Annotated in this window: 209 protein-coding genes, 1 tRNA gene and 4 pseudogenes (2 of these 214 cut by a window edge); 99 read left to right on the forward strand and 115 right to left on the reverse strand. The window is 42.8% G+C overall.

All coding sequences use genetic code 11. From position 1 onward, the window contains the following. The 6 genes from FFF34_015255 to FFF34_015280 all read right to left on the reverse strand — a co-directional run. Positions 1-244, reverse strand: the 5' end (the start) of a protein-coding gene (locus tag FFF34_015255; GenBank protein ID TSD63922.1) for a beta-carotene 15,15'-monooxygenase. The gene continues 743 nt to the left of window position 1, outside the view; only the first 244 of its 987 coding nucleotides appear in the window; the start codon lies at positions 242-244; its stop codon lies off the left edge, out of view. A 53-nt stretch (positions 245-297) separates the two neighbouring features. Then, positions 298-1,284: a glycosyl transferase gene (locus tag FFF34_015260; GenBank protein TSD63923.1), complete on the reverse strand. Its 987-nt coding sequence runs from the start codon at positions 1,282-1,284 to the stop codon at positions 298-300. Positions 1,285-1,326: 42 nt separating this feature from the next. Then, a complete protein-coding gene (locus tag FFF34_015265; GenBank protein ID TSD63924.1) occupies positions 1,327-2,181 on the reverse strand; it encodes a UDP-2,3-diacylglucosamine diphosphatase in 855 nt (284 codons plus the stop codon). A gap of 258 nt (positions 2,182-2,439) precedes the next feature. Then, a complete protein-coding gene (locus tag FFF34_015270) occupies positions 2,440-2,967 on the reverse strand; it encodes a DinB family protein (GenBank protein ID TSD63925.1) in 528 nt (175 codons plus the stop codon). Between the two features lie 122 nt (positions 2,968-3,089). After that, entirely contained in the window at positions 3,090-3,551 is a 462-nt protein-coding gene (gene tnpA / locus FFF34_015275; protein TSD63926.1) for an IS200/IS605 family transposase, read from the reverse strand. Positions 3,552-3,757: 206 nt separating this feature from the next. Beyond that, the gene (locus FFF34_015280) at positions 3,758-4,483 is read right to left on the reverse strand and encodes a noncanonical pyrimidine nucleotidase, YjjG family (protein TSD63927.1); all 726 of its coding nucleotides are present in this window, start codon (positions 4,481-4,483) and stop codon (positions 3,758-3,760) included. Between the two features lie 201 nt (positions 4,484-4,684). Between FFF34_015280 and uvrB the strand changes: the two genes are divergently transcribed. Continuing rightward, on the forward strand, positions 4,685-6,709 hold the full coding sequence (uvrB, locus tag FFF34_015285; protein ID TSD63928.1) for an excinuclease ABC subunit UvrB: 2,025 nt from the start codon (positions 4,685-4,687) through the stop codon (positions 6,707-6,709). 131 nt (positions 6,710-6,840) lie between these two features. Here the strand turns inward: uvrB and FFF34_015290 are convergent, their stop codons facing one another. Beyond that, the gene (locus FFF34_015290) at positions 6,841-7,587 is read right to left on the reverse strand and encodes a class I SAM-dependent methyltransferase (protein TSD63929.1); all 747 of its coding nucleotides are present in this window, start codon (positions 7,585-7,587) and stop codon (positions 6,841-6,843) included. Beyond that, a complete protein-coding gene (locus FFF34_015295; GenBank protein ID TSD63930.1) occupies positions 7,577-8,119 on the reverse strand; it encodes a serine acetyltransferase in 543 nt (180 codons plus the stop codon). The genes FFF34_015290 and FFF34_015295 overlap by 11 nt, the downstream gene beginning before the upstream one ends. A 110-nt stretch (positions 8,120-8,229) precedes the next feature. Between FFF34_015295 and FFF34_015300 the strand changes: the two genes are divergently transcribed. Then, positions 8,230-9,504, forward strand: coding sequence for a glycosyltransferase (locus FFF34_015300; protein ID TSD63931.1), 1,275 nt, complete (start codon positions 8,230-8,232; stop codon positions 9,502-9,504). Beyond that, on the forward strand, positions 9,501-10,250 hold the full coding sequence (locus tag FFF34_015305; GenBank protein ID TSD63932.1) for a glycosyltransferase: 750 nt from the start codon (positions 9,501-9,503) through the stop codon (positions 10,248-10,250). The genes FFF34_015300 and FFF34_015305 overlap by 4 nt, the downstream gene beginning before the upstream one ends. A gap of 93 nt (positions 10,251-10,343) precedes the next feature. Here FFF34_015305 and FFF34_015310 read toward each other — a convergent pair whose 3' ends face one another. The 4 genes from FFF34_015310 to FFF34_015325 form a co-directional block, all read right to left on the reverse strand. Further along, positions 10,344-12,845, reverse strand: coding sequence for a hypothetical protein (locus FFF34_015310; protein ID TSD63933.1), 2,502 nt, complete (start codon positions 12,843-12,845; stop codon positions 10,344-10,346). Positions 12,846-12,923: 78 nt separating this feature from the next. Continuing rightward, positions 12,924-13,220, reverse strand: a complete 297-nt coding sequence (locus FFF34_015315) for a hypothetical protein (protein TSD63934.1) — start codon at positions 13,218-13,220, stop codon at positions 12,924-12,926. A gap of 3 nt (positions 13,221-13,223) precedes the next feature. Beyond that, the gene (locus FFF34_015320) at positions 13,224-13,475 is read right to left on the reverse strand and encodes a DUF4834 family protein (protein TSD63935.1); all 252 of its coding nucleotides are present in this window, start codon (positions 13,473-13,475) and stop codon (positions 13,224-13,226) included. A gap of 186 nt (positions 13,476-13,661) precedes the next feature. Then, positions 13,662-14,726, reverse strand: coding sequence for a branched-chain amino acid aminotransferase (locus FFF34_015325; protein ID TSD63936.1), 1,065 nt, complete (start codon positions 14,724-14,726; stop codon positions 13,662-13,664). 105 nt (positions 14,727-14,831) lie between these two features. Here FFF34_015325 and FFF34_015330 point away from each other — a divergent pair, with 105 nt between their 5' ends. Beyond that, complete coding sequence (locus FFF34_015330) at positions 14,832-15,284, forward strand: hypothetical protein (GenBank protein ID TSD63937.1); 453 nt, start codon at positions 14,832-14,834, stop codon at positions 15,282-15,284. Between the two features lie 10 nt (positions 15,285-15,294). Here the strand turns inward: FFF34_015330 and FFF34_015335 are convergent, their stop codons facing one another. Further along, complete coding sequence (locus tag FFF34_015335) at positions 15,295-16,248, reverse strand: tryptophan 2,3-dioxygenase (GenBank protein TSD63938.1); 954 nt, start codon at positions 16,246-16,248, stop codon at positions 15,295-15,297. Positions 16,249-16,460: 212 nt separating this feature from the next. On the opposite strand from FFF34_015335, the gene FFF34_015340 reads away from it, so the two are divergent. Both FFF34_015340 and FFF34_015345 read left to right on the forward strand, forming a co-directional pair. After that, a complete protein-coding gene (locus FFF34_015340) occupies positions 16,461-17,786 on the forward strand; it encodes a voltage-gated chloride channel protein (GenBank protein TSD63939.1) in 1,326 nt (441 codons plus the stop codon). 57 nt (positions 17,787-17,843) lie between these two features. Then, a complete protein-coding gene (locus FFF34_015345) occupies positions 17,844-18,317 on the forward strand; it encodes a universal stress protein (protein ID TSD63940.1) in 474 nt (157 codons plus the stop codon). Here the strand turns inward: FFF34_015345 and FFF34_015350 are convergent. The 3 genes from FFF34_015350 to FFF34_015360 all read right to left on the reverse strand — a co-directional run bounded on the left by FFF34_015350 (position 18,314) and on the right by FFF34_015360 (position 23,130). Continuing rightward, positions 18,314-19,606, reverse strand: coding sequence for an HAD-IB family phosphatase (locus FFF34_015350; GenBank protein TSD63941.1), 1,293 nt, complete (start codon positions 19,604-19,606; stop codon positions 18,314-18,316). The genes FFF34_015345 and FFF34_015350 overlap by 4 nt on opposite strands. 124 nt (positions 19,607-19,730) lie before the next feature. After that, the gene (locus FFF34_015355; GenBank protein TSD63942.1) at positions 19,731-21,263 is read right to left on the reverse strand and encodes an OmpA family protein; all 1,533 of its coding nucleotides are present in this window, start codon (positions 21,261-21,263) and stop codon (positions 19,731-19,733) included. 58 nt (positions 21,264-21,321) lie between these two features. Continuing rightward, entirely contained in the window at positions 21,322-23,130 is a 1,809-nt protein-coding gene (locus FFF34_015360; protein ID TSD63943.1) for a hypothetical protein, read from the reverse strand. A gap of 196 nt (positions 23,131-23,326) precedes the next feature. Here FFF34_015360 and FFF34_015365 point away from each other — a divergent pair, with 196 nt between their 5' ends. From FFF34_015365 to FFF34_015400, 8 genes are all read left to right on the forward strand, one after another. Further along, positions 23,327-24,652 carry an APC family permease gene (locus FFF34_015365; protein ID TSD63944.1) on the forward strand — a complete coding sequence of 442 codons (1,326 nt, stop codon included), beginning with the start codon at positions 23,327-23,329 and terminating at the stop codon, positions 24,650-24,652. Positions 24,653-24,716: 64 nt separating this feature from the next. Beyond that, positions 24,717-25,487 carry a Ku protein gene (locus tag FFF34_015370; protein ID TSD63945.1) on the forward strand — a complete coding sequence of 257 codons (771 nt, stop codon included), beginning with the start codon at positions 24,717-24,719 and terminating at the stop codon, positions 25,485-25,487. A 91-nt stretch (positions 25,488-25,578) separates the two neighbouring features. Beyond that, a complete protein-coding gene (locus FFF34_015375; GenBank protein ID TSD63946.1) occupies positions 25,579-26,127 on the forward strand; it encodes a ferritin-like domain-containing protein in 549 nt (182 codons plus the stop codon). A gap of 203 nt (positions 26,128-26,330) precedes the next feature. After that, complete coding sequence (locus FFF34_015380; protein ID TSD63947.1) at positions 26,331-26,993, forward strand: hypothetical protein; 663 nt, start codon at positions 26,331-26,333, stop codon at positions 26,991-26,993. 101 nt (positions 26,994-27,094) lie between these two features. Further along, entirely contained in the window at positions 27,095-28,102 is a 1,008-nt protein-coding gene (locus FFF34_015385; GenBank protein TSD64176.1) for an LLM class flavin-dependent oxidoreductase, read from the forward strand. Between the two features lie 63 nt (positions 28,103-28,165). After that, the gene (locus FFF34_015390; protein ID TSD63948.1) at positions 28,166-28,624 is read left to right on the forward strand and encodes a PA2169 family four-helix-bundle protein; all 459 of its coding nucleotides are present in this window, start codon (positions 28,166-28,168) and stop codon (positions 28,622-28,624) included. A gap of 150 nt (positions 28,625-28,774) precedes the next feature. Next, positions 28,775-29,509, forward strand: coding sequence for an acyl-CoA desaturase (locus FFF34_015395; GenBank protein TSD63949.1), 735 nt, complete (start codon positions 28,775-28,777; stop codon positions 29,507-29,509). Positions 29,510-29,637: 128 nt separating this feature from the next. Next, positions 29,638-30,894: an aminotransferase class I/II-fold pyridoxal phosphate-dependent enzyme gene (locus FFF34_015400; GenBank protein ID TSD63950.1), complete on the forward strand. Its 1,257-nt coding sequence runs from the start codon at positions 29,638-29,640 to the stop codon at positions 30,892-30,894. On the opposite strand, the gene FFF34_015405 is transcribed toward FFF34_015400, so the two are convergent. Then, positions 30,895-31,611: a hypothetical protein gene (locus FFF34_015405; GenBank protein TSD63951.1), complete on the reverse strand. Its 717-nt coding sequence runs from the start codon at positions 31,609-31,611 to the stop codon at positions 30,895-30,897. A 55-nt stretch (positions 31,612-31,666) separates the two neighbouring features. Here FFF34_015405 and FFF34_015410 point away from each other — a divergent pair, with 55 nt between their 5' ends. Both FFF34_015410 and FFF34_015415 read left to right on the forward strand, forming a co-directional pair. Beyond that, on the forward strand, positions 31,667-32,377 hold the full coding sequence (locus tag FFF34_015410) for an SAM-dependent methyltransferase (GenBank protein ID TSD63952.1): 711 nt from the start codon (positions 31,667-31,669) through the stop codon (positions 32,375-32,377). Between the two features lie 4 nt (positions 32,378-32,381). Continuing rightward, on the forward strand, positions 32,382-33,986 hold the full coding sequence (locus FFF34_015415; protein ID TSD63953.1) for a hypothetical protein: 1,605 nt from the start codon (positions 32,382-32,384) through the stop codon (positions 33,984-33,986). Positions 33,987-33,990: 4 nt separating this feature from the next. Here FFF34_015415 and FFF34_015420 read toward each other — a convergent pair whose 3' ends face one another. From FFF34_015420 to FFF34_015450, 7 genes are all read right to left on the reverse strand, one after another. Further along, complete coding sequence (locus tag FFF34_015420) at positions 33,991-34,368, reverse strand: response regulator (GenBank protein ID TSD63954.1); 378 nt, start codon at positions 34,366-34,368, stop codon at positions 33,991-33,993. 188 nt (positions 34,369-34,556) lie between these two features. Next, complete coding sequence (locus FFF34_015425; GenBank protein ID TSD63955.1) at positions 34,557-35,156, reverse strand: tRNA-(ms[2]io[6]A)-hydroxylase; 600 nt, start codon at positions 35,154-35,156, stop codon at positions 34,557-34,559. Between the two features lie 33 nt (positions 35,157-35,189). After that, a complete protein-coding gene (locus FFF34_015430) occupies positions 35,190-35,501 on the reverse strand; it encodes a type II toxin-antitoxin system RelE/ParE family toxin (protein TSD63956.1) in 312 nt (103 codons plus the stop codon). Then, positions 35,492-35,683, reverse strand: coding sequence for a hypothetical protein (locus tag FFF34_015435; protein ID TSD63957.1), 192 nt, complete (start codon positions 35,681-35,683; stop codon positions 35,492-35,494). Before FFF34_015435 ends, FFF34_015430 begins: the two co-directional genes overlap by 10 nt. A gap of 34 nt (positions 35,684-35,717) precedes the next feature. After that, positions 35,718-36,290 (reverse strand): nicotinate-nucleotide adenylyltransferase, encoded by a 573-nt coding sequence (locus tag FFF34_015440; protein TSD63958.1) that lies wholly within the window; start codon positions 36,288-36,290, stop codon positions 35,718-35,720. Positions 36,291-36,388: 98 nt separating this feature from the next. Beyond that, the gene (locus tag FFF34_015445) at positions 36,389-36,955 is read right to left on the reverse strand and encodes a guanylate kinase (GenBank protein ID TSD63959.1); all 567 of its coding nucleotides are present in this window, start codon (positions 36,953-36,955) and stop codon (positions 36,389-36,391) included. Between the two features lie 78 nt (positions 36,956-37,033). Next, positions 37,034-37,897: a YicC family protein gene (locus FFF34_015450; protein ID TSD64177.1), complete on the reverse strand. Its 864-nt coding sequence runs from the start codon at positions 37,895-37,897 to the stop codon at positions 37,034-37,036. Between the two features lie 192 nt (positions 37,898-38,089). On the opposite strand from FFF34_015450, the gene FFF34_015455 reads away from it, so the two are divergent. Continuing rightward, the gene (locus FFF34_015455; GenBank protein TSD63960.1) at positions 38,090-38,809 is read left to right on the forward strand and encodes a hypothetical protein; all 720 of its coding nucleotides are present in this window, start codon (positions 38,090-38,092) and stop codon (positions 38,807-38,809) included. Between the two features lie 11 nt (positions 38,810-38,820). Here the strand turns inward: FFF34_015455 and rnc are convergent, their stop codons facing one another. Genes rnc through FFF34_015470 form a run of 3 tightly spaced genes read right to left on the reverse strand, consistent with a single transcriptional unit; the run spans position 38,821 to position 41,065 of the window. Continuing rightward, positions 38,821-39,546 carry a ribonuclease III gene (gene rnc / locus FFF34_015460; protein ID TSD63961.1) on the reverse strand — a complete coding sequence of 242 codons (726 nt, stop codon included), beginning with the start codon at positions 39,544-39,546 and terminating at the stop codon, positions 38,821-38,823. 9 nt (positions 39,547-39,555) lie between these two features. Continuing rightward, positions 39,556-40,809, reverse strand: coding sequence for a beta-ketoacyl-ACP synthase II (fabF, locus tag FFF34_015465; protein TSD63962.1), 1,254 nt, complete (start codon positions 40,807-40,809; stop codon positions 39,556-39,558). A gap of 19 nt (positions 40,810-40,828) precedes the next feature. Then, the gene (locus FFF34_015470) at positions 40,829-41,065 is read right to left on the reverse strand and encodes an acyl carrier protein (protein ID TSD63963.1); all 237 of its coding nucleotides are present in this window, start codon (positions 41,063-41,065) and stop codon (positions 40,829-40,831) included. Between the two features lie 152 nt (positions 41,066-41,217). On the opposite strand from FFF34_015470, the gene FFF34_015475 reads away from it, so the two are divergent. Beyond that, positions 41,218-41,637, forward strand: coding sequence for an IPExxxVDY family protein (locus FFF34_015475; GenBank protein TSD63964.1), 420 nt, complete (start codon positions 41,218-41,220; stop codon positions 41,635-41,637). Between the two features lie 66 nt (positions 41,638-41,703). Further along, entirely contained in the window at positions 41,704-43,140 is a 1,437-nt protein-coding gene (gene pyk / locus FFF34_015480; GenBank protein ID TSD63965.1) for a pyruvate kinase, read from the forward strand. Positions 43,141-43,397: 257 nt separating this feature from the next. On the opposite strand, the gene FFF34_015485 is transcribed toward pyk, so the two are convergent. Continuing rightward, on the reverse strand, positions 43,398-43,910 hold the full coding sequence (locus tag FFF34_015485) for a thioredoxin family protein (protein TSD63966.1): 513 nt from the start codon (positions 43,908-43,910) through the stop codon (positions 43,398-43,400). A gap of 75 nt (positions 43,911-43,985) precedes the next feature. Here FFF34_015485 and FFF34_015490 point away from each other — a divergent pair, with 75 nt between their 5' ends. Then, the gene (locus FFF34_015490; protein ID TSD63967.1) at positions 43,986-44,573 is read left to right on the forward strand and encodes a hypothetical protein; all 588 of its coding nucleotides are present in this window, start codon (positions 43,986-43,988) and stop codon (positions 44,571-44,573) included. Positions 44,574-44,577: 4 nt separating this feature from the next. Here FFF34_015490 and FFF34_015495 read toward each other — a convergent pair whose 3' ends face one another. From FFF34_015495 to FFF34_015545, 11 genes and pseudogenes are all read right to left on the reverse strand, one after another. Beyond that, positions 44,578-45,150, reverse strand: coding sequence for a pentapeptide repeat-containing protein (locus FFF34_015495; protein TSD63968.1), 573 nt, complete (start codon positions 45,148-45,150; stop codon positions 44,578-44,580). Between the two features lie 158 nt (positions 45,151-45,308). Continuing rightward, positions 45,309-46,520, reverse strand: a pseudogene (locus FFF34_015500) (methylmalonyl-CoA mutase). A 111-nt stretch (positions 46,521-46,631) separates the two neighbouring features. Beyond that, positions 46,632-46,985: pseudogene (locus tag FFF34_015505) on the reverse strand (endonuclease domain-containing protein). A 99-nt stretch (positions 46,986-47,084) separates the two neighbouring features. After that, positions 47,085-49,268 (reverse strand): annotated as a pseudogene (locus FFF34_015510) (methylmalonyl-CoA mutase family protein). Between the two features lie 475 nt (positions 49,269-49,743). Then, positions 49,744-49,953 (reverse strand): hypothetical protein, encoded by a 210-nt coding sequence (locus FFF34_015515; GenBank protein ID TSD63969.1) that lies wholly within the window; start codon positions 49,951-49,953, stop codon positions 49,744-49,746. 108 nt (positions 49,954-50,061) lie between these two features. Beyond that, positions 50,062-50,295, reverse strand: coding sequence for a hypothetical protein (locus FFF34_015520; GenBank protein ID TSD63970.1), 234 nt, complete (start codon positions 50,293-50,295; stop codon positions 50,062-50,064). A 140-nt stretch (positions 50,296-50,435) separates the two neighbouring features. After that, positions 50,436-51,476, reverse strand: a complete 1,041-nt coding sequence (locus FFF34_015525) for a hypothetical protein (GenBank protein ID TSD63971.1) — start codon at positions 51,474-51,476, stop codon at positions 50,436-50,438. A gap of 1,363 nt (positions 51,477-52,839) precedes the next feature. Then, entirely contained in the window at positions 52,840-53,655 is an 816-nt protein-coding gene (locus tag FFF34_015530) for a hypothetical protein (protein TSD63972.1), read from the reverse strand. Next, on the reverse strand, positions 53,652-53,972 hold the full coding sequence (locus FFF34_015535; protein TSD63973.1) for a hypothetical protein: 321 nt from the start codon (positions 53,970-53,972) through the stop codon (positions 53,652-53,654). The genes FFF34_015530 and FFF34_015535 overlap by 4 nt, the downstream gene beginning before the upstream one ends. Positions 53,973-54,031: 59 nt before the next feature. Then, positions 54,032-54,526: a hypothetical protein gene (locus tag FFF34_015540; GenBank protein TSD63974.1), complete on the reverse strand. Its 495-nt coding sequence runs from the start codon at positions 54,524-54,526 to the stop codon at positions 54,032-54,034. Beyond that, positions 54,523-55,509, reverse strand: coding sequence for a hypothetical protein (locus FFF34_015545; GenBank protein ID TSD63975.1), 987 nt, complete (start codon positions 55,507-55,509; stop codon positions 54,523-54,525). The genes FFF34_015540 and FFF34_015545 overlap by 4 nt, the downstream gene beginning before the upstream one ends. A gap of 851 nt (positions 55,510-56,360) precedes the next feature. Between FFF34_015545 and FFF34_015550 the strand changes: the two genes are divergently transcribed. The 5 genes from FFF34_015550 to FFF34_015570 all read left to right on the forward strand — a co-directional run bounded on the left by FFF34_015550 (position 56,361) and on the right by FFF34_015570 (position 63,007). Further along, positions 56,361-57,317, forward strand: coding sequence for a TIGR01212 family radical SAM protein (locus FFF34_015550; protein ID TSD63976.1), 957 nt, complete (start codon positions 56,361-56,363; stop codon positions 57,315-57,317). 115 nt (positions 57,318-57,432) lie between these two features. Next, positions 57,433-58,677, forward strand: a complete 1,245-nt coding sequence (locus FFF34_015555; protein ID TSD63977.1) for an acyltransferase — start codon at positions 57,433-57,435, stop codon at positions 58,675-58,677. 8 nt (positions 58,678-58,685) lie between these two features. Further along, positions 58,686-59,999 carry an acetylxylan esterase gene (locus FFF34_015560; protein TSD63978.1) on the forward strand — a complete coding sequence of 438 codons (1,314 nt, stop codon included), beginning with the start codon at positions 58,686-58,688 and terminating at the stop codon, positions 59,997-59,999. 9 nt (positions 60,000-60,008) lie between these two features. Further along, positions 60,009-60,851, forward strand: a complete 843-nt coding sequence (locus FFF34_015565; protein TSD63979.1) for a hypothetical protein — start codon at positions 60,009-60,011, stop codon at positions 60,849-60,851. After that, positions 60,845-63,007 (forward strand): tetratricopeptide repeat protein, encoded by a 2,163-nt coding sequence (locus FFF34_015570; protein TSD63980.1) that lies wholly within the window; start codon positions 60,845-60,847, stop codon positions 63,005-63,007. The genes FFF34_015565 and FFF34_015570 overlap by 7 nt, the downstream gene beginning before the upstream one ends. Positions 63,008-63,010: 3 nt before the next feature. Here the strand turns inward: FFF34_015570 and FFF34_015575 are convergent, their stop codons facing one another. The 4 genes from FFF34_015575 to FFF34_015590 form a co-directional block, all read right to left on the reverse strand. Continuing rightward, positions 63,011-63,484 (reverse strand): SRPBCC family protein, encoded by a 474-nt coding sequence (locus tag FFF34_015575; protein TSD63981.1) that lies wholly within the window; start codon positions 63,482-63,484, stop codon positions 63,011-63,013. A gap of 60 nt (positions 63,485-63,544) precedes the next feature. Further along, complete coding sequence (locus FFF34_015580) at positions 63,545-64,378, reverse strand: sulfurtransferase (GenBank protein ID TSD63982.1); 834 nt, start codon at positions 64,376-64,378, stop codon at positions 63,545-63,547. A 238-nt stretch (positions 64,379-64,616) separates the two neighbouring features. Continuing rightward, positions 64,617-65,090 carry a hypothetical protein gene (locus tag FFF34_015585; GenBank protein TSD63983.1) on the reverse strand — a complete coding sequence of 158 codons (474 nt, stop codon included), beginning with the start codon at positions 65,088-65,090 and terminating at the stop codon, positions 64,617-64,619. A gap of 196 nt (positions 65,091-65,286) precedes the next feature. Further along, positions 65,287-66,900, reverse strand: coding sequence for an SUMF1/EgtB/PvdOfamily nonheme iron enzyme (locus tag FFF34_015590; GenBank protein ID TSD63984.1), 1,614 nt, complete (start codon positions 66,898-66,900; stop codon positions 65,287-65,289). Between the two features lie 216 nt (positions 66,901-67,116). Here FFF34_015590 and porV point away from each other — a divergent pair, with 216 nt between their 5' ends. Beyond that, entirely contained in the window at positions 67,117-68,292 is a 1,176-nt protein-coding gene (gene porV / locus FFF34_015595; GenBank protein ID TSD63985.1) for a type IX secretion system outer membrane channel protein PorV, read from the forward strand. Then, positions 68,292-68,774, forward strand: coding sequence for a 2-C-methyl-D-erythritol 2,4-cyclodiphosphate synthase (locus tag FFF34_015600; protein TSD63986.1), 483 nt, complete (start codon positions 68,292-68,294; stop codon positions 68,772-68,774). Before porV ends, FFF34_015600 begins: the two co-directional genes overlap by 1 nt. Before the next feature lie 40 nt (positions 68,775-68,814). On the opposite strand, the gene FFF34_015605 is transcribed toward FFF34_015600, so the two are convergent. The 8 genes from FFF34_015605 to FFF34_015640 all read right to left on the reverse strand — a co-directional run bounded on the left by FFF34_015605 (position 68,815) and on the right by FFF34_015640 (position 77,956). Beyond that, entirely contained in the window at positions 68,815-72,189 is a 3,375-nt protein-coding gene (locus FFF34_015605) for a glycosyltransferase (protein ID TSD63987.1), read from the reverse strand. A gap of 46 nt (positions 72,190-72,235) precedes the next feature. Next, entirely contained in the window at positions 72,236-72,397 is a 162-nt protein-coding gene (locus tag FFF34_015610; protein ID TSD63988.1) for a FeoB-associated Cys-rich membrane protein, read from the reverse strand. A 53-nt stretch (positions 72,398-72,450) separates the two neighbouring features. Continuing rightward, on the reverse strand, positions 72,451-73,647 hold the full coding sequence (locus tag FFF34_015615) for a hypothetical protein (GenBank protein TSD63989.1): 1,197 nt from the start codon (positions 73,645-73,647) through the stop codon (positions 72,451-72,453). A gap of 87 nt (positions 73,648-73,734) precedes the next feature. Further along, positions 73,735-74,058: a GIY-YIG nuclease family protein gene (locus FFF34_015620; protein ID TSD63990.1), complete on the reverse strand. Its 324-nt coding sequence runs from the start codon at positions 74,056-74,058 to the stop codon at positions 73,735-73,737. 38 nt (positions 74,059-74,096) lie between these two features. Next, complete coding sequence (locus FFF34_015625) at positions 74,097-74,936, reverse strand: GMP synthase (GenBank protein ID TSD63991.1); 840 nt, start codon at positions 74,934-74,936, stop codon at positions 74,097-74,099. Positions 74,937-74,941: 5 nt separating this feature from the next. Further along, positions 74,942-76,039, reverse strand: coding sequence for a carboxylate-amine ligase (locus FFF34_015630; GenBank protein ID TSD63992.1), 1,098 nt, complete (start codon positions 76,037-76,039; stop codon positions 74,942-74,944). A gap of 61 nt (positions 76,040-76,100) precedes the next feature. Then, positions 76,101-77,159, reverse strand: coding sequence for a hypothetical protein (locus FFF34_015635; GenBank protein TSD63993.1), 1,059 nt, complete (start codon positions 77,157-77,159; stop codon positions 76,101-76,103). A gap of 89 nt (positions 77,160-77,248) precedes the next feature. Then, positions 77,249-77,956 carry an abhydrolase domain-containing 18 gene (locus FFF34_015640; protein TSD63994.1) on the reverse strand — a complete coding sequence of 236 codons (708 nt, stop codon included), beginning with the start codon at positions 77,954-77,956 and terminating at the stop codon, positions 77,249-77,251. 129 nt (positions 77,957-78,085) lie between these two features. On the opposite strand from FFF34_015640, the gene FFF34_015645 reads away from it, so the two are divergent. Continuing rightward, complete coding sequence (locus tag FFF34_015645; protein TSD63995.1) at positions 78,086-78,901, forward strand: esterase family protein; 816 nt, start codon at positions 78,086-78,088, stop codon at positions 78,899-78,901. A gap of 78 nt (positions 78,902-78,979) precedes the next feature. On the opposite strand, the gene FFF34_015650 is transcribed toward FFF34_015645, so the two are convergent. Next, positions 78,980-79,954, reverse strand: coding sequence for a transposase family protein (locus tag FFF34_015650; GenBank protein TSD63996.1), 975 nt, complete (start codon positions 79,952-79,954; stop codon positions 78,980-78,982). Between the two features lie 676 nt (positions 79,955-80,630). On the opposite strand from FFF34_015650, the gene FFF34_015655 reads away from it, so the two are divergent. From FFF34_015655 to FFF34_015700, 10 genes are all read left to right on the forward strand, one after another. After that, a complete protein-coding gene (locus FFF34_015655) occupies positions 80,631-80,978 on the forward strand; it encodes a nuclear transport factor 2 family protein (protein ID TSD64178.1) in 348 nt (115 codons plus the stop codon). A gap of 164 nt (positions 80,979-81,142) precedes the next feature. After that, positions 81,143-82,954 carry a translational GTPase TypA gene (gene typA / locus FFF34_015660; GenBank protein TSD63997.1) on the forward strand — a complete coding sequence of 604 codons (1,812 nt, stop codon included), beginning with the start codon at positions 81,143-81,145 and terminating at the stop codon, positions 82,952-82,954. 424 nt (positions 82,955-83,378) lie between these two features. After that, positions 83,379-84,698 (forward strand): flippase, encoded by a 1,320-nt coding sequence (locus FFF34_015665; GenBank protein TSD63998.1) that lies wholly within the window; start codon positions 83,379-83,381, stop codon positions 84,696-84,698. Beyond that, positions 84,695-85,348: an FkbM family methyltransferase gene (locus tag FFF34_015670; protein TSD63999.1), complete on the forward strand. Its 654-nt coding sequence runs from the start codon at positions 84,695-84,697 to the stop codon at positions 85,346-85,348. Before FFF34_015665 ends, FFF34_015670 begins: the two co-directional genes overlap by 4 nt. Positions 85,349-85,350: 2 nt before the next feature. After that, positions 85,351-86,124 carry a class I SAM-dependent methyltransferase gene (locus FFF34_015675; protein TSD64000.1) on the forward strand — a complete coding sequence of 258 codons (774 nt, stop codon included), beginning with the start codon at positions 85,351-85,353 and terminating at the stop codon, positions 86,122-86,124. A 9-nt stretch (positions 86,125-86,133) separates the two neighbouring features. Next, positions 86,134-87,048 carry a glycosyltransferase gene (locus FFF34_015680; GenBank protein TSD64001.1) on the forward strand — a complete coding sequence of 305 codons (915 nt, stop codon included), beginning with the start codon at positions 86,134-86,136 and terminating at the stop codon, positions 87,046-87,048. Positions 87,049-87,293: 245 nt separating this feature from the next. Then, positions 87,294-87,536 carry a hypothetical protein gene (locus FFF34_015685; GenBank protein ID TSD64002.1) on the forward strand — a complete coding sequence of 81 codons (243 nt, stop codon included), beginning with the start codon at positions 87,294-87,296 and terminating at the stop codon, positions 87,534-87,536. A 13-nt stretch (positions 87,537-87,549) separates the two neighbouring features. Further along, a complete protein-coding gene (locus tag FFF34_015690) occupies positions 87,550-88,638 on the forward strand; it encodes an AI-2E family transporter (GenBank protein TSD64179.1) in 1,089 nt (362 codons plus the stop codon). 146 nt (positions 88,639-88,784) lie between these two features. Further along, the gene (locus FFF34_015695; GenBank protein TSD64003.1) at positions 88,785-91,511 is read left to right on the forward strand and encodes a T9SS type A sorting domain-containing protein; all 2,727 of its coding nucleotides are present in this window, start codon (positions 88,785-88,787) and stop codon (positions 91,509-91,511) included. After that, positions 91,511-92,197 (forward strand): hypothetical protein, encoded by a 687-nt coding sequence (locus tag FFF34_015700; GenBank protein ID TSD64004.1) that lies wholly within the window; start codon positions 91,511-91,513, stop codon positions 92,195-92,197. Before FFF34_015695 ends, FFF34_015700 begins: the two co-directional genes overlap by 1 nt. A 3-nt stretch (positions 92,198-92,200) precedes the next feature. Here the strand turns inward: FFF34_015700 and FFF34_015705 are convergent, their stop codons facing one another. The 4 genes from FFF34_015705 to FFF34_015720 all read right to left on the reverse strand — a co-directional run bounded on the left by FFF34_015705 (position 92,201) and on the right by FFF34_015720 (position 94,472). Then, positions 92,201-93,106, reverse strand: a complete 906-nt coding sequence (locus FFF34_015705; GenBank protein ID TSD64005.1) for a hypothetical protein — start codon at positions 93,104-93,106, stop codon at positions 92,201-92,203. Positions 93,107-93,191: 85 nt separating this feature from the next. Beyond that, positions 93,192-93,917, reverse strand: a complete 726-nt coding sequence (gene recO / locus FFF34_015710; GenBank protein TSD64006.1) for a DNA repair protein RecO — start codon at positions 93,915-93,917, stop codon at positions 93,192-93,194. After that, complete coding sequence (locus FFF34_015715) at positions 93,907-94,275, reverse strand: diacylglycerol kinase family protein (GenBank protein TSD64007.1); 369 nt, start codon at positions 94,273-94,275, stop codon at positions 93,907-93,909. Before FFF34_015715 ends, recO begins: the two co-directional genes overlap by 11 nt. Before the next feature lie 5 nt (positions 94,276-94,280). Further along, positions 94,281-94,472: a hypothetical protein gene (locus FFF34_015720; protein ID TSD64008.1), complete on the reverse strand. Its 192-nt coding sequence runs from the start codon at positions 94,470-94,472 to the stop codon at positions 94,281-94,283. A 120-nt stretch (positions 94,473-94,592) separates the two neighbouring features. On the opposite strand from FFF34_015720, the gene FFF34_015725 reads away from it, so the two are divergent. Beyond that, positions 94,593-95,369, forward strand: coding sequence for an SDR family oxidoreductase (locus FFF34_015725; GenBank protein TSD64009.1), 777 nt, complete (start codon positions 94,593-94,595; stop codon positions 95,367-95,369). 89 nt (positions 95,370-95,458) lie between these two features. Here FFF34_015725 and FFF34_015730 read toward each other — a convergent pair whose 3' ends face one another. Continuing rightward, on the reverse strand, positions 95,459-95,650 hold the full coding sequence (locus FFF34_015730) for a hypothetical protein (protein ID TSD64010.1): 192 nt from the start codon (positions 95,648-95,650) through the stop codon (positions 95,459-95,461). A 9-nt stretch (positions 95,651-95,659) separates the two neighbouring features. Continuing rightward, the gene (locus tag FFF34_015735; GenBank protein TSD64011.1) at positions 95,660-97,186 is read right to left on the reverse strand and encodes a hypothetical protein; all 1,527 of its coding nucleotides are present in this window, start codon (positions 97,184-97,186) and stop codon (positions 95,660-95,662) included. A 108-nt stretch (positions 97,187-97,294) separates the two neighbouring features. Here FFF34_015735 and FFF34_015740 point away from each other — a divergent pair, with 108 nt between their 5' ends. Further along, a complete protein-coding gene (locus FFF34_015740; protein ID TSD64012.1) occupies positions 97,295-97,912 on the forward strand; it encodes an HAD-IA family hydrolase in 618 nt (205 codons plus the stop codon). Positions 97,913-97,968: 56 nt separating this feature from the next. Here the strand turns inward: FFF34_015740 and FFF34_015745 are convergent, their stop codons facing one another. Together FFF34_015745 and FFF34_015750 are read right to left on the reverse strand one after the other, a co-directional pair. Next, the gene (locus FFF34_015745; protein ID TSD64013.1) at positions 97,969-98,754 is read right to left on the reverse strand and encodes a DUF3667 domain-containing protein; all 786 of its coding nucleotides are present in this window, start codon (positions 98,752-98,754) and stop codon (positions 97,969-97,971) included. Positions 98,755-99,226: 472 nt separating this feature from the next. After that, positions 99,227-100,846, reverse strand: a complete 1,620-nt coding sequence (locus FFF34_015750; protein ID TSD64180.1) for a M20/M25/M40 family metallo-hydrolase — start codon at positions 100,844-100,846, stop codon at positions 99,227-99,229. Positions 100,847-101,016: 170 nt separating this feature from the next. On the opposite strand from FFF34_015750, the gene FFF34_015755 reads away from it, so the two are divergent. The 8 genes from FFF34_015755 to FFF34_015790 all read left to right on the forward strand — a co-directional run bounded on the left by FFF34_015755 (position 101,017) and on the right by FFF34_015790 (position 108,910). Then, positions 101,017-104,400: an isoleucine--tRNA ligase gene (locus tag FFF34_015755; GenBank protein ID TSD64181.1), complete on the forward strand. Its 3,384-nt coding sequence runs from the start codon at positions 101,017-101,019 to the stop codon at positions 104,398-104,400. After that, positions 104,401-104,778: a TraR/DksA family transcriptional regulator gene (locus tag FFF34_015760; GenBank protein ID TSD64014.1), complete on the forward strand. Its 378-nt coding sequence runs from the start codon at positions 104,401-104,403 to the stop codon at positions 104,776-104,778. Further along, entirely contained in the window at positions 104,779-105,384 is a 606-nt protein-coding gene (locus FFF34_015765; protein ID TSD64015.1) for a lipoprotein signal peptidase, read from the forward strand. A gap of 166 nt (positions 105,385-105,550) precedes the next feature. Then, positions 105,551-106,237, forward strand: a complete 687-nt coding sequence (locus tag FFF34_015770) for a DUF541 domain-containing protein (GenBank protein TSD64016.1) — start codon at positions 105,551-105,553, stop codon at positions 106,235-106,237. A gap of 109 nt (positions 106,238-106,346) precedes the next feature. Next, a complete protein-coding gene (locus tag FFF34_015775; protein ID TSD64017.1) occupies positions 106,347-106,580 on the forward strand; it encodes a hypothetical protein in 234 nt (77 codons plus the stop codon). 86 nt (positions 106,581-106,666) lie between these two features. Next, a complete protein-coding gene (locus tag FFF34_015780; GenBank protein TSD64018.1) occupies positions 106,667-107,080 on the forward strand; it encodes a hypothetical protein in 414 nt (137 codons plus the stop codon). 124 nt (positions 107,081-107,204) lie between these two features. Then, positions 107,205-108,347, forward strand: a complete 1,143-nt coding sequence (bshA, locus tag FFF34_015785; GenBank protein TSD64019.1) for an N-acetyl-alpha-D-glucosaminyl L-malate synthase BshA — start codon at positions 107,205-107,207, stop codon at positions 108,345-108,347. Between the two features lie 116 nt (positions 108,348-108,463). After that, positions 108,464-108,910 (forward strand): hypothetical protein, encoded by a 447-nt coding sequence (locus tag FFF34_015790; protein ID TSD64182.1) that lies wholly within the window; start codon positions 108,464-108,466, stop codon positions 108,908-108,910. 95 nt (positions 108,911-109,005) lie between these two features. Here FFF34_015790 and FFF34_015795 read toward each other — a convergent pair whose 3' ends face one another. Both FFF34_015795 and FFF34_015800 read right to left on the reverse strand, forming a co-directional pair. Continuing rightward, positions 109,006-110,139 carry a lactonase family protein gene (locus FFF34_015795; GenBank protein TSD64020.1) on the reverse strand — a complete coding sequence of 378 codons (1,134 nt, stop codon included), beginning with the start codon at positions 110,137-110,139 and terminating at the stop codon, positions 109,006-109,008. A 141-nt stretch (positions 110,140-110,280) separates the two neighbouring features. Beyond that, positions 110,281-111,696, reverse strand: coding sequence for an rRNA pseudouridine synthase (locus FFF34_015800; protein ID TSD64021.1), 1,416 nt, complete (start codon positions 111,694-111,696; stop codon positions 110,281-110,283). Positions 111,697-111,931: 235 nt separating this feature from the next. Here FFF34_015800 and FFF34_015805 point away from each other — a divergent pair, with 235 nt between their 5' ends. From FFF34_015805 to FFF34_015820, 4 genes are all read left to right on the forward strand, one after another. Then, a complete protein-coding gene (locus FFF34_015805; GenBank protein ID TSD64183.1) occupies positions 111,932-112,705 on the forward strand; it encodes a lytic transglycosylase domain-containing protein in 774 nt (257 codons plus the stop codon). A gap of 144 nt (positions 112,706-112,849) precedes the next feature. Beyond that, the gene (locus tag FFF34_015810) at positions 112,850-113,152 is read left to right on the forward strand and encodes a DUF1330 domain-containing protein (GenBank protein TSD64022.1); all 303 of its coding nucleotides are present in this window, start codon (positions 112,850-112,852) and stop codon (positions 113,150-113,152) included. Between the two features lie 317 nt (positions 113,153-113,469). Next, the gene (gene uvrA / locus FFF34_015815; protein ID TSD64184.1) at positions 113,470-116,316 is read left to right on the forward strand and encodes an excinuclease ABC subunit UvrA; all 2,847 of its coding nucleotides are present in this window, start codon (positions 113,470-113,472) and stop codon (positions 116,314-116,316) included. 41 nt (positions 116,317-116,357) lie between these two features. Continuing rightward, positions 116,358-117,857 (forward strand): NAD(P)H-hydrate dehydratase, encoded by a 1,500-nt coding sequence (locus tag FFF34_015820; GenBank protein TSD64023.1) that lies wholly within the window; start codon positions 116,358-116,360, stop codon positions 117,855-117,857. A 229-nt stretch (positions 117,858-118,086) separates the two neighbouring features. On the opposite strand, the gene FFF34_015825 is transcribed toward FFF34_015820, so the two are convergent. From FFF34_015825 to FFF34_015850, 6 genes are all read right to left on the reverse strand, one after another. Beyond that, the gene (locus FFF34_015825; protein ID TSD64024.1) at positions 118,087-118,917 is read right to left on the reverse strand and encodes an anti-sigma factor; all 831 of its coding nucleotides are present in this window, start codon (positions 118,915-118,917) and stop codon (positions 118,087-118,089) included. Between the two features lie 2 nt (positions 118,918-118,919). Further along, positions 118,920-119,471 carry a sigma-70 family RNA polymerase sigma factor gene (locus FFF34_015830; protein ID TSD64025.1) on the reverse strand — a complete coding sequence of 184 codons (552 nt, stop codon included), beginning with the start codon at positions 119,469-119,471 and terminating at the stop codon, positions 118,920-118,922. A 24-nt stretch (positions 119,472-119,495) separates the two neighbouring features. Then, positions 119,496-120,374 carry a lipoyl synthase gene (gene lipA, locus FFF34_015835; GenBank protein TSD64026.1) on the reverse strand — a complete coding sequence of 293 codons (879 nt, stop codon included), beginning with the start codon at positions 120,372-120,374 and terminating at the stop codon, positions 119,496-119,498. A 155-nt stretch (positions 120,375-120,529) separates the two neighbouring features. Further along, positions 120,530-120,859 carry a bacillithiol system redox-active protein YtxJ gene (ytxJ, locus tag FFF34_015840; GenBank protein ID TSD64027.1) on the reverse strand — a complete coding sequence of 110 codons (330 nt, stop codon included), beginning with the start codon at positions 120,857-120,859 and terminating at the stop codon, positions 120,530-120,532. Between the two features lie 233 nt (positions 120,860-121,092). Continuing rightward, the gene (locus FFF34_015845) at positions 121,093-121,587 is read right to left on the reverse strand and encodes a 6,7-dimethyl-8-ribityllumazine synthase (GenBank protein TSD64028.1); all 495 of its coding nucleotides are present in this window, start codon (positions 121,585-121,587) and stop codon (positions 121,093-121,095) included. Between the two features lie 124 nt (positions 121,588-121,711). Beyond that, positions 121,712-122,389, reverse strand: a complete 678-nt coding sequence (locus FFF34_015850; GenBank protein TSD64029.1) for a tetratricopeptide repeat protein — start codon at positions 122,387-122,389, stop codon at positions 121,712-121,714. A gap of 219 nt (positions 122,390-122,608) precedes the next feature. Between FFF34_015850 and FFF34_015855 the strand changes: the two genes are divergently transcribed. Next, positions 122,609-123,709 carry a DNA replication/repair protein RecF gene (locus FFF34_015855; GenBank protein TSD64030.1) on the forward strand — a complete coding sequence of 367 codons (1,101 nt, stop codon included), beginning with the start codon at positions 122,609-122,611 and terminating at the stop codon, positions 123,707-123,709. Then, entirely contained in the window at positions 123,702-123,992 is a 291-nt protein-coding gene (locus FFF34_015860; protein TSD64185.1) for a DUF721 domain-containing protein, read from the forward strand. Before FFF34_015855 ends, FFF34_015860 begins: the two co-directional genes overlap by 8 nt. Positions 123,993-123,996: 4 nt before the next feature. Here the strand turns inward: FFF34_015860 and FFF34_015865 are convergent, their stop codons facing one another. Further along, complete coding sequence (locus tag FFF34_015865; protein TSD64031.1) at positions 123,997-124,218, reverse strand: hypothetical protein; 222 nt, start codon at positions 124,216-124,218, stop codon at positions 123,997-123,999. A gap of 134 nt (positions 124,219-124,352) precedes the next feature. Then, positions 124,353-124,772 (reverse strand): nucleoside-diphosphate kinase, encoded by a 420-nt coding sequence (locus FFF34_015870; protein ID TSD64032.1) that lies wholly within the window; start codon positions 124,770-124,772, stop codon positions 124,353-124,355. A 158-nt stretch (positions 124,773-124,930) separates the two neighbouring features. Between FFF34_015870 and FFF34_015875 the strand changes: the two genes are divergently transcribed. The 5 genes from FFF34_015875 (at position 124,931) to FFF34_015895 (ending at position 129,823) form a co-directional block, all read left to right on the forward strand. Further along, positions 124,931-125,941 (forward strand): bifunctional oligoribonuclease/PAP phosphatase NrnA, encoded by a 1,011-nt coding sequence (locus FFF34_015875; protein TSD64033.1) that lies wholly within the window; start codon positions 124,931-124,933, stop codon positions 125,939-125,941. Between the two features lie 19 nt (positions 125,942-125,960). Continuing rightward, complete coding sequence (locus FFF34_015880; GenBank protein TSD64034.1) at positions 125,961-126,920, forward strand: FKBP-type peptidylprolyl isomerase; 960 nt, start codon at positions 125,961-125,963, stop codon at positions 126,918-126,920. 328 nt (positions 126,921-127,248) lie between these two features. After that, positions 127,249-127,953: a peptidylprolyl isomerase gene (locus FFF34_015885; GenBank protein ID TSD64186.1), complete on the forward strand. Its 705-nt coding sequence runs from the start codon at positions 127,249-127,251 to the stop codon at positions 127,951-127,953. Positions 127,954-128,000: 47 nt separating this feature from the next. Further along, positions 128,001-128,768, forward strand: a complete 768-nt coding sequence (locus FFF34_015890) for a TatD family deoxyribonuclease (protein ID TSD64035.1) — start codon at positions 128,001-128,003, stop codon at positions 128,766-128,768. Between the two features lie 35 nt (positions 128,769-128,803). Beyond that, positions 128,804-129,823, forward strand: coding sequence for a type I asparaginase (locus FFF34_015895; protein ID TSD64036.1), 1,020 nt, complete (start codon positions 128,804-128,806; stop codon positions 129,821-129,823). A 1-nt stretch (position 129,824) separates the two neighbouring features. Here the strand turns inward: FFF34_015895 and FFF34_015900 are convergent, their stop codons facing one another. After that, positions 129,825-130,535 carry a response regulator transcription factor gene (locus tag FFF34_015900; GenBank protein TSD64037.1) on the reverse strand — a complete coding sequence of 237 codons (711 nt, stop codon included), beginning with the start codon at positions 130,533-130,535 and terminating at the stop codon, positions 129,825-129,827. Further along, positions 130,532-131,548 carry a hypothetical protein gene (locus FFF34_015905; GenBank protein ID TSD64038.1) on the reverse strand — a complete coding sequence of 339 codons (1,017 nt, stop codon included), beginning with the start codon at positions 131,546-131,548 and terminating at the stop codon, positions 130,532-130,534. Before FFF34_015905 ends, FFF34_015900 begins: the two co-directional genes overlap by 4 nt. A 224-nt stretch (positions 131,549-131,772) precedes the next feature. Between FFF34_015905 and FFF34_015910 the strand changes: the two genes are divergently transcribed. From FFF34_015910 to FFF34_015930, 5 genes are all read left to right on the forward strand, one after another. Next, complete coding sequence (locus FFF34_015910; GenBank protein TSD64039.1) at positions 131,773-132,585, forward strand: hypothetical protein; 813 nt, start codon at positions 131,773-131,775, stop codon at positions 132,583-132,585. 96 nt (positions 132,586-132,681) lie between these two features. Next, positions 132,682-133,347 (forward strand): hypothetical protein, encoded by a 666-nt coding sequence (locus tag FFF34_015915; GenBank protein ID TSD64040.1) that lies wholly within the window; start codon positions 132,682-132,684, stop codon positions 133,345-133,347. A 14-nt stretch (positions 133,348-133,361) separates the two neighbouring features. Further along, positions 133,362-133,988, forward strand: coding sequence for an RNA polymerase sigma-70 factor (locus tag FFF34_015920; protein TSD64041.1), 627 nt, complete (start codon positions 133,362-133,364; stop codon positions 133,986-133,988). Beyond that, positions 133,985-134,959, forward strand: a complete 975-nt coding sequence (locus tag FFF34_015925; protein ID TSD64042.1) for a DUF4974 domain-containing protein — start codon at positions 133,985-133,987, stop codon at positions 134,957-134,959. The genes FFF34_015920 and FFF34_015925 overlap by 4 nt, the downstream gene beginning before the upstream one ends. Further along, the gene (locus tag FFF34_015930) at positions 134,937-136,706 is read left to right on the forward strand and encodes a hypothetical protein (GenBank protein ID TSD64043.1); all 1,770 of its coding nucleotides are present in this window, start codon (positions 134,937-134,939) and stop codon (positions 136,704-136,706) included. Before FFF34_015925 ends, FFF34_015930 begins: the two co-directional genes overlap by 23 nt. Before the next feature lies 1 nt (position 136,707). Here FFF34_015930 and FFF34_015935 read toward each other — a convergent pair whose 3' ends face one another. The 5 genes from FFF34_015935 to FFF34_015955 all read right to left on the reverse strand — a co-directional run bounded on the left by FFF34_015935 (position 136,708) and on the right by FFF34_015955 (position 142,064). Next, the gene (locus FFF34_015935; protein ID TSD64044.1) at positions 136,708-136,989 is read right to left on the reverse strand and encodes a hypothetical protein; all 282 of its coding nucleotides are present in this window, start codon (positions 136,987-136,989) and stop codon (positions 136,708-136,710) included. Then, a complete protein-coding gene (locus FFF34_015940; protein TSD64045.1) occupies positions 136,989-137,780 on the reverse strand; it encodes an SDR family NAD(P)-dependent oxidoreductase in 792 nt (263 codons plus the stop codon). The genes FFF34_015935 and FFF34_015940 overlap by 1 nt, the downstream gene beginning before the upstream one ends. A 1-nt stretch (position 137,781) precedes the next feature. Further along, a complete protein-coding gene (locus FFF34_015945; GenBank protein TSD64046.1) occupies positions 137,782-138,762 on the reverse strand; it encodes an NAD-dependent epimerase/dehydratase family protein in 981 nt (326 codons plus the stop codon). Between the two features lie 81 nt (positions 138,763-138,843). Further along, positions 138,844-141,258 (reverse strand): TonB-dependent receptor, encoded by a 2,415-nt coding sequence (locus FFF34_015950; GenBank protein ID TSD64187.1) that lies wholly within the window; start codon positions 141,256-141,258, stop codon positions 138,844-138,846. 464 nt (positions 141,259-141,722) lie between these two features. After that, positions 141,723-142,064, reverse strand: coding sequence for a LysR family transcriptional regulator (locus tag FFF34_015955; protein TSD64047.1), 342 nt, complete (start codon positions 142,062-142,064; stop codon positions 141,723-141,725). Positions 142,065-142,163: 99 nt separating this feature from the next. On the opposite strand from FFF34_015955, the gene FFF34_015960 reads away from it, so the two are divergent. From FFF34_015960 to FFF34_015995, 8 genes are all read left to right on the forward strand, one after another. Next, positions 142,164-143,669, forward strand: coding sequence for a cryptochrome/photolyase family protein (locus tag FFF34_015960; protein TSD64188.1), 1,506 nt, complete (start codon positions 142,164-142,166; stop codon positions 143,667-143,669). Positions 143,670-143,741: 72 nt separating this feature from the next. Then, on the forward strand, positions 143,742-144,077 hold the full coding sequence (locus tag FFF34_015965) for a hypothetical protein (GenBank protein TSD64048.1): 336 nt from the start codon (positions 143,742-143,744) through the stop codon (positions 144,075-144,077). A 70-nt stretch (positions 144,078-144,147) separates the two neighbouring features. Beyond that, on the forward strand, positions 144,148-144,654 hold the full coding sequence (locus tag FFF34_015970; GenBank protein ID TSD64049.1) for a transcriptional regulator: 507 nt from the start codon (positions 144,148-144,150) through the stop codon (positions 144,652-144,654). Between the two features lie 55 nt (positions 144,655-144,709). Next, positions 144,710-145,525: a DUF393 domain-containing protein gene (locus FFF34_015975; protein TSD64050.1), complete on the forward strand. Its 816-nt coding sequence runs from the start codon at positions 144,710-144,712 to the stop codon at positions 145,523-145,525. A gap of 1 nt (position 145,526) precedes the next feature. Beyond that, a complete protein-coding gene (locus tag FFF34_015980) occupies positions 145,527-146,456 on the forward strand; it encodes a TIGR01777 family protein (GenBank protein TSD64051.1) in 930 nt (309 codons plus the stop codon). A 9-nt stretch (positions 146,457-146,465) separates the two neighbouring features. After that, positions 146,466-146,963, forward strand: a complete 498-nt coding sequence (locus FFF34_015985) for a hypothetical protein (GenBank protein TSD64052.1) — start codon at positions 146,466-146,468, stop codon at positions 146,961-146,963. A 7-nt stretch (positions 146,964-146,970) separates the two neighbouring features. Next, entirely contained in the window at positions 146,971-147,897 is a 927-nt protein-coding gene (locus FFF34_015990) for a hypothetical protein (protein ID TSD64053.1), read from the forward strand. After that, complete coding sequence (locus FFF34_015995) at positions 147,898-148,323, forward strand: hypothetical protein (protein TSD64054.1); 426 nt, start codon at positions 147,898-147,900, stop codon at positions 148,321-148,323. It begins immediately after the preceding gene. Positions 148,324-148,376: 53 nt separating this feature from the next. On the opposite strand, the gene FFF34_016000 is transcribed toward FFF34_015995, so the two are convergent. The 3 genes from FFF34_016000 to FFF34_016010 form a co-directional block, all read right to left on the reverse strand. After that, on the reverse strand, positions 148,377-150,701 hold the full coding sequence (locus FFF34_016000; GenBank protein TSD64055.1) for a prolyl oligopeptidase family serine peptidase: 2,325 nt from the start codon (positions 150,699-150,701) through the stop codon (positions 148,377-148,379). A 125-nt stretch (positions 150,702-150,826) separates the two neighbouring features. After that, positions 150,827-151,393: a Crp/Fnr family transcriptional regulator gene (locus FFF34_016005; protein ID TSD64056.1), complete on the reverse strand. Its 567-nt coding sequence runs from the start codon at positions 151,391-151,393 to the stop codon at positions 150,827-150,829. A gap of 64 nt (positions 151,394-151,457) precedes the next feature. Continuing rightward, positions 151,458-152,876, reverse strand: a complete 1,419-nt coding sequence (locus tag FFF34_016010) for a PAS domain S-box protein (GenBank protein TSD64057.1) — start codon at positions 152,874-152,876, stop codon at positions 151,458-151,460. Between the two features lie 253 nt (positions 152,877-153,129). Here FFF34_016010 and FFF34_016015 point away from each other — a divergent pair, with 253 nt between their 5' ends. Then, entirely contained in the window at positions 153,130-153,447 is a 318-nt protein-coding gene (locus FFF34_016015) for a hypothetical protein (protein ID TSD64058.1), read from the forward strand. A gap of 68 nt (positions 153,448-153,515) precedes the next feature. Here FFF34_016015 and FFF34_016020 read toward each other — a convergent pair whose 3' ends face one another. Together FFF34_016020 and FFF34_016025 are read right to left on the reverse strand one after the other, a co-directional pair. Next, positions 153,516-153,731 carry a hypothetical protein gene (locus FFF34_016020; GenBank protein TSD64059.1) on the reverse strand — a complete coding sequence of 72 codons (216 nt, stop codon included), beginning with the start codon at positions 153,729-153,731 and terminating at the stop codon, positions 153,516-153,518. A gap of 5 nt (positions 153,732-153,736) precedes the next feature. Then, positions 153,737-159,775 carry a T9SS type A sorting domain-containing protein gene (locus FFF34_016025; protein TSD64060.1) on the reverse strand — a complete coding sequence of 2,013 codons (6,039 nt, stop codon included), beginning with the start codon at positions 159,773-159,775 and terminating at the stop codon, positions 153,737-153,739. Positions 159,776-160,020: 245 nt separating this feature from the next. Here FFF34_016025 and FFF34_016030 point away from each other — a divergent pair, with 245 nt between their 5' ends. The 6 genes from FFF34_016030 to FFF34_016055 all read left to right on the forward strand — a co-directional run bounded on the left by FFF34_016030 (position 160,021) and on the right by FFF34_016055 (position 171,629). Next, on the forward strand, positions 160,021-161,220 hold the full coding sequence (locus FFF34_016030) for an efflux RND transporter periplasmic adaptor subunit (protein ID TSD64189.1): 1,200 nt from the start codon (positions 160,021-160,023) through the stop codon (positions 161,218-161,220). A gap of 36 nt (positions 161,221-161,256) precedes the next feature. Next, on the forward strand, positions 161,257-164,418 hold the full coding sequence (locus FFF34_016035; protein TSD64061.1) for an efflux RND transporter permease subunit: 3,162 nt from the start codon (positions 161,257-161,259) through the stop codon (positions 164,416-164,418). A 27-nt stretch (positions 164,419-164,445) separates the two neighbouring features. Continuing rightward, entirely contained in the window at positions 164,446-165,849 is a 1,404-nt protein-coding gene (locus FFF34_016040; GenBank protein ID TSD64062.1) for a TolC family protein, read from the forward strand. 562 nt (positions 165,850-166,411) lie between these two features. Further along, on the forward strand, positions 166,412-169,597 hold the full coding sequence (locus tag FFF34_016045; protein ID TSD64063.1) for a SusC/RagA family TonB-linked outer membrane protein: 3,186 nt from the start codon (positions 166,412-166,414) through the stop codon (positions 169,595-169,597). A 12-nt stretch (positions 169,598-169,609) separates the two neighbouring features. Beyond that, on the forward strand, positions 169,610-171,100 hold the full coding sequence (locus FFF34_016050) for a SusD/RagB family nutrient-binding outer membrane lipoprotein (GenBank protein TSD64064.1): 1,491 nt from the start codon (positions 169,610-169,612) through the stop codon (positions 171,098-171,100). A gap of 136 nt (positions 171,101-171,236) precedes the next feature. Beyond that, positions 171,237-171,629 carry a hypothetical protein gene (locus tag FFF34_016055; protein ID TSD64065.1) on the forward strand — a complete coding sequence of 131 codons (393 nt, stop codon included), beginning with the start codon at positions 171,237-171,239 and terminating at the stop codon, positions 171,627-171,629. A 51-nt stretch (positions 171,630-171,680) separates the two neighbouring features. On the opposite strand, the gene FFF34_016060 is transcribed toward FFF34_016055, so the two are convergent. From FFF34_016060 to FFF34_016155, 20 genes are all read right to left on the reverse strand, one after another. After that, positions 171,681-172,511: a DUF2807 domain-containing protein gene (locus FFF34_016060; GenBank protein TSD64066.1), complete on the reverse strand. Its 831-nt coding sequence runs from the start codon at positions 172,509-172,511 to the stop codon at positions 171,681-171,683. Positions 172,512-172,620: 109 nt separating this feature from the next. Beyond that, complete coding sequence (locus tag FFF34_016065; GenBank protein ID TSD64067.1) at positions 172,621-173,868, reverse strand: hypothetical protein; 1,248 nt, start codon at positions 173,866-173,868, stop codon at positions 172,621-172,623. A gap of 484 nt (positions 173,869-174,352) precedes the next feature. Continuing rightward, positions 174,353-175,459: a hypothetical protein gene (locus FFF34_016070; GenBank protein TSD64068.1), complete on the reverse strand. Its 1,107-nt coding sequence runs from the start codon at positions 175,457-175,459 to the stop codon at positions 174,353-174,355. 516 nt (positions 175,460-175,975) lie between these two features. Next, positions 175,976-176,956: a putative sulfate exporter family transporter gene (locus FFF34_016075; protein TSD64069.1), complete on the reverse strand. Its 981-nt coding sequence runs from the start codon at positions 176,954-176,956 to the stop codon at positions 175,976-175,978. Positions 176,957-177,037: 81 nt separating this feature from the next. Next, positions 177,038-177,652 carry a class I SAM-dependent methyltransferase gene (locus FFF34_016080; protein TSD64070.1) on the reverse strand — a complete coding sequence of 205 codons (615 nt, stop codon included), beginning with the start codon at positions 177,650-177,652 and terminating at the stop codon, positions 177,038-177,040. Between the two features lie 2 nt (positions 177,653-177,654). Then, complete coding sequence (locus FFF34_016085) at positions 177,655-178,989, reverse strand: MBL fold metallo-hydrolase (protein TSD64071.1); 1,335 nt, start codon at positions 178,987-178,989, stop codon at positions 177,655-177,657. Positions 178,990-179,003: 14 nt separating this feature from the next. Continuing rightward, on the reverse strand, positions 179,004-179,414 hold the full coding sequence (locus FFF34_016090) for a transporter (GenBank protein ID TSD64072.1): 411 nt from the start codon (positions 179,412-179,414) through the stop codon (positions 179,004-179,006). Further along, positions 179,411-179,971 carry a YeeE/YedE family protein gene (locus FFF34_016095; GenBank protein ID TSD64073.1) on the reverse strand — a complete coding sequence of 187 codons (561 nt, stop codon included), beginning with the start codon at positions 179,969-179,971 and terminating at the stop codon, positions 179,411-179,413. The genes FFF34_016090 and FFF34_016095 overlap by 4 nt, the downstream gene beginning before the upstream one ends. 1 nt (position 179,972) lies before the next feature. Next, positions 179,973-180,761: a sulfite exporter TauE/SafE family protein gene (locus FFF34_016100; protein ID TSD64074.1), complete on the reverse strand. Its 789-nt coding sequence runs from the start codon at positions 180,759-180,761 to the stop codon at positions 179,973-179,975. Positions 180,762-180,820: 59 nt separating this feature from the next. Next, positions 180,821-181,429: a Crp/Fnr family transcriptional regulator gene (locus FFF34_016105; protein ID TSD64075.1), complete on the reverse strand. Its 609-nt coding sequence runs from the start codon at positions 181,427-181,429 to the stop codon at positions 180,821-180,823. A 36-nt stretch (positions 181,430-181,465) separates the two neighbouring features. Then, positions 181,466-181,738, reverse strand: coding sequence for a hypothetical protein (locus FFF34_016110; GenBank protein ID TSD64076.1), 273 nt, complete (start codon positions 181,736-181,738; stop codon positions 181,466-181,468). 190 nt (positions 181,739-181,928) lie between these two features. Continuing rightward, positions 181,929-182,825 carry a LysR family transcriptional regulator gene (locus tag FFF34_016115; protein ID TSD64077.1) on the reverse strand — a complete coding sequence of 299 codons (897 nt, stop codon included), beginning with the start codon at positions 182,823-182,825 and terminating at the stop codon, positions 181,929-181,931. A 56-nt stretch (positions 182,826-182,881) separates the two neighbouring features. After that, positions 182,882-183,622, reverse strand: coding sequence for a hypothetical protein (locus FFF34_016120; protein TSD64078.1), 741 nt, complete (start codon positions 183,620-183,622; stop codon positions 182,882-182,884). Position 183,623: 1 nt separating this feature from the next. Further along, on the reverse strand, positions 183,624-184,544 hold the full coding sequence (locus tag FFF34_016125) for an ABC transporter substrate-binding protein (GenBank protein TSD64079.1): 921 nt from the start codon (positions 184,542-184,544) through the stop codon (positions 183,624-183,626). Between the two features lie 35 nt (positions 184,545-184,579). Beyond that, entirely contained in the window at positions 184,580-185,038 is a 459-nt protein-coding gene (locus FFF34_016130; protein TSD64080.1) for a hypothetical protein, read from the reverse strand. Between the two features lie 13 nt (positions 185,039-185,051). Then, a complete protein-coding gene (locus tag FFF34_016135; protein TSD64081.1) occupies positions 185,052-186,143 on the reverse strand; it encodes a c-type cytochrome in 1,092 nt (363 codons plus the stop codon). 403 nt (positions 186,144-186,546) lie between these two features. Next, the gene (locus tag FFF34_016140) at positions 186,547-187,470 is read right to left on the reverse strand and encodes a molybdopterin-guanine dinucleotide biosynthesis protein MobB (GenBank protein ID TSD64082.1); all 924 of its coding nucleotides are present in this window, start codon (positions 187,468-187,470) and stop codon (positions 186,547-186,549) included. Between the two features lie 17 nt (positions 187,471-187,487). Further along, positions 187,488-188,039: a hypothetical protein gene (locus FFF34_016145; protein TSD64083.1), complete on the reverse strand. Its 552-nt coding sequence runs from the start codon at positions 188,037-188,039 to the stop codon at positions 187,488-187,490. A 427-nt stretch (positions 188,040-188,466) separates the two neighbouring features. Next, positions 188,467-188,772: a hypothetical protein gene (locus tag FFF34_016150; protein ID TSD64084.1), complete on the reverse strand. Its 306-nt coding sequence runs from the start codon at positions 188,770-188,772 to the stop codon at positions 188,467-188,469. After that, the gene (locus FFF34_016155) at positions 188,772-189,035 is read right to left on the reverse strand and encodes a helix-turn-helix domain-containing protein (protein TSD64085.1); all 264 of its coding nucleotides are present in this window, start codon (positions 189,033-189,035) and stop codon (positions 188,772-188,774) included. Before FFF34_016155 ends, FFF34_016150 begins: the two co-directional genes overlap by 1 nt. 306 nt (positions 189,036-189,341) lie before the next feature. Between FFF34_016155 and FFF34_016160 the strand changes: the two genes are divergently transcribed. Then, entirely contained in the window at positions 189,342-190,043 is a 702-nt protein-coding gene (locus tag FFF34_016160; GenBank protein ID TSD64086.1) for a hypothetical protein, read from the forward strand. On the opposite strand, the gene FFF34_016165 is transcribed toward FFF34_016160, so the two are convergent. From FFF34_016165 to FFF34_016185, 5 genes are all read right to left on the reverse strand, one after another. After that, complete coding sequence (locus tag FFF34_016165) at positions 190,029-190,349, reverse strand: hypothetical protein (GenBank protein ID TSD64087.1); 321 nt, start codon at positions 190,347-190,349, stop codon at positions 190,029-190,031. The two genes, FFF34_016160 and FFF34_016165, sit on opposite strands and share 15 nt — an antisense overlap. Continuing rightward, a complete protein-coding gene (locus tag FFF34_016170; GenBank protein TSD64088.1) occupies positions 190,349-191,014 on the reverse strand; it encodes an AAA family ATPase in 666 nt (221 codons plus the stop codon). The genes FFF34_016165 and FFF34_016170 overlap by 1 nt, the downstream gene beginning before the upstream one ends. Positions 191,015-191,016: 2 nt before the next feature. Continuing rightward, a complete protein-coding gene (locus FFF34_016175; GenBank protein ID TSD64089.1) occupies positions 191,017-191,289 on the reverse strand; it encodes a hypothetical protein in 273 nt (90 codons plus the stop codon). Between the two features lie 58 nt (positions 191,290-191,347). Continuing rightward, positions 191,348-192,571: a site-specific integrase gene (locus tag FFF34_016180; protein TSD64090.1), complete on the reverse strand. Its 1,224-nt coding sequence runs from the start codon at positions 192,569-192,571 to the stop codon at positions 191,348-191,350. A gap of 249 nt (positions 192,572-192,820) precedes the next feature. Beyond that, a tRNA-Ser gene (locus FFF34_016185) sits at positions 192,821-192,911 on the reverse strand. 270 nt (positions 192,912-193,181) lie between these two features. Here FFF34_016185 and FFF34_016190 point away from each other — a divergent pair. After that, the gene (locus FFF34_016190) at positions 193,182-194,153 is read left to right on the forward strand and encodes a polyprenyl synthetase family protein (GenBank protein ID TSD64091.1); all 972 of its coding nucleotides are present in this window, start codon (positions 193,182-193,184) and stop codon (positions 194,151-194,153) included. 189 nt (positions 194,154-194,342) lie between these two features. Here FFF34_016190 and FFF34_016195 read toward each other — a convergent pair whose 3' ends face one another. Then, the gene (locus tag FFF34_016195; GenBank protein TSD64092.1) at positions 194,343-195,473 is read right to left on the reverse strand and encodes a hypothetical protein; all 1,131 of its coding nucleotides are present in this window, start codon (positions 195,471-195,473) and stop codon (positions 194,343-194,345) included. 153 nt (positions 195,474-195,626) lie between these two features. On the opposite strand from FFF34_016195, the gene FFF34_016200 reads away from it, so the two are divergent. After that, the gene (locus tag FFF34_016200; GenBank protein TSD64093.1) at positions 195,627-196,895 is read left to right on the forward strand and encodes a hypothetical protein; all 1,269 of its coding nucleotides are present in this window, start codon (positions 195,627-195,629) and stop codon (positions 196,893-196,895) included. A gap of 134 nt (positions 196,896-197,029) precedes the next feature. Beyond that, positions 197,030-197,821, forward strand: coding sequence for a TIGR00159 family protein (locus FFF34_016205; GenBank protein TSD64094.1), 792 nt, complete (start codon positions 197,030-197,032; stop codon positions 197,819-197,821). A 100-nt stretch (positions 197,822-197,921) separates the two neighbouring features. On the opposite strand, the gene FFF34_016210 is transcribed toward FFF34_016205, so the two are convergent. After that, the gene (locus tag FFF34_016210) at positions 197,922-198,290 is read right to left on the reverse strand and encodes a hypothetical protein (protein ID TSD64095.1); all 369 of its coding nucleotides are present in this window, start codon (positions 198,288-198,290) and stop codon (positions 197,922-197,924) included. Positions 198,291-198,566: 276 nt separating this feature from the next. Next, positions 198,567-201,062, reverse strand: a complete 2,496-nt coding sequence (locus tag FFF34_016215) for a M1 family peptidase (GenBank protein ID TSD64096.1) — start codon at positions 201,060-201,062, stop codon at positions 198,567-198,569. Between the two features lie 289 nt (positions 201,063-201,351). On the opposite strand from FFF34_016215, the gene FFF34_016220 reads away from it, so the two are divergent. The 5 genes from FFF34_016220 (at position 201,352) to FFF34_016240 (ending at position 210,714) form a co-directional block, all read left to right on the forward strand. Beyond that, positions 201,352-202,680, forward strand: coding sequence for a Gfo/Idh/MocA family oxidoreductase (locus tag FFF34_016220; protein ID TSD64097.1), 1,329 nt, complete (start codon positions 201,352-201,354; stop codon positions 202,678-202,680). A gap of 14 nt (positions 202,681-202,694) precedes the next feature. Beyond that, positions 202,695-204,068 carry a DUF1080 domain-containing protein gene (locus tag FFF34_016225; GenBank protein ID TSD64098.1) on the forward strand — a complete coding sequence of 458 codons (1,374 nt, stop codon included), beginning with the start codon at positions 202,695-202,697 and terminating at the stop codon, positions 204,066-204,068. 220 nt (positions 204,069-204,288) lie between these two features. Next, on the forward strand, positions 204,289-206,685 hold the full coding sequence (locus tag FFF34_016230; GenBank protein TSD64099.1) for an FtsX-like permease family protein: 2,397 nt from the start codon (positions 204,289-204,291) through the stop codon (positions 206,683-206,685). Between the two features lie 27 nt (positions 206,686-206,712). After that, positions 206,713-209,181: an FtsX-like permease family protein gene (locus tag FFF34_016235; protein ID TSD64100.1), complete on the forward strand. Its 2,469-nt coding sequence runs from the start codon at positions 206,713-206,715 to the stop codon at positions 209,179-209,181. Further along, positions 209,182-210,714: a hypothetical protein gene (locus FFF34_016240; GenBank protein TSD64101.1), complete on the forward strand. Its 1,533-nt coding sequence runs from the start codon at positions 209,182-209,184 to the stop codon at positions 210,712-210,714. Positions 210,715-210,790: 76 nt separating this feature from the next. On the opposite strand, the gene FFF34_016245 is transcribed toward FFF34_016240, so the two are convergent. Next, positions 210,791-211,201, reverse strand: a complete 411-nt coding sequence (locus tag FFF34_016245) for a BrxA/BrxB family bacilliredoxin (protein ID TSD64102.1) — start codon at positions 211,199-211,201, stop codon at positions 210,791-210,793. Positions 211,202-211,407: 206 nt separating this feature from the next. Between FFF34_016245 and FFF34_016250 the strand changes: the two genes are divergently transcribed. Next, a complete protein-coding gene (locus tag FFF34_016250; protein TSD64103.1) occupies positions 211,408-212,262 on the forward strand; it encodes a M23 family metallopeptidase in 855 nt (284 codons plus the stop codon). Positions 212,263-212,430: 168 nt separating this feature from the next. Beyond that, complete coding sequence (locus FFF34_016255; GenBank protein ID TSD64104.1) at positions 212,431-213,747, forward strand: adenosylhomocysteinase; 1,317 nt, start codon at positions 212,431-212,433, stop codon at positions 213,745-213,747. A gap of 264 nt (positions 213,748-214,011) precedes the next feature. On the opposite strand, the gene FFF34_016260 is transcribed toward FFF34_016255, so the two are convergent. Further along, the gene (locus tag FFF34_016260) at positions 214,012-214,413 is read right to left on the reverse strand and encodes a hypothetical protein (GenBank protein ID TSD64105.1); all 402 of its coding nucleotides are present in this window, start codon (positions 214,411-214,413) and stop codon (positions 214,012-214,014) included. Continuing rightward, positions 214,413-217,142 (reverse strand): PAS domain S-box protein, encoded by a 2,730-nt coding sequence (locus tag FFF34_016265; protein ID TSD64106.1) that lies wholly within the window; start codon positions 217,140-217,142, stop codon positions 214,413-214,415. Before FFF34_016265 ends, FFF34_016260 begins: the two co-directional genes overlap by 1 nt. A 162-nt stretch (positions 217,143-217,304) precedes the next feature. On the opposite strand from FFF34_016265, the pseudogene FFF34_016270 reads away from it, so the two are divergent. From FFF34_016270 to FFF34_016280, 3 genes and pseudogenes are all read left to right on the forward strand, one after another. Beyond that, a pseudogene (locus FFF34_016270) lies at positions 217,305-217,868 on the forward strand (aminopeptidase P family protein). Positions 217,869-218,099: 231 nt separating this feature from the next. Beyond that, positions 218,100-218,924, forward strand: a complete 825-nt coding sequence (locus FFF34_016275) for a Xaa-Pro dipeptidase (protein ID TSD64190.1) — start codon at positions 218,100-218,102, stop codon at positions 218,922-218,924. Between the two features lie 183 nt (positions 218,925-219,107). Beyond that, positions 219,108-219,824: a pyridoxine 5'-phosphate synthase gene (locus FFF34_016280; GenBank protein ID TSD64107.1), complete on the forward strand. Its 717-nt coding sequence runs from the start codon at positions 219,108-219,110 to the stop codon at positions 219,822-219,824. On the opposite strand, the gene FFF34_016285 is transcribed toward FFF34_016280, so the two are convergent. Beyond that, positions 219,821-222,556, reverse strand: a complete 2,736-nt coding sequence (locus FFF34_016285; protein TSD64108.1) for a gliding motility-associated C-terminal domain-containing protein — start codon at positions 222,554-222,556, stop codon at positions 219,821-219,823. The genes FFF34_016280 and FFF34_016285 overlap by 4 nt on opposite strands. 96 nt (positions 222,557-222,652) lie before the next feature. Between FFF34_016285 and gcvP the strand changes: the two genes are divergently transcribed. The 3 genes from gcvP to FFF34_016300 all read left to right on the forward strand — a co-directional run bounded on the left by gcvP (position 222,653) and on the right by FFF34_016300 (position 226,564). After that, positions 222,653-225,562 (forward strand): aminomethyl-transferring glycine dehydrogenase, encoded by a 2,910-nt coding sequence (gene gcvP, locus FFF34_016290; GenBank protein ID TSD64109.1) that lies wholly within the window; start codon positions 222,653-222,655, stop codon positions 225,560-225,562. 186 nt (positions 225,563-225,748) lie between these two features. After that, complete coding sequence (locus tag FFF34_016295; GenBank protein ID TSD64110.1) at positions 225,749-226,060, forward strand: antibiotic biosynthesis monooxygenase; 312 nt, start codon at positions 225,749-225,751, stop codon at positions 226,058-226,060. A gap of 87 nt (positions 226,061-226,147) precedes the next feature. Further along, positions 226,148-226,564: a response regulator gene (locus tag FFF34_016300; protein ID TSD64111.1), complete on the forward strand. Its 417-nt coding sequence runs from the start codon at positions 226,148-226,150 to the stop codon at positions 226,562-226,564. Here the strand turns inward: FFF34_016300 and FFF34_016305 are convergent. Continuing rightward, complete coding sequence (locus tag FFF34_016305) at positions 226,561-227,331, reverse strand: MBL fold metallo-hydrolase (GenBank protein ID TSD64191.1); 771 nt, start codon at positions 227,329-227,331, stop codon at positions 226,561-226,563. The two genes, FFF34_016300 and FFF34_016305, sit on opposite strands and share 4 nt — an antisense overlap. Positions 227,332-227,588: 257 nt before the next feature. Between FFF34_016305 and FFF34_016310 the strand changes: the two genes are divergently transcribed. The 3 genes from FFF34_016310 to recN all read left to right on the forward strand — a co-directional run. Further along, the gene (locus FFF34_016310) at positions 227,589-227,957 is read left to right on the forward strand and encodes a BlaI/MecI/CopY family transcriptional regulator (GenBank protein ID TSD64112.1); all 369 of its coding nucleotides are present in this window, start codon (positions 227,589-227,591) and stop codon (positions 227,955-227,957) included. 8 nt (positions 227,958-227,965) lie between these two features. After that, positions 227,966-230,011, forward strand: a complete 2,046-nt coding sequence (locus FFF34_016315) for a M48 family metalloprotease (GenBank protein ID TSD64113.1) — start codon at positions 227,966-227,968, stop codon at positions 230,009-230,011. Between the two features lie 136 nt (positions 230,012-230,147). Continuing rightward, positions 230,148-230,686, forward strand: the beginning of a protein-coding gene (recN, locus tag FFF34_016320) for a DNA repair protein RecN (GenBank protein ID TSD64114.1). The gene runs 1,120 nt beyond the window's last position; 539 of the gene's 1,659 nt are visible here — the first part of the coding sequence; the start codon lies at positions 230,148-230,150; its stop codon lies beyond the right edge, outside the window.

Here is a 230,686-nt window from a genome sequence, read left to right on the forward strand (position 1 = left end):
GGTTTACCAAAGTGTTTAATAGCAGCGCCTGTACAATAACCAACGCGCCAGCTATTAACACATTAAGTATGGGCGAAAAGGCATACTCGTATGATACAGGTACCAATAACCGCGCAAAAGGCTCAACAAAAATAAACTCAAGTTTATCTGGCACCTGCACAATATAACCCACACGCGTAACTATCATTAAAATGACCAGCCATAAAACGTTAAGCGGATTGTAAACCTTAAAAATATTGATCATGCGCGATGGCTTGTGCGGCAAAATTAAAAGAAAAAGCGTTTACCGCGTAATTGTTATTTGCGGGCGTATTGCTTTACCATATTATCCACTATCTGCGCGGTTTCGTCGGGGAAATTTACGTTAATGCGGGTATCGTCGGCCAGCCATTTGTTTATACGGCTTACAAAATCGTGGTTAATGGTTTCAATAACCGTTACGCCCAGCTTGGATGCCGATAGGGCATTGCATTGCTGTTCGTACTGGCCGCGCATGGGTATCATCACCAGTTTTTTGCCTAAAAATAAAGCCTCGGCAGGGCCCTCAAAGCCGCCGCCGGTAAGCATGCCTTCGCAACTGGCCAGGCTATTGTTAAAGCCATCGTTATTAATGGGGAACACATGCACATTGCCTTCGGTGTAGGCGGTTTTCGTGCGTTTAGAGAAGATGTGCCATTCGGCATCGGTTTTACTTAGGTTTTTTACCAGTGTTTTATCGTTATAAGCAGGCAGGTAAACCGTGTAATGCCCTTTATTGGATGTTTCCATCTTGCGGATATCGCTGCGGATAACCGGGGTATGTATAAAATCGTCGTATCGCTCAAAGTGGAAACCTATACGGTGCGTAGTGGGCGAATAGTATTTAAAGAGCCACTCGGCGTAGTTCCATTTATTTGGGCGCGGGGTATTAGGCGATGCAAAAGAGCATTGGTGACTCAGCGATACCGACTCGGCCTTTTGCAGGCGGCAGGCCCAGGCGCTTACCGGCTCAAAATCGTTAATAATGAGGTCGTATTGGTTTAGGGGGATGCTGTGCATATCCTTCCACAGCTGGCGCAGGTTCATTATTTTAAAGGTGGCCCAATTGTCAACCCCGCCGTTTTTACCAAACACAAAGCTAAACCCATGGAATTTATACTTAAGCGGCTGCGACAGGCTTACCTCGGCTTCCGTGCCACTTACCAGCAGGTCAACCTCGCCATATTGTTGTAACAGGGGCACAATTTCGCGGGCACGACTGATGTGGCCGTTCCCTGTACCCTGTATACCAAACAATATTTTCATAGATGCGATGTGACAGGCAAATATAATGGGATAGTGTAAAGATTAATGCGCTTCCTGTTTAAATCTTTCTAACAGGTTTTTTACGTCCAGTTTGGCGTCAAGGTCCTCGGCATCGGTAATGTCGTCCTCATTGTCGTCCTGTTTAAAGTCGTCAGGTTGGTAGGTAAAAATAGTCCACTGCTTGTTGTTGTATTCTAACGCGGTAAGGCTTTCTACCCAATCGCCCGAGTTAAGGTACAATACCGACCCACTATTGTCTGTAGCCTGCACTTCGCGTATTTCGGCGTGGTGTATATGCCCGCATATTACATAGCTGTATTGCTTTTCTACCGCCAAATCGGCAGCGGTTTGCTCAAACTGATTGATGAATTTTACCGCATCCTTAAACTTAGCCTTCACCTTTTGGGAAAAACTCATTTTTGGCCTGCCCATTTTGGTAAGCATCCAGTTGGTTAAGCTATTTATCAATATTAAGGTATCGTACCCAACGGCACCTAATTTGGCCAGCCATTTGGAGTGCTGCATGGTAACGTCAAAAACATCACCATGAAATATCCAGGCCTTTTTGCCATCAATATTTAAAACTATTTTATTAAGGAGTTGAAACGTACCCAAGTCAAAATCGGTAAACTTGCGCAGCATCTCGTCGTGGTTACCGGTAAGGTAATAAACGGGTACACCCTCGGTAACAAATTTTAGTATGCGGCGCACTACCTTCATGTGCGATTCGGGCCAGTACGATTTGCTGAACTGCCATATATCAATGATATCCCCGTTAAGGATAAGCATTTTTGGCTTAATGGATTTTAAGTATTTTAAAAGCTCTTTAGCGTGGCAGCCGTATGTGCCTAAGTGCACATCTGATATAATTACGATATCTACTTCGCGCTTTGCCATTAAAGTTTGGGGGTTAGTAGGTAAGCCGGTAAGTTGTACCGGTAAATAAAAGCGGCGGGGCTTTGCAATCTGTTATTCGTCGTCCTCGTCTTCATTAACTTTTAGTTCGTAGGGGCTCAGATAGAAGGCACCCAAAAGTGCCAGCAGGCCAACTACAAACAAGTAAGTAAATTCAAAATTCATATCGTCTCTCGTTTTACAAATATCAGATAATTAAATTATTATACTGTTAAGACTGTGTTAAATATAAAAGGTTACTTAACCTACGAAATTATTTTTAATACGGTTTAGTTGGTTTAAATGATGCTGCAAATGCACGCGTATAAATTTAAACCATTGTTGGGCGTTTAGCATACCAAGGCGCGGGTGCTGCCAACGCGCGTTTGACTTGGCATCGGGTATCAGTGCGGCGGTATCATCAACCCGTTTGCGCAGTTTTATGATCAGGTTTTTAGCTTCTTCCTTGTCAATTTTTTTGGGTGCCAGCTTAGCGGCTATTGCCTCGGGCACTCTTGTCTTAAACTGTGGGAACAGGCCGGTTAGTATTACATAGTGGCCCCAAAATGTCATTCCTTTTTTGGTTGGTGGGCAATTGTTATGGGTGCAGCGCTCTAAAGCAATGCTGGCCCCCAGGCTGGCCTTCATAATATGGTCATATACCTCGGCATAGCTCCAGCCGCCCATAGGCGGGGTAGCGGCAAATTCATCGTCGGTAACAGTATCAAGCCAGTTACGATAGCTGTCTATTGCTGCATCAATGTCCCGGCGCTCTTTGGCAATATTCATAATATTAAAGTTACAAAATAAACCGCTTGTTATTATTAATGAGGTATGCTCCGTAGGAGCAAAAGGTTGGTAGAAGTATTACAAACAAAAATGATTGCTCCGTAGGTGCAATACTTCGACAGCTACAGCAATGCACTAAAGATGTATTTATCATTATATTCAATGCCGAATTTTTCAAGGAGGGTTTTATATTCCTCAGTAAAAGTCATTTTCTTGTGGTGCTCGTCCTGATTAGCGATATATTTAACCACAATATCAATGTGAGACCGCGAATATGAAAAGGCACCATACCCTTCTTGCCACCTGAATTTAACTGGCGTATAATTCTCTTTATTTATCCATTCAGATGATTCGCTTTTCACTATTCTCATTAAGTCTGATAAGGATTGGTCTGGCCGAAATCCAAAGAATAAGTGTAAATGATCGGGCATGCTGTTAATGGCGATCATCCTATGTCCGTTGTTTCTAATAATGCCCGTAATGTATTGGTGTAGGCGCTCTTTAAAATCAGGAAGTATAGAAGCCTGCCGAAATTTTACGGCTATCACACATTGGATATGAATTTGGGTATAAGTATTTGCCATGCTTAAAGTGTGCCGTACCTACGGCACGGAAATTTAAATATCTGTTTTTTCACCAACCTTTAACCCCTACGGGGTCGCTTTTAACATTTTATAATCCGGTAGATTACCGATGAAGTGCTCTGAAGGAGTGTTAAGCTGGTGGAAAATGAATAAAAAACAAATGCTTCGTAGGTGCAATACTCAACCAACGTCATTCACAACTACACTTATAATAATGTCATTAACTCTTTTAAATGAGTTATCTGCACCGGCACATCGGCGGGTTTCTCCAAACCAAACGGATTAAAATAAATGGCATCCATGCTTACGCCCATAGCGCCACGTATATCGGCCTCAATGCTGTCCCCTATCATCACGCTTTCGGCAATGGTGGTGCCGGCCAGCTCAACAGCATGGTTAAATATTGCTGGGTCGGGTTTGTTGGCACCCACCACTTCGGATATAATAACGTTTTGGAAATAGCCACCCAGATTACAGCCATCTATTTTAAGCTGCGACGAATCTTTAAACCCGTTTGATATTAAATGCATGGTATACTTGCTTTGCAGGTAGGTCAGCGTTTCGTGCGCATGGGGGAATAGGTTAGTTTTAGTTGGGCAAAGATTTACGTAAGCGTCCTCAAAGTCGGCAGGGATAGCATCGGGATGCAGGCCCAGCTCTGTAAAGGTTTTTTTAAAGCGGGCATCGCGTAGCTCGTCTTTGGTGATTTGCCCGGTATGGTATTGTGCCCATAAGCTGTGGTTATTGCGCGTATACGTTTCAATAAACAAGTCGGCAGAGTGCAGGCCTACCTCCTTTAATTTGTAAACACCATAAAGCTCGTGCAGGGTTTCCTCGGCGTTTTTATCAAAATCCCAAATGGTGTGGTCAAGGTCGAAGAAAATATGTTTATAGATTTTAGATGTAGGATTTACAATTGTAGATTGAGCCATAAAGCAAATTTATCATATTAAAAATTAAAGTCCATCTCCCTGCTGACATAGGGCTGTCATTTACCTGCGCTAAATTGCAATAAACATTACATCAGCTATGAGGTTATCAGTTTAGTGCCGCGGATTATACGACTAATATCCTTAGCAAATACTGACAGCCTAATCACAAATCTCTGCCCGCTAATCACTATTTTTGTAACAATGGATTTTAAAATAACTTCTCAATACGTACCCACCGGCGACCAGCCCGAGGCCATTCGCCAACTGGTTGAGGGGGTGAACAACGGCGACCCATTCCAAACCCTGTTGGGGGTTACCGGGTCGGGCAAAACTTTTACCATTGCCAACGTTATTGAGCAAACACAAAAGCCTACACTGATATTGAGCCACAATAAAACACTGGCCGCACAGCTATACGGCGAGTTTAAGCAATTCTTCCCCGAGAATGCGGTAAACTACTTTGTATCTTATTACGATTATTACCAGCCCGAGGCATTTATCCCCTCGTCAAATACTTATATCGAAAAAGACCTGCAGATAAACGAAGAGATAGAAAAACTGCGTTTGCGTACCACATCGGCACTGATGAGCGGCCGCAGGGATGTGATAGTAGTGTCGTCTATATCCTGTATTTATGGTATGGGTAACCCCGAGGATTTTGCCAATTCGGTATTCAAATTCGCGGTGGGTACACGCATCAGCCGGAATGCTTTTTTACATCGTTTGGTGGAGATACTATACGCCCGCACTACCGCCGATTTTAAACGCGGAACGTTTAGGGTAAAGGGCGATACGGTAGATATCTTCCCTGCCTATATGGATCATGCCTACCGTATATCGTTTTTTGGTGATGATATTGAAGAACTAAGCACATTTGATATCACCACGGGGAAAACTTTAGAGAAAATGACCCACATGGTGGTTTATCCGGCCAACCTTTACGTAGCCCCCCGCGAACGCTTTCAGCAATCTATATGGGCCATACAGGAAGAGTTAGAAACCCGCAAAAAACAATTTATAGACGACCAGCGCTTTTTAGAAGCCAAACGACTGGAAGAAAGGGTTAACTACGACCTGGAGATGATACGCGAACTGGGCTACTGCTCGGGTATCGAAAATTACTCGCGCTTTTTTGACGGCCGTGCGCCGGGTGCAAGGCCATTCTGTTTGCTTGATTATTTCCCGGATGATTACCTGATGGTGATTGACGAGAGCCATGTTACCGTACCGCAAATAAGGGCTATGTATGGAGGCGACAGATCGCGGAAGATATCATTGGTCGATTATGGCTTCCGTTTGCCTGCCGCGATGGATAACCGCCCGCTAAACTTCCAGGAGTTTGAACGGCTGGCCCCGCAAACCATTTATGTAAGCGCAACCCCAGCCGATTTTGAATTAGAAAAATCGGGCGGTGTAGTGGTTGAGCAGGTGATACGCCCTACCGGATTGCTTGACCCGGTAATTGATGTTCGCCCGGTGATAAACCAGGTGGATGACCTGCTGGACGAGGTGGATAAAACCATCAAAATGGGCGACCGCGTACTGGTAACCACCCTAACCAAACGCATGGCCGAAGAGCTGGCTAAATATATGGACCGCCTCGGCATTAAGTGCCGCTACATCCACTCGGAAGTAAAGACGCTGCAACGGGTGGAGATATTACGTGGCTTGCGCCTGGGCGAATTCGATGTGTTAATAGGTATTAACTTACTGCGCGAAGGACTTGATTTGCCCGAGGTATCATTAGTAGCCATATTAGATGCGGATAAAGAAGGTTTTTTACGTTCGGAACGTTCGTTGATACAAACCATTGGTCGTGCCGCACGTAACGACAGAGGCAGGGTAATTATGTATGCAGATAAGATAACCGACTCGATGCAGATAACGATGGACGAAACTAACCGCCGTCGCGAATTGCAAATAAGATATAATACCGAGCATGGCATAGTGCCGCGCACCGTGGGCAAAACCAAAGAGGAAATTATGGAGCAAACATCTGTGGTCGACTTTAAAGGTGGCGTGCAGCAGGCTTACGTAGAAACCGATACCATGACCCTGGCTGCCGACCCAATTGTGCAGTACATGACCAAGGCCGACCTGAAAAAATCTATAGATAATACCAAAAAGGACATGATGGCCGCTGCCAAAAATATGGACTTCCTGCTGGCTGCCAAACTGCGCGATGAAATGTTTGCGCTTGAAAAAATGATGGAAGAAAAGTTTTAGATGTGCGGATGTATATCTCTCCATCATGTCATTTCGAACGACGAAGGAGGAGAAATCCTGTTCATTATGCAAAGTAGCCAACCTGTAATTTGAACAAGATTTATCTCTATCGTTCGAAATGACAGGGGTAATTACATCGTCGCCTTTACTACAATATAGGGCGATAACGCCTTGCTTTCAACAGGTACTATGCGGGTGAATGCCTTTCCGGCTACCCAAATGGCTTTTACAATGCCTTTGGCCCAGCCGGTTTGTTCAGATTTGTTTTCGAGCCATACGGTAAAGCGGCCATGATAGTAAGCCTCAATATCTTTTAAGCCTAATGCCTTGCAACTATCTTTAAGCAGGGCAAGATCCATACTGTTGATGTTGTGCTTGTCGTAATTCTCCTTATCAAAATTGCGCTGCACCCAGCCGTTAACACTTTTAAAGTTGGGCAGGGTAATAAATAGGGTACCACCCGGCTTCAAAAACTTCAAGTGTTCGTTAATAATAAACTTAGTATCGTTAAAATGCTCTATCAACCCAAAAGAAAGCACCAGGTCAAACTTTTCGGCGGGTTGATAGGTAAACAGGTCGGCTTCAATAATGTCAATATCGCCCGGTTTCAGGTCGTTTACCTCCAGTAGCTGGTTTACCAGGCCAGGGTGTATAAAATAATCAAGCAGCGATGTTTTTAAATGCTGGTACTTTTTTAAGTAAATAGCATAATAGCCCGGAAAGCCGCCTAACTCAACGGCGTTTTTAATGCCTTTTTCGGCGATCAGTTTGCCCAGTATATCGCCAAAAACATAGTTAGGCTTTATTTTAAATATCAGCCCCTTGCGCGATTCCCAAAACGCCTGCCAAAACGAACGGTCGGTTAAATTATTCTCCATTAATATCTTCGATACGGCTTGCCGTTGTTACTTTATTCTCTAATATCCTTGCAGGGTTGCCTACTACTGTGCAGTTGTTGGGTATGTTTTTCACCACGACGGCGCCTGCGCCAATTATTACATTATTGCCTACGGTAATGTCGCCTATGATGCAAACATTTGGGCCAATATCTACATTGTTGCCTATGCGCGGGCATTTGCTAAGGCTGCCATCGGCCAGTTTTTTATGGCCTATGGTTACACCGTTACGCAATATACAATTATCACCAATTACGGTGCTTTTATTCACTACCAAACCTTGTCCGTGATAAAACATAAAGTTTTTGCCAAGCGTTAGTTTACGCGGCAGCTCAACACCTAATATCCATTCTACATTAACACGGTAAAACATCAGGTAAGGGAAAAAGATGATCTTAGTGAGTGTGTACTTGTTTATCAGCATCACCAGGCGGAACATAGTTAACACTATCCGCGCCTTTACGTTGCCCCGGTTTGCTTTCCAATCCTGGAATAAATAAGCAAAAAAATTCATCTTAATATGCGCGGCTTAGCTGTTAAACTTCATTTATATGGATGAAGCGTTTCAAAAGTAAAATTTTTAATTTTAGTATCATTATACTTGCCACTATAAATGATAGCTGAATGAAGGTTGCCTTAATAAATACATCTGACTCGGGCGGTGGTGCCGCCGAAGCCTGCATGCGCTTATTAAAGGCGCTGCAAGCCAGTAATGTAGATGTAACTATGTTGGTGCAGCACAAAAAACGGGATGAAGCCAGCGTGTATACCGTAGAGCGTTCATTTTTTGGCAGGTTAAGGTCGAGGTTTAATTTTTTGTACGAAAGACTGCCCTTTATTGCATTTCATGAGAGGGATAAGTCGGTACGTTTTGCCTTTTCGACTGCCAATATAGGCCGCGACATCAGCAAAGAAAAGGTGATAAAAGAGGCCGACATTATTCACCTGCATTGGACAAATTCCGCCTTCCTTTCTATCAGCGATCTTAAAAAACTGGTAGCACTTAACAAACCCATTGTTTGGACCCTGCACGATATGTGGGTTTTCACAGGCGGATGCCATTATTCGGGCGCGTGCAATCATTTTATAAACCAGTGCGGTAATTGTTATTACCTGCGCGATGACGGTAACGACGATATTTCGCACATGGGTTGGCTGCGTAAAAATGATATGTTGGCTAAGGCCCGGAACATCAGCTTTGTAACCTGTAGTAACTGGCTTGCTGGGGTTGCCTTAAAAAGTTCGTTATTAGATGTAGAGCGTATACAGGCTATTCCAAACCCTATAGATACCGATATTTTTTCGCCGCAGGATAAGCATACCGCCAGGAGTAAATGGGGGATAAGCCCTGCCGCCAAAGTAATACTATTTGGCGCTGCCAATATCAATGATAAACGTAAAGGCATCGTTTACTTGGTAAAAGCTTTAGCACATTTAAAAGAGAATTATCCAACCGAAGGAGTAGAGATAGTATTGTTTGGAAAGAATAAGCACTTTGATGTAAGCACACTGCCCTTTCCGGTACACCAGTTAAATACCATTTCCAACACTGCCGACCTGGTGACGCTTTACAGCCTTGCTGATGTGTTTGTGTCGCCATCGATACAAGATAACCTGCCCAATATGATAATGGAAGCTATGGCCTGCGGAACGCCTGTAGCGGCCTTTAATACCGGCGGCATACCCGACCTGATAGATCATCAGCAAAACGGTTACCTGGCCGAGTTTGAATCATTCACCGATTTGGCGGCGGGTATTAATCAACTATTGAGTGCTGCAAACCCTGATGAGTGGGCCGCTGCCGCGCGGAGTAAAGTGCTGCGCGATTTTAATAATCAAAAAGTAGCCGGCCAATATATTCGTTTATATCAGTCTATTTTAAAACCGGCAAGCATATGAAACCTGTCCTGTCGGTTATCACTGTAGTTTATAACAATGCGCGCGATATTGAGCGCACCATGTTATCGGTTTTAAACCAAACCTATGCAGGTATTGAGTATATTGTCATCGACGGCGCATCTACAGACGGTACGTTGGAGATCATCAAAAAGCACGAAGATAAAATTGCCACCCTCATTAGTGAGCCTGATAAGGGTATATACGATGCCATGAACAAAGGCCTTGCTCGTGCAACAGGCGATTACGTAATATTTATGAACTCGGGCGACGAATTTTATGCTAACGATACCGTTGTCAAAGTTTTTGCAAGTGCCCCAGATGCGGACATTTATTATGGCGAAACCGAGATGGTGAACGATGGGCGCGAAAGCCTTGGGCAGCGCCGCCATAAGGCGCCCGGTAGGTTTACCTGGCGCAGTTTTAAATATGGTATGAGTGTAAGCCACCAGGCTATTTACATCAAACGATCGCTGGTTGAAGCTTACGACCCCAAATACCAGCTTAGTGCCGATATAGACTGGATAATACGGGCTGCCAAAAAAGCTAAAAAGATTGTTAAGGTAGATGGTTATGTAGCCAAGTATCTGGTAGGGGGCATGTCAAAAGCTAAACATCGCCAAAGCCTGCTGGAGCGTTTTGATATTATGAAAAGGCACTATGGCTTAATGCCAACATTATTTAACCATGCTATTATCACCTTTAACCTGGGCTGGTATTGGATTTTGAACAGAAGGACGAACGATTAGTTGCGAGGAACGAAGTAAACTCCCTCATTATTATTCATAAAAAAGGGCGACGAGTTTAACTCATCGCCCTTTTTACCATTTAAAATATCAGCCTTAAGCTTTTTTAAGCTCAGGTTTTTTTCTTTTCAATTCTGAGTACACTGCGCCGCCTAAAGCAAGCACCAGTAATATTGAACCGGCAAGTGATATATTTTCACCGGCGTAGTATGATGTTGGGTGGAATATAAATTCAACCTTGTGGTTACCTACCGGGATGGTTGCTGCACGCAGCAAATAATCGGCGCGATAATAAGGTTGTTCAACGCCATCAATCAGCATTTTCCAGCCTTTGTTGTAATAAATTTCAGAGAACACAGCAACTTGGTTAGCTTTCGAACCTGTTTGATACACCATATGGTCGGGGTTATAACTTGTTAAGGTTATAGTTGCATTAGGGTCGTAGCTAATGGGTTTGGCCTCCACAATGCTTTTGTACGAACCATCTATCATGGCTTCGTCTTTTGGTGAAAAGCTGCTGATGGCCAGCATTTCTTCGTCGGCATCTTTTACATATTTAACGCTTTTTACAAACCAGGCATGGCCGCAAGCGGTTGAATTGGCCCGCATGCTTACATTGCCCGATTTTGGATCGGCGGTAATGATGTATTTAGTATTCAGCATATCCAGTACATCCTGGTTAATGCTTTTGCTAAACTGGTTATCTAAAAGTTCTTCGTAGCGTTTTAAACGTGCGGCAGAATACCCGCTGATAGATTTATGGAAGAAAGGATTGTAAGTGTCCTGTTTAATGTAGCTTACACCATTGCTCATATCAAATACCCTAAAATCAGGGTCGGTATCTTTTTGAATAAACAGATCAACCTCGCGCGGCTGCGGTGTGGTTGTTTCCTGTTTTTCCTGGAAACTGGTTTCTTTAAGGTAGCGTTTATCAAATTGCCACATATCTACCAATATCACCGCTAAAAACGCGACAGATAAAACGGTAGCGTTTATTTTTTGCTTAACAAATGCCCATAGCAAACCAAATGCAACAACAATAAAAATAAACGAGCGTATAGCATCGGCACGCTCAAGCGCCATGCGGTCTTTAACCAGTGCGTTGGCTACGGCGTTGGCCATGCCGGTATCGCCTTTCATGGCCTGGCTTAAAAAGTTGATACCATCGGCGTGGTCAAATCCTTTAAAGCTTAATAGGGCCTGCGGTACCACAATTAATAGTAGCGTTAAGCCACCAATAATGTAGAAAGCTAACTTCAGTTTCTTAAACAGGTAGGTTTTATCAGGGTTGTCAATAAACTCCTTTACCGCAAGAAAGCCCAATACAGGGAAACACAATGCGGTTACGTTAAGTATAGACTCGGTAGCGCGAAACTTATTATACAGCGGGAAGTAGTTGAAGAACAGATCTGACACGTAAGGCCAGTTGCCACCAAAGGATAATGCCATAGTTAACAGCACTGTGCCCAATAACCACCATTTTAACCGGCTGCGTACCACTATTAAACCCAGCACAAACAAAAAGCAAGTTGCAGCACCAAAGTACCATGGGCCAAATGTAAACGGGCGCTTTGGCCCCCAATACATGCTTAAGCCCGGTATTTGAGTAGTAATTTGGCCTGCTGCGTTAACCGCCTGCTCGTCTGTAGCGCCTTTGGCTGTAAATACTTTTGCCACTTCCGAATCCTGGCTTAAATTATCGGCACCCGAGCCGCCACCGGCAGCATTAGGCACTAAAAATGTTAACGACTCGGCTACACCCTGGCTGTATTGGTAGGCGTATTCTTTGTCTAAACCATTGCTTGGTTCGGTAGTGTTTTTAGTCAGGTTTGATTTTCCGCGGATGGTTTCTTTACCATAATCATAAGTGCTCCATAGCATAGATGCGTTAACCGCTAAAGCCAGCAAGGTAGCAACCGCTAAAAAACCTATTGATTTAAGGAAAGCCGCTGTGCCTTTTGATTTAATGGCATGATATAACTCAATACCTATCAAAATAAATATGGCAAACATTAGGTAATAGGTCATCTGCACGTGGTTGGCCCTTATCTCTATAGCCAGGAATAATGCCGTTAAAGCCCCGCCTGTTATATAGTTACCCCTTAAGGTTAAAATAATGCTGGCCAGCACCGGCGCAAAAAATGCTATGGCAAAGGCCTGGTTGGAGTGCCCTGCGACCAGCAGGATGATGTTATATGACGAAAATGTAAACGCCACAGCGCCGGCAGCTGCCAGCCATGGGTTTAGCTTTAATACAATGAATAAAAAGTAGGTGCCTACTAAAAGTATCAGCATGGTATCAACCGGGTTAGGGAAGGTTGCCTTTACTGCCGATATAATGTGGCTGGTTATATTAGCCGAGTACGGTGCCCATATCTGGAAAGCGGGCATACCGCCGAATATCTGGTTGGTCCAAAGAATGGTGGTGTCTTTGGCCCGGTAATCCATAATTTCTTTTTGGGTTGATTGCGCGCCCACAACATCAGTTTGGCCCAATGTTTTACCCTGAAAAGCCGGGGTAAGAAAGAAAAAGCATAGTGCTAAGAAAATTCCGATAATGGCAAGATGTGTACCATTACGTTTGATCCAGTTATTCATTTAAATTTTTTAAGGGATAATTATTATTCAAAAATAGAAATTTGAATGAGAATAGAAACGATAAGTTTTTTATAAGTATTAGCTGCAGTTACCTGAGTGGGTACTAAAGTAATAAAAAAGGAATGCCATTAACACAATGCTGGCTATATATATTATAATGTTAAGGCGGTTATATTCTTCGCGGTTGCGGCGTATGGTGTAGGCATTATACAGGGCAAGCACCCCAAGTGCTATCCAAAAAAAGTTATTTATACTGCAGCCTGTAAACATTTGTATAAGCACAGCCAGTACAATACAATTTGTCAGTATCAATAATACCGACTGTGGCGTATTGTTGTGGGCGCGCCTGCGTTTATACAAGTTTTCGGGCAGCATAAATTATTTTATCTCTTCGTAATCAACAAATTCACCTTCAGAGTCGGGCACCTGGCTTTTTTTACCCTCGGGCATATGATCTATACGTACACGGCCATCAGGTTTTGGCTGGCTGTAGTTTTGCTGGTTGCGTTGCTGCTGTTGCTGCGCGTTGTTAATTACGCTGTTAAACAGCATAGGCAAAAGCAAACGCACCAAGCTGCGTATAATATATAACGAACAAATTGATATGATCAGAAAACGTATTAAACCCATGTGGTTAAATATTTAGCTTACAAATATAAGCATATAACGTAAAAAAAGTTTGGTTAGTTTGTTTTGTGGCAAACCATTACCTAACCATATTGCCACTTTATAACAGCGATAAATTAAAACACCGTTGGACAAAAAAGCCCTGCACCAATTAAGATGCAGGGACTTATGCAATAGTTACAATATTATTTAAACTATATAGTTCCAGCCGTGCGTATCAGCAATTCGGCCATATTTAATATCATCTAAAGTTGAAAGCACTTTCTTAGAGAATTCGCGGGTTTGCGGGTCGCTTAAAAAGTACTCTTCGCCGTTGTAGCTAAAAGATGCTACAGAGGCAATGGTTGCTGCAGTACCTGCACCAAAGGCATCAGTTAGTTTGCCGTTTTTGGCGCCTTCTATTAACTCCGCAACCGATACCTTGCGTTCTTCGACAGGTATGCCCCAGCTTTTTGCCAGCGCAATTACGGTATCGCGGGTTACGCCATCCAGTATAGTATCTTTAGCTTCGGCGGTTATTAGGGTGCCGTCCAGCAAAAACATTGCGTTAGCAGCGCCCATTTCTTCAATGTATTTATGCTCTTTGGCATCGGTCCATATCAGTTGGTCAAAACCTTCCTCGGCGGCCTTGCGGCCCGGTAGCATTGCTGAGCCGTAGTTACCGGCAGCTTTGGCATAGCCCATACCACCTTCGGCAGCGCGGGTGTAATTCGTTTCTATTTTAACCCTAAGCGGTTTTGAAAAGTACGGGCCAACAGGGCCAACAAGTACCATATATTTATAGGTAGCCGATGGTGTTACGCCCAAATAAGGGTCGGTAGCAAACATAAACGGCCTTATGTAAAGGGCATGGTTAGCTTTGCCAGGTATCCAGTCGCGGTCAAGGTCAACCAAAGCGGCTATGCTCTGTACAAACACTTCTTCGGGCAGGGTAGGCATGCACAGGCGCTCGGCCGATTTGTTAAAACGGATAGCATTTTTATCAGGACGGAAAATAGAGACCGTTCCATCAGCATGTTTATAAGCCTTTATACCCTCAAAAAACGACTGGCCATAGTGCAGCGCCGAAATTGCCGGACTAAGATCAATTGGGCCGTAAGGTAAAATTTCAAAATTCTTCCATTCGCCATCGGCATAATCAGCCATTAGCATGTGGTCTGTAAAGGTTTTGCCAAAAGGCAAATTGTCAAAATCCGTTTCGGCTAAGCGCGAATGCGGGTTTTTAGTTAATTTTATGTCCAGTGTTTCGGTCATGGCAACAAGTATTTATCTCAAAAAGGCAATGTAGGGATTTTTGTTTTATAATTGAATTTTTTAGCTGTAGAAAGGTATATTACACCACATTATTGCGGTTTTACTATGGAAATATATAAGCTAAGCCCCGAAGGTAATGCCCAACTAAAAAAGGTATGGCTGATAACCGTATTGGGTGCAATGGTGGCTATCACCGCTGTTTTTGCCTTTAACCTGCTTTATCGTGGCGGAACTGACAGAGACATGGCTTATTTTGCCATTATTGTATCGGCCGAGATGATCGCTTTTTACTTTGGCAGAAAAAAATATTTTTTGGTAACGGATAGCACCCGGCTAATGGTTTACGATGATAAGGTAACGCTGCATACCTCAAACCAGCCAGATGTAACCATCGAACTTGCCAATATTAAGAAAATAACACGCCGTAAAAAGGGTGTGTTTTTGGTAAACAGAATAACCTCCAAACCATCCTTGTTCATTATGGATAAGTTTGAAAACTTTGAAGAGATAGAAGGAATAATTGAAGCCAAGACAGGATTAGTGCCTACTGCAAACTAAAAACTGCCAACTACAATTCACCAATAACCTTATCTACCCAGGCCTTACCCCAGTTCTCTAATTCTTCGGTACTCCATAAAGATGGATAGAATATACGGCGTTGAAAACGCGGGGGCAGGTACTTTTGCCAGTTAGTGCCACCGGTAGCTTTAATCTCTTCGGGCTCGCGGTGCAGGTAGCGCACGGCCGATTTATAGTGCGATAGCGGCCAGTTTACATTTACGTTAATATCCAGCTGGCGTAATTGTTCTTCCAGTGCTTTGGTGCTTTCGCCTTTATATTTAAACTGCTGCAGTAGGCTGTTAAAATTGGTATTGGCCACGCTTTTACCCAGCTCGACAAAGGTTTTGGCATATTTTTTTTCGAACTGTTTTAAGGTAAGCGTTTGCTTTCCGGTAGATAGCTCGGTAGCGCCAAATTTCCAGTACAGCTGCTCAAACTGCTCTTCAACCGTTGCGCTGGCTAAGGTTACACGTTGGTCGGCGGCTACCAGGTTAATAAAGTCGGTAGCGTATATCTCTATCATACGGTACTGCCCGCTTTGAAAACCACTCGCAGGTAGTAAGGACATCCTGAACTGTAAAAATTGTTCTTTCTCCATCCCATCCACCATTATCTCGAAAGATTGTGTAAGCGCCTCAAAATAACGGTTAATGCGTTTGATGCGGGTGGCGAAAAAGTCGGCAGTTAGGTTTTGATGCCCGGCTATCTGCTTGCATTCGTGCAGACTTAGCTTAAAGTATAGCTCGGTTATCTGGTGATACATGATGAATATCTCTTCATCCGGAAAGGGTGTTTTGGGGCTTTGCAGGCTCAATAAAGTATCCAGGTGAATGTAATCCCAGTAGGTTAAAAAATCGGCATGCAGCAAGCCATCCAGGTACGATGTCATATCCTGCCCCATGGCATTGTATTTTTCCTGTAGCAGCGTTAACCTCTTTTCTATTTCGGGAGAGATGCTCATAAAGGCAAAAGTAGTTAATTTCGAATATCTAATTTTCAATTTCGAATGTAGAACTGGCAGGTGATTAAAATAAATTCGAAATCAACATCCGGCGGCCGAAATAAAAATTATATTTGCTTATACAAAAAGGCAATGGTGTTCTGCCTACTTGAACCGCTGAAAAGCTGATGACGCCTACCCAAATAAGTTGTTTATTTATTTGCATGTAGGTTATGTTTAAAAATATCTTTCCAAAACAATTCGCGCTTCTTAATTACCTTATCCGCTGGACGATCATTACTATCCCTGTAGCTGTGGCTATTGGCAGTATGGTAGCCTTATTTTTGTGGCTGCTTAGCTGGGCCATCCATTTCAGGTTTGCACATACCTGGCTGTTGTACTTACTGCCTTTGGCGGGTATAATTATCCATTTACTATATAAATCTTACGGCCAATCGTCCGAGCGTGGTAATAACCTGATCATTGACGAGATACACCAGCCCGGCGCGGGTGTGCCAAAACGTATGGCCCCGCTTATTTTAATTACTACTGTTATTACGCACTTATTCGGTGGCTCCGCGGGGCGCGAGGGCACTGCTGTGCAAATTGGTGGTAGCCTGGCCAATATGTTTGCAGGCTGGTTTAAACTTGACGAGGCCGATAAAAAAATGATACTTACAGCCGGCATAGCTGCAGGTTTTGGCGCAGTGTTTGGTACGCCCTTAACCGGTGCCATCTTCGCGCTTGAGGTAATAGCAATTGGTAAAATACCTTACAAGGCCTTGTTGCCTTGCTTAATAGCGGGGGGGATTGGCCACCTTACCGTAATAGCATGGGGGGTACACCATACCCTTTATCATGTTGATGTAGTTGATACAGGGCAAAACTTTTACGGGCATCATTTATCGCTAAGTATGTTGCTGCTGGCAAAAATAGTAATGGCATCTGCCGTGTTTGGATTGGTAAGTTTTGTATTTGCCAAAGCGGTACACCTCATCAAAAACTTTTTTTTAAGGTGGATAAAAATAACCTGGCTGATACCTATTTGCGGCGGACTTATCATTATCATCATTACACAAGTATTGGCTAAACCCGATTACTTAAGTTTGGGCGTAGATGCCGAATACCCCGGCGCGGTAACCATTGTATCGGCCTTTCAGCATGGCGGCGCAGATCCCTTAAGCTGGTTATGGAAGTTAATATACACTGCTATTACTTTAGGTACCGGCTTTAAAGGGGGCGAGGTAACGCCCTTGTTTTATATAGGCGCTACATTGGGTAACACCCTTGCCGATTTGATGAACGCGCCTACAGGCTTATTTGCCGCACTGGGGTTTATAGCCGTTTTTGCCGGAGCTACCAACACACCGCTGGCCTGTACATTAATGGGTGTTGAGTTGTTTGGTGGCCATTACGCCATACTTTTTGCTATTGCCTGTTTTACGGCTTACATTTTTAGCGGAGATGGCGGCATATATCCGGCGCAAAAAACAACGGCTTTAAAATTAACCGGTAATAGTAAATACCTGCAACGTATGTTTTCAAAGTATAAACTTTAGTGTATGTTCAAAACATATTAATAACCAGTTGTTATAATTAAACTAACCATTACAATCATGAAGATCAGCAAAATACTAATAGGCATAGACGAAAGCAAAAACGCCGAATATGCAGCGGCATACGGTTTTGAACTGGCCCGTACTTTTAACGCGCATGTGGGGCTGGTGCATATTGTCGAACCATCTGTAACACCCGAAAGTACTGTAGACTCGGTAACCGGTATGCCCATGATGAACACCGGTATGGTTGATGCTGAGGTAATGGATATATTAAGCTATAACTCGGATAATATTATTACCCGAACCATAAAAAAGTATGGCGATGGTTTAAAGGTTACCCATTTTAATGAGTTTGGATCTACAGCCGATGCTATTGTAGATTGCGGCAAAGAATTTAACGCCGACCTTATTGTTTTAGGTACGCATAGCCGCACCGGTTTAGACAGACTGTTTATGGGCAGCGTTGCCGAAAATGTGGTGCGCCATAGCCAGGTACCTGTGTTAGTAGTGCCTCTGCCGGCGGGTGCTTAATACAACAACCTGAATTTTATTGTTTGCTCGATAGCCTTTAGCTCGTTGAGTACCTGGGTATCGTAACCGGTGTTTACATCGGTAATTACGTAACCTATCTGTGGGTTGGTCACCAAAAATTCGCCAACTATGTTAATGTTGTGGCGGGCAAATACTTCGTTTATTTTGGCCAGTATACCGGGTACATTTTTGTGGATGTGTATAAGGCGGTGGGCATTATTGTTGCGCGGCGGCTGCAAATCGGGGAAGTTGCAACTCATGTGAGTGCGGCCTTCGTTCATAAAGGCTATTACCCGGCGCGGTATAAAATCGGCGTTACGGGGGTTTTGCTTAGGGTCGTCAAATATGATGATCCCCTTGTCGCAGGCAGCCTCGGCCAGTTTGCGGCTGTTTACCTTTCCAAAAAAGCCTATCACCTTTAAACGACCGGCATTTTGCAATTGCTCGGATGTAGGTTGGTTAGCTTCATCACAAAATAATACGCCGGCTTCTTGCAGGTATTCTTCCTCAATGGTATCGCGGTGGCGCAGGTTGTAACCTTCTTTACGCATTTGGATAAGTGCCTCATCGTCAATAGTACCTACTACCAAACACTTGATGCGATTTTTAGGGTACGATATAGCCCTGGGCAATTTATTAATGTACAGAAACTCGTCGAAGCTTGGGGTAATATGATCGGCCTTTTCAGTAACTGATTTACGTTCGATGTTTTCTGTAAAGGCAAAAAACCTTTTGATCATACCCGATTCTTTCAATTGAAAATCGGAATAGCCATCGCCAATTCCAAATATCTCGCCGGGTAGGTTTAACTCTTTTAACAGTTTTACCTTGCCGCCTTCCTGCGATAGCGGGTTGGTTTTGTCGTAACCGACTATATTACCTTCTTCATCAAATACAAAGGTGTTAGCGTAAATGTTCTCTTTTTTAATATGATACTCGGTAACTACCGGAGTAATAAACTCCTTAAAACCGCCCGACACGATAAGCACTTCATCCTGATGGTTTTTAAAAAATATGGTATTACGCGAAAAGGAGGTAGATACCTTCTTTTTCAGATGCGAAATAAGCTGTTTTAAATGATCGCGGTTGGCGCAAAGCAGTTTCACACGGGCTTCAAGGCTTTCGGTAAAACTAAGGCGGCCCTCCATTGATGCGTTGGTAAGGTCCTCTATCTTTTTATAGATAGCTTCCCTATCGGGATGATTTTTTAATGATATGCGTGCTAACTCGTCTAAAGCTTCTACTTGTGTAAAGGTGCTATCGAAATCTATTATAAAAAACTGGTCCATTTTGGGGGTATGCAAATACTAATTGCAAATGTGCAAAAATTTTGCGGATGTGGCGATGGTAAACAAGTAAAGCCGTTACACTTGCTGTAACGGCTTTAGCCTAACTGTATTTTAACAATTATCTCTAATAGTTCAGTATCGTAAACTCAACACGCCTGTTTTGTGCGCGGCCTTCTTCGGTATCGTTAGTAGTAACAGGCCTGCTTTTGCCATAGCCGCTAGCTTTTAATCTGCCCTGTATAATGCCTTTAGTTGTCAGATATTTTACTACGGCCATAGCTCGCGCAGCTGATAGCTTGTTGTTGGCATCGTCTGATCCAACATTATCAGTGTGGCCTCCAAGTTCAATTTCCAGTTTAGGCTTGGCTTGCAGCAGGGCAACTAAACGGTTAAGATCAGGGAACGACTCGGGTTTAAGGTCAGCTTTGCCAAACTCAAAAAATATGTTGTTGATGCGCACTACCTGGCCTTTTTCTATTGGTACCATATAAAGATCGCGGGTTATCTCTTTATACTCCCCTGCTTTTAAAAGGTCTAGGTTGTCGGCTATCGGTATAAAGTTTTCCTGGCTCGAGTTAAAGCCATAGTTTTTACCATAAGGTAAAACTATTTGGTATGCACCGGTGGCGGGGTCGCTAATAGCTATACCTTCGTTATTACCGTTTGCCAGGTCCTCATAAATAATGGCCGCTTCAATTGGCTCCAGTGTTTTTTTGTTTAGTACACGGCCCTTAACAAACACTACCGGCAGGGGTTTAATATTGTCGTTTAGTTTAATACGCACAATATCGCCTAATCCCTGGCCGCCAGCTTTAGCACTTATCATGTAAGCGTAATCGCCCCGTGCATCTAAAGAGAAATACGATTCAAAGCTTTCAGAGTTTACACTTGGGCCAAGGTTTACAGGCTCCGTCCATTTTTGCCAGGTATCATCTAAGCGGGTAGTTTTGTAAATATCGTTGCTGCCCAAGCCGCCCGGCCTGCTGCTGCTAAAATAAAGGGTTTTATTATCTGATGCCACAAAAGGCGAAATCTCATCATCGGCTGTGTTTAGCGCTTTAATAGGCACCGGCCTGGAGAAGCTACCATCTACCTTTTTAAAAGAGATGTACAGGTCATTGTCTGCTGCATCTTTCACTTCGCTAAAATAAAAAAGCAGCGCCTTGCCGTCGGGTGTTAAAAAGCTGCCTATGTATTTGCCTTTTACCATATCTGTAAAGCCATCTATATCTATACCAACGGGTGTTTTCCAGCCGGTAAGGCTACGGCTTACAAACGAGTAACCGGTACCGGTTATGCGCTGGCCATTTTTAAAATAGCCTTTTATCATAATGGTGTTATTATCAGGCGATATATTAGTAACGGCAGAGTGTGTTAAGCCGTTATTGAACGGCGCAGCCATGTAACGGGCAAGCGTCCATTCGCCTTTGTCATCCTGTTTGGCATACCATAGGCTTTGTACCTCGTCATTAGCCTGCTTGCGAAACATCTCGCGCAAAAAATATATCTCGCGGCCATCTGCCGATATAACCGGTGCTAATTCGGCATAGCGGGTATTTATTTTAGGCCCCAAATTTACAGGCAGGTAAGCATCCTGCGCATAAACGCTAAGCATAGCAATTGTTAATAAAAAAAGGCCGGTTAATTTTTTGATCATGGTTGTTTAAATAAAAAGCAGAGGGCGATAACCCTCTGCTTAATAATATATGGTTGATTTATTTGATAAGGTCGACCCTTGATATCAGGATCTTGTCGCCCTTTTCGGTCTCGCTAAAAAACAGGCTGTAATTGCCCAGGCGAGTATCGCTTACGTTAGGGAACAGGTAAAACTTTTTCTTTTCGTCCTCGCCCAAAAATTTAAAGTCAGACAGTTGCCCGTCGCTGATATTGATACTGCCATATTCCATATTATATAATGGCGACCAAGTAGTAGTAGTAGAGTTTGAGCTAAAACCAAAGGTGGTATTGCTTTCTTTATGTATAGATTTTGCCATACGCATCATCCAATAAAGGCTTTTACCATCGCCCGACTCCTGTATAAAACTGCGGGAAGGGATCATGTCTGATGTAAGCGGAGATGAGTTAAAAAAGCCACTGGTTTTGCTTTGATCTAAAAACACCCCATAATTACGTTTTAACTGCCCGCCCTGGTCAAACTGGAACATATATACGCCTTTGTAGCTGCGGCCTTTTTTTATCTTTTTAAAGTCCTGCCCGTTTACAAATACATCGCCCGATTTTGAGAAGGATATGCCATTGATAACAAAGCTTTTTCCGTCAAATTCTGCAAACTTCTTTTGCCCCTCGGGCTTAGCTTGTTTCTTTTCAAACTCGTCGATAGAAGGGTTGCTCAGAAAATCGAATTTTCCGTTGCTTATTTTACCTATCTGGAAGTTGGTATATTTAAGCTCATCCAATATGCCGTCTATTTTAGATTGGGTTATACCAAAATCCGCACTGCCCGATAGCATGGCAAAACCTGCCTTTAGCCCCCCTGCATTTGATTCGTCCTTCTCATCATCGTCTGCCGATGTGGTTGGCACCATAACGGTTTTATAAATTTGATTAATGTATTTATCCTCGTTTTTATTATTTGCCGAACCATAAAGGAATACCGAGCCATCGTGGTCATAAGCGCCTAAAACCCTCCAGCCGTTTGATGGTGATGCAAAACTAAATTTTTCTACTACCTCGCCCTGCGTGTTCAGGCGTATGTAGGTAAAGTTGTTTTGTTTCGGGTCAGCAATATCTTTACTGATGCCCGAGCCTTGCTGCGGGGCAAAAACCATTATCCAATCGCGTGGGTAATCATCATTGTCAAGTTCAGAATTATCGTCTTCCAGGGCCGCCGAAAAAACCGGGATGTTGGGGTATTGAAACTCGAGCTTACCAACAGTTTTAATGTTAACCTCATTGTCGCAGCTTAAAATGTCATAGTGCATCATAGAGCCTGCCAGGTCATTCTTTTTATCCTGGCGGCCTGCAATAACCAACACGGTACTATCCGGCTTCACCTCGTAGGCGCCACCTCTAAAAATATATTGCTCGCCACTGGCTTCATTTTTTGGTTTAACTTTCTCCAGCTGTTTTATTGATTTATTGTAGCTGCCGGTTAACCATAAGTATTTCCAGGTGATCTCTTTTTTGCGAAACACCAGTTTGCCCGATAAATTGGCTGATGCGCTTAAGCTGTGCGATATGTAACTATCACCTTTAAAGTTGAACCATTTGTATTTCTTTTTCATTTCTTCCTGCGGTTGCTCATCCTTTACGGTGTTTAGCAGGTTTAATTCTTTATCGTAAGTATACACCTCGCGCCTAACCATCTTTTTTGTGGTCGATCGTAAAACAAACACCATATCAAAGGTTTCCTTAACCGGGTCAACCACCACACCACCCAGGTAGCCGTTTTTTGCTTTGCGTGATATGTCGTAGCTTTTTTCAAGTATGGGTAATTGTGCATGTGCAAATGTTGAGACAAGCATCATAAAGCAGATGCTTGGGAGTAATAGTTTAATTTTCATGATCAGGGATTATTGTTTTTCTCAAATTTACCCCTGGCGCCAAAGGCAGGCAATACCGTGGAAAGGGTATATTACACTGCGGTTTTTCGCAGCAGTATGTTCATTATCAAAACTTTCATCAGCTTTTACCCCGCATCAACATTTCAAAAGCAATAAGCATACAGTAAAATTGAAATAGAAACAATATTTTTATGGCATGCCACAACCAGCTATCACCCGAAAGATAAAACCCTTTCAGCTTGTAGCGCTTATTTTCTTCACGGTGTCCGGTGGCCCATACGGTCTCGAGCCGCTTTTAACCTATGCCGGCGAGCATGCTGCTTATTTAATATTGCTTGTAGTGCCATTTTTGTGGGATGTGCCTGCCATTTTTGTGGTAATAGAATTAAACAGCATGATGCCCATTACCGGCGGCTATTACAAATGGGTGAAGCATGCATTGGGTACACGCTGGGGCTTTTACGAAGGCTGGTGGACCTGGATATACACCTTTGTAGACCTGGCCATTTATCCTGTGCTATTTGTAACCTACGCCTCTTTCTTCTTCCCGGGGATAGAGGAATACCGAATAGCGGTTTGTATTATAATTGTATGGCTATCTGCCGGGTTAAATATATTGGGCATTGTACCGGTGGGTAAGGTATCGTTGTTTTTAGGCGCAGCGGTTTTATCGCCCTTAATTATATTATTTGTATTGGCTATTTACAAACATGCCGGGCATATGGCCATACCTGCACAAACATTGCGTGGGGTATCGTTCCCTTCGTTAGGCATGGCTTTATACACTATTATGTGGAACTGCCTGGGTTGGGATAATATAACTACTTATGCCGAGGAGGTAGAGAAACCAATTAAATCGTACCTGCGGTCAACCTTTATTGCTTTTGCATTGGTGATGGTGGTTTATTTCCTGGCAATTTTTGTTGCTCAACAATCGGGTATATCACACCAACTGTTTAATGAGGGGGGCTTTCCGGCGCTGGGCGAACTGGTAAGCGGGCGTTGGTTAGGGGCCATATTGGCAGCAGGCGGAATGGCCAGCTCGTTGGGTATATACGCAGCGGTATTGCTTTCGGTATCGCGGGTACCAAAGGCCATGGCCGATGATGGCTTATTACCCAAGCGTATCAATATGCTGCACTCAAGGTATCAAACACCTTATATATCTATTATTTTATGCTCAGCGGTAGTAAGTTTTATGATATTATGGCCCTTTGCCGAACTGCTGATCATTGATGTGACGGTTTATGGTGCGGGTTTATCCTTAGAGTATATATCGCTTATTGTTTTGCGCATAAAACAACCTCATGCTATAAGGCCATTTAAAATTCCCCTCAATGTATTTGGCTTGTGTATGCTGATATTGTTACCTTATAGCATGTATTTTATAGCCCTGGCCGGTGCTTTCTCAGCCGAAACAAGATCAATACAAGCCGCCCTGTTTGCCATTGGCACATTGTTAACTGCCGAGCTAATGTGGCGGATGATCATTTGGCGTAAGCCGCATTTTAAAGAAAGTTAATCCTCTCATTTTAAAACCGTTCGTTATATAAATAGTTATAACAGGTATAAAAATCTGTTATATTATGAGATCTATTTGGAAGGGGTCGCTTGGCTTTGGGTTAGTAAGCATACCTGTTAAACTATATTCTGCGGTGCAAACTACCTCGCTTGATTTTGACATGCTGGATAGCCGCGACCACCAGCGTATACGCTACCAGCGCGTTAACGAAAACACACATAAAGAGGTGCCTTATGATAAAATTGTAAAGGGGTATAAGCTAAACGACGATTATGTAATAATGGACGACCATGACTTTGAAGATGCCGCACCCGAGAAAAGCAAGGTGATAGAAATAGAAAGCTTTGTAGATATAGCCGATGTAAACCCCATGTTTTATGAAACATCATACTATACCGAGCCCGATACCAAAAACAATAAAGCTTATGCCTTATTACTACAGGCATTAAAAAAATCAAATAAAGCAGGCCTGGCCCGTTTTGTACTGCGCAGTACCGAAAGTCTGTGTATAGTACACCCGGTTGATAATGTATTGGTAATAACGCGCATACGCTTTGGACAGGAGATACGCAGTGCAGAAGAGTTAAATATTGCCGAAGATGTTAATATCAGCAAAAAAGAATTAGATGTGGGGCTTGCCCTTATCAACCAATATGCCGAAGATTTTGATGTATCTAAATTTAAGGACGAATACAACGAGGAGCTGCTAAAGATCATCAAGGCTAAAGCAAAAGGTAAACGGGCAACTGTTAAAAAGTTGAAGCCGCATAAAGCCACAGGTACCGATCTGTACGATCAGTTGATGAAGAGCCTGAGTGCTAAAAAAGGGGCTTAATGTAAATTGTAATTAAATAATTATCATATAAATAAAACTTATGTAAATAAGCTGTGTTGTCATGGTATACAAAAAACTAATATCTACCATTATGGCAACTACAAAAACAAAAAGTAAACCCGAGACAACCGAAGTTGTGCAAGAATCGGCGTTGAACGAATTATTTATTGATGAATTAAAAGATATTTATTGGGCCGAGAAGCACCTTGCTAAAGCCCTGCCAAAAATGGCTAAAGCTGCAACGTCTGACGAATTGCGCACAGCGATAGAAAACCACCAGGCCGAAACAGAAAACCATGTAACTCGCTTAGAAAGTGCTTTTGCATCTATCGACGAAAAAGCAGTTGCGGTAAAATGCGAAGCTATGGCCGGATTGATCAAAGAAGGCGAGGAAATAATATCTGAAACAGAAAAAGGTACGCTAACCCGCGATGCCGGTATTATATCGGCGGCTCAAAAAATAGAGCATTACGAAATCGCTTCTTATGGTACCTTAAGGGTGTTAGCCCTTACTTTGGGTTACACCGAAGCTGCGGATTTGTTGGAGGCAACTTTAAATGAAGAGAAAACTACCGATGGACTGCTTACCCAAATAGCAGAGGGTGGCATAAACGAAGGTGGTAAGAGCGAAAAGGAATAATAATCCGCTCATCTTTAGTACACAAGCTTATTAGATAGGAATAATAATATTGATATTAAATAATAGATAATATTATTATCCGGGGTATCGCACTACGTAACTTATAATAAAAAGTTACAAAAAGTTTTCCACATAAAGGCTCCTTTTTAATAAAAGGGGCCTTTATAACATTATCTTTATCAACCTTTTAATAATTTAAAACGTTGAGAAGATTTTTACCCCTTGTAGTTGTATTGCTTGTGTTTATAAACGGCTGCAAAAAAGATACGCCTGATCTTAACGGATATAAGCCTGCCGATCATACATATGATAATAGTTACATGCCGCTTTCTAAGGGTTCAACATGGAATTACACATCGGGCAGTGGCGAGCAAATGGTTAAAACCTCTCTTACGTTAACAGGCGACTCTACAACTATTAATAACCGCACTTATAAGCTAATGCTTAACAAAACTACCGGTGCACCTGATAAAACCCAATATTATTATAATGCACAGCACCTTTACTCAGTATCAGAAAATGCAGGCGGCGTTAGTTTAGAATATTTTTGTTTAAACGACCAACTATTTACAGGAAATACCTGGAACGCTAAATTAACCCCAACCGGCTTGGTGAATGGTGTGCCCGGGCGCATTAGTGGCCAGGTAGTTGAAAGGAATGTTACCAAAATAGTTTTGGGCAAAACCTATATTTATGTAATACATACCAGGCTTTCGGTACAATACGATTATTCGCATACGGGTGAGTACAAAGAGTATGGCAGCTATGATTATTACTTTGCCAAAGGCGTAGGCATTATACAAAGCAACGTTACTTTAGGTGGCATTACAAAAACGTCAATGCTTACCGACTATACAATCCAATAATTTTTTATTTGCCTGCTGGCTATGGTAATCCTTATGCCATAAAACAGCATGCCTGCGCATCTGCGCCAACCTGCTATGTATTTTTGTGTTCATAAAATATGATGGACACTAAAAATATCCGCCTAAGCGTGTTGGATCAATCGCCGATACGCAAAGGTAATACTGCCGAGCAGGCCGTATACGAAACCATAGAACTTGCAAAATATACCGATACCTTGGGTTACACACGCTTTTGGGTATCGGAGCACCACAATACCGGCAGCCTTGCAGGCTCCACGCCCGAAGTACTGATAGCCCATTTAGCCGGGCAAACCAAAAATATGCGCATAGGCAGCGGCGGGGTAATGATGCCCAACCACAGTACACTTAAAGTGGCGGAGAACTTTAGGATGCTGGAGGCTTTGTTCCCAGGGCGTATAGATTTGGGGATGGGTCGCGCGCCAGGTACCGACAGGCTGACGGCATCAATATTGAACCCCTCTAATGGGTTTAAGGAACAGGATTTTATTGAGCAGCTGGTAGAACTGCAACATTACTTTCGTGATACAGCCGAACCGGGCACCATTATGGAAAAGATACGCGCTATACCTCAGGTGCAAACCGTACCCGCCATGTGGCTGCTTAGTAGCAGCGGCCAAAGCGGCTTGTTTGCCGCGCATTTTGGTATGGGCTTTTCATACGCGCATTTTATAAACCCGATAGGCGGGCCGCAAAATGTAAAAATGTACCGCGAACGCTTTCAACCCTCGTTAGATCTGCCACAGCCGCAGGTTAACGTTGCCCTGTTTGTTTTTTGCAGCGAGGATGAAGAGAAGATAGCACACCACCAGGCTGTAATGGATCATCGCTTTATTCAATTTGAAAAAGGCGGAGGGCTATCTCCTTTGGCTTATGATGATGTAAAAGGCGCTACATATACATTAGCCGAGCAGGAGCGTATACGCTACAACCGCCAGCGTGTGGTAACAGGTACACCCGATAAAATAAAGGACACCCTTACCCAATTGGCCCATGATTATGATACCGACGAAATTGTTGCCGTTATCATAAGCGAAGACTTTGATGATCGTTTAACTTCCTATAAATTGCTGGCAGAAAAATTTATTTAATTAAAAATTAAATTTATGGCATGGTGGTTGCACTGTTGTTACCAAACAATATAAAAAACTACCATGGAAACTACAGAAAAATCAGTTGAAGTTTTAAACGATCTAATAGAAATTAATAACGACCGAATTGACGGATTTGAGAGAGCTGCTAAAGAACTCGGCGATGCTGATGCTGATCTGAAAGCGATATTTTCAAAGTTTGCTAACGATAGCCGTAACAATGTGCAGGAGCTTAGTGCATGTGTAGGCGCTGTAGGCGGCGAACTGGAAACAGGTAATTCGGTAAGCGGTACGTTACACCGTACCTGGCTTGATGTAAGAGCTACTTTCTCGGGCCACGATCGTAAAAGTATATTAGACGAATGCGAGCGCGGCGAGGATGCTATTAAAAAAGCATACCGCGACGCTTTATCAGAAGAAAATGGCCTTACTTTAGATCACATACAGGTGCTGCAACGCCAGCAACAAGTTATCAACGAGGGGCACGATAGTATAAAAGCGCTAAGAGATAGCCAACTATAAAAAATAGTTTAACTTTAAAAGCCGTCCGCTAACCAGCGGGCGGCTTTTTTGCGCCTACAACAATTACGGGTACTTTATTTTAATCGATGCTGGTTTTATTTGTATATTTGTAATCATTATAAATAACATTACCGAATAAATCTATTTTTTGTGATTATATTAATTTTCTTTCTGACGCACTGGTTTTGCTCTTTGTTTTTTCAAACGTTTTTCCTGCACAGATACGCTTCTCATAAAATGTTTACCACCAATAAATTTTTTGAGCGTACCTTTTATGTAATGACCTATATTTTTCAGGGATCATCGTTTTTAAACCCGCGTGCTTATGCAATTATGCACCGCGAGCACCATGCTTACAGCGATACGGAGAAAGATCCGCATTCGCCGCATTTTTTCAAGGATGTTTTCCAGATGATGTATTACACGGCTATCAGCTATCGTAAACACGAGAAACGCCTAAAAGAGCCCGAAGAGCAATTTAAAGGGAATTACCCTGAGTGGAAATTTTTAGATTACGTTGGTTCGTCTATTGTGTCGCGTATCATCTTCGGTTTGTTATATGTGGCCTTTTACCTGGTATTTGCAACGCAATGGTGGATGTACCTGTTAATCCCTATCCATTTTGTAATGGGGCCATTACACGGCGCTATTGTAAACTGGTGCGGCCACAAATACGGCTACTCAAACTTTGATAATAACGATAAATCAAAAAATACAACGCCTTTTGATTTTTTAATGCTTGGCGAGTTGTTTCAGAACAATCACCACAAACGCCCCAACAGCGCCAATTTTGGTGCTAAATGGTTCGAGATCGATCCGGTTTACCCGATCATGAAAGTGATGCACTGGGCCCGTATCATCAGGCTGCGGAAAGCATACCTATAAAGCAAAAAGCTTTGAAGCAGAAAGCGAAAAGATTTATTCTTTTCGCTTTTTTGTTTTCATAGCTTTTAGCTTTAGTCTTTTTGCTCTCCGCTTAATCCCTATATTTGCCCTCAGTAAATAATCTACAAATGAAAGTATCGGTATTAGCAGAAAATTTGCACGGGTCTGAGATCATAAAAATCGCTGGCGAGATAAATGAATTAAAAAAACAGGGTCAAAATATTGCCAACCTAACCATAGGCGATTTTGACGCCGATATATATCCTATCCCTGCGGAACTGCGCGATGGCATAATTGATGCTTACAATAAAAACCAAACCAATTACCCACCGGCTGATGGTATGCTTAGCCTGCGCGAAAGTGTATCGGCTTTTTTAAGTAGCACATTGGGCTTAAATTATGCGCCTAATCAAATATTAATATCGGGCGGTTCAAGGCCTTTAATATATTCTACCTATTTAGCCCTGGTTGACCCGGGCGATAAAGTGGTTTTCCCGACACCATCATGGAATAACAACCATTATTGCGACCTTACAGGGGCCGAAGCTATTTTAGTAGAGACCCGTGCCGAAAACAACTTTATGCCTACGGCTGATGAGATACGCCCGCACCTAAAAGGCGCTACCTTGCTGGCTTTATGCTCGCCGCTTAACCCGACAGGTACCATGTTTGAGAAAAAGGACCTGGAAGAAATTTGCGACCTGGTTATTGCCGAAAACAAAACCCGCGGCCCCGGCGAAAAACCACTATACTTACTATACGACCAAATATACTCGCAACTAACCTTTGGCGAGTACAAACATTACGACCCGGTAACCCTGCGCCCTGAGCTGAAGGATCACACTATTTTTATAGATGGCGGATCGAAATGTTTTGCGGCAACAGGTGTGCGTGTAGGTTGGGGCTTTGGCCCGGCCTTTATCATTAATAACATGAAAGCCATAGTTGGCCACATGGGGGCATGGTCGCCAAAAGCTGAGCAGGTGGCAATGGCCGAATATTTAAAAAATGACGGGTATGTTAGCGCCTTTTTAGCCAAGCTTAAACAGGATATACAAGCCAGTTTGTCTACACTGCACGAAGGCTTCCAATCATTAAAGACTGAAGGCTTTAGTGTGGATTCTATTGAGCCAATGGGTGCTATTTATTTAACCGTTAAGGTTGATTATGCCGGTAAAACCACACCCGATGGCCAGGTGCTGAACAGTGCTACCGATATTAATTTTTACCTGATAAAAGCGGCAGGGGTGGCATTTGTACCATTCTCGGCCTTTGGTACAGGCGAAGATGTAAACTGGTTCCGTGCATCGGTAGGTGCAAGCACATTGGCAGATATCCAGCAAATGATACCGCGGATCCGCGAGGCATTAGCTAAGCTAAAATAATTAAGCCGCAGTCGATAAATACTTCACCAGGCTCCTTTTAGCGACAGGTAAAAGCGTTTGCTCCAGCGGGAAACTAATGTCGCTTTGTACATAGTACAGGGCTGGGTTAGGCAAGTGCTTGTGGCGGCGTATCAGGTCAAGCTTAATGTATTCGGGTGTAGTGGTGATGCTTTGCTCGTACGTATCAACAAACTGCACGTTAATACCCCTGAATTTGTCGTCTCTGCTCTCAAAAATAGTCACCTGGTATTCGTATACCCAATTGGTGCGATGATGCCCGTTACGCAGCGAAAAGTAGCCGTGGTAGGGCATTAGCGGTACTACGCCTATAGGGTCAATGTTTAGGCGGCTTTCTACAAAATCGTATATCTCTTTTCCGGTTTGTATGGCAGGGTCCATCTTGCTGATGGCGTACGATATAATGCCCTCAATCTCTTTCATTGAAAAATCGTCCTGAACAATTTTTTCATAAGTAAGCTTTACAGCCTCAATATCGGCTTTGGTTAATCGCTGCGGAAAAGCCTGCTGCAACGCCGATTTGTTGGTTTTAAAATTAAGCAGGTTGTTGTAGTGAAAAATAAGGTCGGTAAGGTTGGGGTATAACCGGCTTTTATCAAAGTGGCGGTTAATCTCCTGCAAATAATCAAGCAGGATGTACTTTTTATGCTCAAAATCTATCGAGCCTTCAATAAACCAATTGATGCCTAACGATCTCATATAAAAAACCTTTTTTTGAATAGCTTAAGTTAAATAAAAATAGTCAATTTGCAATATGGCTTCAGGAACACTTTTTTTAATACCCGTACCACTTGCCGATGAGGCAGCGGCAAAATCATTTACTCCTTACCTAGTAAATACCATAAATAGTATTAAAGAGTACATAGTAGAAAACGAAAAAACGGCACGGCGGTTTTTAAAGTTGGCAGGGCTTAAAACCCCGCAAAGCGAATTGCTTATACACGATTATGGTAAGCATAACCGCGACGCCGGCCTAAAGGAATTTTTTAAAGGTTTAACCGCTGGCAACGATGTTGGCCTGATGAGCGAAGCCGGTTGCCCCGGCATTGCCGACCCCGGCGCCGATATAGTTGCCGAAGCGCACCGCAGGGGCATAAAGGTGGTACCCTTAGTAGGCCCCAGCTCTATATTGCTGGCGCTGATGGCTTCGGGTTTTAACGGGCAAAGCTTTACGTTTCATGGTTATTTGCCTATCGACAAAATAGAACGCGCCAAACGCATTAAAGAACTGGAGGGCCTTGCCGAAAAAAACAAACAAACCCAGTTGTTTATAGAAACCCCCTTTAGAAACGACAGTATGCTACAGGATATTTTAAAAACATGCAAACCACAAACCCGCCTATGCATTGCCTGCGATATTACCGATACCACCGAGTTTATTAAAACCATGCCCATTGCCGAATGGCAAAAGCAAGTGCCCGATCTGCGTAAGCGGCCCGCTATTTTCTTACTTTTTCATGCCTGATTAGATGATAGCACTGCCTAAACATACCAGTGTTTTAATAGTAGGCGCAGGTCCATCGGGTTTAATGATGGCCGCCCAGTTGCTGCGTTATGGCATACAACCTGTTATTATTGATAGCAAGGCCGGCCCCACCAATCAATCAAAGGCATTGGCAGTGCAGGCGCGCTCTTTAGAGATATACCGGCAAATGGGCGTTATAGACCAGGTATTGGCCGAGGGCAAACCAGCGGAAGGTGCTGCCATTAACCGGCCGGGTAAGCAAATAGCCGCCATACCCTTAAACATTGCCGGAGAAGGCCAAACGCATTTCCCATATGTGCTCATGTTTCCACAGAGTAAGAACGAGCGCCTCTTGCTTGATTATTTAACGGTTAACTGCTGCCCCGTTTACTGGAACACTTCTTTAGAAAGTTTTAAGGATGTAGAAGGTGGTATGCAGGTACAATTAGGTAACGATTCCGAGCATTTTACCATTGATTGTAACTGGATAGTGGGAGCCGATGGTGCCCATAGCGTTGTGCGTAAACAATTGGGCATAGCCTTTAACGGCGATACTTATCAGCATAAATTTTACCTGGCCGATATTACCATAGGTAACAGTTTTAAAGATGATTTTGTGCACCTGTTTTTATCTGATAATGGTTTTGCCGGATTTTTTTTAATGCCGCAAAAAAACACCTTCAGGATAGTAGGTAACCTGCCCGCCCAACTGAATGATAAGGCTAAACCGGAATTGGGTGATGTGTTACCTTGCCTTAACAAAATAACGGGTACCGATATAGAAGTGCTGCAGGTTAACTGGTTTACCACCTACAAACTACACCATCGCATGGCCGAAAAATTTAGCCTGCACCGCTGCTTTTTAATTGGTGATGCCGCGCACATACATTCGCCGGTTGGAGGGCAGGGTATGAACACCGGCCTTCAAGACGCTTACAACCTGGCCTGGAAACTTGCCGGGGTAATAAACGGGCAGTTAAAAGAAAGCATTTTAACCAGCTATGCCAACGAGCGTATGCCGGTAGCCAAAGCGTTGTTAAGCAGTACCGACCGCGTGTTTAACATAGTAACATCGCAAAGCTGGGCCAGTAATTTTTTAAAGAAGTTTGTGCTGCCGCCTGCAATTAACTTTTTATGGAAGGGTAAAGCGTTCAGGTCAAAAATGTTCAGGCAAATATCGCAGATAGGTATCAGCTACCGCGATAGCAAGATCAATTTGCATTTAAGCCAGGCCAACCTTGTTAAAGCTGGCGACCGCCTGCCTTACCTGGAAATATTTGACGAGAAAAAGCAGCAGAAGACCGATATACATGCCTGGTGCGCTAAACCGGGCTTTACCCTTATTACCCTTGGCGAAATTAAAGAAGCTTACCTGTTTACCATCGCTAAATGGATCACACAGAACTACCCGGCAAACCTTAACTTTTTTCATTTACCACCATCGGCTAACAACCAAAACGTTTTTGACGCGTTTGAGGTAAAACCCGGCATGCGCAAAGCGCTCATCGTTCGCCCCGATATGCACATAGGCTATATAAACGACATTGTAGATATTGCCTTATTAGATAACTACATGCAAAATGTAGCAGGCATTATAAAGCAGGGCTAATGTTTTAAGATGCTGTAAGGTAATCTACCCGCGATGCAAAAAGGCTAACATCTAAAGGCTTTACAAAAAGCGCGTCGCACTTATAAGCTTCCTCGCGTGTTTTTTTAGAGCGGTAGGCGGTTACTACTATCAGGGGTGTAGAGTTAAGTTCGGTATCTTGTTTAAAGTCCCTGCAAATTTCGGCACATTCGTTATTTAGTAAAAGGTAATCCAGTATAACCAGGTCGGGTTTAAGTGATTTTGCTTTATCGTAAACGGCATGCGGGTCAAACGTAATATGTACATCAAAGTTACCCAGGTAGCTCATATCGTCTACGGCAGGCAGTATGCGGTTGTCTTTGTCTAATATTAGTATTGTCTTTTTAGGCTTTAAAAAATCCATTGTTAGTTTAATTATAGGGGTTAACAAATTGGTGCAGAAACCCTTTGCATCAGGTTTCAAAACTATCAACGGAAATAATTATCAAATAATATCACATAGTATAGGGCAGTAGCGTAATGCCGCTGTGTCAACGTTTTATTTAACTAAATTTAACTAAAATAGAATGGTAGCAGCAGCAAATTGGGGAACTATCCGTGTATAGTTTCGGCTTTGCCGTAGTTTTGTATCACTTGTGCTTCGTATGCTAAAAAGGCTGCCCAGCGTTTATCTACATCAATTTCTACAGCGTATTTCTTGGCCAGCCTAATAAACATAGCATAATGGGTAGCCTCGCTTATCATCAATTCATGGTAAAACGCCGACAGGGCGGCATCCCCAATATTTTCTGACAGTACTTTAAAGCGTTCGCAGCTGCGGGCCTCTATCATAGCCGAAAAAAGCAGGCGGTCAATTAATTGTGCCTCGCGGCCGCCGCCAATTATGATAAACTTGCGCAATTCATTCACGTAATTGTCTTTACGTTCTTTACCCAGGGTGTAGCCGCGTTGTATAATAATTTCGTGTACCCGTTTAAAGTGGTCCATCTCTTCTTGTACAAGTGCGATCATCTCCTGCACCAGATCGCTCAGGTTTGGGTTTTGTATAATAAGTGTGATGCCGTTGGTAGCCGCTTTTTGTTCGCAGTAGGCATGGTCGGTAAGTAGTTCTTCAATATTGCTTTCTACCACGTTTTTAACCCAAAGCGGGTCGGTAGGTAGTTGTAATTTTAAAATGGTTTTATCGCTCACGATGGCAAAGATAGTGAAGATATTTGATGGGCCTTAATCTTCCGGATTGATGCCGGGGTTATTACTTAAGCTACGGGAATGGTGGTGGATGGTAAGAATATTTACTTGAGCTTCGTTTTCAAAATAAAATATTACATAGTTTCTAAATACAGTTCTTCTGATAAGTTTCTCGTTAACATATTTAAACTCCTGCCCTTTTAAAGGTTGAAATTTTATTGTTTCGCAGTAAGCTTTGATCTTTTGAACTTCGAGACGTGCATACTTAACAGAATCGTAGCTAATGTATTTGAATATAGAAGCTAAATCCTCAATGGCTGTTTTTAAGTAGATTACTTTTATTGCCATTTATTAATTTCTTCATCCAACTGGTCTGAAGTAAGGAATTCGCCGTTAGCTAACTCCTCAAGTGCTTTTTCTACTTTTGCGGTTATAATTATCTGATCGATAAAATCCTCTATAACTATATTCTCAGGAGACTTATTTAGCATTTCCTGGATTCGTTCTTTTCCTATACTTAATGTTCCCATGTTTAAATTTATGAAGAAAATAAACTAAAACCTATTACCTATACAAACTTTTACTCTCAATAAACTTTAAAACAGCATCGGGTACAAAATATTGCACGTTCTTTTTTTCGGAGATGGACTTGCGTATAAAAGTAGCGGATAGCTCCATCTGCGGGGTCATGGTAATGGTAACGGATGGGTGCGATGCCAGTTCGGCATTTTCATAGCCGGGGCGTGGGTAAACGTATATTTGGTGGTCGCGTAGTATCAGCCGGTAATTTTTCCACTTATGCAAGGTTACCAGGTTGTCAGACCCCATTATCAAGGCAAATTCGTGCTGCGGGTATTTTTCCTTTAAAAAGGCGAGGGTATCAATGGTATACGAGGGCTGGGGTAATTTTAGCTCAACATCGCTTACTTCAATATGAGTTGAGTTATCAGTAGCCAGTTTGGCCATTTCCAGGCGGTCGTAAGTGTTTATCAGGTCGCCATACTTTTTTAATGGATTTTGCGGCGATACCACCAGCCAAACTTTATCAAGCGCGGTGTAATTAGCCATGTAGTTGGCAATAATTAAATGCCCTATATGTATGGGATTAAATGAACCGAATAGTAAACCTATTTTCATCAGTTGGTGCCCCTTACTCCCCTAAAGGGAAATTGTTAATGTGGTGAAACCCCTGTTTCAATTGAGTATGTTGAAACACCCCCTTCAGGGGCGGGGGGCTAACTAATAAATCCCCTCACTAAATCTTCCGCCTCTTTGCAAGCCGTTTCAAGATCGTAATTTTTAAGGATAATATCAAATTGCGGCGCGTAATTCAGTTCTTTTTCGGCTTTTGCAAAGCGTTCCTGTAATTTTTCGGCACTATCGGTGCCGCGACCGCTTAAACGCTGCTTTAAAACCTTAAGTGATGGTGGCTGTACAAATATAGCCAGTGCCTGCCCGTCGTACTTGCGTTTAAGGTGAAGGCCGCCCTCTACATCAATATCAAAAATTACGGTTTTGCCTTTTGCCCAAATGCGTTCAATTTCGGTACGCAGGGTGCCGTAAAAGGTGCCTGTATAAACTTCTTCAAACTCAACAAACTGCTTTTTGGCTATGCGGTGGGTAAACTCGGGCAGGCTGATAAAATAATAATCTACACCGTCCTTTTCTTCGCCGCGGGCCGGCCTTGTGGTAGCCGATATAGAAAACTCCAGCTGGGGTATTTTACCAAGCAAGTGATGCACTATAGTAGTTTTGCCTGCGCCGGACGGGGCCGAAAATATGATGAGTTTACCTTCTTTCATTATTGTTGTAAAGTTATAAAGTTGCAATGTTGTAAGGTTGAAGCGCGATTAACATTTCAACTTTACAACATTTCAACCTTACAACACATTAAGTAACTGTTCTTTAATTTTTTCAAGCTCTTCTTTCATGCCTACTACCAGCTTTTGCATAGCGGCATCGTTGGCTTTTGATCCCAGGGTATTTATCTCGCGGCCTATCTCCTGCGATATAAAGCCCAGCTTTTTGCCATTGGCATCGGCATTTTTAAGTGTTTCAATAAAGTAATCGCAATGGCTTTTCAACCTTATCTTTTCTTCGGTGATGTCCAGTTTATCAATGTAATAGATCAGTTCCTGCTCAAAGCGGTTCTTGTCAATACTTTCGGCGCCTACGGCTTCGCTTAAAAACTGGTTAAGGCGTTCGCGTATAACCGGTACACGTTTTGGCTCTTCCACTTCAACCAACTCAAGGTTTTTCAGAATGATGCCTATGCGCATTTTAATATCCTGCTCCAGCACGTTACCCTCGTCGCTGCGAAACTGCTGAAAAGCGGCCATAGCCTGCTGAAAAGTTTTTTCAACCAGTTTCCACTCATCGTCAGATACGGTGTCTTCTTCGTATTTAACCACCTCGGGCAGGCCCAAAGCCAGTTGCAGCAGGTTACCGCCCGGCTCGTTAAGTTCTTCGCTTACGGCTTTAAGCTGATTGTAGTAATGTTTAAGCAATTCACGGTCGATACCGGCGGCTTTTACATTTGAGTTCGCCTGTTCAACGTTTATAGATAGGTTTACCTTTCCGCGGTCTATTAGCTTGCTGCAATCGTTGCGCAGCTGAAACTCTTTTTCCGAAAATATTTTTGGTAAACGCAGCGATAACTCAAGAAACTTACTGTTCAGGGATTTTATCTCAACGGTGTATTTAATGCGCCCCGAGTCGAAGCTTGCAATTCCATACCCTGTCATGGATTTTATCATGCTGCAAAGATAATTATTTTTAACTATTGAGCGTTTAATGGTACGAGATTAGGAACAGCTAAGGCCATAGGCGGTATAATTTAACTGATCTCAACGGCGCATCCTACCGTTAACCACACAACTTTAACATTTTTTCACAATTTTAACCAGATACATTTTTTATGTTTACTGCTTAATATTATGTACTTAAAGCGCACTATTTCTGGCCTGCTTACCTTGCTTTGTTTAATATCTGTTGTTTATGCACAGCAAACTATAAAGGGCACGGTATACCGTAAAATATCCTCAGAGCGGTTATCGCAGGTGTTGGTTACCAACTTACACACTAAAGCCATTATGATGAGTGATGAGTTAGGCGGCTTTACCATAAAGGCTACCATTGGCGATACGCTTGTGTTTGATAAAAATGAATATACACCGCAAAGGCAAATAGTTACCGGTTACGATATGGTGGTGTATATGCAGCCCGAAATTCAGTTGGGTGGTGTAACCATAAAGGGCCAAACCAAAAAGCAGGAACTTAACGAGATAATGAGCGATTACCGCAAGCAGGGCACATTTTACAATGGCAAACCACCAGCGTTATCGTTTTTAACATCGCCTTTAACGGGTATTTACGAGTTATTTGGCAAAACGCCGGGCCGCGCCAAAAAATTTGCGCAATACACTAAAATGGAACTGGAAGCAACTGAGGTTGACCGCCGCTACAATAAATCGTTTGTAAAGCGGGTTACCGGTTTAAACGATAGCACTGTGGTAAAGTTTATGCAATACTACCGCCCCACCTACGACGACCTTAAACTGTGGAACGATTACGACCTAATTAACCACATAAAAAGTCAGTTGGAATATTACCGCAAAAATGGCGAGCAGGCAGATAAGTTAGAGAAATTGTATTAGCAGACAGGTGCTTAAATACCCAATGCCGCGCAGGCTTTTTCGGCAGCCAGTTTTTCGGCGTTCTTCTTGCTGAATTCTTTACCAAGCCCCATTATTTCGCCATCTACGCTGGCTTGTATGCTAAACAGCTTGGCGCTTTCGCCTTCCTGGTTGGTAATCACATCAAAGCTAATGTCTTTACCGTGGCGTTGGCACCATTCTATCAACTTGCTTTTAAAGTTGGTTTCGGTTTGCTCAAGCGTATGGATATCGATGTGCGATTTGATGATATGGTTTACCAAAAAATTGCGGGTAAAATCGTAGCCCTTATCAAGGTAAACAGCGCCTATAAGGGCCTCAAAGGCATCTCCAAGCAACGATCCCTGCCTGCTGGAGTTCATTATCTTGCTGTCAAATTCTATAAGCTTATCAAAGCCCAGCTTGCGGCCAAGCTGGTTTAAATTAACGCGGCTTACAATTTTTGAGCGCAGCTCGGTTAAAAAGCCCTCGTCTTCATAAGGGTATAGTTTAAACAACACTTCGGCCACTACGCTGCCCAGTACAGCATCGCCTAAAAATTCGAGGCGCTCGTTGCTGTTCTTAACGCCTTTTTTTATGTTTTGGGCAACCGATTTATGGCGAAATGCCAACCGGTATAACGACAAATTGCCCGGTACAAAACCGAGCAAATTTTTTAAAACCTTAACATATTTTCTATTAGGCGACAGGTAAAGCTTGTAAAAGCGGCTAATTGGCATCCAATAAAATTAATCCTGGTATTTTTTGAATATAACCGAAGCGTTATGCCCACCAAAACCAAAACCATTGCTTTGCGCTATGTTAACCACACGTTTTTGCGCGGTATTAAACGTAAAGTTGATCTTTGGATCAAAAGTAGGGTCATCAGTAAAGTGGTTGATGGTTGGCGGTATAATATCGTTTTTAAGCGCCAGTATAGACGCGATAGCCTCAACCGCGCCGGCAGCACCAAGTAAATGGCCTGTCATTGATTTGGTTGAGCTAATGTTGATACGATAAGCATGCTCACCAAAGGCATCCTGTATGGCTTTCACTTCCTGCGGGTCACCAATAGGGGTTGATGTACCGTGTACGTTCACATAATCAATATCGGCAGGGGTAAGGCCTGCATCTTCTAAAGCGGCTTTCATTACCAACGATGCACCTAATCCCTCAGGATGCGGGGCCGTCATGTGGTAAGCATCGGCACTCATGCCGCCACCAACCATTTCAGCATAAATTTTAGCACCGCGTTTAAGGGCGTGCTCCAATTCTTCTAAAATAATGGTACCCGCACCTTCGCCGGCCACAAAGCCATCGCGGTCCAAATCAAACGGACGGGATGCAGTAGCAGGGTCATCGTTACGGGTTGACAAGGCGTGCATGGCATTAAAACCACCAATACCTGCTTCGTTTATGATCGCTTCAGACCCACCTGTAATAAACATGTTGGCTTTACCCAGGCGTAAATAGTTAAAAGCATCAATAAGCGAATTGTTTGATGATGCACATGCGGAAACTGTGGTAAAGTTTGGCCCGCGTAAGCCATATTTAATAGATATATGGCCCGGTGCAATGTCGGCTATCATTTTGGGGATAAAAAACGGGTTAAAGCGCGGTACGCCATCGCCTTTGGCAAAGTTTACAACCTCGTCTAAAAACGTTTTTAAACCACCAATACCCGACCCCCAGATAACGCCTATACGGTTAGTATCAAGCTTCTCAAAGTCTAATCCGGCATCTTTAACGGCCTCTTCTGTCGAATATAAAGCATATTGCACAAACGGGTCAAGCTTCCTGGCTTCCTTACGGCCCAAAAAACCTTCCGCGTCAAAATTCTTCACTTCGCAAGCAAACTTGGTTTTGAAGTGGGTTACGTCAAAACTCTTAATTAAGGCAGCGCCGCTTACCCCATTGATCAACGAATCCCAATATTCAGGAACGGTGTTACCAATTGGAGTAAGCGCTCCAAGCCCGGTTACTACAACTCTTTTAAACTCCATTGAACAGTTTTAAAGGAGCTTATTTAACGTTTTTCTCAAGGTAAGCAACAGCTTGACCTACAGTGCCAATGGTTTCTGCCTGATCATCAGGAATAGCAACGTTAAATTCTTTTTCAAACTCCATGATTAATTCCACGGTGTCTAACGAGTCAGCACCAAGATCGTTGGTGAAGCTAGCTTCTGGTGTAACTTCACTTTCGTCAACACCCAGTTTTTCCACGATAATAGCTTTTACTCTTGAAGCGATATCAGACATAGTCTTTATAGTTTAATGATTAATAAAATTTCAGTGCAAAGAAAAATAAATTATGTTAAATATCAAATGTAAACTTTTGCATAATAACTCTGAACAAAATTTTATTGCAAAGGTTTGGATTTGTAAATTTACACGCCGTAAAAGTAATGATTTTGAACAGGAAAATTTTAAAGTTTGAGATCGATTTTGATTTTGTACTTATTGCACTTACTACATCCCTTAAAGATTACCGTATTTGCTACCTTATTAACAAGTATTTAAATTTTAATTTCGTACGCCAGGACGACCTTAAACTGGATATTGGCCTGATGGGTGGCCCGGCACTTTTCTCGTTATATAAACATAGTTGGGAAGCTACCGAAACCGACTTCTATTTCATTGGTAATAAGGGATCTGACGGTTATTTGATACCCGAAATGCGCGAGGTTGATTACTTTATTTTGATAAGAAATTATATAGATGAAGACGACCTGGAACAGCTAATTTCGGCACTAAATAAGATACCCGAAATTGTTGCCGCCGTAAAGATTGAACCGAAAAAAATAAAATCACGCGAAAATCTATTATTTTAGCGGAAATTTAGATGTGTAATTAATACACATTATATATTAGAATACAGCCAGATTTAACCTGAGAATATGAAATTTTATTATAATCGTACTAAGATTGTTGCCACAATGGGTCCGGCATCAGCCAAAAAAGAAGTTTTATTAGCCATGATAAGGGCCGGATTAAACGTTTGCAGGCTTAACTTTTCGCACGGAAAACCCGAAGACCACAAGAAATTTATTGACCTTATACGCGAAATAAACACTGAATATAAAACCAATGTTGGCATTTTAGCCGATTTGCAGGGCCCTAAAATTCGTATTGGCCTGGTAAAAGATGGCGGTATACACCTTATAAATGGTACCCGTATTAACATTACTACCCACGAGTGTATTGGTGACGACAACCAAATATATATTACCTACGAAACCTTCCCGCAGGATGTGCAGGCAAACGAAGTTATTTTGCTTGACGATGGTAAGCTACAGTTAAAGGTTATTGAAACAAACCGCAAAGATACCGTGGTTTGCGAAGTTGTACACGGCGGTATATTAACATCGCGCAAGGGTGTTAATCTGCCAAACACTAAAGTATCTATCCCAAGCTTAACGCCCGAAGACTTAGAAAACCTGCAATATGCCTTAGAATGGGATGTTGATTGGGTGGGCCTTTCGTTTGTGCGTACCGGGCAGGATATCATCGACCTTAAACGCATCATCCGCGAAAGTGGTAAAAGCGCCCGCGTAATTGCCAAGGTTGAAAAACCGGAGGCAATTGACAATATAGACGAAATTATTGCTGCTACTGACGGTGTGATGATAGCCCGTGGCGATTTGGGTGTTGAGTGCCCGCTTGAAGAGGTGCCATTATTACAAAAAATGATTGCCCGCAAATGTCGCGACGCATCAAAACCGGTAATTGTAGCTACACAGATGCTGGAATCGATGATCACTACGCCGCGCCCAACACGCGCCGAGGTGAATGACGTGGCCAACTCGGTGTTAGATGGCGCCGACGCGGTAATGCTAAGCGGCGAAACGTCTGTAGGCGAGTTCCCGGTTATAGTTATAGAGACAATGGCGAAGATTGTGCGTAACGTAGAGGACCTTGGTTATCCGTTTAACGCCAGCAAAGCCGAAAACAAAGATGTAACATCGGCAAGTTATTTAAGCGACGCGCTATGCGGATCGGCAGTGTACCTGGCCGAGCATACCAATGCTACAGGTATAGTATCAATGACTACATCGGGTTACACCGCTTTTGAGATATCAAGCTACAGGCCTAAGGCGGGTACTTATATATTTACATCAAACAAGCAACTGTTAAACGCGCTTAGTTTGGTATGGGGTGTAAGGGCTTTTTATTATGATAAATTAGAAAGTACCGACCAAACCATTACCGATGTAAATACTATCCTGAAAACAGAAGGTTTGATACACGAGGGCGAAGTAATTATAAATACTGCTGCTGTGCCTATTGTAAAACAAGGCAAAACCAACATGATAAAGGTTAGCGTGGTTGAGTAGTGGAGAATAAAGATTAGTGATTGGAGATTAGTTCCCGGTCGTTTCAAAATAAAAAGAGAGGGTTAGGCGATGAGCTTAACCCTCTCTTTTTGTTAAATATGTCATGCTGAGCCTGTCGAAGCATTAATGAATAGGCCTTTAAGCGCGCCCTTCGACAAGCACAGGATGGCCGCCTATTTCTTAATGTTACGATTTGCGGACAAGTCTCGTGTTCGCGCCTAAACACAAACTGACTTCAATTCTCTAATCTCTATCCACTACTTGGCCTTCTCTACATAGCTCTTAGGATCGAGCGCGGTTGGCGACCAGCCTTGAAAAAAATCCATCACCTTTTCTTTACTGTGGCCCTTACCTTCTTCCAGATACGACGAGTTTTGGGTATGCAGGCGGTTGCCTTTACTATCCAACACCACAAACACCGGGAAACCAAAACGCTGTGGGTAACCTAAGTCGGCCAGCAGGGCCTCGTTTTTATTTTCGGGGCTCCAGTTAATATGCAGTACTACGTAATTATCATTCAGGTATTTATTCAGGTCGGCATCTTTGGTTACCAAATCGTTAAAACGCAGGCACCATATGCACCAGTTACCGCCTATTTGCAGCAATATATTTTTATGCTGCGCCTGTGCGGTTTTTACGGCTGCGGCAATATCGGCCTTAGCATCGGCAGCAGGGTTGTACAATTTTGGCCCATCGGTTTTCGGGGCCTCCTGCGCTTTCGCGCTAAATGATAGGGCAACTACAGCAGCAACAAATAATAATTTTTTCATTAGCAATAATATTAATAAGCTAAATATAGGGGTTATTATGTTATGCTAACAAACTGCATTGTGTATATTTAATGCATGAAAAAGTGGTTTATTGTATCTTTATTGGCACTGGTTGTATGTAATGTAAAAGCGCAATCTGTTATAGCAGAAAAAGATTGGACTGAATTGATAGGCAATCTTACCAAAGAACAATGGCAACAAGCCAACAAGCTATCAGAGGCTTATTTAAAGAAAATTCCCGTTGAAGCAATTGAAGATACCGAGGCAAGTGTATTAAGATATATGTATATATTATCTACATCTGGGTTAATGAATACACGAAAATTTTCTAAAGAAGAGGGTTTAAAAAAGGTGGCAATGTTTAAAGGCCATAAAATCGTTCTCCCTTCGCATCCAATCACATTAAAAACAGGGTTTAATAGTGTTCAGTTAGTTGATAGTAAACCAGACAGCTTAATGATTACTGCTACTAATTTAAAAGCAACTGAAATATATAGTTTTGAATACATTATCCCTAAAAAGCCTATGACTTTAGAAGAGTTTAAAAATGCAGAAGGCAAAATGTGCAGAGTAGAAGGGCTACTTCAATCAATAAAAGTAGAAGGGAGTATCTTCCCCAGATTTAAAATATTTATTGACGATGCATACTTAATTATAGAGTAACCGCCTATTCAGATATTTTTATATCGTACTTACCCAGCAAACCCGGCAAGCCGTGCAGCGAGAAGTGGGCCTTTTTTATTACGTTATCGTCCGGGTCTATATTAAAGTTGTAGGAGCTGCGCAGGTCGGCACCTTTTAAAATGGTGCGGTTAAAAAACGCGCGGTTTAAATTGCAGCTGACGAATTTGGCTTCTGTAAGGTCGGCCTCGGTCAAATCCGTTTCTATCATCGAGCAATCTGTAAATACGCCCTTTTTGTTCTTTTTTTTATAAAAGATGGCATTATCTAAAATGCAGCCCTCAAAATGCACCTCGAACAAAAAATCGTGGCTTTTGCTAAAATTTACACCGCTTAACTTGCACTGCTTAAAGTTAACGTTTTGCCAGCCGGTATTACTTACCTGGGCCAGGTGCAGGTTACAATCTTTAAAAACACAATCAATAAAAACGATACCATCCAAATAAGCATTGCTTAAATCGCAGCCAATAAACCGGCAATGGTCATAAGTAAGGTTAGCACACTTAATTTGATCGGCGGTAACCTTAGTAAAGGTTTGGTCTTCGATATGGGATTGCATGGCGGCAAAGATAAAAAATTAAATATATCACCATGCCTCACCGCGCGTCATTGCGAAGAATGAAGCAATCTCCCTGATAGAGATATCTGGTAGGCATAGTTCTGAGATTGCTTCTCTGTTAGCCAACAGATCGCAATGACGGATAGAAAAAAGTTTCACTACATATTCCTCCTGTACTGCCCGCCAACCTCGTATAGTGCATGGCTTATTTGCCCCAGCGAGCAATATTTACAGGCCTCCATCAGACTGTCGAAAATGTTATCGCCGGCTATGGCTTTTTGCTGTAGTTGCTTTAATAGTTCAGGTGTGTGTCGCTGATTCCGTTGCTGAAACAGGTGTAGGGCCGCTATCTGGAATTGCTTTTCTTCTTCGGTAGCGCGTATCACTTCGGATGGGGTAATCGTAGGCGATCCTTTTTTGTTAAGGAAGGTATTTACCCCAATAATAGGATATTCGCCGGTATGTTTCAGCGTTTCGTAATACAACGATTCCTCCTGTATCTTGCTGCGCTGATACATCGTTTCCATGGCACCTAAAACGCCGCCGCGGTCGTTAATGGCCTTAAACTCGGTGAGTACGGCTTGCTCTACCAGGTCGGTGAGTTCTTCTATAATAAAAGCACCCTGTATGGGGTTTTCGTTTTTGGCAAGGCCCAGTTCGCGGTTAATGATGAGCTGTATGGCCATGGCCCTGCGTACCGACTCCTCGGTAGGGGTGGTGATAGCTTCGTCGTATGCGTTGGTGTGCAACGAATTGCAGTTATCGTAAATGGCATATAAAGCCTGCAATGTGGTACGGATATCGTTAAAGTCGATCTCCTGCGCGTGCAACGAGCGCCCGCTGGTTTGTATATGGTATTTAAGCTTCTGTGAGCGATCGTTTCCCTTGTACTTATTCTTGATAGCCTTGGCCCATATGCGTCGTGCTACGCGGCCTATAACGCTATATTCAGGGTCGATGCCGTTGCTGAAGAAGAAGGAAAGGTTTGGTGCAAAGTCATCAATGTGCATACCCCGACTTAGATAATATTCCACGTAAGTAAAACCATTGCTTAACGTAAAGGCCAACTGCGTAATGGGGTTGGCACCGGCCTCGGCGATATGGTAGCCGGAGATAGACACCGAATAAAAATTACGCACCTTTTTATCGATAAAATACTGCTGAATATCGCCCATCATGCGCAGGGCAAACTCGGTGCTGAAAATGCAGGTGTTTTGCGCCTGGTCCTCTTTTAAAATATCGGCCTGTACCGTACCGCGAACGGTGGCTATTGCGTAGGCTTTTATCTTTTCGTAAACATCCGCAGGTAAAACCTGATCGCCGGTTAGGCCAAGGAGCATAAGACCGAGGCCATTGTTACCGGGGGGGAGAGCAGCCTCACCTAAATCCTCTCCAAAGGAGAGGATTTTCCTGTTATCTGTTTTTTCACCTCCCTCTCCTTTGGAGAGGGCCGGGGTGAGGCTCCTGTCAGGTTGGTTAAATAACCGATGTTTTATAGCCTTAACTACTTGTTGTGGATTTCTTAATACTTCGTCGTTTGTAAAACGGATAACGTCAAAGCCTTCCCGGTTTAAAACATTGGTTCTTGTTTCATCTTCCTCAGTTGTGAGCATATGGTAACCGCCGTCTACCTCAATAACCAGGCCTTTTAGCAAACAAACAAAATCGGCTATATAGCCATCTATGGCATGTTGCCTTCTTATTTTATAGCCCGTTTGGCTGTTTCTTAAAAGTTGCCACAATACATTTTCCGCTTCAGTTTGATTTTTTCTGTTATCTCTTGAATTGGCTTTTAGTACTTCCCATATTTTAGTGTCAGCAGTGTAATAGCCTATTTTTTTGGCCTCACCTAAATCCTCTCCAAAGGAGAGGACTTTCCTGTCAGAGAGGTTTTCACCCCCCTCTCCTTTGGAGAGGGCCGGGGTGAGGCTTTGATACCGCGGCCGCTTTAGCCCTTTCTCATCATAAACCCTTCTATAAGCAGCCTCTACCAAATGTTGCAGCTTATTTTCGGTGATGTGTTTTTCGCATTGCTGGTCTATGGCGGCATTCATAAAAAAGCCCAACAGCATTGGTGCAGGGCCGTTAATGGTCATGCTGACAGAGGTGCTGGCGTGACAAAGATCAAAACCGGAATACAACTTTTTGGCATCATCCAGTGTGGCGATGCTAACGCCCGAGTTGCCTATTTTGCCGTAGATGTCGGGCCGTGTGTTCGGGTCCTCGCCATACAGGGTAACCGAATCAAACGCGGTAGACAACCTGTGCGCCGGCTGGCCGAGCGATACATAATGGAAACGCTTATTGGTGCGTTCGGGGCCGCCCTCGCCGGCAAACATACGGGTAGGGTCCTCACCCTCGCGCTTTAGCGGGAATACCCCCGCAGCGTAAGGGAACTCGCCCGGTACATTCTCTGTAAGCAGCCATCTTAATACATCGCCCCAGGCCTCGTATTTGGGCAGGGATATTTTAGGCACCTTTAATTGCGATAACGAGGTATAATACAAAGGTTGTTTTATCTCTTTATCCCTCACCTTGTATATAAAATCATCGGCCTTGTATCTGGCAACCGTTTCGGGCCACTCTTTTAACAAACGTTTGCAATCGGGGTGCAGGTGGTTCTCTAAATGGTTATAAATATCCTGTAGAGACGCGATACTTCGCGTCTTTTCCTTTGCATCGGTTGCCTGCAAGTTGGGAGACGCAATGTATTGCGTCTCTACGGTCAGGAGGTCCATCGTCCCCCTCACATTAAACATTTGCTGGGCGATTTTACACTGCTCATCTACCCAGGTGGTGTAGGCCTGGCTGCTTTCGGCAATTTCGGCCAGGTAGCGTATCCTGTCAGGCGGGATGATGTATATCTTCTCCGATTCTCCTTCTTGTTTATTGATTCTTGCCTCTTGATTCTTTAAAAGATCTACCCCCGTCTTCTCCTTCACGGTTTTCATAATGGCAGCGAAAAGCGTATTCATACCCGGGTCGTTAAATTGCGAGGCCATGGTACCGTAAACGGGCAGATCATCATCGGCGGCGTTAAACAGCATATGGTTGCGCTTATATTGCTTGCGCACATCGCGGATGGCATCAAGCGCGCCGCGTTTATCAAACTTATTAAGGGCCACCAGGTCGGCAAAGTCAAGCATGTCTATCTTTTCCAACTGGGTGGCGGCACCGAACTCGGGGGTCATTACGTAAAGCGATACATCGCAGTAATCTGTTATCATCGTGTCCGACTGCCCTATGCCGCTGGTTTCTACTATCACCATATCGTACCCGGCGGCTTTGCAAATATCAATGGCTTCCTGCACGTGCTTGCTCAAAGCCAAATTGGCCTGCCGCGTAGCCAGCGAACGCATATACACCCGCGGACTATTTATGGCATTCATGCGGATACGGTCGCCTAATAAGGCGCCACCTGTTTTGCGCTTGCTGGGGTCGACAGAGATTATGGCCAGCGTTTTATCCGTCTCCATCAAAAACCGGCGCACAAACTCATCTACCAAGCTCGATTTACCCGAACCGCCCGTGCCGGTTATACCTAATGTTGGGGTGGTAATAGTAGCAGTGGCGGTTGCAGTAGTAGCTGGCAGTTTAGCGGGGTTGCCCAGTTCGGCAGCGGTTATTAGCCTGGCTATCGATTTGGCGTCTGCCACTGCTCCTGCCACTGCCACCGGGGTGAGGTTATCACAAGCCTGCATCATATCGTTTATCATCCCTTGCAGGCCCATGGTGCGGCCATCATCGGGCGAGTAAATACGGCTGATGCCATAGGCGTGCAGCTCGGCAATTTCGTGCGGCAGAAACACCCCGCCGCCGCCGCCGAATATTTTGATATGCCCCGCGCCGCGTTCGGCAAGCAGGTCGTGCATGTATTTAAAGTACTCTACGTGGCCGCCCTGGTAACTGGTAAGGGCAATGCCCTGCACATCCTCTTGTATGGCACAGTTTACCACCTCGTCAACACTACGGTTATGGCCCAGGTGTATCACCTCGGCACCGGTGCTTTGCAGTATGCGGCGCATAATGTTGATGGTAGCGTCGTGCCCGTCGAACAGACTGGCGGCGGTTACAAAGCGTATTTTATGAGTGCTTTTATACGGGGCGATGCTTTCCATGCAGGTAGTGTAATTGGTTGCATGGCAAATATAGTTAACAAAACTATGCTTGCATAGTTTAAGGTTAAAGGAAAAAGGCGAAAGGTAAAAGGTAGCTGCCTTGCATCAAATTCCCTCCCTGGGGAGGGTAGGGAGGGGTTATTCGCCATGTAATAACAACGCTGCAATAATAAAGCCGTCATTGCGAGGTACGAAGCAATCTCCAAATTGGACAGGGAACAAATTATATATTCAAACGAGTTTTCGCCCGCTCATTGCCGCGGGAGGGCTACTTCTTTTGTCTTGAAACAAAAGAAGCAAAAATTCAAGTCAGCGCGATGCTTCCTGCGCTCCCTGCCGGTTCTTCACGCTTTTTTGTCGATTGTTCGCTTTGCTCCAATCCATCCAAAAAAGCTAAACCGACATTCCCGCCATACACCCGGCCCGCGCGCGCTGACAGTAAGGCCCGCGCTCTTTTTGATTTCGCAACTCCCCGTCAGCAAAGCAGCTTCGGGCGAAAGCGGGTAAAACAATGATGGCCTTGTGCGGAGGCAAGGGCATAGGAAATTTTGCTGAAGCCATAGGAATGCGCGAGCGAAGCAGGGCAAAAGATTCCAGCCCGTGGTTTTGCCCGTTTGGCAGGGCAAAGGCCCAGTGCGGCAAAGAAGCCTTTTTGCTGATTGATTTTTTGGTTCTTTTTGATCAAGCAAAAAGTAATGGGCCTCCGCGGCCAAGAGCGGGCCTATCTCATCATCACGCCCTAATATTTTCGAATCCCTCTATCATGCCAAGCCCCCGTCGAAGCACAATGATACTATTGCTTCGCTATATCTGCCAATTCGCTAACATCGGTTTTTAGCTTTTTGGCTTTCTTTTCTTTCTTTTTAAGATAATCCTGCGCGTGTTCCTTTAGTTCGGCGGCGGCGGCTTCAATATCGTTTTTGCGTTTAATATACAGGTAGGTTATCGCCCCGGCAAATATGGCACCAAGGGCCAAACCCGCTACTAACTTATTGCTGCTATGTTGTTTTTTAAATATGTTTTTCATGGTTGTAGTTGTTTTATAGGGTAACACGCCGTTTGCCGTTTGGTTTTTTGCCTTGTTTAAAAGGGGCAAAAGCAAAGGGGGCAGCCCACAATGCTTTCGCATTGCCGCTACCCCCTAAAACTAATCTTACTAACTATTAACTATTTTAACACCACCTTGCGCAGTGCATTGGCATAAGCGTCGGTAAAGTACAGCACGTTTTCGCCGGGGCCCAGTAAAAGGTATTCGGCATGCGCATCTGCCTTGGCACCCACACCATCGCGGCTATCGTTGTAGCCGGCATTAGGGCCAATTATTTTGGTAGCCTTGCCGTTCTCTATCTTACGTATCACCCCGTCATCGGCAATATATATGGTACGGCTATCCTTATTGACTACTATACTGGTTATATCGGTAAACTTAATATCGGTATATAGCTCCTGGAAAGTGCCATTTGGCGTTAACTTATACAGGTGGTTAGGAAGTGCAACATATTTTACCTTATTGTAACCTACAAACATGGCGCTGTAGGTGCGGTCTAATTCGGTGGCCGGGGGTAGTATACTGTGGTCGTAATTAATAAAGTCGCTGCCTATTTTTTCGTCGTTTATTACTTTATGCTTGCCAATATTGTCGCCGTCGGCGTACCAAAGCACATCTTCGTAAGGGTCGTTGGCCAGGCACCTAAAATAACCATAATAATACCAGTACGAGCTTATAGCCGCACCTGTGGGGCTATACACCCACGACTTGCTGTACCCGTTTGCGTCGTCAACATTTTCGCAAATAAGATGCATGTTGCCATTGGCGGTAAAGCCTATATATTGCGGGCCCAGTAAGCGATTGCCGTTTTTGTCGGGCTGCAGTACCACGGTTGATACCACCCCCTGTGGGGTAACCCTGCGTACAGCGTTGTTATTTATATCGGCAACGTAAAAGTTACCATCTTTACCTATGGCAAAGCCAAATGGGGTAGAAAAGCGTGCAGCCGAACCCGTTCCGTCCACCAGTTGCGAGCCCGAGTAGCGCTTGCCGGCAATAGTAGTAACCGTGTTTGGCGCCACGCCCGACGATGGCACCGATAGCGACGAAAGGTTGTTTTGGTCAAAGTCGGCCTTGTTGCTTAGGTCGTCGCCTTTTTTACAATTGCTAAACAGGGTAGCTGCCAGCAATAGCGCCGTGTAGGTAAATTTGTTTTTCACAATTGGTTTATTGATAATGAAATATAAATTTACCCAATGCCCCTGTTTATAAATGCAGGCCATATTACTTGTATACCATTGTGTGAAAAGTGTGCAATTTTTGTGTAGTTGCAGAAAACCAAATTCCCTCCCACGGGGAGGGTTAGGGAGGGGTTTAGCCACCATGCCTAACCACCATGTCATTGCGAGGAGCGACAGCGACGTGGCAACCTCATCGCGTTTTCTCCATTGCGATCCGTTGGCTAACGGACTGGCAATTACCTAACCGTCATTGCGAGGAACGAAGCAATCTCCTGACAGGACTGCTAACGAAATTTGTACTTTAAACAGGTATCGCCCGCTCATTGCCGCGGGAGGGCTAGTTACTTTTCTCTTGATAGAAAAGTAACCAAAAGATCAAGTCAGCGCGATGCTTCCAGCGCTCCCTGCCGGTTCTTCACGCTTTTTTGTCGATTGTTCGCTGCGCTCCAATCCATCCAAAAAAAGCTAAACCGACATTCCCGCCATACGCCCGGCCCGCTCACGCTGACAGTAAGGCCCCGCGCTTCTTTTTCTTTCTTAGTTCCCCTCTCGAGAGGGGTTAGGGGTGTGTTAGTCGCCATGCATAATAAACCGCGCTCCCTGCCGGTTCTTCACGCTTTTTTGTCGATTGTTCGCTTTGCTTCAAACCATCCAAAAAGCTAAACCGTCATTCCCGCCATACGCCCGGCCCGCACACGCTGACAGTAGGCCCCACGCTTCTTTTTTTGATTTGGTTTAAACTCGTTCTTCCGCAGCTACGTCAGCAAAGCGGCTTCGGGCGAAAGCGGGTAAAACAATGGTGACCTGTGCGGGGAAGGATTTTTTGTCTTGATTTATTCACCTATTGTTTGTTTTTTTATAGGTGTTCATGAGCTCCCTACGGTCGGTTTTTGGTTCTTTTTCATCAAGGAAAAAGAACTGGGCCCTCCCGCGGCCAAGAGCGGGCCTATCTCATTATTAAACCATAATATTTAGCTAAGCCCCCTGCCATGCCCAACCCTGCCCAAGCACCCTGCCAATCGTTCCCCTCCCAGAGAGGGCTTAGGGGTGTGTTAACCACCATACCCTAACAAACCCTGCCATACCGAACCCGCCCGTGCACCCAACCTGCAAAATGACCCAATGACGCCCTGCAAAATGGCCCAATGCCGCGCAGCAAATGAAACCGTAAATTTTTGTAAAGGTGCTGTTGTGCCGATAGCTTGCGATAGCCCCGCTATCCGCTTATACTGCACAAGGCCTTAATCGGCGGGCCGGTATACGCTGCTATCGGGTTTAGGGGGGATGAGTTGTTAACACACACAATACGCGTGTGCCAGCGAAGAATCCTTTTTTATTAGATTTAGGATGTGGAACCTTCATTTTTGGCCTGTTCCCAGGCTTTTTTCAAAATTGCTCGTGAGAGATTCAAAATTTCATCACTAAGAGAGTTTAGTAGTTCGGGTTTATCTTTAGGATTTGAAACTGAATGTCTGAAATATTTGTCAAGGGCATTTTCTAGGTTCATATGATCTTCCTCCTGTTTATTTAGAAATAGCTTGATTTGAAATGAAAATATTCTTGCAGTTTTTAATCGTTCAAGAACATCTTTGTATATTATATCAACCTTTTCGTCGTTGCCTTTTTCAATAAGCGATATCAATTCTTCTACATAAGTATTAACTAGTGCTACTTCACCATTGAATTTACTTAAAAGCTCCCGCAAATCTTGAATCCATGCAATTCTAGCTTGAGAAACGTTATTTGCCCTAACTTGTGTAAGCGTCATTTTAGAGGTTTCTCTAATTTGTTCTCTAGAGAGTTTCAATAACTCCTGTGCTTGTGCTTCCTGACTTTTTAATTGTTGGGCCGCGTTTGAGGTTTGAACCTTAATCTGTTTTTTTCCTATATAGATTGCACCTAATGTGGATATAACTACGACAATTAGTGCTACTAAAGAGGGGGTAATATCTCTGAAGGTATTTGTGTCTTTTTTTAACACTTTGCTTAACTCATCTAATTGAACAATCGACACTTTTAAAGAATCATTGCCGCTTTTTTTATAAAAAAAGAGTTTGTTTATTGTCGTATCAGATTTTGGATTTTTAATAGATCTGTTTTTTGCGATGTTAAAAGATACAGCAAATACAAATAAAATAATTAATGATATTTTTTTCATCGTAGAGAGTCAATTAATAATTGAATGGAATTTAATTTCATTCCATAGTCTATCAACATTTTATCTGTGAATTTCTCAGGATCTACCCAATATTTGCTTTTTTCTTTCAGTATATCTGTTAACTCCTTTACTTCCTGATTATTAATTTTTTCCAAATTTTCAGCCGTTCTCAACCATATATTTGACAAAATAGATGAACGTTGGTCTTTATTTAAATTTCGAGTTTCGTTGATATGGAACTTGGTTTGATTAATTGCGTATGTGACTTCTTGTATAATATAATTTAATTCGGACTTCCTAAGTCCTGATATATTCAAAATGTTTTTTGTTTGGTAGATAATAAAGTTAATCATATTAAGATATAGTGTAATTGGAGTTATTCTGTTTTTTGTAAGTTTATTATTTTGGTTAATATTAATAGACTCCTCCAAAGAGTTAGCGCGATTATTATTAATCCTAAAACATTGAAGAAATAAATATATTTATGGTTGTCCTCATTTAAAAACAACTTTAATGAATATCCAATCACAGATATAATTGTTAGAGATTTTACACAGTTTTTAAGGTGTTTTACTGTTTCGAAATACAGGTTAGTAGCAAAAAATATCTCAAAAACAGTATGATCGTCCATTTTCGATCTATTATCAATGCTAGAACCACTTTTAAAAGTGATTAGAACTGTAAGTAAGGTTAAAATAAATCCAGCCAATGTCAAGGCAATTGTAGATAAGTCTGAAGCAGTAGTGATAGTATACTGTGGTTTAGGTAAAATCAGAATATTTTTGTGGCATAAATAATAAGTTGTTCCACATACTGCTAAAGCCAATGTATAATCCCAAACTAATGGTCGACGAAAGTATGAATTTATCATTCCGCTAGCTTTTCAATAAATTCATCAAATTCAGGCTTTATCAATTCATACCAATCTTTTAGTTTTGTGATTTTAGTCAAATCAAATTCTTTAACTATTTCTTTTTTCCCTTTTAATAAATTAAAAACTTCTTCATTTCCTTCTTTATCTTCATACTTAACCACAAAATTTTCGAATGCATCTATGTTAAATGGCCTCCCTTTAAATTTTTGCAATAAATTTATTACCATACTATTTGCCTCCTTGTTAAGCTCAGTGCTTCTAACTGTGTTGCCTGGCGTTTGATACATAGCTTCAAGTTTTATAAATTTTGGCTTAATTCTTTGACCAATTGTATTAATACCGAGAAAATATTGGCCAACTAATTCAGTGTCAAGAATCGCAAGCTTTTGTGGTTGTACTTTAATGTCAATATTTAAAACATTTTTTAATTCCGACAAAGTTTTATCAATGGATGTATTCATGTGCATAGTTACCTCAGTCGCTTTAGCTAACCTTAAAGTGTCTCGCGCAACATTTCTTAAATAATATTCTATATCTGATAGCCTTGGGCCATTACTGTTAAATTCTAAACATATTATTGCCGGACTTTTACTGTAGTCAATAAAAAAATGGGTTTGTTCAGCTATTGAACCCTGAGCAGCATCTAAAGGAATCAATTTAAATTTGTCAGCGGGTTTAAGCATTGGAACTCTACCAGACCTAAGTAATGCTATCGTACATCGTATTCTTTTATCTTTAAGTATAAAAACCGATTGTGCCATAAACAACTCTCTACTTCCTTCGTCAGGTCGGTTATGGTTTCTATCAATTAGATGTCCCTTCCCTTTGTGCAACTCGTTAGTTACATAAGTTATTATCTTAAATAGAATTTCGTCAGCTGATTGGGCTACGTCATTATAAGGCGTGAATTTTAATGAATAAAAGTGAAATCGTATAGTTGATAAATTTTCTTTTGATTTTCGATTTTCTTCTTTACTCATTTCATATAAAAATTAAGTCAATAGTAATGGGTCTGATAAAGATGGAGATAAAATGTCAACTTAAAAATAGAAAACCACCTGATTTACAAATAATTATAAATTAAATACTGTGCTTATGGGTTAAGGTATTTAATGATGGTAATAATTAATTTCAAAGAACAATTCCTACCCGGTAACCACACGGTAAATGCCGCCGCTGCTTAAACCGCCTCAGCAGGGCAGGGGTTTTAAAGGTCCATCGGTTAAATCCGCAGGTGTCATTTCGACCGTAGGGAGAAATCTTGTTGGAATGGCAGTTGGGCTAATTGCACATCGAACAAGATCCCTCGTCGCTGCGCTCGCCGTGCTTCGACGGGCTCAGCATGACAGGGTGGTGAGGGCGGTTGAAGAAGTCCATAGTCCATAGTCCATGGTCGATAGTCAATAGTAGCTGCGATGGCATGGTCGGCAAGAAGTCCATAGTCCATGGTCGATAGTCCATAGTAGCTGCCATCGACTGCCTACTGCCAACTATCGACTATGGACTATCGACTATGGACTATCGACCACATACAAATATCGGTACCCGGGTTTAAAGTTTTCGTGACAGTGTTTTGTCACACGGTTTTTTTGGCGGGTGGCATCCCCCAAAAGTCCAAAAACCAAAACAGGTGTTTGGAATACTGCTTTTTATTTCGTAAATTGGTTACCCTGCCCCCAACAAAAAAAACGAAAACGCCACAGCGCGGCCAACAAAAAAAACCAAAAATTGCAAAAATTTATAGCGGCACTGTAATGGCGGCTAAAATGCCATTGGCATGGCAGTAGTCGGGTATCGCCCTCCCCAAAAAATCATTATCTTTGCCCCTCAAATGCAAGCTGAAGACACCACCACCATACCATCCACCTGGGAAAAAGGGTACAACAACTATGGCCCCTGGCTAAAGCAAAAGTACCCCGGTCACCGTGTGTTTAAGGTGATTGTAGATGGTGGCTTTACCTGCCCCAACCGCGATGGCAGCAAGGGTTACGGCGGCTGCACCTACTGCAATGTAGACTCGTTTACGCCCAGCGTAAGCCGCAATGCGCCCACCCTTAGGCAACAGGTAGAAGAGGGCATGGAAAGGGCCATAAAGGGCAATAAGGCTGATAAGTTCATTATCTACTTTCAGCCCAATACCAACACCTATGCCCCGGCGCACTACCTTAAAATGCTGTACGACGAAGCCCTGAGCATCAACACCGAAAACATTGTGGGCCTGAGCGTTGGCACCCGCCCCGACTGTATAGACGCTGAGAAAATAGCCCTGCTTGAAAGCTACACCAACCGCTTTGATGTTGACCTGGAGATGGGTATGGAGAGCATTTACAACGATACCCTAAACCAGATAAACCGCGGCTGCAGCCACGAGGAGCTGGAAAAGGCTCTGGCCCTAACGGTAAACACCAGGCTGGATGTTTGCGTACACACCATCTTCGGCTTCCCCTGGGAAACCCACCAGATGATGCTTAAATACGCCGACGAGATAAACCGCCACGCGCAGATCAAGTTTGTCAAATTCCACCACCTGCACATCGTAGAGGGTAGCGTAATGGGCGTTAAGTACAAGCGCGAGCCCTTTAAGCTGTTCAGCCTGGAAGAGTACGCCGACTTCCTGTGCGAACTGCTGCCATTGGTACGCCCCGATATTGTTATACAGCGCCTGTTCGGCCTAAGCGACCGCGAACTGCTGATAGCCCCCAACTGGGGACTGAAGAAAAGCGAGATACAGTACTTTATAGATCAGCGCATACTAAGCCGCGGCGTAGTGCAGGGCAGCGCCTTGTAGCTATGCCATTACCCCTTTTGGCTATAAACTGATGCCAGGCAAAAATAGCCCGCCGTTAATTGGTATCTTGTTTGCAACAACCATCACCAAGTAACATTCGTAAAACGTAAATTAAATAGCTGTTTTGGCGCAAAAACCTTTACAAAACTACATTCCGGCGTTAACGGGGGTGCGGGCACTGGCGGCCTACCTGGTGTTTATATCGCATTACGCGTATGTGTTTGATGAAAATTTTCCCCGTGCTGTGCAACGTTTTCTTAACGAGTTCCATATTGGGGTAACCATCTTCTTTGTGCTGTCGGGTTTTTTAATTGCTTTTAGGTATTTTGATAGCTTTAAGCTAACGGGCCCCTGGTTTAGGCAGTACCTTAAAAACCGGGTGGCGCGTATATACCCCATGTACTTCCTGCTCACGCTTGGGGCTTTCGTATCGTACCACTACACTCACGACCCTAAGATAACCGGCGGCTACAGCAACGCAACGGGCTTGTTTTTTATGCATATTACCTTTGTAAGGGGCTTTTTTGATCAGCTTAAGTTTACCGGCATAGCCCAGGGCTGGAGCCTTACGGTTGAGGAGTGCTTTTACTTTTCGGCACCGTTTATATTTTACTTTGCCCAGCGCTACCGCAAGTTTTATATACAGCCCATTGTTATAACCTGCTTCGGCGTTTTGCTGGTGCTGATGTTCAGGAATGTAGACTGGCACGGCTTCTTCGGCAACTTTACCTTTATGATGCTGTACACCTTTTTGGGCCGGTGTTTCGAGTTTTTCGCGGGGATACAACTGGCGCTTATCGTTCGTAAAAAACAGCTGACGGGTACGGCCAAAAGCAAATACACCTACCTGGGTTTTGTGCTGATATTTGTATGCGTTGGCATCATGTCGGTATTGCCTATACCCAAAAACGAGGTGGCCGGCTTGCACAACCCGCTGGGGATTATTACCAATAACTACCTGCTGGCGGCATCAATAGCCTTGTTTTTTTATGGCTTACTAACCGAGGCCACCACCATTAAAAAGATACTATCAAACAAGTTTGTTGAGCTGCTTGGCAAAAGCTCGTATATATTTTACCTGATACACCTAGGCTACATGTACGACTTTTTACACAACTACTTTAACAAATGGAACGACCAGGTATTTGACCTTTACGACAAGTGGGGGGTAGACTGGGTATCGCCCTTCCAATACGATAGTTTGAACGTGTTATACGGTTTTATCATCCTGAATGGTGTTTCTATAGCGTTATTCAAGCTAATTGAAGAACCTTTAAATCATTATATTCGTAAATCAAATTTTCTGATCAAGAATGCACCCCGTAATCCTGATAATGATTCGGGTGCAATAAAAGCTTAACTGTAACGATGAATACGCCTAAAAGATGGAGTAAGTTTTTGAAGATAATTGCCAGTGTTGTTTTAATAGCAGGTGCCCATCAGGCCATTGCGCAAGACGACGCTAAAAATGAAGGGGAGGTATCAACCACCCTTACACCCGCAACCAAAAATGCCATTTTTGATAATAACGCCAAATATACCTTCGAGGTAAAAAACACCACCGCTATAGACCAGTCGGGCAAGGTATCGTACGTGGTTACCCGCTATGGCAAAACGTTGCATAAAGATTCGGTTAAAGTAACCATCAAAAAGAATAGTTCGGGTAAGTATACCTTTGACTTGCCTGCCATGAAAACCGGGTTTTACAAGATCAATTTTATGGTAAACGTTACCGAATATGACGACACCACCCGCCGTGTATTTGGCATAAGGCCCGAAGAGATTGTATCGCAGTATAAAAAACCTGCCGATTTTGATAAGTTTTGGGCCGATACCAAAGCTGACCTGGCAAAGGTAAAGCCCAATTTTAAGGTAACGCTAATGCCCAAACTTAAAACGGCAAACCGTAACGTGTACCTTATAGAAATGCAATCGTACGAAAACATGACCATAAGGGGATGGATGACCGTGCCGATATCAAAAACCAAAAGGAAGTTTTCGGTACTGCTGGGTTTGCCAGGCTACCAGGTTAACCTAAAGCCTATTACCGGTATGGACGAAGACCTGGCTATTATTACCCTTAACGTTAGGGGGCAGGGCAATAGTCGCGGCCCTATAAACACCCGCCGCGACGAATTCATTTTTTACCATATTGATAACCGCGACCGCTACGTAATGCGCGGTGTTATTATGGATTGCCTGCGTGCCGTCGATTTTATATTTACCCAGCCAAATTTGCGGCACGACAATATTATGCTTACCGGCGGCAGCCTTGGCGGGTACCTTGTTTTGGCAACTGCAGCGCTTGATAACAGGGTTAACCTGGCATCGGTGCAAAACCCTATATTATGCGATGTGGGCAACCTTGATGGCGAGGTTACCTGGCCAATTAACGATATTAAGCGGTACATTAAAACACAACCCGGCCTTACCTACGAGCAGGTGCTGGAGAATATGAGATATTACGACGGGAAAAACTTTGCATCAGAAATTAAATGCTCAACATTAATGGGTATTGGTTTATTAGACCAGTATGCCCCGCCGGCTAATGAGTATGCAACTTACAATGGTATAACGGCTAAAAAAAGGCTCGAGGTTTTCAAGGATCTGGGCCATGAAGTAAGCCAGGCGTATAAGGACCTTGAGGGCAGGTGGATGCGTGATGCATTTGCGTTATTTTAATATGTATATATGAAAGCAACCCAAACCTATTTTAAATATTTAATGGTAGTGGCGCTATTTGGGCTAATACTACAGCAAAAAAGTTATGCCGGCGGTTTCCCTATTAGGCCTAAAAAGTTGCTGCTGTCGCCATCTATCAGTCATTTTACTGCCAAAAGTGGATGGGACTCGTTGGGCCGCAACATACCATTTGCAAACAACGGCAGGTTTACATCGGTTAGTTATTCGTTGTACGCCGAGTATGGTTTAACCAAGCGCTTTACCTTAGTGGCTTTGCTGCCATACGTTATAAATAATTACGACGATGATAAAAACAAAACACTTTACAGCGGGCCTACAGATCTGGAAGTTGGTGTAAGGTATTATTTGGCCAACATCAACTACATTTATTATTTTACAATACAAGGCACCTATATAAAACCCCTTTACACCGAGCCCAACCTTGGCTATGGGCAGCAAGGGTCCGAATTAAAGCTATCGTTTGCCGGTAGCGGTAAGCTATGGGGCAAAAACTACTATTTTACGGTAGAGAATGGTATAAGGCAATATTTTGGCCCGCAAGGCCCAACGCAGGATAGGTACAACGGTAGCTTTGGGATGACGCTGGACAGGAAGTTTAAACACCAGCTGTCTATATCGGCAGGCGGCTCTTATTCAACCAGTAGTTTTACAGCATTTTCGCCCATACAGGCTACCAATAAAAACTTTGCCTTTACCCAGGCTTCTATAAGCTATGGTTACACTTTCGGCAAAAGATTCTCGATGTTTTTAACCGCGGGCAAGTTTTTAATAGGCCGCAATACAGGCGATGGAAAAAGCGCCTCGGTTGCATTTATAGTTAAACCATGGTAATGCCTGGTATATCCAATTTACAGATAGCACATATGATAAGAGTATTCGTTATAGTTTTTTTGTTGCCCTTTTATTGCGCCGCACAAACGGCAGAAACCTATATACAAACAGGCACAACCAAATCGGGTGCTAAAAATTATGCCGGTGCCATAGCCGATTTTACCAAAGCTATACAGCTTGACGGTAAAAACGCGAAGGCCTATTTTATGCGCGCCAATGCCTATAACGACCAAAAAAACTATGCCGAAGCTATAAAGGATTATACACGGTCTATAGAAATTAATCCTAATGATGCCTATGAGTTTTTTTACCGGGGTAACGCCTATAGCTCAAATAAAGATTATACCAACGCCATAGCCGATTTTACAAGGGCCATAGCCATAAACCCTATTGCCGATATGTACCATTACCGGGCAAATGCAAAAGCTAACCTGGGCGATAATAATGCGGCTATTGAGGATTTTAACAAGGCAATTGCCATAGTCCCCAATGATGCCTCGCTTTACGAGTACAGGGGTGTGGCCAAAGCAAACTTAAAGGACAATGCCGGTGCCATAGCCGATTTTGACACTGCAGCAAAGCTTGACCCCAAAAATGCCGACCTGATCTTTTACAGGGCCAACTCAAAGGGAAATATGCTGGATTATAAGGGCGCTATTGCCGACTATACTTTAACCCTTAGCCTAAACCCTAAAAACGCGGAAGCTTTTTTTTACCGCGCTAATGCTTACGGCAATTTAAAGAACTATCCGGCTGCAATAGCCGATTATAATAAAGCTATAGCGCTTGATCCAAAACTGCCCAATTTGTTTAAATACCTGGCTAACGCGTTAAGCAACAATTCCGACAAAAAGGCTGCATTGGAATATTTTGCCAAAGCCATCGCCTTAGAACCCAACAACGCCGAACTGTATTATTACGATAGTCGCGTAAAATATAACCTTGATGATAAAGAAGGCGCCCTTGCTGATCTGGATAAAGCCATTGAGCTAAACGGAACTTCGGAAGCGTACCAAAACAGGGCGGATATGAAGCTGGATGAAAAGAAGTACAGCGAAGCCAGGGACGATGCAGATGAAGCGATTGATAAGGACGAAAAAAACAGCTATGCCTACATTACCCGCGCAAGGGCTTTAATAGAGTTAAAAGACACCACAGCTGCCCTGGTTGATTTAAACGAGGCCCTAAAATTAAATCCTAATAGCGATTATGCCTATGTGGTGAGAGGAGAGATAGCACAGGACCGTAAGAACTATAGCAACGCGTTGCAAGACTATAACAAGTCTATCGATATGAATTCGGGCAATATTGAAACTTACTATAAAAGAGGAAATGTAAAGTTAAAAATTGGCGACAGGGCCGGCGCTTTGCAGGATTTTAAAAAGATAGCAGATGTGGGCACCGCCGATGATAACCTTAGCGCAAGGTTGGTAAGGGCGATGATGAATGCTAAGTTTTATATTGAGGGCTTGCCTATACTGAACGACCTGGTTGCCAAACACCCTAAAAACGCGAACTATTTTGTTGGCAGGGGCGTAGCTAAACAACATACCGGCGATGTGCAGGGTGCTTTATTAGATTATAGTACCGCTTTAAAACTTGATACAGGCTCATACGCGGCTTACCATAACCGCGGGAGCGCTATGTTTGATATGGGCGACAACGCGGCTGCCTTAAAAGACCTGGCTAAAGCTATTGCCTTAAAAGACAATGACGAGGATGCTTATTACATTAGAGCAACGGTAAAAATGGCGATGAAGAATTATGACAGCGCTATTGATGATTTTAACAGCGTAACATTTATTGACCTTGACGATGCAAAATCATATGCACACAGGGCCCTTGCACAGGCATATTTGGGTAATACTGCCCGGATGAATGCCGATTTTACCTATGCGTTTAAGCTGGAACCTAAAAACCCAGATCTGTACAATTTTAGAGGCCAGGCCAAGCTGTTGAACAAAGATGTGAACGGAGCAATGGCCGATTTTGACCAGTCTATTTTGCTAAATGCGCAAAGCCCCGATGGCTATTATAGCCGTGGAATGTTAAAACTTGCTAAGCAAGACAAAGCAGGCGCCTGTACCGATCTTAACAAAGCTGCCGCTTTAGGCCTGAAGGTGGCTGCTGATGAGGTTAAGAAAAGTTGTAAGTAGTAATTACCCTTGGTATTTACCAAACAGCTCTTCTACTGCCTTTACGCGGTATTCAAATATTTTTTTTACCTGTTTGCCTACCAGCAGTGTATTGCTAAGCCTGCCTATAATGCCGTAAGGTATAGCATAATTTAGGATGTCCGTCATCTCAACACCGCCCGGTATCTCTTTAAAATGGTGCTGGTGGTGCCACAACGCATAAGGGCCAAAACGCTGCTCATCTACAAAGTACTGGTGGTCCTGTACATGGGTTATCTCGGTCATCCAGTTTAGTTTGATGCCAAACAAGGGCGATACCTTATAGGTGATGATCATGCCGGGATACATCTTAGTATCGCCATTGTAATCTGATGTCACCACAAACTTCATTTCTTTAGGGGTGATCTTTGCCAGGTTCAACGGCGACGAAAAGAAATCCCAGGCTTCATCTAAGCTTATTGGGATGTTCTGCTTTAGCTTTAATGCGTATGTTTTCACACACTAATTAACGGATTATTACAATAAGTGGTTTTATTACTTGTGGTAGTAACCTCTATATTACTTTTCGGTGGCAATTGGCAAATCCCGCCTCGACCATTCGCTCCACGACCCTACGTATAGTTTTGGGCCTGTAATACCTGCATATTCCATCCCCAGCAAAGTATGGCATGCCGTAACACCCGATCCGCAATGAACAATAACATCGCCGGGTTTTACATCACCTATGGTATCTTTATACATGCTTGCCAATGCTTGTTGTGTAAGGTACTTGCCCTCGGGCGATAGGCTGTTGCTGTAGAACAAATTTACCGCGCCGGGTATGTGGCCTGCAACAAGGTCTAAAGGTTCGGTATAGCCCAAATAACGCTGCCCCTCGCGCACGTCAATTACTACACGGTCTTCGGCTTTAGCAGCCTCTTTCACTTCTTCTATATCGGCGGTGTTTGCGTATTGGGGGGCAATAGGGTAAAGGCTGGTTGCACTGGGGGTATACTCGTCTGTACTCAATTCAATACCTGCATCTGTAGCGGCTTTAAGCCCCCCATTCAATACCTGTACATTGGTATGGCCAATTGACCGCAACATCCACCAAAGGCGTGCACCGCCCATGGCTGCGGCTTTATCATCGTATACTACAATGTGGCTATCGGGCTTAACACCCCAGCGGGCCAGCGTTGCAGCAAAATCAGCTAACGATGGTAATGGATGGCGGCCACCGAAAGCCGCATCGGCAGGGTGGGCTGCAAGGTCATCATCCAGGGTGGCAAAAATGGCATTGGGTAAATGCCCGGCCAGGTAATTAGTGCGGGCATTAGCGCCGGCACGCACATCAATCAATATGGTTGCAGGGTCAAATACCCTTGGGTCGGTAATTTCAATAAGCGGAGACATGGGCTACAATGTTTAAGCCCAAATATAGTAAATAGCCGTTGCAGATTTGAAAAGGTTAATTAGCGTTTAAGGGAAATTTGTTGCTTTTCACTTTTTTTTATTGAAATATAATTTTATATTAGTGAGTAAGGGATAACAAAAAAAATGAAAAGACTCCCGCTATAACCAACAAAAAAGTGGAATAATTTATAGCTGAAGCTGCAAAGCTAAATAACCAGTTTAGTTTAACCGCTAAAACCTACTGCACCATCTTATTCGCGCAGCACGAACTGGCAAAAGCTTCGGGTTTGGCTTTAAATACAAAGCCCATGCTTAGTATATAACCCATTGCCTCGTGTAGGGCCTGGTTGCTTTTAAACATGGGGTTGGTGTTAATATCGGCGTGTACTTCCAGGCCTACGTCGTAAAGGTCGAGCAGGTCGCAAAGCTTGTAGGCAATATCAATTGACTTTTGCACCTCGTACAACATGCGCTCTTTGATGCTCATTTTCTGCGATGTACGCTCCTGGTGAATAAACATAAAGGCGCCACGCTGTTCGCGAATGAAAACAATAACCGTGGCAAAATCGGTTACCGAACCCTTCACCTGCGAATCTGTACCGATACAAACCTTTAATTTATTACCCAGGTTGGTTTCCCGTTCTATGGCTGCTTCAACTTCTTCCAGTATAGGTGTTTGGATCACCTCTCCGCTAAATTTTCTCCAGGTCATAAAAATTGTTTTAGTGTTAATTTTATCTGACCTTTTATAGGTCTATAAAAATAAGCGATAAACTATTTTATAAACGTTAATTAGGGATAATTTATTTGTTAACATTTTACTGAATATTAACAGGTTACATTAATATAAGATACAAAAAAAGCTGCTTCCGGTTTGGAGCAGCTTTTCATATCAGGTTTGTAATGGGTTATCGTGCTTTGTAAGCCTTGGCTTTTTTAACAGGTAAGTGAGGCTTGCCTTCCGGATGAATCTCAGGTGCGCCTACCATGGTCATGGCGCAACGGAAACCAACTTCGGCGCTTGCGTCGTCCTGGTTCATAAAGCGGCGGGTAGCGGGATTTAGCCAGTAGGCCATATCATTCCACGAGCCACCTTTATACACCTTTGAATGGTCGTTCACTAAAGTTGTGGTGCCATACAATGCGGTGTTTACAGTATCGCCAAAACCCCTGTTATCGGCAGTGTAGGCTTTACCAGCAAGTGGATTAACAGCACCCGGTTGTGCAGGGGTAGCGGCTGCCTGCCCTTGTTGCTGGGCTATCATTTCACTGTATTTTAACTTTTTGTTTGACTTGGCAGGGTCTTTAATAGGGCGGCCGTATTTATCTTTAGCATATAAACCTTTAGCAGGGTCTGCCAGGCGTTTGTTAGAGAATTCGTTACCACGGAACGGGTTAAGATCATCCACTTCTTCAAACGAAGTCTGGCGGTAAGTATCGGCTACCCACTCGTTAACGTTACCCGCCATGTTATACAAACCAAAATCGTTAGGCTCGTATGAACGTACAGGGGCTGTAATAATGGCTTTATCGTTCAGTCCGCCGCCAACACCGGCGTTATCACCTGCACCACGTTTAAAGTTTGCAAGTATTAAACCACGTGTTTTTTTATTGGGCGAACGCACACCTAAGCCATTCCATGGATATACGCGGCCATCGTTAATGTTTTCAAACTGGGTATTACCGGCAAGGGCTAAAGCGGCGTATTCCCACTCTGCTTCTGATGGCAAGCGGTAACCTTGTTTAAGTATACCATCTTCCATACGTACCGGCCTTACCGATTTACCGTTTTTGCCTGTACCGGCTGCGCCTGGTGCACCAGGGCTTAGGTTTGGTAACATTTTTTTACCGTCAATCCCTGCACCGCGAATTTGTCCGTTAAGATAAATGTCTGTATTGAATGGCACTTTTGCGGCATTAGCTGCAGCGCCATTTTTACCGCTCGATGCATCTTTCCAGGTGGTAAGGCGGCCGGTTTCACGTAAAATATTTTCGTTTGTACGGTCTGTACGCCATGAGCAATACTCCTGTGCCTGTTCCCAGGTAACGCCTACAACAGGGTAATCCTGAAAGGCGGGGTGGCGCAGGTAGTTTTCTACATAGGGTTCGTTATATGATAAAGGGCTGCGCCATACCAGTGTATCCGGCAGGGCGTTGTAGTAAAGTTCTCCATCAGTAGGGAAAGTAATATTTATCCAGTGCAGGTAATCCAGCCAATCCTGGTTAGAAACTTCGGTTTCATCCATATAAAACGACGGCACGGTAACTCTGCGGCGCACGTTGTTATACTCGTATGTCACGTCCTGATCCGCACTCCCGCCTAAAACAAAGGTACCGCCCTCTATAGGCACTAAACCCGGCCCGGGCGAAGGATGATTTTGCTTAAAGCGCAGATAACCACCGTTGGTTTTATCGTTATAAGTAATACCAGTTTTTTGTGATTGCTGACGTTTACTGCAGCTGCTTAGCAAGGCGCCAAAGCCCAACAACACCAAAGCAGTATTAGTAAAAAGTACTTTCATATTTTAAACAATATATATTAGGAGGTAAATTTAATAAAAAACAGTTATAGTAGTACTAATTTAAAGATACATATCTCACCGTATAATTTAAACGGATAATTTATGTATTGGTTACAATATTTTGCAAGCTTAACAGTTAATTTTGAAGATGTAGGTACATCAATTAACGTTAGCATAATTTTATTATTTTGAAATAATAAGACTAAATTGCACCCAATGAAGTTTTTTACGGTTAAGAATGTTTCTGCTTATTTACTATTGTGTTTGCCGGTAATTGCTGCTGCGCAAACTAACCCCAGCACCGATGGCAGCTCATATAACACCATCTCAACTGCAGTTCCGTTTTTAAATATTACGCCCGATTCGCGTTCGGGGGCAATGGGCGAAGCCGGTGTTGCCATATCGCCGGATGTTAATGCTAACTATTGGAACCCTGCAAAACTGGCTTTTTTAGAAAACAATAATGATGTTTCTTTATCATATAGCCCATGGTTAAGGCAATTGGTACCCGATGTTAGTTTGGCTTATTTAAGTTATGCGCATAAAATAGACAACAGGAATACATTTGGTGCATCGTTGCGGTATTTTAACCTTGGCTCGATACAATTGGTAGATGGTAATCAGGTAGACCAGGGTACTTATAAACCAAGCGAGTTTTCGTTAGATGCTTCTTTTGCGCGTAAGTTTGGTGAGAATCTTTCGTTGGGTTTAACAGGACGGTATATTTATTCGAATTTTTCTAACGGCGCTTTTGTATCAGGCTCGAGCCAGCAAAATAAAGCCGGTAGCTCAATAGCTGCGGGCGTATCATTATTTTACACCAAAATGTATGGTGATAGCTCGGTTTTTTCCTTTGGTACAAACATCTCCAATATTGGGTCTAAGATATCCTATAGTGATACCGGGCCGAGTTACTTTTTGCCTACCAACCTAAAAATTGGTATAGCCAATACCTGGCATTTAGATGATTACAGCCGGTTTACAATAGCTTTTGATATTAATAAGTTATTAGTACCCACACCGCCAATCAGGGATAACGACGGCAATATCATCAAAGGAAAGGACGATAATGTATCGGTACCTGCCGGTATATTTCAATCCTTTGGCGATGCACCAGGAGGCTTTAGCGAGGAAATGAAAGAGCTTACCTTTTCGCCGGGTGTAGAGTACTGGTACAGGGACATGTTTGCCTTAAGGGCGGGCTATTTTTACGAAAACCCCAATAAAGGCGATAGGCATTATGCTACCTTAGGCCTTGGTTTTAAATACAGTTCCTATAGTTTCGATTTCTCATACCTGGCCGGCAGCCAGCAAAACAGCCCACTGGCAAATACATTGCGTTTTACGTTATCGGCAAGCTTTGGCGGTACAACCAATGCTACTATCAAATAATGGCTAAAATTAAAGTTGGTTTCGGGTTTGATGTTCACCAGTTAAAGGAGCAACATCCATTTGTATTAGGCGGCGTTAACCTCGAACATACTTCCGGGGCATTCGGTCACTCGGATGCGGATGTACTATTACATGCTATTTGCGATGCGCTATTAGGCGCTGCTAATTTGCGAGATATTGGTTTCCATTTTTCAAATACCGACGACAGGTGGAAAGGTATCAGCAGCCTGGTTTTATTACAACATGTGGTAGCCTTGCTTGCAGAAAAAAACTGGGAAATTGGCAATATTGATGCTATGGTTTGCCTGGAAGCGCCAAAGATAAACCCGCACATACCTGCGATGAAAATTAACATAGCCAAAGCCGCGGGCATAAGCGAGGACGATATATCTATTAAAGCTACAACAAACGAGCAATTAGGCTTTATTGGCCGGCAGGAAGGCGTAGTTGCCTACGCCGTTTGTTTAATAGAAAAGATTTAAGAATAAACTACAACCTTGTTAATGCATTTAAATCTTCTCTTTATTTCTCGTGCTCTTCACCTACTAACTCGCCCTTTTTAAGGCTTACATTACCTGTACGTTTTAATACACCCCAACTACTTAATTCGCCTTTAAGCGCTTTACGAATTGATTTGAACAGGATATAATACATTAGCTGGCGCCAAATAAAACGCTGAGGGATAATGTATACAAGCTTTTTGTAATCTTCCTTCTCCATCCTGAATGCGATTATAGCAACCAGGAAATCGATCAATACAAATGCAACGTAATAAGTAAGCATTTTTTCGGGCTTGTCGCCAAAAAGGCCCAATAGCATGATCAGATCGGCAAGGGGCGAAAATAACGGCAAAATTATCTGGAAAATAAGGATATTAGGCATGCCCACCATCCCGAAGAATTTGTACTTTTTGTTAAATAACGCGTCGCGGTTTTTCCAAAAGCTTTGTATTACGCCAAAACTCCAGCGGAAACGTTGTTTTAATAACATGTTTATAGTTTCCGGCGCTTCGGTGTAAGCAACAGCCTCGGCACAGTTCTTTATCACATACCCCAACTTTAATATGCGCATAGTTAAATCGCAATCTTCAGCCAGTGTATCATAGGTAAAACCACCTGCCTGGAATATAGCCGACTTACGGAATGCACCAATAGCACCGGGTACAACGGTAATACTATTGATAATATCAAACGCCCGGCGGTCCATATTTTGAGCGGTGATGTACTCAATTGATTGCCATTTGGTAATAATGTTGTTTTCGTTACCCACTTTAACCGTTCCGGCAACTGCACCAATTTCAGCATCGGTAAAGTAGGTCATCATGTGGTATATGGCATCGGTACGCAGTTGCGTATCGGCGTCAATACAAACCACAAATTCGTTTTTAGCGTGCGATATCCCAAAGTTTAACGCTGATGCCTTGCCACCGTTTGGTTTGGTTAAAACAGTAACCAACGGGTGCTTGCCATAGGCTTCGGCCACAACCTGGTAGGTCCTGTCTTTACTTCCATCATCTACAAATATGATCTCGAATACACCATATTCGGTCTTTAACAGGCTTTGTATGGTTTTTATGGCGGTAACTTCCTCGTTATAGGCAGGTACAATTATACTTATGGCAGGTAAATCACTATCTGCAGCTTGGCGCTCTATTTTTTTGTTGACACTAAACTGCCTTGATGCCAGAATGCCTATTAAAATTATACGCCCTATGGCTAAAAATATGGCTGTTAAAAACAGGTAGAACAGGAAACGGTTACCTACAAAAAAACCAACAACTACAACATCATAAAACTTACCCCAAAAACTGCTGTTTTCTTCTTTAGCTTCGGGCATCAGGTCGTCTTTCGTTTTGCCTAAAACATCGGCGATGGTGGTAAATTGGTAACCGTGGCTTTTAAAATAATGAATAATGGCAGGCAACGCTTTAACCGTTTCTTCGCGCGTATCGCCACCGGCATCGTGCAGCAATATCATCGATCCGTTGTCTTTTTGCCTGATGGTGCGGGCTACAATACTATCGGCCGTTACACCGGGTTGCCAGTCCCATGGGTCTATAGATTCGCCTATAGTGATATAGCTTTGCCTGCGGCTTTCAGCAACCGGTATAACCTCTGCTAAGGTTTGTGGCTCGGCATCCGCGTTAAATGGCGGGCGGAAAAGTATGGTGCTTCGCCCGGTGATAGATTCTATCAGTTTACGGGTCGAATTTAGCTCAAGGTTTACACGCTCCAAGCCAATGGTCGAAATGTCGGGGTGGAAAAACGTGTGGTTACCTATTTCGTAACCCTCGTCATATATCCTTCTTAAAATAGGGATGTTTTTTTCAACCATCGATCCTACCACAAAGAAAGAAGCCGGAACTTTCTCCTTTTTTAAAATATCAAGTATACGTGGGGTAAAGTCGGGGTCGGGGCCATCATCAAATGTTAAAACAACCTTACCAGGTTTAAGGCCATAGCGGCGTATAACATATTTAGTAGGCAGCTTTATATATTTTTGATTGGTAATGGTATAGCTCGCGGTATCAAGCGATACATCAATTTTGCCGGTTGTAGGGGTAGTTATCAGGTCTAAGACCTCACCGCCTTCACCTGCATAATCAATCTTATTATTTAAACCAACGGTGGTTAGTTTTTTAATATCGACGCCCGTCTTTTTTAAAGAATCAATAGAAAGGTTTTCCTGGAAGAAGGTCCAAAGGCGTGGGTCTTCTGTACCCAGTCGCCACAGTGCCACACCACCCGTTGCCCAATCATCAGCCATGCGTATGATGTTAAAATTGGTTGCCGCATCGGTGAAGTAAACAACATGGTTTAAGCCATCGGTACCCAAATAGTTGTAATGCAGGTTGGCTGATAAAGGGTCGTAAATGATTTTAGAATTTTTCTGTTGGGCAGTACTAATAGCTTGCTGATAACCTGCGATAGACCCAACACTGTTTTCGGGCCAGTCGTACCCTCCACCTGCAAAGGTTAGTATGATCTTCTCGCTTGGCACTTTTGAGCAAACTTCATCCAATATCTCTTCTACCCAATGTTGGTGCGAAATGTCGCCTGCGTTGCTGCCGTCGGAGTGTTGGTCAATAGCCATAATGAACAAGAAGTCATTAACATGCTGCAGGCGTTCAATGTTATATTGCTCATCTTCGGGTACCACATTTTGCGTAACCAATAGGCCATTGGCGTGCATGGTGGCGTATAATTCTTTTTGAAAAGCGATGTAGTTTTTGCTGTTACGGTCTTTTACGTCATCAAGGTCTACATTAATACCCTGAAAATTGTAATGCTTCAATCTTTCTACCATGCTGCCAATAAAGGCGGTGCGTAGCTTTTTATTGCCAAAAATATGTTCAACCTCTTCAACATCATAACCACCTTTAAGGTTGTCGTAGTTAGATAGCGTAACCAGTATTTGTTTTTTGTATTTTTTGTTGAGGTTGATAAGGCCTGTATCTAATACCGTTTTTAATGTGTCGGAATGTTGGGTAAACGAAAACCCTTCGGTAACCACCATATCCAGGTGTTGCATGTATTGCAGCAACGAGTTATAGGCCTGCGGCTCCCATGCACGATAAAAGCCCGCATTAATACGGTTGGCGTTATTTGGGTGTTTTAATTGATGCTGGCGGCGTGCCCTTGCCAATTGTTCTATCACCGATTTTTCGATCTTAAAATCCTGGTAACGTTTGGATTTTTTCATCTGATCCATCTCTTCCCTGGTTATCTTTTTTGGCGCGGGGTCAAGGTTGGGAAGTAGAGGATATTCGGTAGAGGTAACTGTAATTACTGCAGCAACTACCCCACCAATAAGTATAATTAAAAGTATGCGGCTAAGCCATTTAAAACGGTTCCACCTGCCGGGGTTGTCAGCCTGAAAGACCTGTTTATGGGACATGAAAGGATATTAAATTTAGATTGAAAGTACAATAATAATAACAGTATTAACGCACCGGTTTATTTGTATCGATATTTGAAAAATCGACCCCGCATTTACAGTTACTACCGCAACCCTTTTTTGCGAAGATGCTTTTATATAACAAGCACCCTACGTAAAAAACAGCTGCTGCAAATAATATAACTATAATAATTGCCTGTATATTCATGATGCAAAATTAATCAATTATATATACGTACATACACAAAAAAAAGTATAATGTTATTTGTGCATAAAGGCAACAGTGCCGCCAACCCAGTCAAAATCTTTATTGTACCTAACGCCTATCATTTTGCCCCTGCTAAGTCTGGCAAGGTTTATAGCCAGCGTAGGTTTGGTGTCGCCATCAGGCCATAAATAAAGCAATCGTATTTCTATCTTCACTCCGCCATCCGGCGATTCAAGTACCGGTTCATAAGTTACCTTTTCCTGCAATATCCAATTTTCGGGATCTTTAATTTTTTCGATATCCCCATCCATAATATCAATAATAACACCCTGCCCTGCAAAAGAGAATAGCGGCTTTAGCACGTAGTTTTGCAGGTCCTCAGGTATTTCCTTTAACTTATGCAAAAACTGCGTTTTGGGGATGTAATTGCCGCTTAAAAAAGGCATGGTGAACTTGCTTATGCGGTAAAACCAATTTGGGTGAGTTATCCACTCTACATCCAGCGGTTTTCTTATATCTTCCACATTATTAAATATATCCGGGTCGCTATCTATCTCGTCAAATATAAGGCGGTTATATATCCTGCGGATTCGCTTTTTTTCGCCGGAGGCCTTTTTATAAAATAACTGATTATCCTCTTGAATCAAGTCGGCAAGCGAGACTATTGGGGTGCCTATGTATCCTTCGGTGATGTAAAAATCTACCGCGGTTTTTTGGTTAGGGGCATCTACATCCATTAATACCACCTCATCCGGCTGGTATGGGCCTATAATGGTCTTTTTAAGCAGATCGAGATAGCCGCTTTTGCTTAAACCATTAAAAAAGATGGTTTGATTGCCATGTATATTAAAAGTATGCCTGTAATTTTCACCTAAATGCACCTGGAAACCATATAACGATGGAAAGCCTTGCATCTCTATCAGTTTAGGCACAATGTTACCGGCATCGTCCTTACAAACCCCAAAATCAAGTGCTATAAAATGGGGGTGATCATTCTCGTTTGCTACCCGCCATTTTTCGGGGATGGCACGTTCGGATAGTTCCTTAAAATTTGGCTTTAGTATAGTTGCTATGATATCGTCGCCGGCCTGTATCAGTTTATCTCTGAAATCGTCTGTTAAAAAAACGGGTGTTTCTGCTATACGAAACTCAATTGGTTTTTTAAGGCCGTCGTTAAGATCCACCAAAAAATCAGCATATTTTTCTTCGGTGAAGTTATCGTTGAATGTTTTTCTGATTGATGTGTTCATAGTGATTCTTATTACATTATACCCCCTTTGTCATCCTGAGCGATAGCGAAGGATCCATTAGCCAGGTATTTTTTACAGCAAAATAAATTAGTTTGTATTAACTGGCGGCCATTCCATTATATCACTGTTTAAGAAAGTCCAATTTGGGTTTTCTTGCTCTATTAAATTTACTTTTTTTATTCTTGTCCAGCCCTTAATTTCTTTTTCTCTTTCAATTGCATTGTTAATATAATGATGCCTTTCATACCATATTAAATAAAAACATTTGTATTTAGATGTAAAGCCGCTTTGCCCGTTTTTACCAAAATAGTGTTCATATAAACGCCGGCTCAAATCATTTGTAACGCCTGTATAAAGCACCTTTTTGTTGTAATTTGTTAGTATATAAGTGAAAAAGTTATAGTTCGTCATAGACAAAGTTCATTACAAAGCGGCGAATAGATGCTTCGCTATCGCTCAGCATGACAAAAGGCTATCGCCTCATCCAAAAAATTAGGGATAATGGTTTTTTGCGTATGCACAATTTTATCAGGGTCCTCTAAGCGTTCGAGCATTTCTTTGTATTTCTGTTCGCCATGCTCGCTTATTACCTCATCTTTCTTGTCCTCGCGCAAAAGCATCGCTTTTATACCCATAGCGTCAGCCTCCGGGTGAAACTGGGTGGCAAAGAAGTATTCGTTAAAACGGATAGCCATCATGGCACGCGGCAAGTCAACATAGGGGCGTTCTTTTTCAAGCGCCAGTAGCTGCATGCCCAGTTTTTCCAATTTCTTTTCATTAGGATTGGTCACTTGCCATCTGCGCGAGTCGACTGTATAAAACGGATTGGCCAGGCCTTCAAAAATAGCATCATTTTTACCGGCTTCTGTTAAATGTACCGGCAAAATACCGAACGACGGTGAGCGGCGTGTATTAATATCGCCCAAGCCATACTTTCGGCACATCAGCTGAAACGAGTGACATACAAAAAATACATGCTTTTTTTGGCCGCTATTGCCCAGGTTATGGTCTTCTAACTTATCTATCAGCCTAAAATATTTCTTTTCCCACTCGGTACCCTCACTGTCCAGCGGACTACCCGGCCCGCCGCTTGATATGTATACATCGAAGTTTGTACTGGGTACCTGCCCTTTAAGGCGAACGTCGAAAACCTCGTAAGTTAGATCAAGCCCGTGCTGTACCTTATAGCGCTCCAGAATATCCCGGAAACCCCGCATCCCCTCATTTGCTATGCCATCATATAGGTCTAAAATAGCAACTTTCACTCCCGGCTTATCTGTCTGTATCATTAAATTTATATCCCTTTTAAAGTTTGCGATGTAATGTAATCCACCACATCTGCAAAGTTATTATTTTGGTTGTAAATAGCCAGTTGCCTGTCGGCACCTGTGCCGTTTTCCAGTATTTTGTGCACATATTGCAGGTCGTCGCGGCAACCCAGGTCGTCCACTACATCGTCAACAAAATCCAACAGTTCCAGTATAAGGGCGCGTGTATTAACCTCCAGCTCTTTACCAAAATCTATCATTTTACCATCAATACCATATCGGGCTGCACGCCATTTGTTTTCGTTTATTAAGGCCCGGTTATAGGTAATAAACTTCATGTTTTGCTGCCTAAGCTTGTATAGTTTGGCGCAAATACACTGAAACAAGGCCACCATGGTCATGGTTTCGTCTATCAACATGGGGCAATCGCATACCCTGAATTCGATGGTTTGGAAGAAGGGGTGCACCCTCAGATCCCACCATATTTTTTTGGCGTTATCTATACAGTTGGTTTTTACCAGCAGCTTTACATAATTGTCATAATCTTCAATACTGGCAAAATAATCGGGTATGCCCGTGCGCGGGAATTTATCAAATACCTTGGTGCGGAACGATTTATAACCTGTATTACGCCCCTCCCAAAACGGAGAATTGGTTGATAGCGCGTACACATGCGGCAAAAAATACCGGGCTTGGTTGGCAATATGTATGGCCATATCACGCGATTGTATGCCCACATGCACATGCAAACCAAAAATAAGGTTCGACCGCGCTGCTTCCTGCAATTCATCTACTATCTCAAAATACCTTGGATGATCTGTTATAAGCTGGTGCTGCCAATGCGAGAAGGGGTGGGTGCCGGCCGCGCCAATACGTAGGCCAATATCACCGGCTAACTGCGCTACTGTGCCCCGTAGTTTACCCACTTCTTTGCGGGCTTCCTCGGTATTGCGGCAAATGTGGGTGCCCACCTCTACAACTGCCTGGTGCATTTCGGCTTTTACCTGGTCTTCGTGTATTTTTTGCGCACTATCTACAATTTTTTGATCATGCGATTGCAGTTCCCTTGTTACCGGGTCAATCACCATAAATTCTTCTTCAACACCTAAGGTAAACTCGTTCATAATTGGTTAGGGCTATATATAGCGATGGCTTTTGAGGCCATCGCTGTTAACATAAAAGGCTTTATTTTTTTGCAGACTTTTTAGTCGGCTCTTTGGCTTTTTCAGCTGATATAGGATGGTCAAAAACACCAACCGATACATCTTTTGGAGCCTTTGCTTTCTGCGCTATAAGCGGCAATTTATTAGCTCCTGTTTTTACAAATTCGCCCCAGGTAAGGTTGTCCAGGCCATCTTTTTGCTTTTTAGCGCGCTCTATAGCGTAGCTGGCGGCCGTTTCTACCACCCACTCAAAGTTGTCCTGGCCTACGCTGGTAACTTCGGCATCAGGGGCAGGGTTGCAAAAGTCGATGGCATACGGTATACCATCGCGTACCGCAAATTCAACGGTGTTAAAATCGTAGCCCAGGTACTGGTTTAGCTGTAAAACGTACTTTGTAATGGTATCCAGCATCTTTTTAGATGCGGGCGCTTTACCATGTTCGTAGCGTAAATGGTGTGGGTTGCGGGGTTCGTATTGCATAATGCGCACATGCTTGCCGCCTATGCAATAGCAGCGAAAATAGTCATCAAAAATGATCTCTTCCTGCAGCAGCATTACCAACTGATGCGTTTGGGCAAACTTGTCCCAAAGGTCTTCCTTATCGCTTATTTTGTATACATCGCGCCAGCCGCCGCCGTCAAAAGGCTTCATATAGGCCGGGAAACCCACATAATCAAATATGGCATCCCAATCTAAGGGGAAGGCAAGGTTACGGAATGATCGATCATTAGTACTGGCGGGGTGATCTTTTGAAGGTAAAAGCACTGTTTTTGGTACCGGTACGCCCAATTTTACAGCTAAAGCGTTGTTGAAGAACTTCTCATCAGCGCTCCACCAAAAGGGGTTATTGATAACCGCTGTGCCTGTTATAGCAGCGTTTTTAAGTGATGCACGGTAAAAGGGCACATCCTGCGATATACGGTCTATTATTACCGAATAACCAAGCGGTTCGCCTTGCATCATCTTATCTATACGTACAAATTCGGCACTTATGTTCTTTTCTGCCTTTTCGTTTACACGATCTACAAATGCCTGCGGGAATGAATTCTCCTGCCCAAATAATATGCCTATTTTTTTCATGGTTGATACTTATTTCTTTTTAATTTTTTGACTTGCTATAGCTAAGGTTCTTCAGTTTTTTACAGGTGCCGGGCTTACTAATATAAAATTTATTTTATGGTAGACAAGTAATGTGGAAACATCTCTTTCCAGATGGGCCAATCGTGGTTGGCAAATGGCCGTATATCCAGCCAATGATTAATATGCTTTTCGTTTAAAATGTTTGACATCCTGATGTTATAATCCTTACACATGTCGTGTTCTGATGTACCCAGTATAATGTTCATCTGCCAAAGTTCGGGCTGGTTGCTGGCGGGCAAAAAATCTACCGGGTTATTATAAAAAATGTCGTCGTTATAAAAGCCATCAGTAAACATTTTTATATCAAATGCGCCGCCCATGGTAAACAGGTGGGCCACTTTTTCGGGGTGCTTAAAGGCAAAGTTGGCCGCATGGTAGCCGCCAAAGCTGCAACCTGCCATAGCCACCCTGCCCACGCCGGTTTCGTGTTGCGCCCAGGGTATCAGTTCGTCGGTAAGCATTTTGTCGTACCAGGCATAGTTGCGGGCACGGTCGGCGGGGTGTATACCTTTATCGTACCAGCTGCGGTCGTCAATAGTATCGGGGCAGTATATTTTTACCAAACCTTCGTCAATAAACCAGCGCACGCTATCTATCAGCCCAAAATCTTTATTTTGATGGTAACGGCCCTTTGTGGTGGGGAACAGGATAACCGGGTACCCCCTGTCGCCAAAAACCAGCATCTCCAGGTCCAGGTTTAAGTTGGGCGAATGCCAGCGGTGATATTGTTCAGTCAAGTTGTTGTGTTTAAGAATGTAAGTTACAGCTTTAGCTGTAAATGTCAACATGGTGCTAAATAATTATGTTTTGTTATATAAGTAAAACTATAACCCTACTTTTGTAGCCTTAATTATTTTTATACTAATATGTACACCTATAGTACAGCTACTGACATGACGATTGCCAAACAGCAACTTACCATAAAATCGACCCTGCTTGAACGCGATGTTACCTGCACTTTACTGATGCCCGAAGAAGGCAGCGTGGCCGAACCACTAAACTTATTGCTGCTGAACGATGGCCAGGAACTGGATAACCTGAAACTGGAAGATACCCTGCAAAACCTATACGAGCGCAATTGCTTAAAGCCTATACTGGTGGTTGCCATACATGCCGGCGAAGAGCGCTTACAGGAATACGGCGTGGCCGGCAAGCCCGATTTTAAAAAACGTGGTGCCAAAGCAGGCCTTTATACCCAATTCATTAAAACCGAACTGCTGCCCTTTATTACCGAAAATACAGGCATCGAGCATTTTGAAAGTACCGCCTTCGCGGGATTTTCGCTTGGGGGATTAACCGCTATGGATATTGCCTGGAATAACCCCGAACTTTTTGATAAAGTGGGTGCCTTCTCGGCCTCGTTTTGGTGGCGTAGCAAGGACCTGACCAAAGGCTATACAGCCGATGACCGTATAATGCACAGCGTTATAAAAGCTACCGAAGGCAAGCCGGAACTAAAATTTTGGCTGCAAACCGGCACTAAGGACGAAACCGCCGACCGTAACAAGAACGGTATTATAGATTCTATTGACGATACCATTGATATTATAAAAGAACTGCTGGCAAAAGGTTACCAGCGCCCTGCTGATATACAATACCTTGAAATTTTGGGCGGCACCCACGATACCGAAACCTGGGGCAAGGCCATGCCTAAGTTTTTGAGCTGGGCATTTGGGAAGTAAGGGATTTGTACGAGATTCCCTTCCACCACGTCATTGCTGTAAGGGTTACGTAATTCGCCCACAGAATTAGGTATTTTTTTATTTGTTGTTTAGGGTGGCCATTTCGATAGGTTTTTTGCCATTAATACCTTGATGTGGCCGTTCCCAATTGTAGTAAACAAGATACTTGAGCAACTCGTCTTCTAACTCTTCCAGGGTGTCGAAGTCTGTATCTTCGATGAGGTCTTCCTTCAGCGTTCGCCAAAAGCGTTCGACCTTGCCGTTGGTTTGCGGGCGGTAAGGCTTCATGTAGCGGCGCTTAATGCCTGTTTCCATCAGCATACGTTCAAATGGATGGTTCTTTTTGTTCAGACTGGCAGAGGTACCGAATTCCGGCCCGTTATCTGCAATGACCTCTTCAAACTGGATGCCGAACTCGCGCTTTAGAGCCTGCATGCAGTGCATCGCAGTGAACATCGTACTTAAGGCGGTAATGTCTTCCATCACCTGAGCCCAGGCCAGGCGTGAATAATCATCCAGTACACAAAGCAAGTAAAGCCTCCTGTTTTGCCCTCTTATCACACTTTTACTTAAATGATGACAGTCGATATGCCCTAATTGGCCCATACGTTCTTTAATGATTTTAACCTTTACTTCCCGGTCTGCCGGCTTTAAGCGGTTCCGGTTATGCCGCTTCAGAATATTATATATCCTTGAAGGGGATGGTATAAAGTTATTGGATTTTTGTTTAAGCTGACTGTTGATCTCAAACTTATTGCAGCCCCGGTCCCGAAGTTCCAGTACCTGCTGTTCATCCGCCAGTGATGGCCTGCGGCTGCCATATTTAGGCCCGCGCTTACCCGGCAGCAGGTCAAGCTCGTTACCAGACTGTTTAAAAAGGTTATAATATTTCAGGAAAGCTCTTGCATCAGTATCATGGGCAGAATAGAAATCCTTAGCGAACCTAAAAGTGGGATGTTCGCCACGTTTTACTTGCTCATATTCACCAATCAGGAAACGGTATTTGCTCAGATAATTCCGTTTTAAGGTAAGGTCATTGTTAATGTTACGCATAACGTTTAGCTTTAATGTATAAAGCTAATTCTGTTACCGAATTAGTTGACCTTTACAATTGCGAGGCACGAAGCAATCTCCAAACTATGCCTTAATAAACTATACCCTAATAAACTGTGTCGTTGCGCGGAGCGATAGCGTCAAAGCAAACTCAGTTGGGTAGGTAATGAATTTGTGTTTCAAACGAATGTGGCCCGCTCATTGCCGCGGGAGGGCTACTTCTTTTCCCTTGATGGAAAAGAAGCAAAAGATCAAGACAAAAAAATCCTTCCACCCACGGGCCTTTACCTTTTGGCCCGGTTTTTTGTCGGGCCTTTGCGCACGTTCGATATTGTCCTAAACCCAAGTGTGCCACACTTTCAGATGCATGCCTCAATCCTTCAATCAGGTAAATCAAGGTTCAGATATTCAACAATATAGTATCAGGCGTACCGCAGCGGGTTAAGTAACCGATCTCATAGGTATGTTAAAAGCCCTACTTCAACACATTTGTAACACAACCACAATCCCCAGCGTCTTACACGTGCAATTAACACCAACCATGAAAAAACTTAAATTATCAGCACTCTTGGTATTAGCTACCAGCATATTCTTTTCGGCCAGGGTTTCGGCCCAAAGCCAGGATGCGTATAACTATAAAATACCCGACCAAAAGCTATATAACACCATTATGCATATGGATAGCGTGTATTTTAACGCCTACAACACTTGCGATATGGCTACCCAGGCGGCTATTTATGCGGATAGCCTGGAGTTTTACCATGACAGAGGTGGTTTAAGCACATCAAAAAAAGACCTGCTGGAAGCACTTAAGAAAAACATTTGCGGCAAGGTAACCCGCTTGCTGGTAAAGGGGAGTGTTGAGGTTTATCCTATACCGGGCTACGGGGCGGTACAGATAGGGCTTCACCAGTTTATAAACCATGTTGAAAGCGAAACGCCATCTAAACCCGATAAGTTTATAGTGATATGGCGATTGCGGGATACCAAATGGCAAATAACACGGGTAGTAAGTTTGCACTAATGGTGCTCAAAACATCTGCACATCTGCATATCCCCGCATCTGCACATCCGTTTCTCACGTTACCTTACAATTAAGTAATAATCAAACAATTGTAAAAAGGGCGCTTGGCTTTTAAATCCCAGTTATAAAGCGTACCTTTGCGGAAAATTCAGAGGCCGCATTTTATGCAAAAAATAAGAAATATAGCGATCATCGCACACGTTGACCACGGTAAAACTACCCTGGTAGATAAAATTTTACACAGTTGCGCCATCTTCCGCGAAGGACAAGAGACCGGCGAATTGATATTGGACAACAATGACCTGGAACGCGAACGTGGTATTACCATCGTATCAAAAAACGTTTCGGTAATGTATAAAGATGTTAAGATCAACATTATTGATACCCCTGGTCACGCCGATTTTGGTGGCGAGGTTGAGCGTGTATTAAAAATGGCTGATGGTGTTTTACTGCTTTGCGATGCATTTGAAGGCGCCATGCCTCAAACCCGCTTTGTAACCCAAAAGGCTTTGGCTTTAGGCTTAAAACCTATTGTGGTTGTAAACAAAGTAGATAAAGAGAACTGCCGCCCTGAGGAAGTTTACGAACAGATATTTGAATTGTTCTTTAACCTTGAAGCTACCGAAGAGCAACTGGATTTCCCGGTTATCTACGGATCGAGCAAACAAGGCTGGATGAGCACCGACTATAAAAAACCAACAGAAGATATTTTCCCGTTGATGGATGCTATATTGGAGAACATCCCGCCTGCACCTATCAACGAGGGTACTTTGCAAATGCAGATCACATCGCTTGATTATTCATCATTCGTAGGTCGTATTGCTATTGGCCGTGTGGCACGTGGTACCATCAAAGAAAACCAGCCCGTATCGTTAGTAAAACGCGACGGTACTATCCAAAAATCGCGTATAAAAGAGCTTTACACTTTTGAAGGCTTAGGTAAGGTTAAAGCTACCGAAGTTAGCGCCGGCGATATTTGTGCTGTTGTAGGTATAGAAGGTTTTGATATTGGCGATACCATTGCCGATTTTGAAAAACCGGAGCAATTGGAGGTTATCCATATTGACGAGCCTACCATGAACATGCTGTTCACCATTAACACTTCACCGTTTTTTGGTAAAGAGGGCAAGTTTGTAACATCGCGCCACCTGCGCGACCGTTTGTACAAAGAGATGGAGAAAAACCTGGCATTAAAGGTTGTTGAAACCGAATCGCCTGATTCATACTTAGTGTATGGCCGTGGTATCCTCCATTTATCAGTACTGATAGAAACCATGCGCCGCGAGGGTTACGAATTACAGGTAGGCCAGCCGCAGGTTATTGTTAAAGAAATTGATGGTGTTAAATGCGAGCCGGTTGAAACTTTAATAGTTGATGTACCGGGCGAGGTTGCAGGTAAAGTTATTGAACTTGTTACACAGCGCAAAGGCGACCTGTTGGTAATGGAGCCTAAAGGCGATTTACAACACCTGGAGTTTGATATACCTGCACGTGGTATCATAGGTTTACGTAACAACGTATTAACCGCTACCGGTGGCGAGGCTATTATGGCCCACCGCTTTAAAGCATACGAGCCGTGGAAAGGTGTTATACCGGGCCGTTTAAATGGTGTATTGGTATCTATGGATACCGGTAAAACCACTGCCTTTGCAATTGACAAACTACAGGATCGTGGCAGGTTCCACATCGATCCGGGAGTTGATGTTTACGAAGGACAAGTATTAGGCGAGCACATACGGGATAACGATTTGGTTATTAACTTAACAAAAGGCAAGCAGTTAACCAACATGCGTGCATCAGGTAGCGATACCAACGTGCGTATTGCACCTGCTATCAAATTCTCGTTAGAAGAATCGATGGAGTATATACAAGCCGACGAATACATTGAGGTAACCCCGCAAAGCATCCGTTTACGTAAAATATACCTTAACGAGAACGAACGCCGTATTAACGCTAAAAAATTCCAGAGCCAGTAATTGGTGAATGGTTGATAGATACGAAGGGCTGTGGGTAACCACGGCCCTTTTTTGTTTAATGGCGTAAAGCGATTAAGAAAATTTGAATTATGTTCCCCCTCTTTGCGCAGCAGAGAGGGGGCAGGGGGTGAGTAAACTCGTGAATTATGCAAACCGCCATGCAAGCATTTTGACTCACCCCGACATCGCTTCGCTCGTCGACCCTCTCTACGCTTGCGTAAAGAGGGTAAGGGAAGAGGAAAAAACGTCAATTGCCGGTTCAAGCGTCCACGCTTATCTATATAGCCATACATCGTGAGCATAGACGCTTACCACACTATTTCGGCAAGCGATGACGCATGCCGAGGCGTTTATGCAACCACTCACCTAATCAACCCAATCAACCACTCACCAATCCAAACAAAACAATATCTTTGCTGCAATAATGCGTATACCCGCCATACCCGGATTTGACCAGCAAGCCTTAGAAAAGTATTTTAAAAATACCGGGATGGCCTTTGTGGGCAAAGTAGGCAGCCTGCTTATTAAAATGCTGGTGAGCATTGCCGTTGCCAACTATTTAAGCAGGGACAAGCTGGGTATTATCACCGGTGGTATCACCTACATTTACCTCTTTTCGGCCATCGCTACGCTCGGGCTCGATCAGTTTATTGTAAAGGAGTTGCACCAGTTCCCTAAAAACCGCGACCGCATTTTAGGCACTTCCTTTTGGATGAAGGTGGCAGGTGGGGTACTTTGCATCCCTTTAGTTTGGTTTGCCTACCAGTTTTACCCTGCTAAGGGCACGCCGTATACCTATATATTGATATTCTCGGTAATTGGCATTGTACAGGCCTTTAACGTTATCGACTCCTATTTCCAGTCGGAGGTGCAGTCCAAATACATTATGCAGGTGCAGGTAATTGGCAACTTGCTCTCGGCGGCAATTAAGTTGGTACTTATTTACCTAAAAATGCCGCTTATTGCCTTTGTATATGCCTACGCTATCGATTTTATATTATTGGCGCTGGGTTATTACCTAACCTATCAACGTAAAGGGCGCAACATATTCAATTGGGCATATAACGGGCAGCTGGCAAAAAAGCTGCTTAACTATTCGTGGCCGCTTATTATTTCGGGCATTATGGTGTCGTTGTATATGAAGATAGATCAGCTGATGATACAGAACATATCGGGCACAAAAGAAGCGGGTGCATACGCCACTGTAGCCATGCTAAGCGAGGCATGGAACTTTATCCCGACGGTTATCGTCACCACGCTATTCCCCGCTATACTCAACGCCCGCCGCGACGATCCTGAACGCTACAAAAAACGCATTCAGAATTTATACGACCTGATGGTATACCTGAGCTTGCCGGCGGCCATAGTTGTTTCTTTTGCTGCGCCGCTTATTTATCACATATTAACCAAGCCCGAGTTTTATTACGCCGCGCCAACGTTATCGGTACATATATGGTCGGGGGTGTTTGTATTTCTAGGGGCGGCCAACAGCCAGTATCTTATAGCCGAGGGCTATACCAAACTTACTTTTTTACGCACCGGCTTTGGTGCAATAGTAAATATTGTGCTTAACCTTATCCTTATCCCCAAAATGGGTATGATGGGCGCGGCAATTGCAACGCTGGTGGCCTATGCCAGTTCGGCATTTTTTGTTTTATTTATCCCTAAAGTTAGCCGGCAGGGATTGATGATGTTAAAATCATTATTCTTAATTTCACTTTTTCAAAAAATTATAAAGCGTTGAGCACATTTTCATCTTTTCTGCAAGTAATTACTAACCCATCGCATCTGCGTGCGTTGTTGTCTTTCGAGAAAAAAGGCTATCTGGCCGATGTTGGTTGGTTTAAGGCATTTGATACCAGGTCGCCGGTTGACCAGGATGGTAACCCCATACCATGGGTAACCTATTCCTTTATCGATTTTATAAAGGACCGCCTAAACAAGCAGCACTCGGTGTTTGAATTTGGGTCCGGTAATTCTACCTACTTCTATGCCAAATATGCGGGCGAAGTGGTGTCGGTAGAGCATGATAAAGAATGGTTTGATAAGATAGAAAAATCGGGCGTAAAGCCGGCCAACTCCGAGTTAATATATTGCGAGTTGGAGTACGACGGCGAATACTGCCGCAAACCGTTGAAACTGGTAAAGAAATTTGATATAGTGATTGTAGATGGCCGCGACCGTGTAAACTGCTGCAAGCAATCTGTAGATGCGATAAAGGCCAATGGAGTTGTGGTGCTTGATGATAGTGAACGCGATGTTTATAAAGAAGGTGTTGATTTTTTGCTGAGCAAAGGGTTTAAGCATTTATTATTTAGCGGTGTATCGCCGGGTTTATTTTACCGCAAATCAACCTCGGTGTTTTACAAGGCCGATAATTGCCTGGGGATATAATTATGGCTGAAGAGATATTAAGCGGCAACGTAAAAACCGCCTACGACGAATTTTACAAAAAGCACGATGAGGACTGGCGCATGCTGGGCGCTAAATATAAGGCACAGCATATTGTTGATGTTTGCAAGTGCTGGTGCTTTGATAAAGTATTGGAAGTAGGCGCCGGCGACGGGAGTATCTTAAAATACTTATCGGATGCTAATTTTTCGCCGGAGTACCATGCTGTGGAGATATCTGATAGCGGTGTTGAGCACATAAAAGCGCGTAATATAAAAAACCTAACCTCGGTACAATTGTTTGATGGTTACGAGCTGCCATACGAGGATGATAGTTTTGATTTGGTGATACTGTCGCATGTATTAGAGCATGTTGAGCACGAGCGATTGCTGCTGCGCGAGATAAAGCGTGTAACCCGCAATATGGTTATTGAGGTTCCGATAGATTATAAACCGGGCGTAGATAAGCGTATTAAGCATTTTTTGGCTTATGGGCACATTAATGTATATACGCCAACATCGTTAAGGTACTTACTGCAAACAGAGGGTTTTGATATAAAGGCCGACCTGGTATCGATGATAGAGCCGGAGGTTACCAGGTTTAATACCTATGTTAACCAAAAAAAGGCTAAAGGGCTGGTAACAGAGTTAAAGATCACAGCAGAGTATGCGGTTAAGCGCTTGGTAGCGAGTCTGGGCGGTGCTAAGCGTAAAGAATCACTGGCGAATGCTTACACGGTGTTATGTAAAAAAACAGATAAACAAGCGGATATTTTTTAAAGCATACCCATGCAAAACCCTGCACCAATAGCCCTGTTTGTTTACAACCGGCCCGAGCATACCCGCCGTACTATAAGCTATTTAAAAAAGAATTTACTGGCAGACGAATCGCGTTTATACATTTTTGCCGACGGACCCAAAACCGACGCTGATAAAAGTGCAGTGGAGCAGGTGAGGCAAATAGCTTTAGAAACAACCGGTTTTAAATCGGTAAAGATTGTAACCAGCCAGCAAAATATGGGCCTGGCTAACTCCATAATTGCCGGTGTTACGCGCTTGGTGAACGAGTATGGTAAGGTTATAGTTTTTGAAGACGACCTGTTATCATCGCCATATACCCTGCGCTATTTTAATGATGCCCTGCAACGTTATGCTGATAATGATGAGGTAATGCACATTAGTGCCTATATGTTTGATTTGGAGGAGAAGGACCTGCCCGAAACCTTCTTTTTTCGCGCGGCATTTAGCTGGGGCTGGGCCACATGGGCCGGTGCCTGGAAAAATTTTGAGCCGGATATAGATAAGCTGATAGCCCAATTTGATAAGCAAAAGATACATCGCTTTTCTATAGAAGGCACCATGAATTTTTGGAAACAAATGCTCGATTTTAAAGCCGGCCGTAATAACTCATGGGCCATTAGGTGGTATGCTTCCATCTTTTTAAAAAACGGCCTAACCCTAAACCCAAGCCATTCGCTTATACACAATATAGGGCACGATGGCAGCGGGGTGCATTCAAATATCGAAAATACTTACCAGGTGCAAATAGCGCAGAAACCGGTAAAGCAATTCCCCAATTTGCTTCAGGAAAACCTAAAAGCATACCATGCTATAAAACATTTTCTAAAAAACCGTAAGGGTAGTTTAATACAGCGCGGCATGCGTTTAATAAAACAAATACGTATTAAATACTTTCGCAAATAGCGGGGTTATTAACATTTAGCTAATTATTGTTGTAATTGTTAATAAAAATTTGGCGTTTAATATTAGTCTGCTAAATCTATAGATATTATATTTGTATTAATTATTATATATCCTACCCACCCAATTGTTCTTTATGATAGATAATGAGGTCAGTAAAAACACAGAAAGAGAGAACCGGTGGTTTTCTCTTTTTTGTTTATAAAACATGATGTAAATTTTGGTGTTATACTAAAAAAAACTACATCATGATAGAAGAGAAAGATACCTCGCCTGCGCATAAAGACGGCAAATACGAATTTCAAATGCACCACTCGGGCCGCGAAATATCCTGTCGTGTCGAGAAGGAACAAAATATACTTAAAGTACATATTGATGATAATATTGAAGCTGAATTGGAAATACAGCCCGATGGCAGTGTAACCCAAACCGGCGGTAATGATCTGGCCGACTCGGCAATTGAATACATCAAAAAACGTGTATTAGGTTAGCAGGTAAATGAACATTACCTACCTTAACCAAACCCTACGTATACTATTGCTTTTCGTATTGGTATTTGGTGTGCTGTATTTTGCGGCCGTTGTACTAATTCCGTTAACGTTTGGCGCGGTGCTGGCCATGTTGCTTTTACCTTTATGCCATTGGCTGCAAAGTAAGGGCATGGCTAACGGCCCGGCTTCCATACTAAGCCTGGTGGCTTTGTTGCTGGTAGTAACAGGGGTTATAGCCCTACTGCAATATCAAATAAGCGATCTGGCAAATGATCTGACTAAAATAGAGCAAAGGGTAGATAGTATTGTTGCCACGCTTAAAACCTATGTAAAACAGCATTTTGGGATATCATACGGGCAGCAGCAAAAAATTATCAAACAGCAGCAAGACGGCGGTATGGAAAAGGTAACCGGCATAATTACCATAATAATAGGCAAACTGGCCGGAATTATTGTTGATACTATACTGGTATTGGTTTATACCTTCCTGTTTATATATTACCGGTCGCACTTTAAAAAATTCATTTTACGATTATTTAAACCCGATAACCGCCCCGAAACCGAAAAGGTGTTGGACGATGCCAGCAGCGTAACGCAGCATTACTTAGGTGGCTTGGGTATGATGATAGTTTTGCTGTGGGTTATGTATGGCATTGGCTTTACCATAGCGGGCGTAAACAACGCCATATTTTTTGCCATACTATGCGGTATACTGGAACTGGTGCCTTTTGCGGGCAACATTACCGGTACATCTATAACTGTATTATATGCGCTGGCGCAAAGCGGCGATAGCCGTATAGTAATAGGTGTTATTATTACTTATGCTTTTGTACAACTGATACAAACCTATATACTGGAGCCCCTGGTGGTGGGCGACAGGCTAAATATAAATCCCTTATTTACCATATTGATAATTGTAGTAGGCGAAGCCGTTTGGGGCATCCCGGGTATGATATTGGCCGTGCCCATCTTAGGCATATTTAAAATAGTTTGCGACCACGTGGAACCACTAAAAGATTATGGGTTTTTAATAGGGCCGCCAAAAGAGAAAAAAGGTGGGCAGGGTAATTTTATTACCCGCATGTTAAAAAAAAGCAAGTAACTATCAGGTTAAAAAGCTTCTGAGCGCTGCTATGGCCTAATTAACATTAATTTTATAACTATACGTTGTAAAAATAATACGCTGCTATAACAAAATTATAGTATTTTCATCCTTGTTGTGTTTACTGGTTTATTTTAACAAACTATATGGGGAAACTTTACTTCGCGTATTTTTTTATACTATCCTTTTTATTTGCGCAGCAGGTTTTTGCCCAGGCACCTGTTATTAAATACCCATCCCCAAAAAGCTTTACAGTAGGCGTTAAAATAAGCACTGTAGCACCCGCGAGTACAGGCGGTACTGTACCAAACGAGGTATACTCGAAAGTAGTTACTATAGCAGGTAATGGCTTTTATGGTTATAAAGACACCACTGCCCTGCAAGCTATGTTTGCCAGCCCGCAAAACACAGCTATCGACAAAAATGGCAACATCTACATAGCCGAATCAAACTTTAATACTATCCGTAAAATAACTGCCGCAGGCGTGGTAAGCACGTTTGCCGGTAACAGCAAGGCAAAAGCCGGGGCAAAAAACGGCCGCGATACAGCCGCACGCTTTAACTATCCGACCGGTGTTGCTGTTGATAAGGCAGGCAATGTATATGTAGCCGACAGGGGTAATAACATGATCAGGAAAATAACGCCTGACGGTGTGGTGACTACATTGGCGGGTTTTATAAATGGCGGATCTGATGACGGGCAAGGAACCGCAGCAAGATTTAATCTGCCCTTTGGTATAGCCGTAGATAAGAATGATAATATTTTTGTGGCTGATACTTACAATCAAAAGATAAGGAAGATAACACCAGGTGGATTAGTAAGTACTGTAGCCGGTTCGGGGCAAACAGGCAAAGACAATGGCTCACGCTTTGCTGCATCATTTAATGTACCGGCTAACCTGGCTGTTGATGATGATGGAAACATTTTTGTGGCTGATCAGAATAACAAGTGTATTCGCAAAATTGCAACTAATGGTACGGTAAGCTTTTTTACAGATACCATTTACACCGAACCCGTAGGTGTAGCGGTAGATAAACTGAAACGGGTATACCTCACAACTGCTAAAACCTATACTATACTACAGTTTAATGCTAACGGGCAGCAGATAGGTAACACGCCATTTTCGGGAAACATATATAAAAACAACGTTGATGGTATAGACACCCTGTCAAGCTACAAAGGAAGCATGGGATTGACATTTGATGGGAAGGATAATCTATTAGTGGCTGACCTGCTCAATGGAACTATACGTAAACTTGCGGTTTCCGGCTACCAAGCAAAACCCCTGTTACCCGATGGCTTAGCTATTAACGGCAAAGGCGAAATTATAGGTACTCCGCTAAAAACAACGCCTTCTGCCACTTATACCATCACAGCATACAATAATTCCGGATCGGGTAGTGCAAAAATAACCTTGGGCGTAGTTAAAGGCACTCAAGCCATTACATTTAATACACCACCTGCGCTAACCTACGGCGATAAGGATTCGACGCTTTTGGCAACAAGTACAGATACGCTTATCAAAATTAATTTTGCCAGCAGTAACCCTTCGGTGGCTACCATTGTAAACGGTAAGGTTCATATTGTTAGCGCGGGTACAACCATAATTACGGCAACCCAGGATGGTAACGTTAATTATGCGCCGGCAACACCCGTTAAACGTACGCTGGTTATAAACAAAGCTACCTTAACTGTTACCGCGGGCGACATTACCCGTACTTATAAAGACAATAACCCCACGCTTTGGATAAGCTATAAGGGCTATGTAAAAAACCAGGACAGCACCATACTTATTACAAAGGCGGTAGCCACAACTACGGCTACCAAAGCGTCGGCAGTAGGGGTGTACCCTATAACTGTAAGCGGTGCATCAGCCAAAAACTATCAGTTTAAATATGTAGCCGGTAAACTAACCGTTTTCCCGGTGCCGGTAATTACGGCAGTTGGTTCAACATCCATAATAAAAGGCGATTCGGTAATATTAAAGGCAAGCCCGGCAAGCGGTTATGCCTTCCAATGGACGTTTAACGGCGACCCCATATGCGGCGCGACAAAAGCTACCTATGCAGCTAAGCAAACCGGGGGGTATAATGTAAATATTACGGCTAATGGATACACTACCTATTCGTTATATACCAGTGTATTGGCGCAGCTTTACCTGCCTGCGGACAACTTTAAATTAAAGCTAACCAGCGTGAGCTGTAAAGGCAGCAACAACGGGTCGATACTGATATCGGCTAATAAAAAGCTTAAATACATTGCAACGGTTACAGGCAACAGCTTAAATAAGCCGTTCAACTTTACCAGTAGCTTAACTATCCCTAACCTTTCGCCGGGCAATTACTCTATTTGTATAGGGGTTGATGGCGAAATATTTTCGCAATGCTTTAAGGTTATCGTAACCGAGCCTAAAGACCTGTCGGTTTACTCTACCGTTAACAAAACCCTTAACAATATTAATTTACAGTTGGATGGCGGCAGCACATTTAACATTACATTAAACGATGTAAATTATACCACCACCCAAAAAGAGATCACCCTGCCTTTATTGGTCGGTACAAACAAAATAAGGATAACAACAGATAACCTGTGCCAGGGTGTAGTTGAAAAAACCATTACGCTAAACGATAAGGTTAAGCCTTTCCCTAACCCGTTCACCAATATTTTATATGTAAACATTGGTAACGCTAAAACCAATAAGGTACAGGTTAAAATAGTAAGCGTTTTAGATGGTAAACAAACTTACAGTAACTCATATACCAACAAGTCGGGCATATTAGAGCTTGACCTGTCTGCATTGGCAAATGGGGTGTATTACCTTAGCTTAAACCTTGACGACAAGCAAAGCGGCTATAAAATAATCAAGAAATAATGAAGCGTATATTAACCATAGCGGTTGTATTATTAATTGCAGCATGTGCTAAAAAAGTGGAGGTAAAGCAACAAATAGCGCCCGATAAAACCGACCTGGTGAAGCCGCTTAAAGACCTTACCTGTAACAACGGCACGGTAATATCGGCTACCGAAAGTTCGGTTGTATTTGAGTGGAACAGGGCCGCGAATAACGATAGTTACGAGTTAACGGTAACCAACCTGCTTACCCAAAAAATAATTAAACAACAAGCCACTACAACCACAGCTACGCTTACTTTACAGCGCAATACACCATACTCGTGGTATGTAACCGGTAAGTACAATAAAACCCTGGCCCTAACCCAAAGCGATACCTGGAAGTTTTATAATGCAGGTGCTGGCACTGTAAGCTATGCACCGTTCCCGGCCGAGATAATTGCACCAACCTTTGGGCAGATATTAAGCCCGGCAAGCGGCAAAATAAACCTTAAATGGAAAGGCAGCGCTGTTGATAATAATATTGTAAGCTATACGGTATACTTTGGCCCTAAAAGCAGCCCGGATGTGTTTAGAGACCAGCTTACCGACCAGTTTATTAATGATGTAGTGGTAAGTAAAGGTACTACCTACTATTGGCGTATAGTTACCGTTGATACCAATGGAAACACCTCCGACTCGGGTATAAAAAACTTTTTTATTAAGTAATAGCTATTTCTTGGCTATACCTTCTACGTGTAAAGATATGGTACTGGCATGCGGTATGCCCAGTGTTGAACCCGGTATAACCTTTAAGTACAGTTTTAAATAACTATTCATAATACCGGTTGACATGCGGATGTAGGTAGCAAGAAAATCGGTATCCAGGCCTACCAACGGTATACGGTAATACATTTTACCTTTATCATCTACATAAACCGAAAAGGAATAGTAAAAATCTTTATAAGCATTTTTTATAGTAATGTTAAAAGTAGGATCAAGGTAATCATCGGCTGTGCTGTAGTTATTATCCAGGTAGTTGGGTTTGGTTACACGCTTTGTTATGGTAATATCCGGGCTTTTGCTGATGAGCTGAACCACTTGTTGTGCTGCAAAGGCTTTTTTATAATCTGCATGTGCTTTTGCAGCCAGGGCCTTAATAAACAGGCTATCTTTATGTGTTACCCGTTTTAGCAACGAGGTGTCTTCCTTTAACTTATTTTTGATAAACCCTTCCGAGTAAAATAACATGGTCACCCTCGATCCGTTAATATTCATCGAATCGTTTTTGGCTTCAAGCAATTCAAGCACCAGGCTATCCTTACTCATTTTCTTCATCCGCAAAAACGAGCGCGCCGTGTTAAATACCGAATCGGTACCCAGCGATAGGGGGAAGTTAAGGAACTGTTTTTTTACCGGGCTATACAATGCTGCCGAATCTTCAGATACAAAACGCAGTTTCCACTCGGGTTGCAGGTGGTAGCCATACTCGTTAAACGACAGGCCGTTCTTTTGCCGCCTCGCCACCTCAATAAACGTAATTCCCTGTATGCTTTTAAACGATATAATGGGTTTTTCGCCATGCCCCGGCCCGGGTGGGCGGCTGCAATTTGTTAACAAAACAATAGCAAAAGCCAAAAGGATAAATAGTAACGGTCGTTGATAATTTAACGGCATGCAGCTAAAATATATATTATTTATAAGTGTGTTTAATTTATTTACGCTATCCCAGCACCTCCTCTAAAACCTCGTGCGATTTAATGTTGCCAAAGCCCTCAATATGCATGGCATAGTACTCCAGCAATTTATTTATCAGGTAACGGCGTTCGTCGTTATTTAGTTTTACTTCATCAATAGTGCCAAAATTACTTTGCAAAAGGGTGTAAAAGTTTTTAGTATGCGGCGGCGACAGGTATTGTACGCTATCGGGTTTGTAATTAGTAAACACGCCATCCTTCATGTCAAAATAATTGGCATTTGCGGCTTGCAGTCCATGTGGGTAAAACCCCATATATCGCGTTAGCTGAATTAAAAACAGCAGGTGAAAGTTAGCCAGCCCGGTGGTTTTATTATCCAGCAATTCAATGGCGTTAAATATAAAATCAAATATATTCTCGTCGGGTGTTTGCTGTTTAACCGCCTTGTACAGCACTTCATTTAAAAACATGGCAATACAGCTTTTTACAATATCATAAGGGATGCTTTGCAGGGTGGGCGAGTTCTTAAGTTCGGATATACGCTGAATATTCCCCGCGGCTTTATGGTATACTACCATATCTACCAAATGCAGCGGTTGCAGCATATTGCGGCTTATTTTTGCCTTTGGTTTTTTTGCCCCGTTTATGATGTATGATTGCAGCCCAAACTTTTCGGTAAATATTTGCACTACAATGCTGCTTTCGCTGTAGTCGGTGGTTTTAAATACAATGCCCCTTGTTTTATGCAGCATGCTTTAACAACAATAATAGCTTGGGTACAAAAATAATAAGGCCTGTTACCAGCGCAAAAAAGGCGGTAATTAATACAGCGGCCGCGCTGATATCTTTTACATGCCCGGCCAGTTTATTATATCCCGGCGATACAAGGTCGGTTAAGGTTTCAATGGCGGTATTTAATAACTCGGCCACTAATACCAGCATAATGCATAAGGCCACCCACTGCCATTCGTCAACATTTAGTTTTAAAAACCAACCCAAAGCAATGGCCAAAATAGCGGCTACGGTATGTATCCTAAAGTTTTGTTGAGTATTAAAAGCGTAAGCTATACCCTTAAAGGCAAAGCCAAAACTGCGAATGAGTTTTTTCATTGAGGTTACTTTTTAGCAAACTGTTTGGCCAATAAAATTAAAAAGCTGATGCAGCCTGCCAGGCCAAAGCCGGCCGCAGCGCCGCGCATAAAATCCATCCATTTGGCATTGGCCGGTGTGGCATAAAGCTGCCCTATGGTAAACAATATACCTGCTATCACTAATAATAATATAGTGCGGGTAACCTGGTTCTTCATGTTATCTTATTGCTTTTTTTATGGGTTTAAAGCCAGCCTTAACGGTATACAAATATATTTTATTTATGTTAGCAATGGTTAAAACGCGCAACCATAACAGCATTTTACCGTTATACAAAAATGGATCTGAAACTAAACGACAAAGTAGCCATTGTATTGGCGGCAAGCAAGGGGCTGGGCAAGGCCATAGCGTTGGCTTTATCTGCCGAGGGCGCTAAGGTGATCATTGGATCGAGAGATGAAACTGAACTTAATACAACTGCCGACGAGATACGACAACAAACCGGCGGCGAAGTTGTAGCTATACCTGTTGATGTAGCCGATGCTAAGCAGGTAAACAACTTTATAAAAAAGGCCGGTGAAGCTTTTGGCCATATAGATATTTTATTGAACAATGCAGGAGGCCCTCCTTTTGATAAATTCGAAAACTTTGATGAAGATGCCTGGCAAAAAGCGTTCGACCTGAATTTGCTGAGCATGGCACGTACCAGCAAATTGGTATTACCTTATATGAAACAGGCAGGCAGCGGGCGAATTATTAATATCATCAGTGGTTCGGTTAAATCGGTATTGGCTAATTCGGTATTGTCTACCGCTATGCGGATGGGTGTGGTAGGTATGGCTAAGCTAATGGCCGATGAACTGGGGCCTTACAATATCACCGTAAATAATGTTGCGCCGGGGTTGATACTTACCGATCGTATAAAGCACACCATGCCTAAAGATGTTGACCCTGAACAGGCTATAAAAGATAAGGCTAAAACCATACCCCTGGGCCGCATTGGCAAACCCGAAGAATTGGCCGCCCTTGTAGCATTTTTAGCATCAGAGCAGGCAGCCTATATAAGCGGGCAAACCATACAGGTTGATGGCGGCGACGGAAGAAATATTTATTAGGGCGATTAATTAATAATGTAAATAATTATGCGATTATTAAAAAACTTGTCGGCGACCCCTCCCTGCCCTCCCCAGGGAGGGAATAGTAACTATCCCACCTGTTTTTTGCCTCTTATAGCATTATATAATTTAGGGCCGCGCACTATCAAAAATCCAACAACCATTCCTAAAGCAACGCTGCTCCAGGTTTCTTTAGCCGGGTCAACAGTTAATATGCTAAATACCGCAAGCGATATGGCAACAATGCCGGCAAATACCAGCAGGTAAATTTTAGCTTTCATATATCAAAGTTACAAGTTTGCATCTATCCATGCTTCTCTTTGTTTAAACCAGTTATCCATGTAGTCAACTTCTTTAGGGTATGTGCCTAAAACTACCGGGTTTGGCCAAACATAAACACCCAGTATATCCCATGCCCTAAAGTTTTCATTTGCCGATTCAGTTAAATAAGCTTTTGTATCGGTGATGCTTTTATGCATGGCCGGTAATTCATTAGCTTTCATGTGGTCCCAGCGGGCACGTACTTTTGCTTTAAAAGCGGGGTCTTCAAATAAATGGCTAAACCATAGGCCGTCCCTTACCCACCATCCCTCAGGTTTGGTAGCGTCGCTGTAATCAACATTCCCTGCACCCAGGTCAAAATCCCAGGCAGGGCCCATGCCAAGTTTACCGCCACGGTCTTTATAATAATACATGCTGCTAAAGTTTGCTGCATCCTGGTTTTTAAATAATTCATTCACCAAAAACCAGTTAATGAACGAGTCGGTGTTAATGTATTTGGCGTAGCCGGTAGTAGGGTTAGCAAAATCGGCAGCAAGTATGGCGTTTTCGGTTTGCTGCATATAATTATGGATGTAATCTAACTGCACGGGTACAATATCCTCAGGTTCTTTGATACTGAAGGGCAGGTTGCCGGCTGTGCTAAACATAAATTCGGCGTCCTTTCGTTGGTCAAGTTCAACTAAGTAGCCGCCTGTAATGGCATCGCCGCTTACATCGCTTGCTTTTAATTCGGTAATATCTACCCTGCCCGGTTTAATTTCTACCTGCTCACACAGTAAATAATTACCTGCATATTGGCCGTTCATTATAACTTCTACAAAAATACCGTGAGGTGTAAAATCGCCTTTTAACTGTTGCGATAAGTTATAAGCCAGGTAATTACGCATTAGGGTTTTATCAGAATAATTGGCCAGCAAAACCCAGCTTTTTGCAGCAGTTAAACCAAAAATAGAGGCCTTTTTGTCCAGTTTAATCTTATAGGGCTTTTTAGGCATTCCCCAGGTAGAGTTACCACGGCCCTTTATCTGCATTACCATTGCCGAGCTATCCTGATCAAGATCGACATTTGGGTTGATGCTAAGGCTGCCGTCTACATAATCATCTTTTGATACCACAGGGCTGGCAGTATTTATGTAAAATATAGGCAGGCCGGTAAAATTATATATGCTAACGGTAAACGTTTTAACCGCGCCTTTCGAGTCGGTTACGGTGTATTTAACCGGCTTGGTAAAGTCATTTTGGGTTACGCCGCTTTGTTGTACTGCATCGCCAACTTTTACAACCGATGCTGCATCTTTAAAAGAAAAACTCAATACAAAGCTATGGTTGTTTTGGAACGAGGGCACATCGCCTTTAACAGCGCTGCCATCAATATTTAAAACTACATCTGATGGTACCTTGCCGGGGTTTTTGGCCGCTTCCAGCTTAAATTCCAGGTCGGCTTTAACGACTGGGTCCGGAGGTACAATAACCGGGTCTTTTTTACAGCCCCATAGCAGTAGCAATATGCATATGCCGCCTAAATATTTTCTCATAAATAATAATTGGTAGTGCAAGTTAAAAAAAAGCGGCAATAAGCTTAACACATAAGTGACAATTAGATATGCAGGGAATTATTAAGTTTGCCGGAATAATTAATAATAATGGACAGCAAATTATCCGCAGAAAAATACCGCGCCTTAACCAAACTTACCGAAGGTGACTTTAAAGCATTTTTATATGATTGCGACGGCACACTTGCCGACAATATGGGGGCACATAAGGAAAGCTACATACGTGTAGCTGCCGATGAAGGCGTGGTAATTGAGGGTGATATTATTGATGAATTTGCAGGCCTGCCCACTATAAATGTTATTGGCGAAATAAACAAACGCTATAACACCAACTTTGACCCCGCCGGCTTTGCGCAACGCAAGCATGATGTATTTGTGAGCGAGTATATCGAAAAAACACAGCCTATAGATTATGTGGTTAACCACCTTAAAAACCACGCCGGTAAAGTTAAAATCGGTGTAGTATCGGGTGGGGGGCGCACCTCTGTTGAAAAAACGCTGCGCGTTTTAGGGATAGACCACCTGGTGGAGGTATTGGTTTGCGCAGGCGAGACCCCGCATGGCAAACCCTACGCCGATCCGTTTTTGGCTGCTGCCAAACAGTTGGGCGTAGAACCAAACAAATGCCTTGTTTTTGAAGACGGCGAACCCGGTGTACAAGCCGCGGAGGCCGCCGGTATGCAATGGATAAGGATTGATAAAGTGTAAGGAGAGGCTGCCGAAATTATAAGTTCCTAAAAGCTTATACAGCAAACGCGTTTACACTACCAACTATAAATAGACTTCAGCAGATCGGTAAAGCTGTGTATGTTGTAAACATAATTGTTAAACATATCGGTGCCAAAAACAAGATACTGCTCCAGCATGCCATCTAACACAAAAAATATATTTACCAATATAAACATGGCTAAAATATAGCCTGCCTGTTTGCGGGCCAACACCAGGCTGCCATGCAGCCATATAATAAGGTAGCTGCCATATAACAGTGTATTATCTATGTCGCTTTTATGCCTTATCAGTGGGAAATATAGCGGCATTAAAATAATGCGGATGGTATAGGTAAAACCCAGGCAAAAAAGCAGGAACACCGTAACCTCGGCTAAATTGTAGCGGGTACGAAAAACCAGCCAAAGTAATATAGCCTCAACGGGCAATAAAACCAGCGCCCGGTATTTACTTAAATGGTAAAGCTCGCGGCCAAACTCGTTATGTAAATTGGTTATTTTGTCTTCGTAATCAAACACATAGGGGTATAAAAAAGTAAGTATACCGGCAGTAACCAAAAAGAAGAGTACCGGGCTAAAATACTTTTTACGTTGCCCGCCAAAGTACCCATCGTACACGCTAACCGGGTGTATAAACAGATCTTTAATTAGCTTTAATATGCCTTTATCGGTATGTGTAAAAACATGCCATACTTCATGGAAAAGCTCGTGAAGGGTTAGGCGGTGTACCCCGGCTTTTTGCCCGCATTCGTGGCAGTGCTTACCCGCAAGCAAAGTTCCGCAATTGCTGCAATTAAGGTGTATCTCGTGCTTTTTTGAGTTCATCTATCGGAGGGGGCAGAAAGTATGCGAAAGGTTTGTTTTTTATACCGCAAATTAATAGAAATAGTGGAAATTCGAGCGTGCAATATGATGTTTTTCTTGCTTAACCTATCTGCATTACTATTTGCTCAAAGTTTTTTCCTGATGGCCTTAAACTCGCTACCCGGTTCTTTTAAGTCCCCACCTGTCCGTGTGGACAACAGCGGACTTTAAATAAATTTTTTTATATGGAATTAAATTTTATATTAGTGAGTAAGAGGTAGCGAAAAAAAACGAAAAATTCCGCTGTGACCAACAAAAAAAGACAATAATTTATAGCAAAAACTGCAAAGGAAATGGCCTATACGTGCCGGAAAGCCACTTTTTTTCATTTAAACCATATTTAACAAACATAGCCCGCCACCGTAAAATAATTTCAATGCGTTTGCTCAAAAAAATTGAGCATTAATTGGGATTTCAACAAGTCAAAATACCCCTATTTAGCCATTGCTTTTTCTCTGATTGCCTTAAACTCGCTACCCGGTTTCCATCCCGGGAAAGTGCTCTCGTTGCTTAGTTTATAACCTATCCTGAACATCAAAGCAGCCGTTTGGGCCATGCCCTTGGTATCCATGGCATCGGTATACTCGTCTGATGGTTGGTGGTAGTGCTTGTCGTTATACTCCTTAAATTGCTCTTTGCCAAACGCTTCGCCCTTAGTTACCGAATTGGCACCGTTGTGCAGGTCTAAAGCAGGAACGCCCAGTTTGGCAAAGTTAAAGTGGTCGCTGCGGAAGTAGCCACCTGCGCCGGGGTTATCATCGCCTACCACATCCCAGCCGTGCTGTTTGGCTTCGGCAGCAACATAGTCGTCTAAATCGTTTTGGCCTTTGCCCGTAATGCCAAAGTCCTTGGTTTCGCCAAAGGCAGATAAAGCATCAATGTTAAGATTAGCCACTGTTTTGTTTAAAGGATAAATAGGATGGGTAGCATAATACTCAGACCCCAACAAGCCCTGTTCCTCGGCTGTAACCGCCAGGAATACCACCGAACGTTTAGGTTTGCCAGCCTGCTGACTGAACTTTTTAGCGATCGCCATTATTGCAGCAACACCACTGGCGTTATCAACCGCGCCATTGTAAATGCTGTCGCCTTTGGCATCGGGTGTGCCTACGCCTAAATGGTCCCAATGGGCGGTATATAAAATGGCTTCATCAGGTTTTGCAGTGCCTTTAATAGTGGCAATTACATTATGCGATTTAGAATAGTTAAGCTTATTATGTAAAGTAAGCGATGCAAAGCTGTTTAATGCCACGGCTTTAAAAGCCTTATTGCGTGCATAGGCACGTATATCGCCGGTAATACCAGCGGTTGCCAAAAGCTTTTTGGCCGCATCCTCGCTTATCCATCCTTCGGCTATGCAGCGATTCATGTGCTTGTCTGTTTGCTGCAGGTATAGTTTAGATTCGGCAAAACTGGTGCCTATAACCTGCCAACCGTAGCTGGCAGGCTCTGTTTGGTGCACAATAAGCACACCGGCAGCACCTTGCCGGGCAGCCTCTTCGTACTTGTAGGTCCAGCGGCCATAATAGGTCATGGTATCACCTTTAAAAAAGTCATTCCTGCCCGATTTAAAGCCCGGGTCGTTTACTAAAACAATTACCGTTTTCCCTTTTACATCCAGGCCTTTATAGTCGTTCCAGCCATATTCAGGTGCAACTACCCCAAAGCCGGCAAACACCAGGGGCGATTTATTAAGCGTTACAGTATTCATTTCGCGGCGGGTGCTGGCCACAAAATCAACTTCGGGTTTAAAGGTGGCGTTTACCTTGCCGCTTATTTGCATATCGGCCTTTTCGGCGGTTATTTCAACCATTGGCACATCCTGAAAGTAGCTGCCATTGTTGCCCGGTTCCAACCCAAGCTTTTTAAACTCGCCGGCTATGTAAGCAATGGTTTTATCTTCGCCAGAGGTAAACGGTTTGCGCCCGGTTAACGAGTCGTTGGCCAGTACTGCAATGTGTTGTTTAATATCTAAAGCCATACCGGTATCGGGTGTGGCGGTTGTAGTTTCTTTTTTATCGTTGCCTGCGCAGCCGGCCAAAAAAGTAGCCATCGCTGTAAAAGCTAAAACACCTGTTAGGTTTAATTTCATGATAAAATGGTTTTATACGTCAAATATATAATAATGGGTTAATTAATGGGGCGTCATAATCATATCAGGCATACATTTTTAATATAAATTCCGTATTTTTGCAACCTCTAAAAATTGAGTGGAACATATTGATGTACAAGGAATATAAGCAGTTAAATTTATCGCAAACAGGCAAAGATGTGCTGGAGTTTTGGAAACAGAAAGGCATATTTGAAAAAAGCATAAGCAGCCGTCCGGCAAGCAAACCGTATACTTTTTACGAGGGGCCGCCAAGCGCTAATGGTATGCCCGGTATTCACCATGTTATGGGCCGGTCTATCAAAGATATTTTTTGCCGTTACAAAACCCTTAAAGGTTACCAGGTTAAACGTAAAGGCGGATGGGATACCCATGGCCTGCCTATTGAGCTTGCGGTCGAAAAATCGTTAGGCATCACTAAGGATGATATTGGTAAAAAAATAACCGTTAAGGAATATAACGATGCCTGCCGTAAAGAGGTAATGCGCTATACTGATGTATGGAATGACCTTACCCTTAAAATGGGTTACTGGGTAGACCTTGACAACCCTTATGTTACCTACGAAAACGAATACATTGAAACCCTTTGGTGGATACTAAAGGAACTATATAACAAAGACCTTTTATACAAAGGATATACCGTACAGCCATACTCGCCAAAATCGGGTACGGGTTTAAGTTCGCATGAGCTTAACCAGCCGGGTACCTACAAAATGGTGAAGGACACTACCATTACTGCCCAGTTTAAAGTAAAGCGCGATAAAGATTCGGAATTTTTATTTGAAGGCGTAGATACAGATGTATTTATACTGGCCTGGACAACCACGCCGTGGACATTGCCATCAAACTGTGCTTTGGCTGTAGGCGAAAATATAAGCTATGTTAAGGTAGCTACATTTAACCCTTACACCTACGAGCCGGTTTGTGTTATACTGGCTAAAGACCTGGTTAAAAAATATTTTAAAGCCGAAGGCGAGAACGCCTCTTTTGATGATTATAAAGGCGGCGATAAAGTTATCCCTTATAAAATTGAGGCTGAATTAAAAGGCAGCGATCTGGTTGGTTTGCATTATGAGCAGTTAATGCCTTATGTAACCAATGCCGACCTGGAGCAAAATGCTTTCCGCGTAATTCCCGCAGACTTTGTTACCACCGAGGATGGTACGGGTATAGTACACACCGCATCTGTTTTTGGTGCGGATGACTTTAGAGCATGTAAAGAAAACAACGTGCCATCGGTAATGGTGAAGGACGAGAATGGTAAGGATGTTCCGTTAGTGAACAAACAGGGCCGTTTTGTTGACGAGGTTACCGACTATGCGGGCCGTTACGTAAAAGAAGAATATTACAGCAATGAAGAGCGCGCCGAAGAAGGTTTTAAGCCTACTGATGTGTTGATCTCCATTAAGCTGAAAACAGAAAATAAAGCATTCGACGTAAAAAAATACGAGCACAGCTACCCGCACTCTTGGCGTTCGGATGAGCCAATATTATACTATCCGTTGGATAGCTGGTTTATACGCACTACCGCTGTAAAAGAAAAGCTGGTTGCACTAAACAAAACCATTAACTGGAAACCCGAAAGTACCGGTACCGGCCGTTTTGGTAACTGGCTGGAAAACCTGGTGGACTGGAACCTGTCGCGTTCACGTTACTGGGGAACACCATTGCCCATCTGGCGCGAAGAGAACGGTGGCGAGGAAAAATGCATAGGCTCGATAGCCGAGCTGAATGCCGAGATAGAAAGATCAATAGCAGCCGGTTTTATGCCTGCAGGCTTCAAGCTGGAAGATATGCACCGCCCTTATGTGGATGATGTAATATTAACTTCATCAACCGGTAACAAAATGTTCCGCGAGCCCGACCTGATAGACGTTTGGTTTGATAGCGGTGCCATGCCTTACGCGCAATGGCATTTCCCGTTCGAGAACAAGGAAGAATTTGCAGCAGCCTACCCGGCAGATTTTATAGCTGAGGGTGTTGACCAAACCCGTGGCTGGTTTTTTACCCTGCACGCTATAGCCGTAATGCTAAGCGAAGCAAGCGACGAGGTAAAAGCCGTGAACGAAAAGGTTGGCAATAAAGGTATCGCGTTTAAAAATGTGATATCAAATGGTTTGGTGCTTGATAAGAATGGCAACAAAATGTCTAAACGTTTAGGCAACGGTATAGATCCATTTGAAACTATTGAGCAGTTTGGTGCCGATGCCGCCCGCTGGTATATGATAAGCAATGCCGCGCCCTGGGATAACCTAAAATTTAATATAGAAGGCCTTGACGAAGTTCGCCGCAAGTTTTTCGGTACGCTGTATAACACTTACTCGTTTTTTGTGCTATACGCCAATATAGACAAGTTTGATTACAGCGCAGCCGAAATAGCGATAGATAAACGCCCCGAGCTTGACCGTTGGATCATATCCTTATTAAATACCCTAAGCAAGGAGGTTGATGGTTATTACGCCGATTTTGAACCTACCAAAGCCGCACGTGCCATACAGGAATTTGTTGATGTGCATTTTAGTAACTGGTATATCCGCCTAAGCCGTCGCCGTTTCTGGCGCTCAGATAATTCTGACGACAAGCTTTCGGCCTACCAAACCTTATATACCTGTTTAATTGATATCGCTAAATTAATGTCGCCAATTGCGCCGTTTTTTGCCGAGCGTTTATATACCGACTTGAACAGCGTTACAAAAAAAGAAACGTTTGAATCAGTGCACCTGGCTTACTTCCCTGAATTTAATGCCGGCCTTGTTGATACGGCTTTAGAAGAGCGTATGCAATTGGCGCAGGATGTATCGTCATTAGTGTTATCGCTTCGTAAAAAGATAGAGATACCAGTACGCCGCCCATTAGGCAAAATACTACTGCCGATACTTGATAAAGGCTTTAAAGAGCAGGTAGAGAAAGTTAAGGAGCTGATATTATCAGAAACTAACATTAAAGCGATAGAATACATTACTGATACCGCCGGCTTTATCAAAAAGAAGATAAAACCAAACTTTAAAGCTCTTGGCGCTAAGGTAGGTAAAGACATGAAAGATGTAGCCGCAGCCATTAATTCATTAGGCCAGGAGGATATAGCTAAGTTGGAAGCTGAAGGTGCAATTCCGGTGCTTGATAGTAAATATTCGATACTACTATCAGACGTAGAAATCATAGCAGAAGACGTACCGGGATGGCAGGTTGCAAATTTAGGCAAACTAACCGTGGCTTTAGATGTTACGATAACCAACGAACTGAAAGAGGAGGGAATATCAAGGGAACTGGTGAACAGGATACAAAATTTGCGTAAAGCAAAGGAGTTTGAAGTTACCGACCGAATAAAAGTAGTTGTAAGCGATAGCGAATTTATACGCGACGCCACGAAAAATAATTTAAACTATATTTGCGCCGAAATTTTAGCTGATAGCCTTGTGCTTGATAATGAGCTGAATGACGGTGATAAAGTAGAGATTGATGGAAATGAAATTTTAATAGTAATTAGTAAAAGTTAAATGGAAACTACAAAAACAAGATATTCTGATTCAGAATTAAAAGAGTTTAAAGACCTGCTTTTAGAGAAACTACGTAGCTCGAAAGAAGAGCTTAACGCTTTAGCTACATCTTTAAGCTCGCCTAATGCTAATGGTACAGATGATACTGCCGGTACTTATAAAACACTGGAAGATGGATCGGCTACTTTAGAGAAAGAGCAAATTAACCAACTGGCTGCCCGCCAGAAAAAATTTATTGAGCAACTGGAAGCTGCGTTAGTGCGCATAGAGAACAAAACTTATGGCATTTGCCGCGAAACCGGTAAGCTTATCCCTAAAGAGCGTTTACGTGCCGTACCGCACACTACGCTAACTATGGAAGCTAAATTAAAGCAATAAATGAAGGCTGCTTACACCAAACCTTTTTTAACTGCCGCTTTTATTATCCTGCTTGACCAGATCATTAAAATATGGGTGCGCAGCCACATGCAAATTGGAGAAGAGATACATCTTTTAGGCAATAGGGGCATGCTGCACTATACCGAAAACAACGGTATGGCCTTTGGCATGGAGCTGGGCGGCGAGTTTGGTAAACTGGCATTAACACTTTTTCGTATTGTTGCTGTTTGTGGCATAGGCTATGGGCTGGTGCATTTAATAAAGCATAAATATCATCGTGGTTTAATTATGATGGTAGCTTTAATACTGGCAGGCGCTGTTGGTAACATTATCGATTCTACCTTTTACGGTATTATTTATAAATACGCATCGTTGTTTCATGGCCGTGTGGTTGATATGTTTTATTTCCCGCTATTATCAGGTCATTTCCCGCATTGGGTACCCATATGGGGTGGCGAAGAATACATCTTTTTTAGGCCGGTATTTAACCTGGCCGACTCTGCCATATCGGTAGGGGTAATTATGATATTGCTAAATCAAAAGCGCTATTTTAAGCAAGAGGTAATTGAAGAAAGCAACCCCAACAGCGAAATGGTAGAAGAATAAGCTACCTTAAATCACTTAACATAAACACAAAGCCGCCTAACAGCGGCTTTGTTGCTTTATAACTATCTGATATTTAGATTGTAGGAAATATATATAATAATATGTGTTGCGTATTAAACTATATTGGCGTAAATACATCTATATATAAACAAATAACACAGTACTCATGAAGAAATTATTCTTAATAGCGGCATTAGTTGCTACCACCTTTGGAGCATTTGCACAATCAGCCGATCTGCGCCGTAAAATTGAAGTTACCGGTACATCCGAATTAGAGGTTACTCCCGATATTATAAACGTGACCATTACCCTTAAGGAATATCTTAGCGGTAAAACAAAGGTTACCATCAGCCAGTTAGAAAAGCAATTGGAAAAGGCGGTTGCCGAAGCCGGTATAGCTAAGGAAGACTTTACCGTTAATGATCTATCATCATGGAATTATACAGATGAGAAGAAAAAAGCGCTGGATTTTTTAGCCGCCAAGCAATATGGCATCAAGTTTCGCGATCTGAATAAGTTTAACCAGATATTAAGCAAGCTTGACCCTAAAGGCATTCAATCTACTAACATTGATAGCTACGACTATTCTAAAATAGAACAGGTGAAAAATGAACTTAAGTTAAAGGCATTGCTTGCCGCTAAAAGTAAAGCCGCGTTTTTGTTAGCTGGTATAGGCGAAAAATTAGGCGTTGCTTTAAATATCGTAGAGAACGATAATAGCAGTTTCCCGCAGCCGCGTAATGTAATGTATATGGCCAAATCAGCAGCTGCTGATGTAGCCCCTGAGTCTGATATCGATGTTAGGAAAATTAAACTAAGCTTTCAAATAAATGCTGCGTTCGAAATAAGATAAACGCCAAATCCAAAAATCAATAATATGGGCAGGCCTAATAAGCCTGCCTTTTTTTATGTAAAACTATTTTATTTTATGCATGTTAATAATTTTAATCAGAAGTTAAAAAATGAAGACATTAAAATATGTAGCAGCGATAATAATTTTGTCAGCATCAATGGCAGCATGCAAGGGCGACAGGACCAAGGCAACCTTGGGGGGCACCGCAGATACCAGTACTGTAGCTGGTGCAAATGGCTCGGGTAGCGGTGCAGACACCGCCAAAGCTTATTCGACAAATAAAGGAAATGTTGACCCGGCCGGCCATGGCGCTACCGATACTACTTCAAAACCTGTTCATTAACAGCGTGTTATTGTAAAAAATCATCAGTTAATGCTTGTTAATGTAAAATATACATTTTATATTAGCATCCCGTTAATTGATTGAGTATGATTCGTGCCCGTTACAAGAAGGTGCTTTTGGTATCCTCAAAGCCTTTTCCCGACCAGCTGCTGGACGGTTATGATAACGTGAAACAGATTTCTGCACAAACCGCTATATTTCCTGCAATACACGAGTTAAAGCCCGACGCCATACTATTTGACCATGCGCACATGGGCGATAATTTTGAACGTGTATTACGCCGCCTGCAAACCAACGCCTTTTATCGTAATATAAAAATATACTGCTACAAAAAGCAGGAAAGCATTAAAGCCGATAGCTTACTAAAGGTTTTAGGGGTAGACCATATTATATATAACGAAGACCTGGAAAAGGTATCAAAGGGCAAAGCCGCTTTAACCGCTATAAATAACATGGTTGATGGCCCTTTAATTAAATGGGTTACAGGCGTAGCGCACTGATCTTATCCTCACAATCATTTTACATACCTATAACACATTTATAATAAAATGCTGTTAAACTTGCATGCTGAATAACAACCTATTAATAAGGACTGTTATATCGGCTTAAATCGTATCAGCATACATGAAAATAGGTATAGTTTGTTACCCAACCTTTGGCGGAAGCGGGGTTGTAGCCACAGAATTAGGTAAAGCCCTTGCCGATAGGGGGCACCAGGTTCACTTTGTTACATATAACCAGCCTGCCCGGCTTGATTTTTTCTCTGAAAATCTTTTCTATCACGAGGTGTCGGTATCGCAATACCCTTTGTTTGATTACCCGCCTTACGAGCTTGCCCTTGCCAGCCGACTGGTTGATGTGGTAAGGTTTGAAAAGTTAGACCTGCTGCATGTGCATTATGCCATCCCGCATGCCTCGGCTGCGTTTATGGCTAAACAAATATTAGCTACCTATGGCATAGCCATCCCGGTAATTACAACACTGCACGGCACCGATATTACCCTTGTGGGGCAGGATAGTACTTACAAGCCGGTGGTTACCTTCTCTATCAACAAATCCGATGGCGTAACCGCGGTATCAGAACATTTAAAGCAAGATACTTATCGTTTTTTTGATATAGAAAAAGATATAAAGGTAATCCCCAACTTTATCGACTTAACCCGCTTTAGCCTAAAAGCAAAAGATCACTTTAAAAAGGCAATAGCACCAAACGGCGAAAAAGTGTTGGTGCATACCTCAAACTTCCGCAAGGTAAAACGCACCGAGGATGTAATAAAGATGTTTGCCAAAGTGATTGAAAAGATACCTGCCAAATTATTGATGGTAGGCGATGGTGGCGAACGATCGGGCTGCGAACAGCTAAGCCGCGACCTGGGCATATCAGAGCATGTTCGCTTTTTAGGTAAGCAGGATGCTATTGAAGAGATATTATCTGTCTCTGATCTTTTCCTGATGCCGTCTCAATCAGAAAGTTTTGGTTTAGCGGCATTAGAAGCTATGGCCTGTAAAGTACCAGTAATTAGTAGTAATGCAGGTGGCTTGCCCGAATTGAATATTGAAGGAGAGACCGGATATTTATTAGATATTGGTGATGTGGATGGTATGGCCGAAAAGGCCATTTATATATTAGAAGATGAAGGCCGATTAAACGAGTTTAAAGAACGTGCGCTTGCCCGTGCAAAGCAGTTTGAGCTGGCTAATATTCTACCTGAATATGAGAACTACTACAAAGAGATAATTGAAAAGAGCAGCCAGCATATCTTATAAAAAATCTTTACAACCTTTTGGCCTGATTTATGTTATAAAGCCATCATATATTATTATATAAATCAACCATGAAAAAGATATTTCAAACATCCATTGCAATTTTAGCCCTTACATTCATTTTTTCGGCTTGTTCAACAACCAATACAGCATCATCAGGCACATCGGGCGGCAGCGTAAGCCGCGGTAAATTTGTTGGTACCTGGACAGTTACCAGCGTTACTTACGAAGGCCTTGTAGAAGGTTCCGTACAAAACGTATTTGACCAGGCAGCACCCGGCGCCTTTGTAGGCAGCACCTGGAAATTAACCAACAGCGGTAATGGTATATATACCTTAACCAATGGCGCATCGCAAACTATATTCTGGTCGGTGTATAATGGTGGCAGCACAGGCACCCAGTTTCAGTTTAAAAAGCTGTTTGAAGGCGATAAAGCTAAAAACGTAACCGAGGGTTACCGTTTAGATATTGCCAGCGTAAGCAGCACTTCAATGACCTTAAAATCGGCTGTTGCTATAGGTGGCAGTAACGGTTATGTAGTTTACACATTTGCCAAAGCTCAATAATTAAATATATTTAAGCACATTGCTTGATCATAAACAAGGCTGAAGATATTATCTTCAGCCTTGTTTATGATCGTTGTTTAGTATGCGGTGCTGCCTTACTCTGCAGGAGTAAACTTTAAGCAAACAGGGTTGCCCACTTCAATGCGGTTAAAGCTTTGGGTAAGCTTGCCTGTAGCAGGGTCTATCCTCAATACAATTATGCTGTCGCTGTTTTGGTTGGCAACCAATAACCAATTGCCGGTAGGGTCTATAGCAAAGTTACGCGGGCCTTTGCCACCGCTTGATTTGCGTTCGATAAAAGTTAAAATACCATCTTCGGGGTTAACACTGAATACCGAAATGTCGTTGGCATCGCCACGGTTGCTGGCATATAAAAATTTACCATCTGGCGATAAGTGTATATCTGCAGCACCAGTTGATCCTGTAAAGCCATCAGGCAATAAAGTAATATCCTGCTTCTGTTTTAGCTTGCCGTTATTGTAATCAAACAATATCACCGAGCTGCCCATTTCTGTTATCAGGTACAAATACTTCTTATTGGCCGAAAAGGCTAAATGGCGCGGGCCGTAGCCGGGTGTAATACTTACAAATGCCGGGTTTGCAGGTACAATAGGGCTGGTTTTTGATCCCTTGTATTTGGTGATGTTTATTTTATCGGTCCCCAAGTCGGTATACAGCACATACTTTTCATCGGGTGATAACACCGCGGTATGCACATGCGCTTTTTCCTGCCTGTCTTTATTAGGCCCGTGGCCCGGGTCTTTAATGGTTTGGGTAGCCAGGTCAACAGATCCGTCGGCTTTTATAGGTACAACGGCAATATTACCGCCACTGTAGTTGGCAATAAACAAGTTCTTCTGGTTTTTATCAACCGATACATAGCAAGGTGCGCCGCCTAATGTAGATACTTTATTAATGAATTTTAACTGGCCTGTTTTTGGCTCAAAGTTAAAAGCGCTAACCTCGCCCTGGTCATTCTCGTTAACGGCATAAACAAATTTATTATTAGCCGATGCTGTTAGATATGATGGGTTGCTTACATCATCTATCTGGCTTAAATAGGCCAGCTTGCCGGTTTCAGCATAAAAGCGATATACGGCTATACCTTTACTTTTCCCGCTGGTGTATGCGCCAACAATAAGGTCAAATGTCTTTGGTGTCATACTTTTTTTCTGAGCAAAAATCAGTCCCGGAACAAGCATTAAAAATGCTAATAATAACTTTTTCATATAGGTGGTTAGTTTACAGCGCAATATAATAAAAAGGGTAAATAAGGTATAATAATTATCTATCAGACGGTGATAGTAAAGGCAGGTTTAATACACGTTATAATTATGTATAATTAAAAAGGCCCGTAACCGGGCCTTTTATTATTGTATCAAATGCTTTAACTGTATCACTTCCTTTTCGTCAAGGTAGCGCCAGCGGCCTCGCGGCAAGTCCTTTTTAGTTAAGTTGGCATATACCGAGCGGTCTAGCTTTACCACCTCATAACCCAACGATTCAAAAATACGGCGTACGATACGGTTTTTACCGCTATGTATTTGTATACCTATTTCGCGTTTGGTGCCACCTGTAACGTACGATATGCTATCAGGCTTAATTAAACCGTCTTCCAGTTCGAGGCCAAACCCAATTTTATTTAAGTCGCCTTGTGTAAGTGCTTTGTTTAGCTCGACCAGGTAAAGTTTGATAACACTATTGCGCGGGTGCGATAATTTATCAGCCAGGTCGCCATCGTTGGTCATTAGCAATAAACCGGTGGTGTTGCGGTCTAAACGACCCACCGGGTATATACGCTCGCGACTGGCTTTTTCAACCAGGTGCATTACCGTACGGCGTTCCTGCGGGTCATCTGTAGTAGTTATATAGTCTTTTGGTTTATTTAGTAATACATAAACCATTTTTTCGCGTTTTAAAGCTTCGCCATTATAGCGTACCAGGTCTTTAATAGGGTCAACCTTAGCGCCCAGTTCAGATACTACCTCGCCATTAACCGATACCACACCTGCTGCTATCAGCTCATCGGCCTTGCGGCGGCTACAAATGCCTGCATTGGCAATGTAACGGTTCAGCCTTATCAGTCCGTCGTCTTTAGTTTTAACCACGGGGTTTTTACGGCCACGCATGGTTGTAGTTTTTGGGGTGCTGGTATCGCCGTCTTCACGTTTTCTGAAACCGGTAGATGTGCTCGGAAAATCTTTAGCGCCACTGCGGCCACCAAACTTTTTATCGCCGCCAAAGCTTTTCTTTGGCCCGTCGGTACCGGCCGGCCTTCTGTTAAAAGGCTTATCGCCTGCCGATGGGTTTTTGCGCGGGCCGTATGATGCGGGGCCTAAGCCGGGTTTTTTATAACCTTCGCCATCGGTTGATGCCGCGCGGCCGCTGTATGGCCTATCTTTAGGAGTAAATGATTTTTTATCGCCAAAAGCAGGTTTATCACCATAGCTCTTTTTTGGCCTGTCGCTATCTGTTGGCCTGCCGCTGTATGGCTTGCCTTTGGGTACAAATGATTTTTTTTCGCCACCGCTAAACGATGACGAAGAAGATGAACCCCTGGCCGGGCGTTCGCCGTCAGTATCAGGTCTATCTTGATAAGGTTTTGAGTTGGTAGAAGATCTGCGGTCTTGCGAGAAATTCTTTTTGCCATCGGCACCACGTGTGCCATATGGTTTTCCTGCTGATGAGGAAGATGATCTGTTTGATCTTTCACCACCACTTTTTGGACGGTCTGATGATCTGTTTGGTTTGTCGTCGCGACTACCTGTTGGCTTCTTAAATACCATATTTTTTTGTTTTGCGCTTTCGCAGCGTGAGGGTCAAAAGTACAACTTTTTGGCGAAAAAAACAACTTTTTAATCCGGTTCAAAAAGTAGGTTTAAACCACTTTAAAGCACGATTTTTAACCTTTTTTAAAATAGTCAAAACACTAAGGGTAATATAAGTGTTTGATAATGTGCTTTATATAGCTTACCTTTGCGGTACATCATACCAAATGTTTAATTAATGAGTAAAATAGAAATGGGTAAAAAACACTTAATTACGTGCTCCGTAATATTGGTGCTGGTTATCGTTTCAAGGCTTAATATTTTTAGTACAGAACCAGTTTTTGTAGCCAAAAATATCAGCCTTACAGCAACTCCGGAAATTATCTACAGCAAGCCTAACGAGGCGGAAGATGGTTATAATTTTGCTGATGAAGCCCTGCCTGTAAATGACGCACGGGTGAATTCGAAATTGAAAAAATCAATAGCAAGCCACAAGTTCAGAAACGTACAATCGAATATTTTGCATTCAAAAGCCGATAAGATATTTCCGGTTATCGAGCCAATTTTAAAAGCCTACGGTATCCCCGAAGATTTTAAATATGTGCCACTGGTAGAGTCTGGCTTATGCGAAGGCACATCGCCAAAAGGCGCAAAGGGTGTTTGGCAGTTTATGCCCGGTACCGCGCGCAGCTATGGTTTAAAAGTAGGCAAGGGCAAAGACGAGCGCATGAACTTGCGCAAAAGCACCATTGCGGCTTGTAAGTATATTAAAGAGCTTTACGGCGAATTTCATAGCTGGACTTTGGCTGCCGCGGCATATAACAATGGTTCGATAAAACTGGAGAGAGCGATAAACAGGCAAAATGAGGATAATTATTTCCGTATGAGCCTGAACCGTGAAACCGGATCGTATGTATACAAGCTGATTGCGATGAAAGAGATCATCAGCAATCCTACTAAATATGGCTATAGAAATTTTTATAGCTATACACAAAAACCAGGTTTGCCTTTACTGGCATACAACTAATAAAAGTAATTTTATATTACGGAGCACATTTAAAAGCCGTTCGCTGGTTGCGAACGGCTTTTTTTGTGGGGTCATGCCGACCCGTTATACTATAGTGTAGTGATTTATAAATTCCTAAATTTATAACCTAAAACCTAATTACCAATGCTCTACTACACCCAACTCATTTTTATAAAGCCCGGCCACGAGCAGGAGTTTCATGCCTTTGAAGACATGGTTTTACCGCTTTTAAAAGACCATAACGCCGAATTGCTTTACCGCATCCGCCCGGATAAAAGCGCTTTTATTGCAGGTACAGGTGAATTGCCCTACGAGGTGCATTTGGTAAGCTTTAACAGCAGGCAAGATTTTGAAAGCTACCGAGATGACCCCAAGCGATTGGCTGCTATGGAATTAAAGAACAGATCTGTAGAAAAGATAGTTTTGATTGAGGGCGTGGCGTTGTAGGCTGCCGCTACTCCTCCGCACCGTTAACTCACCCCGAATACGCTACGCTGTTCGACCCTCTCTGCGCAAGCGCAAAGAGGGTTTAGAAAAAAGACCCCCTCTTTCCGTTAGCCAACGGAGAGAGGGGCATGGGGTGAGTCCACTCGTGAACTATGCATCATCACCCATACTCCCACATAATTTTACATTAAACAGTACTTTCCCGTTGGTGCTAACTCTATGAATGCCCGACGTTTTTGCGTATATTTGCGAACTTTTTTAGCATTAATGCCATGCTGCAAAACCGCAGGGCATTTTACTTGTTTTTTGCAGAATATATGATTGAAAAACCGTTAGACCTGGGCGAGCAAAGCGAAGTTGAAGTGTATGGTGCCCGGGTACATAATTTAAAAAATATTGATGTTTCGTTTCCGCGTAATAAGCTGGTGGTTATTACTGGTTTAAGCGGTAGCGGTAAATCGTCGTTGGCGTTTGATACCATTTATGCCGAGGGCCAGCGCCGCTATATGGAAACATTTTCGGCCTACTCGCGCCAGTTTATGGGCGGTATGGAGCGGCCGGATGTAGATAAGGTATCGGGCCTTAGTCCGGTTATCGCTATAGAGCAAAAAACAACCAGCAAAAACCCACGCAGTACTGTAGGTACCATTACCGAGATATACGATTTTATGCGCCTGCTTTTTGCCCGCGCAGGCGATGCCTATAGCTATACCACCGGCGAAAAAATGGAGCGCATGAGCGAAGAGCAAATACTACGCACCATTATGGAAAAGTTTGACGGGCAACCAGTAAACATACTGGCACCAGTAGTAAAGGCCCGTAAAGGCCATTACCGCGAATTGTTTGAGCAAATACGCAAGCAAGGCTACCTGAAGGTTTATATAGACGGCGCTATTGCCGATGTTGAACCCAAAATGCAGGTAGACCGCTACAAGATACACGATATTGATATAGTTGTTGACCGCCTGGTGGTGAGCGAAGCCGATAGCAAGCGCTTATATACATCAGTACAAGCGGCATTAAAAATTGCCAAAGGTATTATACGTATTGCCGATAAGGATAATAACGTAGCCTACTTTAGTAAATACCTGATGGACCCGGTATCGGGCATATCATACGATGAGCCGCAGCCTAATACTTTTTCGTTTAACTCGCCCTATGGCGCCTGCGAAAAATGTAACGGTTTGGGTTATATCTTCGAGGTAGATGAGGCATCAGTTATCCCGAATGCCAAGTTAAGTATATTAAATGGTGGACTTGCCCCAATAGGCGAGTATCGCGAAACCTGGATATTTCAGGTATTGAAGGCTTTGGCCAAAAAGTACGAGTTCTCGCTATCTACCCCGATAGAAAAATTAACCCGCGATCAATTGGATATTATATTAAACGGTTCGCCGGATATGATAACCGTAGCGGTTGAATACAATAAGTGGAATGTACAAAGCTACCAGATAACGTTTGATGGTATCATCCGCATGTTGGAAGAGCAGCAGGAACGCCGTAACGACGAAGGTATGGATGATATGGAAAACTATCGTGTGCTGCGTACCTGTCCCGTTTGCGAAGGTGCCAGGCTTAAAAAAGAATCGCTGCATTTTAAGGTAGATAACAAAAATATTTTTGAGCTGGCCTGTATGGATATTACCACGCTTGATAAGTGGTACACCGGGCTTGAAGAAAGACTAAACGAGCGCCAGAATGTTATTGCCAAAGAGATATTAAAAGAGATACGTGCACGCATAGGCTTTTTACTGGATGTAGGTTTAAGTTATTTAACCTTAGACCGTACCGCCAAAACCTTATCTGGCGGCGAAGCACAGCGCATCAGGCTGGCCACACAAATAGGCTCGCAGCTGATGAATGTGATGTACATTTTAGATGAACCCAGCATTGGTTTGCACCAGCGCGATAACGAGCGACTGATAAACGCCCTTAAAAACCTGCGCGACCTGGGTAATACCGTTTTGGTGGTTGAGCATGATAAAGACATGATACTGGAAGCCGACCACGTAATTGATATGGGCCCGGCAGCGGGTGTACACGGCGGGCAGATAGTGGCGCAGGGTACCCCTGCCGAGCTGATGGCTTGCCATACGCTCACCACATTGTACATTAACGGCGAACGCGAGATTGCTATTCCTGCAAAACGCCGCGAGGGTAATGGTAAGGTACTATCGCTTAAAAAGGCAACCGGCCACAACCTTAAAAAGGTAAGTGTCGATTTTCCGTTGGGTAAGCTCATTGGGGTAACGGGTGTATCGGGTAGTGGTAAATCAAGTTTGATCACCGAGACGCTATACCCTATATTAAATCACCACTTCTTCCGCGCTAAAAAGCAGCCTTTGCCTTACGAGAAAATTGAAGGGTTAGAGCATATTGATAAGGTTATTGAGATAGACCAAACACCAATAGGTCGCACGCCGCGAAGCAATCCGGCTACTTATACGGGCGTTTTCTCGGATATCCGTAACCTGTTTGTGGCATTGCCCGAATCGAGGATACGTGGTTATAAACCGGGCCGTTTCTCTTTCAACGTAAAGGGTGGCCGTTGCGAAACCTGCCAGGGTGCAGGCCAAAAGGTAATAGAAATGAACTTTTTACCCGATGTACAGGTGCCCTGCGAAGAATGTGGCGGCCGCCGTTACAACCGCGAAACACTTGAAGTACGTTACCGTGGTAAATCCATCAGCGATGTGTTGGATATGAGCATAGAGGATGCTACGCCATTTTTTGAGCATATCCCTGCCATTTATCGCAAGGTAAAAACCTTGTTTGATGTGGGCTTGGGCTACATTACTTTAGGGCAATCATCAACCACCTTATCGGGCGGCGAGGCACAGCGCGTTAAACTGGCTACCGAGCTTTCTAAAAAAGATACCGGCAACACATTCTATATATTAGATGAGCCTACAACAGGTTTGCACTTTGAAGATATAAACGTGTTGTTAGGTGTACTATACCAACTGGTTGATAAAGGCAACACAGTGCTTGTAATAGAGCATAACCTTGATGTTATAAAGGTTGTCGACCATGTTATCGACCTTGGGCCCGAAGGTGGCTCAGGCGGCGGTAAAATACTGTTTAGCGGCACACCCGAAGGTTTATGCAAGGTTAAGGAAAGTTTTACCGGGCAGTTCCTGAAAAAGGAGATGGGGATAAAATAATTCCCATAAAACAATTCCTATAAATCCTACCTTTAGGATATATGCTGCCTTTACTTGTATCGTCACAAATGCGCGAAGCAGATGCTTATACCATCGCAAACGAACCTATCAAGTCAATTGATCTGATGGAACGGGCCAGCAAGGCATTTGTAGGCTGGTTCATAAACCATTTTCCTAACAAAACAAAAAGCATAGCTGTTTATTGCGGTACGGGCAATAATGGTGGCGATGGACTCGCTATAGCTCGCTTATTGCATGAGCACGGTTATACGCAACTTAATATTAAAATAGTCCGTTTTTCTGATAAAGCCAGCGACGATTTCAATATCAATTTAAAAAGAATAGGTAATATCGCTACCGCTGAAATAAACCCCGGTGATGAATTACCCGAGGAAACCAGCGACCTAATAATTGACGCGCTGTTGGGTAGCGGCTTAAATAAACCATTAAAAAGCGACTATAACCGCTTAGTTACCTACTTAAACAGCCTGCAAAAGACAGTTGTTGCGGTAGATGTACCTACCGGATTTTTTACTGATGGCGAAGTGCCTGCCGATGCCACTGTTTTAAAAGCCGACCTTGTGATAACGTTTCAGCAGCCCAAAATAAACTTTTTACTACCCGAATCAGGCCCGTATATCAATTGCTGGGAGGCGGTGAAGATAGGTATTGATGAAGCGTTTATTAATTCGGTTGATACCCCGTATTTTTATGTAGAAGAAAAGGATGCCCGTAAAATGATTAAACCCCGTCATAAGTTTAGCAATAAAGGCACTTATGGCCATGCATTTATTATAGCCGGTAAAGACGAAACCATGGGCGCGGCCTTATTATGTGCTTCTGCATGCGTATATGCCGGGGCGGGGCTTACTACCGCCTGCATACCACAAAGTGGCTTAACCGCCCTTAATAGCTATATGCCCGAGGTAATGGTAGTAATACGTAACGATTATGCCCTGCCGGATATTAATTGGGATAAATACAGCACTATAGGAATTGGCCCCGGTTTAGGTAAAGACGATAATACCTTAAACTTATTGATACCGATTTTTGAAAACTATAATAAACCGATAGTTATAGATGCCGACGCGCTAAACGTATTGGCCGAAAATAAGAAGTTATTGACCCAACTGCCACAAGGAAGCATATTAACACCGCATATGAAGGAATTTGACCGCCTGTTTGGCCAACATACCAGTTGGTGGCACCGCATGCAAACCGCAAAGCAAAAAGCGCAGGAACTTAATATGTATATTGTTCTTAAAAACGAGTACACCATAACAGCCACTCCTGAAGGGAAACTTTACTTTAACAGTACCGGTAATGCCGCTATGGCAACCGGCGGTATGGGCGATGTACTTACAGGCATTATAACCGCTTTATTAGCGCAAAAGTATTCGCCGAAGGATGCTTGTTTATTAGGTATATATATACACGGTAAGGCGGGAGACGAATTAGCTTTACCCAACCGCATGAACGTGGTGTTGCCACATAAGGTAGCCGCGCTGTTACCACTTACCATGGCCAAATTAAAGGCATAAAAAAAGCGGATGCAAGTATCATACATCCGCTTTCTAAACTATTAACTGATCTTATAAAGAACTAAATACTTCTAACTATATACATAAGACGCTTGTCTCTTGTATTCGTTACATAAACGCATGTATTTAATTTTTTGTTTAAATGCATTTTACTTTTAACATATTTTAACAAAAAAGGCTGATTTACACCTGTAAATCAGCCTTTTGTATGTTTGTAATTAAAAATTTGTTAAAACTTTCCTATCACCACCATCTGGTCGAGTGTAGGGTTAACACTACCGCCGGTTGGTTCAAGCGTTACTGCAAAGGCATCCGCGCTTGCTATCGACTTCATTTCTTTTATGCCGATGGTATCGGCGGTAGCGGGTGCATCAAACACACCCATATCTACAGGTTTGCCGCCAACAAGGGCCCATAATTGATATTGGTGCTGCTTATCGTGCGCAGGCAGTTTCATGCCGTTCATGGCTACCATTACCTTTTTATTTGCCGAGTTCCAGGCCAGCGTCATGGCCGATTGCGGGGCCTTTGGTGTGCCTTGCAGCTTAAGTACTTTATAAGTAGGGTTGCGGTACATATCCAACTCGGTATCCAGTAAGTTTACTTGGTTGGCAAAATGCTGTTTATCGGTTTGTAGCGCGGTAAGCTGATTGTTAGAATCCTGTAATTGGCTGTATAAATTAACCAGACCATAAATGCTTATCAACAATAATGTTAGGCAGGCTGCAAAGGCATATTTATAAAAGCTGCTAACGGTGCGGGTGGGTAATGCAACAACATTTTCGTCCTCATCGCTTGCGGTTCTGCCTTTAAAATTATCATCATCGCCTAAATTTACAACCAGGCTATTTAATATTTTTGTGCGTAAATGTTCAGATGGTTCTACAGTGTGTGCTTCTGCGTAAAACTCTATTGATTTCTCTATCTCGTCAATTTCTGCCTTAACAGCAGGATATTTTGAAGCCATATCCTCCACTTGTAACTTTTCGTCAGGGCTTACATCGCCCAAAACGTAAAGTTCCAAAATCCCCGATTCAATATATTCCTTTATGTCTTCCACTTTCAATTAAAATGTTTTCTGAGTTGCAGAATAGCCATCCTTAAACGGGTTTTAATGGTTCCAAGCGGTACGCCAAGTTCGTCGGCGGCTTCCACATGGGTGTAACCTTTAAAATACACCAATTCAAGAATTGACTTTTGCTCGGGTTTCAAGGTAGATACTAACTCCCTGATTCCCAACAACTCGGGCTTGTAAACCGTGTTTCTTTGTTCGTCTATGAAAGTTACGTTATTTTCAAGCTCCTGGTTTTTATTTTGGTTCTTAAAATCTTTAGATCGTACTTTATCAATCGACAAATTGCGGGCAATATTTACCATCCAGGTAAATAAGCGGCCTTTTTCGCTACTGTAGCCCGAAAAAGAATTCCATATTTTTACAAACGTTTCTTGCAAAACGTCTTCGGCAATGGCAGTATCGGTTATAATTCTGGAAATAACACCGAACAGGGAAGACGAGTACATATCGTACAACGCTTCGATCGCGATCTTTTCACGATTACGTAGCGCAAGCACTAACTCTTCCTCTGATAACGATATTTTGCGTTTCTTACTCAATGTGGTGAAGATAGAAAGGAATAATTACATTTCAAACAAATGCTTTTCGGCATGGTAAGACGAGCGTACCAATGGCCCGCTTTCAACATACTTAAATCCTTTTTTCAATCCCCACTCTTTATAGCTGGCAAACTGATCGGGATGTATCCAGTCAATCACCGGATGATGATTGCGTGTAGGTTGTAAATATTGGCCCAGCGTTAATATATGTACACCAGCTTCCAGCAAGTCGTCCATTGCTTCCAGCACATCTTCTTCGCGTTCGCCAAGGCCAAGCATTATGCCCGATTTGGTGCGCACACCCGCGTTAGATGTTATCCTTAATGCCTCTAAACTTCTATCGTACTTAGCTTGTATACGCACTTCTTTGGTTAAACGCCTAACGGTTTCCAAATTATGTGAAACCACCTCGGGGCGGGTTTCCAGCACGCGTTCCAGGTTGTCCCAAATCCCTCTAAAATCGGGTAACAAGGTCTCTAATGTAGTTTGAGGGCTTTCGCGGCGTATGGCGTTGATGGTTTCGGCCCATATAATAGATCCGCCGTCCTTCAAATCGTCGCGGTCTACAGATGTAATTACACAATGCTTTACCTGCATTAACTTAACCGAATTGGCTACGCGGTTAGGCTCGTCGGTGTCAACTGCCAAAGGCCTGCCGGTTGCTACAGCGCAAAAAGAACACGATCGGGTACAAATATTACCCAATATCATAAAGGTAGCGGTACCCGCGCCCCAGCACTCGCCCATGTTTGGGCAATTACCGCTTTCGCAAATGGTGTGTAACTTATGGGTATCAACCAAACCACGAACATGGGCATATTCTTTTCCTACAGGCAGCCTTACTCTAAGCCAATCGGGCTTGCGTTGAGGCTGATTCGCTGGCACTACAGGCAAATCAATCATGATACAAAATTAGTTAAAAATGTTATAAATGTTGTAAGGGTTGAAATGCTTACAGTGATTTGACTAATAAGGAACGGATGTATAAATTAAAAGCCCTTAAGACATTTTCAATATCCTAAGGGCCCTTATATTTTGCCTTGTTATTAACAGTAGTATTATGAAAGTACACTCATGGTTTCATCAACAGATATTTGCCCGTGCGATTGATCGAGCACGCATTCACCATCTTTTATCAACAGCAATTGCGGCGATTCGTGATGTACCTGAAAATCGGAGGCTATTTTGTTGGACAGGTCGCGGTGTTTGATAAGATCTAAAAAGTAAAGAGGCATATCATCAGGTAGGTTGTCCCAGTCTAACTCAAAGCGCCGCTTAGCCATCATGCTAATAGAACACCGTGTGCTGTGTTTAAAAACTAAACTATAACCCGCTTGCTGTTTAATAGCATCAATCTGCTCCGCAGTTTCCAACTGTATCCATTCCATAAAACAAAGGTAATGTAATAGCCCTCTTCAAAAGTAAAAACAATGTAAAACTGCTTTAGTTTGGTGCTATCGGGAAAGAAATGACATTTGTTAACTACCGGCCGCGGGGGTATGAGCCGTATGCAGGGCATAATTTATTTGAGCATGATGATATGCTGCCAACCGCCAATGCTATAACAATGATGTAAATTATTTTTTTCATGTGTTTCATCAAACTTAATATTTATACGGCATTACTGCCCCAAAGTTTCAACCAATTTAGCCATTTTTATGGCAGTTACAGCAGCTTCATCGCCTTTATTTCCGTGTTTGCCGCCTGCCCTGTCTATTGCTTGCTGCTGGTTATCAGTGGTAAGCACTCCAAATATAACAGGTTTGCTGTATTTTATGGCAACATTACTTACACCATTTGCAACCGCGTTACAAATAAAATCAAAATGGCGTGTTTCGCCCTGTATAACACAACCCAGGCATATAACCGCGTCCAGCTTTTTGTTTTTTAATAAAAGTTCGGCTCCGGTGGTAAGTTCAAAGCTGCCGGGTACGGTGTAGCTATATATGTTATCGGGGTTAGCGCCGTTATCAACAAGGCTTTTATAAGCGCCCTGGTATAATGCATCAGTAATTTCGGTATTCCACTCGGCTACCACAATGCCAAAACTATAGCCTGCTGCAGATGGTATTGCCGAGGCCGAAAAATCTGAAAGGTTTTTTAAATGTGTAGCCATGTATTGTTGTAAAGGTTGAAAAAGTTATGAATAGTAAAAAATGTTTTTAAAATAATAAGGGTTGAAAGTATCGTAAAGCGCGGCCTTACAATGTTTTCAACCCTTAAAACATTTTTTATAACACTTATTGCTTCGCTTCGGCGCGAGCAATATACTCGTCGATGTTTTGTGCTTCGGCGCTTGTAAAGTAGTCCGATTTAATTTTCTTATAAGCTTCAGCTGCAGATTTGCTGTCGTTTTTGGCTTCGTAAACTAAGCCCAATTTTTTAAGATAAAACGGAGATAAAAATTTATTGTTGGCTTTATCAATCGCCTTTTTAAAGTAGGTTTCTGCTTTATCGTAATCTTTTAATTCAACATACGCATCACCAGCATTACCAAAGGCTTCGGCTGCTATCATGTTGTCATCGCCGCGATAGTTGTTTAAGTTGTCAATAGCTTTGCGGTATTCACCTTTGTTTAAATAGGCGGTACCTAAGTAAAAATAAGCAAGGTTAGCCACTTTTGTGTTGCTGTAATCGCTGATGATCTTTTCGAAACCAGGGTAACCGGCATCGCCTTTTATAGCTTTATCCCAATCTTTTTTAGCCCAAAAATCTTGTGCTACGTGCATTTGGTTAGCGGCTGTAACCTCGCGCGGGGCAAGGTAAAGCTTTAGATATGCAATGTATATAACAATCATTACAACTATAGCTGCGGCTATAAATAATAAGCTTTTTTGATTCTCCTGAATAAAACTACCGCTCTTCACAACATTATTTTTCTCTGCTATAGTTTTGGTATTCACCTGCGTTGCTGACATCTGTATTTTAAAATTAAGTTTGCAAAAATACGGTTTTCAAAGTTTATAGCAAATTAAAGTTTGGTGTAATTTTTTGTATTGAATAGGTTGATTAATAGGGTAGTTGATTGTAAACCTGTTTGCCATTTATAAAAGGGTGTTATTGTTTAAAACTTAATTAATCTAATAAGCCCTATTGGCCCCAATACGCTTAAAAAAACCTAAATTTGTAACCCTGATATGTATCTGCAGCAACTCTCTTTTATCAACTTTAAAAATTATGCCGGCGCCGAGCTAACGCTTAGCGAAGGGGTAAATGCATTTGTGGGGAATAACGGCGCGGGTAAAACCAATTTGTTAGATGCGGTGCACTACCTTTCGTTATGTAAAAGCTATTTTAACCCGATTGATAGCCAGCAGATAAAGCAAGGTGCCGACTTTTTTATGATCAACGGCATTTTTCAAAAAAACAATAATAAAGAAGTTGTAGCCTGCGGCGTAAAACGCAATCAAAAAAAACAATTTAAACGTAATAAGAAAGATTACCAGCGCCTTGCGGACCATATTGGCCTGTTGCCGCTGGTAATGATATCGCCATACGATATTAGTATTATCATTGAGGGCAGCGAGGAGCGCCGCAAATTTGTTGATAATGTAATATCGCAAACAGATAATAACTACCTGGATGAGTTGATAGCTTACAACAAGTTTTTAGCCAACCGTAATTCGCTGTTAAAGCAAATTGCCGATACCGGCAGGTACGATCCTGATCTATTAGCCGTGTTAGATGAGCAGTTAACCGTATCCGGTACGCGCATTTTTGAAAAGCGCAGAATTTTTATGGAGGCTTTTACGGGTATATTTAACCTGCATTACCAATTTATAAGCGAAGATGCCGAACAAGTAGAACTGATATACGAATCGCAACTATTGCAGGATAACCTTGCTGTGCTGTTAAACAAAAGTATGGAGCGCGATAGGGTGCTGGAACGTACCACCATGGGTATACATAAAGACGACCTGCAATTTAACATACATGGCATGCCCATGAAAAAGTTTGGTTCTCAAGGGCAGCAAAAGAGTTTTTTAATAGCGCTTAAACTGGCACAATACACCTTTCTTACACAAAAAAAAGGCTTTAAGCCTCTTTTGTTGTTAGATGATATATTTGATAAGCTGGATGATAACCGGGTTACCAAGCTGATGCAAATGGTAAGTAATAACGATTTTGGCCAGGTATTTATAACCGATACCAGTATGGCCAGGGTTAAAGGCGTGTTTGATAACTTAAAGGTTGATGTTAAACTTTTTAAAGTAAAGGAGGGCAGCATTGATACGTAAAACCAACGATAAATCGCTTAAAGACGCGATTGAGCAAATGCTTAATGTTTATAAAATTAAGCGCCGCTTTGATGAAACCGGCATTGTAAACCATTGGCCCGAATTGGTAGGTAAATCGGTAGCTAACCGCACCAAGGAGCTGTTTATACGCGATAAGAAATTATTTTTGCGGATAGAATCGTCTGTAATAAAAAATGAATTGGTTTTAATGCGCAGCCAGATCATCCAAAAAATAAACGACGAAGCCAAAACTGAACTGGTAGAAGAAATAGTGTTTTTGTAACAGCCTATTTATTGGCGATGTGGTTGTTGTTGATGCGGTTTAAACGCATACGCATAGGCACATTAGGAAAAATGTCATCCATAATTTGCGAGAAAGCCAATAATATTACCCCCGGGAAGATGAAGGCAAGTTGCGCTTCGGGGTGATTTCTGAATACGTCTAAAAATGAGGTAACAATAAGCACTATTACAAAGGAGTAGATTATGTACTTAAAAAGTAGTTTCATTGCCTTGAATTAGTGATTGTTATGTGCTGATTTATAGTAGCAAAGTAAATGTAAACAGATGCGTTGTATAAAGCAAGGAAAAGGGTAAAAATAATTATGGGTGTAACGTTTATGTTACACCCTATAACTATCAATTAAAATCTTTCGAATGCCGAAAAGAAAAAGTTGCCTTCTATAGCAGCATTTTCGTCAGAGTCTGATCCATGCACCGCGTTTGCATCAATTGATTTAGCAAACAGGTTACGGATAGTATCCGGCTCAGCCTTACTTGGGTCGGTAGCGCCAATTAACTTGCGGAAGTCTTCGATAGCGTTATCCTTCTCTAAAATAGCCGCAACAATAGGGCCTGATGACATAAAGCCAACAAGGTCTGCAAAAAAGCCGCGCTCGCGGTGCACTGCGTAAAATTCGCCTGCTTTTTCGGCGCTTAGCGCAGTGTATTTAAGCGCTACTATTTTAAAACCTTCTTTGGTTATTTTATCTAAAATCGCGCCAATATGCCCGTTTGCAACTGCATCGGGCTTTATCATAGTAAATGTTCTGTTGGTTTGCATTATAATATATGTGTAAAATCCTAAAATGTAATAGGCTTTATATTAAGGCCTAAAGAGCGGCAAAAATAGGGTTTTATAACTGAAACCTAAAGCTTTTGCAACAAATATGCTACACGGAATTAATTAATTTACTTAGCTTTGCAGCTCTTTAAAAATTGATGTTGGATTTAGCCTCGCTTACCGGACTTTTAGGTCAACCCCAAAAAATAGTTATAACAACCCATCATAAACCTGATGGCGATGCTATGGGTTCGTCATTAGGCTTGTATAATTACCTTATACAGCAAGGCCACCATGCCAAAGTAATTGCCCCTACAGATTATCCTGAGTTTTTAAACTGGATGCCCGGCAACGAAGAAGTAATTATCTATACCGAAAATACCGAACTATCGGCCCGGCTGATAGCTGAGGCAGCCATTGTTTTTTGCCTTGATTTTAACAGCCTTAGCCGCATAAACGAAATGGGCGAACTGGTAAGGGAAAGTAAGGCCTATAAAGTAATGATAGACCACCACCTGGAGCCCGAAGATTTTGACGACTACAGGCATTGGGATATTAACGCGTGTGCAGCCGCGCAATTAGTTTATGATTTTATTGTAAACCAATTACAACATAAAGAATTAATTAATGCCGATGTAGCCACCTGCTTGTATACCGGTATCATGACAGATTCTGCATCGTTCCGCTTACCAAAAACTACAGCCGCTGTTCATCGCATGGTTGCTGATTTGATAGATGCCGGAGCAGTTAACTGGCGTATACACGAGTTGATATACAGCAGCTCGTCTGAAAACCGCTTAAAGTTTTTGGGCCATTGCCTTGCAAACTGTTTAGAAGTTTTACCCGAATACAATACTGCCATAATAGCCGTTAATAAAGCGGACTTAGACAGATTTGATGTTAATACCGGCGATACCGAAGGCATTGTTAATTACGCCTTATCAATTGCAAGTGTGCGTTTAGCGGCATTTATAGTTGAGCGTTCAGATAAGGTTAAACTTTCTTTACGATCAAAAGGAGAATTTCCGGCGAATGATATTTGTAAAAAGTACTTTAGCGGCGGCGGGCACCGTAATGCTGCAGGCGGGGTATCAACCGAGCCGCTTGATAGCACAGTAAATAAATTTAAATCGATATTACCAGAATATAAAACACTATTAGTACAGTAAAAAAGAAGTAAACAAAAAAATGAGAAAAAACCTATTGATCATGGCAGTAGCAGCTTTAGGGCTTGCAAGCTGTAAAGGTGGATTTAAGCAGGCCGATGGCGGTTTGTTATACAATATTCGCGTAGACAAATCGGGGCCAAACATTAAGGTTGGCGATTTTATTAGCCTTAACCTAATATTAAAAACCGAAAGCGACTCTGTAATTGGCAGCACCTACGAGCTTGGCCGCCCTATACCGCAATTGGTACAAAAAGAACAGCGCAAAGGCGATATATCATCAGCAATGCTGCTTTTAAGTGAAGGCGACAGTGCTACAGTTAAATTAAACATTGATAGTATGTTTAAAAAAGGCGCGCCAAGGCCACCGGGCATTAAAGGTAAGTACTTGGTTTACGAAGTTAAGATCGAAAAAGTAATACCACGTGGTAACCTTAGCGATGTTGTTTTCCAGGGTCGTATAACCGAGCTGTTTAAACAACAGGCCGATGCGATAAAAAAACAAGAGCCTGCAAAAATTAAAAAGTTTGTTGATGATAATAAATTAAAAACCACTACTACCAAATCGGGCCTGCAATATGTAATCACTAAACCGGGTTCGGGGCCAAACGCGCAAGCAGGCGATACCGCTGTGGTAAACTATACAGGTAAATTGCTTAGCGGTAAGCTTTTTGATAGTAGCCTTAAAGAAGAAGCACTTAAAGCAAAACAACCTATTGACCCACGCCGTAAATTTGAGCCAATACGTGTTGCCGTTGGTGCAGGTAGGGTAATAAAGGGATGGGATGAAGGCCTGATGTTATTAAACAAAGGTGCAAAAGCTACTTTGGTTATTCCTTCAGATTTAGGTTGGGGCGAGCAAGGCGCACCGCCATTGATCACTCCATTCTCTCCGGTTACCTTCGAGGTAGAGATGGTTGATATTATAAAAGCCAACCCTAATGCACCAAAAACGGTAGCTCCGGTAGCACCGCAACAATAATTAAGATAAACTTTACAGCCTTCCGGAGTATACCCGGAAGGCTTTTTTTATGATGAAAAATACTATTTGTTCGATATTGATATTAAGCGCATGCATATTTAATGCTGCTGCACAGGATGCCGTAACTACTACCCCAAAAGGAGTTAAATGCCAGGTGGTAACACCTGGTGGTGGCGAAAAAATAAAGCAAAACGATGTAATTACGTTTAACGTAACACAGCGTACTGATAAAGATTCGGTGTTATTTAGTACTTATATGCAGGGCCGCCCTGTAAAGGTACAGGTGCACCCGTCAACTAATCCGGGCGATCTGATGGACGTATTCCCGTTGTTGGCTAATAATGACAGCGCCATAGTTAAAGTACCGGTCGATTCTGTTTTTAAAGGCCACGAAGCCGAGATGCCGCCATTTTTTAAAAAGGGTGGCTTTATAGATTTTACTTTGAAGATAGTTAAGGTACAATCGTTAACCGAAGCTATTGCCGAACGTAACGAGGCCCTGGCTAAGCTAAAGGCAAACGAAGGCATAGCCGCTGATGCTTATATAAAAAGCCACAACCTGGCACCAGTTACTACTGCATCAGGCTTAAAATATATAGTAAAAGTTGCCGGTACCAAGCCAAAGCCACAACCCGGCGATACCGTTTATGTGAATTATACGGGCCGTACTCTTGCAGGTAAGGTATTTGATACCAGTATTGAAGCTGATGCTAAAGCAGCGGGCGTATATAACCCGGATCGCCCTTACGAGCCTTTAACCTTTGCTGTTGGCACGCAGCGCGTTATCGCTGGTTGGGATGAGGGCTTAATGCTATTGAACGAAGGCTCAAAGGCTACTTTCATCGTTCCATCGGCACTGGCTTATGGCGAGCAGGGATCGGGCCCGGATATTGGCCCTAATGCAACACTTTTGTTCGACCTGGAGTTGGTAAAGGTAGTGCGGGTAAAACATGGTGCCGTACCGCCGGTAAGCAAAGCCCCGGTTAAAAAGGCACTGCCTAAAAAACGGACAACAATTAAAAAGAAAAATTAATCGTTATAAAAAGCCTTCTGCAAAGAAGGCTTTTTTATTTTTGTGCCATGGTATTAACCGATACACATACCCATTTATACTACGAAACGATAGCCGAAAAGCGTGACGAGCTGATGCAGCGCTGCCGCGATAATAAGGTAGACCGCTTGTTTTTGCCAAACGTGGATGCCGCATCGGTACCGCTGATGTTTGACCTGCTGAATGCCTACCCCGATAATTGTTACCCTATGCTGGGCTTGCACCCATGCTCGGTTAAAGACAATTGGGAACATGAACTGGCCGTTATACAGCCGGCATTGCATCAGCATACGATATATGCGATAGGCGAAATTGGTATAGACCTTTACTGGGATAAAACATTTTTAACAGAACAAATACAGGCTTTTAAATTGCAAATTAAATGGGCCAAGCAATTAAGGCTGCCTATTGTGATACATTGCCGCGATGCTTTCGACGAGGTTTACCAGGTACTAACAGAAGAAAAAGGGAGCGACCTTAGAGGGATATTCCACTGTTTTACGGGCACTTTAGAGCAAGCCCAAAAAGTAATAGCCCTTGGTTTTTACCTGGGGATAGGTGGCGTGGTTACCTATAAAAATGCCGGGTTAGACAAAATCTTACCGCAAATTGACTTAAAGCATATCGTTTTAGAAACTGATTCTCCGTACCTTACACCGGTTCCGTACAGGGGTAAACCAAACGAAAGCGCTTATTTAACATATGTTGCCCAAAAGGTGGCAGAACTGCACCAAACCGATATTGAAACCGTGGCAAACATCACCACTAAAAATTCGAAAGACGTATTTGGTGTATAATTAAATTGTATTTTTATAGCATAAACCTATTTTTCATGAGCCAAATACTGATCATCTATACCGGTGGAACTATAGGTATGATGACTGACCCTGTTAGTAAAGTACTTGTACCTATTAATTTTGAGCAGATAATGGATAATGTGCCGGAATTAGAGAAGCTTAACTGTAAAATTAAGGTTCACTCTTTCGAGCAGATCATCGATTCATCAAACATGAACCCTGCCATATGGAGCGAACTTGCAGGCTTAATACAAGCAAATTATGATAAGGTAGATGGCTTTGTTATACTGCACGGCTCAGATACCATGGCCTTTACAGCATCGGCCTTAAGTTTTATGCTGCAAAACTTAAATAAGCCGGTTATACTCACCGGGTCGCAGTTGCCTATTAGCGCGGTACGTACCGATGCCAAGGAAAACCTGATGACGGCCATTGAAATAGCCAAGGCAAAAAAGAACGATCACTCGCGCGTACCCGAGGTTTGTATATATTTCGATTACAAACTGTTTAGAGGTAATCGCGCGTTTAAATATAATTCATCAAAGTTCGAGGCATTCCGGTCGCCAAATTACCCTATCCTTGCCGAATCGGGTGTGCACCTGCGCTTTAGCGCAAACGATATAAGGCAACCCGGCGAAGGCCCACTAAAAGTGCATAACAGCATGGTAAGCGATGTTGCCGTTTTAAAGCTTTACCCCGGTATTAGCCCCAAAGTGGTTGAAACTATTTTAGGTGCCGATGTACGTGGCATAGTGATGGAAACCTTTGGTGCCGGCAACACTACTACCGACCAATGGTTTATTGATTTGCTTGACAAGGCCATACAAAGCGGTAAGGTAATACTGGATATATCGCAATGTAAGGTAGGCACGGTTGAGCTTGGCAGATACGAAACCAGCAAGCAGCTAAAAGATATTGGCGTAGCCACAGGTTACGACATGACCTACGAAGCCGCCGTTACCAAAATGATGTACCTGCTTGGCGAGATAGACGACCCGAAAGAAGTAAAACGCTGCCTTGAAACAGACCTGCGCGGCGAGCTTACCGAGTCGTAGGTTAAAACATTTTTTTGCGTACCATTTCCATAAATCCTTCTCTGAATTTATCGCTTACCGGTATTTGTTTAGCGCCTATATAAATATGGTTGTCCTGTACCTTATTGAGCAATTTAGTATTTACAATGTAGGAATTGTGTACCCTTACAAAGGGTGCGGGTAATTGCTCTTCAATATCTTTTAAACGGCGGTATATCAGTAATTCTTCCGTGCCGGTAACCAGGCGCACATATTCTTTTTCACCTTCAAAATAGAGTACTTCATCAAGCAATAGCTTCCTTAAGGTTTTGCCTGTTTTTACAAAAAAGTAATCATCGTCGGCCCTGGCTTCGGTTTGGTTGCCAACCACTTGTTTGCTAAAAGCTGCCTCTATTTTTTGAATAGCTGCCAAAAAACGTTTAAGTGTTATTGGCTTTAACAGGTAATCTATTGTATTAAAGGCATAACTATCCGCGGCGTGTTCGGCATAGGCGGTAGTAAATATAATTTTAGTTTCCTTGGGCAACAGGCCAGCCAGCTCCATGCCGGTAAGATGCGGCATGTTGATGTCTAAAAATATAAAATCGACCGGGTGTTTCTTCAAAAAGTCTATAGCTTCTAAAGCATTGTAACATTTGCCTAAAAGCTGCCATTGTGTAGTTTGGGCAATCAGTACCTCAAGCAGGTTTACCGCGTTAGGCTCATCATCAATAATAATGCACTTTAAGCTCATGCCAGTGGTATGTTTAACGAAGCTGTAAAAACCGTCCCATTATTTTCTATATCCATATCAAACGCTTTACCATACAATAATACCAATCGTTTGCGCAAGTTTTGAATGCCAAAACCGGTGGATGGTGCATTAACTTTTTGTGGGATGGTATTGCTGGTGGTAAACAGCAGGCGGTTATCTAACTGCGATAGTTTTATCTCTATTTTATTTTGGCTGCTGCTTTTATCAATTCCGTGTTTAAAAATATTCTCAACAAAGGTCATCAGCAACATGGGCGGCAGGCTCACTGTTGTATCGCAGGTATTGGTGAAGGTAATATCAATAGCATACCTGATGCGTATTTTTTCGAGTGCTATATAGTTTTCTAAAAACTGTACCTCGGTATTTATTGATACCTTTTGTTTAGGGCTCTCATCTACAAAATAGCGCATAATGTCCGATAGGCGCTCAATCAGCGCCGCGGTACGTGGGGCTTCCAGGTAGGCTTCGTAATAAATATTATTAAGGGTGTTAAACAAAAAATGCGGCTGTACCTGCGATTTTAACAGGTTAAGCTCGGCCTCATTCTTTTGCGCTAATATATCTTCCGATTGCTGCTTTAGTGTGAAGTAGGCAATGGCTATGCGAAACACAAAGCTGAGCAAGAATATCATTACCCCGCCTATTGTGATACTTATAAAAGCTTTAAGCGTCATTGCTTCGGGGTGTTTGGCAAAAAGTATGTTATATACCCCCATGGTTATAAAACCACGCAATGCACCTATTACAAGCAGGAATACAACTACCGAAACTATATACAATAGCAATTGCCCCTCTTGATAAAACCGGGGAAACAGAAACAAAATATTGCCATAAACAATGGCGGCATAAAAGCAGGTATATATTATTGCATAAACGGTTGCCTGCACAAAGCCATCCATGGTTATCAGCGATAGCATGAGGACTAAAAATACAAACACCCAAACCAGCCACTGTAGTTGTGCAATAGTGGGTTTACCCTTAAACAATAACATGCTTAAAAGTACAAAGCTTTTTTATTGTAGCCCATGCTTTTAAACAAAGGGGTGTATTTATTCAATCAATTGCCGTAAATGTTAAATAAAGGGGTGTATAGCTGTAAAAAGCTGATCGGTTAAATATACCAGCCCGATAGTTGAAATTATTTGACAGGTGTTTTGGCAACAGGCAGTTTTGTTGTAATAAACAAAGGCTTAACCAAATCCATAAAAAAAAGATCATGAAAATTTTATCAACAGCGGCTATTATATACACTACGCTTGCAACCTTGTTTTTATCAGCCCGGCCACAATCCGCATCGGCACAAACAGATACCATCAGGTTAGCAGATAAGCGCCTGAACACGGCTGCATTAAAACCCGGTACGCGCCAATATTTGGTTTACTTCCAAAACCCTAAAAAGCAAAAAAGCCTGAGTTTTATGCTTTGGCTGCGCAATACACAAATATCAAACCGCGACGGGCAAAAAGTGTTTATAACCACCCAGCACTGGTATGGTAACGATAGCACCAGCTACCGCGAGGCATATTCGGTAAACCGACTGAGCGATTTTGCACCCATATATCATTCAGAAACTATTGCTAATAAAAACAGGGCGTATAATTGGGCGGCCAATAAAATAACAGGCGCCGATAGCGCAGCCACCAATACCGTTAAAAACTTTGCGCTTGATTTTAAAGAGCCTACCCTAAACTGGAATTTGGACATAGAAACTTTTGAAATGCTGCCACTTGCAGCAGGTAAAACATTTGCTATTAATTTTTATGATACGGGCAGCATACCACCGGCCTATGTATTATACAAAGTAACAGGCAGCGAGATAGTAACCACCCTTGATAACCAAAAGATTGACTGCTGGAAACTGTTTAACGAAAGCGATTACCAGGGCAGGCACTTTACCGAAACTTTTTGGATAAGCAAGAAAGGCCATGAATTATTAAAAGAAGAAGATACTTTTAACGGTGGCTACCGTTACAAAATTAAGATGCCCGGCCTTACGCCTGATGTAGCAGAAAGATTTAAGGTGAAATAATGTTGCCGGTATTAACAAATCATAAATATTTTAATGTGGTGTAGGGGTAAGGCATATTAACATTGTATTAGGTGTATAAATAAAAAATATACACCAATGATAATAGCTTTAGTAACATGGTTGTTTAAGAAATATGCCATGCCGGCCATTAGCCGATATAAAAAAATGCCTGCTAAAGGCGCAGCAGCCATACTGTTAATGCTGTTGGCAACTACAAGTGCGTTTGCCCAGGAACAAACTACCAAATACAATGTTATGCGGGGTGGCAAGGTAATAGGCCATCTGGACCTTTACCAAAAGCGCAACGGCGATGATGTATACCTTAAAATGATATCGGAAGTAAAGGTTAAATTTATTTTTAGCGTTAAGGTAGATTGCAACGAGGAATCATTATTTCAGAATGGAAAACTGATTAACTCGCGGGTATTGCGTAAGGTGAACGATAAGCAAAAGGCCGACAGGCAAACACGTGCGGTAGGCGATGGCTACCAAACGCTTGCCGAAGGCAAAACCGGCGAACAGGTTACCCCAAAAGCTATAAACGCCAACCTGATGCTGCTATACACGCACGAGCCCGAAAACAACACGCAGGTATATTCCGACAATTTTCAGCAGTTTTTAAAGGTAAAGCAAACCGGTAACCACGTATACCGTATAGACCTGCCCGACGGTAATTATAACTACTACTCGTATACTAATGGTATTTGCAGCAAGGTTGATATTCATCACTCGTTATACACTATTCAAATTCAGCTGGCCTAATAAAGCAAAAGGTTATGAATTTGAGCGCTAAAGCCGTTATATTTAACGCATATTTTCACCAGTTAACAGTGGAATACAGCGATAGCACGGTTATAACTTTATTAAAGCAGGGCAGCGAGAAGGTATTTGAAAAGGTATTTAAAGACCATTTTAAAACCCTGCACAGCTATGCATACACTTTTTTAAAAGATGACGAGTTGGCCGAAGAGGTTGTACAAAATGTATTTTGCCGTATTTGGGAGAGGCGCGAACAACTAAAGACAGATGGCTCGATAAAAGCTTATTTATACAGATCGGTACATAACGAATGCCTTAACTACATCAAACATCAAAAGGTTAAGGCCGGTTTCCAGGTGTATTATGCTGCAGAGATGGAACAATCAGAAGATAATTCATCCAAAAAAGTAATGGCCAACGAGCTGGAGAAGCATATACAAAAAGCCATGAGCGAGTTGCCGCAGCAATGTCGCATCATTTTCCAGATGAGCCGCTTTGACCAATTAAAGTACCAGCAAATAGCCGATGAGATGGGCCTATCCATTAAAACCATCGAAAACCAAATGGGCAAAGCCTTAAAGTTGATGCGCTTAAAGCTGGCCGAATTTTTAACCCTATTATTTGTTTTATTTATTAGCAGATGAGTAAAAGCGATACCCATATGAACGATGATCTGCTGGTGAAATACCTGGTTGGCGAAGCTACGCCCGCCGAAAGCATGCAGGTGCAGGATTGGATAGCCGCTGCTGACGAAAACCGTGTACACTATCAGCAACTTAAAACCATTTGGGACCAAAGCCTGCAAATCGCTGCTACGCGTAATGTGGATGAAGATGCAGCATACGCGCGTTTACAAAGCCGTATAAAAAGTAGTCCACAAAACGGCGCTGTTGTTAGGCCTATGTTTACACCAAAGTGGGCATCAATAGCGGCATCTATTATAGTAATATGCACTATTGGCTACTTTGCCTTCAACTATTTTAACAGGGTTACCATAGTAACCCTGCAAAGCCAAAACGCGGTAGTTACACAAACCCTGCCCGATGGATCAGTAGTTACGCTTAACGCCATGTCTAAGCTGGCCTACCCAAAAAACTTTAAGGGCAGCACCCGCCAGGTGCGTTTATTAGGTGAGGCATTTTTTAAAGTCACTAAAGATAAAACGAAGCCATTTATAATAAGGGTAAACGATGTAACGGTTAAGGTGGTGGGTACGTTTTTCAATATAAAAAGCAGGGAGGGTAAAACCGAAGTGGTGGTGCAAACCGGTATTGTTAAGGTAAGCAAGGCGCAAAACAGCGTTACCTTAACCCCTGGCGAAAAAACAGAGGTAGTTAAAGGCAGCAGTAATTTATTAAAGCAAACCATAAGCGGCAACCTGTATAGCTATTATGTAAATAAGAAATTGGTGTGTAACCAAACACCGTTAGCAGACCTGGTAAAGGCGCTAAACCAGATATACGGAGCTGATATTGTGATAGCCAATCCTAAAATAGAGCAATTGCCTATTACCACTGTTTTTAAAGACCAAACCCTTGCGCAAACGCTTATGGTTGTTGAAGAAACATTTAATATTTCGGTTGAGCGCAAAAATGGCCGTATCATCCTTAAATAACACATTGCCTACATTAATGCATAAAATTAACCGCTGGCTGTTTGTTGGTTTGCTTGTTACACTGTTACCGGCGGTAAGCAACAGCCTGTTTGCACAGGGTACACTGGCCCGCAACATATCTATACATGTAAAAGGCCAGCGTTTAGGCACGGTGTTAAAAACCATGGAGGAGCGGGGTAACTTTTACTTTTCGTATAACAGCAATATTGTTAAAAGGGACAGCCTGGTTACCATTGATGCCGACAACTGGACGGTAAAAGAAGTGCTGGACCGTATGCTGAGCAACCGTTTCGAGTACAAACAAGCCAATAACTTTATTATCCTGCGTTATGCGCCCCTGCACCTGGATCTTACCACCCAAAAATCGGCTGCGGAGGGCAGCGAGTATGTAATAAATGGTTTTGTAAGCGACGAGCAGAGCGGCAAAAAACTGCCTAACGCAAGTGTGTACGAGCGTAACCTGTTACAATCGGCCTTAACGGACGAGAATGGTTATTTTGAACTGCGCGTAAAAAACGAAGGCGCGCAGGTACAGCTAACCATCAGTAAAGAATTATATAAGGATACCACCATTAACTTTTTAAGCGAAGTTAACGTAACTAAACAGGGCGGGCGCAGCGCTTTGTATTATGCCCTTAACGATGACCCTGAAGGAATAGAGACTACATCGATCGGACGTATGTTCCTCTCTACCGCACGGCAAATACAAGCTGTAAACCTGCGGGGGCTTATAGCTAATGCGCCGTTTCAGGCTTCGGCAATACCCAATGTAAGCACCCATGGCGAAATGAATGGCCAAATTGTAAACACCGTATCGCTTAATGCGGTTGGTGGCTACAATGCAGGTGTAGATGGCTTTGAACTGGGTATTATTTTTAATCTTGATAAAGGTGATGTGCGCAGCGTGCAGTTGGCCGGTGTGTTTAACGTGGTGGGCGGTTCGGTAGGTGGTTTTCAGTTGGGTGGGCTATACAATAATGTGCTGGGTAATGTAAACGGGGTGCAGCTGGCTATTTTGCATAACAGCGTTAAAAAGAATTTAAATGGCGCGCAGCTCAGTTTATACAACCACGTAAGGGGCAAAGCCGATGGCATACAAATAGCGCCCCTGGGTAACATTGTAAATAAAAATGTTGACGGTATACAAATAGCCGGACTCGCTAATATAGACCACGCCAAATTTGAGGGCGTGCAGATAGGGCTTTTTAATTACACCAAAAACCTGCGCGGTATGCAAATAGGCCTGGTAAATATTGCCGATACCTCGTCGGGCTTTAGCCTGGGGCTGATCAACTACGCGCGCAACGGATATTTTAAAATAAGCCTGCTGGCTAACGAAACGCTTAACGCTAACCTGGCCATCAAATCGGGCAGCCGGAATTTTTATACCATTTATACCGGTGGGGCAAGGCTAAACCCGGATAGCAAAATATATGGCTTTGGTATGGGCTTTGGTACTTTAACAGGCAAGGGCACAGTAGCCTTTAACCCCGAAATAAGCAGCCGATACCTGTATGAAGGCACCTGGCGATATGCTAACTTTTTAAACCGGCTAGATGCTAATATTAACGTAAGGCTGGCCAAGCGTATAACCCTATTGGCGGGCCCATCGGTAAACTTTTACTATACCGAGCAGGGCACTGCTATTAATAGTTACGCGCTGGCGCAAAACCTGCAACACAATTTTAGTGCAAGCACCCGGCAGTTTTGGTGGGTAGGCTGGAACGTAGGGTTAAATTTCTTTTAACTCAATCATCCACCTCAACATCGCCCAGTTTAATGATGTTGTGGTCTATCAGTATCTTTACCAGTTTATCCATCGAAAAATCAAGCGGCAGATCAAAGCAGGTGTAGGAGTCGTTGGTTTTAACACGGCAAAGCTCGCGGGTAAATTCAAACACCAGCCCGCTAAAAATGCCCGAAACAACGGCTACCGTATTGCTATCAATAAACCTGAAGCTATTACGCGTTTTGCTAAAAAAGCTGCATAAGCTTTTTATATGCCTGTATGTAATTATCGACCGTACCATTAGCTTTTCAAAATTACTTTTAACCGGCTTTTGATGATGTTATATTTAACAAAAGTGGGTAAAATACTGTTCAATAAAACCATTAATTTATTTATCATGCCGGGTATAATTTCTTTCTTACCCTTTAGCAAACCATCAATAGCTATTTTGGCCACATCTTCGGCCTCAAAAATAGTAGCGCGCGATATTCCCGTTAGCGTATTGTTCATTACCAAAAGTTCGGGCTTGGTATTTATGCCGCCTGGGCTAAGCAGGCTTATTTTTATATTACTGCCGGCAAGCTCCAGTTGCAGGCATTTGGTAAAGTAGCGTATAAAGCATTTGGTAGCGCCGTACACTTGCTTTTTGGGCACCACAAATAAACCGCCCAGGCTGCCAACATTTAGCAGGTAGGTGGTAACCGTTTCATCGGCCTGCTCTAAAAATAATCGTGTTAGCAAAACCGGGGTGAGCACATTCAGCTCTATTTGTTTTTTATAAAAGCCTATACCTTTTTGGTTAAACCAATCCCAATTGCCCAGCCCGGCATTGTTTATCAGCATGTGGGCCTTTAGGTTTTTTGCCTGCAGATGTGTAAATATGGCAGGGTAGCTATCCGTATCGGTAAGGTCCAACTCAAGCGCGTCAATCCTCACGGCAAAGTTTTTACGGATGTAGCTGGCCAGGTGGGGCAGGCCCGAGTGTGGCAGGGCCACCAGCACCAGGTTAATATTGCGTTTAGCCAGTTCAATAGCTAACGATTTGCCAAGGCCTTCGCTGGCGCCGGTTACAATGGCGGTTAATGCGGTCATGTTAGTTGGCTTTAATATAATTAACGGTTCGTTGTATGCCTTCGGTAAAGGGGGTAATGTTGTAGCCCAGTTGGTCGGCAGCTTTTTGGCTGCTATACTTCTGGTCGAATTTTAGGCGGTCGGCAAACTCGGGCAAAAAAACAGGTGCAAAGCCGGTGAGCTTGGTTTTTAACCACTCCACCCGGCTATAAAACGCGATCGCTTTTTGCGGCACCCTCAGCATATTGCGCTGCACACCCGATACCTTATTTAATGTGGCGAAGAAATGGTTAAAGCTGATATCCTCGCCGCCTAAAATGTAGCGGTTGCCGGTAATGCCTTTGTCCATAGCGGCTATGTGGCCCTGTACAACATCATCTAAAAAAGCATAATTGGCAACTTGTTCGCCATTGCCGGGGATGATGCGCCATTTACCCTTTAAGTAACCGTAAACCATTTTGCCAACCGTATTGCTATCGGTAACCGGCCCCTCGCCAAACACCCGCGATGGGTTTACCGTAACCACGTTCAGGCCCAGCTTTACAAATTGTTGTACTTCCAGCTCGGCCAGGTATTTGGTGCGCTCATAAGCTATCGGGAAGCCTACTATACGGGGCTCGTTCTCGGTTACAGGGTATTTAAGGGTAGGCCCCCAAACCCCACAGGTAGATGTGTAAACTATTTTATTTATACCTTTTATTGCGGCACTATCCAGCACATTGCGGGTACCGGTTACATTGGTCTCTAAAAAATCGTTTTCATTTGGGCACCACATTTTGGCCATAGCGGCGGTATGGTAAACCTGTGTACAGCCATCCATTGCCTTTAGCAGGCTGTAGTTGTCTAATATGTCGCCTTTAACCGGCTCAATGTTTTTATGCTTTACAAGGTATGGGTGGTTAATGTTGCGGCAAAGTGCCTTTACCTCATATCCTTTATCAGCAAGGGTTAAATTAAGTTGCCGGCCAATAAAGCCGGTTGCACCTGTTACTAATATTTTCATACCCGTAATACAACAGGTGGGGCGTTTACCCCTACGCGGGTATTAGCTATTTTCTTTGTATGCTTCGTTTTTTTTAAGCGACTATTTTAAATTTAGTGTTAAAGTAGTGTAGTAAAACCCGCCAATGGCTGGGCCGCCTAAAAACGAATTATAATATTTATTGGTTAGGTTGGTAGCGCCTAATTTAACATTGAGGCCGGTAGCTGTAAAATCGTAATTTACCTGTGCATCTAAGGTGCTGTAAGCCGCTACATTGCCGTTCACTAAAAACGATTGCCAGTAAAACCCATTCTGAAATTTGTAAGTGGCATTAAACCCAAAATTACCTATAACCTGGTTGCCGCCGAACGAGAAATTGGTGATCCATTGCGGTGTGTTAAAGCCGTCTTCTAAGGCATCCTCGTTAGCGGTGCGCTGTAGTTTAGCGTAGGATGCATTACCTGATAGGATGTATTTTTTTAGCAGTTTTAACGACAAGCCTAAACTGCCACCTATGTTGTAAACCGTACTTTGCGAATTGGTCCAGGCGCGATACCGCGCCTGTTTGGTTTTATCATTAAGGTAATAGGGTATCGAATCGGCATTTTGGGTGTTGGGTACGTTTATCTCTATCTGCCCTATAAAGTTATTGTACCTGTTATAATAAAAATCGGCATCAACGCTTAGCTGTCCATCAAAAAGTAATGATTTATACCCCGCCTCAAACGAATTGATATGCTCGGGCTGCAAATAAGTGTAGGTGTTTTTTTTAAGTAGTCCTTTTTCTTTTTCGATAGCCGCATTGGTGCTTAGGCCATTGTTAAAATCGTTTTTAACAGCCGCCTGAAAAGCATCGATAGAAGTACGTATGTACGAATTTTCGAAAACCCCGCTTGATACCACTTTTAAACCGCCAACACGTTTTACCCCGCCGCTATTCACGTTTGAAAACGCCTCAAATATACTGGGGAAACGATACCCGCTTTGGTACGATACCCTAAAATTCTGTTCGATAACTGGTGAGTAAACAGCGGTAAAGCGTGGGTTTAGTTTTAGGCTAAAGTAATCGTTACGGTCGGCACGCAGGGTAGCGGTAAGCTTTAATTCGTTGTTAAAAAGCGATTTGCCAACCTGTACAAAGCCGCCGGTTTTGCTGTAGTTAATATTGTCGTACTCGTGCCCTTTTATGTAGTTAATAAAGTAATTACCATCGGGTTTAATAATGTAGGTGCGGTGGTCAAACCCGGCCAGCAGGTCAACGCCTGTACTGGCTTTAAACCCGGGCGATATGGCATTTGCAATATCTACCTGCCCCTCGGCATGTAAAAGGTTATCCTTTACCCGCAGGGCCGCGCCCACATCCCAGTTATTTATATCGGCCAGTTTGTTTAATACCGCTTTAAAAGCAGCGCTGCCGGGTTGGTAACGCCCTGCATCGGCAGCGGTGCGTGCCTGGTTTAAGGCTTGCTGTACGGTAGCCCCCGCAGTGCTTGCGCTATTAAAAGCATTGGTAAAATCGGCATACCAGTTGGCATCGCTTTTAAAATTACGGTCGATGTTTTCGCCGGCCGAGCGCAGGTTGTACGATTTGCCGGTGTTTTCGCTGGTTAAATAGGCCCGTACCTGGTAAATATTGTTTTTAAGCTCCAGCGCATGCTGCTGTAAAACGTAATTATCAAGCCTGAAACGGTTGGCGCGTTGGTAAATATTATCAAGCCCCGCATAACGGTAGGTGTAGGTTAATGTGGTTAGCGGGCTAAATTTATAGGCCAGGCCCGCATCGGCTTTAAAGTTATGCAGGTCATACGGGGTTACATACTTTTCGGCGTAGCCGGTACGTGCAACCGAGTATTGTTTGCCGCCCAGTATAATGTTTTTCCGGTCGGATGATTCGTTACCATAACCGTTAACCGGGTCGTAGCCGGGGTTGCTTGCGCCGCCTGGTATGCCTACGGCAAGGTTTGCTGCCGCGTTTAGGTCTTTGGTGTTATCGGCTATCCAATCGTAGCCCCTGGTATAAGTGCCGTTTATTTTAAAAGCGAATTTTGGCGATAATACCCGGGCCAGCCTAAAGCTGGTTTCTGAGAATAGCTTGGCGGATGTTTCGCTATCGCCTAAATGGTTTACCCCTGTTTTTTGCTGAAAACTGATGCCCTGGCTCATAAAAGGGTCTTTGGTGATAAAGTTAGCCAGCCCGTTTATAGCGTTTAACCCATACAGGGCCGATGCTGTACCGGGAATGATCTCTACACTTTCGATATCCAGGTCGCTTGGGCCTAAAGCATTGCCAATTGGTGCGCCAATATGCGGTGCCTGGTTATCAATGCCATCAACTAATTGCGTGAAGCGCACATTGGTGGTATTGGCAAAGCCCCGTGTATTAATAATGCGGAAACCTAAGCTTGGGGTAATTAACTGCACGCCCTTTACGTTTTCAAGCGCATCAAAAAACGAGGGGGAGGCTGATAGTTTAAACGCAGGGACGTTTACTTTTTCGATACTCACCGGCGACCGCAAAATACTTTCGCTAATGCGCGATGCTGACACCACAACCTCGCTAAGCGAACGGGTTTTGATGCTGTCCTTTTTTACAAGGGTGTCTTTGTGCACAGGCTTGTTGCTTTGGGCAAAAATGCTGCCGGCTATAAAAACAAAGAGGAGTAGCAGGATAAATTTTTTGATCATACAACAGTGGTAAGGTTATCGATATGCTTATAAATATATAACGATAATTTTAAATTATTACTAATCGGCCTTTATTATTGTAGTCGGCAAAAAGCAGTCGATAAAAAATACCGAGACGAATACTTGTTTTACTGGAATAATATTTTATATTAGTAAGTGAGTGGGTAGCGAAAAAAAGCGAAAAATTTGCGCTATGCGAACAAAAAAAGAGAATAATTTATAGCGGGAAGTGGAAGGTTTATAGCTAATATCTGGACAAGAGACGGTTTTTGCCAAAAAGGTTAGATCATCAATATTTAAAGACTGATAGCTGACTGGTTTTCTGCCAAAAACTCCCTGAACTTTTTATTGATGGCATGAAACTGGGCGACAACCTGGAGGCCCTTCTCAGTTACCTGTGCCGAGCCACCGCCTTTGCCACCCCTGTTCAAAATCAGTACCGGCGAACTGAATTGTAGGTTCATTTGGTTAACCATATCCCAGGCCTGCCTGTACGACATTTTCATCTGAACAGCCGCCTGCCTTAACGACCCCGACTGTTGTATACGCTCTAATAATTCTACACGGCCCTTACCCAACAGCTTGCCATTTGCGGTCTCTAACCATATGCGGCCGTTTAATGCGAATGAATTATCCATTTATAAACATTTATAGCGTAAATATACTTTAATGTTTAAATCTGTTTACATACTTACATTGTTATCGTATATAAGGTACACCCAATTAAAAACATGGATATAACCGCAGTAACGCTTGTTTTTCCGCATCAGTTGTATAAAAATCACCCGGCTATCAAACAAGGCAGGGAGGTTTACCTGGTAGAAGAAGAACTGTTTTTTAACCAATACGCTTTCAACAAAAAGAAGCTGATACTGCACCGGGCATCCATGAAAAGCTATGCCGCGCAATTAGTAGCTGATAACGTGGTTGTTAAGTATATTGAGGCTACTACACCCTTATGTGACGTGCGCCAATTGATACCTTATTTAGCCCAACTGGGTGTAAAAACCATCCACTATACCCACGTCGCCGATGATTGGCTGGAGCGCAGAATAGTAACAAAAAGCGCAGAAAATAACATTGCATTGGCTAAGTATAACAGCCCCAATTTTTTAAACAGCGCCGACGAGGTTGCCCCATATTTTGATGGCCGTAAAACATACTTTCAAACCGACTTTTACATCGCCCAGCGTAAACAGCGTAATATACTATTAGAAGCAAATGGGCAACCAATAGGTGGAAAATGGACCTATGACAGCGAAAACCGCTTACGTTTTCCCAAAAATGAAGTAGTGCCACTGCTGGAAGTCCCTCCAAAAAATGAATATGTAGTGGAGGCAGAGGCCTGGGTAGAAAAGCATTATATGGGTAATTATGGCACTACAAGTTCGCCTTTTGGCAATTTGGGGGGCTTTTACCCCGTTAATTTTACAGAGGCCGAAAAATGGCTGGATGACTTTTTGGAACAGCGGTTTCAAAGCTTCGGTATATATGAAGATGCAATGGTGACCGGACAAAGCTTTCTATACCATTCGGTACTTACACCTATGCTAAACATTGGTCTGCTTAGCCCTAAGCAAATAATTGATAAAGCGATTGATTTTGCTGCCGACAGGGATATACCGCTAAATTCATTAGAAGGATTTGTGAGGCAGGTTATGGGCTGGCGCGAGTTTATTCATATAGTATATGAACGCGAGGGAGTTAAACAGCGCACTAAAAACTATTGGGGCTTTAGCCGCAAGATACCGTACCTGTTTTGGGAGGGAAAAACAGGTATAACCCCGGTTGATGAGGTGATCAAAAAGGTATTGCAAACCGGTTATTCGCACCATATTGAGCGATTAATGGTGATGGGGAATTTTATGCTGCTTTGCGAATTTGACCCGCACCACGTTTACCGCTGGTTTATGGAAATGTATATTGATGCTTACGATTGGGTGATGGTACCCAATACCTACGGCATGACGCAATTTGCCGATGGCGGTTTGATGATGACCAAGCCTTACATAAGCAGTAGCAACTATTTAATGAAAATGGGCAATTGGGCAAAAGGTCCTTGGCAGGATACCTGGGATGGCCTTTTTTGGCGATTTATGCATGTACACCGTAACTTTTTTTTACAAAACCCACGATTGGGTATGCTGATAAAAACATTTGATAAAATGCCCGCTGAAAAACGGAATAAGCATTTGGCTAACGCCGAAAGGTTTTTGATGAGCATGGACGATGCAAATAAATAACGCCGACCAAATGTAGATTTAACTGTTTTATAGGGTTTTAATAAGTATTATTGTGTACCTAAACCCAAATACATGAAATTTTATATCGAAATCTGGAAAGCAAAACAAGCATGGCTTGACCTGAGTATTGAGCAGCGTGGCGCATATATGGCTCAGCTTGGGCCATCAATACAACAACTGGCCGAGCAGGGCGTAGAAATCATTACCTGGGCAGATAACGATGCCGATACCTTTAAGCGCGTTGATTACGATTTCTTCGCGATATGGAAATTTCCGACTGATGGGCTGGCAAAGGCCTTTGAAGACCTCGTAAACGGTGCCGGATGGTACAACTACTTCGACCAATTGAACATTAAAGGCAATGCAGGTGGCCCCGAAGAAATAATTGGTAAGATGATAAACCTGTAATAAGAATAAAAATATTAATAATAAGCTTTCAAAAAGTTTTGAAAGTTTGAAAAGATATTTACATTTGTACATGGAATTAGCGGAAGCAAAATTAAAGTTTATTGAAGCATGGGGTAGGCTTGGGTCTGAATGGGGCATAAACCGTACCATGGCCCAGGTTCATGCACTGCTATTGGTTAGCCCGCAAGAACTTACCACCGAAGAGATAATGGAGCAATTAAGCATATCAAGGGGGAACGCTAATATGACGCTCCGCGACTTGATAAGCTGGGGGCTTGTACAAAAACAGCATAAGGCAGGCGAGCGTAAAGAATACTTTTTTGCAGATAAAGATACCTGGAACATAGCTCGCCAGGTTGCTAAAGAACGCCGTAAACGTGAACTTGACCCGGTTTTAAAAATATTAGACGAGTTGGCACAGGTAAAAGGTGATAGTAAAGACCCTGCTTATAAAACATTTAATAAGTCGGTTACTGATATTAATAAATTGGCAAAAAATGTAGATCGTACTTTAGAAACCATGCTTAAAGCCGAAGAGAACTGGTTTTGGGGCTCTATTTTTAAAATCTTCAAGTAAGATTTTTTTTACTTATTATTTTCATAAATTATTGAAAATTCAAAAAAATAAAATAATGGCAACTTTAAACAATCACCTTATATTATTTGATGCCGAATGCCCGATGTGCAAGTTGTATACCAGTGCTTTTGTACATACCGGCCTTTTAAACAAAGATGGCCGCGCACCTTACCAGCAACTGACCCCTGATGCCTGCCCTATGGTAGACCGGCAACGAGCAGTTAATGAAATTGCATTAATAAACCAGGAAACAGGCGAGGTGAGCTATGGTATTAACAGTTTATTTAAGGTAATTGGCGCGGCAATGCCTTGGTTTAAGCCGTTGTTTGAGTTTGCACCATTTGTATGGTTTATGACAAAGGTATATGCCTTTATATCATACAATCGCCGGGTTATTATCCCAACAGCAACCGATACGTACCAATATCAGCCCGAATTTAAGTTAAAGTACCGCCTGGCCTACTTAATATTTACCTGGGCGATAACCTCTGTAGTGCTTACCAGATACGCTGTATTGCTTGGTGGCATTATGCCGGTAGGCAATTTGTACAGGGAGTTTTTAATATGTGGTGGCCAGGTATTTTTTCAGGGTGGCATCATCAGTATGTTTAACAAATCCAAGCGCTGGGAATATGTTGGCAATATGATGACCATATCTTTTGCCGGCGCGTTACTACTGTTGCCGGTAGTTTTATTGGCGGGTGTAATAGGGCAGTATCCGGTAGTTTATGCCAGCTATTTTATGCTGGTAGCTGGGCTAATGTTTTTAGAACATATACGCCGTAGCAAATTATTGCACATTGGCTGGGCATTAACCATTAGCTGGGCAAGCTACCGTGTAATTATACTATTGGCTATAATTTATATATAACATGAAAACGTATAAAAAAATAATTCTGGCAGGTGGTAATGGGTATTTAGGTACCGTACTTGCCGCTTATTATAAAGACAAAGCCGAGGATATTATCATACTTAGCCGTAAACCTAAAAATGCCGAAGGTAATATACATACGCTACTTTGGGATGGCCAAAAAGAAGGCCAGTGGGTAAAAGAATTAGAAGGGGCCGATTTATTGATAAACCTTTGCGGTAAAAATGTGAATTGCCGCTACACATCAAAAAACCGCGAAGAAATAGTTGGCTCAAGGGTACAACCCACAGTATTATTGGGGCGAGTGATTGATGGCTTAATTGAGCCGCCTGCCTTATGGATAAACGTGACCTCTGCAACCATTTATCGCCACGCCGAAGACTGCCCGCAGGATGAAGATAATGGAGAAATAGGCTATGGGTTTTCTATAGACGTGTGTAAACAATGGGAAAAAGTATTTTTTGACATAGACACGCCGCACACACGCAAAGTAGCGCTGCGTATGGGTATTGTTTTGGGCGGTAGGGACGGTGCTTTCCCGCGGTTGCTTAATCTGGTAAAGTTGGGTATGGGCGGCAAACAAGGTAACGGCAACCAATATGTATCATGGGTGCACGAGCAGGATGCCGCCCGTTGCACCGAGTGGATATTACAGCATCCGCCCATTAAAGGAGTGGTTAATTGCACAGCGCCAAACGCTATTAAAAACAAGGATTTTATGAGCACGCTTCGCGAGGCATATGGTATTCCTTTCGGTTTATCCGCACCAGCATGGATGCTTGAAATTGGCGCATTTTTTATAGGTACCGAAACCGAATTGATATTAAAAAGCCGTTGGGTTGCCCCAAAAAGAATGCTTGATAGTGGCTATCAGTTTTTATTTAAGGATGCCGGATATGCCATACGGGATATATTAAGCACCAAAATATAATAACCAACTATGAAACCTACCGAAGCACAATTGAAAGGAAAAATAAAAAGATGGATCATTTTTTTGATAATAGGCCTGGTATTAAGCGGTGTAACTGCTTTTCCGATAGAGAGTGAACTAACTATCGCTGTAAATCATCTATCTATATTTTCGCCGGTGATGCAGCATTGGTTAAGTGTTATTTATCATGCCGTAAAAACCACTAATACCCAATATCCATACTTAAGTTATGGCACCGATTGGCTGGCTTTTGCACATATTATAATAGCTATGGTGTTTATAGGCCCCCTGCGCGACCCTGTCAGAAATATATGGGTACTACAATTTGGCATGATCGCTTGTGTACTAATCTTCCCGCTGGCCATTATAGCGGGGCCAATCAGGCATATCCCTTGGTTTTGGCAACTGGTAGATTGTTCTTTCGGAGTTATAGGTATTATTCCCTTAAATATAGTCTACTGTTGCACCAAAAAATTAGAATTTATTCAAACAAATAACCACCTTTAATAACCTTATCATGAATAAACTATTTACATCTGAAAACAAAGGGTTTATAATACCAAACATATTTTGTTTAGTAATAATAGGGATTACTAAGTACTTATTTTCCATTCCGTATGGAAAAGACAATGGGGGCATTCTTATTTTTTCTGAATTTATTATAGTCCCATTTTTATTAGGACTTCTTAGCGCTTGGTTTTGGAAAGACATCTCTTTGACTCGAAGAAACCTTATTTCATATTCATTTGTAAATAGTATTGTAGCTATGGCTTTGAGCATGATTTTTTTAGGAGAAGGTGTTATTTGCCTTCTAATAGTTAGCCCTTTACTAATTGTTTTTGTTATATCAGGCACTTTTGCCGGTAGGGCTATTTTTAAAAAGAACAATCAAACACTCAACGTAAGCATATTTGCTATGCTGGCGGTAATATTTGTATGGGACACCCTGTCTACCCACAACTATACTAACATGGTTGCCGACACCGTGGTAATAAAAGCCCCACCTGCCAAAGTTTGGCAAAATGTAGTGGCCTACAAGCGTAATGGGAATAAGAATAAGTATTGGCTGTTTAAAATAGGGATGCCCAGCCCGATAGAATCAACCGCAGGGGGTTACTATGTGGGTGCCAGCCGCAAATGTATATTTAGTAATGGTTATGTGTTCGATGAAAAGATAGTAACCTACGAAGAGAATAAAAACTTGACCTTTGATATTACCAACCAACCGCGCGACCCGGAGATAATGGGGCATATTGATATTCAACGTGGCCAATTTTTATTAAAAGATAACGGCGATGGTACTACCATGCTAACCGGCAATAGTTGGTATAAGTTATATGTGTTCCCGGTTTGGTATTATGATATTTGGGCCGAAAGCATTACTCGTAATGTACACCTGCGGGTGATGGAACATATAAAAGAATTGAGTGAAGCAAAATAAATGTTTGGATTTGTTGTAAAGCATCTTGGGTTTTTTAAATATATACCAGGCCTTGCGTTAGTATTTGATGCCTGGCTGGCATGTTGGAGCGCTATATCCCATCCCCAATTATTAGATTGGATAGATGAAATAGAAGCTGAAGTTTTAAGATGGCCAAATACTACAGCAACAACTCACAAATACGGCGGCCTGCAACTAAATTATGGGAAAACCGAGCTTGGGCATATACACAGCAATGGATTGCTGGATATGCTGCTAAGCCGCAAAACCAAGCGCGAGTTGATGTTGAGATATGATAGGGTTCACGATCATCATTCTTTCAAAAAAACAGGATGGATTAGCTTTTACATGACCTGGCCAGAGGATAAAATACTGGTAATTGAATTTTTGAGATTGGCTCACCAACAAAAAGCCAATAGGACATAATAAAGAAGCCTGTACATTAATCATGTACAGGCTTCTTTTAATATAAGTTGTTATTAGTTACGTGGTATGGCTGTACCTTTTATTTGATACTCTTTTGGCGGTGTTGCGCCTAAAAGGTTCTTTACAAAATAATCCCATCTGCGGCGCATCATATAAGGCGAGTACTGGCCGTAGCCATGTGCGCTGTTAGGAAATATCACCAGGTCGTAATCCTTATTGGCTTTTTCAAGGGCTTCAACAACAAGCAGGGTGTTGTATGGCGGTACGTTATTGTCAAGCATACCATGGGCAAGCATTAGTTTGCCTTTAAGGTTTTTAGCATAGGTTTGGTTAGCATGGGCTTCATAGTCGGAATTTTCTGCTAAACCGTCGTAGCGTTCGCCCCAATCATCCTCGTAATTGCGGTTATCATGGTTGCCAGATTCGGATATCCCCACTTTAAAGAAGTCAGGATAACGGAACATTGCCGCAGCGGTTGCAAAGCCACCGCCCGAGTGGCCCCATATACCCACACGGGTGGTATCGATAGGGTATTTTTGCGCTAACTGCCTAATGGCCGTCACCTGATCGGGCAGCGTGTTTTCAGACATGTTACCATAGCTCATATCATGGAAACTTTTTGAGCGGCTTGGGTTGCTTGTACCCTCTATCAATACTACAATAAAGCCCAGTTCGGCTAATGCCTGATTGTCACCGCGCGATGCAGTGAAGTTAAAGCTACCTACACTTCCGCCCTGCGGGCCGGGATATATGTAATCAATAACCGGGTATTTTACATTGGGGTCCATTTTTGTTGGTGTAAATACCAGGCCATAAATATCGGTAGTACCATCATGCGCTTTTACCGATACTTCGGCGGGAGCTTTCCAGCCGGTAGCAGCCAATCGCGATACATCGGTTTTCTCCAGGTTGGTTATCAGCTTGCCACTCATATCACGTAAAACGGTAACTGGGGGCATATCTGTTTTTGAATAAGTGTCAACAAAATAATTCTGCGATGGCGATAAGCTAACCTGGTGCGATCCGGATTCGGGCGTGAGCAGGGTTAAACCTTTGCCATTAAAGCCAATTTTGTAAAAGTAAGAATGATAAGGATTGCCCGGCTCGCGGCCATCGGCTAAAAAGTATAGTTCGCGTTTTTTCTCATCAACTTTCACTAAGCGGGTTACTACCCAGTCGCCTTTGGTGATTTGATTTTTTAATTTACCGGTGATAGCATCATATAAATACATATGGCCCCAGTTGTCGCGCTCAGAGTACCATAATATTTCTTTTGAGGCGGGTAAATATCGCCAGTTAATAGCATCACGACCCGATTCGAATTGAGTTTTTACAGTTTCTTCAAATACCTCACGTACAGAACCTGTAGTAGCATTAGCTATACGGAATTTCTCGTTCTTGTGATCGCGTGAGGTTGATAGGAAGGCTAATTCGCTGCCATCTTTGTTCCAGTCGTTATCATCAAAAGTGCCGCTGCTGGCAATATCATCGCTTAATGTAGCGCGGTGTTGGTCTGCAGGTATTTGCAGGCGCACAACTTTAGGATTTTCCACATCTATAATAACCCTTTCTATCATGGTTACATTTTTATCGCCGGGTAAAGGGTATTTCCAGGCTTTAAGGGTTGGTTTGCCTACGTTGGTAGTAACCAGGTACATATCGCTGCTTTTGCGCTGGTCTTGCTGAAAAGTTGATATCTTTTTTGAATCGGGCGACCATCTTAAAATAGGGCCATCGCTTGATGTCCAGCCGGCGTTATCTGTTGCATAGCCATAGTCTTTAACCCCGTCAGTAGTTAGCTGGGTTTGTTTGCCTGTTGCTACATCGCGTACCCAAAGGTTATAATTTTTTATAAAGGCTGCTTTACTACCATCGGGCGAAAGCACTTCAAGGCCGCCACCACGGCGCCTACCCTGCATACCACCTTTTACTGCTGCAGATTTTGTGGTATCAGCAATAACTTGGCCCGATGTGGCATCATATTTCCATTGCTTTCCATCCGCTGTAAAAACTATTGATTTGCCATCGGTCGAAAAGTTGCTTATGGTTAAGGGTAATTTATTAGCATCGTACTTAGTGCCGCTGGCCGTTGAAAGTGCCGCAGCCAGTTTAGCATGATCAAATGCCAATGAGCGTGTTTTTTTGGCGGGATCTACCAAAATAAATTCGGTTCCTTGCGCGGTTTTTACGCTATACCAAAATTTATCGCCGGGCAACCAGTTGGGGTAAACGCCGGCCCTGTCGATATACGGCGAAGTACTGTACGACATGAAGCTTTCGGCTCGCTCATAATCTTTGGCTGTTAGCGTTTTTGCCTGCTGAGCCTGGGCGGTAAGCGCAATGGTAAAAGCGCCTAAGATGAGTAAATATTTATTCATGATGAGATCAGTGTTTTAAAACACTAATCTAAAATAAAATAACTGTTTTTAAGGGCCGCACCTGCTTGGTATAACGATTGTTACAGAATAGACGTGCTGTATGCACTTAAAAGGCTGCATCTATCTTACCGTATGTTTTTGCGTATGCGGCTTAATGATGTAGGTGTAACACCAATAAACGATGCCAGGTATTTTTGCGGTATTTTTTGCAGATAAGGGGGCTTGCTTAACAGGTCGAGATAGCGCTGCTCTGCCGAATCGCGTTGCAGTGCGGTAAAACGGTCTATCAAATTTAATACCGCATCTTCCCAAAAACGGCGCATCATCTCCTGCATTTTGGGGTGGGTTTCATATAGTTTTAATAGTTCGGTTTTGGGTAAGTACAGTATTTCGCTGTCTTCAATGGCTTGCAGGTAGTACTTGGATGGTTGCTGGCTTATAAAGCTATAGATATCAATAGCCGAGGAATTGTTAAACGCGAACCATACCGATATTTCGATGTCATCATCAAGGTAGTATAGCCTCAGGCATCCGCTTTGTACAAAAACCAGGTCGTTACATATTTCACCCTCATGTAACAGGTATTCGTTCTTGCTTAATTTCCGCGACCGAAAACGGCCTACTATATCGCTCAGCTCAACTTCATCAAGGCTAACATAGTTGTTAATAAAGCTTTTTAGTTCGGCGGTCATTCAAATGTATTTGCTGCTAATTTCAATAAAAAAAGCATCATTTTATCAATTATTAGCGATGTGTTTATTTAACAGGCAAAACAAACCAAAATTCCGACCCTTTGCCTTCCTCGCTTTCAACGGCCAGCTTACCACTATGTTTTTTAATGATCTCTTTTGAAATATACAGCCCTAAACCCAGGCCCTCAAATGTGTTTTTTGATATGGCCTCCACCCGGTAAAAGCGGTCGAATATATTTTTTTGTTTATCCTTTGGTATACCAATTCCATGATCTTTCACGGTTACTTTTACCATCGCTGATTCAATATGAAGTGCTATTTCTACAACATTTTTACCCGGCGAGTATTTTATGGCGTTATTAATCAAATTGTTAATCACCTGGCAAATACGGTCTTTATCGCCATATATATCCGTTGGTATTTGTGACTCGTAAATAATTTTGTGTGTGGTTTTTGATGCCTGTGCTGCTGCTATTACATCTTCAATACATTCATTTATATCAAACCATTCAAAATGATATTGCAACTCGCCAGCTTTTATGCGGGTAATATCCAGCATGTCGTTTATCAGGTTTAGCAGCCTGTTTAACTGCGCTTCCATACGCGTAATTAGGCCGATATCCTTGTCGCGGCCTTCCTTTTGATGGCTGCGCTGTAATAATTGTAAAAATCCTTTTAATGCGGTTATAGGTGTTTTTAATTCGTGCGATGCCATCCCCACAAAGTCTTCCTGCTGCCTGGCCCTTGTAATACGCTCAGTAACATTTCGGTAATGAAAAACCACTGCTTTAATATAACTGTCTTTTAAAAGGTTTATGGCTGTACCTTCAATCCATATCCATTCGTTATTTTTAGTTTTTAGCTGATGTAAAAAATCCGTTATCTGCCCGTAATCGTTACAAAGCTTTAAAAATTCATAATCAAAAGCTTTGTATTCGTCGGGGTGTATCAGGCTGTATAAGGTGCGGCCCATTAAATCTTGTTCAGTGTATCCCAGCAACTCTTTTACCGAGGGTGATATATACTTTACACCGCCATCAATATCAGTCATTAAAAACCCTTCAGAGCTTTTTTCGATGATGCCCCTAAACCTTTGTTCGCTTTGCGATAAATTAGTGTGCATACGCTCTATGGCACGCAGTAAGCCGGCAAACAATAGGGCTATTATAAGAAACAAAAATATGCCGACAATAAATATAGGAGGCTCCATAATGTGCTTTGGCAACAGGAATAAAAATGCGCACGAGGAGCTACACAATGCGCCTACTAATGCTGAGCGGCTGCCACCATATGCCGCGCTTAAAAACAGCATACCAAAGTATATCATAAATGGCGCGCGTTGCCCAATAACAGATAGTGGATTAAGATTGAGCCAGGTTGCTAATAATGATGCGGTTAGTGGCAGTAGCACTTTTAACCAATCGGGGCGATTAGCTGACCTTGCAACATCCCATACTTTTATCGACGAAATATTTTTGATCATTTAAAATCAGCATAAATGTACAACAGCAATATAAAAATGTAGCGGAAAGGCCTTTATAAGGCGATATATGTTGTTTAAAATTACTACTTATTTATCATTTATTTATCATATACAGCCGGCTATGTATTCCGTTTTAAATAATATGTATAAATTCAATGTTTTCATTTTAAGCCATTTATGAAATTAGTTAACATAAAGATAACATTGAATTGATTTAATATTAATGTAGCTTTGAAAGTAATTTATACTATATATGAAAAAAGATAAACGATCCCTACTTAAATCGGCCAAAAAAGCAATTAAGAATGATATAAAGCTTGGCCTTATTGCCGAACTAAAAAAATTAACAGCTACGCATGTATCAAAAAAGCTGGATAAGAAAATAGAAAAAGGTGCCGAGCAGTTGGCAAAGAAGATTGCCAAAGAAATTAAACTCGACAAATTGGCTATAGCCGAATCGACCGATGCTAAGCCGGCTAAAGTTGCCGAATTAAAAACAGCCGCACCTGCGGTTAAAAAGGCAGCTACTGCAAAACCGGTTAAAGATGCACCGGTACCATCTGCAAGCTAATTAAGCTTTTGTGATATAAAAAACCCCGTTGCCTTAAGGCAAACGGGGTTTTAATTTTTATAGGAATATTATATTTCTTTAATATTCAACTTTTTTACGCCATAAACTCCGGCTAATACTACAAAGCCTACTACCCATTGGTCTAAAGGAGTTTCCAGATCCGGGTCTTCGCAGTTGGGGTCAATAAATGGGTCGCACTGTGCATACAGCTTTAATGATGAGCATGTAACGAGTAAAAAGATGCAAACCGTCCAAAATATCCTTAGCTTTTTTCTTTTAGTCATAATGGTTAGTTTTTTATGAATTTTACGCGTCCTACAAATGTGTTGGTTGCTGCATCAGTTATCTCTACCAAATAAACCCCTTGCGTTAACGATGCTACATTTTGGCTTATAACATTAGCCCTTGCTTTTAACGAGGCCTTTATTACTTTAAAACCAAGGCTATTATATATAGCAACCGAATATGAGCCATTACCCAAAGGGTTATAGCTTATATTTATCTCGTTTACAGTAGGGTTGGGGTATGCAGTTATATTAACCACCTGGGGTGTTGCAGCGGTATTATTATACGTTAATGTTTTAGAATAAGTATAGGTACCATTTTGGTTATATTGTTTTAAACGGTAATAGTTAGCTCCTTTTAGCGGTGCCGTATCTATAAAGCTATATTTAGTTAAAGCAGTATCCTTAAGGCTTTTAACTGTGCCTATAATGCTAAATTTAGTTGTTGTTGCGCCACGTTCAATCTCAAACCTATCATTAGCTTTCTCGTGTTTGGCTTGCCATGCAAGGCTAACGCCAAGGCTTGTTTTTTGCAATGAAAAGCTAACCAGCTGAAAAGGTAACACCACCTCGGCTTTGGTAAGGCTAAGTACAAATCGCTCGGTGCCGTAGGTTGCAGCTATGGTTTTATCAATAGTAAAGGCATAGCTTGTATTTTTTGCAACGGTAACCGTTTTATTAAGGTAATTATCTTTTAGCGTTAGCTTGTAGCCGGTAGTTGCGGTTATATCTGTAAATACCAATTTTACCGCGCTTGTAACTGTAGCGTTAACTGATAGTTTTAACTGGCTTACCAGGCTTATATCTGGCATAAAGTTAACCGCAAGGGTTTTAGCATCGCTTGATAGCGAACCCAGGCTAACTGTATTTCCTGCGAAATAAACGGCATCATCTGCCGATGTTGCCGATGCGCCTGTTTTAAATACAACGGTAGTCTCGTCCTTCGATTTATTGTCGGTTAAATACAGGCGTAAAAACTTGGTTATGGCAACTGCCGCGGTAGCCTGCCTATTTTCGGGGCCTACGCTTAAAAGCCTGGCCGGGGTATTGCTAACTTTGCTGCCTTCGGTAAAGGTTACACTGCCGGTGTTACTGGCATCAAGTACTTTTACAAAGAAGCCCTGCCCGGTTTGTATGTAGCGCGAGCCGCCATTATTACCAACGCCCCCAATGTATGTGGCCGAACCACCACCTGCTTTTAAAGTTACCACCTGGTCTACCAGGTTGGTAGAGTTGCTCAATATGGTTGCCCAATCTATAGTCGACGCGTAGGGGTTACCCACAAAATTGTAACCGTTTACAGGATCGCCGGCGTTATGGGTATTGGTTAAACCGCTTATGGTTATAGTGTTTTTATTGATAGGCCCTGTAAAAGTAAGGGTAACATCTTCAGGCAGGTCAAATGGCGCATTAAGTTTACCGTCAGGGTCGCTGCGGTCACCTCTAAAAAACAAGTAAAAACCCTTGCCCGGTGTTGCTGATTGATTGATAGTAGCTATTGGCGTATAAATGCCCGTAGTGTAGGGTGGCTCGTTATAGGTTTGCAATGTTACCGCATTAGGTATGCCTGTACCGCCTAAATCAAAACCATTAGCCGTATTACCCGGCCCGGTTATAAACACATAGCTCTGCATTTGCTTGTATGTTTTATTAACCAGCGCAGCATCATTTATTGGTGTAGACATTGCACGGGTACCACGATAGATATCGGTACCGGCACCTGTAATAAACGTTTGTACATTAACATTGCCGGTAATATTTGTACCTGCAGGCAATGCAGCTATACCGCCGTTCCCGCTGGAGTCTGATGCCATAACCAGGTTGCCGTTTGCAGCTAATGTGGCTGTGCCGGCCATGCTAAGCACGCCTGTACCTGCTACATTGTACGTACCGCTATTTAATGTTTTTGTACCGCTGTTGCCAAAGGTTACATTTTTAAAAACCACACCATTGCCGTTATCGCTTCCGCCGTCGTCTAATAATTGTGCAGTGCCTGTAAATTGTACGGTAGCACTGTTGGTTTGCAAATCTACCTTACCATCGTTAGACGACCAGTTACCCTTAACAGTTATGGTTCCTGCTGTAGCAACTTTATTACCGGCATCTGTAAAAAACAGATCTGTATAAGTACCCGGCACAACGGTTTGGTCGGCAGGGCCATTGTAATCTATATCAACAGTCCATGTTTTTGAGGCAGGGATAGGGGTGCTTCCGATGTTTTGGGTATGCAGAGTGTTAGTGCCTGTATTTGTAAAGCTACCGCCAACAGCCAGGCTATTAAGGCCCATGTCCAGATCGCCGCCAATAAGTGATAACTGCCCATTTATAGTATAGGTAGCTGTAGTGGCCGGCATCGTTGCACCCTGTGAGTTATCAATAGTTAAATTGTTTACGGTTGTGGGCAGGCCGGTACCAATAGTTTGCCCGTTATCGCCATTATAAGTATAGTTAGCCCCCGTGCTCATGCTTATGGTTCCGCTGGTTTGTATACTGCCCGATGCACCTGTTGCTGATAAGCCGTCATCATTACCGGTTAGTAAGGTGCCGCCACTGTTTAAGGTAAATGTGCCGCTTGATCCATCTATTACAGATGTGCCAAAATCAACAAGTGCATTACTGTTAATTGCAAAGTTTACCGCCCCCGAAATGGTTCCGCCGGTTTTGGTGTAGGTTTGCGTTGTAGTACCGTTAAATGCGATGTTGGACGCTGTTGAAGTACCTTTTTGTAAGGTTCCGCCCCCCATGGTAAAATTGCCCGAGACATTAAGCGCCATAGTTCCGCTTGTGGTATTCATTATCAGGTTACCGCCAGACAAGTTAAAATCCCCTGCGACTGTTAATGTACCACCGGTGCCACTCAATCTAAAGCTTCCGGTGCCGGTTGATAATACGGAAAAGTTCTTGGTTGATGCTGCAACAGCGGAATTAAATGTAATACCACTAATTGCAACGTTTTGCGACGGGCAATTGTAAATAAAGTTGCCAAATGACTGGTTAGTGTTTGAAATGGTCCCGGTTGCGCTGGTGTACCCAATTATTTCGCAGGTAGATGCAGCATTCCAGGTAGCGGTAGGTATGGTACCTACGCTTGTGGTATAGTTATGCTGATATTTACCGCCTGCTGCAAAAGAAAGCGCGCCGGTGGTAGTTATGGTGCCGGCATTATTTAAAACGCCGCTTACGTCAAATGGTGTAGCTACCCCGCTGGCAATGGTAAGTGTTACGCCACTATTTACATTTACCTGCCCTGTGCTGCTTATTATTACCTGGTCTACTGTTACGCTGGCTGTAACTGTAATAGTATCGCCGGGCATAATGGTTATAGTATTTGCCGCAGATGTTGGCGTAAGCGTCGCGTTTTGCCAAGATACACCACCTGTAGAACTTTGCCAGTTACTTGCATCGTTCCAGTTACCCGAGTCTCTTGTACGAAAGTAATCGGTAGTAACCGTAGCCGGCACACCTACAGGTACGCTTACCGTTGTGGTAATAGCACCCTGCGTGGCGGTTATGGTTGGTAACGGCGATGTTGAAGTACTTTTAATTGTGATTGAAAAAGTTCTTGTGCCTGCGGCCAGTGCAGCAGCGGCTGGTAATACAGCTGTACCGTCTGACGAAGTGATGGTTACTGTACTTGTTACGGTTGTTACTTTATTGTAATAAGCATCAACAGCATTTACTATTATGTTGAAGGCAGTATTACGTGCAGGGGGATTAGCAGTACCCGTTGCGCCGGTGGCAGTACCCGGTGCGGCTGTTTCGCCGGGCAGTAATATTTGCAGTTGGGTGTAAGTATTTGTGTTTACCGTTGTAGCGGCACTGGTAGATGCTGTTTTTGTACCGTCGGATGCATCTGTGGCGGTTACCGTTCTGGAGCCTGATGTTTTAAGTATTACACTAAACGTTTGCGAACCCGATACTAATGCGGCATTAGCAGGCAATACGCCGTTAACATCCGAACTGGTTATTTTACCGACATCGGTAACGCTGGTTACAGTGTTCCAGGCAGCATCAACGGCTCTTACTGTTACCGTAAATGCAACACCTGCAGTGCGCGCACTTGGTGATCCCGTTTTGCCTGTAGCCGACCCGGCAGAATAACTTTCGCCGGGCATTATTAATAAAAACTTGACAAAAGCGCCAATATTAACAGTTACCGAAGGGCTTGTATTGGCTGTTTTTGTATTATCAGTAATATCGCTGGCTGTTACAGTGGCAGTACCCGGTGTTTTTAATGTAACCGCGAAGTTTGTTTTTGTACCTGCCACAAGCGCGGCGTTTGCAGGTAGGGCAGCTAATGGGTCGGTAGATGTTATGCCCATTGTTTGGGTAACCGTAGTATTTCTATTCCAGTTAGCATCAACCGCGTTTACCGTTACGTTGAAAGAGGTGCCTGCCGACTGTGCGTTTGGAGTGCCGGTTTTACCCGTGGCTGTTCCGGGCGCTGCTGTTTCACCCGGTAATAATATTTGCAGCTTGACAAAAGCTCCGGCACTAACGGTGACATTTGGGCTGGTATTGGCGGTAATGCTGATTGTGGTAATATCTTTTGCCGTTATTGTTTTTGTTCCGGTTGTTTTAAAGGTGAAGCTGCGGGTAATAGTACCCGACGAAAGCGCGATGTTTGCAGGTAATGTAGCATTTACATCTGTAGAGGTAACGCCTACTACATCTGTTACCGATGTTACCACATTCCAGGCAGCATCAACCGCGTTTATCCTGATGGTTAAAGCAGTACCTGCTATTTGTGCCGACGGCGTGCCGGTTTTACCTGTAGTTGTGCCGGGTGCGGCAGTTTCGCCGGGCAATATCAGTTGTAATTTTACGAAAGTGCCAACATTTACTATAGTTGACGGGCTTGTGTTAGCTGTTTTTGTATTATCGGTAATGTTACTGGCTGTAACGGTGGCAGTGGTTGTAGCAGTTCTTAAAGTTACACTAAAGTTTTTAGTACCTGCCACAAGCGCGGCATTAGCGGGTAGTATGGCATTAGCATCGTTAGAAGTTATTCCTGCTGTTTGCACAACGGTATTTACAAGGTTCCAGCTGGCATCAACAGCGTTTACCGTTACTGTGAATGCTACACCTGCGGTGCGGGCGGTAGGTGTTCCGGTTTTTCCTGTTGCTGTTCCGGGTGCTGCTGTTTCACCTGGCATAAGTATTTGCATTTTGGCAAATGCACCTACACTTGCGGTAATTGCAGGGCTGGTATTAGATGGTATAGCCGGTGTGGTTATATCGCTGGCCGTGATCGTTCGGGATACGCCCGCTGTTCTAAAGGTTACACTAAAAGTTCTGGTACCTGCGGCCAATGCGGTATTTGCCGGCAATGTGGCATTTGTTTCGGTTGAGGTTATGCCTGCAACATCGGTCACTGTAGTTACAACATTCCAGTTAGCATCAACAGCGTTTACAATTACGTTAAAGGCGGTACCTGCAACCGGTGAAGTTGGTGTACCTGTTTTACCTGTGGCCGATCCTCCGGACGCCGTTTCGCCGGGTAACAGTATTTGCATTTTTGTAAATGTACCGGCTACCTGCGATAGCGCACCTACACTTGTACCGGTAGTAAAGCCGGCTATAGTGCCCGTGCCCGATGTTCTGGTAATATTTGCGCTTGCAATTGTGCTTTTAACTGTGCCCTGCACTTGCAAGCCACTAATAGTGATAGCATTTAAGGTGGAGCTCCCTGTTACAGTATAAGTTACGGTAACAGTATTTGCAGTAACTACAACACTTGCAGCCGATACGTTACCTGCGCGGGATACACTACCCACGCCTGCTGAAAATTGCCAGTTTGTTGGGGCGGTGAGTACGAAGGTTACATTGGTGCCGGTGGTAAAATCAGTATTAGTACCACTGCCTATTACAATATTGCCTAAGGTGGTAAACGCAGCGCCGGCACTGCCCGATGATTTATCGGCAGAAATTCCTGTTCCACCTGTTGCTGTAGTTATGGTAGCAGTGGCGAAACTATATGTAAAAAATAAACTGGATATAAGCAGGCAAATAACCGTTTTATATACAGCTTTCAGGCTGATCAAAGCTTGTAAATATTAGCGCGCATATTTAATATATATAAGTATTAAAGTACTTTTTGGGGTAAAGGTAGCATATATTGTACCACATGCTCTGAATATTATATCTATATACGTATAAATTGTACTAAAGGTTAAATTTTTTTAAAAAAGTGTAACATTCCCCTATTTTTAATTATCTATATATGTATAATTATGCCCATTTTGCGGCCTGTTTTACTATGCCCTTTTTTCTACGAATAAAATAAATGATGATTTTTCTAAAACACGCCCGTTTGTGCGTAACTAATAAAGCCCCCGGTATTTTAATTGCAATTGCATTAACGGCCGGCTTATCCTCATGTGGTAATAAAAACAAACAAGCGGCTAACGGCACACAAGCCAACCAGGTGCTGGAATATAAAGTGCTTGAACTACCCGCGCACGACGCCACTTTAAATGTAGATTACCCGGCAAGTATCCAGGGTCAGCAGAATATCGAGATCAGGCCTAAAGTTGATGGTTATGTAGAAAAAATATTTGTTGATGAAGGCTCGATCGTAACCAAGGGTCAGTTGCTTTTTAAAATAAGCGCCCCGCAATACGAGCAGGAGGTGCGTACTGCCGAAGCAGGTATACGCACCGCCGAGGCCGACCTTGCCCTTGCCAAAATGCAGGTTAATAAGGTAAAGCCATTGGTGCAAAAAGATATTATCAGTAAATACGAATTGGAGTCGGCCGAGTACGCACAGCAATCAAAAGCAGCTGCCCTGGCGCAGGCAAAGGCAAGCCTTGCAAACGCGAGGGTTAACCTGGGTTATACTACTATTACCAGCCCGGTAAACGGTGTAATAGGTGCCTTGCCCTATAAACTGGGTAGCCTGGTAAGCGGCAGCACAACCGAGCCCTTAACAACAGTATATAACACAGCTAATGTTTACGCTTACTTTGCCCTTAACGAAAAACAACTGCTTAATTTTAGCCGCGATAGTACCGGCAACACATCCCTAAAAGCAAAGATAAGTAAGCTGCCTAATGTATCGCTTATACTGGCAGATGGTACAGTTTACGAGCATACCGGCCGCGTAGAAACGGTTAACGGTTTAATAAATACAGCAACGGGCGCTGCTAATGTACGTGCCGGCTTTATTAACCCGCGCGGGTTAATACGCAGCGGCAGCAGTGCATCGGTAAGGATACCCAAAGTGGTAAAGGGTGCTATTTTAGTGCCGCAAGCCGCTACTTATGAGTTGCAGGACAAGCGTTTTGTTTATGTGGTGGATAGCCAGAATAAAATAAAAAATATAGCCATTAAAGTGATGGATAATACCGCCGGCCAGTTTTATGTAGTAACCGAAGGCTTAAAAGCAGGGGATAAAATTATACTGGAAAGTTCGGGTAATTTGCAGGACGGTACCACCATTAAACCAAACCTGGTTAGCGCGGCTTCTGTTTACGGCGACCTTAAATAATCAATCCATTTTAGCTTATATAACTAAAGCAATATCATGCTTAAAAAATTTATAGAACGCCCGGTTTTATCTACCGTAATATCAGTAATACTGGTAATACTGGGCGTGTTGGGCCTTATTACCCTGCCGGTATCGCAATACCCTGATATTGCGCCACCAACTGTGCAGGTACAGGCATTTTACAGCGGCGCCAATGCCGATGTGGTTTTAAAAAGTGTCATCATCCCGATGGAGGAGCAAATAAACGGGGTGGAGAACATGACCTATATGACATCCTCGGCCAGTAACGATGGCTCGGCATCAATAACTGTTTACTTCAAAGTAGGCACCAACCCCGATCTGGCGGCGGTAAACGTACAAAACAGGGTATCGAGGGCTACCAGTTTGTTGCCATTGGTGGTAACGCAATCGGGAGTGTCGGTATCAAAAAGCCAGAGCAGTCAACTGATCATCTTCTCGCTTTATAGTGAGGATAAAACCTACGACGAAACCTTTTTGCAAAACTATACCAAAATAAACCTGGTACCGGCCATACAGCGTGTTACCGGTGTGGGTAATGCCATGGTATTCGGTTCAAAAGATTACTCGATGCGTATCTGGTTAAAGCCTGATGTAATGTCGCGCTATGGCTTGATACCTGATGATGTGACCGAAGCTTTGAACGAACAAAATATTGAAGCGGCACCCGGTAAATTTGGCGAGAACAGCCATGAGCCCTTTCAGTATGTTATACGTTACAAGGGGAGATTGCAATCATCAAAAGAGTTTGGCGATATCATCATCAAATCGGTAGGTAACGGGCAGCTGTTAAGGTTAAATGATATAGCACGTATTGAGCTCGGCGCCTTAGATTATTCGTTCCAGGAACAAACCAACGGATACGAATCGGTAGGTGTGGCCATTAGCCAAACAGCAGGCTCAAACGCGCGCGACGTAATTAACGAAACCAAAAAGATCATTGAACAGGCATCAGAAAAATTCCCGAAAGGGGTTAAGCTAACCTACCTGGTTGATGCCAACGAATTTTTAAATGCCTCTATTGAAAAGGTTATCAGTACGCTGATAGAGGCTTTTATATTGGTTTTTATCGTGGTATTTGTCTTTCTGCAAGATTTCCGCTCTACGCTTATTCCGGCTATAGCGGTGCCGGTAGCTATTTTGGGTACCTTCTTCTTTTTAAACCTGTTTGGCTTTACCATTAATCTGCTTACGCTATTTGCGCTGGTGCTTGCCATAGGTATTGTGGTAGATGATGCCATAGTAGTGGTAGAGGCAGTACATGCCAAGCTCGATCAGGGCTATAAATCGGCGCGTAAGGCATCTGTTGATGCCATGAACGAGATATCGAGTGCCATTGTTTCTATTACATTGGTTATGTCGGCAGTGTTTTTACCGGTGACCTTTATCGCCGGTTCAACCGGGGTGTTTTACAAACAATTTGGTATTACACTCGCGGTAGCCATTATATTATCGGCAGTAAACGCTTTAACATTAAGCCCTGCCTTATGCGCCTTGTTTTTAAAGCCTCATCAAAAAGGTACTAAAAAGCATGGCTTTATTAACCACTTTTATACGGTATTTAATACTGCTTTCGATGCCGTAACAGGCAAGTATAAAAAGTCTATCAACTTTTTATCGCACCGTAAATGGATAGCACTCGCAGCAGTAGCGGTGTTTTCGGCGGTGTTTGTTTACCTGGTAAAAACTACACCATCCAGCTTTGTGCCTAACGAAGACCAGGGTACCATATTCGCGGCGATAAGTTTACCGCCCGCATCGTCAATGGAGCGTACAGAAGCGGTAGCCACCAAGATAGACAGTATTGGCCGTACCTTCCCCGAGGTTGAAAATTCACTAAAATTAGTGGGGTTCAATTTTCTGGCCGGATCGGGTAGTGCCTACGCCATGGTGATATTGAAGCTGAAAGACTGGGACCAGCGCAAAGAAAAACAGCAAAGCCTTGAAAGTATTATAGGGCAGCTTTTTGTAAAAACAAAAGACCTGCGCGAAGCGAGTGTTTTTTACTTTTCGCCGCCAACCCTGCAGGGTTTTGGTAACAGCGATGGTTTTTCGTTTGAGCTGCAGGACAAAGGCGGGCACTCTATAGACGAGTTGTTTAAAGTAAGTAACAAGTTTCAGGCGGCGTTAAAAAAGCGGCCCGAGATACAAAATCTAAACTCTTCCTTTAACCCAAATTTTCCGCAGTTTCAGGTTGATATAAATGTGGCTAAATGTAAAGAAGCAGGCGTTACTGTAAATTCGGTGCTAAGCACTTTGCAGGGCTACTATGGCGGTTTATATGCATCAAACTTTAACCAGTTTGGTAAGCAATACCGGGTAATGGTGCAAGCCGATTATGACTACCGCGCTAATGAAACCGGGCTTAGCAAAATATTTGTACGTACTAACGCGGGTGTTATGGCACCTATAACCACGTTTATTAGCTTAAAGAAAGTTTTTGGTCCGGAGTCTATTTCAAGGTTTAACCTGTTTACGGCGATATCAGTTTCGGGCGCGCCAAACCCGGGTTACAGCACCGGCGATGCTATTAAAGCCATACGGGAGGTAGCCGCTCAAAACCTGCCGGCCGGTTACGATTATGAATTTTCGGGTTTAACCCGCGAAGAGTTGAGTACAGGGACGCAATCGGCATACATTTTTGTATTGTGTTTAGTATTTGTTTATTTTTTGCTGAGCGCGCAATACGAGAGTTATATACTGCCATTTGCGGTACTGTTATCGCTGCCGGTAGGTTTGGCCGGTACCTATTTGTTTGCGCAGATATTTGGCGTGGGCAGTAATATTTACCTGCAAATATCCCTTATAATGCTTATTGGCTTACTGGCAAAAAATGCCATTTTGATTGTAGAATTTGCTTTAGACAGGCGCAAAGCAGGTATGGACCTTATACCGGCTGCCATTGCCGGTGCCGAGGCACGTTTACGACCTATTTTGATGACCTCATTTGCCTTTATATTTGGTATTATGCCATTAATGTTCTCGACCGGTGCAGGTGCCAATGGTAACCGCTCGATAGGTGTAGGAGCTGTAGGCGGCATGTTTGTAGGTACCGTGTTTGGCATTTTTGTTATACCGGTGTTGTTTATCATTTTCCAGCATTTGCAGGAGAAAGTAGGCCGTAATAAAGAGCATGATAACGACGATGATGATGTGGTTATTGTTAACCACGGCAATTGATCTCTTTTTTAAAAGATAGTGATACAAATGAACAGATCTGTTATAAAATATATCATACTTAGCGCGCTGGTTGTTGGCGGTGTATCGTGCAAGATCACCAAAACATACCAAAGTCCGCAGGTAAAAACTGATAACCTTTACCGCGACCTGGCAGGTACAGATACCACCACTATGGCTACTATGCCATGGCAAACGCTTTTTGCCGATACCGCCTTAAAAGCCTTAATACAAGAAGGTCTAAGCAACAACCTCGACCTGAAAACAGCTATACAGCGCATAGCAGAGGCACAGGCAACTTTACAGCAAAGCAAGGCAGCTTTTTTGCCTAATTTAAGCGCCAATGCCAGCGTATCACGCTCAAAGCAATCATCTGCCGGGTTAAATTTTCCGGCGGGTATTAGCATTAATACATTAACTACCACTTACCAGGCCGGCTTAAGTACGGCGTGGGAGGCTGATATATGGGGTAAGCTAAGTAGTGCTAAACGCGCCGCATTAGCCAATTATCTGCAAAGCGATGCCGCAAAGCGCGCTGTACAAACACAGCTGATTGCCGATATAGCCAACAACTACTTTAACCTGCTGGCTTTAGACAGGCAACTGGAGATAACCCTTGAAACCCTGAAGAACAGGATAAAGGATGTTGAAACCATGAAGCAGCTAAAGGAAGGCGCTGTGGTTACAGGTGCGGCCGTAGTACAAAGCGAAGCTAACCGCTATGCGGCCGAAGTATCGATACCGGATATTAAGCGCAGTATACGCGAAACAGAGAACGCGCTGGATATTTTACTATCGCGCCCGCCCGGCCCAATTTACAGGGGTACGATGGCTGCCCAAAACGTAGTGGCCGACCTTAAAACAGGCATACCTGCGCAATTACTCACTAACCGCCCCGATGTTCAGCAAAGCGAACTGGCTTTCAGGACGGCGTTTGAAAACACAAATGTGGCCCGCAGCTATTTTTACCCATCGTTCACTATTACAGCGTCGGGTGGTTTATCAAGCCTGCAATTAAAGGACTTTTTTGATCACTCTATATTTTACAATGCAGTGGCGGGGCTTACCCAGCCTATATTTAACCAGGGCATTAACAAAGCCCGTTTACGCACAGCACAAGCACAGCAGCAGGAAGCACTTAACGGTTTTCAAAAAACACTGCTTACCGCAGGGCAGGAAGTATCAAATGCTTTATATGCCCACCAAACAGCTGTTGAAAAAGAAGATGCCAGGGGTAAGCAGATCATAGCACTGCAAAAATCGGTGCAGTATACCCAGGAATTATTGCGCTATAGCTCGGCAACTAACTATACTGATGTGCTCACCTCAGAGCAAAATCTGCTATCGGCCCAACTAAGCGGCGTGAACGATAAGTTGCAGGAATTGCAAGCCATTGTTAACCTGTATCGTGCTTTGGGAGGCGGTTGGCGTTAATAAAATTATAAAAAATACAATGCTTTGGTGTTATTTGTGTAAAAAATGGGTTACATATACCCATTTTTTGCCACATTTTAAATGCGTGTAGTAAGTTTGTAATTGTAAAAACTCCGCAAATATTGCCCGTCTTCGGTAATATTATTTGATCAATCTGTTAATTTTAACATATTTCTCTAGTATTAATATAATTATTATTCAATTAATAATATCGGCTGCTATTAATCAATGATTACTTTATTTAATCGTAAAGTAATATGTTTGCAGTGTTATTTACGTTACGCAATTAGGCATTAGCAAACATTTACCAATACGCTGCTTAATCCGCATTTTTTCACCCCTGATTAATTACACGGTCCTGTAAATGGATTGCCTTGCCTGTAGCTTATAACATAAGTTGTAAAAACACGGCTGTTAATGCCGTAGCAAAGAATATAAAACGCTATTTGTTCTTTATAAGATCAGTTAATTAGGAAAGCGGCTTCTTGAGCGTAGGAGCCGCTTTTTATCACTTTTAATATTTTAATTATTGGATGTTTTTTTATGAAAAGGAGTAGTGAATATGAATAGAGTACTATTACTAATTTTTTTAATTTTTAATGCTTTCGCGGTAACCGCTCAAACAACAACCGTAACCGGTACCGTTACAGCACAGGAAGATAAGGGAAGCCTGCCCGGCGTAAGTGTTAGGGTAAAAGGCACACAAGCCGGCGCTGTCACCGATGTAAACGGTAAATACAGCATTAATGTTCCCGCAGGTGGTACCACGCTGGTATTTTCGTTTATAGGTTTTGCCAATCAGGAAGTACCTATTAATGGCCAAAGTGTTATTAATGTGGCTTTGGCAAATAGCAGCCAGCAATTAGGCGAAGTAGTAGTAACCGCGTTAGGTATATCGCGTCAGGAAAAATCACTGGGATATGCCGCGCAACAAATTAAAGGCGAGAATTTAACCATGACCCGCCAGCAGGACCTGAACACCTCATTAGCAGGTAAAGTATCGGGTGTGCAAATATTGGGCGGTTCGGGTGCAAAGTTCGGTACATCAACCGTACGTATAAGGGGTATAAACTCATTACAAGGCGGTAACCCAATTTATGTAGTTAACGGTGTTGTAACCGACCCTAATGCTATTAATAACGATGACGTTGAATCGCTAACGGTATTAAAGGGCCCTGCTGCAACGGCTTTATATGGCCAGCGCGCGTCAGAGGGTGCGGTGGTTATTACGCTTAAAAAAGGTTCAAACAAAGGTGTAGGTATCTCAATTAATCAAACCACAAGTTTAGAGCGTGTTTACACACTGCCCGAGTACCAGAACGAGTATGGTGGCGGTACAAGCCAGGAGTGGAACTTGTATACCTACAAACCCGGCGACCCAAGCTACCTGCAAGGCCTAAGCAATGTGAAATATTACGATTATGGTGTTGACGAAAGCTGGGGCCCTAAAATGGATGGTACGCCATACGCGCCATGGTATTTTTGGGATCCAACCAACCCGGGCTTTAAACAATTACAATCGTTTACAGCGCAACCCAACAACGTTCGCGATTTTTACCAAACAGGTGTTACTACCAATAATAACGTGGCTTTTTCAAAAGCAGGCGATAATTACAACACCCGTATATCGTATACTAACTTAAACCGTACTGGTGTTAGCCCTAATACCAAGCAAACACGTAACAACGTAAGCTTAAACGGCGAGATAAAAATTACACCTAAATTTACTGTTAGTGCAAACGTTAACGTTTTTCAGGAGAGTTTATTTAACGTGCCTGCCGAAGGTTACGGTACGCAAACTTCGGGCTCATTTAATCAGTGGTTTCACCGCGATATTGATATAAGCAAGCTTAAAAACTACCAGCGCCCTGATGGTACTTACACCACCTGGAATATTACCAGCCCTACCAACCTTGCCCCGCACTATTGGGATAACCCATATGTAGAGGCTTATGTTAATACAGCAAGGGCAAATAATAACCGTTTGTATGGTAACATTACCGGCGCTTACAACTTTACCAAATCGCTTAAACTATCGGTTATTGCCCGCGGCGATTATTTAAACCGCGATGCTAACAGCCGTATAGGTTCGTACACGCTTAACCCCGATTACTATGGCGAAAGCGCGTACCAATACAAAGAGTATGATTACGTAGCATCGTTAGAGTATGATCATAACCTATCTAAAGATCTTTCTTTTAGAGCAGGTGTTTATGGCGAATCGCGCGAGGATGTGGCCAATTACCTAACCAGCAGCACAAGCGGTGGTTTGGCAGTACCCGAATTGTACACCGTAGGTAACTCGTTAGACAGGCCTAATACCAACAACTTCCATAGCCTTAAGGTAGTGAATAGTATATATGGTTATACATCATTTGGCTATAAACAGTTCCTGTACTTAGACTTAAACTTACGTAACGACTGGTCATCGGCGCTGCCAATAAATCAAAATTCATATTTATATGGTGGTGCCTCAGGCTCGTTTGTATTTACCGAATCGGGCCTTATTCCTCGTAACGATATATTAAGCTTTGGTAAGTTAAGGGCTTCTGTTGCGCGTGTTGGGTCGGATATTAACCCGTACCAAACCGGCCAAACTTACAACTTAAGTACAGTGCCTTATGGTAGCAGCCCGGTACAATTTGTGCCAAACAGCCTGCCAAACGCCAACTTAAAACCAACCCTGTCTACCTCGTATGAGTTAGGTACCGAGTTGCGCTTTTTAAGGGACCGTGTAAGGTTCGACTTTAACTACTATTACCGCAATTCTAAAGACCAGATATTACCTTTACCGGTTAACGGTACTACAGGTTACTCAACCATCCTGATAAATGCAGGTTCAATTGTTAACCATGGTATCGAGCTATCGTTAGGCGGTACGCCGGTAAAAAGCCGCGACTTTACTTACGATGCTAACATAAACATCGCGTTTAACCGTAACAGAGTAGTATCGTTATATCCAAACTTTAACGTGCTACGGTCATCCCCCGAAGGTGGCGGCGGTGCTACCATATCCGGCTACCAGGCTGCAGGTTCTACAGGCTTCGGCTTTGTAGGCTCGCCTTCATTCTCGGTAAACAGCCAGGTTGGGCAACCATACGGCCAGTTAATTGGTTCGGGCTTTACCCGCGATGGTGCAGGCAATATTGTGGTTGATGCCGATGGTTTCCCTGAGCGTACAGATGTTGTAAACCTGGGTAACATATTACCTAAATATACCGGTGGTTTTACCAATAACGTAACCTATAAAGGTGTTACGCTTGGTTTCTCTATCGACTTCCAATATGGGGGTAAATTCGTATCGGTTACACAACAAAACCTTGCAGGTTCGGGCTTAGCTACAGCAACTGTTGGACTTAACGAAAACGGCAAGCCAAGGCGCGATGACCCATCAACCGGTGGCGGTACTTTAGTAAAAGGCGCGCACGAAGATGGTACACCAAACACCACTTTTGTAGATACACGAACCCTTTACGAAAGTGTTTACAGCGCCATTTGGGAAAAATGGACCTACGATGCTACGTATGTTAAACTACGCGAGGTAAGTGTTGGTTATAACCTGCCAAAAAAATGGTTCGGCAAAGTTCCGCTGCAAACAGCACGCTTCTCTGTTGTTAGCCAAAACCCATGGTTGATATACACAAAAGCTAAAGGAATTGATCCATCGCAGTTACAAACATCATTTTACGAGGGCGGCCAGTTACCTGCAACCCGCACACTGGGCTTTAACCTTAATTTAACGTTTTAAGAAAGAGTTTCTATGAAAAAGTTTTTAAATAAATTTTTGTTAGTATTTATTGCGGGTGTAGCCATTACATCGTGCAAAAAAATAACCGACGAAACCAACGTAAACCCTAACCAGCCCACTAACCTATCAACCGGGTATGCACTAACCAGTGCTATACAATACCTGGGTGGCACCGCAGGCGGCTTAGGTACCACCAATATCAACAGCGCTGCAGGGCAACTGTATTCGCAGTATTTATCTGAAACGTTTTACACAAACGAATCGAGGTTTACACTGGCACAATACGATTACCAGGGCTATTATACCGGCCCCCTGCTTGATTTGCAGCAGGTGATAGATTTTAATACAAATGCCGATACAAAAAGCCTGGCTACCACTACATCTTTTGGCTCAAATGCCAACCAGATAGCCGCCGCGCGTATTTTAAGGGCGTTTATATTTTTAACCATGACGGATAGGTGGGGCGATATACCTTATACCGACGCCCTACAAGGCAATAAGGTGCTTACCCCTAAATTTGACGCGCAAAAAGATATCTACGCTTCGCTGTTTAAAGAACTGACCGAAGCACAGGCGCAGTTTGATGGCGGTGCACCGTTAACCAACGATATTTTGTTTGACGGCGACAACACCAAATGGAAACACTGGGCAAATTCGCTTAGGGCTATTATGGCCCTGCGTTTAAGCAAGGTAGACCCTGCCACCGGCCGCACCGAGTTTCAGAAGGCAGTAACCGCGGGGGTAATGACTTCAAACGCGGACAATGCTACTTATAAATACTTAACCGAGCAAAATAACGAAAACCCGTACTTTAACAACTACAGGTCGCGTTACGATTATGCGGTTAGTTCTACACTCGTGAACTTTTTAAATAACTATAACGACCCGCGCCTACCTGTGTACGCCGCACCAACAGCCGATAATAAATACGTAGGCCTGGTGTATGGTACTGCCGGCAGCGATTTAAATAACTTTAACATCGGCGACCGCGATAACCCGGGTAATGTATCGCAAATTGGAACTGCGTTTTCAAGCCAGGATTCTCCGTCAGCATGGACCAGCTACGCACAGGTATTATTTACCGAGGCCGAAGCTGCACACTTAGGCTGGATAACCGGTGGCGAGGCTGCTGCAGCTAACTTTTACACCCAGGGCATAACGGCGTCGTTGCAACAAAACGGCGTTGCGGCCGGCGCTATAACCACTTACCTGGCGCAGCCAAAAGTGGTTTACAACCCGGCAACCGCGGTTGAGCAAATTATCACCCAAAAATGGTTGGCCAACTACATGGGTAACGGCTGGGAGTCGTGGGCGGAGTATCGCCGTACCGGTTTCCCGCGCTTGGTTGACCCTGTGCCTACTGCATTAAGCCCTAACAAGCGTATACCACGCAGGCAACAGTACCCGCAAACCGAGAACGACCTTAACAGCCAAAATTACCAGGCTGTGATTGCCCGCCAGGGTCCGGATGCCTTAGATACACACGTATGGTGGGATAAATAATCCTGAGTACATACCAATAAAAAGCGCCGTTATGCATTGCATAGCGGCGCTTTTGCTTTTATTTAACTGAATTGTTGACAATGCCAATGTATTTACCAAGTTTTGGATATTACATTAAACACAGCTCTCTTTAAAAATGAAAACTACGGTATTAATTTCGCGCCTTTTGCTTGGGTTTTTATACCTGGTATTTGGCCTGGATTACTTTTTGCATTTTATACCTTACCAGCCATTGCATACCGGCGTAACCGGCGCGTTTATAGCAGGCCTTAAAGGCATCGGTTATTTTTACCCTATGATAAAAACCATACAAATATTGGGAGGCCTCTCTTTATTGCTTAACCGTTATCCGGCGTTTTCGGCGGTGGTGCTTTTCCCTATCAGTTTAAATGTATTGCTGTTTCACACCATATTGGTGCCATCGGGTTGGCTTATGGGTGTATTTTTAATTGTACCCAATGTGCTTTTAGGCATAGGTTATTGGCAATATTACAGCCCTATGTTTACCGTGAAACCGGTGGCGAAGTAAACTTAAATATATCAGGCTATCCTGTTAACTACCAGGACAGCCTGATATCAATTAGTCTATCTTAGAGATTCTGCCTGAGCCTGAAGTATGGCTTTCGCCGATAGTTGCATTGCCCGAGTATTGCAGGCTTCCAGAACCTGATATGCGCCCCGATACCGATTTGTTGGCAATTAAAACCACTTCGCCTGAGCCCGATATCCTTGCCGATACGGTTTCGGTTTTAAGCTGCCTGCCGTTTATACTTCCCGAGCCCGAAACACTAACATCGGCCTGGCCGGTGCTGCCTTTTACATCTAACCCACCCGAACCGCTTACATGCAGATCAAGCGATTGTGAGGTTACCGCGCATTTTAAGTTACCAGAACCACTTACAGAAACTTTTGCATTGTCGCCGGTTAGCATGCCGGTTAATACCGTACTGCCCGAGCCACCATTAGCCAAATAGTTTAAGCTTTTTGCAGTGATGTAAATATTGGCGTGTTTTAAATTACGGTGATTTTTCCAGCCGTTTTTAAAACCAACTTTTAGTACGCCATTCTCAACTTCGGTTTTTATATCGTCTAATGCGTCGGCATCTACGTCCAGTTTAATGCTTTCGGTACCATCAATAGTTACCGTTACATTAAAGGGCCCGTTACTTTCTACGCCTGTATAACCGGATACATTGCGGGTTACGGTTTGTGCCCGGCTGCTAACAGACAGCATTAATGTGCATGCAAGCACTGCTATAACTAAGGTGTATTTTTTCATAATATAGGTTTTAATAAAAAGACGCCGCAAAATAGCGAAACGTTGCATCGATTTAACGTTTTTGGACAATTTGAGATTGAAATTAAAACGAGTGGCGAGGCGCCATGCCTTAACAGACAGGCTGCAACTCATCACCGTTGGTATTTCAAAAGAAATACCAACTGACGAAAGCCAAGACTTTTTTTATTGAAAATATTTGATTTAAGCTATCATGAGAAAACATTAAGTTTATGAGAAATAGCTAAAGTTTCGGTTTTTTTACATTAATGTTGTCTGATATCATGATCTGTTCGTTACAATAGCATTTTACGTTCTTCAGCAGGTAAACATTATCCTGATAATCGTAATTGGTTCCTTTTTTCCCCAGGTAATCAGCACCTAAAATATAGGTATCCGGAATAACACGGTTGTTATGGTCAATAGCTGTCCAAACCCTTATGCCGATTTTACGGCCCGGATTTTTATTTCTATCGGTGTAACCCGATCCAATTTTTAGCGCAAAGGGCCCGGCACCGTTTATCAGGTTTTTACCTGCTTTAAAGTCGAAGCTTTCGGGCAGCAGCATCTGCCCGCTGTACTGATGATTATATTGTATAAGTTGAGTGATTTTTTGCCGCGGAAAGTACACAGCGAGTGTATCCGCAGACTCGGTTGTGCAACAGCCATGATAGGATGCAATTTTTACTATCGATACCGGCATGTTTACATTAGCAGGTTCAAAGTAATCCGCAGCCACCTCGTCCGATCCTTTAATTATCGATTCACCCTTCAGGCCGTTATCAAAATAATTAAAGCCAACTTTGGTTTTTAAATTCAGCACTGTTAATATATTTTGTAATGTGGGCTCCCACTCGTTTTCGAACCGGTACTCCCAAATGGCGCCTAAACGAATGGTTTTTACCGGGTCGGTTTCGTCGTTGGTAGTCAGGTTCAACTGCCCGCCTATGGTTGAACACGTTGTTCCTGCTGCGGGTTGATAATTAAAGCTCCTGCCTAACCTTACCAACCAGTATTGGAGTTTAAAGGCAGCCTTGCGCCAAACAGGCTTAACCCGTTCATTTATAGGAGCCGGATTAAAATGAATATTAACATCTACCGAATCGCCGGGTAAAACGGTGATGGGCAGTTGCCGAGCCTGTTTTTGATCATCTGTAAAAGCCAAATTCCATAGAGCCGGCTGTTGAAAATCTGCTTTTGATATCGTTAAGTTCTTATTTCGAAGGTTTTTTATCCTGAACGTTGCCTTGTCAAGATTAAGGTTTTTAGCTTTTCCAGCATTTTCGGGCCGGCTTTCCGGGTCGTATGAATAAGAAAACACGGCAAAATTTCTTTGCGGGTAAGGGCCGGTGTTTTCTATAGCAACACCGCCGGTTGGCGCATTTACCAGGTGCGTGTAGTTTTCAGTTGCCGGCCATGCACTTATTGAATTTTCAGAGGAGCGATTGAACTGATAATTCAAAATAATACCTGTAAGTATATTAAATAACACCAGGCTATAAGATATTGGTAAAGCAGCCTTTTTATTTCTGCTGAAAAGAATGAGTATTAACCAAACCAAGATTGTTAGCAAGCCAATTATGTATGGCAAATAAATATTGACGAGCGCGCCAATATCATCTTGGAGAAGGTTAACGGATGTTGCTATCCAGCCGGACACGGCAATACTAAGTATTAGGGGCAAAATAAGGGCGTATCGGTTTTTAAACGGGGGCATTAAAATAAATTTAGCGCGGCAATTAATAAACGGTCAAATTTACGCTTAATATATGTGTTAAATACAGGCAGCGCTGTTTGTACCTTAATGTGTGTAATTAGCTCAGATCGATGATAGCGGCATTTTAAAATTATTTTTTAGAGTTACAGGATGTTAATCACAAAATGTATTTAAAAACAAATAACCTGCTAAATTCAATTTAGCAGGTTACATGGTACTCAGCGGAGATGAGGAAGTTAATAGCAACAAGGCCCGGCTATTACTTTTTTTGAATTCTTCTTATTGTTTGGTTTACCAGGTCTGTTACAAATATGCCATTCGGATTTACGGTTATCCCAACAGGAGCTGTAAACCTTGCTTGTGCTCCATCGCCATCCTGGTACCCTTCAACTAATAGATCTGTAATTGGTGTTAATACGCCGTCATGCGATAAATGTAAAATTTGGTGTTTGCGTTGTGTTGCCGAGGATGTGTCAGTAACCGCTGAACGTGTTATAGATATGAAAGCGTTTTCGTACGGAGAATTATTAAAATTTTTATCTCTTTTTGTAACAGCTATATCGTTAATAAAGCGCTCATCGCTTTCTTTTAAGCTAAAAAAGGTTGAAACTCTACCATCCAGCGTTACCTTGCGAATGGTTTGACCACCCTTATCATGTCCATTGCCATCAAGTACCCATAGCGTACCATCATTTGCATATCGAATACTGCTCAAATAATTGAACCTGGCATTTTCCCCTTTTCCATCAACTAAGCCAAGTACCCCAGTTTTACCAGCCAATATACTAGTTGCACCATCTTTCGTCACTTTTACTATGCGGTAGTTAAAATTGTCAGAAATGTAAATAGTACTGTCTGGCCCTATGGCTAAGTCATTAGGCGAATCTAATGGCAAACCTACAGCAATCTTTTTTAGGATCTTATTTTTATCAATTTTATAAATGCTTCCAACGTTCGAGGGCGGGTACCTTAAATTTTCGACGGCCGATAAGTATATCGTGCCATTTTGCCCCGCTTTAATACCATAGGTGTTAGGCCTGTTTGGCAAATATCTAACCACTACTTTACTTGGCGTTATTTTATAAATTAAACCTCCGGAGTTTGGAGACGAAACATACATGTTTCCATCCGCCGCGCTACATATATGGTAGGGTAACTGAATTTTTTTAAGACCGCTTGGTAAAGTTCCGGATATATAGGTGCTTACAACATAAGATGGGCCTGTAAAATTTGCATTAACATTTTGTGTAAGTAAGCTTCCTTTCGGTACTTCAGGCAGTATCAAATCTTTTTTACAAGTTTGAAAAAATAGGGAAATCAAAAGCACAGTGGCAATTTTGAATACCTTGGTAAGCATTTTTTTCATAGGTCATTTTATTGATGGCACAATTAAATCGTAACTTATTTACTGATTGCCTATAAAGTTATCGTCAAAATTTTGCGACTAACTCATTATCTGGGGGTTGTGCACCAACATGTGAAGAAATATAAAAATTGCTCACATTGCTCCCACACCTGCTAAAGCATGCCTAATTAATTATTAAAAAAGCATTGTCGGGCAAGTTGCCAATAACGCCCATTTTATACGCGAATTGGTAAGTAAAATGAGGTTTTGGTAAAAAAAAGCCTGCAATAATTTGACTGCAGGCTTTTAATGCCTTGATATTGAACTTGGCGGAGAGGGAGGGAATGATACAATTCTCAAACCGACTTGAATTTCAATATGTTATGTGGATTTAAATTCTTACTCACCGAATTACTCACCACTTTTTGAGTACAGATTAATTGCAAATCTTATATTCAAAAATACCACTTTAGAACGATATATCCAACTATCTAAAGTACCTCTAAAATCGCGTCCAAACTGTTATATTAAATCACATTAGGCTAAATGCATCACCGCATACAAAGCAGTGGTTGAGATGATAATCCAAAGCACCACTCCTTGCAACAGAGGTTTGAATCCAACCGATGCCAGTACCTTTCTGGATAAACTTGCACCGATCAAAAACAAGGTGAGCGTTAAACCGGCCTTCGCGATAATGATCATATAGGGACTGATTAGTTTAGTGGCGGGAATGTAGGTATTAGCTATCATTGCCAAGACAAATAATCCTATGAAATAAGGAATGCTGATCTTCTTTGATTTATTCTTAAAAATAAATGTAGACATAAAAGCTACCGGAATGATCCATAAAGCGCGGGCCAATTTAACTGTGGTGGCTACTTCCAAGGCATGCGGTCCGTATTTGCTGGCCGCACCCACGACCGAACTGGTATCATGGATAGCAATAGCACACCATAAGCCAAACTGCGTTTGTGACAGGTTGAAATGATGGCCAATCATCGGGAAAATAAACAGAGCGATAGAATTCAGTATGAACACGCAACCAAGCGCTACGGATATTTGCTTTTCTTCAGCTTTGATCACAGGTGAGATGGCGGCAATGGCACTGCCACCACAAATGGCGGTACCGGCAGAGATCAGATAAGAGGTTTTCTTTTCAATATTTAACCACTTGCCCATAAAGTAACCGAATATCAATGTTCCGGTGATCGATGCGATGGTGAATAAGACCCCTTCTCTTCCAGCCTGCATGGCACTATGCACATTCATGCCGAATCCTAAACCAACAACGGATATCTGCAATAATAGGTGAGTAGCTTTGTGATTCAGATGCAAGTAAGGGTGCCCGGTAAACTGGGCAATCACCAAGCCCATCAGTAAAGCGATTGCCGGGCTGATAAACGGGGTTAGACATAAGGTTACACAAATTATAAATATAACCTTCCGGCTGTTTTCACTCAAATTGATTAGTAGTCCGGCAGTTTTAGAAGTTAATTGATGTTGTTGAGTATGCATGATCTTGTTTTTTGATACTCAAAGATCCATCATTCTAATAGCCAATTTTCATCACAAATGGCGATGATCAATAACCAAAAGTTATTTAATTTTTTGAAAAGTACAGTATAGAAATTGCTGTAAAGTACGAAAAGGCGTCAGGTGTTCCTTAGTAAAGCAATTTAGCTTTTTGAAATAAGGGCCGAACTTATTGCAAAGCGATATTTCAGAGAATTGCTGCACGGGCAAATTGCTGCACTTCTCGGGTCCGTCTAACGCAAATGTGCTGATTATCAAATAGCCGTTCTCTTTTAGATTTTTGTTTACATTATCTAAATATAATTGCTGGTCTTGTAGGTCTGTCAGGAAATGAAAAGCAGCCCGGTCATGCCAGATTTCAAACTTTTTTGATTCTTTGAAAACCAGCATATCGCTAACCACCCAATTAACCAGGGTTGCCTGTTTGCCCATCCGTAATTTTGCCCTTTCTATCGCCGCAGATGAAATATCCAGTACCGTAATATTGGTATAACCCAATGCTAATAAATGGTCGGCCAATAAGCTATCGCCGCCACCTATGTCAATGATAGCAGCATCTTTGGGTAATTTAAGCCTGGAAATAATACTAAGTGATGTTTCAGGGATCGGTTCATACCAACTCGCGTCGGTAAGTGGTTTGCTTTGGTAAATATTTTCCCAATGATCTTTGCTATTCATAGTTATAAGAAATGTTTAATTGCTTCACCCAAGTCATACACCTTTGTTTTTGCTCCAAAAGCATTCTGGATGATGCTACTGCCGGCTGCGCTTCGATAACCACCCGCACAGTGAACAACAATGGGCTTGTTAAATGGTATCTCTAAAACCCTTTCGCGTAGTTCTGGCAAAGGGATAGCGATTGCATTTTTAAATACCGGATGTACTTTAACCTCACCCGGATTCCTGATATCCACAATGGTATAGTTCTGCGGATTAGTTCTGAATTGCTCAACGTCTAATGTTTCCATTATTTCCTTTCCATCATTTCCTACAAAAGCCTGCTCTATAAATACTTCATAGCCGATCTTAGCACAACGCAAAACCAATTTCTCTAACTCACTATCGCTTTCAGCGATCAGGTAAAAAGCTTCCCCGGGCGAAATGATGCTTCCGAGCCAAGTTTCAAACTTACCACAATGCTGTATATTAATAGAACCGGGGGGATGCCCGCTTTTAAATGCCCCTTCCGGCCTGGCATCTACCACAAAAATATTTTTATTGATTTTAACTGGTTTACCAACAGATACTCCCTTTAATGAATCAGCTAAATCCGGTGCGCCGCGCTTATTTAGTTCCACATCATAAGGAAAATACTTAGGTACAAAAGGCTGATCCTGCAAAAGCACCTTCATAAATTCGGCTTCGCTCATTGCCTGTAGCGACCAATTGCTTAATTTCTCAGCGCCGACGGTACTGTTATTGGCCTCACTTAAAGCCTTACCACAAAGTGTTCCAGCCCCATGCGCAGGGTAAACAATGACGTCATTATCAAGCACCATTAACTTATCCCGGAGTGAATGATACATTTTGGCTGCTAATTCTTCCCTCTTAGCTGTTAGGTTACCTGCACTCTCACGTAGGTCTGGCCTGCCGCAATCCCCGATGAATAAGGTGTCACCTGTAAATACCGCTTTGTCTTTACCATCGTGCATTAATACGATGGAGATACTGTCAGGAGAGTGGCCGGGCGTGTTTAAAGCTTTTAACATGATCTTGCCAAAACTGATACTATTTCCATCATCAAAAGTTTGATGCGGATACGCAGCGCCTACTAATGCAGAACAATAAATGGTCGCGCCAGTTGTTTGATGCAATTCTAAATGCCCGCTTACAAAATCGGCATGCGGATGGGTTTCGATTACGCCGATGATCGTCGCTCCATTATTTTCAGCATAAGCCAAATAATGGCTTACATCCCGTGACGGATCTATTAGAATTATCTTCCGGTCACATTCACTTAAAATAGCATAGGAATAGTGAGACAGTCCTTTATCTTCAAATTGTTCGATTTTCATTTTAGCTGTTATTATTAATGAGGCAATTTCTCCCTTAACAAACCATAGGTCCATGTTCCCGCAATCGCGCTTAACAGCGTAACAATGATTACCCAAAAGCCGCTGCCGATTTCAGCAAACAGCGGCCCCGGACAAGCGCCCGTAATTGCCCAGCCCAAACCAAATATCAATCCGCCATAAACATTCCCCCAATGAAATGTTTTGTCAGGAATAACAATTTGCTCTCCGTGTATGGTCTTTAACTGGAACCGTTTGATGAGTTGAATTGAAATGATACCCACGACTATCGCGCTGCCAATAATCCCATACATATGAAAGGCTTGCAAGCGGAACATTTCCTGTATCCTGAACCAAGAGATCACTTGTGATTTGACGAGGATAATACCGAAGAGCATCCCCACTACCAAGAACTTTAGACTTTTCATAACTGTAATAAATAAGGTAAAATAAACCAGGTCATCACAAATCCGCCGATCATAAAGCAACAGGTTGCTATTAAAGATGGCCACTGTAAAGAAGAGATCCCCATGATGGCGTGACCAGAAGTGCAGCCTCCCGCATACCGGGTTCCGAAACCAACCAGGAAACCACCCACAACAATAAAAATAAATCCACGCAGTGTTAATAGCTGGCTAAAGCTGAATATATCCTGCGGCAATAAACCGCTAAAATCCTTGACACCTTCCTGCTGCAGCAGTGCTGTCGTATGTGGATTGATATTAACCTGTCCGGAGTTCGAAAGCAGGTTGGTAGCAATAAAGCCGCCTATAATAATCCCGGCTGCAAAAAAAAGATTCCAGCTCTCCTTTTTCCAGTCATACTTAAAGAATGAAATATTGGAGGGGATGCAGGCAGCGCAGACCTGCCTAAGCGTTCCGGAAATACCAAAAGTTTTATTACCTAAAAGTAATAAAGCTGGTACGATCAACCCGATCAGGGGACCTGCCATATACCAGGGCCAGGGTTGTTTAATGATATCCATATTATTTTGTTAAAGTTGTGATCAATACAAATATGCCCATCAGCAACACAAACCAGCCAAAAGCAGGCTTTAGTTTTGTTTCGCTTATATATTTGGTTAAATAGCTGCCCGTTATAATTCCGGCTATGGCAAATGCTGAAAACAGCAATAAGAATTTATAATCGATTGGGGCATGTCGGCTTATGTCACCCAATACGCCTAACAATGAACTGATGGTCATTACCATTAAGGATGTGCCCACGGCTTTTTTCATGGATAAACCGGCAAACAAAACCAGCGATGGAATGATTAAAAAGCCACCGCCCACGCCTACAAAACCGGTGATGATGCCAACTATAATACTTTGGATCACCAATTTGTTATAGCTCAACTGTGAGTCGGAAACTAAAATTTCTTTTTTCTTTCTGATCATAGAAATAGAAGCGGTCAACATTAATACCGCGAAAACAAGCATTAATAATACCGGCTTGGTCAATTCAAACGAACCAATATTGAGCAGATGATGCGGCATGGCGGGCATCACCCATTTACGCATGATGAATACGGCTATTAATGATGGGATACCAAATACAAAAGCTATTTTAAAATTGACGTTACCTTTTCTATAATGGCTTATCGCGCCCGCCGAGCTGGTTAACCCTACTACAAACAGGGAATAGGTTGTCGCTATAACAGGGTCGATCAAGAAAAAATAAACTAATATGGGGACAGTGAGAATAGAACCGCCACCGCCGATCAAACCTAAAGACAGACCTATTAATATTGCCGCCGCGTATCCTGCTATTTCCACTCATTTTTTGATTAGGAAACAAATGTACCAGGATGCAGACTGTGAATTGGTGACCTATGTTACAGAGGGATATTTAAAGTGATTTTATTTCTGGAGAGCGTAATTAATTCCTGTTTTTCCATTTGTTTAAGCAGTCGGGAGATCACCTCGCGGGTGGTGCCCAATTCTTCAGCCAGTTGCTGATGCGTTATACTGAACTCATTGGATCCATAAACACTGGCCTTTCTCTTCAATAGGGTAACTATCCGGTCGTCTAACTTTTGGAAGGCAACTGCATTGATCACATCCAGCAACTCTTCAAAGCGTTTATGGTAAAGTTTAAAGATAAAGTCGGCCCATTCCGGATACACCTTTATCCATTCGCTGGCTTTTGCTATCGGCAACATTAGCACTTCCGAATCTTCTTCTACCACCAATTTGACCTTGCTGGTATCTTCATGTATCCCGGCCAAAAAAGACATAATGCAGCTTTCGCCGGGTTTGATGTAATAAAGTAGTATTTCCCTGCCATCCTCGTCCTGCCGCATCACGCGCATGCTGCCCGAGAGAACCACTGGTATCGACCGGATATAGCTATTAGATTGCATCATCACCGTTTCAGCAGGCAATGTTTTAAGTTGGCTGTTGGCGCGCAGTTCTTCTTCTAAAATTGCTCCGAATAATTTCATAGAACAAAGATAGCGGAACTAATGGTTTTAAATTAGTTACAATACCTGGCTATTATTCTGCTTGTTTTTGGTAAATAACGCTTTTACCTGACAGGTCATCGTTAATGCGCTTACCGCCAGATACATGGTTAACGGAGCAATAAAGATCATGGTATGGGTGTGTAAATACCAGTCTATAGCGGATAATGCCGGCATAAATACGACGATCATCCCCCTAATACCTGCTTCTTTATAAGAAAGGTTTTGTGGGGCATCTTTATCAAACGAACCTGTTTTGGTGTTTATCCCGATCACAGCCTTATCTTCCAATGCAATATGTTCTATTTTTTTTTGCGGGAGCGTAAGAGAATTTACATGCTTTTCCGGTTACTAAAATTTTAGGGTCGATAACTAATTGATGAGTTTTCATGATGTTTTCCTTCTGTTTTGATACTCAAAGGTCAATCATAAAAGCAAGCGGTTTTTATCATAAAGCCGGATTGATAATAATCCTTAGTTATCAAATAGCTTGATAGCTTTTCGTAAAACGCACAAACAATTCTGCCAATGATGATGGCTGCCCGTGCGGCTGAATAAAATAGAACGGGCGTTCAATGGTTAGGTCTTTAATATCTACTATTTTCAAAGTATTTGCCTTAAGTTCATTTAATATAGACTGAACAGAAAGGAAGGCGAAACAATTGCTATGCATCAGGTATGATTTAATGCTCTCAGTTCCTCCTAACTGCATTTCTGTATGCAGGTCGGCGATTTTGATATTAAAGGGCTTTAAGGCGTGCGCGATCACATCCAGTGTACCTGAGCCTGGTTCACGTAATAACAGCGGCAGAGTTTTTAAATCCTCCGGTTTTATAAAGTCTTTTTTGATCGTGTTATTTTTGATACTGCAAACCAGTACCAGTTCATCTGCTATAAATTCCTGGTATTTAATCTGCGGGTTACGGTGTATTCCTTCTACAATACCGAGGTCAATTTCTTTATTTAACAGTGCCTGCTCCATTTGCTCGGTGTTTCCGGTAACCAGGTTAACTTGCACCTCTTTAAATTTTTGATGGAATTGGGCTAAAACCGGTGGAATCACATACTGTGACACCGTATTGCTTCCGCCGATACGCAAAGTTCCCGAATGCTGTTTAATCAGCAGGTTCATATCAAATTCCAGTTCTTTGTAGATTGCAAGAAGTTTGTCAGCATATTGCAGCAACGTATCGCCCGCCGGGGTCAGTTCGATCTTTTTATTGCCGCTCCTTTCAAAAAGGGTAGTTTTATATTCTGCTTCCAATTCCTTGATGTGTTTGGTAACCGCGGGCTGGCTGATATATAACTCAGCTGAGGCTTTGGTGAAATTAAGCCTTTTGGCTACCGTATAGAATACTTGTAAGCGGAAATCTAACATAATCTTATATAAGGTTTATCATCAGTTTACTTGGACGATAAGGTAAAGTTATTGATTTAATTCCAACCCCATTTTTTAAATATCTTGTGGCCCGCTGCGCTTTGCAGGAACTGAACAAATTGGTTAGCCTGCGCAGTATGCTTACTATTAGTAGCCAATGCAACTGGCGTTCCCCGGTATAAATGCAGTGAAATCGGTAATTCAACTATTTGAGTAATCGTTTTCAGGTTTTGATGCCATGAGGCATAGGTGATCCAGGCGTCATAGTGATTATCTTTTTTCCAGGCATCTATCCCTAAAGCGGTATTGGTGAAAGAACCTGCGATATTCTGTTGAATGCTACCAATGAGATTTTCTTTCCCGGCAATATCTTCCCACAATCCAAATTGCCCTGCGCCGTTCACATCTAAAATATGTATTCCCGGCCTGGTCAGGTCTTTCAGTGTTTCAATATGTTTAGGGTTTCCCGGCCTGACCAAAATTGCAGCTCTTCTTTTATACAACTCCACTCTTGTACCGGCATCAACCATTCCCGGATGGGCCTGGATAAACTGCGTGAGCATATACTCGGCACCACCATAAATTACATCGGCATTTTGCTGAGCCTCCGTCAGCCATTTAGGCTCTGGGCCTCCCGTTACGATTACAGGGATACCTGTCTTTGCGGTAAATACTTTAGCGCAATCCTGCATCGCGGATAGCGGGCCACCGGGGCCATAAACATGCAGGGTATCGGTTTGGGCGAAAACTGACAGGCAACCTATGGTGGCGATCAGCAATAACATATATATTTTCATCTTATTTAGTTGTAAAGCCGTATTTGCGGTAAATCGCTTTGGCCGTCGGGCTGATCAAAAAATCCATAAAATCTTTCGCTGCCTGTGCATGCGGTGCATTTTTCATTTGACCAGCAACGTAAGTGGCGTTGATGTTATCTTTAGCGGGTATCTCTATCAGGTCTGTCGGGTGCTTGATCGTCATTTGATAATAAGCCTCACTATACCATACGGGGGCCGCGTCTGATTGGTTGTACATGATGCGCATCGGTGTTTGACGGTGATGGATCTGCGTTAAGTAGGTAGTGCTATCTTTTACCTTGTCTTCCATAATGGTTTTGCGCAATGTTTCGGTACCAGCCAATAAATAAGCCTCTTCAATGCGCTTGCCAATACCTTCCCATTCCGGGTTAGGCATACTCACCCTTACGTCTGCGCGGCCCAGGTCTTTCAGTCCTTTTACATTTTTAGGGTTGCCTTTCTGCACCATAATCGCTAAACGGTTATAAGCATAGGGTTCTGTTCTGCTAAAGTATTCGGGCATCTGGTCGGTGCGACTTTTGCCCGCGGTATATACATCCGGTTGTAAGGTGATGCGCATATTGCCGATGGTGATAGAACCACCGATGATCTGCTTAGCTAAAATTCCCGGCGGTAAAGTTTCCGCGAAAATGCGCTGGTATTGCGGGTGTTCCTTTTTAAATGCTGCCATCAGGTCGTCAATACACATGAACTGATTCCCGGCAAAGAATACAACTAACTGCGGATCGTTAATGTCGCCAAAAAGATCGGGCACGTTATCTACGCCTGGTACGGTAAACATAACCTTACTTTCCGGCGGTGTATTCCATGGCGGATCAAAGCGGTGATCCTGGGCTTTTACCTGGCTGCTCAGAGCGGATATTATTGCTATTGCGAATGTTATTTTATGAAGATATTTCATAATCTGTTATTTACAATTTAAAGTTGTGATACGAATTACGGATGTACGGTTGCCCAGCCTTCATATTGACGGATAATGATCTCACCATTGCCACTCGGCACATAGGAAATAAAAGGGAAAAGGTCAGCTTTATCGATCTTTCGCTCCCTGATCGTGTTGCTGCATTGGGCTAAGACTACGCCTTTTGCCTGCAAGTCTTTCAAAGCCTGTTCGTAAGCGCCGTTTTTCATAAATACGGCTACGCCATCACCAAATGCAACTAATTCGACATGCAGTTTACCTTTCAGCCGTGGATCTTCAATCGCGTTGTCGATATTACGCAGGGTCCCTTTGATCTTTTTCTCGTCGTTAGAATTAAGGATGTACAAAGCATTGTAATGTTTAAGTTTAGCCTCGGCACCGGTAAAGGTGGCCGGGTCTGTTTGTTGCGCTGTGGCAGGTTTTACAAAAGCCATCAGGGCGAATGCTGCGAGTAGGAAAGTGTACTTTTTCATGGTTTCTATTTGTTTACGATTTTTTACTGGTTAATTCTTTTTGTGCGTCTTTTATTGGTTTGAATGGGCCGAGTTTGTGTTGCTTTTCGCTGTAGCCATCCGCATAGGGGCCAAACGGGAAATCGATCGGTTTTTTCTTCAGGTCGGTCCAATCCTTGTGCTGGTCTTTATGCGGCCTGGGTTGCGAATTAACAAACGCTGCTACATTCCAGGCCTCTTCGTCTGTCAGCTGCGGGCTTTGGTAAGTAGCACCAAAAGGCATATTGTTTTTTACGAATCCGGCAAAGTTGGTCAGCCTGTACATTCCTGCACCATCGTTATAGCTATGCTTTCCCCAGAGCGGTGGGTTGGCATAGGTTTTTTGATCTGCGTTCAAAAGGCCTTCACCATTGGAGCCATGACAGCTCTGGCATTTCATGACAAAAACCTCTTTACCTTTTGCCGGGTCAGCCGCATGATCCATAAAAGCTATTTTTTCAGTAGCACTGCCGAATAGCTTTTGGCCTTTCTTCACATCCTTGCCTAACCATTTCATGTAGGCCAGTATAGATTGTACTTCTTTACCTAGTATATCAGGCACCTTGCCCGCTAAACTGCGCTCAAAGCATTCTGCAATACGCTCTGAAGCAGGTTCTACTTTACCACTGCGTCCGCTCATTTTTGGATAACTAGTAACGAAACTGGCATAGTCATTCCCAAATAACTTGGTGCCGCCTGCCAGGTGGCAGTTCTGGCAATTCATCCCATTGGTGATCATGGCTACACTTCCTTTGGGCCCTAAGTATTGGGCCGTATGCGCGATCAGCTCGCGGCCGTAACGAATAGCATCACCTGCTTTACCTGCAGGGATGGTACTTTCATCAGGCGCTTTCCAGGCATCAGCAGGGATAGAACGGGGCGTAGTAACGGCAGAGGCTTCGTTTGACAGGATACTTCCCGTCGATGTGGTTGGCTTGGTTACGGTCGATCTGGTTGAACCTATATTAGATAAAGAGATAATAACTATAGCAATGCAGGCAACTGTGATACAACTAATATAAACCGTGTACCGCGACAGTTTAACTACCGTTTTTATAAGCTCTTTTTGTGATTCCGGATTTTCCATTTACTGTCTTTTGTGATTGATATACCAAAAGTACAGTCAAAAAAGACGTTCGTTATATCGTAAAATGTGATGTTCAATAACCAAATGTTATGAATCACGCATCAGATACTGGCGCACCTTTGAAAATCCACTACGCATAATGATGATCTCATCTTATGTACGATGAAACCGCGCTCAATCTAAGTATTTCGGGGCAAACGATTTTATAGGAAAAAATAGCGGCTTTAATTGCCGGATAACGGATCTATTTACCATTATGAAAAACATCATAATCAAGCTACTAACGTGGTTCGGCTACTCTAAAATCATGTTAAAACTAACGATTCTGTTTCATATGTGCTGAGTCGCAAAAGTTATCGGCATTTTCAACAAACGCTTTGAGATGTCAATTTTCCTAATACTATTACCTGGAAATCGATCTTGCTATATTCTTTTTTTGACGATTCTTTCCGTAAACCGCCTCATCATCAACATCGTCACGGATGTCAAAGGTTACAGGAGTGGTAAAATCCTCCAGTGAATGCTCGATATTAGCAGTTTGCCCGGCAATGCTTTCTTGATTAGCAAGCTCAATATCGCTTTCAGATATTCTTAAGTCGAAGTAACCCATTTCTATCCGTTCATTTAAACTGCCATTCTTTTGGACGTTGGCATAAGCCATGGTTTCCTTCAGTTGCCTGTCAAATTCAAATAAGCTGTCAAAGAGACCTTCGCCGCTTTGCTTGAACGCAACTCGGTCGAACTGACCCATCTTTTTAGAATGTTCTTCATTCTTCCCACGTGAATTATTCATCGGGCTAAGTTTGATCGTATTGGTAGCATCTTTCCTAGATACAATTACCTGTATGTGTAATTGCTCACCATCCTTCCTGTCGCCGCGCGTTTTTAAGCCTTGTTTGACTTCAGGATCAGTGTAAATATAATAACGATAGTTTTCAAGTTTGGCAAACCAAACCAGGTCTTCATGGCTATTCACGCCTTCGCGCTTGAAGTTCTGTGCATAGGCATCCATAACCCGGACTGCAAAACCCTTTAACTGACTTTTCACACCATCATCGCCATATTGCTCCCTTAGAAATGCGATTTCCTTTTGGCTTGGGCTAATATTAACCAGGAAGAATTTGGCATCAGCCTTACCTAATTTGGCGATATTATTATCTATGGTTTTCATCACCTGATAGGGGTCAATATCGACCGTTTTGCCGTTGAACCAGTCTTCGGGTTGGTTTTTCTTTTCGATCCGGTTCTCTTTTTCCAGGTAATGCACCAGCCCACTGCTGCTCCCTTTGTTGGCCGCTTCCTTGCTGTCACTGATATTGATAAACATATTGTCTCCCTAATTAATTACAATAACCGCACTTGTTCTTTGGTAACTGCAATCAGCTCTTCTTTTTCCCTACTTGATATCATCATGGTAAACGCTTCCCTCGATTTTATATAAGCCTCCAAAATGGAAATGAACTGCGCTTTCAGCATTTCTTTACTTTTCTGACTTTGTAATATCGCCTCCATCAGCCGGGCCATTTCGCCGACCATGTTTGCCAGGGTATGCTGATTATTCAGTACATCCACATTATGAGTCAGCACTTCTGTATTAAATCGATCGATGATCTGCCGCTGGGATTCACCGACCCTGTCCAGCATCGTTTTAATAGGAACCAGCAGCATGTTTTCCTGTGTTTTGATAAAGCCTATATATTGTTGGTGGTTTTTCAGCAGAGTGTTTTTCAAAAGCTCATCATTCAGGTCTATAGGGTCTTTCTTACTTTTATAAAAATAATCGACCATCTGAATAAAAACCTGGCGCTTTGTACGGCCCAGCTTTAGGGCGATCTTTTCAAACTTTTGATCAACCACTACGGGGTATCGCACTGATCTTACATTAATGTCTTCCATTGTTCTAATCCATTTGTCCGCATAAGCCTTAATTCAGGTTTATAGGGTTGTCCAGTTATAAGGAATACTGCCAAGTATTCTTTTTCTTTTATTTTTCAGCCAGGAACCGCCTAAAGTATCCCCGGAGGATACGCAAAACCCCCGTATCGAAGCGTAGGGCAAGCAAAGTAGGGCTCTGCCCAACTTCCGCTTGCTCCTTTTCTTCCATGAAGAAAAGGACGATGAAGATCCCTGAACTTGTTCGATGCGGTCATAAAAAAGTGGTTAAAATTTTTGATTATTGCCCTGCCGATATAGCGATAGACTGATAAATAGTTATAGCGATAGTCTCGGCTGATGCGCTCGCAGAGCACTTGTTCCCAATGAACAAGTGCTCTGCGAACTTTGAACTTGTTCTACATGCCGTTCATCGTGCTTCAGTTTCATCTTACGCTAAATTCGGCCAGTAAACCAGGCTCTCTTGTTTGGGACTGAAACTTGGTTGGTAGCGTATGTATCCATATTCATCCAATTCACGAATGCACTTGTGATACGTTGCCACCGAAGCAATCTTGGAATATACCATCAGTTGTTTGCGGGTAATGCCAAAAGGATTGTCATAGCCGCTTTTTTGCCAGGCAGCGAACAAGGCAGCGCATAAGCTGATATGCGTACTGGAAAGGTGCTGGTCTTTTCCCATACGCCTGACCAGCCTGCTGTAATCCGCAAATGCGAGGTTTATTTTGGTTTGCATCAGCGCTGATTCCCTTCCAGTATTTTTGTGATATCCTCCAGCTTGTAGTACATCATCCCGCCGATCTTGGTATAGCGCAATGTGCCATTGATCCGCAGGTTTTGTAAGGTACCGGGAGAAATGCTCAGCATCTTCCGGACCTCCGCACTTTTGAGCCATTGTTTGGATTGCCCTGTGCCAGGCTTGATCATTTCCTTGATCTCGTTCAGTAATTCGGTTTTGAAGATTTTTAAATCTTCCTTTGATAACAGGTCCACATTCATAAAATAGTTGTTTAGTAGATGAATAAATAATAATTTGACATCCCTCCATCCCCTGAACAGGCATGGGTAGGCTCGCTGACTAAGGATTATAGAAGATCAGCCGGTTTTGCAACCAAAGCAAATGTAAATATATGTTTTGATAAAATAAAATACATCAAAACTTATGATATATTTGCAGTGCGATCATGTTCATTCAATTTAATACGGATCGGCGTTATTTGCGATAGTTGAGGTGTAAATAAATTTTAGCAGCCTATCAAAAACCGCCAAAAGCCACTGAAAATAATTTAAAAAAAAGTAAAAAAATTGAGAATCTCTTTTAAAACCTATTTCAATGACCGGCTAAAGCAGGTCAGTTTTCATGGGGTAACCACGCATCCGCTATATGTGCAGGTAACATATGAGCGCAGGACCATTTTTTTTAAGAGTTATTATTTCGAGCTATTGTCCAAAGAGCGCTATTTACTGACCATACCGGGAACCGGTATCCGAAAAGGGCCAGAACTGCTGGATGTGATTAAAATAGAAACTGAAGTCATTAAATTTATTATTGCCAGGCACTCCGATGATTTTTCGCTGGAACTCTTTAAAAGGGAATACGCTCATTACAGCAAAGACCTGTGTGACGAAATGGAAAGCGGGTTTATTAATTACCTGCATACCTTCTTCTGGGATGAGGGTATGCCTGCACTAGGAGATATTATGCTGTATGGCAGTAAAAACGTGATTGCCTTTGATGCTGTTAGGGATATGAAAAGCTCGTTTAATAAAACCGTTTATGATAAACTGATTGAAAACTCATTCTACTACGCGCCGCCATATTTATCTGTTTACGGTTTTATGAAAGAAACCAAACAATGGCCGATGCTGTTATTAACGGCGATGGAATGGGAACAGCCGGAAACTCAAGCAGCGTTTAGGGAATATGCCAGCATAAACTTTCCTGGAATGGATCCGGAAAAACTGAATAGCCAGGTCAACGACTGGGCTCGATTACAAATAAAATAAAGTAGCAATAGGATTGAACAATGCATACCATTTTTTCAACTTGAGCAACAATTGAGTTAAACCGGGTGAAAACTCAAGGGTGGGCGGCCGCTGAAAACAAAAACACTTTTGCCCATTTACATGCCCTTGAATTTTCATCCCGGTTTGGCCTAAATTCGCGAAAGGGTGAAAAAAGGAATGTAACGATGGTGGGGTGGCGAAAAGGCTGTCGTGAGCATAGCGAATGTTAGCCTGCGAGTAAGGAAAAGCTGTTTCCGGAATGCAGCATTGCGGAATGTGGAAACGGCTTTTCCTGATGGTTTTCACTACCTGCCTATAGTATAATCCCGGCCTCGCTCTTCGTCATTGTCCCGCTTCTCTGAAATTTTACCGTAGCGACCTGCAATTTGGTTAATGATCAGCGCTGCGTTTTTAGGCAGCTTATCGCTCAAATAAATTAGTTGCTGTTTTTGAATGCTCATCACAGACCTTAATTTATGATAGTCACCTGTGGCATCAATAATCTCCAGGTTGTCAAAACGGCCGGCAAAATATTCCAGATTTTTAAGCCCTTCATTGTAATTATACAGAATGCTGGCATCGTCGATATAATGGCCCCCTGCTTTTACGCGGGCTGCAACACGAGCCATCGACTCGGGAATACTTTGTAAAACAAGATATATCATATTAGTTTCGTAGCCATAGGATTTGAACCGTTCAGCAATATCCATCAATAAATGATCCCTGAAATTTGTTTCAATGACAAAATCCCTATTTTTCTTAATTGCTAATTCTATACAATCCTGAAAATATTGTTGAAATGCATGTCCAATACTTTCCGGAGGATAATTGGCGTATTTTAAAGCTATAGCGGCCTGTTCTTTATCCGGATCAAAGATAAATGCACCAGCAGGGGATAAATCCTTTGAGAAAGTCGATTTACCTGCTCCATTTGGCCCCGCTACAAAAATGAGCTGGGGTTGGGTTTTCATATCTACAGAACTTTAATAACCTGGATATTGTCAACGCCTAGTACCCTCACGAGCTCTTTATGATCACGGTATTCATGAACCATAATATCATCGGCAGGACATAACTTTTCATCAAAATAAACAATATAAGAATTGTTGTCCCATGCCTCTTGCGTTAGCATTTCTGCTGTCGGTCTAAGTCTTTCAGAGAGTTCTTCTGCTGACATTTCAAAAACAGATTTTCTGATGGGTTCAATCACAGCGGTGGTTGTTGGATTGTTATTAATTGTTCTCATACAAATATAATTATTTAAGTGAATTGATTTTTTAGTTGCTGGATTTTCATTTTCTTATTTAAAAAGCACCTGCTTTATACTTCTCTTTTAACACCGCCATATCCTTGCTGACTTTCATGTCTAATATTTTTGCATAATGCTGGGTAGTTTTGATATTAGTATGCCCTAGCATTTTTGAGACGGTCTCGATCGGCACCCCATTAGACAAAGTAACCGTTGTTGCGAAGGTGTGCCTGGCGGTGTGAAAAGTAAGCTCTTTGTTGATGCCGCAAACCCCGGCAATTTCTTTCAGGTAGGCGTTCATCTTTTGATTGGTCGAGACGGGCAATGCTTTACCTTTGATATTGCAAACAGGATCATTGCTATATTTCTCCAGTATCGTCAGCGCTGCGGGTAATAAAGGCACTTTGGTCGGTGTATCCGTTTTTAAACGTTTAGTGACGATCCACATCTCTTCGTCAGCGCCTTTTATGATCTCCGACTGCTTTAGTTTTTGTACATCTGCATAAGCCAGGCCTGTGAAACAACAAAAAAGAAAAATATCCCTGACCTGGTTTAGCCGGTCTGTATCGAAAGCTTTCTCTGATATTTGTCTAATTTGATCGGCATTAAGAAATATCCTGTCTACCTGTTTTACTTTGGCTTTATAATTTACAAAAGGATCTTTCTCTAACCATCCGCTGGCCAGGCAGATGCGGATGATCTTTTTGAAGTTCTTAATGTATTTAACCGCTGAGTTGTTGGCGCATTTTTTTTCGGAACGCAGGTAAAATTCATAATTACTGATAAAATCATGGTCGACAGCTTTAATATCGATATCTGCTACCTGGTATTTCCACTCCATAAAGCTTAGGGTGTGGCGCAAAGATGTTTCATAACGCGTTAGGGTACCTGCCGCATATTCGTTGCCGACTAACGCTGCTATCTTTTTGTTATGGTCTTTAAAAACATTGATCAAGGTCCTCAATTTTTCGGTTTTACCCAATAACTTGTTTTTAAGTAAGTCTGCGGTTATCAAAACTCCAGCTTCTGTTAACGTTTTGTGCGCCTCATAAACCTGCGATTGCAGGTTGTCAAGATAGGCGTTAAACGATTTGATTTCTTCTTTAGTGCCACGAAAGCGCCCTAATTTGCTGTTCCAGTTGGCAGGCAGGCATTCCCTGCAGGAGGTAGTTTCGGCGCGTTTACCATTTACAGTAATACGCAAATAGACGGGCATTGGCCCTTTTTCATAGTTTTTTGGCCTCTTTAAATAAAAGAGCAAGCTGAATGTAGTTTTCATACGGTTTTAAGCGTTAAAAGTGAAACAAAAGTAAGCTTGCAATTAGAACTTCACAAGATGTTCAACACTTGAACAGGTTGAATATCAAATAGATAAGTAGATATTGGTGAGTAAGAGAATCTCTGAAATTACTCACCGAATTACGCACTTCTTTATAGCGATTTGGTGAATATTATAGTCATTTAGCCTAAAAACAAAAGCCTGCAATCATTTGATTTGCAGGCTTCTATCTGTTTTTCATATTGAACTTGGCGGAGAGGGAGGGATTCGAACCCTCGATACACTTTTGGCGTATACACACTTTCCAGGCGTGCTCTTTCGACCACTCAGACACCTCTCCGGAGGTTATAAGGAGCGCAAAGGTAAAAATATAACGCTTATGGGCAATAAAAAAGCAGCCCCCTAATATTAGGGGGCTGCTAAACGAAAACTCTAACTCACAAAAACTAAACTTATATGCTGTATTTAACTAACTATTATAATAGATGGTTATTTACCGCAAAGGTTTAAACGGTTTTAAATTATTTGGTGATTATGCAGATGTATATTTTAGTTATGTTTGCTGCGGATTTGCCAATAAGGGCATTATAAAAAAGCTTGTTTTGTTTCGATGCTGAACATCAACGAGATCAAAAAACCCATAGCTGCAGAAATAGACGTTTTTGAAGAGAAATTCCGCTCTTCGATGAAAAGCTCTGTACCCCTGCTTGATCGTATTACCCATTACATTGTTAAGCGTAAAGGCAAGCAAATAAGGCCCATGTTTGTGTTTTTTTCGGCCAGTATATGCGGCGGAATTAACGAAAGTACCCACCGCGGAGCGGCCCTGGTAGAGCTTTTGCATACTGCTACACTGGTGCACGATGATGTGGTTGATAACTCGTACCAGCGCCGGGGCTTTTTCTCGATAAACGCTTTATGGAAAAACAAGATAGCCGTGCTGGTGGGCGATTACCTGCTATCAAAAGGCTTGCTGCTGTCTATTGATAACGGCGATTTTAAGCTGCTTAAAATAGTATCAGAAGCGGTAAAGCAAATGAGCGAGGGCGAGTTGCTGCAGATTGAAAAGGTAAGACGAATGGATATTGGCGAAACGGTATATTACGAAGTGATACGCCAAAAAACAGCTTCGCTTATCGCATCCTGCTGTGCATGTGGTGCGGCATCGGCCGGTGCCGATGATGCCACTATCGAAAAAATGCGCCTGTTTGGCGAGAAGATAGGCATCGCTTTCCAGATAAAGGATGATATGTTTGATTTTGGTACCGATGATGTGGGTAAACCGCTAGGCATTGATATCAAAGAAAAAAAGGTGACCCTGCCGCTTATATATGCCTTAAATAATGCCGATAGCAGCGAGAAAAAGCACATCATTAACCTGGTAAAAAACCATAACGACGACTCGAAGAAGATAAACGAGATCATCAGGTTTGTTAAGGAAAAGGGCGGGTTGCAATATGCCGAAACGCAAATGAAAACCTACACCGCCGCAGCCTTTGATATTTTAAATACTTTCCCCCCCGGCGAAGCCCGCACAGGCCTGGAGCAACTGGTGCGCTTTACCACCGAGCGTAATAAATAGAGCCAAATATTAACTTTGACAAATTTTTAAAAGTCGCTATCGCTCGTTCGGGATGGCATTTAAAAAAGGCTGTCATTTCGAACGACGGAGGAGGAGAAATCTTGTTCATTATGCAAATTCACCACCTGTCATTCGAACAAGATCCCTCCTCGCTATCGCTCGTTCGGGATGACATGGTGGATATAGTGTCTACTTCTGCTGTATGGTTATCCCATTCATATTCATAACACGGGCTACCATACCCCAGCCATAAAAATAATTAGTTACCCGCACCATCAACAGGTTATTGCCGGCCTTAAGCGGCACTTCAAATGTGGTGTTGGCTATATCCAGCCTGCCATCGGGGTATTTACGTATGGGTTGCGGGTAGTCGTTTTTATCCATGTAAAGCAAGCCGCCGTTTATATATACATGCACAAAATCGCTAAAGCCCAGTTGCATTTTTATCACCTGGTCGGTTTTTGAATGTATATTGGTTTTTAACCATACAAAGCGGTTTTTATTTTGCACGCCGCCGCCCCGGTTCTCAACCCCGCCAAACTTGCGCGTCAGGTTTATCAGTCCGCGTCGCTCGGCTAATATGGGCTCAAATTTGCTGGTATCATTCGGCATGTCGTCTTTCAAAAACTCCTGGCCGGCCTCTAACTGGCGTGGGGTAGTAACATCCCAGCGGCGTATGTAGTTAACGTCGTGGTCGGTAAGGTCGGCACCTGCCTGTGGCGATAGCCATTCTGTTTCATTCGGCTTTATCACCAAATTGGCAAAGTAGGCCTGCCCGTCAAAAGCAATGCTGCCGTTTTGCGTATCGCCCTCCAGGCGGGGTATTTGCAGCGTAGGTTTGGCCATATCATTTAAATACACCAGCATTTGCATGCCCGATATAACCAGTTTAAAGTGGTTCCAGCCGGTATTGTTAATAGCCGCGGGTGCCTGGTAGTGGTTCATCATATCCCAAAGGTTTACCCCATGTAGTATGGGCGCGTATTGTATGGCATCGTTACGCTGTTCGGTTTCGTCGGGCTTGCAGCGCAGGTACACCAATTCGCTTTGGTTGGGGTTTTGCTGCCTAAAGTAAACGCTTAAAAATGCCCCACCTTTAAAGGGTAGCGGCTCGGCATCAAACTCAATGGTGCCGTTGGTAAAATCAACACCCTTTAATGTTACCAGTTGATTGCCGGGCAATATCTTCATGGCGTTAACGCCCTTGTAGTTTACGTATTCTACCTTTTGTTTAGTGGTATCAAAAGCAGCGGCCTGCATAGCAATATGCAATTCTTTTGCTTTGGCTGTTTTTTTGGTTTGCGCAAAAAGGGGTTGCATGGTAAGCAGGCAAAACAGTAACATTGTTAACTGTTTAAGTTTGTGGGGATAAGGTTTATTTTTCATCTTTATTTTTGTTTTTGATAAAGTTGAGGCGATACAGCGGTAAACCCATATTCAAGTACATTCAAATACGTTCAAAGGCTTTAAGCAATGGGGAAAGAAGAATTTTACGTAATAAAGGCGCGCCTGCTGGCCGAACAGGCACTGGCCTGGGGCGACAGCACCGAATGGAGCGACCTTGATTTTGAAAAACTTGGAGAACGAATATTTGACAAAACCGGCAGCCTGCTTAGCATCACCACACTAAAAAGGCTATGGGGCAGGGTAAAGTACGATAGCTCGCCCAATGCCGCCACCCTAAATGTGCTTGCCCGCTTTATTGGTTTTGCCGACTGGCGCGGTTTTAAGCAGCATATAGATGCCGAAAGGCCTGTTATTGCACCGGTAAAAACATCTACGCAAAAAAAGAAAAGCTATTTCCCTGTTGTTTTAGCGGCGGCTATAACGGCTGTTATTTTAGGCGTTATCATCGCCTGGAGCTTTAAACCCAAACCTGTTAAGGCCATAAACCTTAGTGTCCCCGTTAAGTTTAGCAGCCGTAAGGTAACAGAAGGCCTGCCTAATTCGGTAGTGTTTAATTACGATGTATCGGCTTTGGGGGTTGATAGCGTTACCCTGCAACAATCCTGGGATACCAGGCGCAACGAACGCCTGTCGGCCAATCTAAAGGAGCATACTTCTATTTATTATTACCCCGGCTACTTTGGCGCCAAACTGCTGGTAAATGGCCATACTATTAAGGAGAGCCCCGTGTTTATTAAAACCAATGGCTGGATGGGTATTATTGAAAAGGACCCGGCACCTACTTACCTAAGCAATGCCGATATACACCTGCCCGGTGGTATGGGTATATCAGCAAAAACCTTGGCTGCCAAAGCAGGCACTACCGTGTTTAATAACTTTGAGATAAGCTTTAATAATGTGCGCGAATTTAAGGGCTTAAACGGTGGCGATTTTATACTGACCACCACCCTGCAAAATACATCGACCGCACAGGAATCATCGTGCCGCAAGGTGAGGGTTTGCATACTGGGTAAAAGTAATGCCATCATTATCCCGCTGGCCGATAAGGGCTGTATATCCGACCTGTATATGTACACCTCATCTGAATGGGTGAACGGAAAAAATAAGGACCTGAGCGCCTTTGGCTGCGATTTTAGCAAGCCCCAGCAATTTGCCTGCAGCGTAAAGGATATGAAACTTACCGTAAACCTTAACGGCAAACCCATATTTACCGCGCCCATTACCCAAACCATCGGCGATATTATTGGCCTATCCATTAGTTTTGAAGGGGCAGGGGAGATAAAAGATGTGAAATTGGAAAACAGTAAAGGGGTGTTGCTGGATGATAAGTTTTAAATTTCTTCCCCACCCTCTTTACGCTTGCGTAGAGAGGGTCGACGAACGAAGTGATGTCGGGGTGAGTCAGCCCAACGCATAAGTAAAATAAACCCATCAGCAACTATGTTACATAAACTTGTTAACTTCGTAACATGCAAGCCTTTGATCTCAGCTTACTAAAGTTTGGCGTATTTGATGTGTTGGATGTATTGCTGGTAGCTTTTATTATTTACCAGTTATATAACCTTATACGCGGCACCATAGCGGCCAATATATTTATTGGGCTTATTACCATTTACTTGTTGTATTTAGTGGTGAAGGCCCTGCACATGCAGCTGCTTACGGGCATACTGGCCAAGTTTGTTGATGTGGGTATCATTGCCATCATCATTGTTTTTCAGCAGGAGGTAAGGCGCTTTTTGCTGCTGGTGGGTAAAAATGCTTCGCTGCAGCGCAACAAGGCCTGGTGGAAATACTTTTTTGGCAAGGCCGAAGCCGAAAAGAACAACTACGCCCGCATTAAACCTATTATTGATGCCTGCAAAACCATGAAACAAACCCGCACGGGTGCACTCATAGTATTTGCCAAATACTACGATGAGCAGTTTTACCAAAATAGCTGCGAGGTACTTGAAGCCAAGATATCTAAACGGATGCTGGAAACCATTTTTCAGAAAAACAGCCCCTTGCACGATGGCGCGGTGGTGATATCAGAGAACAAGATCAAATCGGCCAGTTGCATACTACCCGTAACCGAAAAGGCGGATCTGCCCGCGCAGTTTGGCTTACGCCACAGGGCCGGCATAGGGGTAACCGAATCAAACGATGCCACAGCCATCATCGTATCCGAAGAAACCGGCGAAATATCATACGCCAAGCAGGGCCGCATTAAAATGGATATCAGCTTCGCTGAGCTGGAAAAGCTGCTGAATAAGGATTTTTAGAAAAGGCCGTCATGCCGTCCGCCGGCTGGCGGATCGGCATCTCACATGCCATTAATCCGCGCCTCAAAGCCTATCCTAAGAGAGAACCCCAACAAGTTTGTTAGGGCTTAGCAGTAACCAACGGCGGCGTACGCTCTACCATCACCACAGGTATCCTTGATGAACCACTTAACTTCGCTATGGGCATTTTAGATTGGCCCGGTAATACAGCAACCGGCATATGGTCGGTATTGTTGGCTACCAACAATTTGTTGGTACTGTAGTCGGTTAGCTTGCCTAAAGCGGCTAAATTTTGCAGGTTGTTATTCCCCTTTAACATGGGCGAGGTAAGCCAGCTGCTGTCGGCTTTAAACGGCTGCAAAAGCAAGGTATTATTTAAATTATTGTTAAGCGGGGCGGGTTGTTTTTTTTGAGCCATCAACTTACCCGACGCGGCAAAAAGTACGATCAATAATAAAGCCTTTTTCATGACGATTGGTGTTGTAGTGCTAAGATAATACTTTTCTTTTAATGGATATTTTTGGTAAATGTTAAAATGGATTTTTTAACATTTCGCTGCCCAACTATTGTTTATATCGAATATTTTTTTAAATTAGTAATACGGCAACCAACAAAAAAAACGAAAATGCCACACAGGCATCAACAATAATTTGCAAAACCCCACAGCGGAAGGAACAACAGATATATAAACCAAAGAAGCCGCCTGCTAATTAACAGGCGGCTTCTTTGGTTACTAAAAAATAGCTTATTCGGCTTTGGCAATATCGGCTAAAGCTTTATCAATAGCCGCCACCGAAGCGGTGTCGCCCATGGCACTACGTGCAGCTTTGATACTGTTTAACGATGCCACAGCCTGTGGCGATACGCCGTACTTTTTGTACTTAACACCAAACTCAGTTATTGATTTAATGCCCTTTTGAGCCCATTCGCTGCTTTTTATACGGCCGGTGAATGCGGCAAACTTGGCCATTAAGCCGTATTGGGTTTGGGGCTGGCTTTCGCTATAGGCGTTGTAAACAAACTCGTACTGGTCATCAGTACCGTTTGCTGCGTAAATGTTTAGTATAGCCTGGCTTAAAGCGCCTTTATTGTCTTTTTCAAAACCCTTAGCAAGGTTCATAGCATCGCCCGGGTTAAGGTCGCCCAGGGCGGTGAGGGCAGCACCCTGCAACGCATACGATTCGCTGTTTAAAGACTGTTTAAACAACGTAGTAAAGCCTGATGCCTTCAATTTACCTAAGGTGGAAATGGCGGCTGCCTTAACCAGGTTGTTAGGGTCGGTTTGCGCTAATGATGCCAGTATAGGCTGTGCCGCATTGCGTACATCATCATTGCTCATATCCAGCAGGTTAATAGCTTTTATTTGCAGTGGGTAGTACTTATCGTGCAGGGCAGCTATCAGTACCTTTTGGGCGCCTTTATCGCTTTGTTTTTTGCCTGCTGCGGTAATGGCTTCGTTGCGGTCTAAATATAACGGGGCGTTAAAGTACTGAAACACCAGTTCGTCAAGCGTTTTGCTGTCGGTTTTGCGTGCCAGTAAGGCTTTATCGCCGTCTACATTCACCAGGTTAGGTTTAGTGGCTACGCTAAAGTTTAAAGTATCGGTTTTGTCGCGCATCCAAATTTGGTGGCGCTGTACCTTACCACCGGCATAAATATCAACCGCCATAGGTAAAATAAAGGCATTACCGTCCTGTGTTTGTTGCAGGTAAACGGTTTGTAATTTGGTGGTATCGTTATATTTATAGCTGATGTTAAGCGCAGGGTGGCCTGCGCCAAAATACCATTGGTTAAAAAACCAGTTCAGGTCGCGGCCGCTGGCTTCCTCCATTGCTAAGCGTAATTGGTGCGCTTCGCCGTTTTTAAAGGCATTGGTTTTAAGGTAAATGTTTAGGCCTTTGTAAAACGCCGCATTACCTAAGTAGTTGCGTAGCATATATAAAATGCTGCCACCTTTTTGGTAGGTAACCTGGTCAAACATATCCATCTCGCTTTTATAGTGGAAACGCACCAGATTTTTACTTTTGGTATCACCACCGTTTAAATAGCTTAGCCTGTCGCCGTTAATGTGGTCGTCGCCGGCATCTTTGCCGTATTTGTGCTCGGCCCAAAGGGTTTCGCTAAAATCAGCAAATGATTCATTCACAGTAAGGTTGCTCCAGCTTTCGGCGGTTACATAATCGCCAAACCACTGATGGAAAAGCTCATGCACAATGGTGCTGCGGCCGGCATCGTAATAGCGGTCAAGCAATTCGCGGCGGGTGCCCTGTACATATTCGCCATGTAGGGTGGCGCTGGTATTTTCCATTGCGCCGCTTACGTAATCGCGTACCACAATTTGCGAATATTTGTACCATGGGTAATCAACGCCTAATGTTTTCGAGTAAAAATCGATCACCTCGGGTGTAAAACCAAATATATCTTTAGCGTAAGGTGCATATTTAGGCTCTAAATAATAGCTAACCTCTTTGCCTTTCCAGGTGTCTTTTGTTATTTTAAAATCGCCCACGGCCATCATAAACAAGTAAGGCGAGTGCGGCAACTCCTGTTTCCAGGTATCTGTACGGGTGCCATCGCCATTTATTTTTTGCGATGCTAAGCGGCCGTTTGATAAGGTTACATATTTAGCCGGAACTGTCATTACTATCTCGTCGGTAGTTTTTTGGTTCGGTTTATCAATAGTAGGGAACCAGCACGATGAGCTTTCGCTTTCGCCTTGGGTCCATATCTGTGTAGGTTTGTCCTTTTCGGTGCCTAGCGGGTTGATGAAGTATAAACCCTTGGCATCGGTAATAGCCGCGCTGCCCGATGCTTTTAACTCGTTTGGTTTAGCTGTATAATCAATATAAATGGTGTAGTTTTCGCTGTTTTGGTAAACCTTATCCAGTTTAATTAATACGCTAAGGCTATCCTGGTAAGTAAATTTAAGCGGGATGTTTTTGCCGTTTTTTACAACCGCGATGGTTTTAAGGTCCATGCCTTTAGCATCCAGCCTTAAGCTATCGGTAGGGTAAAAGTGAGGTTTTAAAGTAACCCATTCCTTGCCATACATATAGCTTTTTTTGTAATCGAACCGCACATCCAGTTTGGTATGTATCAGATCGTTAATTTTGGTTGGGGTTTCGCGGTAGATCTTTAATGCCGGATCTTCGGGTTTTGGCGCGGCAGTTTGTGCATTGGCGGTGCCTAAAGCACAGGCGCTAAGGCTACCGACTAATACGGCAGCGTAAAGAGTTTTCATATGGTTTTTAGTTTGAAATTGTATGCATGCATAATATAAGCTAAATTATAGTTTTTTATAATAAGCTATGTATGTCAATAATATAAAAATGAAGCCCACATTTCCTGCGTTAGGGAAACTATATTATTTCCCTTTGAGACGATTAGGTGTAATCCTTTGTTACAGGGAATTTGATAAATTTAGGGAGCAACTAATTCAATACAATTGTTACACAACATTATATATAAACCCCTAAATTAGCCATACCAATTATTGCGCTAAACCATTTACCAAACCAAACCCGGTTATTATGCAACGCAGACGATTTATTCAAAACATGGCTGTAACGGCAGGCAGTACCTTTTTATTTAGTAACAGTTCACTTGCTTCGGGCATTTATACAGGCTCGCCTAATAAAAAGGTGGTGCTGGGTGTAATGGGTGTTAACAGTCGCGGTGCTTTTTTAGCCCAAAAACTGGCTGCCATACCCGACGCAGAAATAGGTTATATATGCGATGTTGATAGCATTGCTATGGCCAGATGTATTGCGGATATTGAAAAGATAACCGGTAAAAAACCCATAGGTATAACAGATATACGCCAGCTGTTAGAAAAGAAAGACCTGGATGCTTTAGTAATTGCCGCGCCCGACCACTGGCACGCGCCCGCAACCATTTTGGCCTGCCAGGCGGGCAAGCATGTATATGTAGAAAAACCCTGCAGCCACAACCCTAACGAAGGCGAGATGGCGATTGCTGCATCAATTAAATATAACCGCTTAGTGCAAATGGGCAGCCAGCGCCGATCTTTTGATAACGTACAAAAAATGGTGCAGGAACTGCATAATGGTATTATAGGAAGGGCCTATTTTGCACGGGGATGGTATGTAAACAACCGAAAATCAATTGGTATTGGTAAAGAGGCGCCTGTGCCGCAAAATTTAAATTACGACCTGTGGCAGGGATATGCGCCACGCCGCCCCTATAAAGATAACCTTATACATTATAACTGGCACTGGCACTGGAATTGGGGCACCGGCGAGGCCCTGAACAACGGCACACACGAAATTGACGTGATGCGTTGGGGTTTAGGTGTCGATTTTCCTGAGAAAGTGACCTCAAGCGGCGGCCGATTTGCATTTAAGGATGATTGGGAAACACCTGATACGCAAACCATCCTGGTTAATTTCCCTAATAACACAGCGATATCATGGGAGGGTCGTAGCTGCAATGGCTATAACTCCGAAGGTGTTGGCCGTGGTGTAGTGTTTTATGGCATTAATGGTACTATTTACTATGGCGGCGGCAACGGCTACCAGGTGTACGATGCTGCCAACAAACTGGTAAAAGAGGTAAAGGATGAAACATCGGTTGATGCGGGTAATAAAGTTAGCCCTACCGAACTGCTGGACCTGGTGCACCTGCAAAATTTTATAAAAGCCATACAAGGCACCGAAAAAATTAACCAACCAATTACCGAGGGGCATAAAAGTACATTGATACCCCAATTGGGTAACATAGCGCAGCGTGTTGGGCGAGTGTTAAATTTAGACACCGCTAACGGCCACATACTGCACGATAACGAAGCTAAAAAGCTATGGAGCCGCGACTACCAACCGGGCTGGAATTTAAAAGTATAACATCAACTCATCATATGAAACCTACTACATTATTACTGGCTGCATTGTTTGCTGCCGGTATCCAAAAAGTATCGGCACAAACAAACCCTGGCTATACCAGCCTGTTCGACGGCAAAACCCTAAGGGGTTGGAAAGTACTGGCCGGCAAGGCTACGTACAAGGTAGAAGATGGCGGAATTACCGGCACTGCTGTACTTAACAGCGGGAATACGTTTTTAGTTACTGAAAATGAGTATGGCGATTTTGTATTAGAAGCCGACGTGAAAACCGAAAGTAATCAAACCAATTCGGGGATACAGATACACAGCCATTTTAATCCCGCCGGGCACGAAGGTAAGGGCCTGGTATATGGTAAACAGGTAGAGGTTGACCCCAGCGACCGCCAATGGAGTGGTGGTATTTATGATGAAGGCCGTCGCGACTGGCTATATCCATTAGAATTAAATGCCAAAGCAAAAACCGCCTGGAAAAATGGTGAATTTAACCACATAAAAATTGAGTGTATTGGCAGCAGTACAAAAACCTGGATAAATGGTGTCCCCACAGCCTACGTGGTTGATACCCTTGATGCCACCGGCTTTATAGGCCTGCAGGTACACGCCATTAGCGACAATGACCAGGCAGGAAAGCGCATATTTTTTAAGAACATCCAAATAAAAACTAAGAATATAAAGCCTGTGCCCTTCGGCAACGATATTTACGTAGTGAATCTGAAGCCCAACAGCCTTTCGAACTATGAGAAACAAGAAGGCTGGAAGCTGTTGTTCGACGGTACCACCAACACCGGCTGGCGCAGCGCCACTACCATGGTCTTCCCCACAAAAGGCTGGGAAGTTAGGGACGGTATGTTATCTGTATTAGGCTCGGCGGGCGGCGAGGCAGCCAATGGAGGAGATATTATTACTACCGACCAGTATAGTGCTTTTGATTTGTCGTTTGAGTTTAAAATAGTTAAAGGAGCTAATAGCGGCGTTAAATATTTTGTGACATTATCTGAAAAAACCACAGGTTCGGCCATTGGGTTGGAGTACCAGGTTTTGGATGATGCCGTGCACCCCGATGCCAAACTGGGCCGCGATGGCGACCGTACCCTGGCATCGCTTTATGACCTTATCCCTGCCAAAAAGCAAGCCCGTTTTGTACACCCGATTGGCGCATGGAATATAGGCCGCATTGTGGTATATCCCAATAACCATGTAGAACATTACCTTAATGGTATTAAAGTACTGGAATACGACCGCGGCTCAAAGGAATACCGCGATTTGGTAGCCATCAGTAAATATAAAATATGGAAAGATTTTGGTGAGGCTAAAACAGGCCATCTGCTGTTACAAGACCATGGCTTTGATGTAAACTACAGAAACATTAAAATAAAGGAGCTGCATTAAGTTGAAAGGCTTGATTTCCAAGTCGTAAGCTTAACATCTTGTCATACTAAATCGGCTTATAACCGAACACACAACCGTCCGATTACGAACGGTTGTTGTTTTTTGTGGCAGTGTAATTAATTGTCAATCAAGTAGTTTTATAATTGGCATGCATCTTATACACTTCTCTTGTATAGCAAGCTTGCTTGCTATAGGTTTGCCAAACAAAAACTAAGCTGTTATGATAAAAAATTACCTAAAGGTTGCCTGGCGTAACCTTGTCAAAAACAAAACACATACGTTTATAAATGTTGCGGGTCTTTCGGTAGGTATGGCGGTAGCTATGCTGATTGGCTTATGGATATGGGACGAACTTTCGTACGATAAATACCATACCAACCACGAAAAAATAGTGCGTGTAATGCAGCACCAAACCCTTAACGGTGAAACAGCTTCACAAATATCAATGCCTATCCCTTTGGGCACTATGCTGCGCAACGATTATAAAAGCGATTTTAAGTACCTGGTGATGTCCAGCTGGAATTTTGACCATATTTTGGCGGTAGGCGATAAAAAGATAACTCAACAGGGCAGTTTTATGCAACCCGAAACCCCCGATATGCTTACCTTAAAAATGATAAAAGGTACACGCGGTGGGCTTAAAGATCCATCATCTATCCTGCTATCGCAAAAGGTGGCCACAGCTATGTTTGGTAATGATGACCCGATGGATAAAACCATTAAAATTGATAACCAGATGGTGGTGAAGGTTACCGGTGTTTACGAAGACCTGCCCCATAATACCAGTTTCCGCGAGGTGTATTTTATACTGCCCTGGGACCTTTACATGACCACTCAACCCTGGCTTAAACGTGCGGCAACGCAGTGGGGCAACAACTCCTTTCAAATATTTGGTCAGCTTAACCCCAATGTTAGCATAGCCCAGGTAGATGCCCGCATAAAAGATTTAAAAAAGAAAAACATAGCCGCGCAGGGCGATAAAGTTGGCGCGTCGTTTAACCCACTGGTATTTTTGCATCCTATGGATAAATGGCATTTGTACAGCGAGTTTAAACAAGGCGTAAACATAGGCGGCGACATTAAATTTGTATGGCTATTTGGTATTATAGGCATTTTTGTTTTGCTGCTGGCTTGCATCAATTTTATGAATTTGAGCACCGCCCGCAGCGAGAAGCGTGCAAAAGAAGTAGGTATACGTAAGGCGGTAGGCTCGCTACGCGGGCAACTGATAGCGCAATTCTTTAGTGAATCGTTACTGGTTGTCGCTTTCGCGTTTTTCCTTTGTATTGTTTTAGTATTGCTGATACTGCCATGGTTTAACCAGGTGGCCGATAAAACCATGGGTGTACTTTGGGCCAACCCTGTATTCTGGATAATGGGTGTAGCGTTTAGTATATTAACAGGTGTTATAGCCGGCAGCTATCCGGCTTTTTATCTTTCATCTTTCCAGCCGGTAAAGGTGTTAAAAGGAACCTTTAAGGCAGGGCGGTTTGCGTCTCTTCCACGTAAAGTGCTGGTGGTAGTACAATTCTTTGTATCGGCTGTGCTTATCATAGGTACAATAATCGTTTACAAGCAGGTGCAGTTTACCAAAAACCGACCAGTGGGTTACGAGCGTACCGGTATGATACAGCTAAGTATGAAAACCGACGACATCCACAAAAATTTTACCGCCGTGCGCAACGATCTATTGGCAAGCGGCACTATTATAGAAATGGCCGAATCGGGTAGCCCCTTAACAAACGTTTACTCCAATAACAGCGGATACGATTGGAAAGGCAAAGCGCCCGATTTGCAAGATGACTTTGCCTACGTACCAATTACACCGGAGTTTGGTAAAACCGCCCAATGGCAATTATTACAGGGCCGCGATTTTTCGAGAGATATTAAATCAGATTCAACGGCTGTGATATTGAATGAGGCATCGGTGAAATTTATGAACCTTAAACATCCTATCGGCGAGATCATAAAAAGCGATGATTATAAAATGACGGTGATAGGTGTTGTAAAGGATATGGTGATGTCATCACCTTACGAACCCGTTAAAACTACGCTGTTTGTAATGTCCAGAGAGAACGCGGGTATGGTAGATATTCGCCTTAACCCAAAAAAGAACCCGCACGATGCATTGGCAACCATCGAAAACGTATTTAAACAATACGACCCGGGCAGCCCTTTCGACTATAAATTTACAGACGAAGAGTACGCCAAAAAATTCTCGAATGAAGAACGTGTAGGCAAACTGGCAGGTTTTTTTACGTTGCTGGCCATCTTTATCAGTTGTATGGGCCTGTTTGGCATGGCATCCTTTATGGCCGAGCAGCGCACTAAGGAGATTGGCGTACGCAAAGTGTTAGGTGCATCGGTATTTGACTTATGGCAAATGATGTCGAAAGATTTTGTAGGTCTGGTATGTATTTCTTTGCTACTTGCCGTACCAACAGCTTATTACTTTATGCATAACTGGATAAAAGACTATAAATATCATACCGAACTATCGTGGTGGGTATTTGCCTTAACCGGCGTAGGTGCCATAGTTATAACCGTTTGCACAGTAAGTTATCAAAGCATAAAAGCTGCCTTAAGTAACCCGGTAAAAAGTTTAAGAAGCGAGTAAGTTCCGCATTACAAAATCACAATTGAGATGATCAAAAATTATTTAAAGATAGCCTGGCGCATACTAATGCACCAGAAGCTGTTTTCGTTTATCAATATTATGGGCCTGGCTATAGGCATGGTGGCCTGTTTGCTCATCGTACAGTATATCAGCTTCGAGCTAAGCTTTGATAATTTCCAAAAGAACGGTGCTAATATCTACCGCATTAAACACCAAAATTACAGCGATGGCAATTTGGTGGAGAACATGCCCAAAACCTATTCGGCTGTTGGTCCGGCATTAAAGGCCGATTTCCCCGAAGTGCAGGAAGTAGCACGTGTATCTAAGTTAGAAGCACAGGTAAGTACACAGCAAGGAGGCGGCGCTGTAACAGCTTTTAATGAGCGAAAGATGTACCTGGTAGATCCATCTTTTTTACGTCTCTTCTCGTTTAAAATGGCGGAGGGTACAAATACTGCTTTAAACAATCCAAACTCTATTGTAATAAGCCAATCAACGGCCAATAAATATTTTCCAAATCAGGATGCGATTGGTAAAAACTTTAAAATTCAGCAGCAAGTATCGGGTACGGATATTACCGGCATAGTTACGGGCGTATGTAAGGATGTACCCACCAATTCGCATCTGCAATTTGATTTCCTGATATCGGCCAATACCAAGGCCGGCGACTGGACATATCCGGATTTTTATACTTACATAGCGTTATCGCCTAAGACTAATCAGCAAGCTTTCAAGGCCCGCCTGCCCGCTTTTATAAAAAAGCACCTCGGTGGCGATGGAAAAAACAACAGCTTTACTTTAGGTAAAACCAATATAGCAAATATTCAGTTAAGTCTGCAGCCCTTGAAAGACATCCACCTTTACTCTAACCTAACGCAAGAGATCAGCACCGGTGGCAATGGTAAAATGGTTTGGTATCTAGGCCTAATAGCTGCGTTGATACTTATGATAGCTTATATCAACTATGTAAACCTATCAACCGCAAAAGTGATAGAACGGGCTAAAGAGGTGGGTATCCGTAAGGTATTGGGTTCGCAAAGGTTGCAGCTCATCATCCAGTTTTTATTTGAATCAGCCCTGCTGAATTTGTTTAGCGTGGCAGTAGCAGTAATAGCTGTATTTATGGCGATGCCCTGGTTTAGCGTATTATGCGGAGTGCAGATACAGTTTACCTTATGGCAGCAGCCGGTTTTTGTGCTGGGCTTTGCCGTGGTGATCTTGGCGGGCATTGTGCTGTCGGCTATTTACCCGGCGCTCATCCTATCCAACTATAAACCGGTACAAATATTAAAAGGCAAGTTTGCCAACATGGGCAGCAGCATAACGTTAAGGAAATCATTAGTGGTTTTCCAGTTTGCGGCTACCATTGCTTTTATGATAGGCACATTAGTGGTTTACCGACAGGTAAACTTTATGAAAAGCAGCAACCAGGGCATGGATATGAAGCAAACGCTGATAGTATTGGCCCCGCAAAGCCTCCGCCAGGATGATGCCGCTGCCCGAAATTATGCCTTTAAAGACAGTGTTTTTCAAACAGAGCTGATGCGCAACCCAAGGGTGCAAAGTGCAACATCATCGTCAAGCATACCGGGGCAGACTATTGATTATATCATGTCATACATCCCGCCAACCGCAGGGGCAGAGGAGAAGGGCGTAAGGCTGCCAACCTTTGAGATAGGTGCCAAATTTATTAGCCAGTTTAAGGTGAAGCTGATAGCCGGCGATAACTTTAAATTTGATATGAGGGCCAGTCGCCAGCCTATGGTGATTAACGAAGCAGCCTTAACATCGTTAGGATTTAAAAACCCGGCAAATGCGATAGGCAAGATAGTGAAAACCAAAAATGGCCGCGGCCGCGTGTTCGAGAACGAGATTGTAGGTGTAGTGAAGAATTTCCATCAAACATCCTTAAAGGATGCTTTTACGCCGATAGTGTTTCGACAAATAGACCCGAGTAGTATTACCCATTACGAGGTAAAGGTAAATAGTGCCGATATGCCGGCCACTATTGCGCAGGTACAAAAAACTTACAAAAGCGTATTTACTGATGCCGCTTTCGATTACTTCTTTTTAGATGAATTTTTTGATCAGCAGTATAAAACCGAACAGCATTTCGGGCAGGTTTTCAGCCTGTTCTCGGGCTTTGCCATCTTTGTGGCTTGTTTGGGGTTATTTGGCTTAACACTCATCACCATCAACCAGCGTATTAAAGAGATAGGCATCCGCAAAATTTTAGGGGCCTCCATCAGCAATATACTGGCGTTGATTGCTAAAGACTTTGTGGGATTGATCATAATCGCCAATATTATCGCCTTGCCATTAGCCTATTGGGGCAGCCATCAATGGTTGCAAAATTACCAGTTTAGGATAGATTTTAGCGTGTGGTTCTTTATCCTACCCATGGTTTCAGTGATGTTTATTGCGCTGGCAACCATCAGTTTTCAGGCAGTAAAGGCAGCAGTTATAAATCCGGTTAAGAGTTTACGAAACGAATAAATGAAATATAAAAATATAATAGGCCGACTGGTGTTAATGGTTGCTTTATCATCTACCATTCTTATCGGCCATGCACAAGATACCGTACTTACGCAAGTATACAATGGCAAGCTTGATTCTCTTAAATCAACTGTACTAAACCAAACAAGGCTGATACAGGTTTTTACCCCCGAAGGTTACAAACCCGGGAGCACAGATAAATATGATGTGCTTTACGTGCTCGACGGCGGCAACTGGAATACCGGATTGATACGCCAGATACAACGCTTTGTAGAGGGTGAAGCTTACATGCCGCCAACTATCATTGTAAGTGTGTTAGGTATTGATAGGAATAAAGACCTTACCCCAACCCACCTGGATAGCTGGCCAACATCTGGCGGCGGCGCTAACTTTTTGTCGTTTTTAAAAAGCGAATTGATACCATACATTAATAAGAATTATCCTTCTAATGGCGAAAATACTCTTTGGGGGCATTCGTTGGGTGGCTTGTTTGTTACTTACGCCATGCTTAACGAGCCTAAAACATTCCGCTCCTACATAGCGGTAGACCCGAGTGTGTGGTGGGATAATGTGCTGATACCAAAAATAGCCGCTGCTAAATTACCGACCCTGGCAAATTCTAATATCAGTTTTTATGTTGGCGGTCGCGAAGGTAAGGACGGGAAAGAAATGCGTGTAGATACCCTGGAGGCTGTGCTAAAGCAACACGCCCCCGCCGGATTACAATGGAAAGTAAAAATGTACCCCAATGAAACACATAGTTCGGTAAGGTTTAAAACAACGCATGATGGTTTAAAATACATCTACAACGGTTTTACCGATGCTATAGAATATTACCCGGCAAATGGGATTTTGGCGAAAGATGAACCTTTTCACTTCAGGTATTTTGGCGACACAACAATAGTGCGCTATACTACTGACGGGACTGAGCCAACCTCTGCATCAGCTAAAATTAAACAAGAAATCATACTGAGTGGAGCCGCTACGTTAACACTAAAAGCGTTTACCAACCGCCCGCATTACGACCGAATTGCAACGGGGCATTTTGCCGTAGATGACGGCCTTCGTGTTTTTGCTAAATCGGGAGGCAAGCAACCAGGCGGGTTGAATTATACCTACTATGAGGGCGATTGGGAAACCTGGCCCGACATTAAAAAGCTTAAAGCTAACAACACAGGTATAACCGGTAAAGATTTTGACCCGGACAAGCTGCCAAAGCCCAATAACTACGCATTGGTTATTGATGGGCTTTTAAAAGTTACAGAAGATGGTTACCATATGTTTTTTATGAATGCAGATAAAAACACCAGATTTTACATTGGCAATAAATTGATTATGACCTGGAACGGCACTTATAAACGCCGTACCGATAGCTTTTTAGTGCCCTTAAAAAAGGGTTTTTATCCCATACGCATCGAATATCTGCGTAAAAACAAAGATTTTAAGTTGGAATGGGCTTACATTACGCCATCTAACATGAAAGACATGAACGCCAAACCTGTACCGGTTGAATTGCAATATGGGAGCAGGTAGGTAAATAATTATAAATAGAAAAGGCTTAAAGAGTAATCTTTAAGCCTTTTCTATTGCTTTCAGCTTTAAGCCTCAATTAGCAGTATTGTTCAAACGCGCCTATAAGATTATCGGCAATCATTTGTGCAGGGCGGCCCTCTATCTGGTGGCGCTCAATAATGTGCACCAGTTTACCATCTTTAAACAAAGCCATTGATGGTGACGACGGTGGATAAGGCAGCATTAAGTTACGTGCCGCATCAACAGCCTCTTTTTCCATACCGGCAAAAACGGTAACCAGTTTATCGGGGTGTTTTTCGTTCTGCGAAGCTATTTTAGCTGCAGGGCGTGCATTAGCAGCTGCGCAACCACAAACCGAATTCACCATTACAAATACGGTTCCTTCGCTTTTTATAGCCTGCTCAACTGATTGTGCATCTTTTAATTCTTCAAAACCAACTTTGGTTAGGTCTTCCCTCATCGGGGCTACTAAATATTCGGGATACATAATTTTTTCTCTTGCTTAATTGGTCACAAAAATACCAAATCCTTTAATTAAAAATAGCCCTTATCAGAATAAACCTTATTAATTGACGTTCGGGTTATAATAGCGACTGCGGGGATGGATTTGATAATTATTTTTTATATTGCAATCGTTAATTGCTAACTCCTAATTAATTAACTAATGATAAACTTAAAACAAACATTTAGGTTATGGGCATAATTACGCGAAAAAATGATGCTCCACACCGGGTGGTAACCCTAAAAGCCCGGCATTTTAATACCATTAAATATGTTATTGCTACGGTAATGATTGTTGTTATGGGCTTAATGACAGTTATTATCAGGTTAAATAGCCAGGCCCAAAAGCAAAGTGAAGAAAACAGCCGACTGCACTCGCAGGTTGCGGCTTTACAAACCCAGATAGATAAAGGCGAGCAGGATGCACTTTTGCTTAACGCACAAAAAGATGGCAACCGCAGCGCGGCTGTTGGTTATATACAAGGCATACAAAACAAGCTAAAAACTATAAACAATTATTTAAGCAAACGTGGCTTGCGTGGCCTGTCGTTCAAAAGCGTCAACATAGATAGCGACAAACCTAAAAGTGATACTAAAATTTACAGCGACTTTAATAATTATTTAGATAAGCTGGTAAACAACATAGCATACATGCCTATGGGCTATCCTCGCTTAAGTTCATTCACCTCGTTTTTTGGTTATCGTAGCAACCCCTTTGATTTTGGCGGGGGCGAGTTTCATCCCGGTATTGATTTTAAGGGGCACAAAGGCGACCCGGTTAAATGTACCGCTAGCGGCAGGGTTATATTTGCCGGCCGCAGCGGTGGCTATGGCAACTGCGTGCGTATAAAACATGTAAACAATATCGAGACATGGTACGGCCATTTATCAAAAATAACAGTAAAAGAAGGGCAGCGTGTTACCGTAGGCGATGTAATAGGCAAAATAGGCTCAACCGGCCGCTCAACTGGCCCGCACCTGCATTACGAGATACGTAAGAACGGGCACCCGGTTAACCCTAAACAATATTTAAGTTTAAATATGTAGGGTTAAGATTTAATGATATTTAAAAGCGATGGTGTAAACTATCGCTTTTTTTGCTTAAGGCTATTTCATAGATAACGGGGTGCACTTGCCTTATGGCAACTAATGGCCTTGCTATTTCTTTTGAAATTTTATATTATCTATTTTTGTTGTACAAAAAATTAAATCAATATGTCGACAGTAGAAACTGCATACACAAAGTACAAAGTGAAAGATATTTCGCTTGCCGAGTGGGGTCGTAAAGAAATAGAATTGGCCGAAGCCGAAATGCCGGGCCTTATGGCACTGCGTAAAGAGTACGGACCATCAAAAATTTTAAAAGGCGCGCGTATTGCGGGTTGCCTGCACATGACCATACAAACCGCTGTTTTAATTGAAACACTGATTGAACTGGGTGCCGAAGTTACCTGGTCGTCATGTAACATATTTTCAACACAAGACCACGCTGCTGCCGCTATTGCTGCTGCAGGTACATCTGTTTACGCCTGGAAAGGTATGAACGAAACAGAGTTTGACTGGTGTATAGAGCAAACCTTATTTTTTGGCGAAGACCGCAAGCCATTAAACATGATATTGGATGATGGCGGCGATTTAACGAATATGGTATTAGACCGTTATCCCGAACTGATAGGCGAGATAAAAGGTTTATCAGAAGAAACCACTACAGGTGTACACCGTTTATACGAGCGTATGAAAGCCGGTACATTACCTATGCCTGCTATCAACGTAAACGATTCGGTTACTAAATCGAAATTTGATAACAAATACGGTTGCCGCGAATCGTTAGTTGACGCTATACGCCGCGCTACCGATGTAATGATGGCCGGTAAGGTAGCTGTTGTTTGCGGTTATGGCGATGTGGGTAAAGGTTCGGCCGACTCGTTACGTAACTCTGGCGTGCGTGTTATTGTAACCGAAATTGACCCTATCTGCGCATTACAGGCGGCTATGGAAGGTTTTGAAGTTAAAAAATTAGGCACTGCTATTAAAGAGGCTGACATTGTTGTTACCGCAACAGGTAACAAAAACATTGTTCGCGAAGAGCATTTCCGCGTGTTAAAAGACAAGGCCATTGTTTGTAACATAGGCCACTTTGATAACGAAATTGACATGGCCTGGTTAAACAGCGCTTATGGCAATACAAAAATTGAAATTAAACCACAGGTTGATAAATATACCATTGAAGGTAAAGACCTTATTATATTAGCTGAAGGCCGTTTGGTAAACTTAGGTTGCGCAACAGGTCACCCAAGCTTTGTAATGAGTAACTCGTTCACCAACCAAACCCTTGCTCAAATTGAACTTTGGACAAATGGCGGCGCTTACGAAAACAAAGTATATACCTTGCCTAAGCACCTTGACGAAAAAGTTGCCCGTTTACACTTAGAAAAAATTGGTGTCGAACTGGAAGTTTTAGATCAGGATCAGGCCGAGTACATTGGCGTAACTGTAGATGGTCCGTTTAAACCGGAGTATTACCGTTACTAAGTCGAAAGTCTTGAGTCGAAAGTCTTAAGTCTGCTATAGATATTAAAGGGATGTGGTTTAGGCCATATCCCTTTTTTGTTGACAATTATTATCCGTGCGCCATTTCGAGGAGCGATAGCGACAAAGACAACCGACCTTAGGGAGCTCATTAATACTTTAAAAAAACAATTAACACATTAATAATCTCCCGATAGGAAAGGCGAATATGCATAGTTTTGAGATTGCTTCGTGCCTCGCAATGACGTGGTGGAGAAGTATCTCGTATCACAACAACTCATACGATTCCCTTATCCATTTAAAAAGCTGTGGACGCAGTTCGATTACACTGCTTAATCTTATATTGTTTTGGAAACGTTTGCCAACAGCTATGCTTTTAGTTACGGGTGCTTGTTCTATCTTTTCGGCAGAATAAAACTTAAGATCGAGTACCTTTTGCATTGGGCGTATCACAAAAAAGATGAGTTTGTGTACAAACACAATACAGTTTGGCGTGGTTCCTACCAGCACATCAGGCCAGTCCGCAACCTCCGCTAATAATTTGTCAAACAGCAGTATCAATTCTTCCGATCTGCCCTTAAAAAGATCATCAAGATTTACCTTGGCGCAATAATGCCGTTGTGTTTCGCTCTTTAACTCACGATCGCATTTGGGGCAGGTCCAGCTCATTAAAAGGTAATGGTAAAGGTTGAGCCGACATTTGGTTTACTTTTTACGGTGATCTTGCCGCCAAAGGTCTCTATCTGGGTTTTTGTCATAAACAGGCCTACACCCTTACTATCGTGCCCGCTGTGGAACACGCTGCTTAGTTTAAACATATCTTTACCGTGCCTTTCCAAATCGATACCCAAGCCGTTATCTGTAAAGGATAAAGTAACCCGCCCGTTAACAAGTTTTGATGTAATTAATATTTGAGGTGGGATATCCGGATTGCTGTATTTTAACGAGTTGCTTACCATGTTATAAAATATGCTTTCGAGGTACATTTTAGGGAACTGCATATTCACTACCTCAAAATTGGTATTTATAACCGCTTTCTTATCCATTATTTGCCCCCTTAGCATAGCCCCCGTGGCGGTAACCAGTTCGGGTAGGCTGCAATCGTCGTAAGCTATATTTTTACTGATGCGCACTTCCAATACCTTCATCAATTCGTTAAGGGTATCGTTTAAACTTTCGCTGCTTTGGTTAAGCATTTCCAATAGCTCGGTTTTTTCCTGCTCGCTATCGGCTTCGTCAATCATATTTAGTATCATACGTATACTGCCTGATGGGCCACGAAGATTGTGTGCTACAATTCGATTAAAGTCTTCGTACTGGCTTATACGGTTTTCCAGATCGAGCGCCCGCTTATACTCGTCAATATCATAGCACGATCCAAACCATTTAATGATCGTTCCATCGTCTGCCTTCATGGGCAGGGCGCTGGCCAGGTGCCATTTATAAACACCATCTATAGCACGCTTAAACCTAACCTCAGCTTTATAGGGCTTGCCTGTTTGCAGGCTTTCATGCCACTCCTTAAGGTCTTTCTCCGCATTGTCGGGGTGTATTACCGGTTGCCAGCCATAGGCTATTGTATCTTCAATACTCAGGCCGGTATACTCAAACCAATGGCGGTTATAGTAATCCATAGTACCGTCCGGCTTTGATGTCCAGACGATTTGCGGGATAGAGTCGGCCAAAAACTTAAATTCCTGTATTTTTTCAATAGTTTGGTCCTGCTGCCGCACCAATTCAATCTGCTCTTTTAGCGCACGGTTCAATTCGCCCTGTGCTTCAACTGATCTTTTAAGCGCTAACTCGGCATATTTCGAATCCGTAATGTCTTGAAGAGCGCCGTATAGACGCTTACAAACACCGTCAATAAACTCGGCATTACCCAATGCCTTTACCCATATTTCTTTACCTTGCGCGTTTATAATCTGCAGCTCCTCGTTCCATGGTGTACCGGTAGCTATGGTATGGCCTATAACTTCCTGTATTTTATCACGGTTTTCGCCTTCTTTATAAAAATTGATGCCGGTAACCAGGTCGGGCTCATAATCATCAGGTACCCCGTGTATGGCTTTAGTTACCGATGTCCAGGTTATTTTTTGCTGCTGTATATCATACTCCCATCCGCCTACGCGCGCAACCTGGTTAGTTTGTTCAAGTGTTTCTTTGGTTCGTGCTAAAGTGGTTTCTAATCTAAAGCGCTCGGTAATATCAATAGCATTGCCAATAACATAGGGCTGCCCGTCGGTTACTTGCAAGGTGTTATTGTACATCCAAACCAACAACGACCCGTTTTTGTGCCTGGTAAGCATCTGCCCCTGCGATTTGCCTGTTGTTGTAATTTGATTCAGGTAAGCGTTTACCATAGGGTAACGCTCGGGCGGTATAATATCAAACAAGCTTAACCCAATAAGTTCATCAGAAGAATAGCCCAATATACCTGCGCCAGCGGTATTAACCGATAGGAATTTACCTTTTACATCATGGGTGCACATTAAACCCTGCGAGTTGTTAAAAAATACCCGCAATTTTTCTTCACTAGTGGCCAGCTTTTGCTCTTTTAACAGAATCTCAGATACATCGCGCCCTATCCCAAAAATATTGCCTGTTTCGGCTTCGGGTGTCGATGTCCATTGTATGGTTTTATAATGTCCCCATTTAGTTTTTACACGCTGCAAAAAGTTAAGGGTATGTTCGCCCTCGCCTAATTTTTTTAATTCATTTGCACTGCTGGCTATATCATCGGGATGTATAAGGTCGAACGTTGAGGTTGTTAATAAATATTCTTCATCCCAACCCAAAACTGCTGTAAAGGCCGGGTTTACCTGTTTAAAGAAACCATCTGCCCCGCCGATAAACACCAGGTCGTTTGACATGTTGAACAACTTTTGAAAGTTCTTCAACTCCTGCTTCCTTCTCCGCTCTATTATCAATTCAATTACTTCTTCGCCAAGCAGTTGCAATGATCGTTTTTGACTGGCATTTAACTTTTTAGGTACCCTGTCTATTACGCACAAGGTGCCTAAAGCATACCCTTGCGGGTCTATAAGCGGGTAGCCCGCATAAAAGCGTATATCCGGGTCTTCGGTTACTAATTTGTTATCCTTAAAGCGTATGTCTTTAGTGGCATCTTCTACCTCCATAATATGGGTGTCCATAATGGCGTAACGGCAAAAAGCAAGGTCGCGGGCGGTTTCTTTGATAGGCAAGCCAATAGCTGATTTAAACCACTGGCGATTGAGGTCTATAAGCGATACCAACGAAATAGGCACATCGCAAATAATAGAGGCAAGCTCAGTTATACGGTCAAATTCCGTTTCGCTTAACGAATCTAATATCTCATAGTCGGCAAGCGCTTTTAAGCGTTCCTTTTCGTTAGCAGGTATTGGCGACTCAATCATTTTAGGGGGCACAATTGGTTAAACCTTTTACGAATATAACTAACTATTGTTGCATATTGGTTAAGTGATGATATTGATATGAAAAAATGTCTTATAGCGCACAGTGCAGCTATTTATTTATAATTTGTAACTTAAAGGCGTTTTTAAAAACCTATAATCACAATGCAATTTATTAATAAAACATTAGTAACCGCCGCGCTTAGCATTTGCGCTTTAACAGGCGCCTTTGCCCAACAGCCGGCAGCTTATCCAGACAATCTCCCTAAAGATTATTTAACAAAGGAATTTCATGCAGGCAGGCGTGCCGCCCTGCGTGCCATGATGCCGGCTAATTCGGTAGCGGTTATTTTTTCTTATCCCGAACGTGTTTTTTCTAAAGATGTAAACTATGTGTACCATGCCAACCCCGATATGTATTATTTTTCGGGCTATAAAGAGGCTGATGGTATGCTGGTGATATTTAAAGATATGCAAGGCAGCGGCGATAGTACCTACAACGAAATATTATATGTGCGCCACCGTGACCCTGCCGCCGAGCAGTGGACCGGTCGCCGTTTAGGTGTTGAAGGTGCTAAAAGCCGTTTAGGATTCAAACGCGTATTTAACAGTGAAGATTTTGCAAAATCGCCTATCGATCTAAAAAAATTCAGCACTGTAATAGCTGATGCGCTGCCGGATGACATTGGTGCCGATGAGGGGCTGGAATCATTAGTGAAAACCTTTAAAGGCGTAGCTAACCTGCCGCAAGCAGACAAAACTTTGCTAAATAGCTTTGGCATTGTAGAAAAATACGGAACGCCCGCTAATTTACCGGGGATACTTAACTACTTAAAACGGAGCCTGCCGGCAGATGTATATAGCGGTAACCCTTTAGTGCAACAATTAGTATCCAAACCAGATAGTGTTACGCTGGCAGATGTAAAAGCAAAAATTAAAGCCCAGTATGGTGCCGCCTGGATGTTTGATGATTTTACCAACGAACTGCGTGGTGTTAAACAGCCGGAAGAAATAGCACTGCTAAAAAAGTCTGTACAGATATCGAGCCTGGCGCATGCCGAGGTATTGCGCGCTATTACCCCTAATATGGGAGAGAAAGAACTGGAAGGTATATTGCTTTATGTACACAAAAAATACGGAGTAGAGGATGAGGGTTACCCACCAATTGTAGGTGCCGGTGCCAATGGCTGTATATTACACTACGAAGAAAATAATGTACCTAAGGTTGATAACCAGTTAGTATTAATGGATGTGGGCGCCGAATACCACGGCTATAGTGCCGATGTTACCCGTACCATTCCTGCTACTGGAAAATTTACCGAGGAGCAAAAAGCTATTTACCAATTGGTATATGACGCACAGGAAGAAGTATTTAAACTTTGTAAAGCAGGCGTGCAATACCGGGCACTCGAAGAAAAGACAGGCGAGGTTTTAGCCGCGGGCCTTATAAAATTGGGGATCATAAAAACGGCTAAAGAATTGCGTACCTATTACCCGCACGGGGTGTCGCACCATTTAGGGCTTGATGTGCACGATAAAGGCACCAATGGCGAATTAAAGGAAAACATGGTAATTACTGTTGAACCCGGTATTTACATACCTGCAGGCAGCCCTTGCGATAAAAAATGGTGGAACATAGGTGTACGTATTGAAGATGATGTACAGATAGGCAAAACAGGTGGTACCAATTTATCTGCTGATGCGCCCAGAAAATGGCAGGATGTTGAAAAAGTTGCCGCCGAAAAAAGTATATTTGACGGTGCGAAATTCCCGCCGCTTAAATAGGATTAACTACTATATTTAAAAAGCTGTCCGTTAATTGCGGACGGCTTTTTTGTTTTTAGTTTTTTGTCTCAAATTCTTCGTCAACTTAAAATAAGTTGCATATCAATGGTGCTATGATTACAAGCGTAATATGTTTTAATTGTTGTAAAGTATCATGATATTTGCCCAATAATCTATAAAGTTATGGCCCGTTTATCTGTCAATATCAATAAAATAGCCACACTGCGCAACTCGCGTGGCGGTAATAACCCCGATTTGGTGCAAGTAGCTAAAGATTGCGAACGCTTTGGTGCCCAGGGTATCACTGTGCACCCGCGGCCCGATGAAAGGCACATACGCTACCAGGATGTGTTTGACTTAAAAAAAATAGTAACCACAGAGTTTAATATTGAGGGCAATTGCCAGGAGCAAAAGTTTGTAGATCTGGTACTGGCCAATAAGCCCGAACAAGTAACGTTGGTACCTGATGTATTGGGGCAGATAACCTCGAACCATGGCTGGGATACAATCAAAAATCAGGATTACCTGAAAGATATTATCAAAGTTTTTAAAGATGCCGGTATACGCGTATCTATTTTTGTAGACCCGGATGTAGAGATGGTAAAAGCGGCAGCAACCACCGGCACCGATCGTGTTGAGCTATACACCGAAGCCTATGCACACCACTATGCAGCTAATAGATTAGAAGCTGTTGCACCTTATGTAAAAGCTGCCGAGACTGCGCACCAATTAGGCCTTGGCATCAACGCCGGCCACGACCTTGACCTGGAAAATCTAAAGTATTTTGCTCAAAATATACCTGCTTTAGATGAAGTGAGCATAGGCCATGCCCTAATTAGCGATGCTTTGTATTACGGTTTAGAAAATACCATACAAATGTACCTACGCCAGTTAGCTTAGCGTATTATAGTAACGTTACCGCTGATAGGCTTGCAACCTTTTAAGTCAATAATGTAGTAATAGGCACCTGCGGGCAATTCCTTGCCGTTAATTGTGCCATCAAATGGCGTACTATAACCTTTAGACTGGTATACCAAAGCCCCATCGCGCGAATAAACTTTTATTAGCGATTCGGTATAGTTTTCAATCCCCTTAATTACCCACTTATCATTAACGCCATCGTTATTGGGTGTAAATGTATTTGCAATGCCACCGGCAAACGACCCCAGGCTTACTTTCATTTCTACACGTATACTTTCGCAGTTGCCATTTAATTTACTTATAAAATAACTCCTGTCAGCAGCAACGGTAATGGTGAATTTTCCGCCGGTTTGTTCATCAATGGGTTGATTGTCTGTAGCATTACTATAAAGGCGGTACACTCCATCGTTTACAGCATCATCAACCGCAATTATTACCGTACCCGGTGTGCAAAACAATGCATTGGTAACTGATGGCGGGCTAACAAGCAGCGGAACATCGGGCACAACATAAGTAATATTGGTTTCGCTGCATCCTGCATCATTAACCAACAGGTGGTAAGTACCCGCCACCACGTTTGACAATGACGCCTGGTTGCCTACCTGCTGGCCATTGGCATTTATCCACTTATAAGTATAAGGCTGTACGCCGCCGGTAATCTGCACAGCAGTAACGCCACCAACATTAAGGCCGCAGTGATCAGGTACCGGGCTTCCCTGGCTAATAATATTAAAAGGCGCTGCTACCGTATTACTGAGCGTTATGGGGCCGTATACAACGGGGCATTGGTCCTTATATGATACCTGCAAGGAGTAACTGCCGGGCGGAACGTTAACCAGATCAACGCTTGTGCTTTTTACATTACCGTTGGCATCTACCCATTTTACCGAGTAATCCCTATCCAATATCTCGATAGCGCTAATGTGAGTAATACTAAGCCCGGTGATGGATCCGGTGCTGCGTCCGCAATAGGGATTAGTTATATTTTGTGCAGATGTAACAATGGTAGGCCTGGCATCCAATATCGTAAAGTTAAAATCAGACGAGCAGGAATTATTGAGAGCGGCAATTTTATAATTACCCGGCAGCAGGTTTTCGGCCTGTGCGGTAGTAGCTATAGTTTCGTTATTGGCATTTGTAATTTTAAACCCACCCGCATTTGTATAGTTAAACTTAGCCGAGCCAGTTGCCCCGCATCCGCCGCCACTATTTATAATTTGATAGGTTGGGCTGTAAGGGCTACTGGTAAACAAAGAAGTAAAGCCACCCTTAGTTGCCGACGCGATAATACCTTTTGTAATACTGCCCGTGTATGACCATTTGCCATCGGCACCGGCTAAAACGCTAGCAAAATAGGTTTCTGGTTGGCAACTAAGGCAATCATCATCATTGTAAAGCTCTACCGACGATAATGGAGTAGCCGTACCTGATACTTTAGTAGCGGTGATATTGGTGATTTCTATCTGGGGTAACTTGTCTCGCTCTGGTGTATCCCAGGTATTGTTTAGCCCTGCCGATGTACAAAAAATAGCCGTGTGGTTTACTAATATATTTTTTTGCCCATCCAACGCAAAAAAAACGCCGTAAAAGGTATTACTTTGGCCGGCAGCTACTCCACCTAATGTAATATTACCCTCGGTTTGTATTATAAATCTGTTTTCGTTACCGCTGCTTTGGGGGCCATATAATTCCTGATTACCTCGTATAGTAACATCACCGGTAAGCTGCTTAAACTCGCTTACCAAAGGGTATTGAATTTTGTTGCCGGTGATATTTATCGTGTAAGGGTATTTTGTTGATTGGGTATCATTAAAGTTGGTAGCATGTATAAAGTAAATGTCTGTCGATTGGAAGATATTTGCTACGGCATTGCCATTTATATCAAAATTAAAGTAGTTGTTAATGATATTTATAGTGGCAGTAAAAGCAGTCGACTGTGGGTTGCCGCGGTGGAAAATATCTTCGAGCAGATTGCCGAATAAATTACGCTTGCTTACATCTGCCGCACCTATCTCAATATTACCCTTACAGCCGGCTATGTTAATGCCGTTGCCGCCGTAATGAGCGGGATTAATACGGGGGCTTTTGCCATCGGGTTCAATCCCGGCAAAATTCGAGTAGAATTTGAGGTTTTCGATGCCGGCCGTTGATGTTGGTACATTTATAATTGTGTTGTTGTCTGTAAATACATTTCCTTTTCCACTATCGCCAATTTGAATATTTTTTGAGGCCTGTATATAAAATGCAGCTGCAAAAAGGGTATTGTCGGGGCCGGGTAGACCACCATAAAAGTTGCGGATATAAAATCCATATAGAGCAAAGTCCGACACGTTAGACATTGTAAATGCATTAAACGCGCCTGATGCACCACCCATTTGCAATATAACCTTGGCGCCGCTTACACCAAATTTTGTGCCCGGCTGGCTACTGCCGTCAATAGTTAGGTTCGATGATATATTTAGGGTGGATAAAATTGATATGGTACGTGCTGTTTCTGCAGTGCCCAGGTTAAATTTAATTACATCTGGTGTAGCCGTACCATTAGCTGCCGCAGCTAACAAAGCCTGGCGCAAACTACCAGGCGCCGAATCTGAATTATTGGTCACTACGAAAGTATCCGCTTTTATTTTAAAAGACAAAACGGTAAACAGTAAACACAGTAAAAAAATGCGTTTTAGCATAATTGGTAGCAGCTTCCAAAATACGAACATTTACTTGTAAAACCAGTGTCATTACCACATTACCTAATTGTTATTCAATGTGCAAAATTGTACCTTTGTGCCTTAATTTAAGGGATACCAATTTCAATGAAGCTGAACATAGATTACCAGGAGCAATTCCAGCAAAGGCACATAGCCCCAAACCAGGCCGATACCGATAAAATGTTAAAAACAGTTGGTGTAAATTCGCTTGATGAGTTGATAGATCAAACTGTACCGGCAAAAATAAGGCTTAAAAACCCGCTTAATTTGCCGCCCGCTAAAAGCGAGTTTGATTACCTGAATGCCTTAAAGCAAACAGCTTCAAAAAATAAGGTTTTTAAATCGTACATAGGGCAGGGATATTATGATGTAATAGTGCCCGGGGTTATACAGCGTAACATATTAGAAAACCCGGGATGGTATACCCAATATACCCCTTACCAGGCCGAAATTGCACAGGGCCGTTTACAGGCGCTGCTTAATTTTCAAACTATGGTTATTGATTTAACCGGTATGGAAATAGCCAATGCATCGTTATTAGACGAAGGTACTGCTGCTGCCGAGGCTATGTTTATGCAATACAGCTTGCGTAAAAATCAAAAAGCGAATGTGTTTTTTGTGAGCGAAGAATTGTTCCCGCAAACCATTGATATTTTAAAAACCCGCAGCGAGCCTTACGGCATAACACTGCAAATAGGCGACCATCGTAAAGTTGAACTTACAGACGAGATGTTTGGCGCCATAGTGCAATACCCTGCCGGCCATGGTGCTGTATATAACTACACCGATTTTGCTAATGCATTGCATCAAAAAGGCGTTAAACTGACGGTAGTTGCCGATCTGATGAGCTTGGTGCTGTTAACCCCTCCCGGTGAATGGGGCGCCGACATTGTGGTAGGTACCAGCCAGCGCTTTGGCGTGCCAATGGGCTTTGGCGGGCCACATGCCGCGTTTTTTGCAACTAAAGAAGAATATAAGCGCTCGTTGCCCGGTCGTATCATCGGTGTAACTATCGATTCGGCAGGAAGCTACGCCTTGCGCATGGCTTTACAAACACGCGAGCAACACATCCGCAGGGATAAAGCAACGTCAAATATTTGTACTGCACAGGCATTACTTGCTATTATGGCAGGTATGTATGCCGTGTACCATGGTCCCAAAGGCTTAAAACTAATAGCCGAGCGTATACATGGTTTAAGCGTATTGCTTTCATCGTCGTTAAAACAGCTTGGTTACCAGCAGTTAAATGATACATACTTTGATACTATAAAAATTGAGCTTGGCGCATTAGCCGGGCCGGTAAAATCAGAGGCGTTAAACAACATGGCCAACCTTAACTATAACGGTTCGGTAGCTACTATTTCTTTGGATGAGACTACCTCGCCCGAGGATGTTAAAACGCTGGTGCGCCTTTTTGCTAAAGTAAAAGGTAAAACATTAGCCGATGCTGATTTTGATACGCTTAAAACCAACATTGAAGGCATTATACCAGCCGAATTGCAACGTACATCGGCCTATTTGACACATGGCCTATTTAATACGCATCACTCCGAGCATGAGATGCTGCGCTATATAAAATCGCTTGAGGCAAAAGATCTTTCGCTTTGCCACTCAATGATCGCTTTGGGCTCGTGTACCATGAAGCTGAACGCGACCACCGAAATGGTACCGGTTACCTGGGCCGAGTTTAGCAAAATGCACCCCTTTGCACCAACCGACCAGGTTGGCGGCTACATGCAGTTGTTTGACGAATTGAACAAATGGCTGAGCGAGATAACCGGCTTTGCAGCCATGAGTTTGCAACCAAATGCAGGCGCGCAAGGCGAATATGCCGGTTTAATGGTGATACGCGCTTACCATAACGATAGGGGCGACCATCACCGCAATATAGCATTGATACCGTCATCTGCACACGGCACTAATCCTGCATCGGCTGCGATGGCCGGCATGAAGATAGTAGTGGTTAAATGCGACGATAACGGAAATATTGATGTTGCCGACCTTAAAGCTAAAGCCGAACAATACAAAAATGAATTAAGCTGCCTGATGGTAACCTACCCATCAACCCATGGTGTGTTTGAAGAATCTATCATCGAGATATGTGAGGTGATACATGCCAATGGTGGCCAGGTTTACATGGATGGAGCTAATATGAATGCCCAGGTAGGTCTTACAAGCCCTGCTAATATAGGTGCCGATGTTTGCCACCTTAACCTGCATAAAACATTTTGTATACCACATGGTGGCGGTGGCCCGGGTATGGGCCCAATTGGTGTAGCTAAACACCTTGTACCTTACCTGCCGGGCCATGCTGTGGTTGATATTGATAATGGAAAAGCTATACACGCGGTTTCTGCCGCACCTTGGGGCTCTGCTTCAATATTGATCATATCGCACGCGTACATTGCCATGATGGGCGGCGAAGGTTTAACCAATGCAACCCGTTACGCTATATTGAACGCTAACTATATTAAGGCGCGTTTAGAGAGCCATTTCCCGGTATTATATGCCGGTGCAAACGGCCGCTGCGCACACGAAATGATATTGGATTGCCGCTCGTTTAAAGCATTTGGCGTGGAGGTTACCGATATTGCCAAACGTTTAATGGACTACGGTTTTCATGCGCCTACAGTGTCGTTCCCGGTAGCGGGTACGGTAATGGTAGAGCCAACCGAATCTGAACCTAAACACGAGCTTGACCGTTTTTGCGATGCAATGATATCTATACGCCACGAAATTGCTGATGTAGAGAGCGGCCTGTCTGATAAATTGGATAACCCGTTAAAAAACGCGCCACATACTGCTGCCATAATTACGGGCAACGAATGGGAGCATGCTTACACCCGCCAAAAAGCAGCTTACCCGCTGCCTTACGTGGCCCAATACAAATTCTGGCCATCAGTAGGTAGGGTGAACGACACCTACGGCGACCGCACGCTGATATGCTCGTGCCCGCCGCTAACAGATTACGAGTTTGAAGAAAGCGAAGTAACAACACCAGAATACGGAACTTAAAAATAGATGTGCGGATGTGCGGATATGCATATGTGCAGATGAAAATAATAAAATTGAAGCCCCTTAATAAAGGGGCTTTTTTTAAATCAACAATAGTTGCAGTGAACTGTAACAGAAAAGCAAATATTTTCGTCTAATGGTTTGTTTAAATATATTCCGTAAATTCATTAATTCTGGTTCATACAAATGATAGCCAAAACACCGCAGCCGCCTTATTATGCTGTTATATTTACATCGGTACGTACCGGGGTTGATGAAGGTTATGGCGATATGGCCAATGAAATGGTGCAAATGGCCGCCGAGCAGCCAGGTTTTTTGGGAGTAGAGTCGGCCCGGAACGAGACCGGGATAACTGTTTCGTACTGGGACAGTCCCGAAGCGATTACTAATTGGAAAGCAAATTTACGCCATCAATTGGCCCAAAAATATGGCCGCGACAAGTGGTACGAAAATTATAAAGTGAGAATTTGCAAAATTGAGCGTGATTACGAATTTTAAAAATTATATATTTATAATATATTTCGAAAAACTCACCACTTTAAGGAATATAACCTTTTAATTTACGCCTTCGTATAAAGTATTCATATGAACCCTGATAGTACACAGTCCGTAAGCGTTTTGTTAGTAGATGATGATGAGATAAATAATTTCATTTCTATTAAGCTAATAAAAAAGGCCTTGATAAATACCGAAATTATGGCCTGCCTTAACGGTAAGTTTGCAATTGACCAGCTTGCAGAGATTCAGCGTAAAGATCCTAACAAACTTCCTGATTATATACTATTGGATATTAACATGCCCATAATGAACGGCTGGGAGTTTTTAGATGAGTATAAACGCCTGAATATCGACCCTTTGGGCAAAAGCAAAATATATATTATATCTTCTTCTGTTTTTAGTAACGATATTAATAAGGCACGCTCTTACCCCCTGGTAAAAGACTTTGTATCTAAGCCGCTCAACGTAGAAAAGATCAAAGAACTTTTTGGAATTACCGCTTAAACCGGCTTTACTGTAAACTGCTCGTCCTGGTAATTAATAGTGCCGATACCTGTTCCACGGTCATGGTAAAACAAGCAGGTGTAACCTTCAGCTGCAGCTATTTTGCCATATTGTATACGCAAATCTGCCGAGCGGTGCCCATCATAATCATATTTAGCTACAAATTTTCTTATCAGTTGCTCCGGTTCGGGTAGCTCGTCGCCACCAAAAAATACTTTTTTGCCTTCAATATCTATCCAAAACACCTGGTGAAAACGGCTATGCCCGGCAGATAGCTCGTACCTTATGCCGGGTTTGTATTCGCCATCGCCTTTTACAAAATCAATTTTTACACTGTTTTGCAGCGCTTCAAAAATATCAACGTGGTAAGACGATGATTTACCGCTCAAGCCAAAATCAAATTCATCCTTATTAATTACATGTATAGCATCCGGGAAACTGGGTTCCAATCTTCCGTTACGCTCTACCACTAAGCCGCCGGAGTGGTCGTAATGCAGGTGCGACATCAGAACCAGGCTTACTTCTTCAGGATCGAAACCAGCGTTGCGTATATGTTGGTGTAGTAATAACTCGTCGCGGGTATCTTTATAGCCCAGACCGGCGTCAAGCAATATCAGGTCATCGTTTGTTTTTATTAAAAATGGATTGACGTGGATAAACAGGGAACCGGGGCGGTCTCGTTTATTATCCGTTTCGGGGTTAAAAGGGATAAATTTTTTAGTAGCATCTACCGAATAAGAGCCCTCGCCCAACACAAAAGTTTCCATAACTATATAATATTGTGCAAATATAAGGCCTAAATAGGTATTGGGGTGCTGTTGGCCGATAAATGACATTAGGTTCATGAATTGAGTATTGACCCATCCCTCGGGCAAAATATCATATAATTAGTGACATCCATTGTAACGTTTTTAAACCCGCGGCGTCTTCTATTAAAAAATAGTACGATTTAATTTGCATATACGAAAACTATCGTACATCTTTGTACGAAGAAATTCGTATAATAGTAGAAAGAGATAAAGACATGGATTTGAAACCGACCGAAAGCGAATTAGAAATACTACAGGTAATTTGGAAAAAGGGCCAGTGCACAGTGCGCGATGTGCACGAAGAGTTGGCAAAAAGCAAAGATTCGGGCTATACTACCACCTTAAAACTAATGCAGATAATGCACGAAAAAGGTTTGGTTGAACGCGATACCAATGCTAAAACACATTTGTATAAAGCGGTAATAACCCGTGGGCAGGCACAGCAAGGCGCTTTAGATAAAATCATCTCAACCGTGTTTAAGGGCTCCACATCCGATCTGGTGATACAAGCACTGGGCCAGCACCGGGCATCAAAGGATGAAATTGATGCTATAAAAGATTATTTAAAAAAGTTTGAACAATAAAATTAGTAATGGCAGCTATGGAAAACATATTGTATAACATTAGCCAGGTTTTGGGCATCACCATCATACATTCGTTATGGCAGGGCTTACTTATATACTTTATTTTAAGAGTAGCCTTATTATTTACCGGCTGGTTACCTGCATCAAAAAAGTATACCATGGCGTTAAGCAGTTTATTTGCTATTACCGCATGGTTTGCCTACACCCTTATAAACGAGATACAGGTATACGATTGGTTAGCCAAGCCCGCCAACTTAAGTAATATGCCGCTTGTGCTGCAATTGCCGGCTAACCTTAGGCAAATAAACGAGCAAACCATGCGCTATTACTACAGCTTTGAAAAGTATTTGCCATACGTTACCATGTTGTATATAGCCGGGCTTCTTTTAAACAGTACTAAACTGGTACTAGCACGCAAAAAGTTGAATTTAATAAAGCAAACCATGAGCATTGCTGTGCCGCTGCAACAGCAATTGAGCAGGTTTGCTAATAAACTAAACATCACTAAAAAGGTAACCGTAGGGTTAAGTGATATGGTTGATGTGCCCTGTATAACCGGGTATATTAAACCTGCTATACTGCTGCCATTTACCTTATCAACCTATCTGTCGGCAGATGAGATAGAAGCCATATTAATGCACGAACTGGCACACATAAAACGTAACGATTACCTGGTTAACCTGCTGCAGCAGGTGATAACCACCCTGTTATTTTTTAACCCATGTGTGCTGCTTATAAATAAAATAATTGGTGAAGAACGCGAAAATAGCTGCGACGACCTGGTGGTTGATGCTACGCAAAACCCGATTATTTACGCAAAAGCCTTGTTTAAGCTTGAACAAAACCGCCAAAATGAATTACAGCTAGCGCTGGCTGTAACCGGCAAAAAGTACCATTTATTAAACAGAATTGAACGAATCATGAAAACAAAAAAAGAAATCCCCAGCATACGCCCAACATTGGTGGCCATGCTGATATTAACCTTAGGCATTTGCAGTTTAGCATTGCTTAACCCCGAAATTGCGCAGGGCAAAATATCTGTAAAAGCTATAGCGCCGGCCATAAAAAGCATGCTAGCCGATACGGTACCTGCAAAAGCGCCAAAGCTTAAAATTAAGGCCGAAAAAGCACAATTAAAAGCTAACAAGGCATTAATAAAACAAAAGATCAAATTTGAAAAAGACAGCCGCATAGCTTATAACAGCGATGACAGGTACAGGTGGAACAACGAAGGTATGAAGGACCCTGAACTGGAACGTTTAGGAAAAGAAGTGGAAAAACATGGCGAAGCTATAAGTAAATACTACGATAGCCCCCAATTTAAAGCCAAAAGCGAACAGTTAGAGCAGATGGGCAAACAGATTGATGCTTTTTACAATAGCGATGAAATAAAACAGGCTACCGCTGCGCAGGAAAAAGCAGCAGCCGATTTTGAAAAGCATTGGGGCGATAAAAGTGGCGATATGGAAAAAACCGGGCAACAAATGGAAGCCTTAGGTAAAAAAATGGATGTCTACTTTAATTCGCCGGAGTTTAAAGCGATGAACGAGAAGTTGGAAGCCAAATATGGTGTAAGCCACAATGGATTTCATGACGACCGCGACGAGAACTACAAAAAATACCAGGCTGAGCTGGATAAAAACCTATCGCCCGAGATTAAGGCTACCACCAAGCAATTGCGTGAACTGGGCCAGCAAATGCGCATGCGCCACGATGATCCGGAGATGAAAAAAGCACAGGAAGACATGCGTACAGCGGGCGAAAATATGCGGAAGGCATTTAACAACCCCGACATTAAAGCGCAGCAGGAAAAAATGCGCGAGTTAGGTAAACAAATGCGCGAGTATGCCGATAACGACCAAATGAGGCAAGAAAAAAAGGCTTTACAGGAAGCAACTGCGAAAATGAGGCAGTATATGAACACACCTGAGTTTAAAAAGAAACTGGCCGATTACAAAAGAACCCATAACACCTACAACTGGCATAAAGATGTAAATGAGCAGCCGGAAAAACCGGAAGCCCCTGAAAAACCGGAAGCTCCGGAGAGTAATTAATTGAACAAAATAACTGTGTAGAAAAATAGCGATGAGATCAATTTCATCGCTATTTTTTTAAACACATTGTTCATAACACTCAACTTACAAGTCAAAATAAGTAATTTAGTATCCTCAAAAAGGGGATACTTTTTTTATGCTTCAAAAGCTAACCATACAAAACTACGCACTGATAGATAACCTCGAGATCAACTTTGATAGGGGGTTAAATATACTTACCGGTGAAACCGGCGCGGGTAAATCCATCATATTAGGTGCCCTGTCGCTTATTTTGGGCCAACGTGCCGAAAGCCGTTACTTTTTTAATCAGCAAAAAAAATGCGTGATAGAGGGTTCGTTTAAAATTGCCGATTTTCACTTGAAGTCGTTTTTTGAGGATAACGACCTGGATTATGAAGGCGATACCGTTTTGCGCCGCGAAATATCTGCCGATGGTAAATCAAGGGCCTTTGTAAATGATACACCGGTTAACCTTACCCAAATAAAAAACCTTGGCGAGCGGCTGATTGATATCCACTCGCAGCATGCTACTTACGAAATAAACGACCCTGCTTTTCAGCTACTGGTGGTTGACGGCGTGGCTGGGCATCAGGAGTTATTAAGTAATTATCAAACTAAATATAGCATTTACCGTAAAGCACTTACCCAACTGCAGCAATTAATTGAGCAGAACGA

Source organism: Inquilinus sp. KBS0705, from assembly GCA_005938025.2.
Taxonomy (GTDB): domain Bacteria; phylum Bacteroidota; class Bacteroidia; order Sphingobacteriales; family Sphingobacteriaceae; genus Mucilaginibacter.

What these genes read in the sequence shown, in the direction of transcription:
- FFF34_015260 (TSD63923.1), bottom strand. Translation starts at nt 1,284, where the DNA reads ATGAAAATATTGTTTGGTATACAGGGTACAGGGAACGGCCACATCAGT.
- FFF34_015265 (TSD63924.1), bottom strand. Translation starts at nt 2,181, where the DNA reads ATGGCAAAGCGCGAAGTAGATATCGTAATTATATCAGATGTGCACTTA.
- FFF34_015270 (TSD63925.1), bottom strand. Translation starts at nt 2,967, where the DNA reads ATGAATATTGCCAAAGAGCGCCGGGACATTGATGCAGCAATAGACAGC.
- tnpA (TSD63926.1), bottom strand. Translation starts at nt 3,551, where the DNA reads ATGGCAAATACTTATACCCAAATTCATATCCAATGTGTGATAGCCGTA.
- FFF34_015280 (TSD63927.1), bottom strand. Translation starts at nt 4,483, where the DNA reads ATGGCTCAATCTACAATTGTAAATCCTACATCTAAAATCTATAAACAT.
- uvrB (TSD63928.1), top strand. Translation starts at nt 4,685, where the DNA reads ATGGATTTTAAAATAACTTCTCAATACGTACCCACCGGCGACCAGCCC.
- FFF34_015290 (TSD63929.1), bottom strand. Translation starts at nt 7,587, where the DNA reads ATGGAGAATAATTTAACCGACCGTTCGTTTTGGCAGGCGTTTTGGGAA.
- FFF34_015295 (TSD63930.1), bottom strand. Translation starts at nt 8,119, where the DNA reads ATGAATTTTTTTGCTTATTTATTCCAGGATTGGAAAGCAAACCGGGGC.
- FFF34_015300 (TSD63931.1), top strand. Translation starts at nt 8,230, where the DNA reads ATGAAGGTTGCCTTAATAAATACATCTGACTCGGGCGGTGGTGCCGCC.
- FFF34_015305 (TSD63932.1), top strand. Translation starts at nt 9,501, where the DNA reads ATGAAACCTGTCCTGTCGGTTATCACTGTAGTTTATAACAATGCGCGC.
- FFF34_015310 (TSD63933.1), bottom strand. Translation starts at nt 12,845, where the DNA reads ATGAATAACTGGATCAAACGTAATGGTACACATCTTGCCATTATCGGA.
- FFF34_015315 (TSD63934.1), bottom strand. Translation starts at nt 13,220, where the DNA reads ATGCTGCCCGAAAACTTGTATAAACGCAGGCGCGCCCACAACAATACG.
- FFF34_015320 (TSD63935.1), bottom strand. Translation starts at nt 13,475, where the DNA reads ATGGGTTTAATACGTTTTCTGATCATATCAATTTGTTCGTTATATATT.
- FFF34_015325 (TSD63936.1), bottom strand. Translation starts at nt 14,726, where the DNA reads ATGACCGAAACACTGGACATAAAATTAACTAAAAACCCGCATTCGCGC.
- FFF34_015330 (TSD63937.1), top strand. Translation starts at nt 14,832, where the DNA reads ATGGAAATATATAAGCTAAGCCCCGAAGGTAATGCCCAACTAAAAAAG.
- FFF34_015335 (TSD63938.1), bottom strand. Translation starts at nt 16,248, where the DNA reads ATGAGCATCTCTCCCGAAATAGAAAAGAGGTTAACGCTGCTACAGGAA.
- FFF34_015340 (TSD63939.1), top strand. Translation starts at nt 16,461, where the DNA reads ATGTTTAAAAATATCTTTCCAAAACAATTCGCGCTTCTTAATTACCTT.
- FFF34_015345 (TSD63940.1), top strand. Translation starts at nt 17,844, where the DNA reads ATGAAGATCAGCAAAATACTAATAGGCATAGACGAAAGCAAAAACGCC.
- FFF34_015350 (TSD63941.1), bottom strand. Translation starts at nt 19,606, where the DNA reads ATGGACCAGTTTTTTATAATAGATTTCGATAGCACCTTTACACAAGTA.
- FFF34_015355 (TSD63942.1), bottom strand. Translation starts at nt 21,263, where the DNA reads ATGATCAAAAAATTAACCGGCCTTTTTTTATTAACAATTGCTATGCTT.
- FFF34_015360 (TSD63943.1), bottom strand. Translation starts at nt 23,130, where the DNA reads ATGAAAATTAAACTATTACTCCCAAGCATCTGCTTTATGATGCTTGTC.
- FFF34_015365 (TSD63944.1), top strand. Translation starts at nt 23,327, where the DNA reads ATGCCACAACCAGCTATCACCCGAAAGATAAAACCCTTTCAGCTTGTA.
- FFF34_015370 (TSD63945.1), top strand. Translation starts at nt 24,717, where the DNA reads ATGAGATCTATTTGGAAGGGGTCGCTTGGCTTTGGGTTAGTAAGCATA.
- FFF34_015375 (TSD63946.1), top strand. Translation starts at nt 25,579, where the DNA reads ATGGCAACTACAAAAACAAAAAGTAAACCCGAGACAACCGAAGTTGTG.
- FFF34_015385 (TSD64176.1), top strand. Translation starts at nt 27,095, where the DNA reads ATGGACACTAAAAATATCCGCCTAAGCGTGTTGGATCAATCGCCGATA.
- FFF34_015390 (TSD63948.1), top strand. Translation starts at nt 28,166, where the DNA reads ATGGAAACTACAGAAAAATCAGTTGAAGTTTTAAACGATCTAATAGAA.
- FFF34_015400 (TSD63950.1), top strand. Translation starts at nt 29,638, where the DNA reads ATGAAAGTATCGGTATTAGCAGAAAATTTGCACGGGTCTGAGATCATA.
- FFF34_015405 (TSD63951.1), bottom strand. Translation starts at nt 31,611, where the DNA reads ATGAGATCGTTAGGCATCAATTGGTTTATTGAAGGCTCGATAGATTTT.
- FFF34_015410 (TSD63952.1), top strand. Translation starts at nt 31,667, where the DNA reads ATGGCTTCAGGAACACTTTTTTTAATACCCGTACCACTTGCCGATGAG.
- FFF34_015415 (TSD63953.1), top strand. Translation starts at nt 32,382, where the DNA reads ATGATAGCACTGCCTAAACATACCAGTGTTTTAATAGTAGGCGCAGGT.
- FFF34_015420 (TSD63954.1), bottom strand. Translation starts at nt 34,368, where the DNA reads ATGGATTTTTTAAAGCCTAAAAAGACAATACTAATATTAGACAAAGAC.
- FFF34_015430 (TSD63956.1), bottom strand. Translation starts at nt 35,501, where the DNA reads ATGGCAATAAAAGTAATCTACTTAAAAACAGCCATTGAGGATTTAGCT.
- FFF34_015435 (TSD63957.1), bottom strand. Translation starts at nt 35,683, where the DNA reads ATGGGAACATTAAGTATAGGAAAAGAACGAATCCAGGAAATGCTAAAT.
- FFF34_015440 (TSD63958.1), bottom strand. Translation starts at nt 36,290, where the DNA reads ATGAAAATAGGTTTACTATTCGGTTCATTTAATCCCATACATATAGGG.
- FFF34_015445 (TSD63959.1), bottom strand. Translation starts at nt 36,955, where the DNA reads ATGAAAGAAGGTAAACTCATCATATTTTCGGCCCCGTCCGGCGCAGGC.
- FFF34_015450 (TSD64177.1), bottom strand. Translation starts at nt 37,897, where the DNA reads ATGACAGGGTATGGAATTGCAAGCTTCGACTCGGGGCGCATTAAATAC.
- FFF34_015455 (TSD63960.1), top strand. Translation starts at nt 38,090, where the DNA reads ATGTACTTAAAGCGCACTATTTCTGGCCTGCTTACCTTGCTTTGTTTA.
- rnc (TSD63961.1), bottom strand. Translation starts at nt 39,546, where the DNA reads ATGCCAATTAGCCGCTTTTACAAGCTTTACCTGTCGCCTAATAGAAAA.
- fabF (TSD63962.1), bottom strand. Translation starts at nt 40,809, where the DNA reads ATGGAGTTTAAAAGAGTTGTAGTAACCGGGCTTGGAGCGCTTACTCCA.
- FFF34_015470 (TSD63963.1), bottom strand. Translation starts at nt 41,065, where the DNA reads ATGTCTGATATCGCTTCAAGAGTAAAAGCTATTATCGTGGAAAAACTG.
- pyk (TSD63965.1), top strand. Translation starts at nt 41,704, where the DNA reads ATGAAATTTTATTATAATCGTACTAAGATTGTTGCCACAATGGGTCCG.
- FFF34_015485 (TSD63966.1), bottom strand. Translation starts at nt 43,910, where the DNA reads ATGAAAAAATTATTATTTGTTGCTGCTGTAGTTGCCCTATCATTTAGC.
- FFF34_015490 (TSD63967.1), top strand. Translation starts at nt 43,986, where the DNA reads ATGAAAAAGTGGTTTATTGTATCTTTATTGGCACTGGTTGTATGTAAT.
- FFF34_015495 (TSD63968.1), bottom strand. Translation starts at nt 45,150, where the DNA reads ATGCAATCCCATATCGAAGACCAAACCTTTACTAAGGTTACCGCCGAT.
- FFF34_015520 (TSD63970.1), bottom strand. Translation starts at nt 50,295, where the DNA reads ATGAAAAACATATTTAAAAAACAACATAGCAGCAATAAGTTAGTAGCG.
- FFF34_015530 (TSD63972.1), bottom strand. Translation starts at nt 53,655, where the DNA reads ATGAAAAAAATATCATTAATTATTTTATTTGTATTTGCTGTATCTTTT.
- FFF34_015540 (TSD63974.1), bottom strand. Translation starts at nt 54,526, where the DNA reads ATGATAAATTCATACTTTCGTCGACCATTAGTTTGGGATTATACATTG.
- FFF34_015545 (TSD63975.1), bottom strand. Translation starts at nt 55,509, where the DNA reads ATGAGTAAAGAAGAAAATCGAAAATCAAAAGAAAATTTATCAACTATA.
- FFF34_015550 (TSD63976.1), top strand. Translation starts at nt 56,361, where the DNA reads ATGCAAGCTGAAGACACCACCACCATACCATCCACCTGGGAAAAAGGG.
- FFF34_015560 (TSD63978.1), top strand. Translation starts at nt 58,686, where the DNA reads ATGAATACGCCTAAAAGATGGAGTAAGTTTTTGAAGATAATTGCCAGT.
- FFF34_015565 (TSD63979.1), top strand. Translation starts at nt 60,009, where the DNA reads ATGAAAGCAACCCAAACCTATTTTAAATATTTAATGGTAGTGGCGCTA.
- FFF34_015570 (TSD63980.1), top strand. Translation starts at nt 60,845, where the DNA reads ATGGTAATGCCTGGTATATCCAATTTACAGATAGCACATATGATAAGA.
- FFF34_015580 (TSD63982.1), bottom strand. Translation starts at nt 64,378, where the DNA reads ATGTCTCCGCTTATTGAAATTACCGACCCAAGGGTATTTGACCCTGCA.
- FFF34_015585 (TSD63983.1), bottom strand. Translation starts at nt 65,090, where the DNA reads ATGACCTGGAGAAAATTTAGCGGAGAGGTGATCCAAACACCTATACTG.
- FFF34_015590 (TSD63984.1), bottom strand. Translation starts at nt 66,900, where the DNA reads ATGAAAGTACTTTTTACTAATACTGCTTTGGTGTTGTTGGGCTTTGGC.
- porV (TSD63985.1), top strand. Translation starts at nt 67,117, where the DNA reads ATGAAGTTTTTTACGGTTAAGAATGTTTCTGCTTATTTACTATTGTGT.
- FFF34_015600 (TSD63986.1), top strand. Translation starts at nt 68,292, where the DNA reads ATGGCTAAAATTAAAGTTGGTTTCGGGTTTGATGTTCACCAGTTAAAG.
- FFF34_015605 (TSD63987.1), bottom strand. Translation starts at nt 72,189, where the DNA reads ATGTCCCATAAACAGGTCTTTCAGGCTGACAACCCCGGCAGGTGGAAC.
- FFF34_015610 (TSD63988.1), bottom strand. Translation starts at nt 72,397, where the DNA reads ATGAATATACAGGCAATTATTATAGTTATATTATTTGCAGCAGCTGTT.
- FFF34_015615 (TSD63989.1), bottom strand. Translation starts at nt 73,647, where the DNA reads ATGAACACATCAATCAGAAAAACATTCAACGATAACTTCACCGAAGAA.
- FFF34_015620 (TSD63990.1), bottom strand. Translation starts at nt 74,058, where the DNA reads ATGACGAACTATAACTTTTTCACTTATATACTAACAAATTACAACAAA.
- FFF34_015625 (TSD63991.1), bottom strand. Translation starts at nt 74,936, where the DNA reads ATGATACAGACAGATAAGCCGGGAGTGAAAGTTGCTATTTTAGACCTA.
- FFF34_015630 (TSD63992.1), bottom strand. Translation starts at nt 76,039, where the DNA reads ATGAACGAGTTTACCTTAGGTGTTGAAGAAGAATTTATGGTGATTGAC.
- FFF34_015635 (TSD63993.1), bottom strand. Translation starts at nt 77,159, where the DNA reads ATGAAAAAAATAGGCATATTATTTGGGCAGGAGAATTCATTCCCGCAG.
- FFF34_015645 (TSD63995.1), top strand. Translation starts at nt 78,086, where the DNA reads ATGTACACCTATAGTACAGCTACTGACATGACGATTGCCAAACAGCAA.
- FFF34_015650 (TSD63996.1), bottom strand. Translation starts at nt 79,954, where the DNA reads ATGCGTAACATTAACAATGACCTTACCTTAAAACGGAATTATCTGAGC.
- FFF34_015655 (TSD64178.1), top strand. Translation starts at nt 80,631, where the DNA reads ATGGATAGCGTGTATTTTAACGCCTACAACACTTGCGATATGGCTACC.
- typA (TSD63997.1), top strand. Translation starts at nt 81,143, where the DNA reads ATGCAAAAAATAAGAAATATAGCGATCATCGCACACGTTGACCACGGT.
- FFF34_015665 (TSD63998.1), top strand. Translation starts at nt 83,379, where the DNA reads ATGCGTATACCCGCCATACCCGGATTTGACCAGCAAGCCTTAGAAAAG.
- FFF34_015675 (TSD64000.1), top strand. Translation starts at nt 85,351, where the DNA reads ATGGCTGAAGAGATATTAAGCGGCAACGTAAAAACCGCCTACGACGAA.
- FFF34_015680 (TSD64001.1), top strand. Translation starts at nt 86,134, where the DNA reads ATGCAAAACCCTGCACCAATAGCCCTGTTTGTTTACAACCGGCCCGAG.
- FFF34_015685 (TSD64002.1), top strand. Translation starts at nt 87,294, where the DNA reads ATGATAGAAGAGAAAGATACCTCGCCTGCGCATAAAGACGGCAAATAC.
- FFF34_015695 (TSD64003.1), top strand. Translation starts at nt 88,785, where the DNA reads ATGGGGAAACTTTACTTCGCGTATTTTTTTATACTATCCTTTTTATTT.
- FFF34_015700 (TSD64004.1), top strand. Translation starts at nt 91,511, where the DNA reads ATGAAGCGTATATTAACCATAGCGGTTGTATTATTAATTGCAGCATGT.
- recO (TSD64006.1), bottom strand. Translation starts at nt 93,917, where the DNA reads ATGCTGCATAAAACAAGGGGCATTGTATTTAAAACCACCGACTACAGC.
- FFF34_015715 (TSD64007.1), bottom strand. Translation starts at nt 94,275, where the DNA reads ATGAAAAAACTCATTCGCAGTTTTGGCTTTGCCTTTAAGGGTATAGCT.
- FFF34_015720 (TSD64008.1), bottom strand. Translation starts at nt 94,472, where the DNA reads ATGAAGAACCAGGTTACCCGCACTATATTATTATTAGTGATAGCAGGT.
- FFF34_015725 (TSD64009.1), top strand. Translation starts at nt 94,593, where the DNA reads ATGGATCTGAAACTAAACGACAAAGTAGCCATTGTATTGGCGGCAAGC.
- FFF34_015730 (TSD64010.1), bottom strand. Translation starts at nt 95,650, where the DNA reads ATGAAAGCTAAAATTTACCTGCTGGTATTTGCCGGCATTGTTGCCATA.
- FFF34_015735 (TSD64011.1), bottom strand. Translation starts at nt 97,186, where the DNA reads ATGAGAAAATATTTAGGCGGCATATGCATATTGCTACTGCTATGGGGC.
- FFF34_015740 (TSD64012.1), top strand. Translation starts at nt 97,295, where the DNA reads ATGGACAGCAAATTATCCGCAGAAAAATACCGCGCCTTAACCAAACTT.
- FFF34_015745 (TSD64013.1), bottom strand. Translation starts at nt 98,754, where the DNA reads ATGAACTCAAAAAAGCACGAGATACACCTTAATTGCAGCAATTGCGGA.
- FFF34_015750 (TSD64180.1), bottom strand. Translation starts at nt 100,846, where the DNA reads ATGGCTACTTTTTTGGCCGGCTGCGCAGGCAACGATAAAAAAGAAACT.
- FFF34_015755 (TSD64181.1), top strand. Translation starts at nt 101,017, where the DNA reads ATGTACAAGGAATATAAGCAGTTAAATTTATCGCAAACAGGCAAAGAT.
- FFF34_015760 (TSD64014.1), top strand. Translation starts at nt 104,401, where the DNA reads ATGGAAACTACAAAAACAAGATATTCTGATTCAGAATTAAAAGAGTTT.
- FFF34_015765 (TSD64015.1), top strand. Translation starts at nt 104,779, where the DNA reads ATGAAGGCTGCTTACACCAAACCTTTTTTAACTGCCGCTTTTATTATC.
- FFF34_015770 (TSD64016.1), top strand. Translation starts at nt 105,551, where the DNA reads ATGAAGAAATTATTCTTAATAGCGGCATTAGTTGCTACCACCTTTGGA.
- FFF34_015775 (TSD64017.1), top strand. Translation starts at nt 106,347, where the DNA reads ATGAAGACATTAAAATATGTAGCAGCGATAATAATTTTGTCAGCATCA.
- FFF34_015780 (TSD64018.1), top strand. Translation starts at nt 106,667, where the DNA reads ATGATTCGTGCCCGTTACAAGAAGGTGCTTTTGGTATCCTCAAAGCCT.
- bshA (TSD64019.1), top strand. Translation starts at nt 107,205, where the DNA reads ATGAAAATAGGTATAGTTTGTTACCCAACCTTTGGCGGAAGCGGGGTT.
- FFF34_015795 (TSD64020.1), bottom strand. Translation starts at nt 110,139, where the DNA reads ATGAAAAAGTTATTATTAGCATTTTTAATGCTTGTTCCGGGACTGATT.
- FFF34_015800 (TSD64021.1), bottom strand. Translation starts at nt 111,696, where the DNA reads ATGGTATTTAAGAAGCCAACAGGTAGTCGCGACGACAAACCAAACAGA.
- FFF34_015805 (TSD64183.1), top strand. Translation starts at nt 111,932, where the DNA reads ATGGGTAAAAAACACTTAATTACGTGCTCCGTAATATTGGTGCTGGTT.
- FFF34_015810 (TSD64022.1), top strand. Translation starts at nt 112,850, where the DNA reads ATGCTCTACTACACCCAACTCATTTTTATAAAGCCCGGCCACGAGCAG.
- uvrA (TSD64184.1), top strand. Translation starts at nt 113,470, where the DNA reads ATGATTGAAAAACCGTTAGACCTGGGCGAGCAAAGCGAAGTTGAAGTG.
- FFF34_015820 (TSD64023.1), top strand. Translation starts at nt 116,358, where the DNA reads ATGCTGCCTTTACTTGTATCGTCACAAATGCGCGAAGCAGATGCTTAT.
- lipA (TSD64026.1), bottom strand. Translation starts at nt 120,374, where the DNA reads ATGATTGATTTGCCTGTAGTGCCAGCGAATCAGCCTCAACGCAAGCCC.
- ytxJ (TSD64027.1), bottom strand. Translation starts at nt 120,859, where the DNA reads ATGGAATGGATACAGTTGGAAACTGCGGAGCAGATTGATGCTATTAAA.
- FFF34_015845 (TSD64028.1), bottom strand. Translation starts at nt 121,587, where the DNA reads ATGGCTACACATTTAAAAAACCTTTCAGATTTTTCGGCCTCGGCAATA.
- FFF34_015850 (TSD64029.1), bottom strand. Translation starts at nt 122,389, where the DNA reads ATGTCAGCAACGCAGGTGAATACCAAAACTATAGCAGAGAAAAATAAT.
- FFF34_015855 (TSD64030.1), top strand. Translation starts at nt 122,609, where the DNA reads ATGTATCTGCAGCAACTCTCTTTTATCAACTTTAAAAATTATGCCGGC.
- FFF34_015865 (TSD64031.1), bottom strand. Translation starts at nt 124,218, where the DNA reads ATGAAACTACTTTTTAAGTACATAATCTACTCCTTTGTAATAGTGCTT.
- FFF34_015870 (TSD64032.1), bottom strand. Translation starts at nt 124,772, where the DNA reads ATGCAAACCAACAGAACATTTACTATGATAAAGCCCGATGCAGTTGCA.
- FFF34_015875 (TSD64033.1), top strand. Translation starts at nt 124,931, where the DNA reads ATGTTGGATTTAGCCTCGCTTACCGGACTTTTAGGTCAACCCCAAAAA.
- FFF34_015880 (TSD64034.1), top strand. Translation starts at nt 125,961, where the DNA reads ATGAGAAAAAACCTATTGATCATGGCAGTAGCAGCTTTAGGGCTTGCA.
- FFF34_015890 (TSD64035.1), top strand. Translation starts at nt 128,001, where the DNA reads ATGGTATTAACCGATACACATACCCATTTATACTACGAAACGATAGCC.
- FFF34_015895 (TSD64036.1), top strand. Translation starts at nt 128,804, where the DNA reads ATGAGCCAAATACTGATCATCTATACCGGTGGAACTATAGGTATGATG.
- FFF34_015900 (TSD64037.1), bottom strand. Translation starts at nt 130,535, where the DNA reads ATGAGCTTAAAGTGCATTATTATTGATGATGAGCCTAACGCGGTAAAC.
- FFF34_015905 (TSD64038.1), bottom strand. Translation starts at nt 131,548, where the DNA reads ATGTTATTGTTTAAGGGTAAACCCACTATTGCACAACTACAGTGGCTG.
- FFF34_015910 (TSD64039.1), top strand. Translation starts at nt 131,773, where the DNA reads ATGAAAATTTTATCAACAGCGGCTATTATATACACTACGCTTGCAACC.
- FFF34_015915 (TSD64040.1), top strand. Translation starts at nt 132,682, where the DNA reads ATGATAATAGCTTTAGTAACATGGTTGTTTAAGAAATATGCCATGCCG.
- FFF34_015920 (TSD64041.1), top strand. Translation starts at nt 133,362, where the DNA reads ATGAATTTGAGCGCTAAAGCCGTTATATTTAACGCATATTTTCACCAG.
- FFF34_015925 (TSD64042.1), top strand. Translation starts at nt 133,985, where the DNA reads ATGAGTAAAAGCGATACCCATATGAACGATGATCTGCTGGTGAAATAC.
- FFF34_015930 (TSD64043.1), top strand. Translation starts at nt 134,937, where the DNA reads ATGGCCGTATCATCCTTAAATAACACATTGCCTACATTAATGCATAAA.
- FFF34_015935 (TSD64044.1), bottom strand. Translation starts at nt 136,989, where the DNA reads ATGGTACGGTCGATAATTACATACAGGCATATAAAAAGCTTATGCAGC.
- FFF34_015940 (TSD64045.1), bottom strand. Translation starts at nt 137,780, where the DNA reads ATGACCGCATTAACCGCCATTGTAACCGGCGCCAGCGAAGGCCTTGGC.
- FFF34_015945 (TSD64046.1), bottom strand. Translation starts at nt 138,762, where the DNA reads ATGAAAATATTAGTAACAGGTGCAACCGGCTTTATTGGCCGGCAACTT.
- FFF34_015955 (TSD64047.1), bottom strand. Translation starts at nt 142,064, where the DNA reads ATGGATAATTCATTCGCATTAAACGGCCGCATATGGTTAGAGACCGCA.
- FFF34_015965 (TSD64048.1), top strand. Translation starts at nt 143,742, where the DNA reads ATGAAATTTTATATCGAAATCTGGAAAGCAAAACAAGCATGGCTTGAC.
- FFF34_015970 (TSD64049.1), top strand. Translation starts at nt 144,148, where the DNA reads ATGGAATTAGCGGAAGCAAAATTAAAGTTTATTGAAGCATGGGGTAGG.
- FFF34_015975 (TSD64050.1), top strand. Translation starts at nt 144,710, where the DNA reads ATGGCAACTTTAAACAATCACCTTATATTATTTGATGCCGAATGCCCG.
- FFF34_015980 (TSD64051.1), top strand. Translation starts at nt 145,527, where the DNA reads ATGAAAACGTATAAAAAAATAATTCTGGCAGGTGGTAATGGGTATTTA.
- FFF34_015985 (TSD64052.1), top strand. Translation starts at nt 146,466, where the DNA reads ATGAAACCTACCGAAGCACAATTGAAAGGAAAAATAAAAAGATGGATC.
- FFF34_015995 (TSD64054.1), top strand. Translation starts at nt 147,898, where the DNA reads ATGTTTGGATTTGTTGTAAAGCATCTTGGGTTTTTTAAATATATACCA.
- FFF34_016000 (TSD64055.1), bottom strand. Translation starts at nt 150,701, where the DNA reads ATGAATAAATATTTACTCATCTTAGGCGCTTTTACCATTGCGCTTACC.
- FFF34_016005 (TSD64056.1), bottom strand. Translation starts at nt 151,393, where the DNA reads ATGACCGCCGAACTAAAAAGCTTTATTAACAACTATGTTAGCCTTGAT.
- FFF34_016010 (TSD64057.1), bottom strand. Translation starts at nt 152,876, where the DNA reads ATGATCAAAAATATTTCGTCGATAAAAGTATGGGATGTTGCAAGGTCA.
- FFF34_016015 (TSD64058.1), top strand. Translation starts at nt 153,130, where the DNA reads ATGAAAAAAGATAAACGATCCCTACTTAAATCGGCCAAAAAAGCAATT.
- FFF34_016020 (TSD64059.1), bottom strand. Translation starts at nt 153,731, where the DNA reads ATGACTAAAAGAAAAAAGCTAAGGATATTTTGGACGGTTTGCATCTTT.
- FFF34_016030 (TSD64189.1), top strand. Translation starts at nt 160,021, where the DNA reads ATGATTTTTCTAAAACACGCCCGTTTGTGCGTAACTAATAAAGCCCCC.
- FFF34_016035 (TSD64061.1), top strand. Translation starts at nt 161,257, where the DNA reads ATGCTTAAAAAATTTATAGAACGCCCGGTTTTATCTACCGTAATATCA.
- FFF34_016040 (TSD64062.1), top strand. Translation starts at nt 164,446, where the DNA reads ATGAACAGATCTGTTATAAAATATATCATACTTAGCGCGCTGGTTGTT.
- FFF34_016045 (TSD64063.1), top strand. Translation starts at nt 166,412, where the DNA reads ATGAATAGAGTACTATTACTAATTTTTTTAATTTTTAATGCTTTCGCG.
- FFF34_016050 (TSD64064.1), top strand. Translation starts at nt 169,610, where the DNA reads ATGAAAAAGTTTTTAAATAAATTTTTGTTAGTATTTATTGCGGGTGTA.
- FFF34_016055 (TSD64065.1), top strand. Translation starts at nt 171,237, where the DNA reads ATGAAAACTACGGTATTAATTTCGCGCCTTTTGCTTGGGTTTTTATAC.
- FFF34_016060 (TSD64066.1), bottom strand. Translation starts at nt 172,511, where the DNA reads ATGAGTTGCAGCCTGTCTGTTAAGGCATGGCGCCTCGCCACTCGTTTT.
- FFF34_016070 (TSD64068.1), bottom strand. Translation starts at nt 175,459, where the DNA reads ATGAAAAAAATGCTTACCAAGGTATTCAAAATTGCCACTGTGCTTTTG.
- FFF34_016075 (TSD64069.1), bottom strand. Translation starts at nt 176,956, where the DNA reads ATGCATACTCAACAACATCAATTAACTTCTAAAACTGCCGGACTACTA.
- FFF34_016080 (TSD64070.1), bottom strand. Translation starts at nt 177,652, where the DNA reads ATGAATAGCAAAGATCATTGGGAAAATATTTACCAAAGCAAACCACTT.
- FFF34_016085 (TSD64071.1), bottom strand. Translation starts at nt 178,989, where the DNA reads ATGAAAATCGAACAATTTGAAGATAAAGGACTGTCTCACTATTCCTAT.
- FFF34_016090 (TSD64072.1), bottom strand. Translation starts at nt 179,414, where the DNA reads ATGAAAAGTCTAAAGTTCTTGGTAGTGGGGATGCTCTTCGGTATTATC.
- FFF34_016095 (TSD64073.1), bottom strand. Translation starts at nt 179,971, where the DNA reads ATGGATATCATTAAACAACCCTGGCCCTGGTATATGGCAGGTCCCCTG.
- FFF34_016105 (TSD64075.1), bottom strand. Translation starts at nt 181,429, where the DNA reads ATGAAATTATTCGGAGCAATTTTAGAAGAAGAACTGCGCGCCAACAGC.
- FFF34_016115 (TSD64077.1), bottom strand. Translation starts at nt 182,825, where the DNA reads ATGTTAGATTTCCGCTTACAAGTATTCTATACGGTAGCCAAAAGGCTT.
- FFF34_016120 (TSD64078.1), bottom strand. Translation starts at nt 183,622, where the DNA reads ATGAAAATATATATGTTATTGCTGATCGCCACCATAGGTTGCCTGTCA.
- FFF34_016125 (TSD64079.1), bottom strand. Translation starts at nt 184,544, where the DNA reads ATGAAATATCTTCATAAAATAACATTCGCAATAGCAATAATATCCGCT.
- FFF34_016130 (TSD64080.1), bottom strand. Translation starts at nt 185,038, where the DNA reads ATGAAAAAGTACACTTTCCTACTCGCAGCATTCGCCCTGATGGCTTTT.
- FFF34_016135 (TSD64081.1), bottom strand. Translation starts at nt 186,143, where the DNA reads ATGGAAAATCCGGAATCACAAAAAGAGCTTATAAAAACGGTAGTTAAA.
- FFF34_016140 (TSD64082.1), bottom strand. Translation starts at nt 187,470, where the DNA reads ATGTTTATCAATATCAGTGACAGCAAGGAAGCGGCCAACAAAGGGAGC.
- FFF34_016145 (TSD64083.1), bottom strand. Translation starts at nt 188,039, where the DNA reads ATGGAAGACATTAATGTAAGATCAGTGCGATACCCCGTAGTGGTTGAT.
- FFF34_016150 (TSD64084.1), bottom strand. Translation starts at nt 188,772, where the DNA reads ATGCAAACCAAAATAAACCTCGCATTTGCGGATTACAGCAGGCTGGTC.
- FFF34_016155 (TSD64085.1), bottom strand. Translation starts at nt 189,035, where the DNA reads ATGAATGTGGACCTGTTATCAAAGGAAGATTTAAAAATCTTCAAAACC.
- FFF34_016170 (TSD64088.1), bottom strand. Translation starts at nt 191,014, where the DNA reads ATGAAAACCCAACCCCAGCTCATTTTTGTAGCGGGGCCAAATGGAGCA.
- FFF34_016175 (TSD64089.1), bottom strand. Translation starts at nt 191,289, where the DNA reads ATGAGAACAATTAATAACAATCCAACAACCACCGCTGTGATTGAACCC.
- FFF34_016180 (TSD64090.1), bottom strand. Translation starts at nt 192,571, where the DNA reads ATGAAAACTACATTCAGCTTGCTCTTTTATTTAAAGAGGCCAAAAAAC.
- FFF34_016190 (TSD64091.1), top strand. Translation starts at nt 193,182, where the DNA reads ATGCTGAACATCAACGAGATCAAAAAACCCATAGCTGCAGAAATAGAC.
- FFF34_016195 (TSD64092.1), bottom strand. Translation starts at nt 195,473, where the DNA reads ATGCAACCCCTTTTTGCGCAAACCAAAAAAACAGCCAAAGCAAAAGAA.
- FFF34_016200 (TSD64093.1), top strand. Translation starts at nt 195,627, where the DNA reads ATGGGGAAAGAAGAATTTTACGTAATAAAGGCGCGCCTGCTGGCCGAA.
- FFF34_016205 (TSD64094.1), top strand. Translation starts at nt 197,030, where the DNA reads ATGCAAGCCTTTGATCTCAGCTTACTAAAGTTTGGCGTATTTGATGTG.
- FFF34_016210 (TSD64095.1), bottom strand. Translation starts at nt 198,290, where the DNA reads ATGAAAAAGGCTTTATTATTGATCGTACTTTTTGCCGCGTCGGGTAAG.
- FFF34_016215 (TSD64096.1), bottom strand. Translation starts at nt 201,062, where the DNA reads ATGAAAACTCTTTACGCTGCCGTATTAGTCGGTAGCCTTAGCGCCTGT.
- FFF34_016220 (TSD64097.1), top strand. Translation starts at nt 201,352, where the DNA reads ATGCAACGCAGACGATTTATTCAAAACATGGCTGTAACGGCAGGCAGT.
- FFF34_016225 (TSD64098.1), top strand. Translation starts at nt 202,695, where the DNA reads ATGAAACCTACTACATTATTACTGGCTGCATTGTTTGCTGCCGGTATC.
- FFF34_016230 (TSD64099.1), top strand. Translation starts at nt 204,289, where the DNA reads ATGATAAAAAATTACCTAAAGGTTGCCTGGCGTAACCTTGTCAAAAAC.
- FFF34_016235 (TSD64100.1), top strand. Translation starts at nt 206,713, where the DNA reads ATGATCAAAAATTATTTAAAGATAGCCTGGCGCATACTAATGCACCAG.
- FFF34_016240 (TSD64101.1), top strand. Translation starts at nt 209,182, where the DNA reads ATGAAATATAAAAATATAATAGGCCGACTGGTGTTAATGGTTGCTTTA.
- FFF34_016245 (TSD64102.1), bottom strand. Translation starts at nt 211,201, where the DNA reads ATGTATCCCGAATATTTAGTAGCCCCGATGAGGGAAGACCTAACCAAA.
- FFF34_016250 (TSD64103.1), top strand. Translation starts at nt 211,408, where the DNA reads ATGGGCATAATTACGCGAAAAAATGATGCTCCACACCGGGTGGTAACC.
- FFF34_016255 (TSD64104.1), top strand. Translation starts at nt 212,431, where the DNA reads ATGTCGACAGTAGAAACTGCATACACAAAGTACAAAGTGAAAGATATT.
- FFF34_016260 (TSD64105.1), bottom strand. Translation starts at nt 214,413, where the DNA reads ATGAGCTGGACCTGCCCCAAATGCGATCGTGAGTTAAAGAGCGAAACA.
- FFF34_016265 (TSD64106.1), bottom strand. Translation starts at nt 217,142, where the DNA reads ATGATTGAGTCGCCAATACCTGCTAACGAAAAGGAACGCTTAAAAGCG.
- FFF34_016275 (TSD64190.1), top strand. Translation starts at nt 218,100, where the DNA reads ATGTTTGATGATTTTACCAACGAACTGCGTGGTGTTAAACAGCCGGAA.
- FFF34_016280 (TSD64107.1), top strand. Translation starts at nt 219,108, where the DNA reads ATGGCCCGTTTATCTGTCAATATCAATAAAATAGCCACACTGCGCAAC.
- FFF34_016285 (TSD64108.1), bottom strand. Translation starts at nt 222,556, where the DNA reads ATGTTCGTATTTTGGAAGCTGCTACCAATTATGCTAAAACGCATTTTT.
- gcvP (TSD64109.1), top strand. Translation starts at nt 222,653, where the DNA reads ATGAAGCTGAACATAGATTACCAGGAGCAATTCCAGCAAAGGCACATA.
- FFF34_016295 (TSD64110.1), top strand. Translation starts at nt 225,749, where the DNA reads ATGATAGCCAAAACACCGCAGCCGCCTTATTATGCTGTTATATTTACA.
- FFF34_016300 (TSD64111.1), top strand. Translation starts at nt 226,148, where the DNA reads ATGAACCCTGATAGTACACAGTCCGTAAGCGTTTTGTTAGTAGATGAT.
- FFF34_016305 (TSD64191.1), bottom strand. Translation starts at nt 227,331, where the DNA reads ATGGAAACTTTTGTGTTGGGCGAGGGCTCTTATTCGGTAGATGCTACT.
- FFF34_016310 (TSD64112.1), top strand. Translation starts at nt 227,589, where the DNA reads ATGGATTTGAAACCGACCGAAAGCGAATTAGAAATACTACAGGTAATT.
- FFF34_016315 (TSD64113.1), top strand. Translation starts at nt 227,966, where the DNA reads ATGGCAGCTATGGAAAACATATTGTATAACATTAGCCAGGTTTTGGGC.